Genomic DNA, 228,514 nt, shown 5'->3' with positions numbered 1-228,514 from the left:
GAGCCTGGCGAACGACCCGCGGCTGAGCAACGACACGAGCAACCGGCCGCCCGGGTACGCGCGCACCGGGCAGCCGGCGGAGGAGACCGGCCTGCCGCCCAGTTTCATCTTCACCGACCCGCCCGTGCACGACCGGCTGCGCGACACCATCAACCGGCCGTTCGGGCCCCCGCACAGCCCCAGGTTCCTCGACGACCTGCGCGGCGAGCTGGCCAAGGTGGTCAGCGGGCTGCTGGACGCCTTCGAGGGCAAGGACCAGGTCGACATCGTCGAGGACTTCTCCTACCCCCTGCCCGTCACCGCGATCTGCCGGGTGCTCGGCGTGCCGCGCGAGGACGAACCGCGCTTCCACGGATGGGCCGACGCCCTGGCGTCGTCACTCGATCCCGCCTCCGGCGGCGCCGGCCAGGAGGAGGCACAGCGGGCCCGCCAGGAGCTGGGCGCGTACCTGAACGGCCTGATCGAGACCAAGCGCCGCCACCCCGGCCCCGGGATACTCAGCGCGCTCGCCCACGACATGACACCGGCGGACCTGGAGGCCACCGCGGTGCTGCTCCTGGTCGCCGGCCACGAGACCACCGTCAACGCGATCACCAACACGACCCTCACCCTGCTGCGCCACCCCGATGTCCTCGAGCGGTTCCGGAAGGAGCCGGAGCTGGCCGTCCCGCTCATCGAGGAAGTGCTGCGCTACGAGCCCCCGGTCCAGTTCATACCGTTCACCACCGCCCTGGCCGACATCGACGTCGCGGGCACGACCATCCCCAAGGGCTCGCCGGTCTGGCTCATGCTGGCCGCGGCCAACCGCGACCCCGTGCGCTTCCACGACCCCGACCGGTTCGACCCCGACCGCAAGGACAACGAGCACCTGGGCTTCTACACCGGCATCCACTACTGCTTCGGCGCCCCGCTCGCCCGGATCGAACTCCACGCGGCCGTGCCCGAGCTGTTCAGACGGGTCAGGTTCACCGGGCTCCTCGAGGACCCGCCGCCGTACCGGGCCAACGCGGTGCTGCGCGGCCCCCGGCACCTTCCCGTGGCCATCGAGGGCCTCACCGCCTGAGGGTGGGCGCTCACGGCCACAGCAGGTGCTTGCGCCACCTGCCGTCCCCCGCCGGGACGTACCGGAGCCGGACGTGCCGGCGGTCCGGGTCGCCCTGGAAGAACTCCGCCTCCTGCGGGCGCAGACGGTAGAGGGTCCAGGTCGGGGAGGGGGCGTCCGGGTCGGCGCGGGCGCGTTCCCAGGCCGCCTCCGATTCCTCCCGCAGTTCCTCCAGCGAGGACAGGAGCCCGCTCTGGCGGCCGGTGAGTGCCGCCGCCAGGGCGCCCGTCGAGCGGGCGTGCAGGTCGGCCTGGCTCTCCTCCGAGGGAGCCGCGGTGACGGGGCCGCGGAGCCGGACCTGGCGGCCCAGCACCGGCCAGTAGAAGGCGAGGGCCGCGTACGGGCGGGCGCTCAGCTGGTGCCCCTTGCGGCTGGTCGCGTGCGACGCGAAGGACCAGCCGTCCGCGTCCGCGCCGTGCAGCATCACGATCCGGACGTCGGGCCGGCCCTCGTCGTCCGACGTCGCCAGCGACACGGTGTGCGGCTCCGGCTGTCCGGCCGCCACCGCCTCCGCGAACCAGGCGGTGAAGAGCGGAAGCGGGGCGTCGGGCGCCGACTCGGGGTCGAACGGCCGTAGCTCCGTGGTCTCGGGGGACCAGACGCGGAGCGACTTCAGGAGCGCGTGAAGATCCGTTGCTGCCATGTGCCGAGTATCACTCGGTACCTCCCGTACCCGCGTCATCAGCCACCTCGTGCGGCCTGTCCGGGGGCCTTGCGGCCAAACCCCGGGGCACAACCGGGCGAACCGCTGCGAACACCTGTGCCCCGGCCCCACACTGTCCGGCATGAGGGGACCGAAGACCGTGAACGTGGCCGTACGCCACGTAAGCGGTGATGCCGGGCGGCGCAGGACACGGGCCGTCAGCTGGGCCGCGCGTGAGTTCCGGCTGGTGCGGCCGGCCGAGGGCCGGGACCGGGTCGAGCTGGAGTGCCCCGTCTGTACGGCGGCCGTCCTCGCCGAGGTCGCCGACCACGCGCGGACCCGGCGGGTGCGGAACGGGTGGGCGGCGGTGTCGGTGCTGTCCCTCCTCGTGTCCGTCGCCGCGCTGGGCTACGCCGTCCACGAGGCGGGCCTCTTCTGGGCCGGCGTGTGCCTCGCGGTCGTCGGGCTCGTCATGGCGCCCACGGCGTGGGTGCGCAGCCGCCACCACATCGGCGTCGCGCTGCTCGACGGGCCCGCCCCGCGGCGCGGTCACCGGATCGTGCCGGTGCGGTAGCCGCTTCGCGGGCCGGGCCGGTCGCTCACCGCGGGCCGGCGGGGCTGGTCGCGCAGTTCCTCGCGCCCCTCGGGGCGCTGTCCGTCAGTGGCGGGAGAACTGCACCCCGGTCCGCTGCACCACGTCCGGGCGTACGGCCAGGGCCGGCACGGTGAGTTGTTCGCCGTAGATGTCGGTGAGGCGGATCTCGCCGCCGCAGCCGGCGCCCCGTTCGGAGAGGAAGTAGTTGTAATCGGTGCGGGTCAGCGCCAGCCAGCCGCCGCCGGTGCGGACCTCGAGGCGGGCCAGCGGGTTGCGGTGGCCGATCGCCTGGATGCCGCACCAGTACTGGCTGGAACCGGTCTTGTAGCGGATCGAGACGGTGTCGGAGACGGCCGGGCTCAGCAGGCTCCAGGTGATCGCGATCCGGCCCGCCGAGAGCGGTGCGAGCCTGGCGAACGCCTGGTGGCTGAGGTCGAGTTGGCCGGCCGCGCAGGGGGCCGGGCACTCGTTGGTGATCCGTACGGTGACGGACGTACCGCTCGCCGTGCGGACGGCGACGTACGCGCCGCAGGCCTTCGCCGTCTCGTAGTCCGCGGTGTTCATCGCGGCGGTCAGCACGTCGGAGGTCGGGCCGAAGGAGCAGGCGCCGTCGCCGTTGCCGGCGTCGTAGGAGGTGGCGACGCCCTGGTAGGCGGTGCCGGGGCGGATCCGGCCGGCCGCAGGGGCCGTGCTGGTACGGGTGGTGCCGTTCGCCGCCGTGTGGGAAGGGGTCCCGGACGCCGTCGCCGAGGGCTTCGGCGACGGCGTGGTCCGCCTGCTCGCGGTGGGGGCGGGTGACGCCGTGGACGGTTTCGGTGACGGTTCCTTCGGGGTCGCCGCCGCGCTCGTCACGGCTTCGGACGGGGGGCCGGACGCCGCCCGGTCCTGTCCGGTGGTACCGGCCGCGGCACCGGGCCGGAAGGCCACGACCAGGGTGACGACGAGGACGACGGCGGCCACGGCGGCGACCGCGAGCAACGGGCCGCGGACCGGGCGCCACTCGAAGTCCCGGTCCGGCTTCGGCTGCGTACGGCGGCGATGTGAGGAGGAGGCCACGGAGGGGATCCTTACGCGGTTCGGCGGTGCACGTCCTTCGAACGACTCGAAGCTTCCGGTACGGCAGTCGCCGCCGGAGCCGGAAAGGTTGCCGCCGCTCGTCGGGGAATCCGTCCGCCCGCTCACCCCCGCCCCAGCACCACCGTCCCCGAGGAGCAGAACCAGCCCCCCGTCCCCGACGCCACCCCCAGCTCCGGCAGCCCCCCGTCCGCTCGGCGCACCTGCCGCTGCCCGGCCTCGCCGCGCAGCTGCCGTACCGCCTCCACGAGGAGGAACAACCCCCGCATGCCCGGGTGCTGGGCCGACAGGCCGCCGCCGTCCGTGTTCACCGGAAGCTCTCCGCCCGCGACCCGCAGCCGCCCCTTCTCCACGAACGCGCCGCCCTCGCCCTTCGGGCAGAAGCCGAGGTCCTCCAGGGTGACGAGGGTCATGTAGGTGAACGCGTCGTAGATCTCGGCGAAGTCGATGTCGGAGGGCGTGACGTCGGCCCGGCGGAAGGCCAGTCGCCCGCTCACCGCCGCCGGGGAGACCGTGAAGTCCTCCCACTCCGACATGGTGGCGTGGGAGAGGCACTCGCCCGTGCCGAGGACCCACACCGGGGCGGTGCGGCAGTCCCGTGCGTACTCCTCGGCCGCCAGCAGGACCGCCGCGCCGCCGTCCGAGCGGATGCAGCAGTGCAGTTTGGTGAAGGGGTCGGCGATCATCGGTCCCGACAGGACCTCGTCGACGGTGATCGGGGTGCGGAACAGCGCGTCCGGGTTGAGTGCCGCGTTGGCCCGTGCCTGGACCGCGATCTCGGCCAACTGCTCGACCGTGGTGCCGTGTTCGATCATGTGGCGGCGGGCGGCCATCGCGTACTTGGCGATGAGGGTGTGACCGTAGGGGACCTCGAACTGCAGGGGGCCGCGGGCGCCGAAGGACAGGTTTCCGGTGCGCCGCCCCGCCCTGATGTCGGCGCGGGCCGTCGAGCCGTACACCAGCAGGACCGCGTTGGCGTGGCCCGCCGCGATCGCGTCGGCGGCGTGGGCCGCCATGACCTCCCAGGTCGAGCCGCCGACGGAGGTGGAGTCGGCCCAGGTGGGGCGCAGGCCCAGGTACTCGGCGACCTCCACGGGTGCCAGAGTCCCCAGCCCCGCCGACGCGAAGCCGTCCACCACCTCACGGCCGAGGCCGGCGTCGGCCAGCGCGCGGCGGGCCGCCTGGGCGTGCAGGGCGTAGGGGGTGGCCTCGTCCACCCGGCCGCAGTCGGACAGGGCCACTCCGACCACGGCGACCTTGCGGGGTCCAGTCATGGATCTGACGGTACATCAGATACACCGGACTCCGCCCCTGTGCATCTGCATCCATCGCCCCTAGCATGACGGACCGTCAGATCGTCAGGAGGTCCGGTCATGGACGCCCGCTTCACCGACGAGCAGGACGAGATCCGGCGCGCCCTGCGTGAACTGCTCCACAAGCGCTGCGGCCCGGAGGACGTGCGGGCCGCCGTCGACAGGCCCGAGGGATACGACCCCGGCCTGTGGACCGCCCTCGGCGAACAACTCGGCCTGCCCGGCCTCGCCCTCCCCGAGGCGTACGGCGGCACAGGTTGCACGAGCACCGAAGTTGTGCTCGCCGCAGAGGAGTTGGGGCGCGTCCTGGCCCCCACCCCGTTCCTCGCCACCGCCGTGCTCGCGGCCCCGCTGCTGCTCGCCCTCGGCACCGGGGCCCAGCGCGCCGAACTGCTCCCGAGGATCGCCGACGGCAGCCTCACCGCCGCCCTCGCCGTCCCCGGCACCCGGCTCGGCACCGCCCTCGCGCTCACGGGTCCCCCCGGCGGCGACTGGGCGGGCGGCGGGCGGGCCGGCGGCGTCCAGGCCCGGCACCGGGGGGACCGGTGGCGGCTCTACGGCGAGGCCGACCAGGTGCTGGACGGGCACAGCGCCGGGCTGCTGCTCGTCCCCGCGCACACCGGGGGGTACGCCCGCCCGCGGGTCCTGCTCTTCCTGGTGGCGGGGGACGCCGACGGGGTCGTACGGACCCGGCGGACCGCCCTCGACGCCACGCGCGGTCAGGCGTGTGTGCAATTGCGCGATGCACCGGCCGAGTTGGTCGGGGCGGACGAAGAGGCCGACATCCAGCCGGCCCTCGCCGCCCTCGGCGACACCGTGGCCGCCGTGCTCGCGGCCGAGGCGGTGGGAGCCGCCGACCGGGCGCTGGAGCGGACCGTGGAGTACGTGAAGCAGCGCGAGCAGTTCGGGCGGGCCATCGGGTCGTTCCAGGCGGTCAAGCACCGGCTGGCCGACGTGTACGTGGCGGTGCGGGCGGCCCGGTCGGCGGCCTACTACGCGGCCTGGGCGACGGCGCACGGGGAACCGGTCGGCGCGCTGGCGCTCGCGCAGGCGCTGGAGGCGCTGCGCACCGCCGCGGGGGAGGGCATCCAGCTGCACGGGGGGATCGGGTTCACCTGGGAGCACGAGGCGCACCTGTACTTCAAGCGGGGCGCCGGGGACGAGCTGCTGTTCGGGCCGGGGCACCGGCTGCGCGCGCACGCGGCCGAGGCGGCCGGGCTGTTCACGGGGCGGGAGGTGGCGGTGTGATCGGCGAACGGCTGGTGCAGAGGGTGTCCGCGACCCGGGGGTTCGCCCAGGTGGCCCCGCATGTGATCCCGGCCCTGGACCGGGCCGTGCACCGGCTCAGCGGCGGCCGGATGCTGCTCAGCGACCGGATGCTGCCCGGGGTGATCCTCACCTCCACGGGTGCGCGCAGCGGACAGCCGCGCCGTACGCCCCTGGCGTGCATGCCCTCGGGCGACGGCTGGTTCCTCGTCGGCTCCAACTTCGGCCGCGCCGGTCATCCCGCCTGGACCTACAACCTCCTCCACCGCCCCGACGCCGAGATCAGCTGGAAGGGCCGCGACATCCAGGTCACCGCCCGCTTGCTGGACGGGCCGGAACGGGAGGACGCCTGGCAGCAGCTCCTGGAGTTCTGGCCCCCGTACGCCGCCTACCAGAAGCGGGTGGACCGGCAGATCCGCATCTTTTCTTTGACCCGCCGGTAGAGCACCCCGCCGTCTGCCGACTGCCGTCTGCCGTCTGCGGCGCCGTCGTGGCTTGTCGCGCAGTTCCCCGCGCCCCTAAAAGAAGGGGCGCTGCCGTAGCGCCCCTTTAGGGGCGCGGGGAACTGCGCGATCAGCCCCCACGCACCTGCAGCCGAACTGCTGCCGGACCGCTGCCGTGGAGAGAAGGGGCGCGGGGAACTGCGCGACAAGCCGGCACCGGCCCGCGGTCGAAGGCGTACGGCCGTCGGGGTTCGTGTCGGGTGTTCCGCGGAGCGGCACACGCGGTGCCGGGGTGCGTAACCGGACGCTGGAATGGCGCGTTGAGCATTCCCGCCTCCGAAAGGCCGACGAATGACCACACGTGAACCGCTCTCGTCCCAGCGGCCCGCCCGCTCCTGCGCCCGCCGGCTGCGGCTCGCGGCCGGCCTCGTGAGCGCCGTGACGGTGACCGTGTCCGCGCTCGCCGTGCAGCCGGCCGGCGCCGAGAACGGCGGCCGGGCGTCCGGGCCCGCCTGCGCCGACCTCGCGCAGACGGTGCTCGCCCGCTCCCACGTCAAGAGCATCAGCTCCGAGGTCGTACCCGCCTCCGGCACGCTCCCGGCGTACTGCCAGGTCGACCTCGTGCCCACCCGGGCCGTCAACGTCCGCGTCACCCTCCCGCTCAGCACCGCCGACGCCGGCGCCGGCGGCAGCTACACGGGCGCCTGGAACGGCCGCGTCCTCAACATGGGCGGCGGCGGGTACGCCGGCAACCTCGGCGACCTCAGCGTGGCGGTCCAGCGCGGTGAGGTCGGCTCGGTCACCGACACCGGCCACAGCTCGGCCTGGTGCGACGCGACCGACCCGAGGACCGGCGAGGCCAACGCCCAGCCCGGCTGCGGCGAGGCCGGCGGCGGCTTCGTGCTGTCCCCCGCCGGCAAGCTGAACACCGGGCAGATCGACGACTTCATCGACCGCAGCCTGCACGAGCAGACGGTCTGGGCGCTCTCCCTCGCGAAGAGCTACTACGGCCGGGCCGCCCGGCGCAACTACTGGGTCGGCGGCTCCACCGGCGGCCGGCAGGGCTGGCAGATGGCCCAGAAGTACGGCGACGAGTACGACGGCTTCCTGATCGGCTACCCGGCGGTCAACTGGAACCGGTTCATCATCGGCGAGGCCTGGCCCGCGGTCGTCGTCAACGAACTCCTCGGCCCCGCCGGCCTGTCACCCGCCAAGAGCGACGCCGCGAACGCCGCCGCCGTCGCCGCCTGCGACCCCGAGGACGGCGTCACCGACGGGGTGGTCGCCGACCCCCGCCGCTGCACCTTCGACGCCCGCCAGGTCAAGGGCCTCACCCCCGCGGAGGCCGAGGCGATCGACCTCATCTGGGACGGCCCGCGCGACGCCGACGGCAACCGGCTGTGGGGCGGCGTCACCCGCGGCACCACCTTCTCGGTGCTGTTGCCCGGCGGGAACACCATGAGCCCGCTGATCGAGACCTACGTCCGCAACTGGCTGGAGCAGGACCCGGACTACGACTGGCGCAAGAACATGACCATGGAGAACTTCCCGCGGTTCTTCGAGGCGTCGTACCGCAAGTTCGAGAAGACCGCCGCCACCGACAGCACCGACCTGTCCAAGGTCCGGAAGAACAACGGCAAGATCCTCTACTACGCGGGGACCGGCGACCCCCTGATCCTGCCGTTCAACACTTACAACTACCAGCAGCGCCTGTTCGACCGTTACGGCGTCCCGGGCACCCGTTCCTTCGTCCGCACCTTCTACTTCCCCGGCGTCGGCCACACCGAGCCGGCCCTCGCCGGCAGCACCGACCCGCGGGCGCAGCTCCTGAACACCCTGGAGGCGTGGACCGAGCACGGCAGCGCCCCCGAGTCCTTCGACCAGAAGGGACCCGCCCCGGGCACCGAGCGCACGGTCTGCGCCTACCCGGACACCGCCGCCGCCCCCGGCGCGGACGCCTCCTGCGAGACCAGGACGAGCGTGCCGGCCGACCTGGCCGCCCAGTCGAGGACCGTCCTGGACCGGCGTTGAGAAGCCGGGGGAGCGGCTAGAACAGCCGCTCCCCCAGCAGCAGCGCCCCGATGCCCAGCATCGCCGCCCCCGAGGTGCGGGTCACCGCGCGGGCGGCCCGCGGGCGGGCGGCGAGCAGGGCGCGGGAGAGGGCACCGACGGCCAGGTAGACGGCGGCGCAGGCGGCCATGTGCAGGGCGCCGAGGACGGCGGTCTGGGCGGCCACGGGGAGGTGGGCGCCCGTCGTGACCAGGAACTGGGGGAGCACCGAGAGGTAGAGCAGCAGCGCCTTCGGGTTCAGGCCGCTGATCGCGGCGCCCCGCCAGAAGCCCTGTGCCCCGGCCCCCGCCTCCTCGGCCTCCCGCGGGACCGTCGGGCGGCGCAGCACCCCCCAGCCCAGCCACAGCAGGTATCCGGCGCCGGCCACGGTCAGGGCCGTGAGCAGCCGTGGCGACCGGGCGACCAGCACCGCGAGCCCCGCGACCGCCAGCGCGGTGTGCAGGGCGTACCCGGCGATCAGGCCCGCGACCGCCCGTGGCACCGAGCGGCCGCGCACCCCGGCGGCGATCACGTACGCCCAGTCGGCGCCCGGCACGCACACCAGCAGCAGGTCCACGGCGAGGAAGGAGAGCAGGAGTCCGGTGTCCATGGAAGGGACATTAGGCTCGATTGTCCCGAAAGTGTTCCCGAAATTTGCTCGGGAGTGCCGGTTCCGGGGGAGAATCTTGCTCATGGACGACGTGGACCGGAAAATCCTTGCCGAGCTTCAGCAGGACGGGCGGCTGACCGTGACCGAGCTGGCCGGGCGGGTGCGGCTGAGCGTCTCGCCGTGCCACCGGCGGCTGCGCGAGCTGGAGCGGGCGGGGGCGATCAGCGGGTACCGGGCGGTGGTGGACCCGGCCGCCGTGGGGCTGACCTTCGAGGCGCTGGTCTTCGTCTCCATGCGGCAGGAGGACCGGGACACGGTCGCCGACTTCGAGCGGGCGCTCGCGGAGATCCCCCATGTGCTGGACGCGCAGCGGCTGTTCGGCGAACCCGACTACCTGCTGCGGGTGGCCACCGCCGACCTCGCCGCCTTCCAGCGGCTCTACGACGAGCGGCTCGCGACCCTGCCGGGTGTGCAGCGCCTGACCTCGACCCTGGTGATGAAGCACGTGGTGCGGGACCGGCCGTTGCCGGCTTAGGGCGGCAGGCGGTGGTTCACCGCCGTACGGGAACCACCGCCCGCCAGACAGGACCCAGGGCGCGACTACTTCGTGGGCTTCTTCCCGGTCACGCCCAGATGCACCAACAGCGCGAGGTTCGGCTTGAGTTCGGCCTGCTTCACGCCCCAGGTCTGGAAACCCTTCTGGTGCGCGGCGACGGCCGCGAGCATGGCGACCAGCGAACCGGCCACCGCGGCCGGGTTGACGTCCTTGTCGACCCTGCCCTTGGACTGCAACTCCGCGATGGAGTCGGTCAGGGAGTTGTTCACCGAGTTCAGGATCTTCATCCGGATCTTGTAGAACCGTTTGTCCCCCTCGGCGGCCCCGAGATCGACCACGCGCAGGATCGCGTCGTTCTTGCGCCAGAACTCCAGGAAACCGTCCACGAGTTCCTGCGCGGTCGCCCAGCCGGCCTTGCCGACCCAGGAGCGTCCGGCCAGCAGCTCGGTCAACTGGCCGCCCTCGGTGGCCATTTGCTCGGCGATCTCCAGGACGGCGCCCTCGACGTCCGGGAAGTACTGGTAGAAGGTCGCGGGCGAAGTGCCCGCCTTCCGGGCGACATCGATGACCTTGACGTCCCGGTAAGGGGAGGAGCTGAGCATCTCGCTGAGGCAGTCGAGCAGCTTCTGCCGGGTCGCCTGCCCACGCCGGCCGGCCACGCGGCCGTCGACGGTACGCACTTGTCCTGTCATGCCGTCAGCTTACCGAGGGGTGATCGGAGCGCGATTCGGCCGACTGCAAATGGGGTGCGCGGGTGTATAGGGGCCGGTGCGGCTGGTCTGCGCGGTACGGGCCGGGCGGTTACTTTGACGACATGGCCGAAAACAGGGCATCCGGATACACGGCGGGATACGCGGAGGGCGTCCCCTGCTGGGTGGACGCGCAGCTCCCCGACGTGGAGGCGGGCAAGCGGTTCTACGGCGGGCTCTTCGGGTGGACCTTCGAGGACGCGGGACCGGAGGCCGTGTGGGCCCGCCTCGACGGCGCGGCCGTCGCCCGGCTGGCCCGGAAGCGGGACGGCCGGATGCCCACCGTCTGGACGGTGTACTTCGCGACCCCGGACGCCCGGGACCTCGCCCGCCGGATCGTCGCCATCGGCGGACAGATCGTCAACGACCCCGTGCCCGTCCGCGACCTCGGCACCGCCGCCCTGGCCGCCGACCCCACGGGCGCCGTCTTCGGGCTCTGGCAGGCCGCGGGCCACCCCGGCTTCGGCGTCCGGCACGCCCCCGGCACCTTCGCCTGGGCGCAGCTGTACACCAGCGACCCCGAAGCGGCCAACGCCTTCTACGGCCGGCTCTTCACCGCCGCCCTCTTCGGCGCCGGTGCCAGGCCGGACTTCGGCCGCGCCCCGGTGACCGAGGTGTTCGCGGCCGGGATGCCCTCCCAGTTCGTCGTCCACTTCCGCACCGGGGACGTGGCGGCCGCGGCCCTGGCCGTGCAGCAGCTGGGCGGCCGGGTCCAGACGCCGCCCTTCGAGACGTCGTACGGAAAAGTGGCCGTCGTGACCGACAATCAAGGGGCGTTCTTCGCGCTGCTGGAACGCTGAGGCCGGAAACGGGCGGCTCTCCGCGGATAAATGTCTCACTTTGTCATGTGACACCCCGATTCGTCGCCGGGTTCGCAACCTGTGCCCGGGCCAGGAAGAATCGGGGTGCGTGCCGCCATGGCGGTGCGGTGGTGAGACGCTGCACGGGGTCGCGTACATATGTGGGTGGACGGGGCCCGTACGGGGAGGTGGCAGGCAAGTGGTGGATCAGCTGACGCAGCACGATCCGCGGCGGATCGGGCCGTTCGAGGTGCTGGGACGGCTGGGGGCCGGCGGCATGGGGCTGGTCTATCTGGCGCGCTCGGCGTCCGGGCGGCGCGTGGCGATCAAGACGGTCCGGACCGAGCTCGCCGAGGACCAGCTGTTCCGGGTCCGCTTCACCCGCGAGGTGGAGGCGGCCCGCGCGGTCTCCGGCTTCTACACGGCCGCCGTCGTCGACGCCGACCCGCGCGCCGCGGTGCCGTGGCTCGCGACCGCCTACGTCCCCGCGCCCTCCCTCGAAGAGATAGTGAACGACTGCGGGCCGCTCCCGGCCCAGGCGGTCCGCTGGCTCGCCGCGGGCGTCGCCGAGGCGCTCCAGTCGATCCACGGCGCCGGCCTTGTCCACCGCGACCTCAAGCCGTCCAACGTGCTCGTCGTCGAGGACGGCCCCCGGGTGATCGACTTCGGCATCGCCTCCGGCGTCTCCAACACCCGGCTGACCATGACGAACGTCGCGGTCGGCACCCCCGCCTACATGTCCCCGGAGCAGGCCAAGGACTCCCGCAGCGTCACCGGCGCGAGCGACGTCTTCTCCCTCGGCTCCATGCTCGTCTTCGCCGCCACCGGCCACCCGCCCTTCCACGGCGCCAACCCGGTCGAGACCGTCTTCATGCTGCTCCGCGAGGGCCCGGACCTCGAAGGCCTCCCGGACGAGCTGCGCCCCCTCATCGAGTCCTGCATGCAGATGGAGGCCACCGCCCGCCCCAACCCGGCCGACCTCCAGGCCCAGCTGGCGCCCCACCTGTTCGGCTCCGGCTCCGACGACAGCGGTACGGCGTCCGCCTGGCTGCCCGAGAAGGCGGTCGGGCTGATCGAGTCCCGCCGCGGCGGCCGCCCCGCCGTCAAACCCTCCGCCAGCCCCTCCGGCGGGCGCAGCGCGGGCCGCCTCGCGGTCCCCCCGCCGCCCTCCTACGACCCCGTGGTCCCGGCCCCCGTCCCGGTGGGCGCCCCCGACACCGGTCCGGTCCGCCTGGCCGGCGCCCCGGTGCCGATCGGCCCGGGACCGCGCGTCGCCGACGCCCGCGCCGCCGCCGTGAAGGCACCTCCGCCCGAGGCCGGCCTGGTGGCCAGCTGGTCCCGCCCCCGCCCCGGTGTCAACGGCGCCGACCCCGTCGTACCGGCGGCCCCCGCCCTGCCCCCGGAGACGGCCTCCGGCTGGCGGCCCTGGCGGTTCCGGATGTCCAACGACGTCTGGGGCACCCCGGCCGTCGACGGCGACCTCGTCTACGTCACCTCCTTCGAGGTGCACGCCCTCGACGTGGCCACCGGCCGCCGCCGCTTCAAGACCCGCGACGTCGCCTGGTCCATGGCGGTCGCCGACGGCCGTGTCCACGCCTCCGACGGCCCCACCCTGTTCGCCCTGGAGGCCCGTGAGGGCGGCGACCTGTGGCGGCTGTCCACCGACGCCTGGGTGTACTCCCTCAAGGCCGACCGCGGCACCCTCGTCACCGGCACCCGGGGCGGCGGCGTCCAGGCCTGGGAGGCGTCCAACGGGCAGAAGCTCTGGGAGCTGTCCGGCGCCCAGACCGACTTCGAGGCCCCCGAGTCCGGGCCGTCCCTCCACGACGGCACGGTCTACGTCTGGCAGGACGCGCGGCTGCGGGCGCTGGACGCCCGTAGCGGCGACGAACGCTGGTCCTACCCCATCGGCGACGCGGCCTCATGCGGCGGCGTCCCGGTCCGCCTCACCCACGCCGACGACGGCTTCGTGTACGCCTCCGCGGGCACCCGCGTCATCGCCCTCGACACCACGAGCGGCCGCGTCCGCTGGCACTTCGAGGCGCCGGCCGTCTTCCTCTCCCCGCCCACGTATGTGCCGGGGCCCGCGGTCACGGGCGGCGGCATCTACCTGGCCGACTACCTCGGCACCGTCTACGCCCTCGACGCCACCGACGGCCGCGACCGCTGGCGCATCGCGACGGAAGCCCGCGCCTCGATCGAGCCGGTGCTCGTGGCCGCCGGCCACGTCCACGTCGGCAGCGGCAAGGGCCTGTACACGCTCGACGCGGTCACCGGCACCCCCAAGTGGCGCTTCCAGGCGGGCGGCGACGTGGTGGGCTCTCCGGTGGTGGCCGAGGGCCGCATCCACTTCGGATCCACGGACCACCTGTTGTACACGCTGAAGGCCGACGACGGCCGGCTGCGGTGGAAGCTGGCCACCGGCGGGGAGATCACCGGGTCGCCGGTGGTGCGGGACGGGGTGGTGTACGCGTGCAGCAAGGACCGGTGCGTGTACGCCCTGGACGCCGAGAAGGGCACCGGCACGGCCCGGACCGCCTGAGCGCCGCGGGGGTGCGGTTCGCAGGACCACTGCGACGCCGTGTGGGCTCGCCGCGCAGTTCCCCGCGCCCCTGAAAGACAGGGGAGCTGCACCAGCGCCCCTTCAGGGAGCGCCGTGGGCGTGCGGGTCGCGGGGCCCCTGCGGCGCCGTGGGGGCTTGTCGCGCAGTTCCCCGCGCCCCTGAAGGACGGGGGCGCGGGGAACTGCGCGATCGGCCACGACGCACCTGCAGTCGCCCGGCGGCAGCCGCTGGCAGCTTCTTGGGCGCTCGGCGGATCAGCGGGTGCGCGGTGTCGTGCGTGTGCGGTCGGCGAAGAGCTCCGCCTGCCGTTCGCCGGGCAGGTTGCCCAGCGTGATCAGGTGCGGCGCCTGGGCCCACCCCCGCTCCCGGTCCGCCCCCTTCGCCGCCCACAGCGCCCGCACGCTGCCCTGCACGCCCTCCGTCGGATACCCGGCGATGACGGTCGCGCACCGCACGGCCGCCGCCAACGCCTCCCCGGCGGGCGTCACTTCGGACACCAGCCCCACCTCGTACGCCCTGCGCGCCCCCACCCGCTCGGCGTTGCCCATCAGCACCATCCGGGCCACCTCCCCGTACGGCATCCGCTGCGCCATCAGCACCGACTCGTACGCGCTGACCATGCCGTAGGAGGTGTGCGGGTCGAAGAAGGCCGCGGTCTCGTCGGCGACGACGAAGTCGCACTCGCCCAGGAGGTAGAACGCGCCCCCGCAGGCCATCCCGGCCACCGCGGCGATCACCGGCTTCCACAGGTCGTTCGCCTTCGGCCCGACGGCGATCAGCGGGTCGTCCTGGCTGTAGGGCGAGGCCGGCTGCGGCACGACGGCGTCCCGGTCGAGCCCGGTGCTGAAGGCGCGCCCGCCGGCCCCGGTGAGCACGACGGCCCGTACCGCGTCGTCGAAGCGCAACGCCCGCCAGGCGGAGGCGAGTTCGTCGGCCGTCGCCAGGTCGACGGCGTTGAGGCGCTTGGGGCGGTCGATGGTGACGACGGCGACGCCGCTCTCCTCGTCCGTGTCCAGGCGCAGGCTCACGGCCGCTCCAGGACCCACTGCGGCAGACCGTCGGCGAAGACCGCCTGCACCCGGGCGCCGATCCGGATCCGGTCCGGGGGCAGGGAGCCGAGCGGCGCCCCGGCCTCCGTCACCACGTTGCCCACCAGCCGTATCCGGGGCGCGTCGTCGAGTTCCACGACGACCACGTTGTACGGCGCCTGCGCCGCGTACTCGGGCAGCAGCGGCGGGTGCGGGACGACGTACGACCAGATCCGGCCCCGCCCGCTCGTCGGCCGCCACTCGCTCGCGAAGGACTGGCAGCGCGGGCAGCAGGGGCGGGGCGGGAAGCGGGGTTCGCCGCAGTCGGCGCAGGCCTGGACGCGGAGTTCGCCGCGGGCCGCGTACTCCCAGAAGGGGGTGCCGTCGGTGTCGGTGACCGGTCGCAGCATGTCAGCTCCGGTTGGTGAGGAGGAGGGCGGAGGTCGGGACGCCCTCGCCGGCGGTGACCAGGCAGGTGGCGGCGCCCGGCACCTGGGCGGTGCTGGTGCCGCGCAACTGTTTGACGCCCTCGGTGATGAGGTTGAACCCGTGCACGTAGGCCTCGCTGAGGCCCCCGCCGCCGGTGTTGACCGGCAGCCGTCCGCCGATCTCCAGGGCACCCTGCTCGGTGAAGGCCCCGCCCTCCCCGCGGCCGCAGAAGCCGTACCCCTCCAGGGAGAGCGGGACGAGGGCGGTGAACGCGTCGTAGATCTGGGCCACGTCGACGTCCTCGGGGGTGAGGTCGGCGTGCTTCCACAGGTGGCGGGCGGCGGTCCAAGCGGGACCGGTCAGGGGGTCGTCGTTCCAGTAGTTGACCATGCCGTGGTGCTGGGCGGGGAGGCCCTGGGCGGCCGCGTGGACGTAGACGGGGGGCCGTCGGCAGTCCCGGGCCCGCTCCCTGCCGACCACCACACAGGCCAGCGCGCCGTCCGTCTCCAGGCAGTTGTCGAAGAGGCAGAGGGGCTCGCTGATCCACCGGGAGGTCATGTACATCTCGCGGGTGAGGGGGCGGTCGTACATGACGGCGGCCGGGTTCTGGTTGGCCCGGTTGCGGCAGGCGAGGGCGACGTTGAAGAGGTGGTCGCGGGTCGCGCCGTACTCGTGCATGTAGCGGCGGGTGAGCATGGCTATCTCGTCGGCGGGCCGGAGCAGGCCGAAGGGGCGGGTCCACTGGGCGGGGGTCGGGAGCTGGACGGTGGTGTTGGTCCAGGGGCGGGGGCCGGAGCCGCGCTTCCGCGACCGCCAGGCCACGCCCACGCTCGCCTGCCCACTGGCTATCGCGGCGGCGAGGTGCGCGACCGTGGCGCAGGAGCCGCCGCCCCCGTACCCCACCTTGCTGAAGAAGGTCAGGTCGCCGAGGCCGACCGCCTTGGCCAGCTCCACCTCGTCGGTCTCCTCCATGGTGAAGGAGGCGAGCGCGTCGACCTCGCCGGGCGCGATGCCGGCGTCGTCGAGGGCGGCGAGGACGGCCCGGCAGGCGAGGGTCCGCTCGTCCTCGTCGAGCCGTTTGGCAAAGCGGGTCTGCCCGATCCCGACGACGGCGGTGGCGTCCTTGACGCCTCTGAGACCGGCCATGTCCCCGCACCTCCACGGCTGTCACGGTTTGCTGACAGGTCGTCAGGCTACAGCTAATCTGACGGTCAGTCAGCTATGCGTCCGGGGAGGCCGGTTGTGCGCGGTGACATGGAGTGGGGGACCGTTCCGGGACTGGTGCGGTCGGCGGCGGAGCGGTACGCGGACGTCGAGGCGGTGGTGGACGGCCGTACCCGGATCACCTACGCCGAACTGGGCGCCCGGGTGGAACGGGCGGCGGCGGCCTGCATCGCCTCCGGCGTCCGGGCGGGCGACAGGGTGGGCATCTGGGCGCCGAACTCCCTGGACTGGATCGTCGCGGCCCTCGGCGCCGTGTCGGCGGGCGGGGTACTGGTTCCGTTGAACACCCGCTTCAAGGGGGCGGAGGCGGCGGATGTACTGCGCCGCAGCGGGGCCCGGCTGCTGTTCGTGACGGGGACGTTCCTGGGGACGTCGTACGTGGCGTCGCTGCGCAGGGCGGCGGGGGAGGGGCACGGCCCGGGACCCCTGCCGGGGCTGCCCGCCCTGCGGGACGTGGTGGTGCTGTCGGAGGACGCGCCGGCCGACTTCCGCACCTGGAAGGACTTCCTGGCGGGCGGCGAGGGGGTATCGGCTCGCGAAGTCGTGTCCCGCACGGCCGAGGTGGACGGCGACTCCCTCTCCGACATCATCTTCACCTCCGGCACGACGGGCCGCCCGAAGGGCGCGATGATCACCCATGCCCAGACCCTCCGGGCCTACGAGGTCTGGGCCGACCTGGCAGGCCTGCGCACGGACGACCGCTACCTCATCGTGAACCCCTTCTTCCACACGTTCGGCTACAAGGCCGGGGTGATCGCCTGCCTGATGCGGGGAGCGACGATGATCCCGCAGCCGGTGTTCGACGTGGCGACGGTGCTGGCGAACCTGGCGTCGGAACGGGTGTCGGTCCTCCCCGGCCCCCCGACCCTCCACCAGTCTCTCCTGGACCACCCGGCCCGCGACGCCCACGACCTCTCCGCCCTGCGCTTGGTGGTGACGGGCGCGGCGGTGGTCCCCCTGCTTCTCGTGGAACGCCTGCGCGGCGAACTCGGCGTCGAGACGGTCCTGACGGCGTACGGCCTCTCGGAGGCGAGCGGCATCGTGACGATGTGCCGCCGGGGCGACGACCCCACGGTGATCGCGTCGACGTCGGGCCGGGCGATCCCGGGGACGGAGGTGCGAGTGGACGAGGCGGGGGAGGTGCTGGTCCGGGGCTTCAACGTGATGCGCGGCTACTACGAGGACCCGGCGGCGACCGCCGAGACGCTCACACGGGACGGCTGGCTGCGCACGGGCGACGTGGGCGTCCTGGACCCGGCCGGGAACCTGCGCATCACCGACCGCCTGAAGGACATGTTCATCGTCGGCGGCTTCAACGCCTACCCGGCGGAGATAGAGCAACTGCTGGGCCTGCACCCGGATGTGGCGGACGTGGCGGTGATCGGCGTACCCGACGCCCGCCTGGGCGAGGTCGGCAAGGCATTCGTGATCCGCCGCCCGGACGCGGTCCTCACCGGGGACGACCTGATCGCCTGGGCCCGCCGCGAGATGGCGAACTACAAGGTCCCGCGGGTGGTGGAGTTCGTGGCGGAGCTGCCGCGGAACGCCGGCGGGAAGGTGGTGAAGGGGGAGCTGCGGGGGCGGGGCTAGTGTGAGGCCTGCCCCCTCAGCACGTCATCCGACCAGCCAGAGGCCGTTCCCCGCGCGCGATATCTCCGGTCCGAGGTCGAGGTCGGTCTCCTTGAACGAGAGCAGCCGGGATCCGCCGCGCCACACCTCGATCCCCTCTTGGCCGGTGACCACCAGCTCGGCCGGCCTGCGGCCGTCGGTGTCGAGCAGTTCGGCCGAGCCGCCGGGCACGGACCGCGCCCCCTCGGTGGTCAGCCCTCCGGCGCTCCCTCTCAGCAGGATGACCTCCTCCGGTCCCGTTCTGGGCCGGACCGAGAACGCCACATCGGCGTATCCGTCGCCGTCCAGGTCCCCGACCGCCGGCGCGCTGCCGAACGTGCAGGGTTGGAAGGGCCCCTTCACCGGCAGGCCCGCGGTGTCCTCGGTGAAGCGTGACGTCTTCAGCGTCCCGCCGTAGAGGACCATCAGCCGGCTGCCGCCCTCCGGGACCATCGTGTCGCCGAGCATCTCGCAGGGCAGCCCCGCCACGACGTCGGCGTAACCGTCGTGGTTCACATCCGCCGTTCTGAGCGTCGAACCGTAGAAGCCGGCCGCCAGCCGCGGGCCCTTGACCAGCTTCCCGTCGGCGGTACCCCGGTACACGACGGTGGCGCGGGCGACGGGCGCGTAGTCCGCCAGGATGGACCAGCTGACCAGGAGATCGTCCTTGCCGTCCCCCGTGACGTCCCCCAGGGCGGCGGGCACCCCGACGGCGTAGCGCGGGTCGCTGGGCGTCAGGTCGAGAGGGACGGTACGGCGCGGTGTGCCTTTGCGGCTGAAGGGGCCCAGCAGGACCCGTACGGCGTTGTCCTTGCCCATGCCGACGCCCATGCCGACCACGAGATCGGTGTGTCCGTCGCCGTCGACGTCGCCCGCGAGGGGCGCCGAGCCCGTCAGCCGGGCGGCCGCGGCACCGGTCAGCCCCTTGTCGCTCCCCCAGACGACGAAGATCGTGTTCCGGCCCGCCTGGGTGACGAAGTCGGCCCGCCCGTCACCGTCGAGGTCGGCAGTCACGCTCGTGGCCGGGCTGCCGAAGTAGCCTCCCTCGCCCGCCTTGCCCAATCCCAGATCGTTCTGGGTGACGACCTGCGGCTTCCCGGACCGCGGGCCCCGTGCGGACCCTCGCAGGACGGCCGCGAATCCGGCGGCGTACTTCCCGTTCACGGTCGCGGTCGTGTCACCGACCACGAGATCGCCGTACCCGTCCCCGTCGAAGTCGGACCGGACCCCCGGATGACGTGCCGGTCTCTCCTCCGACCCGCCCGACCCGCAGGCCGACAGCAGGAGAAGCAGGACGGCACCCGCGCCAAGAGCTCTCTTCATGCCCACTCGGACCGCTGGGAGCGGCCTTGGGTTGCACAAAGGCGTGAGGCACGCGGAACGCCTCGGTCAGCGCCTCGCGCCAGTCCCGGTCTCGCGTTCGTACACGGGCGAGTTGACCCGGACCTCTCCCCGAACACACCTCGGCCGCGACGGCTCCCCCTCCGCGCCGCCGCGGCCGTCCCCGTCCCGGTGTGGTTCTTGTCAGGCCTTCTCGTCCGTGGCGTGCGAGTTGTCCGGCGTGACGGTGGTGTCCTCGTCGTCCGCCTTCAGGATCGTGGCGCTGAGCGGCTCGCTGGTGGCGTGGCTGTTCAGCGTGGTGATCTCGGTGCCCTCGACGGCCGCCTCGGCCTCGGTCGTCTTCGTCTCGTCGCTCATGGTTCGCTCCCCTGGATGTCCTTGACGCTGTGGGCAGGAAGGCCCGCCCGGCGGCTCCCCCGTAGGGCCGCCGGGCGGACGCTTCCGGGCCGCTACACCTTAAGGCGCGGGCCCGAGCCGAACCGTCTGCCCCCCGACGCGGCGGATCGACAGGACGAGAGTGCCGTGCCGCGATAAACGAATGATGAACGCCTGCCGGGCGCCCCGCCTCAGGCGACGGCGCTCGGGCTGAGCAGGGCCTTCACCTCGTCGGCCTCGGTCGCCCCGAGCCCCTCGAAGATGGCGAGCGCCTCCCGCCAGCAGACCTGGGCCCGGCCCGGATGCCCGATCAGGGTCAGGGCCCGGCCGAGCACCGTGAGCACGTTCCCGCGCCGCCAGTCGCCGCCGATCCCGCGCAGCAGGGTGAGGGCCGACTCGGCGTTGGTCGCGGCCTGCGCGGGCCGCTCCGCCGCGAGGTCGAGTTCGGCGAGCCGGAACAGGGACATCCCCTCCCACAGCCGCATCCGGCTGTCCCGGAACACCTCCAGGGCCTCCTGGAGCCGCTCGGCGGCCTGGTCGTACTGGCCGCCCTGGGTGAGCGCGAGGCCCAGCGCGTACCGGCCGTTGGCACCCTTCAGGGCGTGCCCCATGGCGTCGTACATGCCGGTCCCCTGCTGTGCCAGGGAGACCGCGCTCGCGGTCCGGCCCATCGCCAGGTGGATCCGGGAGAGGTTGCACAGCGCGCTGGCCTCGCCGGGGCCGTCGCCGCAGGCGCGGAAGCTGTCGATCGCGCGGGTGAGGTGGGCCTCGCCGTCCTCCAGCCTGTTCTGGTACAGCGCGATGATGCCCAGCATGTTGGACGCCCAGCACCCCGGCAGCGGGTCGCCCGCGACGTCCGCGAGCCGGACCGCCTCGGTCGCCTGCTCGTTCGCCGGCCCGAAACGGCCGATCAGGTGGTAGGCGTTGGCCAGCACGACGTGTGCGCGGGCCTGCGCCCGCACGTCCGCCGAGGTGCGCACCGCGTCCCGCACGAAGACCGCCGTGGTCTCGTACTCCCTGGAGTTGGCCCCCGACTCCGCGAGGTCGACGGCCGCCCACAGCAGGTCCACGGCGCGCCCGAGCAGTCCGGGCGCCGTCGACTGCCGGACGCAGGCCAGCACGGGCATGGCCTCGGCGTAGAACCAGTCCTGCGCCTCGTGGCGGTCCCGGAACGCCAGCCCCGGGTACCCGGTGGCCTCGAGGTGGTCCACCAGCCGGTCCCCGGGCCGGTCGATCGCGTAGAACGCCGCCGCCGTGGCCAGATAGAAGTCCAGCAGCCGCGACATCGCCGCCTCCCGTTCGCCGGGCGGCTGCTCGTCGCGTTCCGCGCACGCACGCGCGTAGAGCCGTACGAGGTCGTGGAAGCGGTAGCGGCCCGGAGCCGCCGATTCCAGCAGCGAGGTGTCGACCAGGGCCTCCAGCAGGTCCTCGGTCGCCTCGGCCGGCAGACCGAGTACGGCCGCGGCCGCCGCCAGCGAGATGTCCGGGCCGTCCGCGAGGCCCAGGAGGCGGAACGCCCGCGCCTGGGCCGGCTCCAGCTGGCCGTAGCCGAGTTCGAAGGTCGCCTTGACCGCGAGATCGCCGGCCTGGAGTTCGTCCAGGCGGCGGCGTTCGTCGGCGAGCTTCGCCGCCAGGACGGAGACCGTCCAGGTGCGGCGGGCGGCCAGCCGGGACGCGGCGATGCGGATGGCGAGCGGGAGGAAGCCGCAGGCCGCCACCACGTCGAGGGCCGCCTCGCGCTCCGCGGCCACCCGCTCCGCGCCGACGATCTTCGTGAACAGCTGGAGCGCCTCGTCCGGGGACATCACGTCCAGGTCGACCAGGTGGGCCCCGGCCAGGTCGACCATCCGGACGCGGGAGGTGACCAGCGCCGCGCAGCCCTCGGTGCCCGGCAGCAGCGGACGTATCTGTGCCGCGTCCCTCGCGTTGTCCAGGAGGACCAGGACGCGGCGGCCGTCCAGGACCGAGCGGTACAGGGCGGCCCGGTCGTCCAGGGAGTCGGGGACCGACGAGTCCGGCGTGCCCAGGGCGCGGAGGAACGAGCCCAGGACCGTCTCCGGCTCCGCCGCCCGCGGGCCCGCCCCCTGCAGGTCCACGTACAACTGGCCGTCCGGGAAGCCGGACCGGGCCTGGTGGGCGACGTGTACGGCGAGGGTCGTCTTGCCGACGCCGCCGATGCCCGCCAGTGCCGAGACGGCCATCACCCGGCCCTCGGCCGACGCCAGCACCTCGCTCAGCTCCGTGACGAAGGCGGAGCGGCCGGTGAAGTCCGGGACCGTGGCCGGGAGCTGGGCGGGACGCACGGAGGCGGGCAGGGGGTCGGGCGCGGGCGAGGAGGGTTCGGCCAGGGCCGGGTCGGCCTGCAGGATCCGCTGCTGGAGGTCGCGCAGGCCGGAGCGCGGGTCCACGCCCAGCTCCTCCGCCAGCAGGCGGCGGGTGTCCGCGTACACCGCGAGGGCCTCCGCCTGCCGGCCGCTGCGGTACAGGGCGAGCATGAGGAGTTCACGGAGGCGTTCGCGGAGCGGGTGGGCCGCGGTGAGTGCCGTCAGCTCGGAGACGGCCTCCGCGTGGCAGCCCTGCTCCAGGTCCATGTCGAGGCGGGATTCGAGGAGTTGGAGGCGCCACTCCTCGAGCCGGGCCCGCTGGGCCTCGGCGTACGGCCCCGGCACTCCGGCCAGCGGCTCGCCGTCCCACTGGGCCAGCGCCCGGGCGAGCACCTGCCGGGCCTGGTGCAGGTCCCCGGCGCTCTTCGCCTTCTCCGCGTCCGCCGCCAGGTCCTGGGCGACCGCCAGGTCCAGGGCGCCCTCGCCGAGCCCGCGCACCGCGTACCCGCCGGACTCGCTGACCAGGACCCCGGGGTCCAGGATCTTGCGCAGGCGGGAGGCGTACGTGCGCACCGCAGCCAGCGCCTGCGACGGCGGCTCGGGGCCCCACAGGGCGTCGATCAGCTCGGCCGCGGTCGCCGTGCGGCCCTCACGCAGCAACAGGGCAGCGAGCAGGGCGCGTTGCTGCGGGGAGCCGGTGTTGAGCGGCTCCCCGGCACGCCAGGCGCGCACCGGACCGAGCACGGTGAAGCGCAACGCCGCCGCCTCCGTCGCGGAGGAGGCTCGCCGCTGCTCCGGCACCCGCGGTCCACCGTCCATGCCCGTCCCCCTAGACATCCCGCTTCACCCCGTCAGTCTGCCTTGTCCGGGCGGGTCGCGTCAGCCGGGGGAGACGCCGATCACAGGGCGACACGCGGTGGTCCACACGGTCTTCACACGGCGGCGTCCCGCCTCAGCAGGCCCGACTCCTGGCGTAACGATTCCGCGGGCAGGCCGGCGTCCTCCGCACCGGGCCGCGGAACGCGTCCGCGCCGTGCGCCGCCGACGCCTGACGAACCGTCATCCCACTAGCTGACGGTTCGTCAGATCGGCGCTACCGTGAGCGCCATGGACACCCAGGACGGCACTTTCCCGCTGATCATCTCCGTCGACGACCACACCGTGGAGCCGCCGGACGTCTGGCAGTCCCGCCTCCCGAAGAAGTACCTGGACACCGGGCCGCGCATCGTCCGGGCCCCGCTGAAGGACATGACCTTCCTCGGCGGCCGGTTCAAGCCGGTCATGGGCAGGCCCGGCGACGACGGTCCCGTCGGCGACTGGTGGATCTACGAGGACCTGCACCGCCCCCTCACCCGCCTGGACACCGCCGTCGGCTACTCCCGCGACGAGATCAAACTCGAAGTGATCACGTACGAGCAGATGCGGGCGGGGTCGTACGACGTGCCGCGGCGGCTCGCCGACATGGACGTCAACCACGTCCAGTCCGCGCTCTGCTTCCCGACCTTCCCCCGCTTCTGCGGGCAGACCTTCACCGAGGCCAAGGATCGCGAGCTGGCCCTGCTCTGCGTCCAGGCCTACAACGACTGGATGGTGGAGGAGTGGTGCGGCCCACTGGCGCAGGGCCGTCAGATACCCCTCGCCCTGATCCCCCTCTGGGACGCCGGGCTGGCCGCCGCCGAGGTCCGCCGCAACGCGGCCCGCGGGGTCCGCGCCGTCGCCTTCTCCGAGATACCCCCGCACCTCGGGCTGCCCTCCGTCCACACCGACGACTGGGACCCCTTCCTCGCCGCCTGCGACGAGACCGGCACGGTCGTCGCCATGCACATCGGCTCCAGCAGCCGGATGCCCTCCACCTCCGCCGACGCCCCGCCCGCCGTCGGCTCCACCATCACCTTCGCCAACTGCTGCTTCTCGATGGTGGACTGGCTGATGAGCGGCAAGTTCGAGCGCTTCCCGAACCTCAAGGTGATGTACGCGGAGGGCCAGATCGGCTGGATCCCCTACATCCTGGAGCGCGCCGACGTGGTGTGGGAGGAGAACCGGGGCTGGGGCGGGGTCGCCGACAAGGTGCACCGTCCGCCCTCCGAACTCTTCGCCGAGCACGTCTACGGCTGCTTCTTCGACGACGCCTTCGGCCTGAAGAACCTGGACGCGATCGGCCTCGGCAATGTGCTGTACGAGACCGACTACCCGCACTCCGACTCCACCTGGCCGAAGTCGCGGGAGGTCGGCGAGGCGCAGATGGGCCACCTGGCGCCGGATGTGGTGGAGCGGATCGTCCGCGGGAACGCGATCGAACTGCTGGGGCTGACGGCGGACGGGCTGTGGGGCGGTCCCCGGTGAGCCTCGACCACGGCATCCAGCTCCCGGTGCAGTCCCAGTCCACGATCTACGCCGAGGACTGGGAGGCCGGGGCGGGCGCCGCCGACCTGGTGGAGATCGCGCGGGCCGTCGAGCGGGCCGGCTTCGCCTACCTCGCCGTCTGCGACCACGTGGCGATCCCGCACCGGCTGGCCGGGGCGATGAGCACGGTCTGGTACGACCCGGTGGCCACCCTCGCCCACCTGGCCGCCGTGACCGAACGGGTACGGCTGCTCAGCCATGTCGCCGTCGTCGGGCTGCGGCACCCGCTCCTGTCCGCCAAGCAGTACGCGACCCTCGACCACCTCTCCGGCGGCCGTCTGATCCTCGGCGTCGGCGCCGGGCACGTGCGGGAGGAGTTCGAGGTACTGGGGGTGGACTTCGGGCAGCGCGGGGCGGTCCTTGACGAGGCGGTCGACGCGCTGCGTGCCGCGCTCGGGCCGGACGAGTTCCCCTCCCACCACGGCAAGTTCTACGACTTCGAGGGGCTCGGGCAGCGGCCCCGGCCCGCCCAGGAGCGGGTGCCGGTGTGGGTCGGCGGGTCGTCGCCCGCCGCGGTGCGGCGGGCCGCGCTCAAGGGCGACGGCTGGCTGCCGCAGGGCGACCCGCGGGACCGGCTCCCGGCGCAGATCGAGCGGTTGCGGCGGCTGCGCGAAGAGGCGGGCATCGAGGTGCCGGTCACCGTCGGCGCGATCACCGAACCGCTGTACGTCGGCACGCCCGACTGGGCGGTGGGCCGCCGCACGCTCAGCGGGACCCCCGAGGCCCTCGCCGAGTCGCTGCGGGCGTACGGCGCGATGGGCGTGCATCAGATCCAGGTGCGGTTCCGCAGCCGGAGCCGGGCCGAACTCATCGACCAGATCGAGGCGTTCGGGGCGGACGTCGCGCCCCTTCTGACCTGAGGGAGTGGCATGGGCAAGCTGGACGGGCGGGTCGTCATCGTCACCGGGGCGGCGCGCGGGCAGGGCGAGCAGGAGGCGCGGCTCTTCGTCGCGGAGGGTGCGAGCGTGGTCGTGGCGGATGTGCTGGACGACCTGGGCGAGGCCCTCGCCAAGGAGATCGGGGCGGCCTACGTCCACCTGGACGTGAGGGTGGAGGAGGAGTGGCAGGCCGCCGTCGCCGCCGCCAAGCGGACGCACGGCCGCCTCGACGGGCTGGTGAACAACGCCGGCATCCTGCGGTTCAACGCGCTCGTGGACACGCCCCTCGACGAGTTCATGCAGGTCGTGCAGGTCAACCAGGTCGGCTGCTTCCTGGGCATGAAGACGGTCGCGCCCGAACTGGACGACGGCGGGACCATCGTCAACACGGCCTCCTACACGGCGCTGACGGGGATGGCCGCGGTCGGCACCTACGCGGCCACCAAGCACGCCGTGCTCGGCCTCACCCGGGTCGCCGCGCTGGAACTCGCCGGCCGGCGCATCCGCGTCAACGCGATCTGCCCCGGCGCCATCGACACCGCGATGTCCAACCCGGCCCGGCTGGACCCGGCCGCCGACCCCGCCGAGATGAGCCGGGCGCTGGACGAGCTGTACCGCAAGCTCGTCCCGCTGGGCCGGATCGGGCGGGCGGAGGAGGTGGCCAGGCTGGCGCTCTTCCTGACCTCGGACGACTCGTCGTACATCACCGGCCAGCCGTTCGTGATCGACGGCGGATGGCTGGCGGGGGTCAGTGTCATCTGACGGATCGTCAGCTATTGACGATGGCGACGGCCGGTGCGACAGTCGGCCAACGAACGGTATCTGACAGAGCGTCAGAAAATATGGGACGGTGAACCGCCTTGGAATTCGGGCTCTTTGTACAGGGATACGTGGGCAAACGGGCCGAGACCGACCCGCTGGCCGAGCACAAGGCACTGATGGAGGAGACCGAGTACGTCATCCAGGCGGACCAGTCCGGCTTCAAGTACGCCTGGGCGTCCGAGCACCACTTCCTCGACGAGTACTCGCACCTCTCCGCGAACGACGTCTACCTGGGCTACCTCGCGCACGCGACCGAGCGGATCCACCTCGGCTCCGGGATCTTCAACCCCCTCGCCCAGGTCAACCACCCCGTGAAGGTCGCCGAGAAGGTCGCCATGCTCGACCATCTCACCAACAACCGTTTCGAGTTCGGCAGCGGACGCGGCGCCGGCTCCCACGAGATCCTCGGGTTCATCCCTGGTGTGACCGACATGAACTACACCAAGGAGATCTGGGAGGAGACCATCGCCGAGTTCCCCAAGATGTGGCTCCAGGACGAGTACGCCGGCTTCCAGGGCAAGCACTGGCAGCTGCCGCCGCGCAAGGTGCTGCCCAAGCCGTACGGCAAGTCGCACCCCGCGATGTGGTACGCCGCCGGGTCGCCGCCGTCGTACGCCATGGCGGCCAGGAAGGGGCTCGGGGTGCTCGGGTTCAGCATCCAGAAGGTCTCCGACATGGAGTGGGTCCTGGAGCAGTACAAGACGGCGATCGTGAACGCCGAGCCGGTCGGGGACTTCGTCAACGACAACGTGATGGTGACGACGACGGCGATCTGTGCGCCCACGCACGACGAGGCGATCCGCATCGCGGCGTCCGGCGGGCTGCACTACCTGCCCTCGCTGGTGTTCCGGTACCACGACACCTTCCCGCGGCCCGAGGGGTTCCCGGTGTGGCCGGAGACGCTGCCGGAGTACACGCCGGAGTTCGTGGAGCTGCTCGTCGAGGAGGAGCTGCTGATCTGCGGCGACCCCGACGAGGTGCTGCGGCAGTGCAAGCGGTGGGAGCAGGCCGGGGCGGATCAGTTGAGCTTCGGGCTGCCGGTGGGGGTGCCGAAGGAGGAGACGCTGCAGACGATCCGGTTGATCGGGGAGCACGTGATTCCGAAGATCGACACGGATCCCGTTCACCGGACGACCCGGTTCCGGGGTGCCGCGTAGTCGCCGTTGCGGGGTGCGGATGCGTTGTGGTCGGTCGCGCAGTTCCCCGCGCCCCTGAGTCTCTCCACCGAGCCGGAGTTCGAGGAGGCAGGGTTCATGCTCGATCACGTCATCAAAGGGGCGACGGTTGTCGACGGGACCGGAGCGCCCGCGTTCGTCGCCGACGTCGGCATCCGCGACGGCCGGATCGCCGTCGTCGGCACCGTCACCGAGGAGAGCCGCACCAGCGAGGACGCCGCCGGCCTCGTCCTCTCCCCCGGCTTCGTCGATCCGCACACCCACTACGACGCCCAGCTCTTCTGGGACCCGTACGCGACGCCCTCGCTGAACCACGGGGTGACCACGGTCACCGCCGGGAACTGCGGGTTCACGCTCGCCCCCCTCAACCCGGGACGCCCCGCCGACGCCGACTACACCCGCCGCATGATGTCCAAGGTCGAGGGCATGTCGCTGGTCGCGCTGGAGGAGGGGGCGCCCTGGAGCTGGAACTCCTTCGGGGAGTACCTGGACGCACTCGAAGGGCGGATCGCCGTCAACGCCGGCTTCATGGTGGGGCACTGCGCGCTGCGCCGGTACGTGATGGGGCCCGACGCGGTGGGCGGGCAGCCGAGTGAGGAGCAACTGGAGGAGATCGTAAGGCTGTTGCACGAGGCCATGGACGCGGGGGCGTGGGGGTTCTCCACCACGCAGTCCAGCACGCACTCCGACGGGGACGGGCAGCCGGTGGCCTCACGGCATGCGCTGCCCGCCGAGCTGCTGGCCCTGTCGAAGGCCGTCGGGGAGCACGAGGGGACGCAGATCGAGGCGATCGTCGCCGGCTGCCTCGACCAGTTCAGCGACGCCGAGATCGAGCTGTTCGCCGAGATGAGCGCGGTGGCCGGGCGGCCCCTGAACTGGAACGTGCTCACGGTCGACGCCGCCGTGCCCGAGCGGGTGCCCCGGCAGCTCCAGGCCAGTGAGCGGGCACGGAAGGCGGGCGGCAGGGTCGTGGCGCTGACGATGCCGATCCTCACGCCCATGAACATGTCGCTCGGCACCTTCTGCGCGCTGAACCTCATCCCCGGGTGGGGGCCGATCCTCGGGCTGCCGGTTCGGGAGCGGATCGAGAAGCTGCGCGATGCGGACGTACGGGCCCAGATGCTGGCGCGCGCGAACAGCAAGGAGGCCGGAGTCTTCCGGCGGCTGGCGAACTTCGGGCGGTACGTCATCGGGGACACGTACAGCGAGGCGAACGCCGGGCTGTCGGGGCGGGTGGTATGTGACATAGCACAGGAGCGCGGCCAGGACCCCTTCCACACCCTGGTCGAGATCTGCGCCGCCGACGACCTCCGTACCGTCCTGTGGCCCATGCCCACCGACAACGACCCGGCCTCCTGGGCGCTGCGCGCCGAGACCTGGCAGCACGAGGACGTCATGCTCGGCGGGTCGGACGCCGGGGCCCATCTGGACCGCATGTGCGGGGCCCCGTACACCACCCGCTTCATCGGCGACTGCCTGCGCGGCCGCAAGCTGCTCGGCCTGGAGCAGGCCGTGAAGATGCTGACCGACGATCCCGCCCGGCTCTTCGGGCTGCGGGAGCGCGGGCGGATCGCGGAGGGCTGGCATGCGGACCTCGTGCTCTTCGACCCGGAGCGGATCGCCGCCGGCCCGGCCACCCTGGTGCACGACCTGCCGGGAGACAGCCCGCGCCTGGACTCGAAGGCGATCGGGGTGCGGGCGGTCTGGGTCAACGGCGTCGAGGCCATCCGGGACGACGTGGTGAGCGGCACCGTACCGGGGAAGGTACTGCGCTCCGGGCGGGACACCAGGACGGTGAGCACCCGGTGAGCGAGGCGGGCGAGGCGGCGGACGGGCAGCGGCTGTTCGTCGGCGGCCGGTGGGTGGTGCCCGACGACGGGTACTACGACGTCGTCGACCCGGCGACCGAGGAGACCGTGGGCCGGGCCCCTGAGGCGTCCCGGGAGCAGGTGCTGGCGGCCTGTGCGGCCGCCAGGGAGGCCTTCGACGGCTGGTCGCGGACGCCCGCGGGGGAGCGGGCCGCGGTGCTGGGCCGGGCCGCCGACCTCATCCGCGGCCGGCTGGGCGCGTACGCGGACCTCGCCCGCGCCGAGACGGGCGCCACCACCGGCACCGCCCGTGCGATGCAGGTGGGGGTGGCGGTGGCCCGGTTCCGCCGGTACGCGACCGTCGAACCGGCCGAGTGGGCGATCCCGCCGCAGATCAACGAGGCCGGGCCGATGGGGAGGGCGGGCGTGATGGGCGCGCTCGCCGTGCGCCAGCCGGTCGGGGTGGTCAGCTGCATCACGTCGTACAACAACCCGTGGGCCAACCCCGCGGGCAAGATCGCCCCGGCGCTCGCGATGGGCAACACGGTCGTGGTGAAACCGGCCCCCCAGGACCCGCTCTCCGTCTACCGGATGGCGGAGGCGCTGGAGGCGGCGGGCGCCCCGCCGGGCGTGGTGAACGTCGTCTCCGGCCGGTCCGCCAATGTCGGCGAGGCCGCCGTGGCGTCCCCCGACGTCGACATGGTGAGTTTCACCGGCTCCACCGCCGTCGGACAGCGCATCGCCGAGGTGTGCGGGCGGGACATGAAACGCCAGTTGATGGAGCTGGGGGGCAAGGGCGCGGCGGTCGTCTTCGACGACGCGGACGTCGGCTCGGCGGTGGCCGGGATCGGCACCACCTTCTCCTTCTACAGCGGGCAGATCTGTACGGCGCCCACCCGGGTGCTGGTGCAGCGCGGCCTGTACGAGCGGCTCGTGGAGCAACTGGCGGCTTACGCCCGCCGGTTGAAGGTGGGTGATCCGGCCGCGCCGGACACGGTGGTCGGGCCGCTGATCACCGCCGAGCACCGGGCGCGCGTCGAGTCGTACGTCGAACTCGGCCGGAAGGAGGGCGCGGTGGTGGTGGCCGGCGGCGAACGCCCGCCGCTGGAGCGTGGGTTCTTCGTGGCGCCCACCCTCCTCGCCGACTGCACGAACGACATGCGGGTGGCCCGCGAGGAGATCTTCGGCCCGGTCGTCTCCGTCGTCCCCTTCGACGACGAGGAGGAGGGCATCGCCCTCGCCAACGACTCCGACTACGGCCTCGTCGACTACGTCTGGTCCGGGGACGTGGCCCGTGCCTTCCGGGTGGCGCGGCGGCTGCGGGCGGGCGGCGTCGGGATCAACACCGTGGGGCGGAACATGGAGGCGCCGTTCGGGGGGTTCAAGAAGAGCGGGGTGGGCCGGGACGTGGGCTCCTACGCCCTGCACGCCTACAGCGAGGTGCAGGCGGTCGTCTGGCCGGGGTGAGGCGTCAACTCGGGCTGTTCTCCTTGCCCTTTGGGGCGGCGAAACCTTACGGGGGGACAAAGAACGGGCAACCCGCTTCGCGGCGGGGCAGCGCGTCCGTAGCGTCCGGGGGACAAGGGGGACGGCCCGTTTCCGGTTCGACGCGGTCCGCCCCTTCCCTGAGCACGCACGGACCCCGTTCGGAGACCCCCCTCATGAAGCACGTCAAGAGAATCGCCCTGACCACCACGGCCGTCGCCGCCGCGTCCGCCGCGACCCTGCTGGGCACGACCGCCGTCCAGGCCTACTCCGCACGGCCCGCCCGCCTCCCGGCCGTGCACGCGCCCGCCGCGCTCGCCGTGCCCGACGGGAACAAGCTGACCGGCGTCTACTCCGCGCACGGCGTGCAGACCTACACCTGCACCGACGGCGCCTGGAAGCTCCTGGAGCCCGCCGCCACCCTCTCCGACAAGCGGGACCGCGCCCACCGCCCGGTCGCGCTGCACTCCCGTGGCCCGGTCTGGGTCTCCACGGTCGACGGCAGCGCCGTCAACGCCGCCGCGGTCGCCACCTCCGCGAAGGACGGCGCCGTTCCCGAGCTGCTCCTGAAGGCCACCGCCACCCGCGGCGCCGGGACGTTCGAGGGCGTCACCTACGTGCAGCGCCTGGACACCGAGGGTGGCGTGGCGCCGGCGGCTGCGTGCACCGGCACGGACCAGATCTCGGTGCCGTACTCGGCCACGTACGCGTTCTACAAGGCGAGCTGACCGCTCGGCGGAAATGCCGCGCCCCGTCGTCCGTCGACCGCGGCGCCGTCGTGGCCGGCCGCGCAGTTCCTCGCGCCCCTTCCGGGCGCTCAGTCGGTCAGGTCGACCCGGATCGTCAGGAGCTGTGTGCCCAGGACCTTCACGGCCATGCTGTTGCCCCTGGGCAGGGTGCGCAGGCGGGCGACCGGGTCGTCGTCGGGGAGCAGGTGGGCGGTGCCGGAGTGCCACCGCCCGCCGATCCGTACCCGGACCCGCGGGTCGGCCTGGATGTTCCGCACGTACTGGGACTTCGTCCCGAACTCCGACACCAGCCAGAAACTGTCCCCGACCCGACGCCCGCCCAGCGGCGTCCGCCGCGGCCGGCGGGAGACCCGGCCGGTGGTCTCCAGCAGGGTCTGGAAGGGCATCAGGCGGGTCAGCGGGTTGGCGACGTGCCGCTGGAACGCGGTGGTGGCACGGAATCTGCGGTCGGACATGATTCCTCGGCTCTCTCTTTCGCCGTCGTGCGGCGCCGGTGTCCTCTTCAATGTCCCTCACGCATACCCGACGAGAGACGGTGGGTCCCGTGCGGATCATGACCTGGAACCTGTGGTGGCGGTTCGGACCCTGGGCCGAGCGGCAGAAGGCGATCCTCGCCGTGCTGCGTGAGCTGCGGCCGGACGTGGTCGGCCTGCAGGAGGTGTGGGCGGCGGGCGGCGAGAACCTCGCCGGGTGGCTCGCCGGCGAACTCGGCATGCACTGGGCCTGGGCCGCCTCCCCGGCCTCCGAGCGCTGGCAGCGGCGGATCGGGGAGCCCGGCGTCGAGATCGGCAACGCGGTGCTGAGCCGGTGGCCGGTGCTGGAGAGCGAGGCCCTGCGCCTGCCGGCGCCACCGGATCTCGACGACGGACGCCTCGCGCTCTACACCCGTCTCGCCGCCCCCGCCCACCCCGTCCCCTTCTTCACCGTCCACCTCACCTCGCAGCTGCACCTGTCGGCCGTACGCGGCCGGCAGGTCACCGCGCTGGCCGAGTTCGTGGCCGCCCACCGCGCGGGCACCGACTTCCCGCCCGTCGTCACCGGGGACTTCAACGCCTGGCCGGACTCCGACGAGGTCCGCAGGTTCGGCGGGGTCCGCACCGCGCCGGTCGTACCCGGCCAGGTCTTCCTCGACGCCTGGGAGTACGCCGACCCGGCCGCCCCCTCCGCCACCTGGGACCACGCCAACCCGTACGTCCACCCGGGCCTCGGCCCCGGCGTCCGCGTCGACTACATCCACGTCGGCGCCCCGGCCGGCCCCGACGGCATCGGCACGGTACTGGCTGCCTGCCGGGCCGGGGACGGTCCGGTCGACGGGGTGTGGCCCTCGGACCACGCGGCGGTGGTGGCGGACCTGGCGGACGGCGGCCCGCCGGGATCACCGTCCGTCGGGTGACCTCACCAGACCGAGCAGAGCCCCGAAGGCCTCCACGCGACGGTGAGGACGGCCCGGGCGGGTCGTCGTCGGCTATGTGGACGACGGTGGGGGTGGGGGAAACATGGACGCACGCCTCGCCTTCTTGGCAGTACGACGACTTCCGCCAGCGGCGCGTGGACATACCGGGTCCTTCACAGGTTCTGGATGATGGCGTGGATCAGGTCCCGGGACTTCGCAGGGCTGAGGGCAATGCCTTCGACGACGTCCAGCAGCCGCCGGTACTTCTCCAAGTGGGCCTCGGCGTCGAGCAGTACGGTCGTGTACACGCACACTCCGGGCATGGGGGTGACCGTCGTGTACTACTTCCGTGATCCACACATCGTGGACTGAGCCGTTTCCACGGAGCCCCAGCGGTGCGATGATCGGCCGGTGCGCATAGCCATGAACGTAATGCTGTTCGCCACCGCCTTCTTCTGCATCGGCGCGGGCGTCGCGGCCGCCACGTCGTTCCGGGTGTTTCCCTGGCTGGCCGGCAAGGTGGTCAGGCCCCGGTTGTGGGGCGCCGGGTATGCCTTGTTCGGTGCGGTCGTGCTGTACCACGCGGTGGTCCAACTGGTGCGTGTCGAACCGTCGGTGGAGCTGGTGGCGACCGTCGTGACCACGGTGGTGGCCCTTGCCGGCCTCGGCATGATGGGGGTCGCTCAGCGGGTCGGCGGCGGGAGCCGGTCGCCCCGGACCGGGCCCGGCGCCACCGACTAGCGGGGCACGCCCTGCCCGTTGAGTACGGCCAGCTCTTCCTCCGTCAGGCGCAGGGCGCCCGCAGCGATGTTCTCCCTGAGGTGGGCCGGGTCGGCGGTGCCGGGGATGGCCAGGACATGTGGGCCTCGGTGGAGGGTCCAGGCGAGTCGTATCTGCGCCGGTGTGGCGTGGTGGGCGCGGGCGACGGCGTGGACGCGGGCGTCGCGCTCCTGGTCCGCGGCCGCCTCGCGGCGCAGGCCGGAGACGGCGAAGAACGGGACGAAGGCGATGCCGAGTTCCGCGCACAGGTCCACCAGCCCGCGCTCGTCGGCGCGGCGCCAGTCCAGGCCGTAGGCGTTCTGCACGCAGACCACGGGCGCGATCGTCCGGGCCTCGATCAGGTGCTCGGGCAGGACGCCCGAGAGTCCGAGGTGCCGGATCAGACCGGCCTCGCGCAGTTCGGCGAGGGCGCCGAAGTGCTCGGCGACCGAGGGTGTTCTCGGGCCGTTGACACGCAGGTTCACCACGTCCAGGTGGTCCCGGCCGAGCTGCCGCAGGTTCTCCTCGACCTGGCCGCGCAGCTGGTCGGGGCCGCCCCGGTAGAGCCACTCCCCGGAGGGGGCGCGTGCCGGGCCCACCTTGGTCACCACGACGACGTCGCCGCGCCAGGACGAGAGGGCGCGGTTGAGGAGCTCGTTGGCGGACCGCAGCGGCGAGAAGTAGAAGGCGGCCGTGTCGACGTGGTCGACCCCCTGCTCGAACGCGCTGTGCAGCAGGCGGACGGCGGCCTCGCGGTCGATCGGCGGGCCGTCGGAGTTCCCCATCATGCCGTTGCCGGTCAGCCGCATCGTGCCGTAGCCGATGCGGTTCACCTCCAGGTCTCCGAGCTTCCAGGTCCCTGCCGCGGCCGCCGCGCTCATCGTGCTCCTCCGCCTGTCGGTTCGTCCTGCCGGTTCGTCAGGTCCTGGAGTATGGGCCGGTCAGGGCCTGCGGCGACAGGGCGGGCGGTGGGGTGGAATGTCACACTTCCGGCGGGAACTATGCGCAGGCGTACGGCCGTTCACTACAAGGAACGATTCAGCAGGGCCCGGTGCCCGGAGACCCGTTGGTACGCCCGCTGCGCCTTCGCCACCACCCCGGCGTCACGGAGACGGATCACCGCGGGGTCTCCGGATCCGGCCGCCGCCTCGATGCCACGCCGGCACCGGCCCTGCCACCACAGGATCACGGAAACGAGCTCGCGCCAGTCCGTGAGCTCGTAGGTGTCGGCGATCAGGCGCAGCCGTCGCGCCGCCTCGGCGGGGTCCCCGACGCCCGGGCCGAGCCCGAGGTACCGCCAGCAGACGTGGTCGACGTCGTGGATGCGTGCGCCCGGCGCCGCCAGGTCCCAGTCGATGAAGGCCACCGGGCGCAGCACGCCGCCGGCCGGCCGGTAGACGGTGTTCCTGGGCGCGAGGTCGTTGTGGCAGACCACCTCGTGCGGACCCGCCAGTTCCGTGCCCGCCGTCAGGTCGTGGAACTCCCGCACCAGCCGGGCGACCCGCACCAGGCTCCCGTCGGAGTGCACCTCCGGCGGCTGCCGGGGTTCCCGGGCCACATGCCCGTCGAGGTAGGTGAGGACCTCGCGGCCCTTCTCGTCGAGGCCGCGGCGGCGCGGTGCGCCGGGCCGGTCGGCGGCCTCCGGCAACCTCAGCAACTCTCCGACGAACCGCGTACCGGCGGACGCGGGACGGCGCACGGTGGCGCCGACGCGCACCACGTGGTTGACGAAGCCGCCGGGCAGCGGTGATTCGCCGGTTCCCGGCGACGAGGGGCTCTGCAGGCTCCTCACTCCACACTGCTCCGCCACCCGCCGCGGGTCTGTCACGGCGTTTGGCGGGCTTCGGTGTCCCAGCGGTGGTTCGTCGACGAGCCCCGGTCGGGGCGGAGGTGAGGGGTCGTCACCCGGGGGAGGTGTAGCGGTGGTGGGAGCAGGTGCAGCGGGGTATCAGCAGGATCCCCAGGCTTTGCGGGAGAGGGATGTCCTGTTCGTCAGTCGAGCTGAAGGCGGTGCAAGGCCGGTGGCCGGGCAACGGTACCGGCCCTACGACTGGCCGACCATGGCGGCCGGTCGGACGATGCGGTCGAAGTCCTCGGCGCTGATGTAGCCGGAGGCCAGGGCCGCTGCGCGCAGGGTGGTGTCCTCGTCGTCGGCCTTGTGGGCGATCGCGGAGGCCTTGTCGTAGCCGATCACCGGCGAGAGGGCCGTGACCAGCATGAGGGACCGGTCGACGTAGCTGTCGATCTGGTCCCGGTTGAGCTGGGTGCCCTCGATGCAGTACTCGCGCAACTTGGTGCAGGCGTCGGCGAGGATGCCGGCCGCGTGCAGGAAGTTGTTGATGATGACCGGGCGCATGGCGTTGAGTTCGAAGTTTCCCTGGGTGCCGGCGAAGCCGATGGCCTGGTCTTCGGACAGCACCTGGATGCAGACCATGACCATGGCCTCGCACTGGGTCGGGTTGACCTTGCCCGGCATGATGGAGGAGCCGGGCTCGTTCGCGGGGAGCAGGAGTTCGTCGAGGCCGCAGCGGGGTCCGGAGGCCAGCCAGCGGATGTCGTTGGCGATCTTCATCAGTGGGACGGCCAGGTCTCTCAGCCCGGCGGAGGCGCCGACCATGGCGTCCAGGCCGCCCTGCGCGGCGAACTTGTTGCGCGCGGTGGTGAACGGGTAGCCGGTCGCATCGGCGATGTCGGCTGCGACCTGCTCGCCGAACCCGGGTGGGGCGTTGAGCCCCGTGCCCACCGCGGTACCCCCCATCGCCAGTTCGAGCAGCCCCTCGGCGGACCTGGTGCACCTCTCGATCGCTTGCTCCAACTGGTGGGCATAGCCGGACCATTCCTGCCCCACGGTGAGCGGAACGGCGTCCTCCAGATGGGTGCGGCCGATCTTCACCACGTCGTGCCACTGCTGTGCCTTGGTCTCGATGGCGTGCCGCAGCGACTGCACGCTGGGCAGCAGGTGCTCGTGGATCTCCTTGACCGCGGCGATGTGCATGGCGGTGGGGAAGGTGTCGTTGGAGGACTGCCCCATGTTGACGTGGTCGTTGGGGTGGATCGGGGACTTGCTGCCCAGCTCGCCGCCGACCAGCTGGATCGCTCGGTTGCTGATCACCTCGTTGGTGTTCATGTTGGACTGCGTGCCGGACCCTGTCTGCCACACGTACAGCGGGAAGTGATCGTCCAGTTCGCCCGCGATGACCTCGTCGGCCACTCGCCGGATCAGTTCGGACTTCCAGGAAGGGAGTCGGCCGGCCCGCCCGTTGACGGCGGCGGCGGCCCTCTTGACGTAGCCGTAGGCGTGGTAGACCGCCTTGGGCATCCGGTCGTCCCCGATCGAGAAGTGGATGAGGGAGCGTTGTGTCTGGGCGCCCCAGTAGCGGTCCGCGGGGACGTCGACGGCTCCCATGGAGTCGGTCTCCCGCCGGGTCCCCGTCGCGTGCAGGCCGACGGGGATGTCGAGGATCTTCGGGGCTGCGCCCTGACCGGCCGACCCGGTCCCGCCTGCGGCGGGGTGGGGGGTGTGGGTGTTCACGCTGCGGCTCCGTCCGTGTAGACCGGCTGCCACATGGCATCCCGGACGGCCTGTGCGGTGTCGACCGGCTTGGAGGTCGCCACGCCGTCTTCGAGGGCCGCCTTGACCACCGCGGTCGCGGTGATCGCGGACGACTCCCGCAGGTCGTCCACGGGCGGCAGCAGCGAGGCGCCCGGCCCCGACGGGTCGACCTGGTTCGCCACGGCCTGCGCGGCCGCCAGCAGCATGCCCGCGGTCACCTGGGAAGCGCCGGAGACGATCGTGCCCAGGCCCAGGCCCGGGTAGAGGAGCGCGTTGTTGGCCTGCCCGATCTGGTAGGTGACGCCGTCGTACTCCACGGGCGCGACGGGGATGCCCGTCGCGACGAGCGCCTTCCCCCTGGACCAGGCGATGACGTCTGCGGGCATGGCCTCGATCCGCGAGGTGGGATTGGAGATCGGGAGGATGATCGGCCGCTCGGCGCCCTCGGACATGGCCTCGACGATCTCGCGGGTGAACGCGCCGTGCGCGGTGGAAGTGCCCAGCAGGATCGTCGGCTTGACCCGGCGGACCGTCTCCAGCAGGGAGATCGCGCCGCCGTCCCTCGTCCAGCCCGCGACCTCGGCGGGATCGCGTGCGTAGGTCTGCTGGAAGTCGCGCAGGTCGGTCATGTCCCGGGTGAGCAGCCCCTGCTTGTCGACGAGCCACACCTGGGCGACGGCCTGCTGCGGATCCGCGCCGTCGCGGACCATCGCGTCGCGCAGCTGATCGGCGATGCCCACCCCGGCGGTCCCGGCGCCGAAGACCACGAGCTTCTGGTCACGCATCCGCACACCGGCGACCTTGACGGCGGACAGCGCGGCGGCCAGCGTGATGGCTCCGGTGCCCTGCATGTCGTCGTTGAAGATCCGGTAGCGGCCGCCGTACTGCTCCAGGATCCGCCGCGCGTTGCTGGGACCGAAGTCCTCGAAGTGCAGGAGAGCGTCGGGGAACGCGGACGACGCCGTCTCCAGGTACTTCTCGATGAAGGCGTCGTAGGCGGCGCCGCGGACGCGTGGATGCCGGTTGCCCAGGTACAGCGGGTCCTCCAGCAGCGCTGTGCGGTCCGTTCCCACGTCCAGCGAGACCGGCACGACCCGGCGCGGGTCGATGCCCGCGGCCGCCGTGTACACCGCGAGCTTGCCGACCGAGATCTGGATCCCTCCCACGCCCCAGTCGCCGATGCCCAGGATCTCCTCCGCGTCGGTGCACACGATCAGGTCGACGTCCTCGGGCCCGAGTTCAAGGGTGGCGAAGGCCTTCTCCATGTCGTCGGGCCGGTCGATGGACAGGAAGATGCCGCGCGGACGCCGGTATTCCAGGGAGTACTTCTCGATCGCCTCGCCCACGGTGGGGTCGTAGACGATCGGCAGCAACTCGGCGAGGTGGTCGGCGAGAACCCTGAAATACAGGGTTTCGTTGCGGTCGTGCAGCTGCTCCAGATACACGTTCTTGGCGAGGTCGCCGCTCTGGACCTGCATCTGCTGATAGGCCCGCTGGGCCTGCCGGTCGAGCGTGAGCACTCCCGAAGGCAGGCGTCCGGTGAGGCCGAGGGCCTCCCGTTCCTCAGGGGTGAAGGCCACGCCGCGATTGCGCAACGGGTCGACGAGAATGCTGGGAGTGGCCGGGGTCCGCGCATGATTCGCGGTCATGGGATTCTCCCTCTGTGCGAATGCCCAGTCGGCTCTGACCGGGGTGACTACGCGGACCATCGCGGCAGAGATCGCCGAGGGTGCGGCCTTGATCGGAACCTGCGAAGGCCGGAGCGGCCCCGGGTCGTCCGGCGGAATATGGAGGTTTGAGGACGACCGCCGGTGTGGGCGGTTCCTCGCCGGACACCGTCCGGCGGGCCCGCCTCGCACACCGCGGTGAGCGCCTCGTCGGTACCACGGTACGAATTCAGGCTAACCACCGGGCGATGGGCCGCGCGACCTCACTCGCCGGAGGCCCGGCCACGCCCAGGGGGCGCAGCGGCCTGCGAGGCCGCGCCGTGTCCCCCTCGTGGCCGGTCACGCCGACCCCCCCTTCCTGTCCCACTCTTCCTGTCCCACTTGCAAAGCGGAACTGGTTCCGCTTACTCTCGAACGCGAACCGGAACTGGTTCCGGATATGAGGGTACGACGACCCCTGCCCGTGCGCCACCGGCCTCTCCGCCGGCGCAGTCACCGGCCCGGACGTACCCCGATCCGAAGCAGCTCGATCTGAGCGACCCGAACCGAACCATCCTGATCTGGATCAAGGAGACAGTCATGTCCGCACGTCTGCAGAACACCGTTGCCCTCGTGACCGGCGCCAGCAGCGGCATCGGCGAGGCGACCGCCCTGAGCCTCGCCGCCGAGGGCGCCACCGTCGCAGTCGTCGCCCGGCGCCGCGACCGGCTCGAGGCGCTGGCCGGAAAGATCCTCGCCGAGGGCGGGGCGGCACTCGTGGTGGAGGCCGACATCACGGAGCAGGGACAGGCGACTGCCGTCATAGAGCGTGTGGTGGCCGAACTCGGCCGCTTGGACATTCTGGTCAACAACGCCGGTGTGGGAATGGCCGGACCGGTCCTCGACGCGCCTGCTCAGGAATGGGAGCGCATGCTGGCGGTGAACGTGCAGGGCCTCCTGTACGTCACCCGCGCGGCGCTGCCGCATCTGCTGCGCGCGGCGGAGGACTCGCCCCGCCGGGTGGCGGACCTGGTCAACATCAGCTCCACCGCCGGGCGGGTGGCCCGGCCGGGCACGGCGGTGTACAGCATGACGAAGTTCGGCGTGAACGCGTTCACCGAGGCCCTGCGTCAGGAGGTCATGCGGCAGCGACTGCGCGTGAGCGTGATCGAACCGGGGACGGTGGACACCGAGTTCGTGACACACTCGCGGGACGAGGTCAAGGCGTCGCTGGATCAGCAGCTGGCCGGGATGGAGATGCTGCGTCCCGAGGACATCGCGGATGCGGTCTCGTTCGTCGTCACTCGCGACCGGCGGGTCTCCGTCAACGAGATCCTCGTCCGCGCTTCCGAGCAGACCTGGTAGGTCCGCGGCGGTACGCCTCCTGGCGCCTCGGCTTCGGGCGCGGTCAGAACCCGTTGGCCGCTGTGACAGCCGCCGCGAAGCCCCTCGGGTCTTCCTGCGGAACGTTGTGACCCACGTCCAGGGTCCGGTGCTCGTACGTGCCTCCGAACTTGTCGCGATAAGCAGATCCGTTTCCCGGAGGCGTGAACGGATCATGCTTTCCGTCGATGGTGATCGTCGGTACCTTGATGACCGGTGCTGCGGCGAGGCGCTTTTCGAGATCGTCGTAGCGGCGCTCACCCTTGGCGAGACCAAGCCGCCAGCGGTAATTGTCGATCACGATACCGACGTAATCCACGTTGTCGAAAGCCGCTGCCGTGCGATCGAATGTCGCGTTGTCGAAACGCCAGGTCGGAGAGTTGAACTTCCAGACCAGTTCGGCCAGATCGCGACGGTACCTGTCGAGGCCGCGCACGCCCCTTTCGGTGGCGAAGTAGTACTGATACCACCATGCCCATTCACTCTTCGGAGGTGAAGGCATCTTGTTGGCCTCGACGTTCGCTATCAGATATCCGGTCACAGAGACCAGCGCTTTGCATCGTTCCGGCCAGAGCGCCGCAATGATGTCGCCCGTCCGCGACCCCCAGTCGTAGCCGGCGAGGACCGGTCTCTCTATCTTGAGGGCGTCCAGCAAGGCGATGATGTCGACGGCGAACGCCGACTGCTGTGCGTTCCTGGGTGTTCGATCCGAAAGGAATCGCGTTGTGCCATGGCCGCGCAGATAAGGGACGACCACCCTGTAGCCCTTCGCCGCGAGCAGCGGTGTGACCACTTCGTAGCTGTGTATGTCGTAGGGCCAGCCGTGCATGAGCACGACCGCCTGCCCGTTCGCAGGCCCGGCCTCGACGTACCCCACGTTCAGATCCCCGGCATTGATCTGCTTCACCGGACCGAAGGATGTCGGGGGTGTGGACTGTTGTCCCGACTCGGGCGGCACCCGGGTGCTACCGCTTATACCGAACCGGCCCGCCGCGGCGGCCGCGGCTGTGGCACCAAGGAATTGACGACGGCTGTGCATGGGTCCGTGCATGTCCATCGGTTGAATCTCCTTGTTCGAGGCGACACCGGCGGACCACGGATTGCGATACACAGATTCGGGGCGAGCGATAACCGCATGCGCCGGGTTCACGGCCGGGGACGCTCATGGGCGGCCCTCGCGCCGGGGCCTCTCCACTGCCATGCAACACCCGTCAGCGGAGCGCCGCAACGGTGGCCACCCAGCACCCCCATCAGGCCCGGTAGGCGATCCCGGCGCACGCAGGGAAGATCGGCGGAGACTCCCGTAGTCATACGGTCACGGTCTGCCCGAGGCGGCCCGCGTAGCCGCCTCAGTTCCCCAGAAAGATCGGGTTCGTCAGTGCCGCCAGGGCGCCGGGGACCGGGCCCGCCGCCGTCTCGTGGCGGATCTCCGCGCGGACGTACGCCGCGTACGACGGCGTCGTCCGCCACTCGACCACGCCCGAGCCGTTCACCGGGAGCGGGTCGCTGGTGAGGAGGACGCCCTCGTCGGTGATGAGGCGGACCGTGCAGCGGGGGACGCCGGAGGCCTCCAGCCGGACGGTCACCGGGGTGTCGGGGGCGACGGCGAGGCGTTCGCCGATGCCCGCCCGCTCACCGCGGCCGCCCGTCGCCGTGAAGCCGAGCGTCACGTTCTTCGACTCGGCGATGTAGGAGCGGCCCGCCCGCAGCCCCTCCTGGACGGCCTCGCGACTCAGGTCGTCGGCGAGGACGACGGTCTGGGGTGAGCCGACGGCGTCCGGGTCGCGGTGGGCGTCGCTGTTGCCCATCGCCGGGAGCCACTCCCGGTTGCTGCGGACCGAGGCGACCAGGGTGGCGTCCCAGGCGTTGAGGGCCACCTCGTCGTCGGGGGTGTAGGGGCCGTTCCACACCTCGACCGCGTCCGCGTCCCCGAAGCCGAACTTCCAGGCGCAGCCCACGCACGTGGCGTGCGGATGCGCGGGTACGACGAGACCGCCGGCCTTGTGGATCTGGTGGGCGAAGTGGCCGAACCGGTTGTCACGGGCCCGGTAGCGCCAGTCGACGAAGGTTCCGGGGTCGGTGCCGAGGGCGACGACGTGGCCGTTCCTCGTGGTGATCTCCTCGCCGAGCATGATCAGCAGATCGTCGCCTGCCTGGTCCGCCCAGTGCGGGTGCGAGGAGTGCGTGTTGTGGTCCGAGGAGTTGATGAAGTCGAGGCCGGCGGCGCGGGCGAGGGCCGCGATCTCGGCCGGGGTGCGGCGGCCGTCGGAGTACCAGGAGTGCAGGTGGCAGTCGCCGCGGTACCAGTCACGGCCGCGGCCCTTGGCCCGGGCGGGCGGGTAGACGGGGCGGACCGGGGTGCCGGGCTCGCCGTACGTCAGGGTGATGGTCAGCTCGTACGACAGGCCCTGCGGGGCCACCGTGTACGGGCCGAGGGCGATGTACCAGGTGCCCGCGTGGACCGGTCCCGGGATGTAGCCGGGGGTCGCGTCGTCGGCGCGGACGAAGAACTCCGTGCGGGCGCCGCCCGACCAGCCCCGGAAGCCCCTGCCGCCCAGCTCGGTGCCGTGCTGGTCGAAGAGGCCGATGTCGAGCGCGTTGCCGGTGGTGCCGGCCGGGACGCCCGGCCTGTCGTAGGTGTAGGAGACCTTGATCTCCCGTACGCCGGTGGGCACTTCGACCGGTACGTACACGAAGTCCGGGCAACCCGGCGGCAGGGTGCCGCTCACGGTCGCCGTCTTCTGGTTCCCCTGGTCCTGACCGTCCGCCGCCGCGAAGCTCACGCTTCCCAACGTAAGGGCTGTGGCCGCGCCCGTCACGATCAGCGCGCGTCTGCCGATGCCGTGCGTGTCCTCACACATGCCGCTCACTCTCCCCTGTGGACGTGAACTCCCTCGGAAGGAGAGGCAATCCACAGACGTCCGTCTGTCATGTGCATAGCCCTGTGAAAGGTGGGGCGTGTGATGCCGACCGGTCGGTATGGACATATCGAGCCACCCCCGGTACAGATGGGGCATGCGCATAGCCGTCACGGTCTTCCTCACCGACGAGACCATCGCCCCCGTCCGGCTCGCCCGTGAGCTGGAGGCACGCGGGTTCGCCGGGCTGTACCTGCCCGAGCACACGCACATCCCCGTCGAGCGGACCACCCCGTACCCGGCGGGCGGCGACCTGCCCCGCGAGTACGGCCGCACCCTCGACCCCTTCGTCGCCCTCGGCCAGGCCGCCGCCGTCACCGAGTGCCTCGGCCTAGGCACCGGCATCACCCTGGTCGCCCAGCACGACCCGATCGACCTCGCCAAGCAGATCGCCACCCTCGACCACCTGTCCGGCGGCCGCCTCACGCTCGGCGTCGGCTTCGGCTGGAACGTCGAGGAGGCCGCGGACCACGGGGTGCGCTGGCGGTCGAGGCGGGAGCTGACCCGGGACCGGATGGCCCTGATGCGGGCCCTGTGGGCGGACGAACCGACCGCCTACGCAGGGGAGTTCGGAAGCGTACGGGCGTCCTCCGCCTACCCCAAGCCCGTCCAGAAGCCGCGCGGGCCGGTGGCCGGGCCGCGCACGCTGGTCGGCGGGGCGGCGGGGCCGAAGCTGTTCGCGCACATCACCGAGTACGCGGACGGGTGGATGCCGATCGGGGGACGCGGTCTCACCGAGTCGCTGCCGGTCCTGCGGGGCGTGTGGGCCGACGCGGGGCGTGACCCGGCCGCGCTCCAGGTGGTGCCGTACGCCGTCTTCCCGAGCCCCGGGAAGCTCGCGCACTATGCCGAGCTGGGCATCGAGGAGGTCGTGGTGCAGTTGCCTCCGGCGGGGGAGGCCGAAGTGCTGGGGGTGCTGGACGCTTACGGGGAGTACTTGTGAGGGGGCTGCGGTTGTGCGGTCGGGTGCGGGTGCGTGGGGGTTGCTCGCGCAGTTCCCCGCGCCCCTGAGGGGGCGCACTGCGGCGCCCCCTTCTTTCAGGGGCGCGGGGAACTGCGCGGCCGGCCACAGCGCACCGGCACATGCCCACCCCCCCGGCCACCCCCACGGACCCCACCGAACCCGAACGTATGCTCAGGGAATGACGACTTCCGCGACCCCCGGAACCGGCCCCACCGAGAACTCCATGCGTCGCGCCCTCAAACGCGCCCGGGACGGCGTCGCCCTCGACGTCTCCGAGGCCGCCGTCCTGCTCCAGGCGCGCGGTGCGGCCCTGGACGACCTCGCCGCGTCCGCCGCCCGGGTCCGGGACGCCGGACTCGAGGAGGCCGGCCGGCCCGGTGTCATCACGTACTCGAAGAGCGTCTTCATCCCCCTCACCCGCCTGTGCCGCGACAAGTGCCACTACTGCACGTTCGTCACCGTCCCGGGCAAGCTCCGCCGGGCCGGGCACGGGATGTTCATGTCGCCGGACGAGGTCCTCGACGTCGCCCGCAAGGGCGCGGCCCTCGGCTGCAAGGAAGCCCTGATCACCCTCGGCGACAAGCCCGAGGACCGCTGGCCGGAGGCGCGCGAGTGGCTCGACGCGCACGGTTACGACGACACGATCGCCTACGTACGGGCCATCTCCATCCGCATCCTGGAGGAGACCGGCCTGCTGCCGCACCTCAACCCGGGCGTGATGTCCTGGACCGACTTCCAGCGGCTGAAGCCCGTCGCGCCCTCCATGGGCATGATGCTGGAGACGACCGCCACCCGGCTGTGGTCCGAGCCCGGCGGTCCGCACCACGGCTCCCCGGACAAGGAACCCGCCGTCCGGCTGCGGGTCCTGGAGGACGCGGGCCGCTCCTCCGTCCCCTTCACCTCCGGGATCCTGATCGGCATCGGCGAGACGTACGAGGAACGCGCCGAGTCCCTCTTCGCGCTCCGGCGGGTGGCCCGGTCGTACCACGGCGTGCAGGAACTGATCATCCAGAACTTCCGCGCCAAGCCGGACACGGCGATGCGCGGCATGCCGGACGCCGAGCTGGACGAGCTGGTGGCCGCGGTGGCGGTGGCGCGGCTGGTGATGGGGCCGGCCGGCAACATCCAGGCGCCGCCGAACCTCGTCGACAGAGAGTACGAACGGCTGATCGCGGCCGGTATCGACGACTGGGGCGGGGTGTCGCCGCTCACCATCGACCACGTCAACCCCGAGCGGCCCTGGCCGCAGATCGAGGAACTGGCCGAGAAGTCGGCCGCCGCCGGCTTCGAGCTGCGGGAACGGCTGTGCGTGTACCCGGAGTTCGTCCGCCGCGGCGAGCCCTGGCTGGACCCGCGGCTGCGCCCGCACGTGGCCGCGCTGGCCGACCCGGAGACGGGCCTCGCGGTGCCGGACGCCGCCGTCGTGGGGCACCCCTGGCAGGAGCCGGAGGAGGTCTTCGTCGCCTCCGGCCGTACCGATCTGCACACCGCCATCGACTCCGAGGGCCGTACGTCCGACCGGCGCGACGACTTCGACGAGGTGTATGGCGACTGGGGCGCGCTGCGGGAGGCGGCCGCCCCCGGGATGGCACCGGAGCGCATCGACACGGATGTCCGGGCGGCGCTCAGGACGGCGGCCGACGACCCCACCAGGCTCACCGACGCCGAGGCCCTCGCCCTGTTCCACGCGGACGGCCCGGCCCTCGACGCGCTGACGGGGATCGCCGACGACGTGCGGAAGGCGGCCGTCGGCGACGACGTCACCTACATCGTCACCCGCAACATCAACTTCACCAACGTCTGCTACACCGGCTGCCGTTTCTGCGCCTTCGCGCAGCGCCGCACCGACGCCGACGCCTACACCCTCTCCCTGGACCAGGTCGCCGACCGCGCCCAGCAGGCCTGGGACGTCGGCGCGGTCGAGGTCTGCATGCAGGGCGGCATCCACCCCGACCTGCCCGGCACCGCGTACTTCGACATCGCGAAGGCGGTCAAGGAACGCGTCCCCGGCATGCACGTGCACGCCTTCTCGCCGATGGAGGTCGTGAACGGCGCGACGCGCACCGGCATGTCGATCCGGGAGTGGCTGACCGCGGCGAAGGAGGCGGGCCTCGACACCGTCCCCGGGACGGCCGCCGAGATCCTGGACGACGAGGTGCGCTGGATCCTCACCAAGGGCAAACTCCCCGCCGCCACCTGGATCGAGGTGATCAGCACCGCCCACGAGCTGGGCATCCGGTCCTCCTCCACCATGATGTACGGCCACGTCGACCAGCCCCGCCACTGGCTGGGCCACCTGCGCACCCTGGCCGGCATCCAGCAGCGCACCGGCGGCTTCACGGAGTTCGTGACGCTGCCCTTCATCCACACCAACGCGCCCGTCTACCTGGCCGGCATCTCCCGGCCGGGCCCGACGATGCGCGACAACCGGGCGGTGACGGCGATGGCCCGGCTCCTCCTGCACCCCTACATCCCGAACATCCAGACAAGCTGGGTGAAACTGGGCACGGAGGGTGCGGCGGAGATGCTCCGCTCGGGAGCCAACGACCTCGGCGGCACGTTGATGGAGGAGACGATCTCGCGGATGGCGGGGTCGTCGTACGGCTCCTACAAGTCGGTCCGCGACCTGGTCGCCGTGGCCGAGGCCGCCGGGCGCCCGGCGAAGCCGCGTACCACGCTGTACGGGCCGGTCTCCGAGGAGCGGCAGCGGGCCGCCGAGGCCTCCGACGGGCACCTGCCGGAGCTGCTGCCGGTGCTGGACTGAGCCGTCGGGCGGTCGGGCAGCGCGCAGTACGATGATCCGACCCCTGTGCGAACAGGCAGGGGGCCTCATAGCTCCCACAGCGGAGGAGATGCGTACCCGTGGCTGCCCGACTGCTGCCCTCCTGGGTCTGGGTGTCCGGCCTGACGGCCGGGGCGACGGTCGCCGTCGTCGTCCTCGCCCTCCAGGCCGACAAGGGGCCGCACCCCACGGCCGCGGCGGTCCGCCCGTCGGCGAGCGCGTCGGCGGGCGCCCACCCCTCCGCGTCAAAGGCCCCGGCGAAGGCCCCCGCCGTACCGGCGGCCTCCGGCACCGGCCGCCGTATCGTCTACTCGCTCGGCGCCAAGCGGGTGTGGACGGTCGACGCCGGCGACAAGGCGACCCGCACGTTCACGGTGTGGCCGGGGACGGTGAGCCCCGACCCCGGCACCTACACGATCACCGGGACCCTGGCGGCCACGACCGGCTCGGACGGCGTCCAGATCGAGCACATCCTCTACTTCGCGTCCAAGTCGGGGCTGTCGGTCGCCTTCTCCAACGCGGTCGACGGCTCCTCGCCGCCGCCCGCCGCCGGCAAGCAGACCAGCGGCATCCGGATGCCCAAGGCGGACGGCGCGGCCCTGTGGACCTTCGGCACGGAACCCAACACCAAGGTGACGGTGGTCAAGTAGCCGTCATGCGGTTGGCCGCCCGGCCGTCGTGAGGCGGTCGTGTGGCCTCGTCCGGTCGTCGTCAGGCCGTCGTGAGGCGGTCGTGTGGCCTCGTCCGGTCGTCGTCAGGCCGTCGTGAGGCCTCGTCCGGCCGTCGTCAGGAGATGGCGCGGAGTTTCCGGTGCCCGCGGAGTCGCTCCACGGCCTCGGCCGTCTCCTCGTCGGCGGGCAGGAGCACGACCAGCTGCTGGGCGTCCTCGCTGATGTCGAGCGTCTGGCGGTGCAGCCGAAGCGCGGCCCCCGAAGGGTGCCGCAGCCGCAGGACCCCGCGGGCCGGTACCACGTGCCGGTTCACCCGGCGGGTGAAGTCGGCCCCGGCGACGGGCGCGAGCTCGGCCGTGAACCACTCGCTGTTCTCGACGGACGGACCGAGCCAGAGGTCGAAGGCCTGCTCGTCGGCGACGGCGTCCCAGTCGGCGAAGAGGTCCCGGGCACGGGGGTCGGTGAACACGTAGCGGGTGAGGTTGGGGATCTCGGCGTCCAGCAGTCCGGTCCCGCCCATCACCGCCTCGTACGCACCGGTGCGGGCGAGGATGTCGCCGAGGCGGTTGGTGACGAGGGCGAGGCCGGGTTCGAGGAGACCGAGGGTCTCCAGGACGGTGGGCCGCACCTGGCGCCGTGGCGGCGCCGGCTGCGGGTGCGCGACGCACTCACCGCCGGTGATCTTCGCGAGATAGCGGAGGTGGGCGCGCTCGGCGGGATCGAGGCTGAGGGCGTCCGCGAGGGCGTTGACCACGGCCACCGACGGATTGCGGTCCCGGCCCTGCTCGATGCGGGTCAGGTACTCGACGCTGATACCGGCCCGGTTGGCGAGGTCCAGCCGGCGCAGGCCCGGCGACCGGCGCCGCCCGCGCTCCGGCAGTCCCAGCGCTTCCGGCTGGACGCTGTCCCGCTTGGCCCTGACGAAGTCCCCCAGTGGTGTCCCCATGCCGTCGAGGATAGGCAGGGCCGACGGCGCTGAGCGTGGCCCCGCGGGGGCCAGCCTGAGCACGGTCTGGCTGTGCCGGCGACCCGGCCGCAGGCTGCTGCCATGGACAACGACACGCACAAGCTGGTGATCCTGGTGGGAAGCGTCCGGGAGGGCAGGTTCGGCCCGGTGGTGGCGCGGTGGATGGCCGAACAGGCGGGCGGGTACGGCGGCTTCGAGGTGGAGGTCGTGGATCTGGCGGCGTACGACATCCCGTTGGCGTTGCCGGCCGAGTCGCCGAAGCACGCGGGCGACGCCTATCCCCGCCCGTCCGGGATGAGCGGACTGACGGCGGCCCTGGCGGCGGCGGACGCGTTCGTCGTCGTCACCCCCGAGTACAACCACAGCTACCCGGCATCGCTGAAGGCGGCCATCGACTGGCACTTCACCCAGTGGGCGGCGAAGCCGGTGGCCTTCGTCAGCTACGGTGGCGCGGCCGGCGGCCGGCACGCGGTGCTCCATCTGGAGAACGTGTTCTCGGAGTTGCACGCGGTGACCCTGCGGGACGGCCTGGCCTTCCCGAACTACTTCACCGCGTGGCAGGACGGCCGCCCCCTGGACCCGCAGGCCGCCGGGTACGCCAAGGCCCTTCTCGACCAGCTGACTTGGTGGACGGCCGTCCTCCGCGCGGGCGGCGAGGCGGCTCCCTGTCCCTCCTGATCAGGCCTCCTGGTCCGAGGGGCTCAACTGGACGACGATCAGGGCGAGGCTGGTGAGGACCAGCACCCGGGTCGCCGCGTCCAGCCCGTTCCAGGTCTTGGACTGCCACATGGAGAACCACTCACCGCCGATCCCGATGAACCCGGCACCGAAGAGGAGGACGAGCATCAGCAGGCCGTAGGTGGAGACGCGCCGTGCGCGGACGTGGTCACGGCGGGCCCAGAGCCAGGTGCCGGCGATCAGCACGAGCGCGGCCAGCGTCTCCCACACGATGATGAGGACGTAGGCGGTGTTCTCGAGCCCCTTGTTCGTGATGGCCCGCCACATCAGGTCGTCGTCCTTGAACGTCGTGTCCATGGCCAGCACATGCTGGACGAAGGCCTGGTTGGTGCCGAAGTCGGTGATGTTCCCGAAAGCGACGAGGGCGATGTAGAGCGCGACCGTTCCGGTCAGAACGGCAGCGGCGAGCGAAAGCGCACGAGGCGCGTGGGAGGTGGACATGTCACCGTCCTTCCCCGGCGCCGTCCTTCCTCAACCCGGCCGCTCACACGCCCTGTTCGGAAGCGGCCGGGCGGCCTGACGTCGTGCCGCGGCGGCGAACGGCTCGCACGCGGATACCTTGGTCGAAGGTTCGTGCGAGGGGGGTTCACATGGCTACGGCTGACGTCACCGGACGCGGGCACGGCGGGAGCGCGGAAGCTCCCGACGGCTTCGCGGAGTTGCGGACGCGCGAGTTCGGCTACCTCGACGAGGGCGGACACACCTACCTCGACCACACCGGCGCCGGACTTCCCCCGCGCTCCCTCGTCATGGGCAGCGCCCGGCGGATCACCGGCGGGCTGTTCGGCAACCCGCACTCCGAGAGCCCGGCCTCCCGTGCCTCCGGGCTCCTGCTGGCCGAGGCCCGGCGGGCGGTGCTCCGCCACTTCAACGCCGATCCCGACGAATACGCCGCGATCTTCACCCCGAACGCGACCGGTGCCCTGCGCCTGGTCGGCGAGGCGTACCCCTTCACCCGCGACAGCAGGCTCGTCATGTCGCTCGACAACCACAACTCGGTCAACGGGCTCAGGGAGTACGCGCGGGCGCGGGGAGCCGCGACCGTGTACGTGCCGGGCCTGCACCTCGACGCGGGGCGGCTGCGCGCCGCCCTGTCCCCGCCGGGCCCGGGCCGGGGCGCCGGCGGCCTGCTCGCCTATCCCGCGCAGAGCAACTTCACCGGCGTGCAGCACTCGCTGGACTGGATCGCCGCCGCCCGGTCGCACGGCTACGACGTCCTGCTCGACGCGGCGGCCTTCGCCCCGACCAACGTCCTGGACCTGAGCCGCCACCACCCGGACTTCACCGCCGTCAGCTGGTACAAGGTCTTCGGCCACCCCACCGGCATCGGCAGTCTGATCGCCCGCCGCGAGGCCCTCGCCAAGCTGCGCCGTCCCTGGTTCTCGGGCGGCACCATCTATGCCGTCAGCGCCCAGGCGCAGTGGCACGTCCTCGCCGCCGACGAGGCCGCCTTCGAGGACGGCACGGTCAACTTCCTCTCCCTGCCCGACGTGACCGCCGGGCTGGCCTGGATCGACGGCATCGGCATGGACCGCATACACGCCCACGTCAGTGCCCTCACCCGTCAACTGCTCACCGGCCTGCGCGCGTTGAGGCACAGCGACGGCTCTCCGCTGGTCCGGGTGTACGGCACCGAGCGCGCCGACGCGGCCCGCGGCGGCACGGTCGCGCTGAACGTGCTCGGCGCGGACGGCCGGATCGTCGACGAACGCCTCGTCACCCGGGACAGCGCCGCCCACGGCATATCCCTGCGCACGGGCTGCTTCTGCAACCCGGGCGCCGGAGAGGAGGCGTTCGACCTGCCGCTGACCCGGCTGCTCTCGGCGGCCGACACCCAAGTCGCCTCGCTGGACGAGTACCTGGAGCTGCTGGGGCTGCCGTCGGCGGGCGCCGTCCGGGTCTCCCTGGGCGTCTCGTCCCAGCCCCGGGACATCGAGACGTTCCTGACCTTCGTGGCGGAGACCTACCGGGACCGGGTACCGACGGCGACCGGGCTGGCCGCACGCGAGAGCTGCTGAGGAGCCGGTGCCGCCGGGCCGCCCCGGGTCCGGGCCACCGCGCCGGGTCACCGCGCCGCCCGGCTCCGTGCGAGGGTCAGTGCCGCGCCCGGCTCCGCGCCGCCCCGTCCCGGCACTTGCGTACCAGGATCACCCACGTCCCGGCCAGGAACACCAGCGCGAAGCCCGCCAGGATCACCCACCCACGGCTCGCCGGATGCCCGAACGAGTCCCCGTACGACGCCAGCAGCGGCGGACCGAGCGGCGAGCGGCCCGCCCGCCACAGCGACTCCAGCCCCACCCCGCTGCCCAGCGCCTCGAACGCCCAGCGGTTGGTCATCGCCCAGCTGATCGCCTTCCCGGCCACCGTCATCCGGGGCACCGGCACGAAGGCGCCCGAGAACAGCACCTGGGGGAAGCAGAGCAGCGGCAGCATCAGCGTCGCCTGCCCCGGCTCCGACACCGCCGCCGACGCGAGCAGCCCGAGCGCGAGGGCGGCGGCCGAGGCCAGCACGCTCGACGCGAACAGCGAACCGTAGGTGTCCCAGCCCGCCGCGGGCAGCCGGTCAAGGGCGCGCAGCACCACCAACAACAGTCCGTCCGCGACCGCGAGCACCGGCAGCATGGTGGTCAGCTTCGAGGCGACGTACGGGCCGATCCGCAGCCCCGCGAGCCACTCCCGGCGCAGCACCGGCAGCTCGGTGCAGATCTGGAGCAGGCCGTACGTCAGCCCGAAGAAGAACGCGCCGAACGCGATCCAGAACATGATCATCGCCGAGGAGCCCGGATCCGGTGCCGCCGGATCGAACGCGCCCGCCCGGAACAGCACCGCGAACATCGCCACGATCATCACCGGCGAGCCCGCCAGCACGGCGACCGAGAGCCGGTTGTGCAGCATCAGCGCGGTACCGCGCCGGGTCAGCAGTGTCCACTGACGCAGGACGCCGACCCGCGGCGGCCGCACCGACGGTGACGTGGCGTCAGCAGCCAAGTCGTCCTCGGGTACGGCCCGTTCGACGCGCGCACCGCCCGCCACCGCCTCGTACACCTCCTCCACGGTGCCGACCCCGAACGCCTCGAACAGGGCGGTCGGTTCACCTGCGTACGCGACCTCGCCGCCGGCGGAGAGGAACACCACCTGGTCGGCGCGGAGCAGATCGGCGAGGACGTGCGTGGTCAGTACGACGGTGGTGCCGTCCTCGGCGAGCGTGCGCAGGGTGCGCAGCAGGGCCGCGGCGGTGACCGGGTCGAGGCCGGACGTCGGCTCGTCGAGGAAGAGCACCCGGGGACGGGTGAGCAACTCGACCGCGATACTGGCCCGTTTGCGTTCGCCGCCGCTCAGCGCGCGCACCGGGGTCTCCGCCCGCTCCGCCAGGCCGAGCGTCTCCAGCACCCGGTCGACGGTGTCGAGCACCGTCCCGGCGGCGGTCCCCGGAGCCATCCGCAGCCCCGCCGCGTACACCAGCGTGCGGCGCAGCGGCAGCTCGCGGTGGATGATGTCCTCCTGCGGGACGAACCCGAAGTCCGGCCCCGGCGGCCCGGGGCGCGCCCCGTCGTGCAGCACCTCGCCCTCGGTCGGCGCGCTCAGCCCCGCCAGCGTCTGCAACAGCACCGTCTTGCCCGCACCGCTGCTCCCGGCGATCACCGTGAGCTGCCCGGGAGCGACCTCGACGGATATGCCGTTCAGTATCCGCCCACCCCCACGGACCTCCCGGCTCACCCGACGCGCCCGCAGGCGCAGGCCGTTGACGGAGGGGGCGGGGGCCCCGACGGGCGGGTGCGGGTGCGGTGTCGACATGGGTGCAGCATGTCAGGCGGGCCCGCCGACGGGGCCCGACTCCGCCCTGTGAGGGAAGGGCGACGTCACGCGCGCCGGATGACCAGGACGGCCACGTCGTCGAGGTGGTCCACCGCGACCGCGGCGTCGAGGATGCGGTCGGCGGTCCCCTCGGCGTCCAGCCCGTCGTGGAGGGCCGCTCCGGCCAGGGTTCCGGCTCGCTCCAGCCCGGCATCCAGCGTGAGTCCCGGCCCCTCGACCACGCCGTCGGTGACCATGACCAGCGCACCGCCCTCGTCGAGGGTGAAGGTCTCCTCCTGGTAGTCGGTGTCGGGCACGACTCCCAGCACCGGCCCGCCCGGCAGCTCGCGCACGCTGTGGCTGCCGTCCCTGCGCGCGTGCAGCACCGGAACGTGGCCGGCGCTGGCGCCGGTGACCCGTCCGTCGCGCGGATCGAGACGCAGCATGGTGCAGCTGGCGAACCGTGCCGCGCCCATCGTGACGAGCAGTTCGTTGGTGGACGTCAGCACGGCTCCCGGACGCGCTTCGTGGGTGGCGATCCCGCGCATGAACGAGCGCACCTGTCCCATGAAGGCGGCGGCGTCCACGTCGTGCCCCTGGGCGTCGCCGATCTCGATGGTGACGGTGCCGTCGGGCATCACGAAGGCGTCGTACCAGTCTCCGCCGATGTCCAGCCCGTCGCGGCTCGGCCGGTAGCGGGAGGCGACCTCCAGGCCCGCGAGATGTTCGGGCAGCGTGGGCAGCATGGTCTGCTGCAGGGCCGTCGCCAGCTCGACCCGTGCCTGCTGCAGCCTGATGCGCCGCAGTGCCTGGCCCGCCAGGTCGGCCAGGGTCCCCATGAGGGTCTGCTCGTCCAGCGATGCCCGGTATTCGCGGTGGTAGAACGTCGTCCAGGCGCCGAGTGGCTGGTCGCCGGTCTCGCTGAGGGGGGTGATCGAGACGGCGTAGTCGGGGCCGAGCCGTTCGATCCGCGGATAGTCGACCGCTTCTGGCCAGTGCTGGATGTAGTCCTTCCGGCCGGGAACGAACTGCGACGTTCCGGTGCGGATCGCCTCGGGTACCGGGCCGGGAGCGCTCAGTGGCAGGCCCTGCAGCACCTCCACCTCCGACATGGCGATCCCGCCATCGGTGGAGACGCGCAGGCGGCCTTCGTCGACGAGTGCGAGCATGGCGCCGCCGGCACCGAAGGTCGCGGCGAGCCGGGTCAGGACGACCTGCTGCAGTTCCTGCTCCGTGGACGCGGTGATCAGGGCGGAGGAGAAGTCGGCGGTGTCCTTGGCACGCTGCCGCTCGGCGGCCAGCGCGGCCCGGGCCTTCTTCTTGCGCTTCTCCTGCTTGGTGTCGTCGCGGACCACCCCGAAGGTCCGTTCGGGGCCGCCGTAGCCCAACTGGATCCGGCAGGTCTGCACGGCCAGCCGGTGCAGACCGTCCTGCTCGGTGAGGTACCGCAGTTTGGTCCACGGGGTCTGGACGGAGGGCGAGCGGAGGAGTTGCCGCAGGGCTGGCCGGTCGTCGGGGTGGACCGCCGACATCACTGCGGGCAGGCAGGTGCTGGGCCCCGGAAAGGCCACGGTCAGCGCGGGTGCGCCACCGAGCCACTCCAGCTGGCGCCGCTGGGGTGCGTACATCCACAGGCCGAGGTCGGAGGCCGTGGTGACCAGGCGGAACGGGATGAGCAGGCTCGTCAGGTCGTTCTGCGAATCCAGTGCGTGCACCCAGACCAGCCGATCGTCACCGGAGGGATCCCTGATCGGCCGCGCCTCGATCAGGCAGGCGATGGGGGCTTCGCCCCGCCCGGGGAACTCCAGCACCCGCATCGCGACCGCCTTGGTCTTGGCGGCGTGGTCCAGGAGGCTCTCGACGGTGATCCGTTGGCCTGCGGGCCACAGATCACCGAAACGACGACCCAGGCACTGTGCCTCCGGCTTGCCCAGCATCGTGGCCATCGCAGCGTTGAGACCCTCGATGACACCGTCCGGCGTCAGCACGGCCGCCGGCTCGGCTCTTCGGAGGAGTTCGTCCCAGGCGTCCATCCACGACTCCCGCGCGTACGTCGAAACATCCTCTTCATGACATAGTCCCGCATTTTGTCGTGATGTATCGCTGGAGGGGGTGTCCGGCAGCCGTGCCGAGCGATGTCTCAGGCGCCGGGGTCGAGGTCCTGTTCGGCCCACACGGTCTTGCCGCCGTTCGTCAGACACCTCGCTCCGTGGCGCCGGCAGAGTTGGGCGACGATGTAGAGGCCGCGGCCCCCTTCGTCGCTGGGGCACGCGTGCCGCAGCCGGGGGAGGGTGTCGCTGGTGTCGGACACCTCGCAGGTCAGGACCTGGTGCCGGATCAGGCGCAGGCGGATCGGGCCGGCGGCGTGGCGGACGGCGTTGGTGACCAGTTCGCTGATGATCAGCTGGGTGGACGGGGCCAGGCGCTCCAGTCCCCACCGCACCAGTTGCCGGGTGACCTGGGTGCGGGCGCAGCGGACGACCGCCGGGTCGGCGGCCAGTTCCCAGCACGCGGTCCGGCTCGGGCTCAGGGCGTGGGTCCGTGCGACGAGCAGTGCCACGTCGTCGCCCGGAGGGTGGGTCGGCACCGCCTCGATCACCGAGGAACAGAGGCGTTCCAGGGACCGGCCGGGATGCGCCAGGGCGGCGCCGAGGCGCCGCATGCCCGCTTCGATGTCGTGTTCGCGGCTCTCGATCAGGCCGTCGGTGTACAGGGCGAGCCGGCTTCCCTCGGGCAGGTCCACCTCGACGGCCTCGAAAAGGACCCCCACCCCCACGCCGAGCGGCGTTCCGGTGGGCAGGTCGGGGAAGGTGACGTTGCCGTGGGGGTCGATGACCGCGGGCGGCGGGTGCCCGGCCCGTGCCATGGTGCACCTCTGGGTGACGGGGTCGTAGACGGCATACAGGCAGGTCGCGCCGGTGACGCGGGTCGGGTCCTGGGAGTCGGCGTCTTCCGCGGCCATCCGCCGGACCGTGTCGTCCAGGTGGGTCAGCAGTTCGTCGGGGGGCAGGTCGAGGTCCGCGAGCGTCTGTACGGCCGTGCGGAGCCGGCCCATGGTCGCCGCGGCGTTGATGCCGTGGCCCACCACATCGCCCACGACCAGTGCCGTCCGGGCGCCGGGCAGCGGGATGGCGTCGAACCAGTCGCCTCCCACACCGTTGTCCACGTCGGCCGGAAGATAGCGCGAGGCCGTCTCGATGGCCGTGCCCTGCACCAGGCGCTGCGGGAGCAGGCTGCGCTGGAGCGTCAGGGCCGCGCTGCGTTCCCGTGCGTACCGGCGGGCGTTGTCCAGCGAGAGCGCGGTCCGGCTGACGAGTCCCTCGGCCAGGAGCAGGTCGTCCTCCTGGAACGGCGCGGTTTCCTCGGTCCGGATGAACACGGCCGTCCCCAGGAAGGCTTGCCGGGCCCGGATGGGGACGACCATCAGGGAGTGCATGCCGCTCTCGCGCACGGTCCGTGCCCGGTCGGGGTCACGGTCGAACCAGGTTCCGGGAGAGGCGTCCAGGACCGGTTCCAGATGAGAGCGGCCGGAGGACAGGACCTTGCTGAAGGGCGAATCCCGCGGCACGGCGACCAGCTCGCCGCGCGCCCAGGGGGACTCCGGGACCCCGGGGCGGATCGAGGCCAGGCCCGCGCGCCGCAGGACGGGGCGGCGGTCGTCCAGCGGGCCGACGCGGGCGAAGGGAGCTTCGCCGAAATGGACCGACTCGGCCAGGTCGACGTTGACGTAGTCGGCCAGCAGGGGCACCGCGAGGTCGGCCAGCTCCTGGCCGATCCGCATCACGTCCAGGCTGTTGCCCATGCGGGTGCTGGCCTCGCTGAGGATGGCGAGGCGCTCCTGCGCCCGCCGGCCGAGGGTGACGTCCACGCTCGTGCAGCACACCCCCATGGCCCGGCCGTCGGCGTCCTGCAGGCAGAAGTACGAGGCCGCGATCGCGTGCTCATGACGCGGATCGGAGGGCGGCCACACGCGGTACTCGTGGACCGTGCTGACGCCGCTGTCCAGGACCCGTCGCATCACCTTGTCGAGCCTCTCGGCCTCGGTGCCGGGCAGCACGTCCGAGAGACGGTGCCCCAGCCGCTGACCGCGGGGAATGCCGTCCTGCCGCTCCATCGCGTCGTTGGTCCAGGCGCAGTGCAGGTCCTGGTCGTGGACGACGACGCCGATCGGGGTCCGGGTGAGGAGCGAGTCCCGTACCCATCCGGTGGTCGCCACCGGGGAGAGCGAGGCGATGTCGGTGCCGGAGATGAGCCAGTGGATCTCCCCGTGCCTCCCCCACAGCAGCGAGAACCGCAGGCTCGCCTTGAGGCTGTGGCCGTCGCGGTGGCGGACGGTCGCGGTGCCGGACCAGCCACCCCGGGCACGGCACTCCTCGGCCGACGCCCAGTCCAGCAGCGTTTCGCGGGTGAGGGGCAGGAGCGTGGAGACGGCCTGGCCGACAACTTCCGTGGCCGGGTAACCGACGAGCCGCTGCGCCGTGCTCGTCCATCCCACCACCGTCCCCTCGGCGTCGGTCATCGCGATGGCGGCGTCGGGTGTCTCCCGGGGGGCCAGTCGTTCACAGAGGCTGCCTTGAAGCATCTCGGTCACCGGATTTCTCCCCTCACGTGACGGACGGCAAGAACGACGGTAGGAGGGGGACACGGGACAGACGTCGGGCACGGCGCACCACCTTCGGACCGTGGTTTGTGACATGGAGACAATCCGCTCGCCGCTCGCCGCTCGCCGCTCGCCGCTCGCCGCTCGCCGCTCGCCGCTCGCCGCTCGCCGCTCGCCGCTCGGCGGTGCCGGGGCAGGGCGTAGCTTTTGGGGTATGGGCGTGGAGAGTCCGGAGCCCGCACGGGAACTTTCCGTGAGCGCGGAGAACGTGGAGTCGCACCTCGCCGAGGTCTGCCGCGACGTGTGGGAGTACCTGCTCGTCGAAATTCCGCAGATCAGCGGGGACGTCGTCGCCGAAAGGATCTTGCTGGCGAGCGTGCAGGAAAACGTCGCCACGTTGTTGCACATCTTTGAGAACGACATTTCCCTGAAGAATCTCGAAGGACCGGTCGCGGCCCATGAGTACGCCCGGAGGCTGGCTCAAAGGGATGTCCCTGTCACCGCGTTGATCCGGGCCTACCGGATCGGGCACTGGCGTCTCCTGCAATGGTGCCTGGACGAGCTTGCCCGCCGGGAAGCCGATGCCGCCGTCTCCGCCGCCGCCAACCGGCGCATGCTGAAAGCGAGCTTCGGTTACATCGACAGCGTCACCGAGCGTGTCATCGAGGTGTACCACCTGGAGCGGGAACGCTGGCTGCTCAGCCGGACCGCCACGCGTGCCGCGCGGGTGCGGGACATCCTCGCCGGGCAGGAGGTGGATCCCGACGCGGCGGAGGCCGCTCTCGGCTACCGGCTCCGGCAGAACCACCTCGGGCTGGTGGCCTGGCTGCCCGCGCTGACGCGTGGCGAAGCCGCACTGGCCCGTCTCGACCGGCTCATCCACAAGATCGCGAGAGAACTCGACTGCCCCGCCGGGCCGCTGTTCATACCGCGGGACGAAGGACTGGCCTGGGCCTGGCTGCCCTTCGCCTCGCATGGCGAGGTCTCCTGGGAGCGGCTGTCCAGGGTGGTGGAAGGCGGCGAACCCTCCGTGCAGGTGTGCGCCGGAGGCGTGCACCGCGGGATCGAGGGGTTCCGCAGCACGCACAGGGAGGCGCTGCGCGCACAGGAGCTTGCCGCGGCGGCGCGTCCCGGCCATCGGTTCACCGCGTACCCCCACGTCGCCCCGGTCGCGTTGATGTGCAGGAACCTCCCGGATCTACGCGACTGGGTGGGGAGCGTCCTCGGGCCGCTGGCCGCCGACGACGAGCAGTGCGCACAGGCGCGCGAGACCCTGCACGACTTCCTGGCGACCGGATGCAACTACACCGCTACGGCGAGCAATGAGATCGTGCACAAGAACACCGTGCACTACCGCATCCGCAAGGCGGAGAAGATCATGGGCCACTCGGTCCAGGAACGACGTACCGATCTTGAGGTCGCCCTGCTCGCCGTCCGGTACCTCGGCTCCACGGTCCTGCAGGCGTCCGGCCGGCACTGAGGCAGACCGGCGCGGGTGCGGGAGTCCGGGATCCGTGTCGGCCGACGAGTGCGGTGCCCGCCCGCTTCCGCTCCGATCGCGGCAGCACGCACCCAAGGCCGGCGGTGCTGGACGGTGACGGCCGGCCGGTCGCGTGCATCGCGCGAGCGGTGCCTTCTCGATCGGTTCATCGGACTGGTTCGGTCCGCATCGCCTGTGTGCCCACGACGGTCAGCAGCGCGAGCTTCTCGGCGGTGTCGGTCCCGGCACGCGGGGTGAACCAGAGCAACCGCTGGCGGTGGTCCTCGCTGAAGAGGCTGAGGCAGTTGAGGTCGAGCAGGCCGACGGTGGGGTGGACGATCCGCTTGCGCTCGTCTCTGCGGACCTCGACGTCCTGGTCGGCCCAGAGCGCCTGGAACTCCGGCGACCGCCGCAGCAGCTCGTCCACCAGTCTGGTCGCCTCGGCGTCGCCTGCGCTGCGTCGCCCGACCGCCGCGCGCAGGTCGGCGACGAACGAGCGTGACTGCGGGGCGAGGTCCTCCTGCGGGTAGATCTCCCGCGAGGCCGGGTCGGTGAACCATCGGTGGATGAAGCTCGCCGCGCGGCCCCGGTGCACGGACAGGTCGCCGAGCATCGCGATCGCGAGCGGGTTCTGGACCAGAACGGTGTGCAGGTCGGTGCTCACCATCGCCGGGGTCCCGTCGATGCGTCCCAGCAGGTCGAGCATCGCGGGGTGGACGTGTGAGGCCCTCCCGTCCTGGTGCGGGACCGGGCGGTTCGCCAAGCGGTACAGATGGTCGCGTTCGTCGCGGCCGAGGCGCAGGGCGCGGGCGAGCGCGGCGAGCATCTGGTCGGAGGGCTGCGAGCCGGCACCGCGCTCGAGCTCGGTGTAGTACTCCACCGAGGCGCCGGCCAGAACGGCGACCTCGTCGCGACGCAGACCGGGGACGCGGCGCCGCGGGCCGGGCGCGAGCCCGACCTCCTCGGGGCGGATCCGCTCGCGCCGCGAACGCAGGAAGCCACCGAGTTCGGAGTACCTCGTGTTCGGCATGGGCACAGCCTCCCCGGTCGGCGCCGTCGATGCCAGGGGATGCCGTCCCCACCTTCGGAAGCAACTGCCGCGGGCCCGCGCCGCCCCGCAGAGTCGAGGCCATGAACACCTCACTCACCGACACACTCACCGACTCCGGCTCTTCGCCGGCCGCCGGCAAGACGGTCCTGATCACCGGTGGCACGAGCGGGATCGGCGCCGCGACCGCCCGGCTCCTGCTCGGGCGTGGCCACCGGGTCGCCGTCACCGGGCGCGACCCCGGTCGGCTCAAGGCCTTCCTCGACGAGGTCGGCCACGCGGACCGCGTCCTGGGCCTGGTGGCAGATGCCTCCGACTGGGACGCCACGAACACGGCGGTCACCGGCACGGTGGAGCGCTTCGGGTCGCTCGACGCGGCCGTCGCGAACGCGGGCGGCGCGTCCGCGGATCACTTCGGGACGGGCGGTGCCGACGTCATGGACGGCGGCGGCGATCCCCAGCTGTGGGCACCGATGGTGCTCGCCAACGTGCTCGGCCCGGCTCTGCTGGCCAAGGCGACCCTGCCCCACCTCGAGCGGTCCCGCGGCCGGCTGGTGCTCGTCGGCAGCGTGGCCGGGACCAAGAACAGTCCGGGCAACCTCTACTCCGCCACGAAGTGGGCGGTGGTCGGCCTCGCCGAGAACCTCCGCCTGCACGCCACGGCCCGGGGCATCGGAGTCACGGTCGTGAACCCGGGCCTGATCGACACCGCGTTCTGGCACGGTCAGGTTCCCCCCATCGCGATGAGCCCGGATTCGGTGGCCGAGGCGATCGGCTTCGCGCTCGGCCAGCCGGCGGGCGTCGACCTCAACACGGTGACGATCCGGCCGGTCGGCCAGCCCGCCTGACCCCAGGTCCACGAGCACGGGCCCGGCAGGTCCCCGGCCGGTCTGCGCCGTCCGGAGCCCCAGGCGTCGATACGGCGGACCGGGCGTGCGGCCTACCGGGAGGGGCTCGGTGCGGAGCTGTTCACCGGCCGTTGCCGGATCCTGAGGAGCAGCGCCGGGCCGGCGCCGAGGGCGAGCAGTCCGGCAGCCAGCGGGAGCCACGGGTTCAGCAGGCCCTCGGTGCAACTGCTGCCGCCGGCCGAGGTGGTGCAGTAGGTGCCGGGGCCGTGCCGGTTGAGGTAGGCGAGCAGGAACAGCGGCAGGCTCGCCCCCGACAGCAGGCCGGGCAGGCCCAGGCGGGTGTCCCGGCGCGTGGCCAGCACGACGGTGCCGGCGACGGCGATCGGCAGGATGAAGATCCCGATCGACAGCACGGTGATGAGGGCGAGCAGGTAGCAGGCTCCCGTCAGAAGCCATCCGGTGAAGAGCAGCCAGGCGCGTCTGTTGCCGGTCATGCCTTCTTCTTTCGTTCGAAGATGTCCAGGAGGGAGGCGCTTTTCCCAGTGTTTGAGCGGTCGCTCAAAAAAATAGGAGTCACCACAGGCCCCGGGCAAGAGACCAAAACCGGCCAGTGATCGGCACCCGTCGAGCCGTCGATCCGGCGGCTCCGTCCGGGCGCAGGGGGGTCTCTGCCAGACTCGTCGTGGGCCGACTGCGGGGGAGGCGTGGATGGGGTCGACACGGCCGTCGATGCAGGAGCTGATCGGGCGGCGCCGGAGGGCCGGGTTCGTCGGGCGGGCCGAGGAGCGGGCCGCGTTCCGGCGCAACCTCTCGCTGCCGCCCGAGGACGAGCGGCACCGGTTCCTGTTCCATGTGCACGGTGACGCGGGCGTCGGGAAGACCCGGCTGGTACGGGAGTTGGAGCAGATCGCCCGGGAGGCCGGGGCGCTGACCGCGTACGTCGACGAGGGTGTGGCCGGCGTGGCCGAGGCGTTGGCGGTGATGGCCCGTCAGTTCGCGGCCCAGGGGCGGCGGTTCAAGGAGCTGGAGCGGCTGCTCGCCGCGCACCGGGAGCGCCGGCACGAGGCGGAGACCGCCCTGGCGACGGTCGGGCCGGAGGAGCGGGAGGGGCCCTCGGCGGGGAGCCTCGCGGTGGCCCGGGCGGCCCAGGTGGGACTGGGGATGGTGCCGGTGGCCGGTGCCTTCGCCGCCGCCCTGGACACGGACCGCCTGGCCCAGGGCGCCGACCGGCTCCGGGCCCGCTTCCGCAGCCAGGAGGACGCCCAGCTGGTGTTGTCCCCCGAGCGGGTCCTCACCCCCGTACTGCTCACGGAGCTGGCCGCCGCGGCCGACGGCGTGCCCTGGATCGTCCTGCTCCTCGACACCTATGAGCGCACCGGCCCGTTCCTCGACCCCTGGCTGCACGACGTGATGACCACCGACCGCCATGGCGCGCTGCCCGCCAACGTCGTCGTGGTCACCTCCGGCCAGCACCCGTTCGACACGGCCCGCTGGGGCAGCTTCGCGGACTTCAGGACGGACCTGCCGCTCGGGCCGTTCACGGAGGAGGAGGCCCGCGGGCTGCTCGCCGACAAGGGGGTGCGGGACGAACCGGTGGTCACCGAGGTGCTGCGGCTGACGGGCGGCCTTCCGGTGCTGGTCTCCACCCTGGCCGAGTCCGGGCCCGTCGGCGCCGGGGACGTCGGCGACCCGAGCGCCACGGCCGTCGACCGGTTTCTGAAGTGGGAGCGGGACCCGGTGCGCAGGGCGGCGGCGCTGGCGGGCGCGCTGCCCCGGCGGCTCGACGAGGACGTCTTCCGCTCCGCCGTGGACTGCCCGGAGGAGCAGGCGGACGCGCTCTTCGCCTGGCTGAGGGGCATGCCGTTCGTCAGCGAGCGCGGCGGCCTGCTGCAGTACCACGACGTCGTACGGGCGCCGATGCTCCGGCTCCAGCGACTGCGCTCGCCCCAGGGCTGGACCGAGCGGCACACCCGGCTCGCCGAGGCGTACGGCAGGCGGCGCGCCGAGGCCGGGACCGGCCTGCGGCCCGACGAACTGTGGGCGGACGCCGGGTGGCGGGACCTGCGGCTCGGCGAGTCGTACCACCTGCTGTGCGCGCGGCCCCGCGCCGCGCTCGCCGGGGCCCTGGCCGATGTGGTCACCGCCTGCGGCTACGGCGACGACGCCGTACGGCCCTGGGTGCGGCTGCTGGCCGAGGCGGGCGAGGACTCGGCCGCCGAGGCAGTACGGGCCTGGGGCGACGATCTCTCCGGGGCGCTCGCCGGTGGCGGGCTCGCCGGACTGCTCGGGCTGCTGCTCGGCCGTGCCCGGGGCGACGAGCCGTGGCGGGCCACGGCCTGGGCGCTGCGGGCCGACGCGCTCGCCCGCGACGGCGCGCCCGAGCGGGCCCTGGAGGAGTACGAGCACGCGCTCGCCCTGGACCCCGCCCTGGTCCGGGCCCACCGCGGCCGGGCCGTCACCCGGGGCGCGACCGGCGACTACGAGGGCGCGCTCGCCGACCTCGACCGGGTGCTCGAACTGGAGCCGGACAACCCGTGGAACGTCATTCTGCGCGGCGAGCACCACCGGCTGGCCCGCCACCACGACGAAGCGGTCGCCGACCTGACCGAGGGCATCCGGCGCGACCCCACCAGCGAGTTCGCCTGGGCCTCCCGCGGCGCCGCCCACGAACGCCACGGCGACCTCGACACGGCCCTCGCCGACTTCGAGCGCGCGCTGGGACTCAAGCCGGACTACGCCTGGGCCCTCGCCCGCCGCTCCCGCGTCTGGCGCGGCCTGGGCGACCCGGCCCGCCGCCTCGCCGACCTGGACCGCGCCCTCGCCCTGCAGCCCGACTGGGCCTGGGGCCGCTGCGAACGCGGCGACGCGCTGCGCGTCACCGGCCGCGACGAGGAGGCCCTGGCCGACTACGACCGCGCCCTCGAACTCGACCCCGGGTATGCGTACGCCTACGCCAGCCGTGGCGTCTCCCTGTCCAGCCTGGGCCGCCACGAAGAGGGCCTCGCCGACCTGGACCGGGCCCTCGCGCTGCAACCCGACTACCCCTGGGCCCTGGAACACCGGGCCGCGATCCGGCACCGCATCACCCAGTGAACGTGGGGAAGCGCGCCGCCGTCCCGGTCATCGGCCGATGCCGTGTGCGAGGAGACTCTCGGCGGTCTCGGCGATGGTGTCCTCGATCGGACGGGCCCGCCATCCCAGGAGTCGCTCGGCCTTGGCGCTCGTGGCGTCGAGATCGCGGCCGAGCTGGTGCCTGAGCAGTCGCAGTTCCGGGTTCACGACACCCAGCGCGCGGGTGAGCCGGACGGGCAGTTCGCGGGTCGGGGCCTTCGCCGCGCGCTCACCCAGGCGGTCACGCAGAATGCGGGCTATCTCGACGACGCGCAGGCTGTGCCCGGCGACGGCGAGGAAGCGCTCGCCGGCGGCCGCCGGATCGGTCATCGCGCGCACGTGCAGGTCGGCGACGTCGCGCACATCCACGTAGCCCATTCCGAAGGGCGGGCACGCCGGAACCCGTCCCTCGAGCATTCTGCGCACCAGGCGCAGGGAAGGCGGGTCGTCCGGGCCGAGCAGGGGGCCGAGGACGCCCACGGGATGCACCGCTGTCATCTCCAGACCATCGCCCTCCTCTTCGACGAACTGCCAGGCGGCGCGCTCGGCCAGCGTCTTGGAGCGCTGGTAGGGCGGGATGTCGCTGTCGAGGTCGGTCCAGTCCTCCTCGGTGAACGGGGTAGAGCGAGGAGGGTGCCCGATCCCGATGGCGCCGAAGGCGCTGGTGAGGACGACCCGGCGGACTTTGGCGTCGCGGGCGGCGCGCAGCACGCGTACGACGCCTTCCCGTGCCGGGACGACCAGGTCGTCGTCGTTCGCCGGGGTGTGACGCAGGGTCGGGGAGGCGACGTGCAGGACGTGGTCGCAGTCGGCGACGGCGGCGTCCCAGTCCTCGGGGTGTTCGAGGTCGGCGCGTACGACCGTGAGGCGGTCGTCGTCGAACGGGCCGGCCGCGTGGAGCCAGGAGCGCAGTGCCGGTTCACGCCGCAGGTCGCGGACCGTGGTGCGTACGGTGTGTCCGGCTTCGAGCAGGGTCAGGACGCACCAGCTGCCGATGAATCCTGTTCCTCCGGTGACCAGTACCTGTGACATCTGGGTCTCCTCAGCGCGCGACGTGCGCATCGAAAGGGGGCAGCGGGCGCGTCGCCTGACGACGCGGAGCGGAAGCGGCCAGGCCGCTTCCGAGGAGGGCTCCGGCGTGGGCGGCAGCGCCGGAGCGGACGATGGGCTCCATGGGCGCCACGGGCGCCACGGGCTTCATGACAGGGCCATTCCGGGGACGCGTCGGCGGATGGCCTCCATCTCGGCTTCGTCCGAGACACCCTGCCAGTCGTACCGCGGCGTGTACGGAGCCTCCAGGGCGCGTACCTCGTCGTCGGTGAGCCCGACGTCCAGGGAGGCCACCGCCTCGTCGATCTGCCGGATCGAGCCGGCGCCGACCAGCGGTGCGGTGACGACCGGCTGACGTCGCAGCCAGGCGAGTGCGACCTGCGCACGGGTGACGCCGCGCGCGTCCGCCACCTGCCCGACCGCGTCGGCGATCGCCTTGTTGGATGCCTCCTGCTCGGGCGAGTAGAGCAGGTCCGCGAACGCTCCGTCCGTCTCGGCGCGTGCCGTGGCACGGGCGTCGTCCCAGGCGCGGGCCAGGCGTCCGCGCGCCAGGGGCGACCAGACGACCGTGCCGACACCCTCGTCCAGGCACAGCGGGATCATTTCGCGCTCCTCCTCGCGGGCGAGGAGGTTGTAGTGGTTCTGCATCGACACGAAGCGCGCCCAGCCGTTCTGCTTCTGCAGGTGCAGGGCCTTCGCGAACTCCCATGCGTGCATGGACGAGGCGCCGAGGTAGCGGACCTTGCCGGCCTTCACGAGGTCGTTGAGCGCTTCGAGCGTCTCCTCCCAGGGGGTGGAGTGGTCGTTGCGGTGGATCTGGTAGAGGTCGATGTAGTCCGTTCCCAGGCGGCGCAGGGAGTGGTCGACCTCCGTCATGATCGCCTTGCGTGACAGTCCCCGTCCGTTCGGCCCGAGGCGCATCGGGTGGCGCAGCTTCGTGGCGATGACGACGGCGTCGCGGTCGGCGTAGTCCTTCAGCGCACGGCCGAGGATCTCCTCGCTGGAACCGTTGGAGTACATGTTCGCGGTGTCGAAGAAGTTGATCCCCGCCTCCACCGCGTGCCGGACGAGCGGCCGGGCCTCCTGCTCGCCCTTCGACCAGACGGGGTGCCCGCGGTCGGGCTCGCCGTAGGTCATCGCGCCGATCGCGATCGGTGACACGTCAAGGCCTGTGGTGCCGAGCTTGATGTAGTGCATGACGCCCCTCTAAAGTAAGTGGAGAGCTCTCCGAATAACGTAGTGGAGAGTTCTCCACTTAGCAAGGTGAGGTCCCGTGGTCCGTTCAGACGCTCGCGAGAACCGGGCACGCATCCTCGCGGCCGCCCGCGAGGCGTTCGGCGAGGACGGCAACGCCTCGATGAACCAGGTGGCCCAGCGCGCCGGAGTCGGGGCGGGCACGCTGTACCGCAACTTCCCCACCCGCGAGGCCCTGGTGCTGGCCGTCTACCAGGACGAGGTGGCACGCATCACCGGCACCGTGCCGGACCTGCTGGCCGAGCTGCCGCCCCTGGAGGCGCTGCGCCACTGGACGACCGACCTCGTCGAAGCCATGCGCAAGAAGCACGGCCTGGGGGACGCCCTCAGTGCCGGGGCGCACCAGGCGATCGCCGAGGAGAGCTACGGCCCCGTCATCGCGGCCCTCACCCAGCTCCTGGACGCCGGCAAGAAGGACGGCACCATCCGCCAGGACGCCGACCCCGCCGATTTCCTCCAGCTCACCGGAGCTCTCTGGCGCGCCGCGTCCACCCCTGAGGACCGCGCCCCCCGCATGCTCGGGCTCATCCTCGACGGCCTGAGCACGCACCGGTAGACACGTCGGCGCGCGGATGCGGCGCCGACAGGCCGCCGTTTTGCCGGACCGGCAACAGAAGTGGCGGACCGGGAACCGGCTGGGCGACGGTGGGCCCGTGGCCGACAACGACATCGCCGAAGAATCACCCGCGTCCGGCATCCCCGGGCCTGCCGACGGATACCTCGGGGACCCCGAGGTGCGGGCGGAATGGGACAACCGGTACTCGGAACGGCAGCAGTTGTGGAGCGGCCGCCCCAACGGTGCGCTCGTGACCGAGGTCGCCGGGCTCACCCCCGGCCGGGTCCTCGACGTGGGCTGCGGCGAGGGCGCGGACGCCATCTGGCTCGCGCGGCACGGCTGGGCCGTGACCGCGCTCGAGGTCTCCGGCGTGGCACTGGAGCGGGCGGCAGGCCACGCGTGGGACGCCGGCCTCACCATTGACTGGGTGCACGCCACGCTGACCGACGCGATGATCCCGCCGGCCTCCTTCGATCTGGTGTCGGCGCAGTACCCGGCCCTGCTGCGCACCCCCGACGCCGCGGCGGAGCGGGCGCTGCTCGCCGCCGTCGCGCCCGGCGGCATCCTGCTGGTCGTGCACCACGCGGGGATGGAGACCCGGCAGGCACACGACGGCGACTTCGACCCGGCTGACTACGTGTGGCCCTCGACGGTCGTCGACCTCCTCGACGACGACTGGGCGGCAGAGGTGCACGAACAGCGCCCCCGCACGGCACCCGACGGCGGCGCAGGCGCCCACCACACGGACGACCTGGTACTGCGCGTACGCCGACTGCGCTGAGGGACGCTCGGCTGTACCGGTAGGTGAACACCGCCTCCCCGGCGACCCCGCCCTTCCGTGGCAAGACCGGCCGCGACGGCTCAGGAGGCGGAGCCGATCTCCCCCGCGAAGACGATGACCTGGTCGATGAGGCTCCGCCGCAGGTGGACGACGTCCGTTCCGGCCAGGCGGGGGCCGCCGTCCGGCGTGGTGAAGACCCACTGGTACCGGGCCCACTCGTCGGGCATGTCCACCGCCGAGCAGCGCACCATCGTGCCGGTCCCGGCCGGGTGGCGCCGGATGTCCAGCACGAACCGCTCGACCGCCTCGATCCCCTCACTGCGGCCGAGCGGCCCCCAGAAGACCACGTCCGAGGTCAGGGCCTGGGAGAGCAGGGCGGTCACATAACTGTCGTCCGAGGCGTTGAAGGCGGAGATGAACGTGTCGATCGCGGATTGTGCGGTCTCTTCCTGCATGCACCAGTCATACCAGCCGCTCCGCGGACCGCGCTCAACGCCGGGCGAACGCCAGGAAGTCGGCCCACGAGGCGTCGCCGAAGGTGAGCCGCGCCCCGTCCTTGTCCTTGGAGTCGCGGACGTGGACGGTGGTGGCGGTTGCGGGGGATATGGCGACCTCGACGCAGTCGGGGCCCTCATTGCTGCTGTAGCTGCTCTTGAACCACTCCAGGGCGTTCATGTCTCTTCTTCCCCCAGCACTTTCTCGATGAAGGCGAGTGACTCCCGCGGCGGGAGAGCCTGGGACCGGATGATCCCATAGCGCATCTCAAGCGGCTGTACTTCCCTGGGATCACTGACCAGGCGGTTGTAGGACTGTCCTTCCTCATGGGCCATGGTCTTGCCGTCCCGTAGTTTCAGCAGGCGAATCGGGCCGCCCATGCCCGCGTGGTCCTCACGATCCGTGGGCATGACCTGGATCTCAACGTGCCGCAACGCGCCCATCTGCAGCAGGTGTTCAAGCTGCCTCCGCCTGACCAGTCTCCCGCCGATCGGCCGATGCAGTGTCACCTCTTCCAGGACAAACGTGAGGGCCACCAGGGGCACGCGTTCGAAGACGGCCTTCCGTGCCATGCGGGCCGCGACGTATTGATCGATCTCCTCCTCGGTGTACGAGGGGCGACGCATCACGTACAACGCTCTTGCGTAGTCCGGTGTTTGCAGCAGGCCATGGACGTAATGGCTGGCGTAAGCCCCCATCTCGACGGCCTCCTCCTCCAACTTCGCCAGATCCCGAACCTTCTTCGGATACCGAGCCCGCTCCACGTCCTCCTTCATGAACGCGAGCTTCCCGCCCGCCCCCAGCACCTCGTCGGCCTTCTCCAGGAAGTCCGGCTTGGGGATGCGCCGGCCCCGCTCCACCGCCGACACCATCTCCTCGCTGTAGCCGATGGCGGCGCCGAGTTCGCCCTGCCGGAGCCCGGCGGCCTCCCGCCACACCTTGATCTGCCGCCCGACCGCCCTGAGTACGGCCTCGGCCTCCTCGTCCTGCACACCCGCCCCTTCCGGCGTACGACCCGTACGGCCCCGGCCGGCACCCGTACAGTCACGCTCTGTGCCGGGGTCGTTGCTGTTCAGGGTAGGAACGGGCGACCACGCTGGGTGACATGAACCAGAAATCCCACCCGGAAGTCCTCGCCCCGACGCACCACTTCACGGTTCAGCTGTCCGCCACTCGAAGAGGTGCCCGACTGGCGCGGCTGCTCACCGAACGTCAACTCGACGACTGGGGGTCACCGTTCGCGGAGGCGGCGACGCAGGTCGTGGCCGAACTGGCGTCGAACGCGGTGCTGCACGGGCGCGTGGCGGGGCGGGACTTCCGGCTGGGGCTGCGGCTGTACGCCGACCGCACGCTCCGCATCGAGGTGACCGACGCCCGGGGCGACCGCGTCCCGCGCCTCCACGATCCGGTGTCCGGCGACGCGGAGTCGGGGCGGGGCCTGCTGATCGTGGCGGGGTGCGCCGACCGTTGGGGCGTGGACGAGGCGCCGGCCGGTTGCAAGGTGGTGTGGGCGGAGCTGGGGGCACCGGGTCGTGGCGGCCCGTGACCCGGGCGTTCCCGACGCCAAAGACCAAAGAACCGGGGAAAGAACCCAACCCTCCCCTGCCGTCCCCGGCGATCACTCGCCGGAGTGAATATGCCCAACTCAAGTGGCGTGGGCCGTCAGTTGTGGTGCAAGGTCAGCCGCAACGAGCCCAGAAATACTTCGGCCCTCGCCGGGACTGCCATCCCACTGCGAGGGCCTGATCATCAAGGAAGAAGAGACCTTCCCCATGACTGCCCAGCAGCCTAGCGCGCCCGTGGCCGCCAAGACCCGGCATTCCCACCCCGGTGTCACCCATGTGAAGGAACGCCTCGACGGCAACTTCACCGTGATCAGCAATGAGTTGCTCCAGCACCCGGAGCTGTCCGCCACCGCGAGGGGCATCGGGGGCTACATCCAGTCGCTGCCCGAGGGCGCTCCGGTCAGCATCAAGGCGCTCGCCGAGCAGTTGCCCGAGGGCGAGATCAGGATCGCCGCGGCGCTGCGCGAGCTGGAGAAGTACGGGTTCCATCTACGCACCAAGGAACGGCTCCCGTCGGGGCAGGTCGTGACCCGGACGGTCGCGTACAACAGGCCGCGGCACACGGTGGTCGAGGCGGCGCGGGCCCCGGAGCCCGTTGCCGCCCGGCCGAGGACTCCCGTCCCGACGCGGGTGCAGGGAGCCCCGCGCAAGGTCCCTGACCTGCTTGCCGGGCTCCGCACGTACGACTCCCGCCTGCTCCTCAGCGAGCGGGACGTACACCGGCTGGCACCGGCCGTCTCCGTGTGGCTGGAGCGGGGCGTGCCGCCCACCGCGGTCGTACGCGCACTCACGGCCGACCTGCCCGAGGATCCGATCAAGCACCCGGCGGCCTTCCTGGCGCACCGCCTCGCCAGTCGGATGCCGCCGTCCCTGCCGGCTCCGACCCCGAGAGACGCGGGTGCGCCGTCCCGACCGGATCCCCTCCAGACCTGCGACGGCTGCGAGCGCGCGTTCCGCGCTCCGGAGCCGGGGCCGTGCCGCGACTGCCGCGCGGTCGGCGCGGTCGCCTAGAAAGGGCGAGGCGCCCAGACCGACGGCCCGATCGAACCGCTGATCCCCATGCCCGAACTCACCCCGGACGCTCTGCGGGCCGCCGTCGCGCGGATCGCCCCGAGCCGGATCCCGGCCCTCACCCAGCACCTCTTCGAGGCCACGACGAACGCGCAGCAGACCCAGAGCCTTGCGCCGCTGCGAGCGTTCGTCCACTCGGGGGCGGTGTTCGTGGCCGTCCAACGCCATCCGGAACGTGCCGCCCGCCTGCGTGAGCTGGAGCGGATCGTGGACGCGGGCGAGCAGGACCCGGCGGCCGCCAACACGGAGATCCAGGCCATCCGGGAGACGGCTGAGGCGGAGGCCGGGCTGTGACGGACTGGGCCTGGGACTACAACCCGAGTGCCGAGTACGTCACGGAGGCCTGCCACCCGGAGTGCTGGCCGAGGTGGAGCGCCTTGCAGCCGAGCCGGCGCTGGGACAGGACTCCGTGAAGGTCGGCAGGTCTCTCGACCGAGAGGGGGCAACGTCAGCTGGTACGGCTCCCTCCCCGTCCGACCTGGCCGAAAGTCGACCACTCGGGACCACACGACCCACACTTCGCATACCTAACTGCCCCCTGAACGGACCGTTCCCGGTCGATTACAGTGCTGAGCGCTCGTATGTACGGACGGTGCCCGTGAGGAGGTCCTGGTGGTGAGTGCGACGTCGGGTGCCGTCTGGGGGCGTGCTGAGCAGCAGGACTTCCGGAGCCGGGTGCGGGGGACGCTGCTCGGCTCCGCCGTGGGGGACGCGCTCGGCGGGCCGGTGGACGGGCTGACGCTGGAGGAGATCCGGGCGGCCCACGGTCCCGAGGGGCTGGTCGATCTCGGGTACGGGTACGGGCGGCGCGGGGCCGTGACCCATCACACGCAGCTCACCCTCTTCACCGTGGACGGATTGATAAGAGCCCAGGTGCGGAGGGACACCGGGGCCTGGCATCCGCCCACCGACCTGCACCGGGCCTACCTGCGGTGGGCGGCCACCCAGCGGGACTGGGGGCCGGACGAGCGGCGGAAGGAGGACGGGTGGCTCGCGAGGGAAGAGTGGCTGTACGCGCGCAGGGAGCCGACCCGGTCCCTGCTGCTCGGGCTCGGCGACGAGCGGATGGGGACGCTGGAGTCGCCGAAGAACCCCGATGACATGGGGCCGGAGGCGGTCGCGCGGTCGGCGCCGTTCGGGTTGCTGGTCGGCTGGGAGCCGCAGCTCGTCGTACAGCTGGCCGTGGAGTGCTCGGCGCAGACGCACGGGCATCCGACCGCCTGTCTGTCGGCCGGCGCGTACGCGGTGATCGTGCACGGACTGGCGCGCGGCCAGTCCCTAGACGGGTCGGTCCAGCAGGCCCTCGCCCTGCTCGCCGCCCGGCCGGGGCACCAGCCCGTCTCGGACGCGTTGCAGCACGCGCTCGGTGCCGTACGGCAGGGGATGCCCTCCCCGGGCCGGGTCGAGGAGCTGACCGGGGACGGGGCGGCGGACGGGATGCTCGCCGCGGCCGTGTACTGCGCGCTCGTGGGGGAGGACGTACGGCACGGGCTGAGCCTCGCCGTCAACCAGGCCGGGCCCTCCGCCGTCGCCGGCGCCCTCACCGGCGGCCTGCTCGGCGCCCTGCACGGCGAGACGGCCCTCCCGCCGGCCTGGGTGGCCGAGCTGGAGGGCCGCCAGACCATCCTCGAACTCGCCGACGACTTCGCGATGGAGATGACCCAGGGCCCGGCGCTGCACAGCCCGGTGGGCGCGTCGCCAGGGTGGCTCGCGCGCTATCCGCGCTAGGCGGGACCGGCTCCTCGGGTACCGGAGTCACCGGCCCGCACCAAGCCGGTCTCGTAGGCGACCACCACGGCCTGGGCGCGGTCCCGGAGCCCCAGCTTGGCGAAGATCCGGGCCACGTGGGACTTCACCGTGGCCTCGCTCAGGGTGAGTTCGGCGGCCAGGTCCGTGTTGGACAGGCCACGGCCCAGCAGGGTCAGGACCTCCAGCTCGCGGGGGGTCAGCGCGGTCAGGTCGGCGTGCACGGCGGGGGCACGGCCGGGCTCGGCGGCGAAGCGCTCCACCAGGCGCCTGGTGATCGACGGGGCGAGCAGGGCGTCGCCCGTGCCGACGAGCCGTACGGCCGCCGCCAGGTGTTCCGGTGTGACGTCCTTGAGGAGGAAGCCGCTCGCCCCGGACGCGAGGGCCGTGTACACGTAGCGGTCCAGGTCGAACGTGGTCAGGATCAGAACCCGGCACCGCGGGAGCTGGTCCAGGACGAGGCGGGTGGCCTCCAGGCCGTCCAGGTTCGGCATCCGGATGTCCATGAGGACGACGTCCGGCCTGAGCCTGCGGGCCGCCGCCACCGCCTCCGCGCCGTCCGCCGCCTCTCCCACGACCTCGATGCCGCGGGCGGTGAGGATCAGCCGGAAACCGGTGCGGATCAGGGTCTGGTCGTCGGCGATGAGGACCCGGGGGGACGGCCCGGAGCCGTCGGCCGCCGTCACGGGCGGTCCAGGGGGATGCGGGCCCGGACCCGGTAGCCGCCGCCGAGGCGCCGCCTGGCGTCCAGGTCCCCGCCGTACACCGCCACCCGCTCCCGCAGGCCGAGCAGTCCGCGGCCGGTGCCGGTACCGCGCCGCGGCACGGCCCGCGCCGGGCCCGCCGGACCCGCGCCGGTCAGCACGCTCGGGCCGGTGTTCAGGACCTCCACGCGCAGCGCGTGGTCCGCGTAGCGCACGGTCACCTGGGCCGTGCCGCCGTCCTCGCCGTGCCGGAGCGCGTTGGTCAGCGCCTCCTGGACGATGCGGTACGCGGTCACGTCGATGCCCTGGGGCAGCGGGCGCGGCTCGCCGGAGATCCGCACCTCCACGGGCAGCCCGGCGAACGAGATCCGGTCCACCAGCGGTCCGAGCCGGTCGAGGCCGGGCTGCGGTGCCGGTCCGGTCGGTCCGGCGACGGCTCCTTCGCCGCCGGTGTCGCCGCCGCTTCCCGCGAGTCCGACCAGGCTGTCGTAGTCCGGGTCGGTGCCGTGCTGGGACGGCGCCAGCAGCCCCAGCAGGTGCCGTAGGTCGGTCATCGCCCCGCGTCCCGCGTCCTCCACGGCCCGCAGGGCCGCCGCGGCCTCGTCCGGCATCGTGCCGAGCACCTCCCGGGCGGCGCCCGCCTGGACCACCATGAGGCTCACGTTGTGGCTGACGATGTCGTGCAACTCTCGTGCTATGCGGTCGCGTTCGGCAACCACGGCGGCGTCCGCGGCGCTCTTGCGCTCCCGTTCCAGCAGCCAGCCGCGCTCTCCCACGACGGCCTGCCACCGGCGCCGGGCGCGCACCAGGGCCACGGTCAGCCGGCCGGCGGCCGCGACCGCCACCGCCAGCGCCGCCACCAGCGCGTAAGTCCCCTGCTCCGACACGGGGTTCACTCTCGCAGACCGCCGCCGCGGCCGCATCGGCCGGTGGGACGGGGGCCCTGCATCTCCAGGATGAGAGGGCGGCCAGGTGCAACCCGGGGGCGGATGACCGCGCCTGCCCCTGCGGCCTAGCGTCCGGTGCATGGTCACTGATGACAGCGGGGACGAGGCCGTCGTACGACTCGACGGCGTGCGCAAGGAGTACGGCGGGACGACGGCCCTGGACGGGGTGTCGCTGCGGATCAGGGCGGGCGAGGCGGTCGCCGTGATGGGACCCTCGGGGTGCGGCAAGTCCACGCTGCTCAACATGGTTTCCGGTCTCGACCGGCCGACGGACGGCACGGTCGTCGTGTACGGTGAGGACGTGGGGAGGCTCAGCGAGAAGGGCCTCGCGCTGTACCGGCGGCGGCGCATCGGCATGATCTTCCAGTTCTTCAATCTGGTCGACGACCTGACCGCCCTGGACAACGTGGCGCTGGCCGCGCAGCTGACCGGGTCCCCGGCCCGGCAGGCCCGCCGCCGCGCACTCGAACTCTTCGAGGAACTGGGCATCGCCGACCGCCGCAACGCCTACCCCGCCGTGCTCAGCGGTGGGGAGCGGCAACGCGTCGCCGTGGCACGCGCGTTGATGAACCGCCCCGCCCTGCTGCTGGCCGACGAGCCGACCGGCGCCCTGGACAGCCGGGCCGGCGAGCAGGTGATGGACCTGCTGCTCGACCTCAACCAGATCGGCCAGACCCTGATCCTGGTGACCCACGACGAGCACCTCGCGCGGCGCTGCGCGAGCCGGCTGGTCCTGCTCGCCGACGGCAGGGTGGCCGGCGAGCACACCCTGGAGCCGTCCGCATGAGGGCGGTGTGGGCGGCCGCCCGCGCGGCCGTACGCCGGCGCCGGCTGCAGACCCTCGTCATCTGGCTGGTGACGCTGACCTCGACCGGGGCGATCGTGGTCGCGCTGGGGCTGGTCGACTCGGCCTCCGCGCCGTTCGACCGGGCCTTCGCCAAGGAGCACGGCCCGCACGTCGTCGCCGCGTTCGACCCGGCGAAGGTGTCGGACGCGCAGGTGCGGCAGGCCGCCCGCGGGTCCGGGGTCGAGGCCGCCGCCGGGCCGTTCGCCCAGGCCTCCGTGGACCTGCCGGAGGAGGCCGACCGGGAACTCACGGGCGCGGTCACCGTCGTGGGCCGGTCAGGCCCCGGGGGGCCGGTGGACCGGGTGGACCTGTGGGCGGGCCGGTGGGCCGCGCGGCCGGGTGAGGTGGTCCTGAACCGGCAGCCGGACTGGCGGACCGCGCTCGGCCAGCGGATCCGGCTGCCCTCGGGCACGGTCCTCACCGTCGTCGGCTACGGCTACGAGATGAGCCGGACCGCGGACGCCTGGGTCGCCCCGGCCCAGATGCCGGCGCTGCGGCCGACGGCCACCCAGATGCTGTTCCGCTTCACGGACGCGTCCTCGCAGGACCGGCTCCGCGCCGCGCTGTCGAAGGTCACCTCGGCACTGCCCAGGGACGCGCTCACCGCCTCCCAGACGTACCTCACCCTCAAACAGCAGGTCGGCGCCACGGCCCGGGCCTACGCCCAGTACCTGATGGCCTTCGGCGTCCTCGGCGTCGTCGTGGCCGTGCTCATCGTGGCCAACGTGGTGAGCGGCGCGGTGATCTCCGGCTTCCGGCACATCGGGATCCTCAAGGCCCTGGGGTTCACCCCCGGCCAGGTGGTCGCCGTCTACCTCACCATGGTCTCCGTGCCCGCGGTCGTGGGCTGTGCCCTCGGCACCCTGGCCGGGAACGTCCTCGCGCGGCCCTTCCTCCGGTTCGTGTTCACGGGACCCGACGCCGGGATGCTCCACCGCAGCGCCGGCATCGCGCCCTGGGTGAACGCGGTCGCCCTGCTCGGGATGCCGGCCCTCTGCGTGGCCGCCGCGCTCGTCCCCGCGGCGCGCGCCCACCGGCTGTCCGCGGCGCGGGCGATCAGCGCGGGCACCGCCCCGCGCGCCGGGCGGGCGCTGCGCCTCCAGCGCGCGCTGGCCGGCACCAGGCTGCCCCGGTCGGTGAGCCTCGGGACGGGCCTGCCGTTCGCCCGGCCGGGGCGCAGCGGTCTGACCCTGGCCGCCGTGGTCCTGGGGGTGGCCACCGTGACCTTCGCGACCGGCCTGGCCACGACGATGACCAGGTTCGGGGAGAGCGGCCGCGACTACGACGTGACGGTGTACGCGAGCCGGGTCAGTCACGGCAGGATCGTGGCGGCCGAGCACGGGGACCGCCGGCTCGACGCGATGCTGCGCGCGTTGCCGGGCGCGGGTCAGGTCACCGCGCGGGGGGACGCCGAGGCGCACGTCGCCGGATCCGTGCAGCCGGTGATGGTCGAGGGCCGTCGCGGCGACCGGCCACGGCTCGGCGACGTGCTCACCGCGGGGCGGTGGAACCACGGCCGTGGCGAGGTGGTGGCCTCCTCGGCGTTCCTGCGCCGGCACGGCCTGCGCGTCGGCGACCGGCTCGTGGTGGTGAAGGGGGAGCGCCGGGAACGGGTGACCGTCGTCGGCGAGACCATGGAGACCGACGGCAGGTTGCTCGTCGGCGACTGGTCCACGTTCACGGCGCTCGCCGCGGGGGAGAAGCCCATCGCCTACCACGTGAAGCTCCGCGACGGCGCCGACCCGGCCGCCTACGCACGGGCGGCCCGCGCCCTGGACCCCGGCCTCGATCCGGAGGTGAGCGGCTCCAACAGCAGCGCCGAGACCATCGTCGGCTCCGCGACGCTCCTCACCGCCATGCTCGCCGTGGTCGCCGCGCTGGGCGTGTTCAACACGGTCGTCCTCGACACCCGGGACCGCCGCCGCGTCCTGGGCATGCTCAAGTCCATCGGCATGACGCCACGCCAGGTCACGGTGATGACGGTGACCTCGATGGGGATCCTGGGGGTGATCGGCTCCCTGGCCGGGGTCCCGCTGGGCATCGCGGGCTACGACCTGGTGGTGCCGCGCATGGCGAACGCCGTGGACATCGTCCTGCCTCCCTCCATGACGGACGTCTGGCGGGCCGGCGTCCTGGCCCTGCCGGCCCTGTCCGGCCTCGCGATCGCGGTGCTGGGGGCGTACCTCCCGGCGAGGGGCGCGGCACGGATGACGGTGGCGGAGGCGCTGCACAACGAGTGAGGCGGCCGGGGGAGCAGGGCCGCACACATGGCTGACTCGGCCCGCCACGGGGGGCGGGCCGAGTCACGTGCTCGACGTGCCGGTGGCCGTCGGTCAGTCCGTGACCGGCGACTCCAGGGTGTCGCCGCCGCCGGCCGGGGCCTGGGCCGGGACCGGGACCGCCGCGGCCGTGCTGTCGCCGTCCGTGTTCACGCTCTCGATGATCGCGAGGCGTTCCGGGGTGTCCTCCGGCTTCAGGTAGCCGATGAGGACGTAGAGGACCAGGGAGACGGCCAGCGGCACCGAGACCTGGTACTGGAGCGGGACGCCGCCGTCGACGTTCCAGTTGATCGGGTAGTTGACCAGCCAGAAGGCGAACAGGCCCGCCGCCCAGCTGGTGAGCGCGGCCGTCGGGCCGGAGCGGCGGAAGGGGCGGAGCAGGCCCAGCATCATCGGGATCGCGATCGGGCCCATCAGACCGGCCACCCACTTGATGACCACGGTGATGATGTCCTTGAAGGTGGGGGAGTTGATCTGGGTGGCCACCGTCATGGACAGGCCGAGGAAGACGACCGTGGTGACGCGGGCCGCGATCAGGCCCGAGCGTTCGTTCCACGCCCGCGCCCGCTGCGAGACGACCGGGGCCACGTCACGGGTGAAGACGGCCGCGATCGCGTTGGCGTCGGAGGAGCACATCGCCATCGTGTGGGAGAAGAAGCCGACGATCACCAGGCCCAGCAGGCCGTGCGGGAGGAGCTGCTCGGTCATCAGGCCGTAGGAGTCGGAACCGTCCGGCTTCTGGGCGTGCACCAGGAGCGGCGACATCCACATCGGGAAGAACAGGACGACCGGCCAGACCAGCCAGAGGGCGGCGGACAGGCGGGCGCCGCGCTCGGCCTCCCTCGGGCCGGCCGTCGCCATGTAGCGCTGGGCCTGGTTGAGCATGCCGCCGTTGTACTCGAAGAGCTTGATGAAGAGGAAGGCGAGCAGGAAGACCGTGCCGTAGGGGCCGACCAGCGGCTTGCCGTGGCCGTGCAGGGCCGGCTGGTTCCAGGCGTCGAAGAAGCCGATGCCCTTGTCGTTCAGCTTCAGGACGACGGCGACGAACATCGAGACGCCGGCCAGGAGCTGGATGACGAACTGGCCGAGTTCGGTGAGCGCGTCCGCCCACAAACCGCCGATCGTGCAGTAGACGGCGGTGATCGCGCCGGTGATCAGGATGCCCTGGTTCAGGGTCACCCCGGTGAACACGGACAGCAGGGTGGCGATCGCCGCCCACTTCGCCGCCACGTCCACGATCTTCAGCAGCATGCCGGACCAGGCCAGCGCCTGCTGGGTGGAGAGGTTGTACCGGTTCTTCAGGTACTCCAGCGGGGACGCCACGTGCAGGCGGGAGCGGAGGCGGTTGACGCGCGGGGCGAAGAGTTTCGAGCCGATCGCGATGCCGAGCGCGATCGGGAAGGACCAGGTGACGAAGGACGTCACGCCGTAGGTGTAGGCGATGCCCGCGTAGCCGGTGAACATCACCGCGCTGTAGCCCGACATGTGGTGCGAGATGCCGGACAGCCACCAGGGCATCTTGCCGCCCGCGGTGAAGAAGTCGCTGACGTTGTCCACGCGTTTGTGCGACCAGACGCCGATCGCGACCATCACACCGAAGTAGCCGATGAGCACGGCCCAGTCGAGCCCGTTCATGCGCCCCCCTTCCAGGGTCCGCCTACTGAACTCCGCTCAGCTGGCTGGCACTTCGCATAAGCGGAGTGGGGACGGGGCAGGCCGCGAAGTGCCCGCTCATCGTGGGTTCCGTTGCGCGGACACGACAAGCGGGCGTAAGGTCAAGGGGTAGTAAAATCGTTCGCCTTCCTGACCTTGATTCATGAATATGAACAGGTCGATGACCCGTGAACCACCCCTCAGTGCATCAGCTCCCCCGCGTTGACCAGCAGTGACTGGCCCGTGATGGCCCGCGCCCGGTCCGACGCCAGGAACACCGCCGCGTCCGCCACGTCCCCGTCCGTCGCCAGCTCCGGCAGCGCCATCCGCCCGGTCAGCCGGCCCAGCACCTCGTCCTCCGGCACCCCTTCCGTGTGCGCGGTGAACTGGACGTACGCCTGCACCGGCGGCCCCCACATCCAGCCCGGCAGCACGGTGTTGACCCGGATCCGGTGCGGCCCCAGCTCCCGGGCCAGCGAGTACATCGCGCTGGTCAGGGCGCCCTTGGAGGCGGCGTACGCGGCCTGCCTCACCTGCGAGGGCGCGGCGACGGCGGACTGGGTGCCGATGAAGACGACCGAGCCGCCCCCCGCGGCCTTCAGCGCCGGCAGGCACGCCCGGGTCATCCGCAGCGTCCCCAGCAGGTTCACGTCGATCACCGAGGCCCAGGTCGCGAAGTCGGCGTCCTCGACCCCGCCGAAGTAGGAGTCCCAGGCGGCGACATGGACCACCGCGTCGATCCCGCCGAACCGCTCCCGGGCCAGCGCGGCCAGCGCCTCGCACCGGCCCTCGTCGGTGATGTCGGTGGGCAGGTACGCGGTCCTGGTGCCCTCCGGATCGATCCCGGCCGCGCTCTTCGCGAGGTTCGCCTCGGTCCGCGCGCCCAGCACCGCGTTCCCGCCGTCCCGTACGACGGCCGCGGCGATCTGGTGCCCGAGCCCGGCGCCGACTCCCGAGACGACGACGGTCTTGCCCGTGAGCAGCGACATCGATGACCTCCGTTCACTGACCTGTGTCTGACGGATCGTCAGAGTAGGACCGGGTGCGGGAGGGTGGAAGAGGGCCGGGGCGGCGGGGCCGTAACGGGCGACGGCTCCGCCCTGGGGGGCGGAGCCGTCGGATGTTCAGGTGGCCTTGGAAGAGGGTCAGGACTTGCGGGTCCGGCGGGTGGCGAAGAGCGTGCCGGCGCCGAGCGCGATCACCAGGGCGGCGCCGCCGGCGATCAGGGGCGTCGAGGAACTGGCGCCGGTCTCGGCCAGCGGCGGGGTGCTGGTGCTGGGGGAGGGCGCCGGGGTGGTGGGCGGCGGCGTCTTCATCGGGGGGACGTGGGACGTGGTGGGCGGGGTGGAGGAGGAGGCCGGCGGGGTGGAGGACGCGGGAGTGGAGGGCGTCGGGGTGGCCGGTGCGGAGCTCTCCGGGGCGGGCGGCTGGCCGGCCGGTGTCGACGCGGAGGGCGTGGGGGAATCCGGCTGGTCGGGGGTGCACGGCTTGTCGCCGCCGTTCCAGGCGGCTATGAGGTGGTACGGGGTGACGACGTTGCCGGGCTCGTAGGGTGCGGGGCCGTGCCCGTCCCCCGACTTGCCGTCGTAGACGACGTCGTCGCCGTACAGGTCGATCTGCCCGTAGCAGTCGGGGCTCTTCACGGCCAGCTTCTGCCAGGTCCGCTTGGCGTCGTCGCTGCCCGCGACGTCGTCGGCGGTGAGGTACACCGTGGCATGGTCGACGAGCGTCTGGTGCCCGGAGGTGTACCAGTTGGAGCCCTCGGTGGTGTACTCGGCCAGCGACACCGGGTACGTGCAGCCGGCGCCGACGTTCTGCCCGGGGGCGAGACGCACCTCGACCGTGCCGGGGGCGGAGTCCCACTGGTGGAAGCCGCCCTGGGAGGTCCAGTCGGCGCCGACCGGGTTTCCGTCGGCGTCGACGATGCGGTACTGCACGGTGGCCGTCTGGCAGTCACTCGCGGTGGTGGCGCTCGCGGTCGTGGCCCCGGCGAGGGGCGCGGCGGCGAGGAAGGCCGTCGCGGCGAGGGTGGCCGACGTTCTGGAGCGTGAGAAGCGCGTCACGGTGTGCCCTTGCGGAAACTAGGTGTGGGAGGTGGTCGTACGTGAGGGGTGTGCGCAGGCCAACGGAAGACGGCGTGGCTCGACCCCGCGTCACTGCACTCGCTCTGGTCACAGCGAGGCGATCCGCATTCTCGCCAGCGCCGACAACGCGCGTCAATTTCTTGCCAGTTAAACAATCTCTTCACGACGTCGACCGGCCCGGCCCCCGAGAGGTCATCGCAACTCGTCCACGTAGCGGTCCGTCCCGGGCACCGTGGGGACGAACGGTGCGACGAACTGCACTTCGCCCAGCCCCGACGCCGTCACCGCCGTGTCCAGGTGCGCGAAGTGCTCGCGCCAGCCGTCTCGGGGGTCGTGGTCGAGGAACCACAGCAGGGTCAGCCGGGTTCCGACGCCCTCGACCTGCTTGACGTAGGTCATGCGGTCCAGGGGCAGGGGCGTCGGCGTGAAGAGGGTCACCATGGCCGCCGGGGAGCCCGCCAGCCGTTTCGGGAGGTGGTCGTCGCGCAGCCAGGCGAGCAGTGCCGCGCGCCTGTCGGGGGAGCCGGTGTCGATGACCTGGACGACGAGACCGGCGTAGGGGTGGTCGAGGGCGTGGATGTCGCGCGGGCCCCGGTCGCCGTCGCGGTAGACCGTCGCCGCGTGGTCCTGGAAGGCCGTGAAGACATGCGTACGGTCCTGGAAGACGCGGTGGTCGCGGTTGAGGCGTTTGTTGATGCCGACGGTCCATCGCATGTGGTCGGCGTAGCGACCGGCGGTCATCCAGTACACGGATATGTAGCAGCCGGCCGTCACCGGCTGTGCCACGGCGGACTTCTCGGGGTAGCGCAGCAGTTGCAGGTCCCGGGTGGCGACCCAGCGGCGCCCCGCGTACATCCACGGCATGGCCATCGCGCCGGCGATGAAGTGGTCGTCCTCGTACCAGCGGTTGTACGCGCGCTCCCGGCCGGGGTGCGGCTCGACCATGGTGATGAGCGCGTGCCCGAGGTCGGCTCCGTAGGGGCCGACGGCGGCCAGTTCGGCGTACAGGTCGCTGCGGGTCCCGTCTGCTTGCGTCGTGTCGTCTGCCATGGGTCCGGTTTAGCTGACGATGTGTCAGGTACGGAAGAGGAGGGACGCGAACCGGCCGCCTCGCCGGCCGGTTCGGGCCGCCGGGGTTGTAACAACCGAGGGTGGATCGACTCCGATAGTCGATCCACCCCCGGTCATCTGTCATCCGCCGCTGATCACTTCAGCTCGTCGGGGCAGGGCGTGCCCCGTGGCAGCTGGTACGGCGACGCCAGCCGGTACGTCCCGGCCCGCGGGGCCAGCAGCATCGTCCACTTGTCCCCCTTGGCGTCCTCGGGCGTCTCCCTCAGGCAGCCGTTGACGTTGGTGTACGTCTTCGGCTCGCCGTCGGCCCGGTGCTTGGAGGCCTCGGTCTCCTGCGGTGCCTTCAGGCTCTTGCCGTCCGCGTCGACGATGCTCAGCCACGGCGAGTACGGGATCCGGATCAGGATCCGCCCGGCCTTGCGCACCTCGATGGTCAGTTCGCCCTGCTCCGCGCTGTCCACCGACGCGTTCGGCTCGGCGAGCGGCACCGGGTCGGTCACCCGGAACAGCTGCCAGTTGGCGTCGCCCCAGATCTGCTTCAGGTACGGCATCCCGCGCCGCACCAGCGCCCGCTCCCGTTCGCCGCCCTCGCCGTCCGGCTCGTCCTTCGGCACCACGACGAAGTGCACGGCCCAGCGCTGCAGCCACTCGTGGTAGTTCGCGGAGTTGAGGGTGTCGTCGTAGAAGAGCGGGTTGCGCTCCATGTCGGCCTGGCGGTTCCAGCCGCGGGCCAGGTTGACGTACGGCGCGAGCGCGGACGCCTCGCGGTGCGAGCGGGCCGGGATCACCTCGACGCGGCCCTTCTCGGCGCCGACCTGCTGGAGCTCGTGGACGAGCGGGGCGAGCTCACGGGCCCAGGACGCGGCCGGGGTGGTGTGCAGGATGTCGTCGACCGACTTGAACCCGATCCAGCCGCAGAAGCCGAGGAAGGCGAGGACGACCGCGTAGTACTTGCGCGAGCGCGGGACCGTGTACGGCAGGGCCGCGATCAGCGTCGCGCCCGCGAACAGCATCGGCAGCCGCGAGATGTTGGAGCCGATCTGCGAGCTGACCAGCCACACCAGCACCACGCTGACGCTGTACACGGCCGCCGTCAGCCGGACCGTCCTCCACTCCTTCGGCACCAGGAAGAAGCAGAGCAGGCCGTACGCCAGCGGCATGATCACCGAGCCGAAGCCCATCGGCTGGGTGCCGGAGAACGGGAACAGCCACGCGGAGACCGCCACCACGGCCGCGGGCGCCAGGCCCAGCGCCCACGCGCCCGGCCGCCGCTTCTGCAGGAACAGCGCGACCGCGACCAGACCGACGAAGAGCCCGGCCACGGGCGAGGCCATGGTGGCGAGCGCGGCGAGCGGCGCGGCGACGAGCGCCTTCGCCCACCGTTTGTACCGCCAGCGGTACGGCCAGCAGAACACCGCGCCGACCGAGGCCAGCGCGAACATCGTGCCGAGCCCGAAGGTGACCCGCCCGGAGAGCGCGTTGCAGATCAGCGCGAACAACCCGGCGAGCGCCGCCCACAAGGGGTTCTTCACCGCGCGGCTGCGGATGAGCAGCAGGGTCAGCAGCCCGGCCGAGACCGTGCCGGCGAGCATCATCGTCGTACGGACGCCGATCAGCGACATCAGGTACGGCGAGACCACGCTGTACGACACCGGGTGCATGCCGCCGTACCAGGCGAGGTTGTACGCCGAGTCGGGGTGGCGGCCGACGAACTCGGCCCAGGCGTCCTGGGCCGCGAGGTCCCCGCCGCTGTTCGCGAACGTGAAGAGCCAGATGACGTGCAGGATGCCGGCGAGGGCGGTGACCGACAGCACCGGGTGGCTGAGCAGCCGTCTGCGCAGCGGCTCGGCGGCCCGCAGCAGCCGGCCGACGGGCTTACGCTCCGTGTCGTCCGCCGCTGCCGGCGGCACGGCTATTCGCGGGCCGGCTACCGGGCCCGGATCGGCGTCGTCGGCACGTGTCGGCTCCACTGTGGCCACCTGAAGGCACTCCCCGTGTCCCGTCTTCTGTTCTCGGCCGTGTTCCACGGTGTTGGCGGCCGCTTTCCGTCCAGTTCGCGGCCGTGTCCCGGTGACCGGCGACCTGCCCCGATTCGTGACGCTAGCACGCACCCCGCCGCGGGGCCCTGGGGTGGGCCGCCATCAGCGGGGTGCGGTGACGGAATGCCGGTCATGGGTCAGCCGAGGTGGGTCAGCCTGCTCGTGAACCCGGGCTCGGCCAGGTCCTTCGCCAGGGCGACCGGCACCTGGACGGCCGAACCGGAGCCGTCACCCACGGTGAGGGTGCCGACCTTGGTGCCGGCCTTCGCGGTGTGCGGCACGGCGTCGGCGGCGAACGACAGCTTCACCTTCAGCCCCGACCAGCCGACGGCGGTGACGTCCTCCGTCGCCACGACCGGGGTACGGCCGCCGAGGCCGTCGTCCACGTAGCCGACGACGTCGCCCTTCTTGTAGATCGTCGCCGACTTCAGCGCGCCCTGGGCCGCCCGGATCAGCTTGTCGCCGGCGTTGAGGGCGGCGGTCAGGATGCTCTTGTCCGGGGCCGCGCTGGCCGGCTGCCGGATGACCGCGCCGATGATGGTGCGGGTCTCGCCGTTCACGTCCTTCTTCGCCGCGAAGACCAGGTTGCCGAGGGCGGAGGTGGTGGTGCCGGTCTTGATGCCGACGACGTTGTTCCGGCCGACCAGCTGGTTCCAGTTGCCGTGGTTGACGCCCTTGTAGTCGTCGTACGACATCATCGCGGCGACCTCGCGGAAGGACGGCTCGCTCGCCATCGCGGCCTTCGCCAGCTTCACCTGGTCCACGGCCGTGGACACCGTGGAGTTCGTGAGCCCCGACGGGTCCGTGTACGTCGTGTTGGTCATGCCGAGCTGCTTCGCGGTGGCGTTCATCTTCGCCACGAACGACTTCTCGGAGCCGGCGTCCCAACGGGCCAGCAGGCGGGCCACGTTGTTGGCCGAGGCGATCAGGATGGACTCCAGGGCCTCGCGCTGGGTGATCGAGTCGCCGGCCGTCACGTCGACGGTCGACTCCTGGCCGGCGTTCGCCTGGTCCTGGGCCGCCTGGTCGATCTTTATCTTGGGGCCGGCGGCACCGCTCTTGAGGGGGTGGTCGCGCAGCACGATGTACGCCGTCATCACCTTGGCGACGCTCGCGATCGGCACCGGCTTCTGGTCCCCGGAGGAGCCGAACGTGCCGATGCCCTGGACGTCGAGGGCGGCCTGGCCGTCGGCCGGCCAGGGCATGTCGGTCCTGCTGCCGTCGAAGGTGTACGTGTCCTTCGCGGTGAGGTCGAGGGTGGGCTGCGGGAGCGGACGCAGAGTCTGTACGACCGCAAAGACGATCAGCAGGACGATGACGAGCGGCGTCCAGATCTTGACCCGGCGGAAGAGCGTGCGGACCGGGGTCTCCGGCGGCGGCGGGGTGTTGGTCAGCTCGGCGAGCAGGTCCAGCGGGGGCTTCGGGGGAAGCGGCTGCTGGGTGGTGCGCTCGGGGCCGACCTGGGGGAGGACGGTGGTGCGGGTGGTGGAGGCGGGCTCGGGCTTGGCGTCGGGCTTGGCGTCCGGCTCGGCCGCCGGCTTCGGGCCCTGCTTTATGTCCGACTTGAGGGCGACGAACTTGCTGGTGCGCTCGGCTTCGGTCGGGCCGCCGCCCAGCTTGAGGGTGGTGGTGGGCTGGTCGACCTGCGGGGGGCGGGGGGCCTTGAGCATGGTGGTGGGCTGGTCGACGGCGGGCTCGGCTTCGCCTTCGCCGCCGCCGGTCTTCCCACCCGCACCACCCGTGCGGCCATCGTCGCCGGGTGCGGGTGGCCCCTGCGGTCCGTCCTCGCCGTCGGCGTCCGCGGGTTCGCCACCCGCCCCGGTCCGCTCGGCGGGCACAGCGTCCTCAGGCTCGGCGTCCCCCTCCGACTCCCCGGCGGGCGCGCCGTCCTCGGGCTCTTCCGCCGCCTCCGGCTTGTCTTCGGGGGTGGCGTCTTCGGGGGCGGTGTCCTCGGGGTCCGCGGTGGTCGCCGGCTTGTCCTGGGGCTTGGCGTCCTCGGGTTCGGCGGTCGCCTTGGGCTTGTCCTCGGGGGCGGTGTCCTCGGGGTCCGCGGTGGTCGCCGACTTGCCCTTGGGCTTGTCCTCCGGTGCGGGGTCCGCGGTGGTCGCCGGCTTGTCCTGGGGCTTGGCGTCCTCGGGTTCGGCGGTCGCCTTGGGCTTGTCCTCGGGGGCGGTGTCCTCGGGGTCCGCGGTGGTCGCCGACTTGCCCTTGGGCTTGTCCTCCGGTGCGGGGGCCGCGGTGGTCGCCGACTTGCCCTGGGGCTTGGCGGCTTGGGGGTCCTCGGGGGGCGCCGGGTCGTCCTGGGGGGCGGCGTCCTCGGGCTCGGTGGCCGGCGCCGACTTGTCGGCGGGCTTGGCCTCCGGGGCCTCGGCCGTTGCCGGCTTGTCCTCGGGCGCCGTAGCGGCCCTGTCGGCGCTCTCCGGGGGCTCCTGCGCCCTCTGCGCCCGTCCGGTGCCCGCGGGGGCCTCAGGGCCGTCCCCGGCCTCCGTGGCCGCCTCAGGGGCCGTCGCGTCCTCCGTGTCCTCCGCCGGCTCGCCCGTGCGGACCCATGCCGCCACCGCGTCGCGGAGCTTCGCGTCGTCCTTGCCGGTCTCGCCCGGTTCGTCGGTCTCGTCGGTCTCGCCGGTCTTCTCGGCCGTCTTCAGGTCCCGCACCGAGAAGATCCGGGTGGCGGTGTCCACGCCGCCGGCGGTCTCCTTCCCGGCGGCCACCGCCAGTCGTGGGTCGCGTGCTTCGGGAACCGACTCCCCGCTCCCCGGCGTCGGTTCCGCCGACGACTCGCGCTGCTTCGACCTGTCGGGGGACTCGCCCGCCACCGATGCCTCCTCCACGCTCCGCACGTCGCCGTGCGCTGTCCGAACCATGTACCAGTGTCCTGTGTGCGGGCTTAGCCCCTGCGGTAGACGAGAACGACATACCTGCCGGTTCCCTTACGAACCGGTCACGCACCCTCGACAGACCAATGTGAGAGGGGTCACCCTGTCATTCATCCACGCGGGGAGGCATGGATGGGCAGGAGCCGCAGAACACTTCCGGAGGAGCTTCTGCTGCTGGCACTGGACCCGGCCACGGGTACCACTGCACAGCCGCAGTCGCTCGACCTCGGTCTGGCCGGAGCACAGCTAGTAGAGCTGGCGCTGGCCGGACGGATAGCCCCAGACGGGGATCGTATCGCCGTGGTGCAGCCACGGCCGACTGGAGATCCGACTTTGGACTGTGCGTTGGAGTTGCTGCGAAGGCGCGGCGCTCCCGTACGGGCTGTTCACTGGATCGGCGGGCCACGTCTCGGCCTTCGCCAGGTCTATCTCGCGCATCTGGAACGGTGCGGCATGGTCGCCGCCGTGGCGGGTCAGATGTGCGGGGTGCTGCCGACCACTCGCTACCAGGCGACGGACAACGCCGTCACCCGGGAGATCCGTGGCCGGCTGGATTCGGCGATCCGCACCGGCGTACCGCCGGACCCGCGGACCGCCGCGCTCGCCGCCCTGGCCCACGCGGTCGGTCTCGGCAAGCACCTGTATCCGGGCAACGAGGGACGGTCCTCTCGTTCCAGGCTGCGGGACTTGATCCGGCACGACCCGATGGGCGGGCTCGTGGCCCACGCCGTCATGGACGTGCAGAACGGTGCGGCCGCCCAGCCGCGCCGCGCCCCGGCCCAGGCCGGACCGGGCGTCAGGCCCGCCGCACCGGAACCCGCACGCGGTGTTCCGATGCAACCGCGCCGAGGTGCGGGCGCGATGGCGCGCGCCGTGGTGCACTGAGCCGCAGTTCCACGGCAGCAACAGCCGGCGACACAGCACCCCTGAGACCCGGTTCGGGAGCCGCTGGTCCGAGCGGGGCGGTGGAGGCGTACGCAGTACGCGCCTCCGCCGCCCCGCTCGGCATTTACGTCCGGAGGTCCGGAGAATCCGGAACGTGCCCGAACTGACGCGTACGCGCCGCATATCCGCCGTTTCCCAGCGGTAGGAAGCACCTTGGTGGCAGTCTGCTCAACAGCAGATACGCAAAGTGGTAGTTACAGGCAGGCAGCCGGAGGTGCACGTCCCGTGGCGTCCAATGTCAATCCCACCGTCAGGCGACGCCGGCTGGGCCAGGAGCTGCGCAGGCTCCGCGAGCTCAAGGGCATGACGGCGGAGGAAGTTGCGGAGCGGTTGCTCGTTTCGCAGTCGAAGATCAGCCGCCTGGAGAACGGGCGCCGGAGCATCAGCCAGCGCGACGTCCGAGACCTGTGCGGGGTGTACGAGGTCGAGGACCAGCGGGTCGTCGAGTCCCTGATGGAGATGGCCAGGGATTCGCGGCAGCAAGGCTGGTGGCACGCGTTCGGAGACATCCCGTACAGCGTCTACATCGGTCTGGAGACCGACGCCGAGTCGCTGCGCGTGTACGAACCCCAGCTGGTCACCGGGCTGTTGCAGACCCGGGCGTACGCCGAAGCCCTGGTGCAGGGCGCGCTGCCGGAGACCTCCGCCGCCGACATCGAGAAGCGGGTCCAGGTCCGGATGCGGCGACAGGAACGTATCACCGCCGAGCACAACCCGCTGCGCCTGTGGGTGGTGCTCGACGAGGCCGCGCTGCGTCGGCTCGTCGGCAGCAGGCTGGTGATGCGCGAGCAGTTGGAGTACCTGCTCGAGATGTCCCAGCAGCCGCACATCACCGTCCAGGTGCTGCCCTTCGAGTGCGGCGCCCACCCCGGCCTCAACGGCCAGTACGCGATCCTGGAGTTCGCCGACGCGGCCGACTCCAGCGTCGTCTACCTGGAGGGCGTGACCAGCGACCTGTACCTGGAGAAGGCCCACGACGTGCAGAAGTACGCCGTGATGTACGAGCACCTGCGCGCCCAGTCGCTGAACGTCGAGCACTCCCGGCAGTTCATCGCCGACGCGGCCAAGGAGTACGCCCGCTGAGGCAGTGGCGGACTGTACACCGGCGCCACGGTCCAGCGGAAGTCTCCAACGGAATATGCCACCCGGTCGAGTGAACGGGTACTCCAGGCGAGGAAGTTGGCTAGTAGCGTCGATCACGCCAACCGGTCAGAAGGTTGGCGTGAATCGCACTACAGCAAGCACCACAGCAACTCGCAACAGGAGTGGACATGGCACTGCTTCAGGGCGCCACGGAGACGTGGACGAAGTCCTCCTATTCCGCAGGGAACGGGGCGTGCGTCGAGGTCAAGTCGCCGACGACCGCGGGACTCGCCGTACGCGACTCCAAGGTCGAGGAGGGCCCGGTCCTCGCATTCCCGGCCGGCGCGTGGAACGCCTTCGTGACCTCGGTCAAGGCGTAGGGGGCATTCGCTGACCCAGCGCTTCACGTTCCCGACAAACACAACTGCTCGGCCACAACAGCACAAGCGTCACCGGAGCCCTCTCGACCAGCCCGCCGTCCTTGCCGAGGGGGCTCGGCTTGTGCCCGCCCCCGCCGCCGGCTCTCACCGCACGGGGAACGCGACGTCACACACCGGGTCCTGCGGTCCGGCCGCGTCCCAGTCCGCGAAGTAGACCTCCCGGCACGGGCCGTCGTACGCCAAACCCTCCCGCCCGGTGATCCACCGCTCCACCGCCTCGAAGGCCGCCAGGATCTGCGGATGCGCCACCTGCGCCTTGCTGATCCGCGTGTACGCCAGCGTGCGCGCCGGCTCGACCCGCACGGCCGTCTCCCAGGGCCGCCCCTGCCGCTCGGCCCAGGCCCGGGCCGCCGCCTCGTCCGCCACCGGGACACAGGCCTCGGCGGGCCCGTCGCTCTCCATGGACACCTCGGCGTGGTACACGACGAACGGTGCCCCGGTCACACCCCCGCACTCCCGGGCCGCCGCCTCCAGCCGGCCCAGCGAGGCGCCGATCCAGGCGGGCAGCTCGTCCGCCAGCGTGTGCCGCGTCTCGGTGATCACCACCTGGGCCGGCACCTCGACCGTCTCCACCGTGAACGTCCCGTACATCTCCGTACTCCCTCCGGACAGCCGTCCACGGAGGTATGCGGCGAGCGTCCGCTGCCCGGCGACCCGCGCCTCGACGTCCGCCCAGTAGCCGGTCAGCAGCCCGGCGGCCGTGTCACCGTCCGCCGCCTCCGCGGCCTCGACCACGTCGGCGATCCGCGCCAGCGGCATGTCCAGCTGGCGCAGCAGCGCCACCAGCCGGGCGCGCTCCACCTGGCCGGCGCGGTAGTACCGGTAGCCGGTCGCCTCGTCGACGTGTGCCGGGGCCAGCAGCCCGAGCCGGTCGTAGAGCCGCAGGGCCTTCGCCGAGAGCCGGGAGCGCGCGGCGAACGCGCCGATCGTGAGCAGCTCCTCGTCCACGACGTCCACCCTGTCCTCCACGGCCGCATCCTCCGTCACCGGGCGGAACGGTTCCGCCCGGCGATCAGGAGGCTCGTCCCTGCCCCAGGGGCAAGGTCAAGCCGCGGCCGGACCCGCGGTCAGGCGAGGGCGGCCTCCACCGCCGCCACGACCTCCGCCGACTCCGGCTCGGTCTGCGGCGCGAACCGGGCGACGACCTGCCCGTCCCGGCCGACCAGGAACTTCTCGAAGTTCCAGCGGATGTCCCCGGTGTGCCCCTCGCCGTCCGCGAACCCGACCAGACGCTCGTAGAGCGGGTGCCGGCCCGCGCCGTTCACCTCGACCTTCTCGGTCATCGGGAAGGTCACGCCGTACGTCGCCGAGCAGAACTCGGCGATCTCCTCGGCGCTGCCGGGCTCCTGGCCCATGAACTGGTTGCAGGGCACCCCGAGCACGGTGAAGCCCTGCGCGGCGTACCGCTCCTGGAGCTTCTCCAGGCCGTTGTACTGCGGGGTCAGGCCGCACTTGGAGGCCACGTTGACAATGAGCACGGCCTTGCCGCCGTAGCCCGGCAGACCGGCCGAGCCGCCCTGCAGCGCACCGATCTCCACGTCGAGCACGGACCCGTTGTTCTCAGAAGTCGTCATACGCGGATGCTAACTCCGCCGGACGGCCGTCCGGGTTCCGGCCTCCACCAGCACGTCCCCGGCCGCCGTCCGCCCGTACAGCACCGACCGCCCCGCCCGCCGCCGCTCCACCAGCCCCGCGTCGAGCAGCACCCGCAGATGCCGCCCGACGGAACCGAGGCCCTGACCGGTCACGGCCGTCGGGTGGGTGGTGCTCAGCGGGGCGTCCAGCAGCACCAGCACCCCGGCCCGCGCGGCCCCCAGCAGCGCGCCGAGCGCGGCCGGAACCGCCCGTTCGGCGGGGTCGGCGAGCGCGCCCGCACACGGGTAGACCAGGGCGTAGCGGTCCGGCTTCTCCCAGGAGACCCAGCCGCTCTTCGGCGTGACCGGGACGAGGAGGAGGTCGGCCCCGGCGATCTCGCGGGGCGGGTACTCGTCCAGGGTGACCTGGAGCCGGTTGTCCCCGAGCCCAGCCCCTGGTGCTCGCCGCCGGCTGCGCCACCGTGGCCTCCGTCGGCTTCGGTGCGAGCCTGGTCCAGCAGGAGCGGCTGATGAAGCTGACCTCGGACGAGCTCAGCGGCCACGCCCTCGGGCTGCACTCGGCCGGCATGCTGACCCTCCAGGGGCTGAGCGCCACGCTGGCGGGCTCGGTCGCCCAACTCACCTCGCCCGCCACCGCGATGACGCTCATGGCGCTCGCGTCACTGACCGTGACGCTGTCGTTGGCTACTGCCGCTCGGCGGGAGCGGACGGCTCCGCTGCCGGTTCCCTCGGCGCCGTGAGCTCGCCGGCCGGCCCGAACCTGTCGGCGACGGACGCGATCTGCTCGATCCCGGCCTTGAGCGCGGCCGACCCGTCCGGTCCGTCCAGTTCGCGCTCGTTCTTCTCGACCTCCTGGTCGAGCCGCTTGGTCGCCCGCTCGAAGTAGCGCAGCAGCTCGACCGGGAAGGGCATCACGAGCGTGGAGTTCTTCTCGGCGGCGACCTCGACGACGGTCTGCAGGAGGCGCAGCTGCATCGCCTCCGGGGTCTCCGACATGATCCGGGAGGCGTTGGCGAGCTGCTGCGCGGCCTGGAACTCGCCGTCGGCCGTGATGACCCGGGCCCGCCGCTCCCGCTCCGCCTCGGCCTGCCGGGACATGGACCGCTTCAGCGACTCGGGGAGCTGTACGTCCTTGATCTCGACGCGGTCGATGTGGATGCCCCACTCGGCGGCCGGGCTGTCGATCATCAGGGCGAGCCCCTCGTGCAGCCGCTCCCGGTCGGTCAGCAGGTCGTCCAGGTCGCTCTTGCCGATGATGGAACGGAGCGAGGACTGGGCGACCTGGCCGACGGCGAACACGTAGTCCTGCACCTCGATGGCCGCGCGGACCGGGTCGGTGACCCGGAAGTAGACGACGGCGTCGACCTTCACCGAGACGTTGTCCTTGGTGATGCCCTCCTGCGTGGGCACCGGCATGGTGACCACCTGCACGTTCACCTTGCGCATCCGGTCGACGAAGGGGACGAGGAAGGTGATCCCGGGGCGGCGGAATTCCGGCTGCGCCTTGCCCAGGCGGAACACGACCCCACGTTCGACCTGGTTGACCACCCGCATCCCGCTGCGCAGCACGAGCAGGGCCGCCACGACCACCAGTACGACCCCTACAACGGCGCCGTCCATGGGCACACACTCCATTCTCGACGTGATCCGGACAGGAATCCGGACAAGGAAGAGGACACGTCCGGGCCCTGCCGGGATGCGGGTGCCGGCGTCAGGAGTGCGTAAAGAAAACCGGTCCGCCGAGGGGGCCGGGAACGCACGGCCGCCCGGACCGTGCCACCGGCTCCACCGCCGCCGCACGTGCCGCCCGTGGCCCGCGGCCCGAACCCGGCACGACCCTCCCCAGCCGGCTCGTGCCGGAGGCCGCAGACCGCCGCCGAGCAGGTCCAGGAGCCCGAGCGGCTGCTGGTCGAGGTCACCGCCGCCGACCATGAACCCGAGTCCGCCTCCGCGTTCTTCAGGGCGGCGGTCGCGGTCTGCTGGCGGACCGTCACCGCCGCCCGGCCCGCGGCCGGCCCGGACGGGCAGCCGGGCACCCGCCGCGCCTACCACCCGGACCGCTTCGGCGCCCGTCCTCACCCGCATGGGCTATGATCAATCCAGAGCTGGTCGGCCCCTTACGGTCCGTCCGGTACTGCGTTGGTGGTCCAAGGAAAGACGCCCCGCTTCCTGCGGGGAAATGCAGGTGCAAGGCCTGCCCGGCGCTCCATCCCGAGGCCCGTCCACACCGGACGGGCCTCGTGCGTTGCCCGGGACCGTCACGTCTCCGGCCCCCACCACTCCGGGCCGCCGCCCCGCCAGTCGATCCACGGCGCCCGCGCCACGTCCGCAGGGTCCACCTCCAGCCCGGCCCGGCGGAGGAACTCGGCGACGTCGGTCAGGTTGTGCGCCAGCCCGAGGATCTCGCCGTCCACCCGCACACGCCGGCCACCCGTCGGCGACGGCGGATGCACGATCACTCGTATCGGTCCGGACATGCCTTCAGGATCATCCGGGACGTACGGTCCCGCACTCCAGCCCGCCATCCGGCCCCCTCAGCTCCCCAGGTCCCGCAACTCCCGCCACGCGGCGGGGCTCGGCCGCCGCTGCCGCCAGTAGGGATGGAAGTACACCTCCGCCGACAGCCGGTACAGCCGCCGCCGCAACTCGGTACGCCCGGGCCGCGCGGCGAGCCGCCGGTAGGTGGCGCTCCATTCCTGCTGCGCCCGGGCCAGGTCCACGGGAAACGATCGCATGACCGAATTCAAGCACGTGTTCGATTTTGGCGTCCATCGAGCCCGCCGGAGGTGCGAGTGGGCCGGCTCCCTGTCGGTGGGCTGCCGGCAGGCCGGCGGTGCTGTCGGTGATCCGTAGGCGATCTGTCGGGGGCCGCTGGAACCGTGGGTGCCGAGCCGCCCGGCCGGGCGGCCGCAGCCGCCTGCGACAGCAAGGGAGCCCCGCCGCCATGTCGTCCACGTTCTCCACCCCGCCCTGGGACGTCCGACGGCTCCCGCGTGCCGACGGCAGCGTCTTCCTGGTCACCGGCGGCAACGCCGGCATCGGGTACTTCGTCGCGGAGCAGCTGTCCACGACCGGGGCCACCGTCGTCCTGGGCAGCCGGAACCCCGCGAAGGCCGAAGCCGCCACCGCCTCGATCCGCTCCCGGGTCCGCGGCGCGCGGGTACGGGCGGTACCGCTGGACCTCGCCGACCTCCCGTCGCTCGGCACGGTCGCGGAAGCACTGGAGGTGGGACACCTCGACGCGGTGGTCCACAACGCCGGCGTCGCGCTCGACGACCCGCCGCGACGGGAGACCGGGGACGGTCACGAGCTCATGTTCGGCACGAACCACCTCGGCCACTTCGCGCTGACCCACTGGCTGATGCCGCTGCTGTCGGCCGCGCCGGCGGCCCGCGTGGTGACCGTGGGCAGCTTCGCCGCCAGGTCCGAGCGGCTCGACCTCGCCGACCTGCAGTCCCGCAAGGACTACCGGCCCAAGCGCACCTACGGACGTTCCAAGCTGGCGCAGATGTACTTCGGCCTCGAACTCGACCGGCGCCTGCGCGCGGCCGGCAGCCCGGTGGCCGGCGTGGTGGTCCATCCCGGGGGTGCGCTGGACTCCCTGACCCCGGCACGACCGCCGGTCCAGGTGCGCACCGCCGCCGCGCGCCTGCGCGGTGCACCGGCCGCCCTCCTCGTCCATGGCAAGCACGCCGGCGCCTGGCCCGCGGTCCGGGCCGTGCTCGACCCCGCCGTGCGCGGCGGGCAGTTGTGGGGACCCCGTGTCCTCGGCCTGCGGGGCCGCCCACGGAACGAACGGGTGTGGCCCCACCTCACCGACGCCTCCGTCGCAGCACGGCTGTGGGACACCAGCCGCGACCTGACGGGCGTCGATCCCGCCCCCAGCAGTGCCCCATGAGGGGCGGGGAACCGCGCGACCAGCCACCACGGCGCCGCGGCCGGGCCGGCGGCCTGCCACGGCGCCTCCAGCGGAGCGGTCAGTCGACGTCCACCGGACCGTCGTCCGACTTCCGCCCCTTCCCGGTGGGCAGCTGCAGCAGGCTGCTGCCGCCTCCGTCCTCCCCGGAGCGGGCGCCCTCGGCGCGCTGTCCGTCGGGGCGCCGGCCGTCGGAGTCCTGGCCGCCCAGGTTCTGCCGGACCGAGTCGAGGATGGTCAGGCCCTGGGACACCAGCCCGGCCGCGATCTCGCCGAGGCCGTCCGCGCCGTTGAGGACGTTGACGTTGGCACCGGCGAGGCCGCCCGCGGCCTCCTTGACGATCTGCGGGAGCTGGTCGATCAGCATCCGGTCCAGGGCCACCCGGTCGTACGACGCGGCCGCCTCCGCCTGGATCCTCATCCGCTGCGCCTCGGCGGCCGCCAGGATCCTGACCCGCTCCGCCTCCGCCTCGGCGGGCCTGACGACCTCGGCCACCAGCTGCTCCTGCCGCAGCTTGGCCTGGCGCTGGGCCAGCTCCGTCTGGGCGGCCAGCACCTCCTGCTGGGCGTGCGCCTGCGCCAGCGGCCCGGCCTGGCCGGCCTGTGCCTGGGCGCGGTCCACCTCGGCCGAGTACTCGGCCTTGACGATGGCGGTCTGCCGGGCGTACTCGGCCTGCTTGCGGGCCGCCGCCTGCTCCGCCTCGACGGCGGCCTGGGTGGCCTGTGCCTGCGCGATCTGAGCCTGCCGCTGGATGGCGGCCTTGTGCGGCGCGGACATCGCGTCGATGTACCCGGTGTCGCCGTCGTCGATGGACTGGATCTGCAGCGAGTCGACGATCAGGCCGATCTTCGCCATCTCCGTCTTCGAGGTGTCCAGCACCTCCGCGGCGAGCTTCTGCCGCTCGGTGACGATCTCCTCGACCGTCATCGAGCCGATGATGGCCCGCAGGTGACCGGCGAAGATCCGGCCGGTCAGCACCGACATCTGCTCCTGGTCGGAGAGGAACCGCTGGCCCGCGTTGATGATGCTCTCGTGGTCGTTGCCGACCTTGAAGGCGATGACCGCGCGGACATGCAGCGAGATGCCCTGCCGGGTCACACAGGTCTCGGTGACCTCGGACTCACACATGGACAGGGTGAGGAAACGGACCTTCCGTACGACCGGCAGCACGAACTTGCCGTGCCCCGTGACCACTCGGAACGGCGCGCCCCCCAGTCCCCGCCTGCCCCCCGAGATCAACATCGCCTCGTCGGGAGCGGGTACGCGGTATCCGAACATTCCTGTCTCTCCTCAGCCGGCCTCGGCGCTGTCGCCGAGCGCGTCCAATGGATCCACCCACTCGATGACGCACACTTCGCGGCATCCCCGTGATTCGATCACGAGCACCGTCGCGCCCACCGGCAGGGGATCCTCCGACCAGGCGAGAAAGGTCTCCGTGCCGCCCCTGACCTGTACCAGGACCTCGCCGGGCCCGGTGGCGCCGCGGGTTCCGATGAGCACCTTCCCCGTGCAGCCGATCACGGCCTCGTCCTGCGGCATCACCGGCCGTCCTCCTCCTCCTGGCCCCATGATTCCGACGATAGACCCGATCGGTGCGGGACCCAACGGTCGGAAGGGACCGTCCTGCTCGGAACCGGATCGGAAGCGGTTGGAGGGTGCCGGCGGAAGCGGCCGGGGTGGTGTCGTGGACGGCGGTGAGGCCGGGCGCACCGGTGCGAGGCGCGGACGGCGGACGATGCCGCGAAGGGGGAACGGACAGATGCGGAGCAGCCCGCCGGCCCGGGGGACACGTCCGGGCCGGCGCCCGGTCTCACCTTCGGCGTCAGTCGGCCGCGCGCAGGCCGAGCACCAGGTCCTCGAAGCGCCGCTCCACCGGGGCCAGATCGGTGCGGGCCAGCTCCTGGGGCAGGATGACGATCCGGAGTTCGGGGGTGAGGGCCGGGTAGCGGCGGCAGGCCTCGATGAACGAGTCCACGATCAGCGCGGCAAGCTGGCCCCGGTCCAGGTCGGTGACCCGGGCCAGGCCGGAGCCGATCAGCGGGACGGCGACCGGTTTGAACAGGCCGTTGACCGCGACCGAGGCCCACAGGTTCTCCAGACTCAGCCGCAGGTCGGCGTGGTTGGACCTGGCCACCAGGTCGTTGCCGAGCCGCGAGTAGGCCGTGGCGAACACCCGGCGGCCCTCGACCGGCACCACCACGGTCGTGCCCACCGGGTAACGGACCCTGCGGCCCAGCGGCTTGGCCCGTACGGTCTCGGTGCCCACCGACTTCACCGAGCGCAGCCCCGCCCGCAGCCGGTCGTCCAGCAGGCGCCGCTTCCCGGCGAACAGCCGGTCGACGAGCTGGCTCTGCAGGCTCTCCCGGCTGATCACGAGGTCCTCGGCGGTCTCCGTGTCGAAGGTGTCGGAGAACCCGATCACCAGGTTGCAGTCCGTCTGCTCGAACAGGTCGCCGCGCACCAGCACCACGTCGGCGCGCTGGCCCTCCAACGGAACCCGGTGCCGCAGCAGTTCGGCCCCGTGCCGGGCGCGCAGCTCCGCGCGCAGGGCGTCCAGGGTGCGCGCGGCCTCGACGTCGTCGGGATGCTCGTGGGTGATCAGTTCGGCCACCGGCAGCGCGAGTTCGGGCCGCCCCAGGTCGGTCTGTACGCGGACCAGCTCCCGGCGGGCCGCGTCCTGAAGGGCGGTCAGGCGGCGGACGAAGGGCACCGCGAACCCCTCGCCGTTCACCTCGGCCAGCGGCCGGCCGCGCACCAGGGACAGCGCCTCGGACAGCCGGTGCGCGGCGGTGGCCGGGGGCGCGAGCAGGGCGTCGTTCACGATCGCGGTGAACCGCGCGCTGTCGAGTTCCTCGGGCCGCAGCACCAGGCGGTAGGCGGTCTCCGGGCCCTGCACGGTGACCTGCTGCTCGGTGCGCAGGACCGCCGTGCCCGCGCTGTCCTGGCCCAGGGCGCCGGGGGCCAGCGCCCGCCGCAGCTCCAGCACCCTTTTCTGCACCTCGTTGCGGTTGCGCTGGTCCAGGTGGCGCGGCTCGTCCGCGAGTCCCCACACGTCGCGCCGCAGTTGCCGTACCGGCACCGCCTCGCCGCCGGCCGCCACCAGGCGGACCAGCAGCCGTACGGTCAGCGGTGTCAGCCGGACCGGAACCCCGTCGACCTCAAGCTGGACCGGGCCCAGTACCTTCACCCGGATATGTGCTCGCGCACCGGCCATCCGCGTCGCCCCCCGGCGGTTCAGCGTCACTCTGCGTCAGCCTTAGTGACTGAAAGATTATCATGATGCCTTGGGGAATCCATGAGTTCGGGTGATTCGGCCGGACTGGCCCCGATGGACCCGATACGGCCCCGGAACCCCTTCCGGCGTGGTACAAGGCGCGCCCGGCAGGTCTTCCTGCGCGACACGATGGTGGCGTTCGGCGGGCTGTCCGCCGTGTCCCAGGTCGTCGGCCCGTTCGTGCCGCACGGCGCGCCCGGCGCGGTCGTCGGGCTGTCGGTGGGGGCCTGCCTGGGCTGGGGGCTGCTGCGGTCCCGCCCGGCGGCCCGGGTGCGGCAGGTGTTCCGGCGGCCCGACATGACGGTGGTCGTCGAGACGGGCGACCTGTTCGACCAGCCGGCCCACCTGGTCGTCGGCTTCTGCGACACCTTCGACACCCTGTCGGCCGGCGGCCGGCTCATCAACGGCGACAGCGTGCAGGCGCAGTTGCTGGACCGCCGCTACGGCGGCGACGTGGACCGCCTGGACGCGGAGCTGGACGCGGCGCTCGCCGCGGCCGGGCCGGTCGCGCGGGAGGAGCGGGCGGACAAGCCGCTCGGCAAGCTCGACCGGTACCCGGTCGGCACGGTGGCGGTGCTGGGCACCCGGCCGCGGCTGGTGTTCGGCGTGGCCTACAGCAGGATCGGCAACGACTACGTGGCCGCCTCCGGCGTCGAGGACCTGTGGCGGGGCCTGGCCGGGCTGTGGGACGCACTGCGCGCGCACGCCCAACTGGAGCGGGTGGCCATGCCGTTGACCGGGTCCGGGCTGGCCCGCCTCGGCCACCTCGACCGGGACAGCCTGCTCCGGCTGATCCTGATGTCCTTCGTGGCCCGCTCCCGGGAGGCCCCGATCTGCCGCGAACTGCGCGTCGTCGTACGCCCCGGGGAGCTGGAGGGCATCGACATGCGGGAGCTGGCCGCGTTCCTGGCCGCCCTGGCGGCCGGCCCGGAGCGGTAGCACGCGGCGAAGGGGGCGGGGGCCCGTGGCCCCCGCCCCCTCGTCCGGCCGGTCAGGCCAGCCGGCGATAGGCCGCCAGGTTCTCGAAGTACGAGGTGTCACGCCAGTCCGGCCGGGTGTCGTCGAGGTCGCACTCGGCGCCCTTGAGCCGTTCGACGATCTTCGAGACGGCGGTCTCGGAGCCGTCGAAGCGGATCACGTTGCGGCCCCCGAGATCCGCGGCGGGCCGCACCTGGCCGACCTCCACGATGATCGTCCGCTCCGGGTAGGCCATCAGCGCCATGCCGAGCTCGATCAGCACGTTCTGACGGGGCTGGCCGGTCAACTGGGTCTCGTACGACGGCTCGTTGTCGCCCAGCAGGTGCGGGTGGAGCTTGGCGACGTCGTCCGGGGTGAGCAGCACCAGCGCTGCCTGCGCCTGGGACAGCGCCTTCTCGATGACCTCGCCGAGGAACGGCGCGGTGCCGCCGGTGCTCCGCACCAGCCGCTCCCACTCCAGCGGGCGCAGGTCGAGCCGGCGCAGCAGCCCGAACATGGCCGTACGCACCTCCTCGTCGCGGCCGTGCACGACGAAGACGCTGCGGCTGCGGCCGTGGTCCGCGCGGGCCTGGGCCGCGCGCGCCGCCTCCTGCTCGGCGGACGCCCGGTCCTCCTGCGGCGTGTTGTACACGTTGTACCCGAAGCCGCTCTGCCGGCCGCCGAAGAAGTTCTGGCTGTTGTCGCCGCCGGTGTGTCCCTGGCTCATGGTCACGCCCCTGCTTTCCCTGACGAACCGCCGCTAGACGGCTGGTAGTTGTACCCGAAGTTGTCCTGCCGGCCGCCGAAGAAGTTCTGGCTGTTGTCGCCCAGCAGGATGTTGGTCTGCGCCCGGTCGTGCTCGACGAGGTCCACGTCGTGCTCGTCGAGGAAGGCGCGGATGTTCTCCAGCAGCCGGCGCTCGACGATCTGCATGTACTTCACCGCGTCGGACTGCTGGAAGAAGTGGTGGTACCAGTCGCTGGTGGCCAGCTCCCGGACGCTCGCCAGGGCACCGCAGTTGAGCCAGCGGTTGACGTACCGGCCCAGCCGGAACTCGCTGCTGTCCTCCACCCGGTCCGACAGCAGCAGCGCGGCCGTGGCCCGCCTGGCCCTCCTGACCCGCCAGGGCCGGGTCCAGTGGGCCAGCCACGCCGGCAGGAACCGCTCCGGGACCAGCAGCAGCGGCCACATCCACAGCGTCACCCACCAGCGCACCAGGGCCGTGAACATGTCCCACGCGACCCGCACCGCAAGCCGCCCGTCGACGGCGGCGGGCAGCTGGTCCACCAGGTGGTAGTCCTCCACGAGCGGCCCGAGGACGTAGGTGTAGAACTCGGTGTGCAGCGTGTTGCCCTTGAGGTCGAACCCGACGAAGACCGAGGTCACCAGTTCCTCGTTCCAGGACCCGACGCGCACGCACAGGTACTCGCGGGCCGCGTCGTAGTCCTCCCGCCAGTGGATGTCGGGCAGGTCCTCCACCCCGCTGGGCAGCTTGGACCAGCCGGCGCCCTTGGAGCGGTCGTTGGTGCGGATCGCGGTGGTGAAGCGGCGCTGCTCGACGGTCAGCCCGTCGATCCGCTCCTCGGGGCGGGTCTCGTCGCGCAGGTCGGCGGCGAGCCGGGCGGCGACCTGGCTGGTGATCTCGTGCACGTCGAACGGCACGACCTGCCTGCGCTCGATGGTGTCGAGGTCGGGCGGTGCACCGTCCGCGGTCTTGCGCGCCATGATCCGGGTCTTCGGCGCGCCGAGCAGCAACTGCGCGTTGGACCAGTCGCGCAGCGGCAGGCCCGCGCCGACGAAGGGCCGGTAGCCGCCGTAGAAGACCAGTCCGCTGCGGCCGGCCTGCTCGTGGTCGATCTTGCGGGCGAGGGCGTCGGTCAGCCTGGCGTGCGTCGGGCAGGCGCCGTCGAAGCCGCCGTCCGGGCCGTTCTCCCGCACCCGGGTCATCAGGACCTGCAGGGTGACGATCCGGCGCAGATAGGCCGCCGCCCACGGCACCCAGCACAGCAGGACCACGCCGAGGAAGGGGTTGAGCACCCCGTTGGTGAGCAGCAGGAACACCGCGAAGTCCACGCCTGCCGCGACCGCCCACTGGATGCGGCGCAGCCGGCGCGCGGCCAGGGCGTGGGCGAGGACCGAGACGGCGTCGTAGCCGTAGGAGGGTGCGACGACCCGGAAGCGTCTGTGGAGCAGTTCCCGGATGACGGCGCGCCGGTAGCCGGGATCGAGGTAGGTGCCCGCGGACAGCAGCCGGGTGGCCCTGGTGCGCGCGTAGGCGCGGTGCTGCGGCGGCTCCTGTGGTGCCGGGCCGGGCGGTCGGGGGTCGAGTGTCTGTGTGGCCATGGTGGTTCAGCGCTCCGCTCGTGCGGGCGCACCGCTGCGGGCACGCCCCGGTGGGTGTCAGCCGGTCTGGGTGGCCGTGCCGCTGGTGATCACGCCGTCCTGGACGGTGTAGGTGGCGTCGTACGACTTCGTCGTGCCGTCCGTCTGCAGCGCATCGAGGGTGACCTGCACCTGGTCGCCCGTCACGGACTCGACGGTGACGGTGTCCTGCTCGGTGGTGGCGTAGCCCGAGACGAAGCTGTCGTAGCTCGAGTCGAGGTTCTTGCCGCCGAGGGCCCAGGCGGTTTCGTAGTCGTGGGAGCTGATCGCCGCGAAGTAGGCGGTGACGACGTCGCCGGGCGCGGTCGGGCTCGCGCTCGGGGCGGTGGCGGTGTCCGTCGGGTCACCGTAGTAGCCGTCGGTCGTGTTCGCCCCGGGGGTGGCGGTGTCGCCGTACGGCCATGCGGACGCCGTCGTCGGGTCGGTGTAGGCCGGCTGGTCGTCCGTCCCCGCCGTACCGCCGCCGTCCGAGCCCGAGGTGCCCGAGCCTGAGGTGTCCGAGCCCGAGGTGCCCGAGCCGAACAGGCCGGAGTCGTAGCCGGCGCCGGACGCTCCGGACGAGGACCCGGACGACCCCCCGGCCAGGCCGCCGATCAGGGTGAGGAGCACGGCCAGCAGCAGGGGCGTGGCGATGACCACGAGCCCCCAGGTGCGGGCGGGGCCGCCCGGCGGTATAAGCCCCGGGGCCTGGTAGGAGGGCGGCGCGCGATGGGCGGACAGCGGGTCGGGACGCCCGGCGGGCGGCGTCGGCTCAGCTTGGGTCATGGGGTTCTCCAGCGGTGACGGCAGTGCACCGCGCCCCGCCCCGGACGCCCCCCTGAGCGGGCGGTGAACAGCGGGGCGTGACAAGGCGGTTGACGCCTACGAGGTGACCAGCGCCGCCGCTTCCGTGGCCAGAACCGAGCTGCTTCCGATCCGCTTCCGGCCCGCTCCCGAGCCCTTCGGGCCATCACCGCCGTCCCGGTGACACTCCCGTTCCCCGCCCGCCGCGCGGCAGGCGCGGGATCCGGCCACCGGCTCCCGTGCGGTGTCGCACGGTGATGCGGCAGAGCCGGGCGCCGCGGGTGCCGTACCCGTGCCGCCCGGCTCTGCCGGGGAGGTTCCGCCGGGGTGTCAGCCCAGCGGTCCGGACTGCCGGGTGCCCCCCTGACCGGTCTCCTCGTGGGCGAGGTAGAGGTCGAAGCCGTCCTGCCCGGTGCCGTTCAGCCGGACCGGGGCGGCCACCGGCGGGTAGCCGGAGGCGACCAGCGTGTACTCGGTGCCGGGCAGGTCCGCGAACGCGTACTCGCCGTCCTCGCCGGTGGTGCGGGAGGCGACCACGTTGCCGGCGGAGTCCAGCAGGGCGACCCGGGCGTCGGTCAGGGGCGAGCCGTTCCTGCCCCGGACGGTGCCGCGGACCGCGGCGGCCGGAGCGAGGAGGATGTCCTGGGCGGCCCCGGCGTCCCCGACGGTCACCGCGACGGCGGTGGGCCGGTGACCCTCGGCGCTCACGGTCAGGACGTACTCCCCGGCGACCAGTTCGCCGAGCCGGTAGCCGCCGTCGGCGCCGGTGACCGTGGAGTCCGCCACCTCGCCGAACAGGTCGGTCGCGACCACCAGGGCTCCGCTCACCGGAAGGCCGTCCGAGCGGACGTTGCCGGTCAGACCGGTGGTGCCGGTCAGCACCAGGTTGTACTCGACCGGGGAGCCGCCCACCGTGAGGGTGGCCACCTGCGGCTGGCGCCCGGCGGCCGAGCCGACCAGGACGTAGGAGCCCGCGGCCGGGACGGCGACCGCGTAGCGGCCCGCGGGGTCGGCGACGGCGTGGCCGAGCTGACGCCCCGTCGGGTCGATCAGCGTGACCACGGCGCCCGGTGCCGGCACACCGTCGCCGGCCGCCAGGACCCGGCCGCTCACCGTCAGGCCGGCCGGATCCGGCAGCACCACGGTGGTCTCGGTCCGGGGCTGGACCAGGGGCACGGCCTCGGCCGGGCCGGTCTCCTCGAAGGCGGCGCGGGGGGCGGTGTCCACGGCCTGGGCCTGGGCCGTCGGGCTGCCCTTGCGGTAGAGCACGGCCGCGAGGACGGCCGCCACGACGAAGAAGCCGGCCGCCCACCAGTAGGCGGTGGCATAGCTGTGCAGCGCGGCGTTGGCCTTCACCAGCGGGGTCACCGGGTGGTGGTCCTTGACGTAGTCGGTGGCCGAGGTCGCCGCCAGGGTGGAGAACAGCGCGGTGCCGATGGAGCCGCCGACCTGCTGCATGGTGTTGGTGGTCGCCGAAGCGACGCCCTGGTCCTGCGGCGCGACGCCGAGGGTGGCCAGGCTCATCGCGGGCGGCATCACCATGCCGATACCGGCGCCCATGATCAGCAGCGGTACCAGCACGTCCGAGGTGTAGGCCGAGTGCAGGTCGAGCCTGGTGAGCCAGACCATGCCGGCGGCCGCGAGCAGCGCGCCGACCGGGACGATCGGCTTGGCGCCCACCCGGGGCACCACGACGATGGTGGCCAGCTGCGCGAACACCATCAGTGCCCCGATCATCGGGAGGAAGGCCAGACCGGTCTTGACCGGCGAGTAGTGCAGCGTCTCCTGCAGGTAGTAGGTCAGGAACAGGAAGATCCCGAACATGCCCGCGCCGGTGACGAACACCGAGAGGTAGGCGGCCGCGCGGTTGCGGTCGGCCAGCACCCGCAGCGGGAGCAGCGGATGGCTGGTCCGGGTCTCCCAGAAGGTGAAGAGGGCCAGCAGTACGCCACCGGCGGCCAGGAAGGCCCAGACCATCCAGTTGGCCCACGGGTGGGTCTCGGCGTTGGCGAAGCCGTACACCAGCGAGAACATGCCGCCCGCGGCGAGGATCGTGCCCAGCGTGTCCAGCCGGGGACGCGCGGCCTTGGCGGGCCGGCGGACGAACACCACGGTGCCGATCACCGCGACGACCGCGATCGGCAGGTTGACGTAGAGGGTGTACCGCCAGTTCAGGTGCTCGGTCAGCAGGCCGCCCAGCAGCAGGCCGATGGCACCGCCGCTGCCGGCGATCGCACCGTAGACGCCGAACGCCTTGGCGCGTTCCTTGGCGTCGGTGAAGGTCGTGGTCAGCAGGGACAGCGCGGCGGGCGCGAGCAGCGCGCCGAACACGCCCTGGACCGCCCGGCCGACGATCAGCATCGTCAGGTTCTGCGAGGCGCCGGCCATCGCGGAGGCACCGGCGAACCCGATCAGGCCGATCAGCAGGGTGGTCTTGCGGCCGAAGAAGTCCGCGAGCCGGCCGCCGAGCAGCAGCAGCGAACCGAACGCCAGCGAGTAGGCGGTGACCACCCACTGCCGGCCGTCGTTGGAGAAGCCCAGGTCGCGCTGGGCGGACGGCAGGGCGATGTTCACGATCGTCGAGTCGAGCACCACCATCAGCTGGGCGAGGCCGATCACGGCCAGCACCATCCACCGGTGCGGTGCCTGGTGTCTGGCGCCGCGGGCCGACGAGGACTGGGCCGGTGCGACGCCGGCGTGCGCGTCGACGGAGTCGACAGAAGTGGATGACATGAGGTGGCTCTCCGGAAGCGAGTGGATCAGGTACTGGTGAGCACCGGAAGGATCACGGTGTCCAGGAAGTGCGTGAGGTAGTCGGCGTCGGCCTCGCACCGTTCCACGAGGGGCCGGGCGAGGGCCGCGCCGATCAGCAGGTGCGGGAGGCGGGCGGCGGTGGGGGAGTCCGGTGGGATCTCGCCGCGGGCCACGGCCCGCTCGACGATCTTCCGCAGCGTTCTCAGCTCCGGTTCGACGACGGCCTCGTGCATCGCCTCGGCGAGGTCGGGGTTCCTGTGCAGCGCGGGGGAGATGATCCGGGCGAGCTCGACGTCCCTGCGTGCCCCGGTGAAGCGCCGGGCCGGCTCGTGGAGGTCGCCCGTCAGCGAACCGGTGTCCGGTCCGCCGGGGTCGAAGGGCCGGCAGTGCCGGAGGGCCGCGGCGACCAGTCGCGGCTTGCCCTGCCACTGCCGGTAGAGCGTCGCCTTGCTGCAGTGCGAGCGGGCGGCGACGTCGTTCATGGTCAGGGCGTCGTAGCCGGACGCGCGCAGCCCGTCGAGGACGGCGTCGTAGAGCTCGTTCTCGCGTTCGGGAGTGAGCCTGCGCCGGCGGGGCGTCGCCCCGGTTTCCGCGACTGCCTGTGGAGCCCCCATCCGACGACACCTCGTTCCTGGGACTGGGGGCCGTCGGCCCACTAACTGATCGAAACCGTTTCGTACACTTTGAGGCTAGGCATTCCGCGAGCGAAATGCAAAGCATTTGGCCGACGTCACATTCGAGGCTGATCAGCGCGGTGGTGCACCGGCTCGACACTTTGCTATGGCTTTGCTCTCCCCTTGCCGCTCGGGGAGGAAGAGGCTGCGGCGCCGTCGTCCAACTGGTCCGCCGGACAGGCGAGGCGGAGGGCCGTGGTGGTCCGGTGGGCGCGCGGCGCCCCGGCGGCCCTGACGAGGTTGAACCCGCTCTCGCACCCGGCGGTGATCGTGTCGCGGAGCGCCGCGCCGGCCGGTCCGGCCGGGCACGCGGGTCCACGGTGGTGCGGTCCACCAGCGGCGACGAGCGCGGCGGAGACCGGTTGCGGACGGACGGGCCCATCGCGGTCAGCCCCGGTGGACCCGTCCAGGTCGTACCCCTCGCCGAACTGCACGCCTGCCCTGACGCCCGCGGCGTCTTCGGCGACCTCGGCGTGGGCCGCGTCGAGGTCGGCCTCCTCGGTCAGGACGGCGGCTCGAGGACCGCGTCGACGACGTAGATGGTGGCGTTCGCCGCCTTGATGTTGCCGCAGACGATGTTCGCCTCGCCGTTGACCTTGAAGTCGGTGCCCGAGCCGGACGTGGTCAGCTTGCTGCCCTCCACCGTCCTGAAGGAGCCGTGCGAGAGTTCGTCCGGGGTGATCTGCCGGTCCACGACGTGGTACGTCAGCAGCTTCTTCAACTGTCCCTGGTCGGCCAGGATCGAGGCGAACTGCGCCACGGTCGCCGCCTCGAAGGCCTGGTCGTTCGGTGCGAAGACGGTGATGCCGGGCTTCTCGTCGAGGGCGCCGTTCAGATGCGCCCTGACCGCGGCGGAGACCAGATGGCTGAGTTGCGGATACGCGGCCGCGGCCTCCACGACCTTGTCCTTGGCCGTGCCGACCTTCTGCGCGAGCCCCGCGCAGCCCGAACCGAACGTGCCCGACGGGCTGGGGGTGGGGGACGCGTCCTGCGCGTGACCCTGTGGCGCCGTACCTGCCAGTGCCAGCGGGACGGCCATCACGACTGCCGCCGTGGCGTTTGCCGTGCGCATGCGCATGCGAGTGAACCTCATCGCAACCTTCCTCCCGTGGAGGCGTGAACACTGCAGAGGTCTGGACTGCGGAATTCGTCGGTTCCGGGGCGGGACGGAGCGGCTGCCACGCCATGGCCTCGGGGCATCGTCACCCGGCCACTCAGCGAGCGTATCCAGCAGCGGCCGACGGCCGCATCTCGAGAGCCCGGACGCGGCGAACTCCCTGGTGCCGGGCGGTGACCGGAGCCGCCGCATGCTGCTCTCGATACCGTCCTCCCTGGTCGGCGCGGCACGGCTGGATGACCGGATCCCCTCGCCGCGACGATGCCGACGTGCGCCTCGCGCCCCTGCCGTGCGCCCCGTTGCCCGGCTCGCACAGCGCACCGCGCGCAGTTCGTCTTTCCCCGAAGCCCCCGAAACCCACCGTGAAAATGTAGCGATCATGACAAATGCGGGTAGGCATGCCGACATGCCTTCACGCCGATTGCGCCGATTACGTCGATCACGTTCGGGAACTCGTCGATCACGTTCGGGAACTGAGCACCTCGCCGCACTCGTCGCCGCCGCGGCGCTGATTCTGGTGGGCTGCGACACCGGCGGTACACCGCACTCGGCCGACGGCCGGCAGCAGCTGACCGTGGCGGCACTGCCGCTCACCGACTCCGCCGCCCTCTATCTGGCCCGGGACCGCGGGCTGTTCGCCAAGGAGGGCCTGGACGTGCGCATCCAGACCGTCCAGCAGAGCATCCAGGCGCTGCCCGCCCTGCTCAAGGGCCAGGTGGACGTCATCGCCAGCGCCAACTACGTCACCTACCTCCAGGCGTACGAGAAGGGCACCCTGGACCTGCGCATCCTCGCCGAGGGCGTGCGGATCGCCCCGCACATGATGGATGTGCTCGTGCCCGGGGACTCCGCCCTGAAGTCGCCCGCGGACCTCGCCGGCAAGAAGGTCGCCGTCGCCGTCCTGAACAACATCCAGTCCCTGACCCTCAACGCGATCCTCGACGCCCGGCACGCCGGGCGGCCCGTCTACCGGCAGATCCTGTTCCCGCAGATGGGACCCGCCCTGCAGCGGAGCCAGGTGGACGCCGTGCACGCGGTCGAACCCTTCGACACCGCCATCCAGGGCGAACTGGGCGCGAGGGTGCTGCTCGACGCCGGTTCCGGGCCGGCGAAGGGACTGCCCGCCAGCGGATACGTCACCACGGCTGCCTTCGTGAAGAAGAACCCGAAGGCGGCCGCGGGCTTCCGGCGTGCCGTCGAGGCGGCGTCCAGGCTGGCGGCCGGGGACCCGGCGGCCGTACGCACCGAACTGCCCGCGTACGCCAAGGTCACCGCGGACCAGGCCAAGTCGATCCACCTGCCGGCCTACCCGACGACCGCCGACCCGGCCGCCCTGCGCCGGCTGGTCCGGCTCATGCGCGCCCAGGGACTGCTGACCAAGGACATCGACCCGGCACCCCTGCTGGTGAAATGACCCGGCGTCAGGAGCTGCTGCTCGGCCTGCTCGGTGCGGCGGCGGCCTTCGGGCTCTGTGAGGCGGTGGCCCGGGCCGGGATCGTCCGGCGCAGCTACCTGCCGCCCGCGTCCGAAGTCCTCGCCCGCGCCGTGCGGTTGGCGGGTGACCCGGCCTTTCTCGACGGGATCGGGGTGACCCTGCGGGCGTGGGCGCTCGGCCTCGGGCTCGCCTGCGCGCTCGCCGTGCCGCTGGGACTGCTGCTGGGCACGGTGCCGGTGGCGGAGGCCGCCGCCCGCGCCGTGATCGAGTTCCTGCGGCCCCTGCCGTCCGTCGCGCTGATCCCGCTGGTCTCCCTGCTGCTCGGGTCCGGCACGCAGACGGAGGTGACGCTGATCGCGTACGCCGCGCTGTGGCCGGTGCTGTTCAACACCGTCTACGGCCTCGGCGAGACCGACCCGCTGGCCAGGGACACCCTGCGCGCCTTCGGGTTCGGCCGGCTCGCGGTGCTGCTGCGGGTGGACCTCCCGGCCACCGCCCCGTTCATCGCGGCCGGCGTCCGGATCTCGGCCGCGGTCGCCCTGATCCTCGCCGTCGCCACGGAGATCCTCTCCGGCTTCGGCCAGGGCCTCGGCATCTTCATCGCCCAGGCCCAGACCGGGACCGACGGCACGCGGGACGTGCTGGCCGGGGTGGTGTGGGCGGGCGGCATCGGCCTGGTGATCAACGGCGTACTGGTCGGTGCGGAACGGCGGTTGTTCGGCTGGGCCCAGGAACCCCGGCCGGAGGCGGCGAAGCCGGAGCGGGGCCGCCGCCCATGACGCAGCCGCAGCCGCAGCCGCAGCCGCAGCCGCAGACACAGAGGGAGCGCAGCGCACGCCCCGCACCCGCCCCCACCGTGCCCTTCCTCCTGCGCTGGGCGGTGTTCCTCGGCGCCGTCCTCTGCTGGGAGTCGGCCGCCCGTGCGCAGCACAGCGTGTACTTCCCGCCGCCGTTGCGGATCGCCCGGCACGCCCGCGACCTGTGGTTCTCGGGCCCGGCCGGCCATCTGTTCCTCACCGCGGACGCCGTCGGCACCATCCTGCCGAGCCTGGGCCGGATGGCGGCCGGGTTCACGCTCGCCGCCGTCGCCGGGATCGCCCTGGGGATCGCGGTGGGCCGCTCCCGCCGGGCGTACGCGCTGTGCAACCCGGTGCTCCAGTTCGCGCGGGCCGTGCCACCGCCCGCGCTGGTGCCGGTGTTCGTCGTCGTCTTCGACGTCGGTACGCCCATGCAGGTCGCGTCGATCGTGTTCGGCGCCGTGTGGCCGGTGCTGGTCAACTCGGCGGAGGGCGCCCGCGCCACCGATCCGCTGCGGCTCCAGGTGGCGGCCGTGCTGCGGCTGACGGCACCCGAGCGGCTGTGGTTCCTGATCCTGCCCTCGGCGCTGCCCCGGATCTTCGCCGGGCTGCGGCTCAGCCTGTCGCTGTGCCTGATCCTCATGGTGTTCTCGGAACTGCTGCCGGGCAGCGCCGACGGCATCGGCTTCACGCTCACCGACGCCCAGACGCGCTCCGACCTGCTCACGGTGTGGTCGGCACTGCTGCTGCTCGGCGCACTCGGGTATCTCCTCAACACCGGCCTGCTGGCTCTCGAGAAGCGGCTCGTGGGCCCGGTGTCGTCCCCAGGACCGTCCGCAGGGAGGACAGCATGACCACGGCCACGACGGCCAATACGGTGCGCGAAGCGGTCGTACGATTCCTGCGCGACACCGGCATGACCACGGTCTTCGGCAATCCGGGCTCCACGGAGCTGCGGATGTTCCGCGACTGGCCGGACGACTTCACCTATGTGCTGGGTCTGCAGGAGTCCGTCGCCGTCGGCATGGCGGCCGGGTACGCGCTCGGCACCCGGCGGGCCGCGTTCGTCAGCCTGCACTCGGCCGGCGGGGTGGGGCACGCGCTCGGCGCGGTCTTCAACGCCTTCCGCGACCGGGTGCCGCTGGTGATCATGGCGGGTCAGCAGGCGCGCTCGCTGCTCCAGTTGCGGCCGTTCCTCGGCGCCGACGAACCGGCCCTGTTCCCACGCCCGTACGTGAAGTCCGCGCGCCAGCCGGACCGGGCCGAGGACGTACCGGCAGCGCTCGCCGAGGCCTACCGGCTCGCGATGGCGCCACCCCGCGGCCCCACGTTCCTGTCCGTGCCCGAGGACGACTGGGACCGCCCCGCCGCGCCCGTCCGGCCCCGCACGGTGCACGCGGAGTTCACGGCCGACCCGGACGCGCTGGCCGCGCTCGCCGACCGGCTGCGGACCTGCGCGCGCCCGGCACTCGTGGTCGGCCCGGGCGTCGCCGACGAGGACGCACTGGAGGCGGTCCGTGCGCTGGCCGAACGGACCCGGGCCGCGGTGTGGACCAGCCCCCTCTCCGGCCGCTCCGGTTTCCCCGAGTCGCACCCCCTCTTCCAGGGCTTCCTGCCGCCGGTCGCCCGCCAACTGTCCGCGCGGCTAGCGCCGTTCGACGTGGTGGTCGCCCTCGGAGCACCGCTGTTCACGTACCACGTGGCGGACGGCGGCCCGCTGCTCGCGCCCGGCACGGAGCTGTTCCACCTGGACTGCGACCCCGTCCAGGCCGCCTGGCTGCCCACCGGCACCAGCTTCGTCACCACCCTGCGGCCCGCGCTGGCGCACCTCACCGGACTGCTCCCGGACCCCGACCGCGCCCCGCCACCGCCCCGGCCGGCACCGCCCCCGGCCCGCGCCGGGGGACGCATCACCCCGGACCTGCTCTTCGACCTCCTGCACACCCGGCTGCCGCGCGACCGCGTCCTCGTCGAGGAGGCGCCGAGCCACCGGGACACGCTGCACGCGCGCGTGCCCATCGCGTCGAGCGGCGGCTTCCTCACCACGGGCAGCGGGGCGCTCGGCTGGGGCCTGCCCCTCGCGGTGGGCCGGGCGCTCGCCGACCGGCGCCGGGTGGTGTGCGTGGTCGGGGACGGCTCGGCGATGTACTCGGTGCAGGCCCTGTGGACCGCGGCCCGCCACGCGGCACCGGTCACCTACGTCCTGCTGGACAACGGCGGTTACGCGGCCGTGCGCGCGCTGGGCCGCCGCATCGGCATCGCACCCGTCCCCGGCACGGACATCGCGGGCATCGACTTCCCGGCCCTCGCCGAATCCCTCGGCTGCCCCGCGGCCCGTGCCGAGCACCCCGGGGAACTGCCGGCCGCACTGGACCACGCCCTGGACCGGGGCGCCGACGCCGGCCCCTTCCTCCTGCACGTCACGGTCACCGACGGCACGGACACCCTCTACGACCCCGGGACCGGGTGAGGAGATGCTGCGCCTCGACTCCGTCAGCCGGCACTTCGGCGACCAGCACGTCCTGGACGGCATCACCCTGACCGTGCCCGACGGCCAGCTCCTCAGCGTGGTCGGCCCCTCCGGCTGCGGCAAGTCCACGCTGCTGCGCACCATCGCCGGACTGCTGCCCGCCCAGCAGGGCACCGTCACGATCGACGGCACACCGGTCACCGGCGTACCGGAACACCTCGCGGTCGTCTTCCAGGAGTACGGCCGCTCGCTCCTGCCCTGGCTCACCGTCCGCGACAACGTGGCCCTCCCGCTGCGCCGCCGGGGCCTCGCCCGCTCCGCCCGCCGCGCCGAGGCCGACACGATCCTCGAACGCGTCGGGCTGCACGGCGCCGCCCGCCGCCACCCCCGGGAACTCTCCGGCGGCATGCAGCAACGCGTGGCCATCGCCCGTGCCCTCGTCAGCCGGCCCTCCCTGCTCCTCATGGACGAGCCGTTCGGCTCCCTGGACGCGGGCACCCGCGAGGACCTGGAGGACCTCCTCCGCCACGTCCACCGCACCGACGACACGACCATCGTCTTCGTCACCCACGACATCGACGAGAGCGTGTACGTGGGCGACCGCGTCGCCGTCCTCTCCCCGGGCCCCGGCTCCCACATCATCGGCGACCTCCCGGTCGCCCTGCCGCCCGACCGGGACCAGATCAGCACGCGCAGCTCTCCCGATTTCGTGGCACTGCGCACGGAGGTGGGCCGGGCGGTACGAGGCGCTCCACGGGGCGGCCCGAAATGAGCAGCCCCCGGGCTCTGCCGTCCGACTGGCACGACCACCGCCGACGGCGACGGCGGACCGGCGTCATAGGTCGACATCCCCCCGACCCGAACCCCGTGACCGTACGGAGCGGCTGCAACTACACCGGGGTCGTGTTCTGCCCGAACGACGGCCTCTGCTCCGCAGGCTGAGTCGTCCGGCAACTCGCAGGGGTCGTCCGGCAGGTGGGGCCTGCGGAGGTCCTGGAGCAGGCCGCGAGCGGCCTGGAGAACGGCGTGGGCAGCGATGTTCCTGCGGCTCGGTGCCGTAGACCCTCGTGGTCAGGCGGCAACGCCATGGGGCCTGAGCCCGGGAAGCCCGGATGATCCAGAGCCCGGAACTTGCCATCGCATGGTGCCGGGGGCACTGTGGATACTGCCTGCGACGAGAGATCAGAGACCACCATGCACACCTGGGGCAGGCGCGGTACTCGCCGATTCACCGGTGCTCGCTCGGACGCGTCCGCCGCGGTGGGCGTGCTGGACCGGGACGGCCGCGTCACCCACTGGAGCAGTGGTGCGCAGGAACTGCTCGGATACGCGCCCGCCGACATCGTCGGCAAGCCGGTGGAGGACCTGCTGACGGCCGAGGGAACGCCGCGGCACCGCGACGGCCTCCCCCTGCACGCGCGGCTGCACCTGTGTCCGCTGCAGGACACCGATCGGGACTGCGGCTACCTGCTGCTGTTGACGGCCGTGCCCGAGGCCGCGGCGGGCACACCCCGGGATGCGCTGCTCCCGCAGTGGACGTTCGAGCAGCAGCCGCTCGCCATGGCGATCTGCGACCTCGACGCGTGCCTGCTCCGCGGGAACCGGCCGATGCTGGGCGTGGGGGGCTTCTCCGAGGAGGAGGCCCGCGGCCGGCGCCTGACCGAGATCCTCCAGGGCAACGCGATCGAGGAGGTGGAGCGGCGGGTCCTCCGCGTGGCCCGGACCGGCAGAGCGGAAGCGGCGGAGCCCATCGTCAGGCTCCCCGGGGAGGCCAAGGCGCACGCCTGGGCCATGGACGTCTTCCCGCTCAAGGACGCGGACGGCTCGGTGCGCGCGGTGGGCGTCGCGGCGTCCGACTACTCCCAGCAGTACGACTCCAGGGAGCGCATCGCCCTGATCAGCGAGGCCAGGACCCGCGTGGGTACGAGCCTGGACATCGTGGGTACGGCACGGGAATTCGCGGAACTCGCTGTCCCCCGCTTCGCCGACTTCGTCAGCGTGGACCTTCTGGAGCCCGTCTTCCAGGGCGAGCTGCCCGCGCCCCTCCTGTCCCGGGGCGCCACCGTCCTGCGCAGGGCGGCCTGCCGGTGGGCCCCCGGGCACGGACCCGACGCGGCGACCAGCGCCGCGGAAGTGCACACCCACCCGCGATCGTCGCCGGTCGCGCGGTGTCTGGCCGAGGGCCGGGCCGTTCGCCGGAGCACCGGCGATGCCGAGCTCAGCGGCCGGCCGGCCGAGGATCCCGTCCAGGCGCCGCTCGCGGAGACGTACGGCCCCCACTCGCTCATCGCCGTGCCGATCCGTGCTCAGGGCGTCCCCCTCGGGGCCGTCCTGTTCGTCAGATACGCGGCCTCGCACGAGGAAGCCTTCGGGCCGGACTGTACGGCGATCAGCGAGGACCTCGTCGACCGGCTCGCGATCTGTCTGGACAACGCTCGCCGGTTCACGCGGGAGCGCGGCATCGCGCTCGCACTGCAGCGCGCCCTGCTTCCCCGGGAGTCGGCCGTGCACCCCGGGGTGGAGACGGCCGCCCGCTACCTGCCCGCGGGTGGCGGCGCCCAGGTGGGCGGTGACTGGTTCGACGTGGTTCCGCTGCCCGGGGCACGAGTCGGCCTGGTGGTCGGCGACGTCGTCGGCCACGGCATCAACGCCTCGGCGACCATGGGCCGCCTGCGGACCGCTGTGCGCACCCTCGCCGACCTCGACCTGCCGCCCGAGGAACTCCTCACCCACCTCGACGACATCATCACCCACACCGCGGGTGAGCAGGGTGGTGAGCCCACCGACGATATCCCCGGCGACATCGGCGCCACCTGTCTGTACGCCGTCTACGACCCGGTCTCCGGCACCTGCTCCCTGGCCCGCGCCGGCCACCCGGCCCCCGTGCTGATCCACCCGGACGGCACCAGCAGTGTCGTCGACATGCCCTGTGGCCCTCCGCTGGGGCTCGGCAGTCTGCCGTTCGAGGCGGCGGACGTCATCGTGCCCGCAGGGAGCCTGCTGGCACTGTTCACCGACGGTCTCCTCACCACCCGGAACCGCGACCTCGACGAAGGGCTCGCCGACCTGTGCGGCGCCCTCGCCGTCCCGGCCACCACGCTGGACGCTCTGTGCGACACCGTGCTGGACACCCTGTGCTGCGCACCGCAGGCCGACGACGTCACCCTGCTCCTGGCCCGCCCCCGCGTGTTCGACGAGGACCGCCTCGCCAGCTGGGACCTGCCCGGCAATCCCGCGGTCGTCGCGGACGCCCGTCGCCTCGTGGCGGAGCAGCTCGCCCTGTGGGGAATGGCGGAGGCCGCGTTCGTCACGCAGCTGGTGGTGAGCGAGCTGGTCACCAACGCGATGCGGCACGCGGGAGGGCCGATCCGGCTGCGGCTCATCAAGGGCGAGACGCTGATCTGCGAGGTCAGCGACGGAAGCAGTGTCAGTCCTCATCTGCGCCGGGCCCGGGTCTTCGACGAAGGCGGCCGCGGCCTGTTCATGGTCGCCCAGTTCACGCAGCGCTGGGGCACCCGCTACACCCGCACCGGCAAGACCATCTGGGGCGAGCAGGCGGTGCCCATGCCGTAGGCGCGTACGGCAATCCGGCAGGGAGGGCGTTTCACGAGCCACTACCGCTGCGGACGGCTGCGCCGCTGCTCACCGAGCGATGAGTTCCGGGACGATGAGAGGTCATCTCGGGCGGACGTGCTCGTGAGGCGCCGGCACAGGCGCCTGCCGACCGGTGAGGAGGATCCAGGGTGAGCGACATGGTGGTCCAGAAGATCGTCCGGCCCGAGCGCGCGGTATCGGGCCCGTGGCTGGAGGTGATCGCCTCGAATCTCGACTACCACCGAGCGACCTTCCTGTGGAAGTGCGAGGGCCTCTCGGACGAACAACTGCGGCTACGTCCTGTCCGGTCGTCGGCGTTGACCCTCCTGGGGCTCATGCGCCATCTGCAGGGGGTCGAGCGCGCCTGGTTCCAGCGGACGCTGGCCGGCACGACGCCTCGCTTCTTCCCCTACCGGACCTACGTCACCGCTGACGGTGGCGAGTGGTACGACGAGTCGGACGCCACGTCGGCCAGGGACGTCTACGACGACTACCTCAAGGCGTGCGAGGAGTCACGGCAGGTGTTCGCGGAGGTGACCGCCGACCTCGCGCGCATCGTGCCGAACCCGGAATTCGGGGACACCGATGTGCGGTTCGTCCTCGAGCACGTGATCGAGGAGTACGCCCGCCACGTCGGCCACGCGGATCTCCTCCGCGAGGCAATCGACGGTGCCACCGGCGAATAGCCGCCCGCTGCACCCCTCGAAGCACGCCTCGGCCCTGCCCGCGACGCATCGCTACCGTGCGGGCCGCGACCGCCCTGACCGCCGGCCCCCTCGCACCGGTCCCCGTCCGGCTACGGAGTCAGCCCTGCCTTCGCGCAAGCGGCCCGCAGCCGCGGTGTGCAGATCTGGGCGACGGTGTACACACCGTCCTCGACGAGGGTCTGCTTGATGTTGGCGGTCGTCACGGCCACCGGGGAGAGCAGCACGGACGGGATGCGGCGGGTGGTGGGGCTGTCGGTCGTCGTCGTGGCGATGGTGTTCAGCCTCTCCCCGCGGCCCAGGGCGAGGGCCATGGCGACGGCTGCTTCGGCCTCCGCGCGGAAGGACTTGTACACCGTCATGGACTGCTCGCCGTTGACGATGCGCCGCACCGCTTCGAGGTCGGCGTCCTGGCCGGTGACCGGTGGGAGGCTCCTGACATGGGCGGTCTTGAGTGCGGAGATGACGCCTGCGGCTATGGCGTCGTTGGCGGCCAGGACGCCGTCGATCCGCCCCGGGCCCAGGGCCGAGACGGCGGCGGACATGTTGGCGTTCGCGTTGTCCGTGCTCCAGCCCGGGGTGTCGTAGGAACGGCCGATCCGCACCTTGCCCCGCAGGACGGACAGCGCACCCCTCTTGTACAACGCGGCGTTGGAGCTGGTCGGGTCGCCGTTCATCATGACGATGGTGGTCCCGTCCTCGGCCGGGGCGTGCATGGCCTCGAGGAGAGCCCGGCCCTGCAGCGTGCCGACCTTCACGCCGTCGAAGCTGACGTAGCCCGAGACCGGGCCGTCGGCGAGCCTGTCGTAGGCGACGACGGGGACGCCCGCGTTGTGCGCCTCCTGGACGGTGGAGCGCAGCGCCCGGTTGTCGGTGGCGCCGAGGATGAGGACCCTGACACCCTTGGTGATCATGGCGATCGTCTGCTGCCGCTGGGCCGTCGGGTCGTCGTCGGCGTTGGCGTAGGTGACGGTGCAGTGCGGGCACAGCTGTTTCACCCGTTGCTCGATCAGCGGCTTGTCGGCGTTCTCCCAGCGCGGCACCACCCGGCTCGGCAGCAGCAGGCCGACGGTGAAGCTGTCCGTGGTGGTCGTTCCCTCTCCTGTGCAGGCGAACGAGGACATGGCCAGCAGGCCCGCGACGAGCGCGCCCACGACATACCGCGTACGAGACGTCGCGCACGGCCTACGGCACGTCATGACCGGTCACCGCCCTCGGCGCCCGGTCCTGCGCCCACAGAAGCCGGTTCACCATCCGGTACCGCTATCTCGCTGCACACCTGCTTGCCGCCGGCCACCGGCACCGTGCCGAAGGACTCCGACACCGCCTCGACCAGGAGCAGCCCCCGGCCGCCGGTCGACTCCCAGTCCACGATCACGGGCTTGGCGGGCGCCCGCGGAGAGGAGTCGCTCACGCACACACGCACACGGTCCCCGCGCAGCACCAGTTCGAGCCGGACCGGGCCCTGGGTGTGCACCAGCGCGTTGGTGACGAGTTCGGACACCACCAGCAGCACCGGATCGGTGGCTTCTTCGACCTTCCAGCGGCGCAGCGTGCGTGCGGTGAAGCGGCGGGCGTGCATGACGGCGTCGGGCAGCCGCCACACCGCCCAGCCCGACCGGACCGGCCGGGTCTTCATGCCGTCGTAGCGCAGCAGCAACAGCGCCACGTCGTCCTCGCGACGGCCGTGGTCGCCCAGCAGGTCGTCGGCCACCCGCCCGGGATCCGCCGGGTCGGCCGTGGCGAGAATGGCGCGTGCGCGGCGCATGCCCTCGTCCAGGGACAGATCGGCGGCCTCGACCAGCCCGTCGGTGACCAGGGCGAGCATCATTCCGGGCGCCAGTGCCACCGCGGTCATCGGGAAGTCCGCGTCCATGGAGATGCCCAGCGGAAGCCCGCCCTCGGCCTGGACCTCCTCGGCGCTGCCGTCAGGATGGCGCAGCAGCGGCGCGACGTGCCCGGCCCGGACGAACAGGACGTCGCCCTCGTCCATGTCCAGTTCGGCGTAGCAGCAGGTGGCGAACAGATCCGTCTCCATGCCGACGAGGAGGCGGTTGGCGTGCGAGACGACCACGTCGGGGGGATGGCCCTCCACCGCGTACGCCCTGACCGCGGTACGCATCTGTCCCATGATCGTCGCGGCCGCGGCGCTGTGGCCCTGCACGTCGCCGATGACCAGCGCCACCCGGTCCTCGGAGAGGGCGATCACGTCGTACCAGTCGCCGCCCACCTGCAGTCCTCGCCGGGCGGGCAGGTAGCGGGCGACGACGGTCCCGCCGGGAAGCTCGGGCAGGCGTCGCGGCAGCAGGCTGCGCTGCAGCATCGTCGCGAGTTCCTGTTCGGCGTCATGGGCGTGGGCGCGGGTGAGCGCCTGACCGGCCAGTGAGGCGGTGGCGGTCAGCAGCGAACGTTCCCTGGGGGCGAACTCGTGGGGCCGGTCCCAGCCGATCAGGCATACACCGGAGACACCGCCCTTGGCGGGCAGCGGCAGGACGGCAAGGCCTCCGGGGCCGATGCCGTCGAGCCCCGGTTCGAAGGCGGTGCCGGCCGGCCACAGGCCCGTACGGCCGTCTCGCAGAGCCCTCCGCAGGGTGGGCAGGGCGGTGAGGGGTGCGTCGGGCCACTCCGAACGCCACTGGGGACGCCATGCCCGCGGCCAGGCAGCGCGCTGCGGCGGGTCGAGCAGGGTGACCTGGAGCCGTTCGTGCTGCAGCTCCGCGACCGCCACCCGGTCGGCCCCCAGGCATTCGTGCAGGGCGGTGACCATCACCTGGCTGACGTCGCGCACGGTGGTGGCCTCGTCGAGCATCGCGGTCAGCCACTGGATCCGGCAGACGTCGTCGTCGCCCCGGTGCAGGGCCGTCGTCGTCACCACGCCCAGCACCTGCTCCGGCCGGTCGCCGGCACCCGCTGCCACGCGGCAGCTCAGGCTCAGCCAGCGCATCTCACCGGTGGGGCATCGGACGCGGAAGTCCAGTCCCCGTCGGCCGGACGCGCCGGTGGACGGCTCCAGCACCGACATCAGCGCGGGCAGGTCCTCCGGCAGTGCGCGCGCGAGCACGGAGTCCACCGTGCCGTCGAAGTCGTCCGGCTCGATGCCGACCAGTTCGCGCAGTGTCCCGTCCGCGTCGAGCGCGCCGGTCTCCGGCACCAGGACGAAGGAGCCGACGCGCATGCGGCGCAGCGCGGCACTCAGGTGGGCCGGCCGTGGCCCTCCGCCGGCTCCGGCCTCGCCCGCCAGCACGTCGGCGACCGTGTCCGCATAGCGCTCCAGGAAGCGCCGCTGCTCGGCTTCGAAGCCGTTCTCGCCGGCGCCCACGACGAGGCAGCCGAGCCGTCTGCCCTCGGCGCCCAGGGGCAACGCACCGAGCGAGGTCCGGGCTCGCGGCGGCGCCGGGGATCCCTCGGGGCAGGAGCCGAGTGCCGCGGGGGTCAGCCACAGCGGGCGGCTGGCGCGGAAGGCGCGGGCCGCGGGCGAGGGGCCGGACAGGGCCACGCGCTCCAGCAGCCCGTACTCGGCGGGAGCGCATCCGGCCGTGTCCACCGACCGGAGGTCGTCAGAACCCGCGTCGGGCACGTAGAGCACTGCCGACGCCGCTCCGGCGAACGTCAGGGCGCGGACACTCACGGGGGTCTCCGGCCCCGGTGGTGCGCCGGGGTCCGAGACGCCGGCCCCGGCCGCCTCCGGCTGCGGGAGTCCGGCCCCGGCACTGCCGTCGTGAGGCATGTCCGCATCTACCTCCCGTCCGTGCCGGGGTGCCGACACGGCTACCGCTGGTGACTCCCCTTACCAGAGTCGCATAGCGGGATGAACCGGACAGGCTGACGTCTTGTCGGCCACGCGGCACCGGGTTCGCGGGTCACCATGGCCGGTGCCACACTGGCGAGGTGGTCGTTGTGCGGCTTTCGCCTGCTCCGGGCGTGTGCCGGCCGGAATCCCGCCCCGCACCGGCCGGCCGCGCCGCTGGGCCGCGGTTACGGCCGCGACGTTCCAGGGAGGAGGGAGGTCTCGCGCATGAAAGCCTGCGTTCGGGACACCGCCCTTGCCTTGGCGGCGGTCTCGACGGCCGTGTCCCTCATCGCCTGCGGACCGGGCTCCGGGAGCACCTCCGGCGCAGGGGGCGCACGCAAGATCAGCGTGCTGCTGCCGGACTCCACCACAGCCCGCTGGGAGACGCAGGACAAGCCCCTGCTGGAGCAGAGGATCCGGCAGCTGTGCGGCGCCTGCTCGACCGAGCACGCCAACGCCAAAGGTGACGTGGCCATCCAGCAGGAACAGATGGACTCGTCGATCGCCGACGGGGTCGATGCCATCGTGCTGACGGCCGTCGACGCCAGAGCCATGGGCCCCTCGGTCGGAAAAGCGGCTGCCGCGCACATCCCGGTCATCGCCTACGACCGCCTCGTCGAGGGCCCGATCTCGGCCTACGTCTCCTTCGACGGCCAGGAGATCGGCAGGCTCCAGGGCAGGGCGCTGCTGACGGCCATGGGTGCCAAGGCGCACGGCGGCCGGATCGTGATGATGAACGGCGACCCCGGCGACCCCAACGCGCTGTCGTTCAAGCAGGGCGCACTGTCCGAACTCCGGGGGAGGGTGGCGATCGCCAAGGAGTACGACACACCCCAGTGGGCCACGGAGGCGGCGAACCGGAACATGTCCGGAGCCCTCTCCGCCCTGGGCGCCGACAGCATCGACGGCGTCTACGCCGCCAACGACGGCCTCGCCGCCGGCAGCATCGCCGCCCTCAAGGCCGACAAGGTCACCCCGCTGCCCCCTGTCACCGGGCAGGACGCCGAGCTCGCGGCCGTGCGGCGCATCGTCAGCGGCGATCAGTACATGACCGTCTACAAGCCGTTCGGACCCGAGGCTGCCGCCGGCGGCGCCATGGCCGTGGCCGCCGCCCGAGGCCAGCGCCTCGACGGGGTGGCCACCAGGCGGGTGAAAACCCGCAGCGGCGCGGAGGTTCCGGCCGTGCTGCTCACTCCGGTGTCCGTGATCCTTGCCACCATCGAGAGCACCTTGGTGAGGGACGGCGTGTACACGCTCGAACAAATCTGCCCCCCGTCACTCGCGGGCGACTGCCGCAAGGCCGGCCTCACCTGACAGGCGGGAGCGGCCGGCCCCGGGCCCCGGGAAGGAGGTGATTCTCTTGCCGCCCCCCTTGCTCGCCCTGCGCGGCGTGTGCAAGCGCTTCGGCGTCGTCGAGGTCCTCCGGGACATCGAGCTGGAGCTCTACGCCGGCGAGGTCCTTGCCCTGCTCGGCGACAACGGAGCCGGCAAGTCCACCCTGGTCAAGGTGATCTCCGGGGTCGCTCCCGCGGACCAGGGGAGCATCGAGTGGGAGGGCCGGCCCGTGCACATCCGGCGACCCCAGGAAGCCCGGGACCTCGGCATCGCCACCGTCTACCAGGACCTGGCGCTGTGCGGAAACCTCGACGTCGTCGCCAACCTCTTCCTCGGGCGGGAGATCCGCAGGTTCGGCTTCCTCGACGAGGTGGAGATGGAGCTCCGCACCACGCAGCTGCTGGAGCGCCTGACCCGGAGCGTCCCCGATCTGCGCGGTCCCCTGGTGTCGCTGTCCAGCGGCCAGCGGCAGACCGTCGCCATCGCCCGCTCGCTTCTCGGCGATCCGCGCGTCCTTCTTCTGGACGAACCGACCGCGGCGCTGGGGTTCGAACAGACCACCGAGGTCCTCGACCTCGTCGACCGTCTCCGCGACCACGGCCTGGGGATCCTGCTCATCAGCCACAACATGGGCGACGTGAAGGCCCTCGCCGACCGGGCCGCCGTGCTGCGGCTGGGCTGCAACAACGGCTTCTTCGACGTCAGCACCTCCTCCCAGGAGCAGATCGTCTCCTCCATCACGGGCGCCACCGAGAACGTGCCCCGCCGGCCTGCCCACCACGAGGCCGAGAGCGAGGAAAGGAATGCGTGACATGCCGGACGAGACACGGACCGATCCCGCGGCAGCCACCGCGAAAGCCCGTCAGGGCCGTGCCGGGCGTGCCGGCACCCGTGCCGTGGCGGGCTGGATCGCTCTCCGGCGGCGCGGCCTGCGCGCCGGTGAACTCGGCTACCTTCCCGTCACGCTCGTCCTCGCCGCGGTCTGGATCATCTTCCAGTGCCTGAACTCCGCCTTCCTCTCGCCCCGTAACCTGTCCAACCTCGGCGTGGACATCGTGGGCACGGGCCTCATCGCGGTCGGCATCGTCTTCGTGCTGCTGCTCGGTGAACTCGACCTGTCGGTCGGCTCGATCAGCGGGCTCGCCGCCGCGGTCTTCGCGGTGCTCAACGTCAACAACGGCGTGCCGGAATGGCTCGCCCTGATCGCCGCCGTACTGACGGGCACCGTCGCGGGAACCGTCCAGGGGTACTCCGTCGCCAGGACCCGGGTGCCGGCCTTCGTGGTCACCCTCGCCGGACTGCTGACGTGGAACGGACTCATGCTCGCCATCCTCGGCACCAGCGGCACCGTCAACCTCGACGAGAACGGGCTCATCGCCCACCTCACCAGCTACTACTTCACCAACGCCGGCGTCGCCTATGCGGTGGCGGCGCTCGCCACGGCTCTGGTCTTCCTCACCTCCTACCTGAACAGGCGCCGCCGCAGGGCCGTCGGCATGCCGCACCGCCCGCTGCACACCATCGGGGTGCGCACGGGAGCGGTGGCGGTGATCGCGTTCGGCTCCGCCTATCTGCTGAACCAGTTCCAGGGCCTGCCGCTGGCTCTGCTGATCTTCCTCGCCACGGTGGCGGGCCTGGACGTCGTGCTCCGGCGCACGTCCTACGGACGGCAGGTCTACGCGCTGGGGAGCAGCGTCGAGGCGGCCCGTCGCGCCAGCCTCAGCGTGACCGGCGTACAGACGGCCGTGCTCGCGGTCTCCGGCACCCTGGCGGCGGCCGGCGGCCTGTTCCTGGCCTCGCGCATCACGTCGGTGAGCCAGAACTCGGGCTCCGGCGTCCTGCTGCTCAACGCCGTCGCCGCCGCCGTCATCGGCGGCACCAGCCTGTTCGGCGGACGCGGTACGACCTGGTGCGCAGTGCTCGGCATACTGGTCATCCAGTCGATCGCCTCGGGCATGGCCCTCACCGACACGCCCACCGCCGCCCAGCTGGTGATCACGGGCGGGGTGCTCTTCGCCGCGGTGGTCATCGACTCACTGTCCCGGCACACACAGCAGGCGCACGGGCGCGCCTGACGCCGCGACGGGGGTGCGGGGCGCTGGGCCCGGGCCGGACGGACAGCGAATCATGCCCGGTATATTGGCCAATGAGACAGTTTGGTGTCGGCCGGGTGGCAGCTCTCTGTCGGTCGGGTGAGCCCGGGGGAGACGGCAGGCGCCTCGGGACCCACCGCGAGGAAGTACCGATGAGGCCCAGACCCGTCCTCTTCTCAGCTGCTTCCGCCGTCTTCGCCCTCGTGCTGCTCGGCGCCTGCGGCGGCGGCTCCGGCAGCCCGGGCACGCCGAGCGGCGGCAAGCCGCTGGTCGGCGTCGACTACCCGCGCTCCGACACCGACTTCTGGACCGCCTACATCAGGTACACGCCCGAATACGCCGAGCAACTCGGCCTCTCGCTCAGGACCACCAACTCGCAGAACGACGTCGCGAGGCTCGCCGCCAACGTGCAGACGCTCATCCTCCGGGGTGCCGAGGCCATCGCGATGGCGCCGCAGAGCACATTCGCCATCACGCCGATCCTGGCGCAGTTGCAGGTCGCGAAGATCCCGGTCGTCACCATCGACACCCGCCCCGACGCCGGCAAGGTGTACATGGTGGTCCGCGCCGACAACCGCGCCTACGGCGAGAAGGCGTGCAAGTACCTGGGCACCAAGCTGGGCGGCAAGGGCAAGGTCGTGATGCTCCAGGGCGACCTCTCGTCGATCAACAGCCGCGATCGCACCGAGGGGTTCGACGCGTGCATGAAGGCGAACTACCCGGCCGTCAAGGTGTTCGCGGAGACCACCAACTGGGACGAGGACGTCGCCGCGCAGAAGCTCCAGACCGACCTGACCGCCCACCCGGACATCAAGGGCATCTACATGCAGGCCAGCTTCGCCCTGTCCAGCACGCTCCACGTGCTCAGGGAGCAGGGACTGCTGGTCGGCCCGAGGAACCCGAAGCACGTGTTCGTGGTCTCCAACGACGGCATCCCCAGGGAGCTCGAGGACATCTCCGACGGCACCATCGACGCCACCGTGTCCCAGCCGGTCGACCTCTACGCCAAGTACGCCCTGGGCTACCTGAAGGCCGCGATCCACGGGAAGACGTTCAAGCCCGGCAGGACCGACCACGAGAGCACCATCGTGCGGCTCCGCGACGGACTTCTGGAGGACCAGCTCTCCGCCCCGCTCGTCACCGCCGACGGCGGCACGTACGGCGGCGTCCCCAGCCTCAGGAGCACCGACACGTCGCTGTGGGGCAACAGCCTCGGCTGACAGTGAGGCGGCCTCCCGGCCGACGTGGGCGGCGACGAGTCCGCACGTCCGGCCGGAGCCGATCCATGCGGGGTACGGCGGCGGCGTCCGGTGCCGACCTGGCCACCGCCCGCGCGATCGCCCGGTGGGAACGGAGCGTGCGCACCGAGGCGGCGGTGCTCTCCCTGGGCGGACGGCCGACTGCTGTGAATCTCGCCGGCACCTTTCGGCCGCTCCGCCTGGAGGCAATCCAAAAGGACGTTTCAGGCGTACTGGAGGTAGGCCGCATTCCGGGAGTGCGCACCTGATCGGTCGGCCCAGTACAGCGGGACCTCGGATGCGGGACGTGCTCCGCGGCCGCGGCCATCCATCTCGTGCCACCGAGAGTCGCGCGAGACGTCGGAAGGAAGGGCGTATCCATCATGCGAGCACAACGCGCGAGGCGTCTCGGCGCGACGTTCGCTGCCGGCATTCTGATGGCCGGCGGCGCTGCGCTCAGCGCAGCCGGCACGGCCGCAGCGGCCCCTGCCGTGCACACCCAGGCGCCCGCCAATTGGTGCTACGGCAACTACGACTGGCGCTGCTCCGACCACGGCGGGTTCCGCTACAACTACCCGGGGTTCTGCTTCAGTCACCCGGGGTTCTGCTACGACAACCGCTTCGACAACCGCTTCGACAACCGCTTCGATCACCGCTACGACAACCGCTTCGATCACCGATTCGCCGACGGAAGCGCCGTGATCATCGTGGTTCGGTAGTGCCCGCCGCAGTCACCCGAGGGCGCGCCCGTCTTGGACGTGCCCCCGGCCCCTTCCGCACTGGTGCCCCCCGGCAGGAACAATCCACACGGGCGGATCGAGGGGCAGTCATCCGTCGTCATCGGCTACTGCCGTTACCCGTGGTTCCCCGCCGGCTCCGGCACGCATGAGCCGTGGGGCACAGCGGTCGGCCGTGCCGTGATGATGGCCGAATGAAAGAAGAGTCGCCCGTACCGTCGCCGGTCGTCCTCGGCATAGACGATCTCCGGCCACTGCCTTGGACCACGCGGATCGCGCGCAGCAGCGCCGAAGGTGTCAGGCTCCTGCACGAGCACCGCGACAGCTTCATCGATGAACTCTGGCTCGACCACGACCTCGGCGGCGACGACAGCATCTTGCCCGTGGTCACCCTCCTGGAAGAAGCAGCTTTCAACGGGCGGCCTTTCCGCATCGGCACGGTCTTCGTGCACGGTGCCAACCCCATTGGCGCCGAGACCGTCGTCCGGTCGCTCACACGCTGGAACTACCAGGTCCGGCGGGCGACGGTCTAGGAATCCGCAGCCGCCGCGCGCAGCCTTAGCAAGCGCGGCCGTTCTCTCGGTCCTGCCGGGGACCGCCTCCATTACGTTCGGCGTCTCCTGCGACAATGCGCGACGGTGACGCTGGTCATGAGGCGGGGGAGGAACGGCGTGCTGCTCTGGGGGGTGCTCGCACTGATCGCGGGCGGCGCTTTCATCGTGGTGTCCTGTGGCTACCGCGGCGTGGACGTCTGGGTGTGGGACTGGGCAGACGTGACCTTTTCGCCGCGTTACAGGACACGATGGGGGACGCCTTGGAAGAGCCTTGCCCGCATGAGACTGCAGTTCGGATTCATGGGAGTCGGGTTGGTGATCCTCGGACTGGTGGCCATGACGCGCTGACAGCGCAGTAACGGGCGATCCTCTGCGTCCGTCCGCGTATCAGGTTTACCGCCGCGAGGCGTTCTGAGCGTGGCCGCTCTCTACGGTGATCGACTCATGACCCGGCATTGGCCATGCGGGCGCGCGTCGGCGCAGCGCGCGCAGAGCGGTCCGAAGGCAGGAGCGCAGCCGCCTTGAGAGGTAGAGAACCTGTAACTGGGCCTACAGCCGTTGCGCCTGCCGGTCGCTACTCAAGATCATAGTCGGCAGCGAGTTATCGGTCGGGCCCCATGAAGTCGGGCGAAAACTCAGCGACTTGGCCGTACTGGTCCCGATAGGTCAGAATTCGAACCTGCGACACCCGCTCTAGGAGTTCGATCGAGCACCTCTCATACGGCCCCTGCGCGCCCACCGCTATGGCGCGCATGATCGCTCAACGCCGGATACGCAGGATCCGCCGGCACTGTTCCGCCGTATACGCCTGGCGGACCGCACGGCGCCCGGCAGCGCTCCGTCACCGGGTGCCGCGCGGGCGAGGGGCCTACCGTGGGAGATGGTCCAGGCGTCGGCCCAGCCGACCGGCCGGTCGTTCACGCCGGGGGCGGAAGGAGGCACGAGATGTCCGATGCCATACGGGACACCACGGCCCGGCGCGTACGACATTTCGTCGACGCCGGATATCTCGACGCCGGGCCCGTCGAGGCGGCGGTGGAGGGAGCCGTCTACCGACTCGGGGACGGGACGGTGGCCAAGGTGTGGGAGCACCGACGGGGATCCGAACTGCGGAGGATGCAGGGTTTCTACGCCGATGCCGCGGCGCACCTGCCGTTCGGCGCCCCGGAGATCCTCGCCGTCGAGGACTTCGACGGTGTCCCGATGACCGTGGAGCGGGAGCTGACCGGCGAGCCCTTGGCGGGCAGGATCCGCACCGACGACCCGGACGAGGTGCTGCCCGAAGCGGTCGACTGCCTGGTCGGCGTGTTGCGCGCCCTCGCGGACGCCCATGACGTCGACGAGGTCAAGCACCTCCCTGTGCTGGACGAGGAACGCCCGCTGTGGGAAGGCCACACCACTTTCGGATCCGCCCTGGCGGACCTGGTGGACCGGCGGGTCAGCCGGTGCGCGGACCGGCTCTCCACGCATGTCCGCGACTTCGACGACACGCGCGCCCGGCTGCTTCGGAAGCTGCGCTCGCTGCCCCGTACCGACGAGGCGGTCGTCCACGGTGACGTTTTCCCGGAGACCGTGCTGGTGGACGACGACCTGCGGCCGCTCGCCCTCGTGGACTACGGCTTCCTGTCCACGGCCGGGGACCCCCGCTTCGACGCCGCCGTGGCCGCGGCCATCTTCCCGGCGGGCACCGAGCACGCCCCGGAGATCACCCGGCAGCTCACCACGCGGTTCGCCGACGAGTTCGGCTACGCGGTCGACGACCTCCTGCTGTACCGGGCCGCCTATGCGATGGCCACGAGCGACGCCTTCGCGCCGGGCGGCGGTGACGACCACTTCGCCTGGTGCGTCACCGTGCTCGAGGACCCGGCCGTCGCCGAGTCCCTGCACCGCTGACGCACCGCGGGCAGCCGGGCAGCCGGGAAGTTCCGCATGATGCGGACATGGTGCTGGACGACCCGCACTGGGGGAGTGGAGAGACCCGCCCGCTCACCAGTGGGACGCGGCCTGAGCGTCCTGTGCGAGGCGTGGAGGGCTCAGGTGCCGAGGACGCACAGAGCTGCCGGAGCTCCGTGCGTCTGTGGGGGCCGCCCGAGCCGTACGTTTGGCCCGCATCTGGCCCGCACGTTGCGGGTGCTGCGGCGCGGTGAGGGTGACTCGACCTGCCAGCGCCCGAGCCGTACGTTTGGCCCGCATCTGGCCCGCACGTTGCGGGTGCTGCGGCGCGGTGAGGGTGACTCGACCTGCCAGCGGGAGACAAATGTACGCAAAGGCATAGTGATACGTCCATAATCGGCCCGTTCTGTGCCAACCGGTCACGGCAGTGCCCGGGCGCTCACGGGCGGCCGAGCACCGAAAGGAGTCCCCTCATGGCAGACGTCAAGGTCGGGCTGTACGTATACGTCGAGGCCAAGCCCGGCAAGGAGGAAGAGGTCGCCGACTTTCTCCGCAAGGGCCTTGACCTCGTGCAGGAGGAGCCCGAAACCGTCGCCTGGTTCGCCGTGCGCCTGAGCGCGACCGCCTTCGCGATCTTCGACGCCTTCCCCACCGACTCCGCACGTCAGACCCACCTCAACGGCCGGCTCGGCAAGGCCCTGATGGAACGAGCCGGCGAGCTGTTCGCCCAGCCGCCTTCCATCGAGCGACTCGACGTTCTCGCCCACAAACTTCCCTGAGGACCGGACGCGGCTGGGCGCCCCGGCGTGGCCGCTTCCACCCCCGATGCTCGCACTCTCCGACCCCTCTCAGCACCTGCCGCGAGACGTTGACGGGCAGGGTGAATCCGGTGCTTCGCACGGGCGGGTCCTCCACCCACGTCGTGTACGTCCACGAGCGGTGCGGTCCCCCCGAAGTCGTGTGTGCGGGGCACGACTTCGCCGCGGCCGCGCCCGTCCGTCGGTTGTCGCTGAGCAGCCCCGCGCGGCCCGCAGCCTCCCCGAACGGGGACTGCGGGCCGGGGAGGGCCGCCCTCAGGCAGGAATGAGACCGTGGGGGTTGATGATGAACTTCTCGGGCACTCCGGTGTCGAAGGTCGCGTAGGCTTCGGGGGCCTCGTCGAGGCTGATCACCTTCGTGTTGAGCATGGAGCTCAAGTAGGGCATGCGGTCCCACAGGATCGCCATCATCAGCTCGCGGTTGTAGTGCATGATCGGTGCCTGCCCGGCGGAGATCCGCGGCGACTTGATCCACGCCTTGCCGAAGTCGATCGGGTACGTCCCCTCTTGCTCGGCCTTCGACTTCGCGAGCGGGTCGGGGCCGTAGACGCCGATGACTCCGGTGGCTCCGCCCGCCCGGGTGGCGTCGACCACCTGGTTGATGGCGTAGGCCGGGTCCATGTCGTCGCCCTCGCGGCCGATGCCGTGTGCCTCGGTGCCGACGTAGTCGACTGCGCAGTCGACCCTGGGCTCGCCCAGGATGGCCTCGATCTGGTCGGTGAGTGCTGCGTCCTGCCTCAGGTCGATCGTCTCGCAGCCGTTCTTCTTCACCAGCTCCAGACGGTCCGTGCTGTAGTCGCCGACGATGATGCAGGACGCCCCGAGGAGGCGCGCCGCGGCGGCGCCGCCGCGGCCGACCGGGCCGGCGCCGGCGATGTACACGGTCGAGCCCGGCTTGGCACCGGCCTCCATGAGACCGTGGAACGCGGTGGGCAGGATGTCCGAGAGCAGCGCCAGGTCACGGATCTTCGCCATGGCCTGGTCCCTGTCCGGGAAGCGCAGGAGCTGGAAGTCGGCGTACGGGACGAACAGGTACTCGGCCTGGCCGCCGGTCCAGTCGCCCAGGTTGAAGCCGTACGCTCCGCAGGACACCTTGGGGTTCGTGGTCTCGCAGACGTCGGTCCGGCGCGCCCTGCAGTTGCGGCATCGGCCGCAGGCGACGTTGAACGGGACGGAGACGAGGTCGCCCTCACTGAGGAACTCGACGTCGGGGCCGACCTCGATGACCTCCCCGGTCATCTCGTGCCCCATCACCATGCCCTGGGGCACCGGGAAGGACCCGCGGTAGATGTGCAGGTCGCTACCGCAGATGTTGGTGGCGACGATTCGGAGGAGGGTGCCATGCGGGGCGCTTTTCCCGTTCGGCATCTGAAGCTTCGGGAAGTCGAGAGACTCGACGCGCATGTCTTTCGGGTTATGGAAGACGACGGCGCGGTTGCTGCTTGCCATGACGATCTCCTCTACTGATCCAGGGCGACTCGGCCGTGGAAGTGCCGGCGATCATTTCGGTGGCTGTGCGACCTTCCCAACGTAGGGCTGTCACCCAATGTCCGCACGGCGAGATCGGACCCCCTCTGCCCGCGTGCCATCGCACCAACGCTGCGTGCGACGCTCCCGGCCGAGCACGTCATCTCCATCCGGGCAGCGCCCGTGCGGCCGGTAACCCGCGTCGCTGAGTACGCCGGCCTCCGCGTCATCCGCCTGCATGACGCCCGCCAGGGCACCGCCACGCTCCTCACGGCGGCCGGAGCCGCACCCCGCGTCGTGATGGCGATCCTCGGTCACTCCCAGATCAGCACCACCATGGACGTCTACACCCATGTCATCCAGGACACCCAGCGCGAGGCCATGAGCCACATGGACCGGCTGCTCAGGAAGCGTCCCAGTCGCCGGTGACCACCGGCGCAAGCCGTATCCAGAGCCCCGGACCGTGATCGGTACGGGGCCCTTGCGCTGGCCTCACGCACAGTAGCCTCAGGCCATGTCCGAGACCTAGGTGGCACATTTCTATGACGACCTGGCCGACGACTACCACCTGATCCATACAGATGGGGACGCAGCCATTCGCCGGCAGGCGCCCTGGACGGCCTGACAGGCCAGGACAACACGTCAGTGCTCGACTGCTCCTGTGGCATCGGCACGCGGGCCATCGGTCTCGCGCTGCGCGGACACCGCGTAACGGGCACGGACCTCAGCGTCCGTGCCGCCGCCACCTCCACCTGCCGGGCCCACCGAACCACCTCCACCTGCAGGGCCCACCGAGCCCCTGACCCTGCCGGTCACTGCTGCCGAGCCCCGGCGACCGGAAGCCTGTCGGACCGCGTCCGCGAACAGCACGCGGCCGTCCACGCCCTGATCCGCGAGGGCGTCAGCCTGCGCGCCATCGGCCGGCGACTGGGCCTGGCCCGCGGCACCATCCGCCGCCTGGCCCACGCCGCGGACCCCGACGAACCGCTGGTCGGCCGCTGGACCGGACTGACCGCCTGATCCACGACCTTCACTTCAGGAGACCCTGACCACTCAGGCCCGACGCCAACGTCGAAAGGGAAGTTCGCCTGAGGCGGCCAGATTTTTGCCTCAGCGGGTGGGACGTAACTCTGTGGCCACAGCGTCTTCAGAGTGTGGACGATGAACAGGATCTCGGATGAAGCGCCGGTACGAAGAGGAATTCATGGCGTTCGCCGCTGCGCGATCCGCACCTCTGTTCCGCTCTGCGTGCGTGCTCACCAGCGGTGATGTGCACCTCGCGGAGGACCTGGTACAGGACACGCTGGGCCGGATGTATGCCAACTGGCGCAAGATCGCGCAGGTGGACGACCCAGCGGCCTACACCCACACCGTCCTCGTACGGGCCTACCTGTCCTATCGCCGCCGGCGCAGCAGCTCCGAGCAGCCCACCGGCAGTGGCAGGCACCGAGCCAGAACGCCCCCTCGACCCGTACCACGCCGATCCTGACACCGGCCCAACTGCGAGCCATCGCAACCAGCTCGCAGTGGCAGTAACGCCCGCCGCGGCCGTGCGGCGGGCCGGCACGATCACGGCGGACAGATCACCTCGGCGTTCGGCGACTGTCTGGCCGCGCCCGCGCCGACAGTACTGATCTGCCTACAGGCGCGGAACGACATCGTACGGGCGGCGCGGAGTCAGGCGTCCATCAAACGAGCCGCACACAACCCAACTTGCCGTCCGCGAGTCCCACTTACGGATAGTTCTGTCAGCCGTCGCCCCCTGAAGGTACGAGGAAGTCGTCATGACGCAGTCCCCCAGATCGCGGCGGCATGCCACCGGCCGGATCACGGCCGAGAAGGCGGATCCGCCGGAGCTGGCCGGCGGTGGCAGGGCTGCCATGCGCAGAGCCGGCAAGAAGCCCGAGAGAAGGCGCGCGCTTAAGATCGTCGGGCTGTTGCTGGGGTTCGTGTTGGTGCTCGGCGTCGGCGGTGCCTCGTACGCCTACTGGAAGCTGAACGGCAACATCAGGTCCGACGATCTGTCCGCCAACGGCAAGGACGGCGCCGGGCACGAGAAGGTCGACGCGTTCGGACGCAGCCCGATCAACATCCTGGTCATCGGATCCGACGCCCGCAGCAGCGCGGCGGACTGCAAGCTGGGCGGCGCTTGCGGAACGGCCGGCGGCGCCCGAGCCGACGTGGAGATGATCGTGCACATATCCGCCGACCGGTCCAACGCCACGGTGATGAGCATCCCCCGCGACCTGCGGACCGACTGGAGCGGCTGCCACGACCCGGGCCACCCGAGCATGTCGGCGCAGATCAACGCGGCGATCAACTCGGCTTTGAACGGCGGCCCCGGCTGCAGCGTCGTCGCGGTGCACCAGCTCACCGGGATACCCATCGACCACTTCATGATGATCGACTTCGCCGGCGTGGTGGCGATGTCCAACGCGGTCGGCGGGACGCCTGTCTGCGTCAGCAAGAACGTCTACGACCCCTACAGCCACCTGAAGCTGAAGCAGGGTCCGCACATTCTGAAGGGTGACGCCGCGCTGGAGTTCGTGCGGACCCGGCACGGCTTCGGTGACGCCAGTGACAGCCGCGGCCGTACCGACGCCCAGCACATCTTCCTCAACGCACTCCTCAACCAGATGAAGAGCAAGGGCACGCTGAGCAGCCCGGAGAAGATGTGGGGCATAGCCAACGCCGCGACCAAGGCGCTGACCGTCGACAACAGCTTGGACTCCCCCAATAAGCTCATCGACCTGGCCCTCGACCTCAACAAGGTGCCCGCCGGTCGGATCACCTGGGCCACCATGCAGACCCAGGACGTCGACGTGCCGGGCGGCGGATCCAAGACGGTGATCGCCCCGGGCGCCAAGGAGTTGTTCAAGATCATCGCGGACGACCAGTCGCTCACCGCGTCCACCGGGAAGAAGGGCTCCCCCTCGGCGACCGCCAGCCCGGTCTCCGCCGCCTCGGTCTCCGTCCATGTCGAGAACGGCACCGGGGTGTACCACCGGGGGGCGGCGATTGCCCAGGTGCTGATCGGCCAGGGCTTCAGCAACGAGACCGACTCGGGGAACGGGACTCCCTCCACCGCCACCTCGCTGACCTACCCGGCCGGGCAGGAGGCGCAGGCCCAGGCGGTCGCCAAGGCGCTCGGCCTGCCGTCCAAGGCGGTCGAGCAGGGCACCGATCCCCAGATCGTGCTGCTCATCGGCACCGACTGGACGACCGGTGACACCTACCCCGGCGGCAAGCCGGCCCCGGCGCACGTCGACACCCAGGTGGCTCTGAAGGGTTCCAACCAGCGGACCGGCAACAGCAAGGAGTGCGCGCAGGTCAGCACCTACGGCGACGTCATTGGGCTGGACGCCGCCGGCATGCCCACCAGTTCGGATCACGCGCACTCCAGCACCTCCCCGACCGAGGCGTACGCCCTTGCCAAGAACGTGAAGGACTCGGCGCCGTAAGCCTCTGGGCCCCGGCACGGTCGGTGCTGTCGTGCTCTTTACCGCGACCGCTTCCTGCACCGTCGCGCTTCCGCTGCTGCTGTACACGCTCCGCGGAGAGCGCATAGTCGCCCCGCTGCGGCTAGGTGACCGCATAGACACCTCACGACGCCAACTCGTCAAGCCGCAGCGGCCGAGGCAGTCGGCTGACCTGGCCGGAGAGGGAATCGGGGAGAACTGATGCCTATAGGCACGAAGATCGGGCCGATCGGCGTGGGCGTGCGGGTGGGTGGTCGCGGTAGACGCGGGGGTCCAGGCCCAGGGCCGATCGGCGTCGTGCTGTTCCTGGAGTTCTTGTGGCTCGTGGGCACGGTGCTGAACCGCATCTGACGCTGGACCTACGCCTGACGATGCGGTTCGTTGGCTTTGACCTGCGCGTTTCCGATGTCCGAGAAGCCTGTTCTCACTACGCGTGTTGCCCCAAACCCACGGTTCGAGCGTGGCACTTGACCGGACGTGACCCCTGTCGCCGTCGGGTCTGGCGGTGAACAGTACTGCTGACGCGGAAGGTCGCCAGGGTCGGGCTCGGGCTTTCAGCTTGGGAAGCTGCGATCTTTCGTTGCCGGTTCGGGCGCTGACCTGGTTGAACGACTGAGACCAAGATCGGGTAAAGGACGCTCGTGCAACTGTTCGCCTTTCCGAAGCTGATCTAGCCTCGGTTCAGCTCCAGCGGACAGCTGACTGGATGTGACAGGCCGTGCGCGACGGCGATCCTGCGCCCTCACCGGCCAGGGGGAGGAGCGCACCGGATGCGCCGCGGACGACCACTCGTGACACCCGCCGTTCTGGCGGTCCTGCTCAGCGGCCTCGGCGCCGGCACTGCTCACGCGGATACCGGTACCGCGCTGTACGTCGACAACCTCGCCGCCAACTGCAGCGACACCGGCCCCGGCTCACAGGCGGAGCCCTTCTGCCAGATCCAGCCGGCCGCGCAGGCCGCGACCGCGGGCGACATCGTTCGCATCGTCGGCAACAACACCGCCTACGCCCCGGTGACCATATCGAGCAAGGGCACGGCAGACGCGCCCGTCAGATTCTTCGCCGCAGCCGGCACCGGAACAGAGGTCAAGGTGACGGGCGGGCAGACGACGGGGATCACCTTCTCGGGCGCCCAGTACGTCGACATGGCCGGTATCCACGTCTCGGCCGGCGCAACCACCGCCCTGGCCTTCGCGGACTCACAGCACATCACCTACCGCCTCGCCACCGTCGGAACCGGCCTCCACACGGTGGCGACCATCCCGGCGATCACGGTCGACGGTGCCTCCTCCGGTATCGCGCTCACCCGGGACCTGGTCACCCTGTCGGGCGGGCCGGTCTTCGCCAGCGCGGCCGGAGCACAGGACGTCACGCTCTCCGACGACCGCTTCGCCGGGACCGTGCGTGGCGGCGTCACGGCCGTGGGCACCACCGGCATCCACCTCGCCGGCGACACCATCTCGACGGTGTGCGGGAACGCGATCAGCCTGACCGGCGGCACCTCCGGGTCGGTCGAGAACACCGTCGTGATGCCCGGCACGACCACCACCTGCTCCGACACCGGCACACCGGCCGAGATCACGGTGGACGCCACCTCCGCCGCACAGGTCACCGAGGACTACAACGCGGTCAACCCGCTGTCGACCGGCACCGACTACGACTGGGCCGGCACCGCCTACGCCACCAGCCAGGCCCTTCGGAACGGCACCGGGCAGGGCGCCCACGACCTGGACCAGACGGACCTGACCATCCCCGTGACGGAGTGGCTGACGGAGCACTCCCCGCTCATCGACTCGGGCGACGCCAACGCCCTCGGAGCGACCTCCACGGACTACTACGGCAATCCCCGGGTCAACGACCCCCTGGTCGCCGACACCGGCACGGGTGACAGCTCGTACGACCGGGGTGCCATGGAGTTCCAGGACCCGTTCACGGTGAGCGGGATCGCCATGTCGCCGCGCTCCGCCTACGTCGGAGTGGTCACCACCTTCACCGCCAAGGTGAACAACCCCTGGTCGGACGCGCTGGACGGCGCGAGTTACGCGTTCGACTTCGGCGACGGCACCACGACCACATCGTCCACCGGCTCCGCGACACACACGTACACGCAGGACTCCGGGACCGGCTACGTCCAGGCCGCGGTGACGGTGGACAGAACCGACGGCACCCGGCTGGGCACGAGCGGGTTCATCACGTTCGGGGTCACCCAGCCCCCTGGGCCCACCGCGGGCCTCTCCTGCGGGCAGGACCCGTCCGAACCCCGCACCGCGAGCTGCGCGTTCACAGCCACCGGCTACTACCAGATGACCAGCGACCGGATCACTTTCGGCGACGGCTCGGCGGCTGTCACAGTCATCGGCTCGAGCGGCTACACCGCTCACACCTACGCCACCGCCGGTACGTACACCGTCACCCAGCACATCACCGACTCCGACGGGCGCACCGCCACGACGACCACCAAGGCGACGGTCGGCCCCTCCTACGTGGTCACGAGCCCGAAGCGCATCCTGGACACCCGCAACGGCACCGGCGCCGCCAAGCGGAAGGTGGGTCCCGGGGGCGTGGTCCGCCTCAAGGTCCTCGGCGTGGGCGGCGTCCCGGCCTCCGGGGTGACCGCGGTGACCATGAACGTCACCGACGCCGACGCCACCACGAGCAGCTACGTCACGGTGTACCCGGACGGCACCAGTCGCCCGACCGCCTCCAATCTCAACTTCACCGCCGGGCGGGTCAACCCGAACCTGGTCACGGTCCGGGTCGGCAGCCACGGCTATGTCGACCTCTACAACGCCCACGGCGACGTCGACCTCATCGCCGACGTGCAGGGCTACTTCACCAATGTGCCCAGGACCGGCGCGCACCTGAGCGGTCTGTACCCCCTCACCACACCCGTGCGGGACCTGGACACCCGCAACGGCACCGGTGTCCCCAAGGGCAAGGTCGCACCAGGCAGCACCACGACCGTCACCCTGCGACCCGGGGTTTCTTCCGCGACGGCCGCCGTCCTCGACATCACCGCGACGGCAGGCACCACTGGCGGCGTGGTCACCGTCTACTGCGGAAGCCGCCCGAGTACATCGAACCTGAACTACCGCGCCGGGCAGACCGTCTCCAACCTGGTGGTCACGCCCGTCTGCAGCGGCAAGATCAAGATCTACAACAGTGGCGGTCACGTCAACCTGATCGTGGACCTCCAGGGCCTCTACACCACGGGCGCAGGCCCGTTCGTACCGACCAGTCCCACCCGCTTCCTCGACACCCGCAACGGCACGGGCGCCCCTGCCGGGCCGCTGGGCGCGGACGGCACCCTCACGGTGAAGGTCGCCGATGTCGACGGCGTCCCGGCCGACGCCCGCGCGGTACTGGTCAACCTCACGGGTGCCGCCCCGACCACCGCCACGCACCTGAGGGCCTACGGCGACGGCAGCCTGCCGAACGTCTACAACGACAGCCTTGCTGCCGGAGAGACCCGCCCTGTCCTGGCCGTGCTTCCGGTCGGCGCAGACGGCTGCATCCGCATCAACAACGCTCAGGGAGCCGTCAACGTCATCGCCGACCTGGAGGGATACTCCGGCTGACCGGCTCCGGTCCCGCGAGCCGGCCACCAGCACGCTATCCCGGACAGGGGTGCACGCTTTCCAGCTTTTCGCGCGGCCGTATGGGGGCGTTGGCAGGGGTTCGCTGGGCAGGTCAGAGGCAGTGCGCGTACGGCGGTGAACGGTGGCGGCCGTGGGCGCGCAGTCACTCTTGGTACAAGGCAGCTCGCAGGTAGGCGATCAGATCACCGGTCGGCACCTCGACCCATTTCGCCCCGGGCACCCCGGGGCGAAATGGGGCAAATGACCTCATAACGCTCTTCGTGCGGCTCGTACACCAGGACCTGACGCTTCGTTCCGTCCAGCAACGGAAACGGATCCACACACAGGCGGACGGCACCGTGCGTGATCGATGGGAACATATTCCTCAGTACCTCGTCCGCACGGAGGCGACGCAGAAGGTTCCACTGTCTCCGGTGGAATTCGGACAACAGGAGGCCGGACCACTGCAAAGAGGTAGGCTCTTCGCTTTCGAGGGATCTGGCGAATTCATCGAGCTCCAGGAAATCGAATCTCGCCTTCAACTCATCGACCGGTGCGCCTTCCCGCCATGCAGTGACCGCCTCCACGAGCAATCCGAGGTCGTCCGTCGAGCCGATCTCCCAGGCGAACCCGGGAACCCCTTCGGTAAACCCGATAATGTCGACACGTACCCGGAACAGACGCTCCTCGGTCGCGGTATGGACCGACAGGAAGCCCCTTGCCGTCTCGATACTGATGAAGTCGGATTCCCCAGGCGGTGGCCCGATGTCGCATCCGCGCCGCTTGGCGGCCTTTTTTATGCCGTGTATGCCGTTCCCGGGCTGCTGCAGACGGAGGAATCGGGCGCGAGGACCACGCCGCGCTTGGCGGCCCCTTCACATTGATCGACACCGACAAGGGGCACCGCACGCGTACGCGGAGGTGCAGGACGACAGTCGTCTCCTCCGATCACAGGCGCTGACCCCGAGCGAGTCGTCGGCGCTCGTCGAGCAACTGATGGGAGAGGCGTGAACGTGCAGCGCAGCAGGGCGGCTGTGCCGGAAGCCGCCTGGTTCGAGAGCAGTTACAGCACGGGCAACGGCGGCGAATGCATCGAGGTCGCCGAAGCTCCCGGGGCCGTACACATCCGGGACTCGAAGGCCCGATCCGGACCGGTTCTGACGGTCACCCCCCAGACGTGGGCCGAGTTCGTCGGGCTGGCGGCCGACCGGACCGTCTGAGCCGTACATGCGCAACTCCCGTGGGCCCCAGCCACACAGGCGGCTGGGGCCCACGTCCGGTGTCCTGCTCCACGGACACGTCACTCGGACACCGCCCGCCTCGCCACGTCCTCGGCGGTGCGCGACTCGTCCGTGGCGGACCGGAATGCGGGGCCGTCCTTGCCGCGCCTCCCGCCCGGCCACCAAGGGAGTGGGAGCGTGCCTGCGCCTACATGGGCAGTGCGGGGAACACGACCACCGAGCCGTCCTTGTCGCGGGCGATCTCGATCGCCACGTCCGCCGTGCGGCTGTTGACCGTGACGCCGTCGCCCAGCGTGCGAATCCGGTGTGCCGCGCGCATCAGACGATCGACTTCATCGGTCGTGAAGACGGGCCGCCAACCTTGCGGGCCCGCCAGCTCCAGCGCCGAAAGGTGCACCAGGACACCGGCGATGCCTGACTCCAGTTCGTCGAGGCGCTGCTGGTCGCGCTTGAGCTCGCGGGAGAAGTTCTCGAACACGTTGTCAGGGTTGTCCTGGGCATGCTCGACCGCCTGCAGAACGACGACCCGTCGCTTCAGCGCAACGGCCAAGGCGGCGAGTTCGAGGTGGGCGCGGAAGGTGCCGCCTTGATTGTCGACACCGGGGAACGACTTGGTCAGCTTGCCGACCTCGACGGGCTTGCCGTCGGGCAGCTTGTCGAGTGCGCTCTGCCACTGGGCAAGGCGGCGGTCGGCGCGGCCCAGGGCAGTGTTGATGGCGTGCACTGCCGAGTCCAGTCCCAGCGAGACACCGAGCTTGCCCTGGTCGAGCAGAATGGCTGTGGCCTTGTCGATGGCATCCCGGCAGCCGTCGAGTTCGCTGTGCTCGTCTTCGAGCTTCTGTTCGTGCAGTTTCTCCAGCAGTTCCGTGATGTGTTCGATGGCCTGCTGGCGCTTGCGGTCGGCATGCGCGCTCACCCCCACCGCCACGGCCATGAGCACGAGCGGCGCGGCCACGGTGAGCGCCGCACTGCCGGCGGCCGCGACGCCGGCTGTCGCACCGGCTCCGCCGACCGCGCCTGCTGCGGCCACTTTGCCGACCGGCACGAACGTCGCCTGGGCGGCGATGCCCGTCGAGTTCATGAGCGCGCTGTGGATGCCACCGGCCGCCGCATTCGATGCCATCGGACGAACCACGCCCTGACCGAGCTGCGCGGCGACCTTCGCCGGAACCACCATGCGGTACAGGTTTTCGCCGGTGGCCGTCGCCCTGGCCGCCGTAAGGGAACTCCGCGTCGATTGCGTGATGAACTGCGACAGGTGCTGCGCCAGGGGACTCGCGGCATCGAGCGGGATGCCTCGGCTGCGGTCGAGCTTGTCGGGCAGCGGATGCACCTCCAGCGTGGCGATCGGCGCGTCGGCCAGGGCAGCCAGCACACCACGCAGTTCAGCCAGGCGCTCAGCCGTCATCGACCCGTCTCCGGCCAATGCGGGCACCCGGACGTCACCGGTCGCCAGCGTCCACACCGGAACGAGTGCCTTGCGGGTTTCAGCCATCGTCTCCCCCTTTTTTCCAAAGTACGGCTTCCTCGCGCAGATCTTCCCCTACCGGGACGCCGAACTGGAGCGGCCCTGACGTAGCCGTTGAGGTCGGCGCGGAAGCCCTCGGCCGTCTCCTGGTCGTCCTCGTCGTCGCGGACAACTTCGGCCTCGTCTTCGACAACGTCTTCGCGGACAAGGAGGACGTTGCAAAGGACGACCGCGGGGTCCTAGTCGGGCTCGAGGGCGCCGATATGGACGGGGGTGTTCCAGCCGCGGCCGTGCGCGAGGAGGTTCCGAAATCAGGGGGTTTGCCCAGGGTCCCCACACAGGAATCTGACTGACGGCGCGTTCCCATTCGTTCCCACGCAAGGCCAAAAGGCCCCCCGGAGATCACTTCCGAGGGGCCTTTTTGGTGCATCGTGCCTGGTCAGGCCTGGTGCCCCCGGCAGGATTCGAACCTGCGACACCCGCTTTAGGAGAGCGGTGCTCTATCCCCTGAGCTACGAAGGCGGGGTGTGGCCGCCGTCGAGGGCGGTCTCTGACAGCGTAGCGGATCAGTGAACGGGGGTGGGCCGAGGCGGGGTGTTCGGGTCAGGTGGGCAGGCGGGATGAGGTGTTCGCTGTTGCTGTGTTCTGTGCGGTGTCTGGGGCGTGGAAAGTGACCGATGTGCCCGAGAAGTAGGCGGACAGGCCGGTCTCCGTGGTGGTGATCGAGCGCAGGTGCAGGCCGTCGGGGATGTTCTGGAGTCGGAGGGGTTGGTCGAAGGCCTTGTCGAGGACGGCATCCGCCGGGCCGGACAGCGGGCCGGCCGTGACCTCGAAGTCCTTGAAGGCGATGCGGTTGCCGGCGGCCGCCGAGACGGTGGTCGTCGCGGTGACGCTGTTGCCGAGAGGGAGGGCGACGGTCGCCTTGAGCCGGCCGGGGCCGCTGCCCCGGAAGACCGCTACCCCGAGGGCGTCGGAGATGTCCGTGTAGGTGAGGCGGGCGGTCGCCCGGGCCGAGCGGGCCCTGGCCTGCCGGTCGTCGTCGGACTTCGTCAATCCCGCCAGGTGCAGGGAGAGTTCGCTGACCGGCAGGGCGCTGGTCGTGTCGTCGGCGGGGATGTCGTGGGCGGTGACGTCCACGTCCCGCAGGCTGCCGGCGGCGACCTGGGCCAGGACCGGGAAGCCGTGCACGTGGACCTCGGGCGGCAGTGGGGTGTGCATGCCCTGCTGGAACGCCTTCGCCGCCCGTGACTCCACCTGTACGGCCAGGAAGCGGTCGACGGCGACGGGGATCAGGACGAGGAGGAGCAGGAGGGCGACGGCGGCGACGGCCGGGCGCCGGGTCCTGCGGGGTGCGGCGGGCGGCTCGTACGCCGGCTGGGCGTCGTACGGCTCGTAGGGGTCGTACGGCTCGTAGGGCTGCTGGTTGGGCTCGTGCTGGTGGGGCTGGGGCATCGGGGTTCCTTCAGTGGGCGGTGCGCAGGCGGCGGACCGTGGCGGTGGCCAGCTCGGTGTCGACGCCGGCGGCGATCAGGGCGGTGGTGGCGGCGGTGGGGCCGTCGTCGGTCCAGGCGTGCGCGTCGGCGGTCTCCAGGAGGGACAGCAGGTACGCCTCCAGAGCCCGGCTGAGCGGGCCGGGCGGGACGGTGGTGTGGAAGGCGCCCTGCCGCTGGCCCCGGGCGAGGATGCCGGCGACCGCGGTGCGGGCCGGTGCCAGTACCTCGTCGACGCGGCGGGCGCCCAGGTCCTGGCGCGCGAGGTGGACGAGCACGCGGTAACGGTCGGCCGCCGGCCACAGCGTGAGGACGAAGCGGGCCAGGGCGGTCGCCGCGTCGGGGGACGGGGCGCGGGTCGCCTCGCTCGCGAGCCGGACCGCCTCGGCGGCGTCCGCGGCGAGCCCTTCGACGAGCGCGGCCCGGCCGGTGAAGTGGACGTAGACCGTCCGGCGGGCCACCCCGGCGGCCTCGGCGATGTCGGCGAGGGTGCAGTCGGGATCGCGGCCGAGTTCGCGCCGGGCCGCTTCCAGGATGCGGGCGCGGGTGCGGCTGCGGGTGGCGGATCCGGTGGGGGATGAGGTGGGGGGTGCGGTGGGGGATCCGGTGGTGGGTCTGGTGGGGGTTAGGGGGTGCGTGCGGGGGGTCACGTCGGTACCTCGGAGCCGGCGGGGTGGGGTCCTCGATAGTTGCACACGGGCGGGTAATAAACTAGCGTGCACATCGATGGGCAATTAAGTGAGCCCCTCGTACCCCCACGTCCCCTGGGAGACTCCCGTGCCGTTTCTTGCCAACACCCCTGTCGAGAAGATGAGCGAGCCGTATCCACGGCGCTGGTGGGCCCTGATCGTGCTGTGCCTGAGCCTGCTGATCGTCGTGATGGCGAACACGTCGCTGATCGTGGCCGCGCCGGACATGACGGCGGACCTGGGGCTGAGCAGCAGCGACCTGCAGTGGGTCATCGACGGGTACACCGTCCCCTACGCCGCGCTGATGCTCGTGCTCGGCTCGATCGGGGACAAGTACAGCCGCCGGGGCGCCCTGATCCTGGGCCTGCTGGTCTTCGCCGGCGGGGCGGTCATGGGCAGTCAGGTCCACCACACCGACCTGGTCGTCACCGCCCGGGCGATCATGGGCGTCGGGGCCGCCGTCGTCATGCCGGCCACGCTGTCGCTGCTCGTGGCGATCTTCCCGCGGCGTGAGCGGGCCAGGGCCATCACCGCGTGGACCGCGACATCGGGGCTGGCCATCGCGGTCGGGCCGCTGGTCGCCGGGTGGCTGCTGCAGGACCACGCCTGGGGGTCGACGTTCCTGATCAACGTCCCGATCGCCGTCGTCGCCGTCTTCGGTGCCCTCGCGCTCGTGCCGCCGTCCAAGGCGCAGGAGCCGGGCCGGATCGACTACGTCGGCGGGCTGCTGTCGATCGTGTCGGTGGGCAGTCTGGTCTACGCGACCATCGAGGGACCGCACTTCGGCTGGGGCAAGGGCCCGGTCACCGCGGCCGTCGTCGCGGGCGTGGGCCTGCTGGCCTTCGTCGCCTGGGAGCTGCGGCACCCGCAGCCGATGCTGAACGTCCGCAAGTTCAGCCACCGCCCGTTCTCCGGGTCGATGCTCGCGGTGCTGTTCTTCTTCTTCGGCACCTTCGGCGCGATCTACTACGCCACCCAGTTCCTGCAGTTCGTCCTCGGCTACACCGCGCTGGAGACCGGCGTACGGCTGCTGCCGCTGGCCGGGGCCGTCTTCGCCGGCGCCGCGATCACCGGGCGGCTCACCCCGAAGCTGGGCATGAAGCCGATGGTGGCGGCCGGCATGGCGATCGGCACCGTGGCCGTCTTCCTGCTCACGCGGATCGACAAGGGCTCCGTCTACACCGACTTCCTGCCGACGATGATGATGCTCGGCTTCGCTATCGGCCTCAGCGTCTCCCCGGCGACCGACACCATCATGGGGTCCTTCCCCGAGTCGGAGCTGGGGGTGGGCGGCGGCGCCAACGACACCGCCCTCGAACTCGGCGGCTCGCTCGGCATCGCGATCCTCGGTTCGCTGCTCGGCACCGCCTATCGCGACAGGCTGACCGGCCTGGTCGGCGGCCGGCTCCCGGCGGCCGCGCTGGACACCGCCAAGGACTCGGTCGGCGGCGGGATCGCGGTGGCCGAGCAGGTCGCGAAGAACCCGGCCGCCGGCGGACCGCAGCAGGCCCAGGCGCTGCTCGACGCCGTCCACGAGGCCTTCGCCCACGGCGTCGTCCAGACCAGCCTGATCGGCGGGATCATCATGGCCGCCGGGACGATGATCGTCCTCGCCGTACTCCCCGGACGGCGGGGCGGGACCGAGCCCGAGCAGAGCGCCGGACAGCCGGAGAAGGAGCGGGCGGGCGCCGTCTGAGCCGCACCCATCCCCCAGTCGGACCGTGCCTGAGCGGCGCACGGTCCCGGACGGTGCCGGGAGGGACGCCCGGGTCAGGCCCCCCGGTCAGACCCCCGCGTCAGGACAGCGGGACGTGCGTGAACCGGGATGCGATGCGGAGGTCGTCCTGGATGCGGGCCGCCGTGGCGTGCAGGGCGGGCAGCACCTCGCTCACGCATTCCGCCAGGGTGCGGCGGGCCGCGTGGGTGGCGACGTTCACGGCGGCGACCGGGCGGCCCGCCCGGTCCCGTACCGGCACCGCGATCGACCGCAGGCCCGACTCCAGCTCCTCGTCCGCCAGGGCGTACCCGCCCGGCCCGGCGAGGCCCAGCAGGGCCCGGCCGAGCGCCGTACGGCTCGCCGGCAGGCGGGTGCCCACGGTGATGTCCACCGTCAGGACCCGGCTCGCGGCCGCCACCGCCACGTACTGGATCTCGGCCGGCTCGGCGCCCGGGACGCCCGGGACCGGAACCGCCAGCGCCGTCGGCTCGTCGAGCCGGTCCGCGAGGACACGCAGCCAGGGGGCCGCGAGGCGGGAGAGGGTGGTGCGGGACAGCGGGGGGTAGCCCAGGGACAGCACCCGGGGGGTGAGGGTGAACTCGCGGCCGTCCGCGGACACCAGGCCCAGGTGCTCGAACGTGATCAGGGCGCGCCGGGCCGTCGCCCGGGCCAGGCCCGTCGCCTTCGCCACGTCGGTCAGGGTCGGCGCCGAGCGGCCCTCGCCGAACGCGGTGAGGACCGTCAGGCCCCGGGCCAGTGACTCCACGAAGTCCCGGCCGAGTTCGTGCTTCGAGGCGGTGGTCCAGACGGCGAGGCCGGCGGGCGGCGGCCCCGGCTCCGCGGGCCGGGCCCCGGCCGCGCGCAGCTCCGCCTCCATCGCCGTCACCGCCGTACGCAGCCGGGGGAGCAGGGTCTCGCGCAGGTCCGCCGCCGTGTGGCGGCTGGTGTGGCTGACCACGCTCGCCACGCACGCGACCCGTCCGGTGCCCGGATCGCGCACCGGGACGGACACCGCGACCAGGCCCGGCTCGACCAGCTGGTCGTCCAGGGCCCAGCCGCTGTGCCGGGCCTCCTCGGTCCGCGCCTCGAAGTCGTCGGCGGCGGCCGGGTTCCGCGGCGGTACGGCGGGGAAGCCCGCGTCCGCCGGGTCCGCGGCGCGCCTCGCCCGCCAGGCCGCCCACTCCCGCTCCGTCCATTCGGCCGCGAACAGCGGGCCGGGGGCGGTGCGTTCGGCCGGCAGCAGGTCGCCGATGCGGAAGCTGACGGACATCGCGCGGCGCCGGGTCGCCTGGTGGATGAACCGGATGCCGTCCCGGTCGGCTACCGCGAGGGACACCGACTCGTCCAGCTCGTCGGCGACCGCGTCGGCGTGTCCGTCCAGCAGCGCGGGCAGCCGCAGGGCGGCCAGGTAGGCGTTGCCCAGTTCCATCACGCGGGGGGTGAGCACCGCGTCCCGGCCGTCCTGGCGGACGTATCCCATGCGGGCGAGGGTCGCGGTGATGCGGTCCACCGTGGAGCGGGCGAGGCCGGTACGCCGTTCCAGCGCGCTCGCGCTCAGCGTCCCGCCGGCCTCGGTCAGCGCCGCCAGCACCGCCACGCCCCGGATCAACGGCGCCACCGCCTCGGCAGGCGGCTCGTGCGCCACGGGGACGGAGGGCAAGGGGACGGTCATCTACTCTCCGGCTGCGGTACGACTGGTTCGCGCGATCTCGGCTCTTCGCACGGCGATCGGCTCCCTTCGCGCGGCGATCGGCGCCCTTCGCGCGGCGATCAGCGCACGCCTACCGTAAACCGTGGCCCACCCGGCCGGCGCCGGGTCCGGCGACGCGCCCCGGGCGGGCTATCCCCGCTCCACCCGCACCTGGTAGTTCCCCTCCCCGTCCATCCCCGTCACCTGCACCTCGATTTTGTGCGCCGGGTCCTTGAAGCTCTCGCCCGGCCCGAACGGGGCGTCGGAGAGTTCCGCCTGGACGTTGGGGCTGCGGGTGCAGCCGCCGGTGTCGCGGTGGGCGTCGTACACCTTGATCGGTCCGCGGCCCGTGTCGACGTTCGCGTCGACCTTGTAGATGAGGACGCCGGGGCGGCAGACCTCGTCGTCGTTGCCGCCCTTGGTGCGCACCTCCAGGGCGTAGCCGGTGCGGGCGTCGACGGGGACGAAGACCAGTTTCCGGCCGCCGGGGCGGGAGAGGGGGGCCAGGGTGTACTCGGTGCCGCCGTGGGCCGCCGCGCAGCTGACCTGGTCGGGGTCGAGCCAGCCCAGCTTCCACTTGTGCCAGGCGAGGAGGTCGTTGTCGGAGCCCCAGTCCTCGCTCATGATGTCCCAGTGCCCGACCGCGCCCCCGCCCTCCTGGGTGTAGAGGTCGGGCAGGCCGAAGACGTGGCCGTTCTCGTGGGGGAGGACCCGGTAGCCGGTGCGGGCGTAGGAGCCGGAGCCGTCGTCCTGGCGGGAGTAGACGAAGGAGGCGTTGGCGACCGGCGTGCCGTCGGCGACCGGGGCGTCGCCGTTCCCGGCGAACGTCACGGACAGCACGGTGTCCAGGGCTGACGGGCCGGCGTTCGGGGTGACCAGGACGTTCAGGAGGTCGTACGACCGGAAGTCCACGTCCGGGTCGGCGGCGGCCACGATGTCCTGGACCAGCTGCCGGTAGCCGGGGTCGAAGGGCGCGCCGCGCTCTATCCCGTAGTCGCTGAAAGCCTTCGGCATCCGCAGCCAGTGGTCGATCGGGGCGGCGGGCTGGTAGTCGAGCTTGCCGTAGGAGGCGGTGCGGAACCACTCCTGGGTCTGCGGGAAGAACTCGTGGTAGCGGTCGAGCGCGCTGCCCTGGCCGGGTGCGTCGGGGAAGTCGACCATCAGGGTGAGGGCGTGCACGGTGCCGGTGGAGCGGGAGTAGCCGGCGGGGGTGGGGACGCCCTCGGTCATCTGGATCTCGTGGCCGCCGCTGATCATGCAGGGGCCGTAGACGGAGTTGCGGGCCAGCGCGATCGGGCCGGGGCCGGCCGGGGCGGGGGCCGCCGTGAGGTGCCCGGTGCCCGCCGAGGTGCCGACCGCGAGGATCAGCGCGGCCACGGCGGCGAGGCAGAGTGCACGGCGGGGGCGTATGCGGCGGCCCGGTGGTGTCCCGCGGCCACGGGCCGGGGCCGAGCGACGGGACGACGGCCCACGCCGGCGCGGCGAGGTACGGCGGTGCATCAGGTCCGTGAGGCTCACGAGGCCCGCGAGGGCCACGGGTATCCGGCGGCGGGCGGGTATACGGCGGCTGGGCTGCGGCTGCATGCACGGACCTTTCGCGCCACGGCAGCCGCCGGTCTCCGGCTGCACCCTCGGGATCACCCTGTGTCGGCCCGGCGGCGGGCGCGCGCTGGAGGGGCCGATCGTGGGATCCGGCCGGAGCGGGAGGGTGTGACGCAGGTCACTTGAAATGAGGGGGAGCGGGGAAATAACCGGGGACCGTTTCCCCGTTTGGAAGTGTGTCCGCGCGAAACGGGGAGCGCCTCCCCGGATCGCGGAAGTCATCAGACCAGGAGTACGCCGTGCAGACCGCGACCGCCCACCCCGCCGTGCGCAAGGCACCCCGGCCCCGCGCCGACGCCCTGCGCAACCGGGAGCGGATCGTCACCGCCGCCCGCGAGATGTTCACCGAGTACGGCCCCGACGTGCCGCTCGACGACATCGCCCGCCGGGCCGGCGTCGGCAACGCCACGGTGTACCGCAACTTCCCCGACCGCGACGCGCTCGTCCGTGAGGTCGTCTGCTCCGTGATGGACCGGACGTCGGAGGCGGCCGAGCTGGCGCTCGCGGAGACCGGGGACGCCTTCGGGGCGCTGGAGCGCTTCGTGCACATCTCCGCCGACGAGCGGGTCAGCGCGCTGTGCCCGATGGTCTCCAGCACCTTCGACCAGAACCACCCCGACCTGGAAGCGGCGCGTCGGCGGTGCGAGCAGCTCATCGGGCAGCTCATGGACCGCGCCAAGGCGGCCGGACAGCTCCGTCCGGACGTGGGGGTCGGCGATGTGATGATCGCCGTGGCCCAGCTCAGCCGGCCCCCGTTCGGCACCGACTGCCTGGTCGGCGACCGCTTCGTCCACCGTCATCTGCAGCTGTTCCTGGACGGGTTGCGGGCACCGGCCCGCTCCGCCCTGCCGGGCACGGCCGTGACCATGGAGGACCTGCGCCAGGCCTGAACGACCGAGAGCGACAGCACAGTCCCACGGGGACCGATCAGTTACGGACCGGACAGCGGTCTCACCTCATGCGGTCCCTGCTCCGCACCGACCAACACACCGTCTGCGCTTCACCGATCCCTTTTTCCATCGACACTCCGTCGGCCTTCCGCCGGTTTTCCGTCGGCTTTCCGTCGGCCTTCCATCGACTTTCCGTCACGAAGTAATGAAGTCACGAAGTGGGTACCCCCATGTCTGAAACAGCCGCAAAGGCTCCTGGCGCACCGGCACCGGCCGGTGACGCCAACCGCTGGAAAGCGCTCGTCTTCATCGCGCTCGCCCAGCTGATGGTCGTCCTCGACGCCACCATCGTGAACATCGCGCTGCCCTCCGCCCAGGCCGACCTGGGCATCTCCGACGGCAACCGGCAGTGGGTCGTCACGGCCTACGCCCTCGCCTTCGGTGGTCTCCTCCTCTTCGGCGGCCGGATCGCCGACCTGTGGGGCCGCAAGCGGGCCTTCGTCATAGGCCTGACCGGCTTCGCGGCCGCCTCCGCGCTCGGCGGCGCCGCCACCAGCGGCGCGATGATGTTCGGCGCCCGTGCCCTGCAGGGCGTCTTCGGCGCCATGCTCGCCCCGGCCGCGCTCTCCCTGCTCGCCGTGATGTTCACGGACGCCAAGGAGCGCGCCAAGGCCTTCGGCATCTACGGTGCGATCGCCGGTGGCGGCGGCGCCGTCGGCTTCATCCTCGGCGGTGTGCTCACCGAGTACCTGGACTGGCGCTGGACGTTCTTCGTCAACATCCCGTTCGCCGTGGTCGCCGCGCTCGGCGCGTACTTCGTCATCCGTGAGCCGGAGGGCGGCCGCAACCGCAACCCGCTCGACATCCCCGGCGTGCTCCTGTCCACCCTGGGCCTGGTCTCGCTGGTGTACGGCTTCACCCGCGCCGAGTCCGACGGCTGGGGCGACGCCACCACCGTGGGCCTGTTCGTCGCCTCCGCGGTGCTGCTGATCGCGTTCGTCGTCACCGAGATGCGGGTCAAGGCCCCGCTGCTGCCGCTGCGCGTGGTCCTCGACCGCAACCGTGGCGGTATCTACCTCTCCCTTGGTGTCGCGATCATCGCGATGTTCGGCACGTTCCTCTTCCTGACCTACTACCTCCAGGTCATCAAGGGCTTCTCGCCGATCAAGACCGGCTTCGCCTTCCTGCCGATGATCGCGGGCATGATGGTCGGCTCCACCCAGATCGGCACCCGCCTGATGACCCGGGTCCCGGCCCGGGCGCTGATGGGGCCCGGCTTCCTGGTGGCCGCGGCCGGCATGCTGGTCATGACCCAGATCGAGATCGGCTCGTCGTACGCCTCGACGATCCTGCCCGCGATGGTGCTGCTCGGTCTCGGCATGGGTACGGCGTTCATGCCGGCCATGTCCCTGGCCACGCTCGGCGTCGAGCCCCGGGACGCCGGTGTCGCCTCCGCGATGGTCAACACCTCGCAGCAGGTCGGCGGTGCCATCGGCACGGCCCTGCTGAACACGATCGCCGCGTCCGCGACGACGTCGTACATCAAGGACCACATCGCGACCGCCACCTCCAAGTCCCAGCAGCAGCTGGTCCAGATGGAGGGCGCGGTGCACGGCTACGCCAACGCGATCTGGGTCGCCGTCGGCATGCTGGTGCTGGCCTCGGTGATCGTGGTCGGCCTCGTCAACGCCGGCAAGCCGGAAACCACGCCGGTGGTCTCCGGGGACGGCGCGGAGGACGAGGTGGCGGTCCCGGTGATCGCCCACTGAGCCGCTGAGGCGACCCACCGACGGACCGTAGGGGTACCCGCATGCGGGCCTGTCCCTGAGCTCCTCAGCGGAGCCAGGGCAGGTCCGCGCCCGCTTCGTCGGGCTGCAGGCCCTCGGCGACGATCTCCATGATCTCGCCGAGGGCCTGCTGCTGTTCCGGCGTCAGCCGCTCGAACAGCGCCTGCCGTACGGCGGCCACGTGGCCCGGGGCGGTGCGCCGCAGCACCTCGGTGCCCTCGTCGGTCAGGACGGCGAACTGGCCCCGTTTGTCGGAGGGGCAGTCCTCCCGCCGTACCCAGCCGTTCTTCTCCAGGCGGGCGATGGCGTGCGAGAGCCGGGACCGGGTGATCTTGGCGTTCATCGCCAGCTCGGTCATCCGCAGCCGCCGTCCGGGTGCCTCGGCGAGGCCGACGAGCAGGCCGTAGTAGATGTGCGGCATCCCCGCGTCACGCTGGAGCTGACGGTCCAGATGGTCCTCCAGCAGGGTCGTGGCGTGCAGGTACGAGCGCCAGACGCGCTGTTCGTGGTCGGTGAGCCAGCGGCTCTGCGTGGTGGCGGATCCGGATGCCGTAGTCATGCGTCCCACTGTACGAGCCCTATCCTTGAAACTTAAACAAGTGGGGCGTAGGCTGAGCGACAGAAAGCTTGAGATTTAAAACAGTCGTAGCGTGAAGAGTCGAAGGATGGGGGCCGGGAAGGCAGCCCGGCGCCCGGAGGGAGCCGCCGCCATGTCCGCCGCCGCACCGGAGCGCATGCCCGCCCTCTATCTGAGCCACGGCGCGCCGCCACTCGCCGACGACCCCGTCTGGCCCGGCGAACTCGCCGCCTGGAGCGCCGGCCTCCCCCGCCCCAAGGCGATCCTCATGGTCTCCGCCCACTGGGAGGAGGCCCCCCTCGCCCTCGGCGCCGTGCGGACCGTCCCGCTCGTCTACGACTTCTGGGGCTTCCCGGAGCACTACTACCAGGTGCGGTACGCGGCCCCGGGCGCGCCCGAACTGGCCGAGTCCGTGCGCAAGCTGCTGCGCGCCCCCGGCACCCCCGTCCAGGACATCCCGGACCGCGGTCTCGACCACGGCGCCTACGTGCCCCTGGTGGAGATGTTCCCGGCCGCGGACATCCCGGTCCTGCAGATCTCCATGCCCACCCTCGACCCGGTCCGCCTGATGGAGATCGGCCGCCGGCTCGCCCCGCTGCGCGACGAGGGGGTGCTGATCGTCGGCTCCGGCTTCTTCACCCACAACCTGGCCGCGCTGCGCCACCTCGGCAGCGGCGTGCCGACCTGGTCCTCCGAGTTCGACGACTGGGGGCACCGGGCCCTGGAGAACCGCGACTGGGACGCCCTGCTCGACTTCCTCGACAAGGCCCCGGCCGGCCGCTACGCCCACCCGCGCACCGAGCACTTCGCCCCGCTCTTCGTCACCATGGGTGCGGCGGAGGCGGGCGGCGAGCTGGACGCGCAGAAGTCGGTGATCGACGGGTTCTGGATGGGAATGGCGAAGCGGTCCGTGCAGTTCGGGTGAGGGGAAGGGGCCCGCGGGGCCGGCCGGACGGCTACAGCGGGCGCTCGTGCCAGGCCACGTCCCAGTAGCGGCCGAACTTGCGGCCCACCTCGCGGTACGTGCCGACGTACCGGAAGCCGAAGCGCTCGTGCAGCCGGGTGGACGCCTCGTTCGGCTGCGCGATGCCCGCGTAGGCGCGGTGCACGTCCTCGCCCGCGAGGACCTCGAAGAGGGCCGTGTAGAGGAGCGTGCCGATACCACGCCGGCCGGCGTCCGGGGCGACGTACACCGTGGTCTCCACGGACGTCGCGTAGGCCGGTTTCGCTCGGTAGGGGCTCGATGTGGCGTACCCGAGAATCTCCTGTGAGTCCGCCGACGTGGCAACCATCAGGCGGTACGGGCCGTCTTCCGGGTGGGAGAGCAGCCACGGACGACGCTCTTCCGGTGTGAAGGCCACCGTGTCGAATGTGATGGACGTCTCACGAACGTAGTGATTGTAGATCTCTGTGAGGGCTACGAGGTCTCCCTCGGCTCCCGGTCTGACCTGCACCTCTGTACGTTCCGACGGCACCGCGCCTCCTCACGTGGTCGCACAGGGTACTGCATGATCAGAAAATTCGGGGGGCAGCATGGGAATTCTGTCCGGATTCCAGTCGTTGTTTCCATCAGATGCCGGGCACTCGACGACAGTCCGAGGAGTTCCAGTAGTGGAGTTCCGGAGCGCTGCAGTCCGAGCGCCCAGCATTCGCTGAAGGACCGAGAAGAACCGACAGGACCACCCCGCCCGCCCACCATCGCAAGGGAGCACGCATGGCAACCCGTGCCGTCGCCCGTCGTCAGTCCGCCACCGGCGAGACGGCCGACTCGGCAAGCAGTGTTCGCGCCCATGGCGTTCGCGGCCATGGCGGCGAGATCGCCGACCGCGATCTGGTCGGCATGTACCTCGACGAGATCGCGCGCACACCGCTCCTCGACGCCGCCAAGGAAGTCGAGCTGTCCCAGACCATAGAGGCGGGTGTGTTCGCGCGGCAGGTCCTCGACGGCGAGGAGGAGTCCGCGTCCGACGCCACCCGCGAGGAACTGGAGGCGCTCGTCGCCGCCGGCGAGCGGGCGAAGGACGTCTTCATCCGCTCCAACCTCCGCCTGGTCGTGGCCGTCGCCCGGCGCTACCCGCGCAGCGGTCTGCCCCTGCTCGACCTGATCCAGGAGGGCAACGCGGGCCTGGTGCGCGCCGTCGAGAAGTTCGACTACCGCAAGGGCTTCAAGTTCTCGACGTACGCCACCTGGTGGATCCGCCAGGCGATCACCCGCTCCATCGCCGACCAGTCCCGGACCATCCGGCTCCCCGTCCACCTGGTGGAGGAGCTCGGCCGGATCCGCCGCGTCCAGCGCGAGTTCAACCGGGAGAACGGCCGCGACCCGGAGCCCGCCGAGATCGCCACCGAGCTCGGCTCCACGCCGGAGCGCGTCGTCGACGTCCTCGACTGGGCCCGTGACCCGGTGTCGCTGAACATGTCGGTGGACGACGAGGGCGAGACCCAGTTCGGCGACCTCCTGGAGGACACGTCGGCGGTCAGCCCCGAGCAGTCCGTCCTGACCCTCCTGCGCAGCGAGGAACTGGACGACCTGATCGGTCGCCTGGACCAGCGCACGGCCTCGATCATCAAGATGCGCTACGGCATCGAGGACGGCCGCGAGCGCACGCTGACCGAGGTCGGCAAGGAGCACGGCCTGACGCGTGAGCGCATCCGCCAGATCGAGAAGCACGCGCTGCTCGAGCTGAAGAAGCTGGCCCGCTCCACCGGGTTCGAGCCGGCGGCGTAAAGGGGCTGTGCGGGGACGGCGGTTCACCACGAGCGGGGCTCGCGTGACCGGTGCGCGCGAGATCCCGCTCCCGCCGGGGCGCGTGCGCCGGGTGGCGAAAGACGGCGCAAACATGGCGCGGTACCGCCGCTTCACGGCTCCGCGTGTAGGGAACAACCATCCAGGGCCGGGGAGTCGGGGTCCAGGGCGCGCCACTCCCCGCGGGGCCGACGGCTCCTGACGGCGCGACAGCCGCCGACGGGGCCACGACACCCTGACGCCGCCCTGCCCCACAAGCCACGTCCCGACGCACCATCCCCCCGGCGCCGGGACTCTCCCAGAGCCGGGCTCCGGCGCCCATCCCCCCCGGGTGCCGGAGCCCGGCTCCACCTCTGCTCATCGCCTCTGCACGGTGCGGGCGGCGGGCCGCGTTTGCCGGGGCCCGGCGCCGCCGGGCATGCTGAAACGGTGGTTCACCCCGTACCTGAACCACGGGGTGAACCACCGGATGGCAGATTCTGCCACAGAGGCATAGCCTGCCGAGGTGAGCACCCCCAGCACCACCGGCAACACCCCCATGCAGGACCCCGCCCACCTCTCCCTCACGGAACGGCGCAAGGCGGAGACCCGCATGGAGATCGCCCGGGCGGCCGCGGGCCTCTTCGTACGGCGGGGCCTGCGGGCCACGCGCGCCGAGGACATCGCACAGGCCGCCGGCATCGCGCCCCGCACGTTCTACCGCTACTTCGCGACGAAGGAGGAGGCGGTCGCCCCGCTCTACGCGGCGGGCGCCCGCCGCTGGGCGGAGGCGGTACGGTCGGCCCCCGCCTCCCTCTCCGTCCCCGAGGCCCTCGAACACGCCGTCCGGCACACCCTGACCCCCGGCGACGGGGTCTCCGCGGCCTCCTGGGAATGGGTCCGCACCCTGATCCACCTGGCCGACGCGAGCCCGGCCCTGCGCAAGGTGTGGGCGGAGGTGTGCCAGTCCTCGGACCAGCTCCTGACGTCGATCCTGGCGGAGCGCACGGGCGCCTCCGGCGAGGCCGCCGCCGCCCCGCCGGCCCGCCTGCGCTTCGCCGCGGCGGTGGCCGGTGCGGCGGTCAGGGTGGCCGTCGAATCCTGGGCCTCGGGCACGGCCGCCCCCACGGGGCCGGAGGGCCCGGCAGCCCTGGCCCTGCAGAACCTGGCGGCGCTGCGGGAGTTCGCGTGGGAGGGGCCAGGCGCGTAGCGGTTGTGATTCGGCCGCAGCCGAGTGGGGGCTGGTCGCGCAGTTCCTCCCCCAGCCTTCGGCCGGGGGTACCCCCAGCGCCCCTTACGGGGCGCTGCCCACCCGCGCCCCCTCACGAACCCCCGGCCGCCCTGCTCATCCGGCCCCCCAACTCCCGGACGCACGCCACCAGTTCCGCAGGCTCCCGGACCACGAACTCGCACCCCACCATCGCCAGCCGCACCGCCAGCCACTCCACCGGATCCCCGGTGTCCCCCCGCACCACACACCAGCCCGCGCCCCCTTCCTCCTCCACCGGCGTCCCCAGCCACGTCGGCAGCCGCGCCCCCACCTCCGCCACCGACCCGGCGAACGCGACGGCGAACCCGTACGTCTCCTGCCGCCGCTGGATGGACCGCCGCAGGAATTCCGCCGCACTCCCCGTCGGCATCTCCCGCGGAGCGAACCGCGCGCCGGTGGCGAACGGCTCGCTCACCCGGTCGACCCGGAACGTCCGCCAGTCGTCGCGGTCGAGGTCGTACGCCACGAGGTACCAGCGCCGCCCCGTCGACACCAGCCGGTACGGCTCCGCCTGGCGCCGCGTCCCGCTCCCGTCCGCCGCCCGGTAGGCGAACCGCAACCGCTCCCGCCCCGCGACCGCCGACGCCATCACGGTCAGCGTCTCGGGTGCGATGCTCGCCCCGTCCCCGCTGGTCAGCGGTGTGGTCGCGGCCTGGAGCGTGGTCACCCGGTGCCGCAGCCGGGCCGGCAGCACCTGCTCCAGCTTCGCCAGCGCCCGCACCGACGCCTCGTCCACCCCCGCCACGGCATGCCCCGCCCCGGCCCGCAGTCCGACCGCGATGGCGACGGTCTCCTCGTCGTCGAGCAGCAGCGGCGGCATCGCCTTCCCCGCGACCAGCCGGTACCCGCCGTCGGCCCCCTTGCTGGCCTCCACGGGATACCCCAGCTCCCGCAGCCGGTCGATGTCGCGCCGCACGGTACGCCGCGACACCCCGAGCCGGTCGGCGAGCTCGCCGCCGGGCCATTCGCGGGGCGTCTGGAGAAGAGACAGGAGCTGCAGCAGCCGAGCCGGAGTGTCTGTCGTCATACGGACGAGGATGCCGCATCACTAGGACAGGATCTGGCCTAATGCGTTCCTACGGTACGCACATGACTTCCACGGCCACAGGCGCCCTGCAGGGGCGCGGGACTGTATCGATCAGCGGCTCCGCCGCGGTGCACGACCAGCCACAACGAACCGGCACGGACACCACCGCACCCACCCCGACGGCACCCGACACGTCGTCCTTCCCCGGTGCACCGCACCGCTGGCCGGCCCTGGCCATCGTCATGACCGCCGCCTTCATGGACCTCGTCGACGTCACCATCGTCAACATCGCCATCCCCTCCATCCAGCGGGACGCCGGTGCCTCGTTCGGCCAGATCCAGTGGATAACGGCCGGTTACGCTCTCGCCTTCGCCGCCGGCCTGATCACGGGCGGCCGTCTCGGTGACATCCACGGCCGCAAACGGCTGTTCCTGCTCGGCGTCGCGGGATTCACCCTCGCCTCGGCCCTCTGCGGCTTCGCCGCGAACCCGGAGATGCTGGTCGCCTCCCGCATCCTGCAGGGCGGCATGGCCGCGATGATGGTCCCGCAGGTCCTGTCGATCGTCCACGCCACCTTCCCGGCGCACGAACGCGGCAAGGTCTTCGGCCTGTTCGGCGCGATCGTCGGACTCGGTGCGGTCTCCGGCCCGCTGCTCGGCGCGCTCCTCACCGAGTGGAACCTCCTCGGCCTCGCATGGCGCCCGATCTTCCTCATCAACCTCCCGGTCGGCATCGCCGCCCTTCTCCTCGGCCGCCGTTACATCGGCGAATCAAGGGCTTCGCACGCCCTCAGGCTCGACCTCGTCGGCGTCGCCCTGGTCACCCTCGGCCTGCTGATGCTGCTCTACCCGCTGACCCGCGGCCGCGAGCTGGGCTGGCCGCTGTGGGGATACGCGTCGATGGCCGGCGCGCTCGCCGTCTTCGGCGTACTGGTCGTCTACGAACGCCGCAAGGCGGCCCGCGACGGTTCTCCGCTCATCGAGCCCTCCCTCTTCGCGGTCAAGAGCTTCGCCGCCGGTATCGCCGTGCAGACCGTCTTCGGCGTGGCGCTCGGCATCTTCTTCCTGGTCTGGACGCTGTACATGCAGGTCGGCCTCGGCTGGAGCCCGCTGCACGCCGGTCTGACCGGGGTGCCGTTCTCGATCTCCGTCTCGGTCGCGGCCGGCCTGTCCGTGCAGAAACTGGTCCCGCGCTTCGGCCGCAAGGTGCTGCAGGCCGGTGCCCTGCTGATGGGCGTCGGCGTCCTGCTCTACGTCTGGGAGTCGCACCGCTACGGCCTCGCCATCGCCTCCTGGCAGATGGCCCTGCCGCTGGTCGTGATGGGCGCGGGCATGGGTCTGATCGTCGCCCCGCTGACGGACGCCGTGCTCTCGGAGGTGCCGCGCGAGCACGCCGGTTCCGCCTCCGGCCTGATCAACACCGTGCAGCAGATGGGCAACGCGCTCGGCCTCGGCCTGGTCTCGGTGGTCTTCTACGGCGTCATCGGCGACCGTCTGACCCCGGCCGGGGTCGGCCCTGCCTTCGTGAACGCCTTCCAGCACGCCCTGCTCTGGGTGGCCGCGGTCATGGCCGCGATCCTCCTCCTGATGTCCGCCCTGCCCAAGCGCCCGGCGCAGCAGGCCGAACCGGTCCACTGACCACCACCCGCACGGAAGGGCCCGGCACCGGAAGGCGCCGGGCCCTTCCGTGCGGGTGCACGGCCGCGGGTGCCCGGGTCCATGGGCGCCTCCTGGTCGCCCTGAACAGGCCGAAAGCCCGATCATGTCCGTTTGTGGCCCGAACCTGTTTACTTTCCGGAAATCGCGGCGTAGCCTCCTCGCGAAACCACAAGTTCGGGCATGAGTCGGACGCGGTCGGGCATGACCGGACGTATGTTTGAGTGGAGGCGCAGGGCATGTACGCACCGGAGCGGCAGCAGGAGATCCTCCGGCTCGCCCGTGACGGCGGCCGGGTGGACGTCGTGTCGCTCGCCGAGGAGTTCCAGGTCACGCAGGAGACGATCCGCCGCGACCTGAAGGCCCTCGACCGCGCCGGCCTCGTCCGCCGGGTGCACGGCGGTGCCATCCCGGCCGGGCGGCTCGACTTCGAGCCGGACCTCGCCGAACGCGAGTCCACCTCGGCCGACGAGAAGGACCGCATCGCCAAGGCCGCCGTCCCGGAACTGCCGGCCGAGGGCACCCTGATCCTCGACGCCGGTTCCACGGTCGCCCGGCTGGCCGCGGCCATCCCGCTGGAGGCGACCCTGACGGTCGTCACGCACAGCCTCCCGATCGCGGCCCGCCTCGCCGACCACCCGGGCATCCAGCTCCACCTCGTCGGCGGGCGCGTACGGCACCGTACCCGCGCCGCCGTGGACGCCTGGGCGCTGCGCGCGTACGGGGAGATCCGGGCGGACGTCCTCTTCGTCGCCGCCAACGGCTTCTCCGCCGACCAGGGCCTGACCACCCCCGACCTCGCCGAGGCCGCGGTCAAGCGGGCGGCCGTCGCCGCGGCCCGCCGGGTGGTCCTGCTCGCCGACTCCGCCAAGCACGGCCAGGAGCACTTCGCCCGCTTCGGCGACATGGGCGACGTGGACCTGCTGATCACCGACAGCGGACTCAGCCCCGAGGACGCCGCCGCCATCGAGCGCGGCGGCACGGAAGTAGTACGAGTATGAGCACCACGAGCACCACGATCGGTACCGGCATGATCCTCACCGTCACCCCCAACCCCTCCCTCGACCGGACCTACGAGGTCCCCGCCCTGGAGCGCGGCGAGGTCATCCGCGCCTCCGGCGAGCGCATGGACCCCGGCGGCAAGGGCGTCAACGTCTCCCGCGCGGTCGCCGCCGCCGGCCGCCGCACGGTCGCCGTCCTGCCGCTCGGCGGAGCGCCGGGCGCGCTCGTCGCCGACCTGCTCGACGCCCAGGGCATCGAGGTCGCGCCGGTCCCGGTCGCCGGGGCCACCCGCTCCAACATCGCCCTCGCGGAGTCCGACGGGGTGCTCACCAAGATCAACGCGCCGGGCCCGGAACTCTCGGCCCAGGAGCAGGAACTGCTCCTGGAGACCGTGCGTGAGCAGTCCCGCGACGCCGACTGGATCGCCTGCTGCGGCAGCCTGCCGCGCGGCCTCGCGCCCTCCTGGTACGCCGACGTCGTCACCCGGGCACACGCCGGGGGCGCGCGCATCGCACTGGACACCTCGGGGCGCGCGCTGCTCGAAGCGCTGCGCGCGCGGCCCGACGTGGTGAAGCCGAACGCCGAGGAGCTCGCGGAGGCCGTCGGGCGCCCCCTGGCGACGGTGGGCGACGCGCTGAAGGCGGCCGAGGAACTGCGCGGCATGGGTGCCCGCGCCGTCCTCGCCAGCCTGGGCGCCGACGGCCAGTTGCTGGTGGAGGACGAGGGCGCCTGGTTCGCGAGCGCCCGCGTGGACACCGTCCGCAGCAACGTCGGCGCCGGCGACTCCTCCCTCGCCGGTTTCCTCATCGCCGGCGGCAGCGGCCCCAAGGCCCTCGCCTCCGCCGTCGCACACGGCGCCGCCGCCGTCCAGCTGCCCGGCAGCGTGATGCCCACCCCGGCCGACCTGGATCCCACGGCGGTGACCGTCACCGACCGCGTCCCCGTCGACCGCGAACTGACGGAGCCGGTGTCATGACCACTCGCACGACCACTCGTACGACCGCTCGCACGACCACTCGTACGACCGCTCACCCGGCCGTGCTCCGCCCCGGCACTGCCGGCCGACCACCGGCCCAGGAGCGGCGAGGCGTCTCGTTACTCGCCGCACCGACGGGCCGTCGGGGCACCCTGAGCCGCCCCGCCGTGCCCGGGAGGCGGGGCTTCCCCGGCCCCGCCTCCCACCTCGCCCCCCACGGCACCCCCGTCCCCATCCCCGCCCACCCCACACTCCGGGCGATACGCGTGCATAGGAGCCCGCGATGAGCTACATGATCACCGCGGACCTGGTCGATCTCGACCTGTCCGCCGATACGAAGGAAGCGGCGGCGCGCGCCCTCGCCGAGCGCATGGTGGCCCTGGGCCGGGTGACCGACCTGGAGGGCTTCCTCGCCGACGTGGCGGCCCGCGAGGCCCAGATGCCGACCGGTCTCGACGGCGGCATCGGCATCCCGCACTGCCGCAGCGCCCACGTCACCGAGCCGACGCTCGCCTTCGGGCGCAGCGCCGCAGGCATCGACTTCGGCGCCCCCGACGGCCCGGCCGACCTGATCTTCCTGATCGCGGCCCCCGCCGGTGCCGACGACGCCCACCTCACGATCCTCTCCTCGCTGGCCCGCCAGCTGATGAACAGCGAGTTCACGGACGCGCTGCGGTCGGCGGCCGACGCCGGGACGGCGGCGGCGCTGATCCGCGGCGACGAGACGCCCGCGCCCACCGAGGGCGCGGCGGCGGCCGCGAGCGCCTCCCAGAACACCGCTGCGGCGCCGGTGGCGGCCTCCGCCGGCACCGCAGCGGCCACCCGGGACGCGGGCCCGGAGGCCGGCGAGCGCCCGTTCCGCATCGTCGCGGTCACCTCCTGCCCGACCGGCATCGCCCACACCTACATGGCGGCCGAGTCCCTGGAGAACGCGGGCCGCGAGGCGGGCGTCGAACTCGTCGTCGAGACGCAGGGCTCGGCCGGCTTCACCCGGCTCGACCCCGAGGTCATCGCGGCGGCGGACGGCGTGATCTTCGCCCACGACGTGCCGGTCCGCGACAAGGACCGCTTCGCCGGCAAGCCCACCGTCGACGTCGGCGTGAAGGCGGGCATCAACCGCCCCGCCGAGCTGATCGGCGAGGTCCGCGCCAAGGCGGCCCGCGGCGAGGCGACGTCCGGCTCCGCACCGGCCACCCCGGTGGAGCGCGCGGGCGAGGCCGGCGAGGGCTACGGCACCAAGCTGCGCAAGTGGCTGATGTCCGGCGTGAGCTACATGGTGCCGTTCGTCGCGGCCGGCGGTCTGCTGATCGCCCTCGGCTTCGCGATCGGCGGCTACGAGATCAAGTCCGCGCCGTCGGTGCTGAACCACTTCGTGTGGACGCAGTCCGACAGCTGGGCCGCCCTGATGTTCCAGATCGGCGCCGTCGCCTTCGGCTTCCTGGTGCCGGTCCTGGCCGGCTACATCGCCTACGGCATGGCGGACCGGCCCGGCCTGGTCCCCGGCTTCGTGGGCGGCATGATCGCCTCCACGATCAACGCCGGCTTCCTCGGCGGCCTGGTCGCCGGTCTGCTGGCAGGCGGCGTGGTGATGGCGATCCAGAAGATCGACATCCCCAAGGTGCTGCGCGGCATCATGCCGGTGGTGGTGATCCCGCTGATCTCCACGGCGATCGTCGGGTTCCTGATGTTCGTGGTGGTCGGCAAGCCCATCGCCTCCGCCCAGAAGGGCATGACCGACTGGCTGAACGGCCTCTCCGGCTCCAACGCCGTCCTGCTCGGCGCCCTGCTCGGCCTGATGATGTGCTTCGACCTCGGCGGCCCCGTCAACAAGGTCGCGTACACCTTCGCCACTGCCGGTATCGCGGTGTCCAACCCCAGTGACTCCGCGATGAAGATCATGGCCGCGGTCATGGCGGCCGGCATGGTCCCGCCGCTGGCGATGGCCCTGGCCACGACCGTGCGCGGCAAGCTCTTCACCGAGACCGAGCGCGAGAACGGCAAGGCCGCCTGGGTGCTGGGCGCCTCCTTCATCTCCGAGGGCGCGATCCCGTTCGCGGCCGCCGACCCGCTGCGCGTCATCCCGTCCTCGATGGTGGGCGGCGCCGTCACCGGTGCCCTGTCGATGGTCTTCGGCGCCACCCTGCGCGCCCCGCACGGCGGCATCTTCGTGGTCCCGCTGATCGGCAACCCGTTCCTCTACCTGGTCGCCATCGCCGCCGGTGTCTGCATCACCACGGCCCTGGTCGTCCTCCTGAAGGGCCTGCGCAAGCCGGCCCAGCAGGCCGCGGCGGGCGGTTCCGCCGGGACGGCCGCCGCCGCGAAGGAGGACCGGCAGCCGGTCGCGGCCTGATCCCCGCACCGCCCGGCCGCCGCCTTGTCCCTTTGATTCGCTGTGAGTTGTTCACGGCACCTGCGAGATACGTCACGGTCCGGGACCAAAGTCCCGGACCGTGGTGTGTACTGGGGCGTATGCCCGCGCACGTATCGTCCCTCCAGCTGATCGGCATGGCCGCGCTCACCCTGGCTACCGTCGCCTGGGCGGCCGTCGTGACGCGCCTGCTGCGCCGCAACCGCCGCGAAGCCCTCGCCTGGCATGCAGCACACGCCCTGCCCGCCTTCCCGCACCAGCACGAGCCCGCTCCGCCCCGCGAAGCCGTCGAACTGACCCCCGCGGAGCAGGACGCCTTCGCGGGCCTGGTGCGACGCCTGAGCGGCCGCTGAGCCTCCCGGCACGGGAGAGCGGGCTACCTCTGCCGCGCCGCCCGCCGCTCCATCGCGTCCCTGGCCGCCTTCTCCGACGGGTACACCTCGCACATGTGCCGGCCGTCCGGCGTCGCCGTGTGCTCGACCTCCCACAGCGCCAGCTCCCGGCCGTCCCGCAGCAGGAACGCGTGCTCGTAGAGCGAGAAGACCAGGCCCGGCCGGCCCGCCCGCCCCGGCCGTCCGAACGCCTGGGTGATCTGGTGCGCGAACGCCGTCGACAACGCCTCCGCCGTCTCCCCGTCGGGCTTGTCGGGGTTCTCCGCGCGGCGCAGCAGCCGGCGCGCGTGGTCCGCCGAGTCGTCCGGCACGTACACGTGCCTGGACTCCGGGACCGGCGCCAGCGTCACCAGCACCGGCAGCTCGAAGTCCGGGGCGTCCGGCGGCAGCGGCAGCCGCGCGGTCGCGGCCCGCAGTTCCTCCTCGTCGACGTACACCTCGTGCTGCGGGTCACTGCCCGGCACCGTGTTGTGCACCAGCTCCCACAGCGTGACCGCGGAGCCGTCGGCCAGCAGCCAGGTGTGCCGGTACGTCTCCCGGTGCAGCCCCGCGCTGTGGTGCGCGGAGTGCAGCGAACTGTCGTGCGCGAGCGCGCAGTCCAGCTGCCTTATGGCCTCGTCCGGCAGTTCGAAGGAGTTCAGGGCACGGCCGAGGAGCCGCGCGAGGTGCTCCTCCGGAGACTCGGGCGACTCGGCTGGTTCGTACGCTGCCGTCTCGTACGGAACGCTCAAGGTTTCTCCCGGCGTTGCTGCATGTCACCTTGTGGGTGCATACCGTAGCCCCTCGATCGGACATCATGTCCGGGAACCGAGAAAACGTACGCCGGGAAAACGCGCGGGCCGCGCGAAAAGTTCCCGCGCGGCCCGACGATCAGTCAAAAGGTGCCGGTCAGACGGCACTTCCGGCGGTCCACTCGCTCCACGACAGGTTCCACCCGTTGAGCCCGTTGTCCGGCTGCACGGTCTTGTCGGGGGAGTTCTTCACGATCACGACGTCCCCGATCAGCGAGTTGTCGTAGAACCACTTGGCCGTCGTGTCGCCCTGTGCGCCCTGGACGTCCGCCATGCCCACGCAGCCGTGGCTGGTGCCCTCGTGCCCGAACGGCGGGTTGCCCTTGCTGTACCAGTAGTTGCCGTGGATGAACGTCCCCGACGTCGTCAGCCGCATCGCGTGCGGCACGTCCGGGATGTCGTACTCCCCGCCCAGGCCGACCGTCTGGCTGTTCATCCGGGTCTGGGTGAACTTCTCGGAGATCACCATCTGCCCGTTGTACGTCGTGTGCTCGGGGCTGCCCGTGGACACCGGCACCGACTTGAGGAGCTTGCCGTCCCGCATCACGGTCATGGTCTGCGTGTTCGCGTCCACCGTGGAGACCTGCGAACGGCCGACGGTGAAGGTCACCGTCTTCTTCTGCACCCCGTAGACGCCGTTCGCGCCCTCGACGCCGTCCAGGTCGATCTTCATCGTGACCTTGGAACCGGCCTTCCAGTAGTCCTGCGGCCGGAAGTCCAGGCGCTGCGCACCGAACCAGTGCCCCACCACCTGCTGGCCGCTGCTGGAGCTCACCGTGATGTGCGACTGCACGGCCTTCTTGTCGGTGATGACCTTGTCGAAGTTGAACGACACCGGCATCCCCACGCCGACCGTCGTCCCGTTGTCCGGCGTGTACGTGCCGATGTAGCTGTTCGCCGAGTCGACGGTGGTGAAGATGGAGTTGGCCGCCGCCGTGAGCCCCCTGGAGTCCTTGGCGGTCGCCGATATCTCGTACTTCGTGCCGCGCTCCAGCTGCTCCTTCGGCTTCCAGCTGCCGCCGTCCGCCGAGAGGTTGCCGTCCACGGCCTGCCCCGATCCCGCCACGGTCATCTTGACGTCGGTCAGCCTTCCGTCGCTGACCTGCACGCCGGTCGTGTTGATGGACGCGCCGGTCGAACCGTCCTTCGCCGAGATCACGATCTTCGCGGTCGACGTCTTCGCGGCGCTGTCCTGCCCGCCCTTGGCGCCGTCGCTCTTGGCGTCGGCGCTGGCGTTGCCGCCGCAGGCGGTGAGGGTGAGGGCGCCGACCAACAGGGCGGCACAGGCCCCCAGTGCGCGCCGCGCTGCGATGTCCGGCGTTGTCACGGGCTGCTCCAGGTTCGTGTGAGTTCTTGTGATGTGCGTGATCCGCTCCAGTGCGTGGAGAAAGAGGCCGAAGGCCCCCCTCGGGGTTCCCTCCGGCGCCCGCGAACGCCATCACGTGACAGAACCAGGACAATCGACAGCTACGCGCAAGGTTCCGGGCGCGCCCCGGCCGTGGCCGTGGTCAGCGCGCCCCGTACAACTCCCCGTACGACGGCCACACCCCGCCCGGCCCGTCCACCGACTCGGCGGCCTTTACCGCCCGAACGATCGCGCGGGTCACCAGGTCCGCGCCGGCCGCGAGGATCTCGTTGAGCGCGAGCGGGTGCTCGTCCAGCGGCCGCACCCCGGTCGCCAGCGCGAACACCGTGTCCCCGTCATTGAGCAGGTGCACCGGCCGGACGGCGCGCGCGATCCCGTCGTGCGCCGTCCCGGCCAGCTTCTGCGCCTGCGCCTTGGAGAGTCCGGCATCGGTCGCGACCACCGCGAGCGTGGTGTTGAGCAGCGGGGGCGCGTTCTTGACGGCGGCCTCCGCGAGCCGGCTGCGCGCGGCCTCGTGCACACCGGCCTCGGGATACTCCACCCGCCCCTGGAACAACTCCCCGTACAACGCACCCGTCTCCGGCTGCACCACCGCTCCGGCCGGGTTGGCGACCACCAGCGCGCCCACCGTGATTCCGGAGTCCAGCACGACGCTCGCGCTGCCGATCCCGCCCTTCAGCCCCCCGGCCACGGCGCCCGCACCGGCTCCCACACACCCCTCCCGCACCGGGGCCCCCGGCAGGCTCGCCCCGGCCGCCTCCGCCGCCGCACGCCCCAGCGCCGCGTCCGGCCGCGCCCCGAAGCTCCCGCCGCGCCCCAGATCGAAGACGCAGGCGGCGGGCACCACCGGCACGACGTGCGCCGGATCCGGCCCCACCCGCACCCCGCGCCCCCGCTCCTCCAGCCAGGCCATCACCCCGGACGCCGCGTCGAGCCCGTACGCGCTGCCGCCCGTGAGCACGATCGCCTCTGCGCGCTGCACCACGTTGCGCGGATCGAGCGCGTCCGTCTCCTTGGTGCCCGGACCGCCGCCGCGTACGTCGACGGCGGCGACCGCGCCGCCCTCGGGAGCGAGGACCACCGTGGTGCCGGTGAGCCAGCCGTCGCCGGCGCGGGTCGCATGTCCCACCCGCAGTCCGGCCACGTCCGTCAATGCGTCAACTGTCATGACGGCAAGTCTGGCCCAGCTCCACGCCCTTCCGGGCCGGTCAGGAGGCGTCCGCGGTGGCGTTCACCGGGCGCTCGGCGGCCGCGCGCGCCGTCAGCGCCGTCCCGGTCGCCACCGCCAGCGCCGACACGAAGCCCGCCGCCGGTACCGCCCAGTCGCCCAGGAACGTGCAGCACACCACCAGCAGCGCCGTCACCGGCAGCATCAGCTGCTGGGCGAGCCCCACCTTGAAGTGCCGCGAGTGCAGCGCCCACACGGTCAGCAGGTACAGCGCCGTCGGCACGGTCACCGCCGCCGACGCGGCCGTCGTCGAGATGTGCGCCTTGCCGACCGCCTCCTCGACGGTCACCTCGATGCCCGCGCCGATCGAGGCCGCCGACGCGAAGATCAGGTAGTGGCCGTAACCCCACAGGAAGGACTCGCGGTTGGACCGCAGGTGGCCGTGGATGGGAACCACGAAATAGATCCACCACGCCGAGAAGACGATCAGCAGACCGCCCGCCGCGATCGGCAGCAGCTCGCTCAACGCGTCGTGCTCGCCCACGGCCGACTTCACGGCGACCGTCGCCGCCGCGATCGTCTCGCCGAGCACGATGATCGTGAACAGCCCGAACCGCTCGGCGATGTGGTGCGGGTGCCAGGAGGTGCTGTGGTCCTTCTCGGCGTACACGGGCACGCACAGCTCGGCGATCCCCATCACCAGGAACACCCAGGGGCGCGCGTGCGCCGGCAGCACCACGAGAGCGACCCAGCCGACCTGGCACAACAGCACCCCGCCCGCGTACCGGAGCGCCATGGCCCGCTCCGCCCCCCGGGCCTCCCGCGCGGCTCGCAGCCACTGCGAGGCCAGCGCCAGCCGCATGATCACGTAACCGATCAGGACCAGTGCGAAGTCGTGTTCCGCGAAGGCCCGCGAGACACCGGCCGCCAGCACCAGCACACCCGCGATCTGGACCAGGGTGACGACCCGGTAGAGGGCGTCGTCGTTGTCGTAGGCCGAAGCGAACCAGGTGAAGTTCATCCAGGCCCACCAGATGGCGAAGAACACCATCGCGTAGTTCAGGACGCCCTCGCCCGCGTGCCCCGTGGCGACCGCGTGCACCAGTCCCGCGCCCGCCTGCGCGATGGCCACCACGAAGCACAGGTCGAAGAAGAGCTCGAGTGGCGAGGAGACCCGGTGGGACTCCTCGCGCCCGCGCGCGGTCAGCCTGCGCAGTGGCCGCAGGGGCTGGGGGACGTGCTGGGGTACGTGCTGTGGGGCGGGAGCCGGAGGGGAACTCGACGTCATGCGTCCAGCACAGCAGAAAGGGGCACCCGCTCGCGAACGGAGCCGCAGGCGGGCAGGCGGCCCGGCGGACGGCGGGACCACGGGCGGGGCCGCCGGGCGGCCCGGGCGGGCCCGAGCCGCCCGGGCCGTAGTCTTGAGACATGACCACCGCCCCCGAGCCCGCGCCGCGCGACCCGAAGCCCGCGCTGATCTTCGACGACCCGCTCGACCGGCAGTCCTCGGACGACACCGACCGCGGCTGGGGCGACCGCCCGGAGGGCGACTCCGCGGCCGACCTCAAGCGGTTCCTCGACGAGAAGCCGCCCCACCACCTCTGAGCCGCCCGCGCGACCGCCCGCAGCGTCCGCGACGGCGCCGCTAACGCTGGTTGTGACCGCTTCCGCGCTGCGCGACCAGGGCGTCGCGGATCTCCTTCAGCACCTCCAGCTCGGTCACCTCGACCACCTCGTGCGTACCCTCGCGCGCCCTGCGGCGGGCCTCCATCCGGGACAGGTACTTCGCCATCGGCAGGACCATCAGGAAGTACACGACCGCCGCGGTGATCACGAAGGAGAGAGTGGCGCCCAGGACCTCGCCCCACATGATCGGAATGCCGCTCTTCACCGTGCCGTCCGCGTTCAGCTTGCACGGGTCCTTCAGACACGAGCTGTAGCTGTCGAGGTTCTTCGTGCCGATCGCGCCGACCAGCGGGTTGATGATCCCCTTCACCACCGAGTTGACGATGTTCGTGAAGGCGGCGCCGATGACCACCGCTACTGCCAGATCGACGACGTTCCCGCGCATCAGGAAGGCCTTGAAGCCCTGCCAGACACTCGGTTCCTTCTTCGTGCTCACTTCGGGGACTCTCCTCACATGCACAGGCTGTGGAACAAAGCGCTCCGCAACCTACGGCACCGTGCGGCCATCGGGCCCAATCCCGCAGCTCGATCGGGCGACTTGGCACAGAGTGTCCTGGAAATCGCCCCAGGCTGTTCAACACAGGGTCACCGCCAGCCGGGCCGTGGCGCTCGCGCCGACCAGTTGGGCCGCGGCGGCCCGCGGGACCGACAGCACGACCAGTGCCCCGCTCTCCGCGGCCGCGTCGACCGGTTCCGGCAGCCTTGTCACGCGCACCCCGCGCGCGATCACCCGGGCCTGCCCGCCCGCCGCGGGATCCCCGGCGGCGATGACGTCCACCCGGTCGCCGGGGTGCAGCAGCCGGACGGTGGCCGCGTCGGCGATCCGCACCGGTGCCGTCACCATGTCCACGGGCGCGGCGTGCCGTCGTACCGGCTGGGTGGGAGAGGTCACGGCCGGGTGGCCCCGGGGCGGCGCGGTCCGCAGGGGGTCGAGGGCGGTGCGCGGGCCGGCCGCGACGAGGGCTGCCGCCGTGACCGCGAGACCGGCCGCGAGAGCCCGCGCGCGGTGACGCAGCAGCCGGTCCAGCAGGTACCGCCCGCCGCGCACCCGCACCGGTTCGAAGTGCGGGACCTCGCAGGTGGCGGGGGCGTCCGTGCCCAGCGGGCGCGGGACGCGGAGGGGAGGGGGGAAGGCGGGGGACAGGGACGGGGGAACGGACACGGGGATCACCACCTGCGACGAGGAACCGGCTTGCGGGACCACGATGAGGTCTCGCGCCGAAACCCGCCGGAGCCGGTGGACCACCGGCCGGTTGTGGACAACCCGGCCACCCGAACGAGGAGTTCCGCCCGTATCCGCCCTGTGCAGAGCCCCCGCGTCGGGGCACGCCCTACGGCAGCTCGAACCCCGGGTCCATGCCGCCGAGCGCGTTCGTGCACAGGCAGTCCCGTGCCGTGTTCTCCGGCAGGGCCGCCACCGCGTCGAACAGCACGCCCCGCAGCCGGTCCACGTTGGCGGCGAACACCTGCAGCACCTCGTCGTGCGAGACGCCCTCACCGGTCTCGGCGCCCGCGTCCAGGTCGGTGACCAGCGTCAACGACGCGTAGCAGAGCTCCAGTTCACGGGCGAGCGCCGCCTCGGGATGGCCGGTCATGCCCACCACGGACCAGCCCTGCGCCTGGTGCCAGAGCGATTCGGCGCGGGTCGAGAAGCGCGGCCCCTCGACCACGACCAGCGTGCCTCCGTCCACCGGCTCCCAGTCCCGGCCGCGCGCCGCCTTCAGGGCCGCCGCCCGGCCGGTGGGGCAGTAGGGGTCGGCGAGCGAGACGTGCACCACGTTCGGCACGGCGCCGTCGGGCAGCGGCAGCCCGTCGAAGTACGACTGGGCCCGGGACTTCGTGCGGTCCACCAGCTGGTCGGGCACGAGCAGCGTGCCCGGGCCGTACTCGGGGCGCAGACCGCCCACCGCGCACGGGCCGAGCACCTGGCGCACGCCGACGGAGCGCAGTGCCCAGAGGTTGGCCCGGTAGTTGATGCGGTGCGGCGGCAGATGGTGGCCGCGTCCGTGGCGGGGCAGGAAGGCGACCCGGCGGCCGGCGATCTCGCCGAGGAAGAGGGAGTCGCTGGGCGGCCCGTAGGGCGTGTCGACCTGGATCTCGGTCACGTCGTCGAGGAACGAGTAGAAGCCCGAACCGCCGATTACACCGATCTCTGCGTTCACCATGCGCAGCACACTAGCCGCCCGCCCGGACCGGCCGCCCCGGCGGGCGGGCGCCGGGGTAGGGGAACGCCCCGGACCCCGCTGTCGCTCGACGGCGGGGTCCGAGGGGGTGAGGTCTCAGGCGGCGGAGCTGCTGGCCGAGCCGGACGAGGACGTCGAGGACTTCGAGTCGGAAGCCTTCGAGTCGGACGACTTCGACTCGGACGAGGTGCCCGAGGACGTGGAGCCGGACGACTTCGACGCAGGGCTGCTGCTCGACGAGGAGCCGCGGCTGTCGTTGCGGTAGAAGCCCGAGCCCTTGAAGACAATGCCGACCGCGGAGAACACCTTCTTCAGGCGGCCACCGCAGTTGGGGCACTCGGTCAGGGCGTCGTCAGTGAACTTCTGCACCGCCTCGAGGCCCTCGCCGCACTCGGTGCACTGGTACTGGTAGGTCGGCACTGTCTTCCTCCTGGCACTCTCACTCAGTGAGTGCTAACGACGGTCCATACTGACGTATTCCTGAGGATCAGTCCACCGTCAGCGGTACGCGGTGACCGACGCCACGTGCGACGGTACGGTTCCGGGGCCGGGTGACGAGCCGCGAACGCAGCGCCAGGAGTGTCGCCAGGGCGAGCACGGTGCCCGCCATCGGCACCAGGAACCCGGCGCCGCCCCACAGCCGGTCCTCCAGCTGTCCCGCGACCGTGACCGCGGCCGCCTGGCCGAGCGCCACCGCGCCGGTCAGCCAGGTGAACGCCTCCGTGCGGGCGCCGGCCGGGACCAGGCCCTCGACCAGCGTGTAGCCGGTGATCAGGGCGGGCGCGATGCACATGCCGACGAGCAGGCCGAGACCGGCCAGGACGAGCACCGAGTGGGACGTCCACAGCGCCGACGCGGTCAGCGCGAGCGCCGTGTAGCCGACGACCAGGCGCCGGTGCGGGGCGGCCTTCCAGGCGAGGGCGCCGCAGACGATGCCGGAGAGCATGTTCCCCGCGGCGAAGGTGCCGTACAGGACGCCGTTCAGGCCCGGCTCGCCGATCGACTCGGTGAACGCGGCGAGGGAGACCTGCATGCCGCCGAAGACGGAGCCGATACCCAGGAAGGCGACGACCAGCACGCGCACGCCCGGGACGCGCAGCGCCGAGGCGTGCCGCACGCGCGCGTGGCCGGCGCCGGTCACCTGGGGCTGGGTGCTCTTGCGGGCGGCGAACAGCAGACCGCCGGCGAGGGTGAGCGCGGCCTCCGTGACCAGGCCGGCGGCCGGGGCCACGGTGGTGCACAGGGCGGTGGCGAGCAGCGGGCCGAAGACGAAGGTGAGCTCGTCGGTGACGGACTCGAAGGCGGCGGCGGTGGACATCAGAGGGGAGTCCTGGAGCTTGACGCCCCAGCGGGCGCGCACCATGGGGCCGATCTGCGGCACCGAGGCGCCGGTCGGCACGGCCGCCGCGAACAGGGCCCACAGGGGCGCGTGCGCCAGCGCGAGCGCCGTCAGGGCGAGGCCCGACAGTGTGTGCACGAGGACACCGGGGACCAGTACCGCGCGCTGCCCGTAGCGGTCGGCCAGCCGGCCGCTGTAGGGCGCGAACAGTGCCATGGAGACGCCGGTGACGGCCGCGGCGGCGCCCGCCGCGCCGTACGAGCCGGTGGTGTGCTGCACGAGCAGCACGATGGAGATGGTGAGCATCGCGAACGGCTGGCGTGCCGCGAAACCGGGGAGCAGGAACGTCCAGGCGCCGCGGGTGCGCAGCAGCTGTCCGTATCCCGGGCGGGACGGCGCCGCCGGGTTCTCCGACGGCTCGGTGGTGACCGTGGATGCCACGGCCCGTGCCTTTCTGCCACCTGGTAGCGCGGCCCCTCCGGACAAGGGGGCCGGCGCCGAGAGCTGTCCTCTTGCGCGGAACTGCGGTAGATACCGGCATCCACTGCGAAGAGCGTTCCGGCCGCCATACGGTCGCGCCAGCTCTGCGTCAGGCAGAGTTGGTTCGATCAGGTGCTTTCATCGTACAGGGGGGAGGGCACGGTACACCTGTGAAAACGAGCACCGTGACCCCCGTTCACCTGGGATTGCCCGAGGTGTGAAGTACCCGAAACGTGCCCTTAACGCACGCCCGCCGTCCCGTTCGTGCCCAGCCAGCCCGCCAGCTTGCCCCCGTGGCCGACCGCGCGCAGCCGCCGTTCCGCGGCGTCCCGCACCGGGTCGGTGGCGACCACGAGGAGTTCGTCCCCGCGCCGCAGCACCGTCGCGGGCAGCGGAACAAACGATTTTCCTTCGCGGACGACCAGGGTGACGGCGGCTCCGGCGGGCAGCCGCAGCTCGTTGATCTCCACGCCGTGCATCCGGGAGCCCTCCGGGATCGACACGGACAGCAGGTGCCCGCGCAGCCGCTCCAGGGGCGCGGACTCGATGCCGAGGTCGGCCGCCTCGGGGCCCTCGCCGAGCCGCAGCCTGCGGGCCAGCCAGGGCAGGGTCGGCCCCTGGACGAGGGTGTAGACGACGACCAGCACGAAGACGATGTTGAAGATCCGGTGGCTGGTGTCGACGCCGTTCACCATGGGGATCGTCGCCAGGATGATGGGCACGGCGCCGCGCAGCCCGGCCCAGGACATCAGGGTCTGCTCCCCCCAGGGCACCCGGAAGGGCGCGAGACTGACGACCACGCTCAGCGGCCGCGCCACCATGGTGAGCACCAGCCCGATGATCAGCGCGGGCAGGAAGTCGTCGCCGAGCTCGTGTGGGGTGACCAGCAGGCCGAGCAGCACGAACATGCCGATCTGGGCGATCCAGCCGAGTCCCTCGGCGAAACCGCGGGTGGCCGGCCAGTGCGGCAGCTTGGCGTTGCCGAGCACCATGGAGGCCAGATAGACCGCGAGGAAGCCGCTGCCGTGCGCCAGCGCGCCGGCGGCGTAGGCCGTGACCGCGATGGCCATCACGGCGATCGGGTAGAGCCCGGAGGCGGGCAGCGCGACGTGTCTCAGCCCCCAGGCGCCGAGCCAGCCGGCCGCGAGGCCCACAGCCGCGCCGATGGCCAGCTCCATGGCTATCTCGCCCAGCAGCACGTACCAGTGCTCGACCGGGCGCGCGCTGGAGAAGGCGACGACCAGGATGACCACCGGGGCGTCGTTGAAGCCGGACTCCGCCTCCAGCGTGCCCGTCACGCGCGCGGGCAGCGGAATGCGCCGCAGCACCGAGAACACCGCCGCCGCGTCCGTCGAGGACACCACCGCCCCGATGATGAGCGCCTGCCGCCATTCCAGCCCGACGAGGTAGTGCGCGCCCGCCGCGGTGACGCCGACGCTCACCCCGACCCCGACCAGGGCCAGCACGGAGGCCGATGCCAGGACGGGTTCGACCTCCTTCCACTTCGTGCCGAGACCGCCCTCGGCCAGGATCACGACCAGGGCCGCGTACCCGATGACCTGGGTCAGCTCGGCATTGCTGAAGTGGATGTTCCCGATGCCGTCCTGGCCCATGAGGACGCCGATCCCCAGGTACACGAGCAGGCTGGGGAGCCCGCTGCGCGAGGAGATCCGGACGGCCGCGACGGCGACGAGCAGGACCAGGGAGCAGACGAGCAGAAGCTGGTTGAGGTGGTGGACAGTCAGCGGCGGTTCCCTTCCTTGGCTCACACGCGGGCGACGCGGAAGCGCACGTACACAGGACCGAGAGTGCGGCACCCCGCACCCAAGTACTTCGTTACCTTACCTAACTCTTGACGCTTTCTTGACGCTTGCCGAGGCAAGATCGAACGCCCGTGCCCGCCGGTTCCCTACTCCGGGTCAAGTGGCGTAGGGCCCTGCGCCTATGGTTGCTCCAGCACTCCAGGACCGCCTGCCGCTCGCGTTAGGACAGCAAGGACAGCGATGCCCCCCAACACCACCGCCACAACGGGTGACATGCCTGGCAAGTCCGGCAGGAAGAAGGGGCGCAGAGCCCGACTGATCGTGCTGGTCCTCGTCCTCGCCGTCGTCGGTGGCGTCTTCTACGGGGCGTACTGGTCGGTCAGCACGGTCCGCGCGTCCTTCCCGCAGACCAAGGGTTCGATCACGCTGGACGGCCTCTCCGGGCCCGTGACCGTGAAGCGGGACGGCTACGGCATCCCGCAGATCTACGCCTCCACCGACGAGGACCTGTTCATGGCACAGGGCTACGTCCAGGCGCAGGACAGGTTCTACGAGATGGACGTGCGCCGCCACATGACCTCCGGGCGCCTGTCGGAGATGTTCGGCAAGAGCCAGGTGAAGAACGACGAGTTCCTGCGCACCATGGGCTGGGACCGGGTCGCGAAGGAGGAGTACGACACCAAGCTGTCGGCCTCCACGAAGAAGTACCTCCAGGCCTACTCCAAGGGGGTCAACGCCTACCTCCAGGGCAAGGACGGCAAGGACATCTCCCTGGAGTACGCGGCCCTCGGTTTCGTCAACGACTACAAGCCCGAGCAGTGGACCCCCGTCGACTCGGTCTCCTGGCTGAAGGCGATGGCCTGGGACCTGCGCGGCAACATGGACGACGAGATCGACCGCGCGCTGATGACCAGCCGGCTCGGCCCGCAGCAGATCAAGGACCTCTACCCGGACTACCCGTACAGCCGCAACCAGCCGATCGTCCAGGAGGGCCAGTACGACAAGCTCACCAAGACGTTCGAGCAGAGCGGCTCCACGAGCGGCTCCGGGACCTCGACGGGCACCAGCGGCACCTCGACCTCCTCGTCCACCGGTTCGGCCCTCACGAGCCAGCTGGAGAGCCTCTACAACGTCCTGGACGACGTCCCCACCGCCGTCGGTGTGAACGGCCAGGGCATCGGCTCCAACTCCTGGGTCGTCCGGGGCCAGTACACCATCACCGGCAAGCCGCTGCTCGCCAACGACCCGCACCTTTCGGCGTCACTTCCGTCCGTCTGGTACCAGATGGGCCTGCACTGCACCACGATCTCCAGCAAGTGCCAGTACGACGTCACCGGCTACACCTTCGCGGGCATGCCCGGCGTGATCATCGGCCACAACGCCGACATCGCCTGGGGCATGACCAACTCCGGGGTCGACGTCACCGACCTCTACCTGGAGAAGCTGTCCGGCGACGGCTACCTGTACGACGACAAGACCAAGCCCTTCACGACCCGCACGGAGACCATCAAGGTCGCCGGTGGCGAGCCCAAGAAGATCGTCGTGCGCCAGACCGCGGACGGCATGCCGCTGCTGTCCGACCGCGACGACGAACTCGTCGAGGTCGGCAAGAAGGCCACCGTCGACGCCGCCGCACCCGACCGCGGCGACGGCTACGGCATCGCCCTGCGCTGGACGGCCCTCGACCCGGGCACCACCATGGACGCCGTCTTCGCCATCGACAAGGCGTCCGACTGGGACTCCTTCCGGAACGCGGCCGCCCAGTTCGACGTGCCCTCGCAGAACCTGGTCTACGCCGACACCAAGAACAACATCGGCTACACCCTGCCGGGCAGGATCCCCACGCGCTCGTCGGCGGACGACGGGTCCATCCCGGCGCCGGGCTGGGACTCCAAGTACAAGTGGACCGGCTTCATCAAGCAGGACGAGCTGCCCTACGAGTACAACCCGAAGCGTGGCTACATCGTCACCGCCAACCAGGCCGTGATCGACAAGGACAAGTACCCCTACACGCTCACCACGGACTGGGGTTACGGCACCCGCAGCCAGCGCATCACCGACCTGATCGAGTCGAAGATCAAGGACGGCGGCAAGATCTCCACCGACGACATGCGCCAGATGCAGACGGACAACAGCAGCGAGATCGCCAAGCTGCTGGTGCCCAAGCTGCTGAAGATCAACCTCGACGACAAGGACGTCCGGGAGGCGCAGAAGCTCCTGGAGGGCTGGGACTACACCCAGGACGCCGACTCGGCGGCCGCGGCCTACTTCAACTCGGTCTGGCGCAACATCCTCAAGCTCGCCTTCGGCAACAAGCTGCCCAAGGAGCTGCGGGTCAAGGGCCAGTGCCTGTGGGTCGACAAGATCGACAGCACCGGTCCGGTGGACGACGACGCCAAGGTGCGCGAGTGCGGCGAGCGCGACGCCGACCAGGCCCAGCCGGACGGCGGCGACCGGTGGTTCGAGGTGGTCCGCAACCTCATGAACAAGCCGGACAGCGACTGGTGGAAGACGCCGGCCGGCGCGGGTGACCGCCCCAAGGCCGACAACATGGACCAGCTCTTCAGGCGCGCCATGATCGACGCCCGCTGGGAGCTGACCGCCAAGCTCGGCAAGGACATCGACACCTGGAGCTGGGGCCGGCTGCACCGCCTGTTCCTGAAGAACCAGACCCTGGGCACCGACGGCCCGGCCGTCGTCCAGTACATCCTCAACCGCGGCCCCTGGAAGCTCAGCGGCGGCGAGGCCACGGTCGACGCGACCGGCTGGAACGCCGCCGGCGGCTACGGCGTCGTGTGGGTCCCCTCCATGCGGATGGTCGTCAACCTCGACGACTTCGACAAATCCAAGTGGATCAACCTCACCGGAGCCTCGGGGCACGCCTTCAGCGCCCACTACACCGACCAGACCGGCAAATGGGCCGACGGCGAACTGCTCTCCTGGTCGTTCTCGGACCAGGCGGTCGACAAGAGCACCAGCGACACCCTCGTCCTCAAGCCCTGAGCCCGACGATCACCGCCGCGACGGCCCGCCACGCACGCGTGGCGGGCCGTCGCGCATGGGAGCGGCTCGCGCGAGAGCGGCTTCGCGTGCGAGGCGGGCGAGCGGCTCAGGGGCTCGCGAACCGGCGCACCCCCGACGGCGTCACCACCGCCTGCACCGGCAGGTCGTGCGCCTCGGCGGGCACCCGCCCGACGACCTCCGTGTCGTACAGCAGCACCACAAGCGCCGGGCGCGCGCCCGCGCGCTCCAGACGCGCCAGCACCCGGTCGTACGACCCCCCACCGCGCCCGAGCCGCATCCCGCGCGCGTCCACCGCGAGCCCCGGCAGCAGCACGGCGTCCGCACCGAGCACGGCGTCCGGCCCGAGTCGTTCACCGATGGGCTCGAACAGCGCCATCTTCCCGCCGTGTTGGACGCGGGCGAGGGAGCCCTCCCCGGCGTACGCGCCCCAGTCCAGGTCGTGGTCCGGCAGCAGCGCGGGGAGCAGCACGCGCACCCCCCGCGTGACCAGCGCGTCCAGCAGCGCGAGCGTGCCGGGCTCGTTCCCGACCGAGACGTACGCCGCCACCGTGCGCGCACGCGCCAACTCGGGCAGTTCCAGCGCGTGCCCGGCCAGCGCGTCGGCCGCCTCCCTGACGACATCCGCCGTCAACCTGTTCCTCACTCCGAGGAATTCCCGGCGCAACATTCGCTTGTCACTCTCGGCCTCAGGTCCACCGTGCTCCACAGGTCGGTCCCGCATCCTTCTCCAGTCCGCTCATATGAGTACCAAATGCCCGGAGCCTCAGATTCTCCATAAAGGCACCGGATAAGGTTGCGGACATGACTCAGTCGCACCCCAGGATCAGCAAGGCTGTCATTCCCGCAGCAGGCCTCGGCACCCGGTTCCTGCCGGCCACCAAGGCCACTCCCAAGGAGATGCTGCCGGTCGTCGACAAGCCGGCGATCCAGTACGTGGTCGAGGAGGCCGTGTCGGCGGGGCTCGACGACGTCCTCATGATCACCGGACGCAACAAGCGTCCCCTCGAAGACCACTTCGACCGCAACTACGAGCTGGAATCGGCGCTCCAGAAGAAGGGCGACGCCGGCCGGCTCGCCAAGGTGCAGGAGTCCAGCGACCTGGCCACCATGCACTACGTCCGCCAGGGCGACCCCAGGGGCCTCGGCCACGCCGTGCTCTGCGCCGCCCCGCACGTGGGCCACGAGCCCTTCGCCGTCCTGCTCGGCGACGACCTGATCGACCCGCGCGACCCCCTGCTCCAGCGCATGATCGAGATCCAGGAGCAGCACGGCGGCAGCGTGATCGCGCTCATGGAGGTCGACCCGGAGCAGATCCACCTCTACGGCTCCGCGGCCGTCGAAGCCACCGCCGACAGCGACGTCGTGAAGGTGACAGGACTGGTCGAGAAGCCGGACGCGGCGGACGCCCCGTCCAGCTACGCGGTGATCGGCCGCTACGTCCTCGACCCGCACGTCTTCGACATACTGCGGCGCACCGAGCCGGGCCGCGGCGGCGAGATCCAGCTCACCGACGCCCTCCAGCAGCTCGCCCAGGACGAAAAGGCCGGCGGCCCCGTGCACGGCGTCGTCTTCAAGGGCCGCCGGTATGACACCGGCGACCGCGGCGACTATCTGCGTGCCATTGTCCGGCTCGCGTGCGAACGTGAAGACCTGGGCCCGGACTTCCGGACCTGGCTTCGCAGTTACGTAGCCGAGGAGATGCAGCAGAGTTGAGCAGCACCGCGACCCGCCCCGCCGGCCCGGACCACCTGTGGTCGGTGGACGAGCACCTGGAGGACATCCTCACCGCCGTCCGCCCCCTGGAACCCATCGAGCTGCAACTCCTCGACGCCCAGGGCTGCGTCCTGGTCGACGACGTCACGGTGCCGCTCTCGCTGCCGCCGTTCGACAACAGCTCCATGGACGGGTACGCGGTGCGGGTCGCGGACGTGGCGGGCGCGAGCGAGGAGTTCCCGGCCGTCCTGGAGGTCGTCGGGGACGTCGCGGCGGGCGCGGTCGAGCTGACCCCGGTGGGCCCCGGCCAGGCGGTCCGCATCATGACCGGCGCCCCGCTGCCGCCCGGCGCCGAGGCCGTCGTCCCCGTCGAGTGGACCGACGGAGGACTCGGCGAGGGGCCGGTCGCCGGGATGCGGGCGCGCAGCCTCGCGCCCGAGGGCGCCGAGGGGCACGTGCGCGTGCACCGGCCGGCCGAGGCACGCGCGCACGTACGCGCGCGCGGCAGCGACGTGAAGGCCGGCGACCTCGCCCTGGCGGCCGGCACCGTCCTCGGTCCGCCGCAGATCGCGCTGCTCGCCGCGATCGGCCGCGGCACGGCACGCGTGCGCCCGCGCCCGCGCGTGGTCGTCGTGTCCACCGGCAGCGAACTCGTCCAGCCCGACGAGGCGCTCGGCAGCGGCCAGATCTACGACTCCAACAGCTTCGCCCTCACCGCCGCCGCCCGGGACGCGGGAGCCATCGCCTACCGGGTGGGCGCCGTCGTCGACGACGCCGAGACCCTGCGCGCCACCATCGAGGACCAGCTCGTCCGCGCCGACCTGCTGGTCACCACCGGCGGGGTCAGCGTGGGCGCGTACGACGTCGTCAAGGAGGCCCTGGCGCACGTCGGTGACGAGGACGAGCCGGGCAGCGGCATCGACTTCCGCAAGCTCGCCATGCAGCCCGGCAAGCCCCAGGGCTTCGGCACCATCGGCCCCGACCACACACCCCTGCTGGCGCTGCCGGGCAACCCCGTGTCGTCGTACGTCTCCTTCGAGCTGTTCGTGCGCCCCGCCATCCGCACCCTGATGGGCCTCGACGACGTCCACCGGCCGCGCACCACGGCCACCCTCAGGGCGGGCAAGGCGCTGAGCTCGCCCAAGGGGCGCAGGCAGTTCCTGCGCGGGGCGTACGCCGACGGCGAGGTGACCGCCGTGGGCGGCGCCGGTTCGCACCTGATCGCGGCACTGGCGCACGCCGACGCGCTGATCGTCGTACCCGAGGGCGTGGAGTCGGTCGAGCCCGGCACCGACGTCGAGGTCGTCCTGCTCGGCTGACGGGCGTCTTGATCGGCTGACGGTCGTCCTGCTCGGTCGGCGGGCGTCCGCCGTTCGTCCCGCCAAGCACGTGTACCCGTCCGCCGGGCGGTCCTGCCCGCTGGTGCGCGCCGACTTGGCGGTACCGTGTCGCGCACAGCAGGCCCGAGCGCCGCACCGCGACGGGCCAGGACCGGGAGCGCCACACAGCATGACTGAGCCCTTCCGGGGGGACACCCCCGGACCCTCCGCGCCAGACCGACTGACGCACCTCGACGACGCCGGCGCCGCCCGCATGGTCGACGTGTCCGGCAAGGACGTGACCGCACGCACCGCCCGCGCCAGCGGGCGGGTCCTCGTCTCGCCCCGCGTGGTCGCGTTGCTGCGCGGTGAGGGCGTTCCGAAGGGTGACGCCCTCGCCACCGCGCGCATCGCCGGGATCATGGGGGCCAAGCGCACCCCGGACCTGATCCCGCTGTGTCACCCTTTGGCCCTCTCCGGTGTGAAACTGGATCTGGCGGTCGCGGACGACGCGGTGGAGATCCTGGCCACGGTGCGGACGACGGACCGCACGGGTGTCGAGATGGAGGCGCTCACGGCGGTCTCCGTCGCGGCGCTCACGGTGATCGACATGGTCAAGGCGGTCGACAAGGGAGCGGTCATCACGGACGTACGCGTGGAGGAGAAGACGGGCGGGAAGTCGGGCGACTGGAGCCGGGCGTGAACGCCGGGCCCTCCGCCGGTGGCGTGCCGCGCGCGCCGTATCGCGCGCTGGTCGTGACCGCCTCCAACCGGGCCGCCGCCGGTGTCTACGAGGACAGGGGCGGACCGCTGGTCGCGGCGGGCCTGGCGGGCCTCGGGTTCAGCGTGGACGGGCCGCGGGTCGTGCCCGACGGGGAACCGGTGGCGGCGGCGCTGCGCGCGGGGGTCGAGGCGGGGTACGACGTCGTCGTCACCACCGGCGGCACCGGGATCTCGCCCACCGACCGCACGCCGGAGGCGACCCGCGCGGTGCTCGACTACGAGGTGCCGGGCATCGCCGAGGCCGTCCGGGCGTTCGGACGGGAGAAGGTGCCCACCGCCGCGCTCTCCCGGGGCCTGGCCGGGGTGGCGGGCCGGACACTGATCGTCAACCTTCCGGGGTCCACCGGCGGGGTGCGGGACGGGCTCGCCGTCCTGGAACCGCTGCTGGCGCACGCCGTCGACCAGATCCGCGGCGGCGACCACCCCGGGCCGAGCAGTGGGGGTGCGAGCTGAACAGCCTGTCCTGGCCCGTCGTGCTGGCGGACGGCGACGTCGTCCTCCGGCCCATAAGGGTGCGTGACCAGCGGGCCTGGCGCGAGGTCAACCGGCGCAACCGGGACTGGCTGCGCCCCTGGGAGGCCACCATCCCGCCGCCCACGCCCAGCGGGCCGATCGCGCACCGGCCGACCTACCGGCAGATGGTCCGGCACCTGCGGTCCGAGGCGAACGCCGGCCGCATGCTGCCGTTCGTCATCGAGTACCAGGGGCGCCTGGTCGGGCAGTTGACGGTCGCCGGGATCACCTGGGGGTCGATGTGCTCGGGACATGTCGGCTACTGGGTGGACCAGTCGGTGGCCGGCCGCGGGGTGATGCCGACGGCCGTCGCGCTCGCCGTGGACCACTGTTTCCGCTCCGTCGGTCTGCACCGCATCGAGGTCTGCATTCGCCCCGAGAACCGGCCCAGCCGCCGGGTCGTGGAGAAACTCGGATTCCGTGAGGAGGGGCTGCGGCCGCGTTATCTCCACATCGACGGCGCCTGGCGCGACCACCTCGTCTTCGCCCTCACCGCGGAAGAGGTGCCCGAGGGGTTGCTCGGCCGCTGGCGGCGGGCACGCTCCCAGAGCGCGTCCGCAAAGGCGCCGGGCCCGACGGGCCCCGGCACTTCTCCGCAGGTGCCCCGCAATCCGCAGAACACTCCAGGGAATCCCGGCTAGCCGAACAAATTGAATGAGTGTTCGAAATTGATCGGTTCTTGACCATCTCGGGGCGTTGAATTCGCGGCTCCGGCGGCCTACTGATCGCATCGGTCACAAAAAAAGCTCGAAATATCAGCCAGATCGTGCGACACACCGGCGCAATTGGCAGATGGCCCCATGCAAACCCCTCTACCGTGTGAGGCGTGAGCAGCAGCGGCCTCATCTACGCAGTCATTGTCGGGGCCTGGGCCGCCTACTTGGTGCCGATGTGGCTCCGTAGGCAGGACGAGCTGAACGAGGCCCGTCCGACGGAACGCTTCAGCACCGCCATCCGGCTGCTGTCCGGACGGGCGGGGATGGAGCGTCGGTACGCCAGGGACCTGCGGGCGCGCTCCGCCTCGGAGGGGGAGCAGGACGCCGGTGAACCGGACGCCGCCACCGACTCGGTGGACGTCCGGGCCTTCGCCATGCCTCCGACCCGCCGTCAGGTCCGGGCGGACGTCCAGCCGGAGAGGGGGACGGAGGCGCCCGGACGCCAGGAACCGGCGCGCGACCGGACGGTCACGCCGACGGCCACGTCCGCGCCGCCCCGGCAGGCGGGCGCACCATCCGTACCGGCCCCGGCATCCGCCCCCACGCCTGCGCCCAAGTCGGGCTCCGTGCCCGCCCGTAAACAGATCCCGACCCCTCGGCGCGCGCCCTCCGCACAGGCGGCCGCGGAACGCGCCCGGCGCTCGAAGGCGCTCGCCCGCCGCCGGCGCACCACCGTCATGCTCTTCGTCGCCTTCACGCTGGGCGCGATCGTCGCCGCGGTCGGCGGACTGGCGTTCCTGTGGGCACCGGGCGTGCCCGCCGTCATGCTCAGCGCCTACATCGCCTACCTGCGGGCACAGGAGCGCCGGCGCTTCGCCTACCAGATGGACCGGCGTCAGGCCGAGGCCGCCGCGCAGCGGTTGCGGGAGCGCCAGCCGCGCCGGCGCGCGCCCCTCGACCCGGCGGGCGTCGGCGCGGACGAACCGGAGGAGGGACCAGCGACCGGGACCGACCCCGGCCTGTCCGCGCTCGCCGCCGACCGGCGCGCCCTCGTCGAGCAGACCGACCACGCCGAGTGGGTCGACCAGCAGCGCGAGCGGCAGCGGCGTCCCGGGCACGGGGACAGCTGGGACCCGGTGCCGGTGCCCCTGCCGACCTACGTGACCGCACCGGTCGCACCGCGCGCCACCTCCGACGTGGACCTGGGGGCGCCGGACGCGTGGAGCTCGGCGCGCTCCAGCACCGTCGCGCCGGAGCAGGAGACCAGGCCGGCGGCGCCCGAGGCCGAGGCGGAGGAGGCGGAGTCCGCCGACGGCAGCACGGCACCGGCCGACGGCCGGACCGACGCCCGCCGTGCGGCTTCCGCCCGCCGGGCACGCGAACGCGGACGCACGCCCCTCTTCGACCAGTACGAGGACGGCGACCGCCCCCGCGCGGCCAACGAATGACGTGACGGCGAGGGCGCGGGGCGCCTCGGCACCCCGCGCCTGACCAGTCAGGGAACGGATTTCCAAGCACCCCGACGGGGATGCTAGAGTTTCACTCGTTGCAAGGGCCTGTGGCGCAGTCCGGTAGCGCACCTCGTTCGCATCGAGGGGGCCAGGGGTTCAAATCCCCTCAGGTCCACGCAGCTCAAAGCCCCGGTAGGGATATCCCGACCGGGGCTTTGACGTGTCGTACGGCAGCCGGCAGATCGCGCGCCGAGGACCAGGATCAGTACGTACGCCGTGCACAGCGGATCATGTGATGCAGGCGGATCGCAGTAGGGAGGCGATCGCCGAGCAGGCGATCAGGATGATCCGCTCGGGATCGTCCGGCCGGTAGAGAAGCTCTGCTCTGTCGCCTTCCGACAGTGGGGTGCGTACCGAGCGTGCTCCGCCCTCACCCGTGACCTCTCGGCCGTCCGGGAGCGTGTACCGGACCCGAGGGTGCAGCTGTGCGTACCCGCCACCGTCCGTCGTTTGCCGGATGCCGACGACAATGCCGGTCGTCCGGATCCCACGCCGACGAACTCCATGAACTCGCCGAGCATCGCGCCCCATTGCAACGGCGGCGCCGGTGAATACCGCGCTGATCAGCGCCGCCACCATGAACTCCCCCATGCGAGAACCCGGATTTCCGGGTCGCGTGCCGCTTGGCGCGCTCGGCCCGCACCGTCTCTCAGAGATCGGCGGCGGCCACGTGCCCTTCGCGAACCCGCCGGAGTGAGAAGCCGGGAGAGGCTCGGCGAACCACAGCCCGCGCCGCACTCCATGCCGGGTCGGCAGGTTGGCTGTTCAGCCCTGGGCCGCCTGGCCCCGGGTGCCCCGTCGGCTTCCCTGCCGAGCGCGAGCTGCTGACCCCCCGTCCGCCACCGGCGGGCCCGACCCGACGGCCGGCACCGCGGTGACGACGGCTGGCGCATCGCCAACAAGGTGTATCACCGGCGCTCTTGAGCCCTGGGAGCTACAGGCCGGCCGGCGGATCCGCCCGCAGGGCCTTCGCGAAGCAGCGGCTCGACTCGTGGTGGCGGTAGTAGCCGAACTTGACGCACGGTTCGTAGCCGCTGGAGGTGTAGAGGGCGATGGCCTCCGGCTGCTTGGTGCCGGTCTCCAGGACCATGCGGAGGCGGCCGGCCGCGCGGGCGTCGGCCTCCAGGGCCGTGAGCATGCGGCGGGCGAGGCCGCGGCCGCGCATCGCCTCGATGACGAACATGCGCTTGAGCTCGGCGTCGCCGTCCTCGTTGCCCTCGCCGTTCGCGTCCTGGCTGCGCCAGCCGCCGGTGGCCACCGGGCGGTCGGACTCGTCGTACGCGATCAGGTAGATGCCGTTCGGCGGTGCGAAGTCGGCCGTGTCGAGGACGGTGGCGTCGCCGCCGTCGCCGTAGCGCAGCTGGTACTCGGCCTGGACCTCGTCGTTCAGCTTGACGGCGTCGGGGTGGTCGAAGGCGACCGGACGTATATTCATGTGAGGCATCGTATATTCGTGCGGGCGGTGAACGCGGTGGACAGCGGACTCCGTCCAGTGTGCCGGTATCGTGCCCTGGTGCTGACTGTGACCTCGGTGAATGTGAACGGGCTGCGGGCCGCCGCGAAGAAGGGCTTCGTGGAGTGGCTCGCGGAGACCTCCGCGGACGTGCTCTGCCTCCAGGAGGTGCGTGCCGAGCCGCAGCAGCTCCCCGAGGAGGTGCGCGCGCCCGGCGGGTGGCACGTGCTGCACGCCCCCGCGGCCGCCAAGGGGCGCGCGGGTGTCTCCCTCTACACACGGCGTGAGCCGGACCGGGTGCGCGTCGGCTTCGGCTCGGACGAGTTCGACGCGAGCGGGCGCTACGTCGAGGCCGACCTGCCCGGCGTCACCGTCGCCTCCCTCTACCTCCCCTCCGGCGAGGTCGGCACCGAGCGGCAGGACGAGAAGTACCGGTTCATGGGCGAGTTCCTGGCCCATCTGAAGGACCTGCGCGAACGGGCCGCCGCCGACGGCCGCGAGGTCGTCGTCTGCGGCGACTGGAACATCGCCCACCAGCGGGCCGACCTGAAGAACTGGCGAGGCAACACCAAGAACTCCGGCTTCCTCCCGGAGGAACGGGACTGGCTCGGCAAGGTCCTCGCCCCGGCCGACGGCGGATACGTCGACGTCGTACGCGCCCTCCATCCGGACGTCGAGGGGCCGTACACGTGGTGGTCGTACCGGGGGCGGGCGTTCGAGAACGATTCGGGATGGCGCATCGATCTCGCCGTGGCGACCCCGGGGCTGGCGGCCCGCGCCGTGAAGGCGGTCGTGGAGCGGGCGGCCAGCCATGGGGAGCGGTGGTCGGATCACGCTCCGGTCACGGTGACCTTCGAGATGTGACGCGGACCGGCTGCGGCTCCGCCCGGGCGCGGCAGGCCGTGTTGTCAGTGCCGCGCTCTACGGTGCGGCCATGACATTCGCGCTGCCCGACGGTCTGCCTCCTGGCCGGTTCGTGCCCCTCGGTCCCACGTCGGTGTGGGTCTCCGACGGCTTCCCGGACGACGTCCGACGGCTGTGGCCCCGCCTGCTGGAGGGGCGGCGGGAACACGGCCTGCTTCCCCTCCTGTGCTGGCTCGACGAGATGGGGAAGCCGCTCGGCCCGGAAGAGGTCGACGCCGTCCGTCTCGAGGAGGTGCTGGCCGCGGACTTCGCCGAGTACCGCCGCAAGAGGCTCCCGTTCTGGACGAACCCCACGCCGGCCCTGGCACCGGAGGAGGAAGAGGAAGGGGTCGAGCCGTGGCCGCACGACCCAGGACCGCCCTTCACGCACTGGCCGGGCCTGGCGCCGCACATGCCGGTCACGGCCGCCTGCCCGACCCCGGAGGAGGCCGCGTCGGGCCTGGTGTCCGGGCTCGTGGAGACCGCCCCCTACGGGCTGTACGACTGCCGCCTCGTGCTCGTTCCCGCCCGCCGCGGCAGCGACGCCCTGGCGGTGACCGGCTGGTCCGCGGAGGCACCGCTGCCCCTGCTCTGCGCACTCCTGCGCAGCTGGGAGGACCGCTTCGGTGCCGAGGCCGTGGCGGTGTTCGGCAGCGAGCTGTACGTCTCGGTCGCGCGACCTCCCGTCGAGGCGGAGCACGCGGACCTGCTCGCCCTGGAGCACGTGCTGTCGACCGCGGACAACATCGTCGACGACCCGCCCACGCCGTTCCCCGAGTACGCGGCGGACCTCGTGGGACGGGCTTCCTGGTCGTTCTGGTGGGACTAGGGGCGACGGCATGCAGCCCCTGGGCGTCCCTAGGCCCGCTTGCGCAGCCGCCGGTCCAGTGCCAGTGACACCTCCGCCTCCACCACGCTGCGGGCCAGGGGGCGCAGGCGTTCCATGTCTTCCTCGGGGCCGTGCCGCAGGACGAGGTCGGCGAAGAGTTCGGCGAGGGCGTCGGCGTGCCGGCGGACGCTGCGGCCGGCGGCCAGGACCTCGGCGAGCGGGAAGCCCTCGCGGACCAGGGCCTCGGAGGCGTCCAGCAGGCGGCGGCTGATGTGGACGATGTCGTCGCCGTCGGTGCCGAGGTAGCCGAGGTCCATGGCGGCGGCGAGGTTCTCCGGGGTGACCTCGCCCTCGAAGCGGGCGGCGAGCTCCTCGGGGGTGAGGCGGACCGGCTCCTCCTCGGTGGGGGTGTCGACGCCGATCAGGTCGGCGACGTTGCGGCCCTGGTCGAGGGCTTCGGCGAGCTCCGCGATGCCGTTCAGGGTGTGACCGCGTTCCAGCAGCGCCGAGATCGTGCGCAGCCGGGCCAGGTGGTGGTCGTCGTACCAGGCGATGCGGCCCTCGCGGCGGGGTGGCCGGATCAGCTTGCGCTCGCGGTAGAAGCGCAGGGTGCGCACGGTGATGCCGGCCCGTGCGGCCAGTTCCTCCATGCGGTACTCGCGGCCGCCGCCCTGGGCGGAGGCCGTGGAGGTCGTTCGTCCGCCGTCGTCCGTCACGTGCGCAGCCTATGTTGTACCGCCGGTAACTTTCCTCCGTCCGGGGCCTACCCATCGGTACGGAGCTGCTCTACAGTCCAACCGTGCCAGTGTTCACTGGCGTAATCACGGGCGAGGTGTGGAGGCTCCGGGATGGCCCAGCACGAGCATGTACGGGTGGCGGTGATCGGGTCCGGGTTCGGCGGGCTGGGCGCGGCCGTGCGGTTGCGCAGGGAGGGGATCACCGACTTCGTCGTCCTGGAACGGGCCGGCAGCGTCGGCGGTACCTGGCGGGACAACAGCTATCCGGGGTGCGCCTGCGACGTGCCCTCCCACCTGTACTCCTTCTCCTTCGCACCCAACCCCGACTGGCCGCGCACCTTCTCCGGGCAGGAGCACATCCGCGCCTACCTGGAGCACGTCACCGACCTGTTCGGGCTCCGGCCCCACCTCCGCTTCGACGCCGAGGTCAAGCGGATGGCCTGGGACGCGGAGGCGCTGCGCTGGGAGATCGAGACCGCCGCCGGCGCCTTCTCCGCCGACGTCGTCGTCTCCGCCACCGGTCCGCTGTCCGACCCGAAGATCCCCGGGATCCCGGGCCTGGACTCCTTCCCCGGCAAGGTCTTCCACTCGGCCCGCTGGGACCACGACTACGACCTGCGCGGCAAGCGCGTCGCCATGGTCGGCACCGGCGCCTCCGCGATCCAGATCGTGCCCGCCGTCCAGCCCGAGGTCGACCGCCTCACCCTCTTCCAGCGCACCCCGCCGTGGGTGATGCCCCGCGCCGACCGTGCCATCAGCGCCGCCGAGCGCCGGCTGCACCGCGCGCTGCCCTTCACCACCCAGGCCCGGCGCGGCCTGCTGTGGGGCATCAGGGAGCTCCAGGTCCAGGCGTTCACCAAGCGGCCCGACGAACTCGGCCTGGTGGAGAGCCTCGCCAAGCGCAACATGGCCCGCGCGATCAAGGACCCCGCGCTGCGCGCCAAGCTCACCCCCGACTACCGCATCGGCTGCAAGCGGATCCTGCTCTCCAGCACCTACTATCCGGCGCTGGCCCAGCCGAACGTGGACCTGGTGGCGAGCGGGCTCAGCGAGGTGCGTGGGTCGACGGTCGTCGCCGCCGACGGCACCTCCGCCGAGGTCGACGCGATCATCTTCGGCACCGGCTTCCACGTCACCGACATGCCCATCGCCGAGCGGGTCGTCGGTGCCGACGGGCGGACCCTCGCGGAGACCTGGAAGGGCGGCATGGAGGCGCTCCGCGGTGCCACGGCCGCCGGGTTCCCCAACTGGATGACGATCATCGGGCCCAACACCGGCCTCGGGAACTCCTCCATGATCCTCATGATCGAGTCCCAGCTGAACTACCTGGCCGACTACCTGCGCCAGCTCCGCGTCCTCGGCGGCCGGGCGGCCCTGGACGCCCGCCCCGGTGCCGTGGCCGCCTGGAACCACAAGGTCCAGGAGCGCATGAAGCGCACCGTCTGGAACACCGGCGGCTGCACCAGCTGGTACCTCGACGCGAGCGGCCGCAACACCACCATCTGGCCCGGTACGACCACCGAGTTCCGGCGGGCGACCCAGCGGGTGGACCTCGCGGAGTACGACGTGATCCGCCCGTCCCTGCCGGGCGGCGGCGCCGGCGACAGTGACATGGCCGGTGCGGAGGTGGGGGCATGAGCCGCCTCACCCACGTGACCTCCGGGCCGTACGCGCCCCCCGCCCCCGCCCGCGAACTCACCGTCGTCTCCGCCGACGGCGCCCGCCTGCACGTCGAGGTGCACGGCCCCGAGGACGCGCCCCCCGTCGTCCTCGCCCACGGCTGGACCTGCTCGACCGCCTTCTGGGCGGCACAGACGCGCGAACTGGCCGTCGACCACCGGGTGATCGCGTACGACCAGCGGGGACACGGGCGCAGTCCCGCGAGCCCTGCGTGCACCACCCAGGCGCTGGCGGACGACCTCGAAGCGGTGCTCGCGCACACCCTCGCCCGCGGGGAACGTGCCGTGATCGTCGGCCACTCCATGGGCGGCATGACCGTCATGGCGGCCGCCGCACGCCCCCGCTTCCGCGCGCACGCCGCCGCCGTCCTGCTGTGCAGCACCGGCAGTTCGCGGCTGGTCGCGGAGGCGCTCGTCCTGCCGTTGCGGGCCGGCGGCCTGCGCACCTGGCTGACGGCGCGGGTCCTGGCCTCGCGCGCCCCGCTCGGTCCTGTCACGCCCCTGGCGCTGCGCATCCTCAAGTACGCGACCATGGGCCCGGCTTCCGCCCCGCACATGGTCGAGGCGTGCGCGCGGATCGTGCACGCCTGCCCGAGCGCCGTGCGCCATACCTGGGCGCGCGTCCTCGCGCAGCTCGACCTCGATCACGGCGTACGGGAGTTGAGCGCGCCCACGGCGGTCGTCACCGGCACGGCCGACCGGCTCACGCCCCCGGTGCACGCCCGCGCGCTGATCGCCGCGCTGCCGCACCCCCTCGGCCTCACCGAGCTGCCGGGGACGGGCCACATGACTCCGGTCGAGGCACCGGAAGTGGTCAACGCAAAGATCCGGGAACTGGTCACCGCGTACGTGACCGGCGCCCGTGAGGAAGCCGGCGCCGACGGGCCCGCGCGGATCAAGGAGGGCTCATGAGCAGGGTCGGTCTCGAAGGACAGGTCGCCGTCGTCACCGGAGCGGCGCGCGGTGTCGGCGAGTTGCTCGCCCGCAAGCTCTCCGCGCGCGGGGCGACGGTCGCATTGGTCGGGCTGGAGGAGGAGGCGCTCAAGGAGGTCTCCGGCAGGCTGCACGGCGACAGCGCCTACTGGTACGCCGACGTCACCGACCACGAGGCGATGAGCCGGGTCGCGCGGGAGGTCAAGGAGCGGTTCGGGAAGACCGACATCGTGGTGGCCAACGCCGGGGTGGCGAACGGCGGTCCGTTCGCCGAGTCGGACCCCGAGGCCTGGCGGCGGGTGATCGAGGTCAACCTGATCGGCTCGGCGGTGACGGCGCGCGCGTTCCTGCCGGTGCTCACCGAGAGCCGCGGCTATCTGCTGCAGATCGCGTCGCTGGCCGCGATCACGCCGGCGCCGATGATGACGGCGTACTGCGCGTCCAAGGCGGGCGTGGAGGCGTACGCGCACAGCCTGCGCGCCGAGGTCGGCCACCAGGGCGTGCGGGTCGGGGTCGGGTACCTGTCCTGGACGGACACCGACATGGTGCGCGGCGCCGACCAGGACGAGGTGATGCGGGAGTTGCGGCAGCGGCTGCCCTGGCCGGCGAACAAGACGTACCCGCTGGGTCCGGCCGTGGACCGGATCGTGGCCGGCATCGAGCGGCGCTCGGCGCACGTGTACGGGCAGTGGTGGCTGCGCGGGATGCAGGGCGTGCGCGGGTATCTGCCGGCGCTGATCGGCACGGTCGGGCAGCGGGAGATGAAGCGGTTCGCGCCCCGGCTGCAGGGCATGCGTACGGGGCTCGTCGGTGCAGGTGGGGCGGCCGACGAGGAGGCGCGCGCTACGCACCGTCATTGATCGAAATGCGCGCGTAGTCGCCCCGTGTGAGTCTGGTCGAGGCCCCAATCGACACCGACTGAGGGCCGATCCCCTCACCCTCCACGGGAGTGAACCCACATGGGTATGAAGGACAAGGCCGGCAAGATGCAGGGACAGACCAAGCAGAAGACGCCGGAAGGCCGGCAGCAGGCCCCGCAGCGTGGCCAGCAGGCCCCGCAGCCCGGCCAGCAGACGCAGCAGCGCGGCCAGCAGGCCGCCCAGCACACTCAGCAGCGCGGCCAGCAGGCGCAGGAGCGCGGCCGGCAGATGACTGAGCGCGGTCGTCAGAACATGGACGACGCCGAGCTGGAGATGCAGGACCGGTTCGACCAGGACTACGACGCCTAGTCGTTGCACTTGGCTTGGCCGACAGGCGTGGGGCGCCCTTCTTCATGGAGGGTGCCCTGCGTTTTGTGCGCCCATGGGGGGAGTGGGTCGCGGTGGGGTGGTGGGTGCGGGTGCGGGTGCGGGTGCGTGGGGGTTGATCGCGCAGTTCCCCGCGCCCCTGACGGGGCGCTCAGGCTGACGGGGTGTTCAAGCTGACGGGGTCGTCGGCCTCGGGGGAAGCTTGGGGCGGGAGCGGTTGGGGACTTCGCTGTAGTCGGGTGGGACCGCTGCCGGGTGGTCGGTGAGGAGGTCCAGGGCCAGTTGGATCGCGTGGTCCATCTCGACGTGGCGGCCCTCCGCCCAGTCCATCGGGGTGCGCAGGACCTCCAGGTCGGGGGCGACGCCGTGGTTCTCGACGGACCAGCCGTAGTCCTCGAACCAGGCCGCGTTCATCGGCACCGTGATCACCGTGCCGTCGCCCAGGCGGTGGCGGCCGGTCATGCCGACCACTCCGCCCCAGGTGCGCTGGCCGACGACCGGGCCGAGCTTCAGCAGCTTGATCGCGGCCGTGATCATGTCGCCGTCGGAGGAGGTGGCCTCGTCGGCGAGTGCGACGATCGGGCCGCGCGGGGCGTTGGAGGCGTACGACACCGGCTGGGCGTTCCTCGTCAGGTCCCAGCCGAGGATGGTCCGGCTGAGTTGCTCCACGACGAGTTCGCTGATGTGGCCACCCGCGTTGCCGCGCACGTCGACGATGAGCGCGGGCCGGGAGACCTCCATCCGCAGATCGCGGTTGAACTGGGCCCAGCCCGAGCCGCCCATGTCCGGGATGTGCAGGTAGCCGCACTTGCCACCGCTCATCTCCCGTACCACCTCGCGGCGTTTGGCCACCCAGTCCTGGTAGCGCAGCGGCCGTTCGTCGATCAGCGGGAGGACGGCGACCCGGCGCGGCGGCCCCGACTCGCCCTCGCCCGGGGCGAAGGTCAGCTCCACCGTCGTGGCCCCCGCCCCCGCGAGCAGCGGGAACGGTCCGGTCACCGGGTCCACCGGTCTGCCGTCGATGTGGGTGAGGACCGCGCCCTCCCGGATGCCGGTGCCCGCGAGCGGGGAACGCGCCTTGGAGTCGGAGGAGTCGCCGGGCAGGATCCGCTTGACCGTCCAGCCGCCGTCCCGGCGTACGAGGTTGGCGCCGAGCAGGCCCTGGAAGCGCTGGTAGTGCGGCGGGCCCTCGTTGCGGCGGGCCGGGGTGACGTAGGCGTGCGAGGTGCCCAGCTCGCCGAGGACCTCACGGAGGAGGTCGGCGAAGTCGTCGGGGGACGCGACCCGTTCGACCAGGGGCCGGTACTGGTCGAGCACGCCGTCCCAGTCGATGCCGCACATCCCGGGGTCCCAGAAGTAGTCCCGGATGAGGCGGCCTGCCTCGGCGTACGACTGGCGCCACTCGGCGGGCGGGTCGACCTCGTGCAGGATGCGGCGCAGGTCGATCCAGACGGTCGTGTCGCCGTCGCCGGACTCGGTCGACGGCACGGCCCGCAGCTCGCCCTCGTCGACCACGACCAGCCGGCTGCCGTCGCCGCTGACCGTGAACCAGTCCAGGTGGTCCACGAGTTCGGACTTTTTCGCCTTGGTGATGTTGAAGTACTCCAGGGTCGGCCGCCCGCTGGTGTCGGCCGGGTTGACGAAGGTCTCGCCCAGCGCGCCCGAGATCGGCCAGCGCAGCCAGACCAGGCCGCCGCCCGCGACCGGGTACAGCGCCGAGTACTTGGAGGCGGTGACCGGGAACGGGGTCACCCGGCTCGCCAGCCCCTCCACCTCGACCGTCACCGCGCCGCCCTCGCCGGGTTCCTCGTCCTCGACGGGGTCCAGGCCGCCGGCCGCCGGCCGCCCGTCCGGGTTGAGCGCGAACGGGGAGGGGGTCGCCGAGGAGAGCGGGACCAGGTAGGGGCGGCAGCCGAGCGGGAACGACAGATCGCCGGTGTGCACGTCGTACACCGGGTCGAAGCCGCGCCAGGACAGGAACGCGAGGTAGCGGCCGTCGCGGGTGAAGACCGGGTTCTCGTCCTCGAAGCGGCCGTTGGTGACGTCGATGACGAGCCGGTCGCTGATGCGGGCCATCTTGATCTGCCGCAGCGAACGGCCGATGCCCGGATGCGACCAGGTCAGCCATGACCCGTCCGGTGAGAAGGCCAGATCACGGACCGGTCCGTTGATCGACTGGATCAGTTCGGTGACCACGTCGTCGGAGTCCGCCCCGTCAACAGGGTCAATGTTGACGGGATTAGAGGCGTCAACGCCGTCAACGCCGTCAACGCCGTCAACTTTGTCAACGCCGTCAACGGCGTCGGCTCCGGCGAGGTCGCCCACCTCCTCGGTCACGTCGATGAGCAGCAGCCTGCCGTCGTGTGCCGCCACCGCCAGCCGTTCGCCGAGGGGGTCCGAGACCAGTTCGAGCACCCGGCCCAGCTTCCCGCAGGCAAGGCGGCGCGGTGGGCGGTCGCCGGTCGCCCGGGGCAGGTGGGCGATCTCGACGGCGTCCTCGCCGCCGGCGTCGGTGACGTAGGCGATCTGCCCGGTCGAGCCGAGCATCTCCGGGAGCCGTACCCGTACGCCCGGGGTGTCGGCGATGGTGCGGGCCGGTCCGTCGCGGTGGGTGAGCCAGTACAGGCTGCCGCGCACGACGACGGCGCTGGCCCGTCCGGTCTCGTCGACGGAGACGCCGTCGACGTGCTGGGCGGCCGGCACCTGGTAGGGACGGCGCCCGGCCCGGGGCCCGGAGAGGCGTACGTCGAGGCGGCGCGGTGCGGCGTCCGGGCCGAGATCGTCGACGAGCCAGAGGTCGCCCGCGCACTGGTACACGACCCTGGTGCCGTCGCTGGCGGCGTGCCGGGCGTAGAAGGCGTCGTGGTCGGTGTGCCGGCGCAGGTCGGAGCCGTCGTAGGCGCAGGAGTAGAGGTTGCCGACGCCTTCGTGGTCGGAGAGGAAGGCGATCCGGCCGCCGACGAACATCGGGGAGTCGAGGTGGCCGCCGATACCCTCCAGCAGCCGCTGCCCGTGCAGCCACAGCCGGCCCATGGCGCCGCCCCGGTAGCGCTTCCAGCCGGCCGGCTCGTGCGGCGGGGTGCCGGTGAGCAGAAGGGTCCTGCGTTCGTCGGCGATGTCGGTGACCTGGATGTCGGCGACCGGCCCCCACGGCAGTTTGCGGCCCGGGTCGCCGTCGGGGGAGACCTTGTAGGCCCAGGTGAAGTAGGAGAAGGGCTGGCTGTGCGAGGCGACCGCCAGGATGTCCCCCTCCGGCGTCCAGCCGGACACCCGGGTGTCGGCGCTGCCCCAGTACGTCAGCTGCCGGCCGGGTCCGCCGCCGACGTCGACCAGGTGGATCTCGGGCACCAGGCTCCGCCAGCTCGTGTACGCGATCCGGCGGCCGTCGGGGGAGAAGCGCGGATGGCCGGTCTTGGTGCGGTCGACGGTGAGCCGCCAGGCGCGGCCCGGGGTGTCGATCGAGGTCAGCCAGAGGTCGTCCTCGGCCACGAAGCACAACAGGTCGCCGCTGAGGTGCGGCAGGCGCAGATAGCTCACCTCCCCATGCTTTGCCGGGGGCGGAGGGCCAGCAACTCGTGGCAGCTCACGGATTTTCCGTCCGCGTGAGACAGCACACGTACGAAACGGTTTCGTTTCTGTAGATCGCAGGGTATGTTCGGGGTGTAAGCACGAAGGCGATGGTGGAGCAATGAAGGGTGAGTGGCATGACTGAGGTCGCAACGGCGCGTCGCAGTCGCATCACGCCCGAGCGTGAGGCCGAGCTGTACGAGGCCGTGCTCGACCTGCTCCGCGAGGTCGGCTACGACGCCCTCACCATGGACGCCGTCGCCGCCCGCACCAAGTCCAGCAAGGCCACCCTCTACCGCCAGTGGGGCGGGAAGGCCGAGCTGGTGGCCAAGGCGGTCCGGTACCAGAAGCCGGGGGCCGCGCTCGACGAGATCGACACCGGCTCGCTCCGCGGCGACCTGCACGCCATGACGCTCCGCTCCGACGACTGCGAGATGGAGCAGAACTCCGCGCTGATGCGGGGCCTCGCCATGGCGATCCACGGCAACCCGGATCTTCTGCAGGCGTTCAAGGAGCACCTGATCGAGCCCGAGATGGCCGGTTTCCGGACCGTGCTGCAGCGGGCGATCGACCGGGGCGAGATCCGTGCGGACAACCCGGCCATCGACTTCGTGATGCACATGATGATCGGTGGATTCGCCGCCCGTTCGCTGATCGACGAGCAGCCGCCCACCCAGACCTTCCTGCTGTCGTACATCGACGCCGTGGTGCTGCCCGCCCTCGGCGCACCCACCTGCTGACCCATCCCCGCGGCCAGCCCACCTGACGTCTCCGCTCACGTCGTCGGGCCGATCACCCCTGCCACCCACCGGGTTGATCACCCCTGCCCTGAAAACCCCACGACCTGACCGGGAGTACGCCCCCGTGGCCACGTTCCTCTACAAACTCGGCCGGTTCGCCTTTCGGCGACGGCACTACGTCGCCCTCATATGGGTGGCGCTGCTGACCCTCGCCGGCGTCGCCGCCGCCTCCGCCCCCGCGGCCGGCTCCAGCTCCTTCTCGATCCCCGGCACCGAGGCCCAGAAGGCCTTCGACCTGCTGGACCAGCGCTTCCCCGGCGCCAGCTCCGACGGCGCCACCGCGCGAGTCGTCTTCAAGGCACCGGCCGGCGAGAAGATGACGGACAAGCTCAACAAGGCGACCGTCAAGAAGACCGTGAAGGAACTGGCCGCCGGCTCCGAGGTCACCTCCGTCACCGACCCGTTCAAGCAGCACGCCGTCAGCAAGGACGGCACGGTCGCCTACGCCTCGGTGCGCTACGACGTCTCCGGCACGGAGCTCAAGGACTCCTCCCGCAACGCGCTGGAGGCGGCCGGCCACCACGCCGAGAAAGCCGGGCTGACCGTCGAGGTCGGCGGTGACGCGCTCCAGTCCGGGGCCGACGCGGGCGGCGCCGGTGAGGCCATCGGTCTCGCCATCGCCGCCGTCGTCCTCGTCATCACCCTGGGCTCGCTGGTCGCGGCCGGACTGCCGCTGCTGACGGCGATCATCGGCGTGGGCATCGGCGTCTCCACCATCACCGCCCTCGCCAAGGCGCTCGACCTCGGCGACACCACGTCCACCCTGGCGATGATGATCGGTCTCGCCGTCGGCATCGACTACGCGCTGTTCATCGTCTCCCGCTACCGCGGCGAGCTGGCCGAGGGCCGCGACCGCGAGGAGGCGGTCGGCCGCGCCGCCGGCACGGCGGGCTCGGCGGTGGTCTTCGCCGGCCTCACGGTCGTGATCGCGCTCGCGGGTCTCTCGGTCGTCGGCGTGCCGATGCTGACGAAGATGGGCCTCGCTGCGGCGGGCACGGTCGTGGTCGCCGTCCTCATCGCGCTGACCATGATCCCGGCGATGCTCGGCTACGCGGGCCGCAAGGTCAGGGCCGCGGGCGAGAAGCGCCGGACGCACTCCCATGCCACCCCGAAGGACAAGCCCGGCCTGGGCGCCCGCTGGGCGAGCTTCGTGGTCCGCCGCCCGGCGGCCGTGCTGCTCCTCGGCGTGGCCGGCCTCGGCGCGATCGCCCTCCCGGCCACCCAGCTCGAACTGGGCCTGCCCGACGACGGCTCGCAGCCCACGTCCACGACCCAGCGCCGGGCCTACGACCTGCTGTCGGAGGGCTTCGGCCCCGGCTTCAACGGGCCGCTGATGATCGTGGTCGACGCCAAGGGCAGCGACGCCCCCAAGAAGGCGGCCACCAAGGTGGCCGACGACATCAAGGGCCTCAAGGACGTCGTGACGGTGACCCCGGCGGCGTTCAACAAGGCCGGCGACACCGCGACGATCACGGTGATCCCGGACTCCAAGCCGTCCTCGATGCAGACCGAGGACCTGGTGCACGCCATCCGCGACCAGGGCGCCGACGTCAAGGCCGACACCGGCGCACGGGTCCTGGTCACCGGCACCACCGCGATGAACATCGACTTCTCGCAGAAGCTCAACGACGCGCTGGTCCCCTACCTGGCGCTGGTGGTCGGCCTCGCCTTCCTCCTCCTGATCGCGGTCTTCCGCTCCATCCTGGTCCCGCTGAAGGCGGCCCTCGGCTTCCTGCTCAGCGTGCTCGCCGCGCTCGGCGCCGTCGTCGCGGTCTTCCAGTGGGGCTGGCTCGGCGGCCTGCTCGGCGTCGAGCAGACCGGCCCGATCATGTCGATGATGCCGATCTTCATGGTGGGCGTGGTCTTCGGCCTCGCCATGGACTACGAGGTGTTCCTCGTGACCCGGATGCGGGAGGCGTACGTCCACGGGGAGACGCCCGGCCAGGCCGTGGTGACCGGCTTCCGGCACAGCGCGCGGGTCGTGGCCGCCGCGGCGGTCATCATGATCTCCGTCTTCAGCGGCTTCATCACCTCCAGCGAATCCATGATCAAGATGATCGGCTTCGGCCTCGCCGTCGCGGTCTTCTTCGACGCGTTCGTCGTCCGCATGGCGATCGTCCCGGCGGTGCTCGCGCTGCTCGGCAAGCGCGCCTGGTGGCTGCCGAAGTGGCTGGACCGCGCGCTGCCCAACGTCGACGTCGAGGGCGAGGGCCTGCGCGCCCTGTCCGACGAGGCCGCCGGGGCCGGCAAGGACGACGAGGACCGGGAGCTCGTACGCGTCTGACGTACGGCTCGTGACAGACCGCCGGTGAGGGTCCGTGGGGACGGGGCGCCCTCACCGGCTTCGTCGTGTACCCCGCGCCAAACCACTCGCCGCACCTGCCACGCCCCGTTAGCGTGCCCCCATGACGACGAAAGCCGCCACTGACGCCGGCACCGGGGACTCCGGCGCCCATCCCCGTTTCGCCGCCGCCCTGGCCGAGCTGGGCCTCGGGGAACTGACCTCGCGGGTCCGGCGGTTCCCGGACGCGACCCGTACCGCGGCCGAGGCCGCCGCCGCGGTCGGCTGCGAGCTGAGCGAGATCTGCAAGTCGCTGATCTTCGCGGCCGACGGGGTGCCGGTGCTGGTGCTGATGGACGGCGCCTCCCGGGTCGACGTGGAACTGGTCCGCAAGGAACTCGGCGCCGCGAAGGTGACCCGGGCCAAGGCGGACGCCGTACGCGAGACGACCGGCTACGCCATCGGCGGCGTGCCGCCCTTCGGCCACCGGACCCGCACGCGCGTGCTCGCCGACCGGGCGCTGCTGCACCACGACGTGGTGTGGGCCGCCGCCGGCAACCCCCACGCCGTCTTCCCCATCGCCCCCGCCGCCCTGGTGAAGCACGCCGGCGCCACCGTCGTGGACGTACGCGAGCCCACCGCGTGACCCCGGCGGTCACCGCGGCCTGATCAGTCCCGCCGGACGGACAGCAGGCGCGTCGCCACGGCCAGCACCAGCCCGGCGGCGATGAGGTACCAACCGAGGCGTTCCTGGGGCATCGCCGGTGACCACACCCGCCAGACCGACGGGGTGTAGGACTCGGCCTCCAGGTAGTCCGCGTACCTCATGGGCGGCGGGTCGGTCCGGCCGCGCACCCAGAGCAGGACGCCTATGGCGGCACACGTCGCGGATATCGCGTACAGGACCGGGGCGCGGTTCGAGGCGGGTCTCTTCACGGGTTCTTCCTCGGCGTCGGCGTGGCTGTGTGCGGCCGTTGCGGGCTTGTCCGCAGGTTAGGCCACGCTCGACGGTGCCCGGTCACATCATCCCTGTGGCGCAGGGGCGTTGTGGGGCCGGGCCCGGGCGGCCGGTTCCGCTCCCCGGACTTGCCGTTGCCTTGACGAACCGTTCCTCGAACGTTCAGCCGACCGCCTGTGCCCGGGTTGTGTGTTCTCCATAAAGTCCCTGCGGATCGCGGAAGAAGGGACGCACGGGACTCATGGACATACGGCACGCAGTCCGGGCCCGCGGGATCACCAAGTGCTTCGGTGACGTCGTCGCGCTGGACGCCGTGGACCTCGACGTGACGCAAGGTCAGATCCACGGCCTGGTCGGGCCGAACGGCGCCGGCAAGACGACGCTGCTCGGCCTGCTGCTGGGGCTGGCCGTCGCCGACGGCGGCCGGCTGGAGATCCTGGGCACGCCGGTCGAGCGGGCGCTCGCCGCCCCCGACGGCGTCGCCGGCTTCGTGGACGCGCCCGGTCTCTACCCCTCGCTCACCGCCCGGCAGAACCTCGCCGCGCTGGCCACGCTGCGCGGTCTGGACACCGGGACGGCAGGGACCGCGGGTATCGACGACGTGCTCGCCGAGGTCGGTCTCACCGACGTCGCCGAGGACAGGACCCGCGGCTTCTCCCTCGGCATGCGGCAGCGGCTCGGACTCGCCGCCGCCCTGCTCGTCCGGCCCCGGCTGCTCGTGCTCGACGAGCCCTCCAACGGCCTCGACCCGGCCGGCAAGAGGCACGTGCACGGCGTCCTCACCCGGCTCGCCGCCGACGGCACCGCCGTGGTGCTCTCCAGCCACCGGATGGACGACCTGGAGGCGCTGTGCTCCGAGGTCACCATCCTCGCCACCGGCCGGGTCGTCTTCTCCGGCCCGCTGACCAAGCTCGCCGCCGAGAACCGCGAACTCGACTACCGGCTGCGCACCTCCGACGCCGGGACCGCGCGCCGGCTCGCCGCGGACGCGCCCGGCATCCGGATCGTCGACGACCCCGGCCTCGGCCTGCGCAGCGACCCCGACGTGCTCGTCGTACGCGCCCTGGTGCCCGCCCTCGACGAACTCGTCACGGAGGTCGTGCGGTCGGGTGTCGCGGTGCGCGAACTCGCCCCCGTCGTCTCCCCCCTGGAAGCCGCGTTCCTCGCCCTCACCGAACACCAGGAGACCGGCCGATGACCGTCACGGAGAACGCTCCCGTCACCGGACCCGCCCCGGTCACCCGTCGCGTCCCGGTCTCGCGCGGCTACCGCTTCGAACTGGTGAAGCTGGTCTCGCAGTGGCGGATCCGGCTGCTGGTGCTCGCCTGCTGGATCGCGCCGGGGCTCTTCGTCGCCGGGGTCAGCCGGCAGAGCACGCTGCCCGCCGACACGCTCTTCGGCCGCTGGATGCACGCCACCGGGTGGGCCGGGCCGCTGGTGATGCTCGGTTTCGCGGGCACCTGGGCGCTCCCGCTGCTGACGTCGGTGGTCGCCGGTGACGTGTTCGCCGCCGAGGACCGGCTCGGCACCTGGCGCCACCTGCTGGTGGCGGTCCGCTCGCCCGCGCGGATCTTCGTGGCGAAGTCGCTGGCCAGCCTCACCGTCATCCTGCTGCTGGTGGCCGGACTGGCCGTCTCCAGCACGCTCGGCGGGCTGGCGTCGGTCGGCGACCAGCCGCTGGTCGGCCTCGACGGCCACCTGCTGTCGCCCGGCGACGCGGCAGGACGGGTCCTGCTCGCCTGGCTCGCGGCCCTCGCCCCCACCCTCTCCCTCGCCGCGATCGGACTGCTCGGCTCGGTCGCCCTCGGCCGTTCCCCGATGGGCCTGCTGCTGCCCCCGATCGTCGCGCTCGCGATGTCGGTCGCCCAGATGCTGCCGCTGCCCGTCGCGGTGCGCCTCGCCCTGCCCGGCTACGCCTTCATCTCCTGGAACGGCCTGTTCACCAGCCCCGGGCAGCTCGCCCCGCTCCTCATCGCCGTCGCGGTGAGCCTGGCGTGGGCGGTGCTCGCGACGGTGCTCGCGTATGTGCTGTTCGTACGGCGGGACTTCACCAACCCGGCCTACGACGGCTCCGGGCGCCGCGCGCTCACCCTCGGCGTGCTGCCGCTGGCCGCGCTGACCGCCGTCGCCGTCGGCGCGCTCGCCCTGGCTACCCCGTCGACGGGTTCCGGGATCCGGCAGGACAAGGTGCAGAAGTCCCTCGCCACGGTCTTCGGTCACCTCTACCGGCTGCAGACGGAGCAACTGCACCGGCCCGCCGTCACCGAGGCCCAGCTGAAGGCCACGGCCGCATGCACCAAGAGCGACGGCCAGTCCGCCCAGGAGGGCGCGGGCAACGACTGGCGTTGCGTCGTCAGCTGGCACCTCCCCGGCGTCACGGCGGTCACGGGGACGGCGGTCTACCAGCTCGACATCACCTCGGACGGGCGGCTCGTGGCCGACGGCGACGGTCCCAAGGAAGTCAACGGCTACTTCCTGGTACGGACCTCGACCGGCGACGCCCCGAATCCGCTGTGGCAGTTCGACGGCAACGTCGACCTGCTCGACACCCACTGAAGGGAAACAGTTCCGTGCAGGTAACCCGCCAGCGCCGGATCAACGAGAAGAAGCAGATCCACCTCTTCGGCAGACACGTCGGCCGCCACACCCTGCTGGTGACGGCGGGAATCGCCGTCGCCCTCGGCGTCACGGGCACCGCGGTCGCCTCGACGTACCAGTTCGGCACCCAGCAGGTCGGCCAGACCACCGCCAACGGCCAGGTCGTCTCCGCCGACCAGTACATCAACCCCTATGGCACGCGTAGTGTCATCAACGACGGCAAGATCATGTCGTCGGTCGTCAGCCCGGACGGCACCCACCTCGCCGCCTCGATCGCCGACGGCGACGCGTCGCTCGTCATCGTGGACCTGGCGACCGGTCAGGTCACGCAGAAGATCGGCACCAACGCGGCCGACAACCTGCGCATCAGCAGCGGCGCGGTCGGCCAGGAGGGTCCCACCTACTCGCCCGACGGCAAGCAGCTGTGGCTGGGCCAGGCCAACGGCTACACCAAGTTCACCGTCAACGCCGACGGCACCCTCGCGAGCCCCACGGCCGTGCCGATAGCGGCCGACGGCACCAAGCAGGCACTGGTGGGCGCGGCGGTGTTCTCGGCCGACGGCGCCACCGTGTACTCCGCGGTCAACGGCCAGAACAAGGTGGTCGCCATCGACGCGGCGACCGGCACGATCAAGCAGACCTGGGCGGTCGGCAACGCCCCGCGCGGTCTCGCGCTGGTCGGCGGCAAGCTCTACGTCAGCAACGAGGGCGGGCGCCCGGCCAAGGCCGGCGACACCACGATCAACTCCTACGGCACCAATGTCGTGGCCAACCCGAAGACCGGCGCCAGCACCACCGGCACGGTCAGCGTCATCGACACCGCGGACCCGTCCGCCGCCGTCGGCACCGTCGACGTCGGCCTGCACCCGACCGCCGTGTACGCGACCAAGGGCGCGGTGTTCGTCACCAACACCGCCGACAACACCGTGTCGGTCATCGACAGCCGCAAGGACAAGGTCGTCCAGACGATCTCCACCCAGCCGTGGCCCGAGGCGTCCGTGGGCTACGAGCCGAACGCGGTCACCCTCACCGACGACGGCCGCCTCCTGGTGACCCTCGGCCGCGCCAACGCCGTCGCCGTCTACCGCTACACCTCCGCGCAGCAGCCGGCCCGCTACGTCGGCCTGCTCCCCACCGACTACTTCCCGTCGGGCGTCACCGCCCTCGGCAAGAAGATCGTGGTCGCCAACACCCGCGGCGTCGACGCGCGCCGTCCCGACGCCGCCGGGCACAACACGCACGACACCACGTCGAGCCTCACCCAGTTCACGATGCCGAGCGACCAGGTCGTCAGGGCCGAGACGAACAAGGTGTTCAAGCAGAACGGCTGGACGTCCAACTCGGTCAAGACCGCCAAGGCCGACAGCCACAAGAAGGCCGTCCCGGTCCCGAAGCGGATCGGCGACCCGTCGACGATCAAGCACGTCTTCCTGCTCGTCAAGGAGAACCGCACCTACGACCAGGTCTTCGGCGACCTGCCGCAGGGCAACGGGAACTCCGCGCTCACCCAGTTCGGCGAGAACGTCACGCCGAACCAGCACGCCCTGGCCCAGCAGTTCGGCCTGTACGACAACTTCTACGACATCGGCACCAACTCCGCCGAGGGCCACAACTGGCTGATGCAGTCGGACAACCCGGAGTACACCGAGTCGTCGGCCGGCGAGTACACCCGCAGCTACGACACCGAGGACGACGTCCTCGGCCACCAGAAGACCGGGTTCATCTGGACCGGAGCGCAGGCGGCCGGCAAGTCCGTGAAGGACTTCGGCGAGTTCCAGTCGTACGAGAGCAAGCCCGCTGGTGCGACCTGGCAGAACCTGTACTGCGACAGCAAGAACATGGCCGCGACCGGGGCCCAGACCGCCTACCCGATCAAGACGGGCTCGGCGATCCCCTCGCTCAACGACGTCTCCGTGCAGGGCTTCCCGCTGTTCGACCTCAACGTCCCGGACATCTACAAAGAGCAGATCTGGAAGCAGGACTTCGAGAAGAACGGCCCGGCGAACCTGAACATGTTCTGGTTCTCCAACGACCACACCGGCGGTCCCGCCAACGCCGCCGCCGAGGTCGCCGACAACGACCTCGCGGTCGGCCGGATGGTCGACGAGATCACCCACAGCAAGTACTGGAAGGACTCGGCGATCTTCGTCGTCGAGGACGACTCCCAGGCCGGCCTCGACCACGTCGACGGCCACCGCGCCCCGGTCCAGGTCATCAGCCCGTACGCCCAGCACGGCACGGTCGACGACCACTACTACTCGCAGATCACCATGGTCCGCACCATCGAGCAGATCCTCGGGGTGCACCCGATGAACCAGCTCGACAGCGCGGCCACCCCGATGTACGGGGCGTTCACGGGCAAGGCGGACGACACGCCGTTCACGGCGGTCCCGAACCGGACCTCGCTGACCCTCGGCGTGAACCCGCAGCCGGCCTGCGGCTCGGACACCCCGGCGGCCCAGGACGCCCATGCGGCGCCCGCGCCGACGTCGGCTGCCGTCCCGGCGGCCGAGGCCAAGGTCGCGGCGCAGTGGCGGACGTGGGCCTCGCACCAGCGGCTGACCGGCAAGAACGCGGTGCCGGACTACGCCAACCCCACCCAGATGAACCGTTACACCTGGTACCAGACCCACAACTGGACCAAGCCCTACCCCGGCGACAAGAAGATCTACTCGCCGAACGACGTGCCCGGCGCCTACCTCCCGTCCGCGGAGAACGACGGCTGAGCCAGAACCGCTCACGCACCGGGACCCCGGCCCTCGCGGCCGGGGTCCCCGTGCGTTCCGCGGCGCGCCGCCGGGACACCCGGACGCCGCGCGCCGGGCGGCCTGCGGTGCGTCAAGCTGGCTGCGGAACGTACGAGGACAGGGAGACGTCATGACCGACAAGCTGACCGTGGGCGTGCTGGGCACCGGCATCATGGGCGCCGCGATGGCCCGCAACCTCCTGAAGGCCCGGCACACCGTCCGCGCGTGGAACCGCACCCGCGCCAAGGCCGAACCGCTCGCCGCGGACGGCGCCCAGGTCGCGGACACACCGGCCGAGGCCGTCGAGGGCGCCGACGTCGTCCTGACCATGCTGTACGACGGCGCGACCGCCCTGGAGACCCTGCGTGAGGCCGCCGGGTCGCTGCGCCCCGGGGCCGTCTGGGTGCAGTCGACCACCGCCGGCCTCGACCAGGTTCCCGTCCTGGCCGCGTTCGCCGCCGAGCACGGCCTGGTCTTCTACGACGCCCCGGTCCTCGGCACCCGCCAGCCCGCCGAGGCCGGACAGCTCACCGTCCTGGCCGCCGGGCCGCAGCAGGGCCGGGAGACGGTGACGCCCGTCTTCGACGCGGTCGGCGTGCGCACGGTGTGGACCGGCGACGACGGGTCCACGGCCGCCGCGACCCGGCTCAAGCTGGTCGCCAACAGCTGGGTCCTCGCGGCCACCGTGGCGACCGGCGAGGTGGTCGCGCTGGCCCAGGCGCTCGGTGTGGACCCGCAGAGCTTCTTCGGCCTGATCGCGGGCGGCCCCCTCGACATGGGCTACCTGCGGGCCAAGGCCGCGCTGATCCTCGACGGCGAGCTGACGCCGCCGTCGTTCGCGGTGGACACCGCCGGGAAGGACGCCCGGCTGATCGTCGCCGCCGGTGCGAGCCACGGCGTGCGCCTGGACGTCGCCCAGGCGGCCGCCGAACGCTTCGCCCGCGCCGCCGCCCAGGGGCACGCCGACGAGGACATGGCGGCCGCGTACTTCGCCAGCTTCGAGGACAAGTAGCGGGGCGAGGGGCCAGGGGCGAGAGCGGGGGCCGGGCCGACGTGACGGGCCCGGCCCCGGAGGAGCACCCTGGAAGCAGCGATTCCGGAGGTGGTCCCGTGATGAACATGATGAAAACCGCTGTGGGATGGCATGTCGAGATGGAGTTCCTGGAGGACGACACGCACACGCGCGCGGTGGCCCTGGTACGCCTGCCCGACGGCACCGAGGTACGGGCGCACGGTCACGCGAGCCGGCACGAGTCCGACAGCAACCAGCCCAGAGTCGGCGAGGAGATCGCCGGCGCCCGCGCCCTGAACGAACTGGCCATGCAGCTGCTGTCCAAGGCGCACGGCGAGATCGACGCGCTGTCGGGGCGGCATTCGCACCCGATCAACGTGTGAGCGGTGCGCGCGGGCGCGCAGGTGCGCGCGGTGGTTACGACAGCGCCGTGCGCACCGCGCGTACCAGCGCCTGCGCCCGCGGGTCCGCCGTCACGCTCTTGCGGAAGCCGTTGGTGACGTAGCCGAAGGCGATGCCCGACTCGGGGTCCGCGAAGGCGAGCGCGCCGCCGCGGCCGGGGTGGCCGAAGGAGCCGGGGGTGAGCAGCGGGGACGCGCTGCCGTGCAGCATGTAGCCGAGCCCGAAGCGGGTGGCGACGACCAGCACCCGGTCGGGGCCGGCTGACTGCTCGCCGCGGGCCAGCTCCACGGTCTCCGGCGTGAACAGCCGCCGGCCGCCGTCGACGTCGCCGATCAGGGCGGCGTAGAAGCGGGCCAGGCCGTCGGCGGTGGCGATGCCGTTGGAGGCGGGCAGGGCGGCCGCGCGGTAGGCGGGGTCGTTCTCGTCCGGGAGCGGGTCGATCGCGCCGAACGCCCGGCGGGTGAGCGAGCCGGGGTCGGCGTACGCCTCGGAGACGGCCCGCTTGGGCCTGGTCCGCAGTGCGCCCGCGCTCTCGGGTGCCGGCACCGGCCCGACGCGCCCCACGCGCGCCTGCTCGGCCTCCGGCAGCCCGAGCCACAGCCCGGCGCCGAGCGGCCCGGCGATCTCGTCCGCGATCCACTCGCCGACGGTCCGCCCGGTCACCCGCCGCACCAGTTCGCCGGTCAGCCAGCTGTACGTCTGCGCGTGGTAGCCGTGGTCGGTGCCCGGCTCCCACACCGGCGCCTGCGCCGCCACGGCGGCCGCGCCGAGGTCGGGGTCGGCGGCCTCCGCGGGCGTGAGCGGCCGGTCCAGCACCGGTACGCCCGCGGAGTGCGCGAGCAGCTGCCGCACCAGCGTCCGCTCCTTGCCTGCCGCCTTGTACTCCGGCCAGTGGTCGCCCACCGGCGCGTCCAGGTCCAGTTCGCCGCGCTGGTGCAGGAGCAGCAGGACGGCGGCGGCGACGCCCTTGGTCGCCGAGCGCACGATCTGGGCGGTGCCGTGCTCCCACGGGGTGTCACCGTCGACGTCCCTGCTGCCGCCCCACAGGTCGACGACCCGGTGCCCGTCCCGGTACACGGCGACCGCCGCGCCCCGGTCCCCGAGCAGCTCGAAGTTGCCGGCGAACGCGTCCCTGACCGGCTCGAAGCCCTCCGCCACAGTGCCGTGCACGTCCACGTCCGGATCCCTCCGCCTGCCCACTTGCCGGTGACAGTCAGGGGAACATGGCCGTGCGGTCGCGGATTCCTCGGTACGACGTGGTCTGCGGCACGTGCCGGGGTCAGCCGAGCACGATGGTCACCTCGATGTTCCCGCGCGTGGCGTTCGAGTACGGGCACACCTCGTGGGCGGCGTCCACCAGCTTCGCCGCGATGTCCGCGTCCAGCACCGGGAGCGAGACGCTGAGGGCGACGGCGAGACCGTAGCCGCGCTGCTTGTTGGGGCCGATGCCGACCTTCGCGGCGACCGTGGAGCCGGTCAGGTCGTAGCCCGCGCGGTTGCCGACGAGGATCAGCGCGTTGTGGAAGCAGGCGCTGTAGCCCGCCGCGAACAGCTGCTCCGGGTTGGTGCCGTTGCCGTCCCCGCCCAGCTCCGGCGGCATCGCGACCTTGAGGTCGATCTGGCCGTCCTGGCTGCTGACATACCCGTCCCGGCCGCCGTGCGCGGTCGCCTCGGCGACATACATGATCTTCGTCGGACGAGAGTCGACGGTGGCGCCTTCGATCACGGCGGGACCTCCCCCAGGGCGGAAACGGTGGTGGGCAACACAGAAGTGTGCAAGCACATCGTGCACAAGGTACCGACCGGTAGGAAGCCCTGCGGCTACCAGGGGGTGGAAACCGTGGGTAACAGCTGTCGCTGTCACGGCCGCAGGACCATCGGGCCACGACGGCCGAAAGGGCGCCCGGCTACGACGGCCGCGAGGCCGCCCGGCCCGCCCGTTCCGCCAGGTCCCGCAGCTCCCCGCGCAGCCGGGCCACGTCGGCCCCGTCGAGCCCGGTCGTCGTGAGCAGGGCGCCGGGGATGCGCGCCGCGCGCTCCCGCAGTTCCTCCGCGCGCCCGGTGCATCCGACGAGCACCGAGCGCTCGTCCTGCTCCGAGCGCTCCCTGCGTACCAGCCCCGCCCCCTCCAGCCGCTTCAGCAGTGGTGACACCGTGCCGTAGTCGAGCCGGAGCGCCTCCGCCAGTTCCTTCACCGTGGTCTCACCCCGCTCCCACAGGACGAGCAGTACGAGGTACTGCGGGTAGGTGAGCCCGAGTTCGTCGAGGAGCGGCCGGTAGGCGGCGGTCACGGCGCGCTGTGCCGCGTACAGCGCGAAGCACAGCTGGTCGTCCAGCCGCGGCGGCCCCGCAGGGGTCCCGGCGTCCTCTTGATGCGTCACGAGCCCATTGTCACGGACGCGGGACGAACCCGAAGGGCAGTTCGAGGCGGTGGGCGCGCATCAGGGCGTCGTCGGCGAGGAGGTCGGCGGTGGGCCCGTCGGCGGCGATCGTGCCGTCGCTCAGCACCAGGGAGCGCGGGCACAGCTCCAGGGCGTAGGGCAGGTCGTGGGTGACCATCAGGACCGTCACGTCCAGGGCGCGCAGGATGTCGGCGAGTTCGCGCCGGGAGGCCGGGTCGAGGTTGGAGGAGGGCTCGTCAAGGACGAGGATCTCCGGCTCCATGGCGAGGACGGTCGCCACCGCCACCCGGCGGCGCTGCCCGAAGGACAGGTGGTGCGGCGGGCGTTCGGCGAAGCCGGCCATGCCGACCTGCTCCAGGGCGGCACGCACGCGTGCCTCCAGTTCAGGACCCTTCAGCCCGGCCGCCGCCGGCCCGAACGCCACGTCCTCACGGACCGTCGGCATGAACAGCTGGTCGTCCGGGTCCTGGAAGACGATGCCGACCCGGCGCCTGATCTCCGCCATGTGCCGCTTTCCGACGGGCAGTCCGGCCACCGTCACGGTGCCCGCGCCGCCGCCCAGGATGCCGTTGAGGTGCAGCACCAGGGTGGTCTTCCCGGCGCCGTTCGGCCCGAGCAGCGCGACCCGTTCGCCGCGCGCGACGCGGAAGTCCACGCCGAACAGGGCCTGGTGCCCGTCGGGGTAGGCGTAGGCGAGGCCGGAGACCTCCAGGGAAGCCGGAGCAGGGGTCACAGGGCCCATCCCAACAGGCAGACGACGAGAGCGGACAGCGGCAGCGTGAGGGCGTACGACCACTCGGCCCGCGAGGCGGTCACCTCGTCGATGACCGGCATCGCACCGGTGTACCCCCGGCTCACCATGGCGAGGTGGACGCGCTCCCCGCGTTCGTAGGAGCGGATGAACAGCGCGCCCGCGGACTTCGCGAGCACGCCCCAGTGGCGCACGCCCCGCGCCTCGAAGCCGCGCGACCGGCGGGCGATCCGCATCCGGCGCATCTCGTCGGTGACGACGTCGCCGTAGCGGATCATGAAGGAGGCGATCTGGACGAGCAGGGGCGGCAGCTTCAGCCGCTCCAGGCCGAGGAGCAGCTCGCGCAGCTCGGTGGTGGCCGCGAGGAGGACGGAGGCCGCGACCCCCAGCGTGCCTTTGACCAGAACGTTCCAGGCGCCCCAGAGGCCGTTCACGCTGAGCGAGAGGCCCAGCACGTCGGTCCGCCCGCCCTCCGCGACGAACGGCATCAGCACCGCGAAGGCGACGAACGGCACCTCGATCAGCAGCCGTCCCAGCAGGAAGCCGGCGGGCACGCGCGCGTGCCGCGCGACGACCGCGAGCAGCACGGCGTACAGCGCGAAAGCCCACATCGCCGTGCGCGGGGTCGAGACCACGACGACCACGAAGGCGAAGACGGCGGCGAGCTTGGTGTGCGGCGGGAGCACGTGCACGCGTGAGGGTGCGTGCCGGTAGAGCCGGTGCGCGTGCCCGGCACCCACGTCAGCGCACCCCGGAAGGGGTGCCGGTACGGCGCCTGCGCACCGCCCAGAACACCGCGCTGCCCGCGACCACGGTCGTACCGACCCCGATCACGCCCGCGAGGCCGCCGGAGAGCCGGGCGTCGGAGACGTCCTCGACGCCGTAGTCGGCGAGCGGGGAGCCGGCCGAGGCGTGCTCCCTGGTCTGCGCGTCGATGCCGTGGTCGTGGGCGACCCTCTCCAGGCCGTCGGGGCTGGCGGAGGCGTAGTGGCTGACGAACCCGGCGAGCACCAGGGAGGTCGCCAGGCCGCTGATCCACAGCGCGCGGCGGGAAGTGCGCGCCGCCACGGGCGCGGTCGGCTCCGGCGCGTCCACCAGTTCGCCGTTCACGCGCAGCCTCAGCCCCTGCCGCAGGCCGCGCGCCCCGTACACCAGGTCGGGGCGTACGGCGATCACCGCGCCCACCGTGAGCGCGGTGATCGCGGCCTCGCCGACGCCGATGAGGACGTGCACGCCGATCATCGCGCCGGCCACCTTGCCGATGGCGACGTCGGTGGTGCCGCCGACCGCGTAGAGCAGGGTGAAGGCGACCGCGGCGGCGGGCACGGACAGCAGGGCCGCGACGAAGGCGGCGCCGGTCACCGAGCGCCGGCCGCGGGGGAGGACCTTCACCAGGCCGCGGAAGACGGCGTAGGCGACCAGGGTGGTCACGATCGCCATGTCGGTGATGTTGACGCCGAGCGCGGTCAGCCCGCCGTCCGCGAACAGGATGCCCTGCATCAGGAGGACCACGGACACGCACAGGACGCCCGTACAGGGGCCGACGAGTATCGCGGCGAGCGCCCCGCCCAGCAGGTGTCCGCTTGTTCCGGCCGCGACGGGGAAGTTGAGCATCTGTACGGCGAAGATGAACGCCGCCACCAGGCCGGCCAGCGGCGCGGTGCGCTCGTCGAGCTCGCGGCGGGCGCCGCGCAGGCTGACCGCGAGGGCGCCGGCCGCGGCCACGGCGGTGACCGCGGAGGTCGGGGCGTCGATGAATCCGTCAGGTACATGCACGGACCGATTTTAGGGTCCTATTGCGAAGCTTTTGCAAGAGAGAGAAGGTCGTCACATGCGGAACCGCTCGGGAAGGATGGCGGTCTCCGCAAGCGCATTACGGAAAATGTGGCACATTGGATAGGAAAGCGGATGCACAGCTTTCGCACAGATCACGGAGCGCAAAGGGCAGTCCGATGTCTGTAGTCGAGCAGTACGCGCGAGCCCACATCGTCACGGACGAGGACGCGCGAGACGATCCGGGCGCGGTGCCCGTCGTCCTGCGCTACGACCCTGACGCCGATCCGAGGACGGTACACATCGGTCTGCCCGGTACGGACGAGTGGACGTTCTCGCGCTCGCTGCTGGAACAAGGCCTCAGGGCACCCGCGGAGAGCGGCGACGTACGGGTCTGGCCGCTGGGGCGGGTCCAGGCCGTGGTGGAGTTCCACTCCGACCACGGCACGTCGGTGGTGCAGTTCGAGTCGAAGGCGCTGCTGCGCTTCCTCAGGCGCACCTACATGGCGACCCCGGTGGCCGGCTGAGCCGCGCCTTCGGGGGACTCAGAGGGACGCGCCCAGCTTCAGCAGTGCCGCCACGATCGGTCCTGCCGTGTCGCCTCCGTGACCACCTGCCTGGACCACGCCCGCGGCGGCGAAGTCGCCGCAGTAGGCGGTGAACCAGCCGTTCGGCTTCTTCTGGCCGTCGACCTCCGCCGAGCCCGTCTTGGCGCCGCAGCTCGAACTCAGGCCCGACATCGCCTTGGCCGCCGTACCGTAGCCCGCCGTGTACTGCATGACCTCCTTCAGCTGCGCCTGCGTCTTCGAGGACATGGTGCGCGAGGCCTTCGCGATCGTCCGGTTGTCGACGCTCGGGTCGACCAGGTACGGCTGGTGGAAGGAGCCGGTGTCCACCGTGGCCGACACCGACGCCATGTTCAGCGGGTTCATGCGCACCCCGCCCTGCCCGATCAGCGAGGCGCCCATCTGCGCGCCGCTCTGCACCGGCACGGAGCCGTCGAAGGTCGGGACGCCGATCGCCCAGTTGTTCATGCCGAGGCCGTAGACCTGCTGGGCCTCGGTGGTCAGGTCGCTGTTGGAGAGCTTGGGCGCGAAGTTGATGAAGGCGTTGTTGCAGGAGGCGCCGAAGCTCACCTTGAACGTGCCCTGCTTGATCTCCGAGTCGTCGTCGTTGTGGAACGTCCACCCGGCGAGCTTGTACGTCTTCGGGCACGGGTGCGACGCGTCCGGGGTGATCAGCCCCTTCTCGAACAGCATGGTCGACGTGACGATCTTCATCGTGGAGCCGGGCGCCAGGGACCCCTGGAAGGCCACGTTGAAGCCGTGGCTGGAGTTGGCGACGGCCAGGACCTCGCCGGTCGACGGGCGCATCATCACGACCGAGGCGTTCTTCTGCGTGGTGACCTGCTTCTCGGCGGCCGCCTGCAGGGTCGGGCTCAGCGTGGTCTTCACGGTGCCCGGCGTGCCCTTGCTGAGCTCCAGGAGCGTCTTGTCGGACAGCTTCGCCTTCTCGGACGCCGTGCCGCGCACCACGCGAAGTTCGACGCCCGCCTTGCCACCGGCCTTCTTGCCGAACTTCTCCCGCAGCCCGTCGAGCACCGAGCCCAGCGACGGGTACTTGGCGGTGGTGATCTCCCCGCCGTCCCGGTCCAGCGCCTTGATCGGCGGGGTGCCGGACTCGCCGGTGACCAGGGTGTCGCCGTCCGCGAGGTCCGGGTGGACGACCGCGGCGTGCCAGTTCACCACCGGCTTGCCGTCACTGGTCCGCCGGATCACGGTGAACGCGGAGTCGTACGACAGCGGCTTGCTGATGCCCTTGTACGACACGGTCGCCTTGACGGAGAACGGGACCTTGCCGCCGGTGCGGGTGCCCTCGGTGAGGGTGACGCCCGTGACATGGGCGTCCTTGGCGTAGCCGGTGAGGAGCTTGATGCAGGCCTTGCTGTCGTCGGTGACGGCGGCGGCCTGCGTGACCTTGCCCTGCTGCCAGGACGACAGGAAGGTGCGCGCGGTCGTCTGCACCTCGGTGGCGGACAGCGGGCCGGTCTTGACGGCCTTGTGGTCGGCCGTCCTCGCCGTCGACGCGTCCGCGGACCCGCCGTCGTAGAGCGCGTAGAGGCCGAAGCCCACGCCGCCGACGACGACGGCGATCACCCCGCCGATGACGGCGGGTCTGTGATTCCGTCGCTCGGCGACGCGCCTTCTCTTGCCCACTGGTCAGTTCCTCCGCACATTCCCCAGGGTCCCCGGCGCCCCGTAGCCCTCACGCTCCCCAACGACGGCACCAGCCTAGAGTCCCGGCCTGTGAGGGTGACGTCACCCACCGATCCGTAGCACGCTTGCGACAATCGGACCGGCCGCGTCGATGCCGTGGCCGCCGTCCTGGGTCATGGCCGCGGCCGCGACGTCGTTGCGGTAGCCGGCGAACCAGCTGTTCGACTTGGACTGGCCGTCGACCTCCGCCGACCCCGTCTTGGCGCCGATGCTGCCGCTCAGCCCGCGCATCACACCGGCCGCGGTGCCGCTGGTCGCGGTGCGGTTCATCATGGCGCGCAGCTGGCCGGTGGTGGCGGGCGACAGCCCCTTCGCGGTGGCCAGTGCACGGCCGTCCAGCTTCGGCGAGACGAGCACCGGCTGCCGGAAGGTTCCCGTCATCGCGGTCGCCGCGACCGACGCCATGTTCAGCGGGGACATCTGCACCTGGCCCTGGCCGATCAGGTTGGCCGCGGTGTCCGGGCCACCGGAGGCGGGGACCCGGCCGTCGAAACTCGGGATGCCCACCTTCCAGTTGTTCTTCCCGAGCCCGAACCGGTCCTCGGCCTCCTTGGTGAGCGAATCGACCTGGACCGAGTCCGCGTACTTCACGAACGCCGTGTTGCAGGAGCGCGCGAAGCTGTCCGAGAGGGTTGCCTTCTCGTCCGGCTGTAGTCCCTTGAGGTTGCTGAAGGTCTGGCTCTGCCAGGTCGCGGTCGGCGGGCAGGGCGCCGGGCCGCTCGCCGTCGTCAGCCCTGTGTCGATGAGGGTGGCCGCGCTGATGATCTTCATGGTGGAGCCGGGCGCCAGCTCGCCGAGGAAGGCCGCGTTGAAGCCGTCCTCGCGGTGGTTGGCGACCGCCAGCACCTCGCCGGTGCTGGGCTTGACGGCCACCACCGACGACTCGGCGTACTTCGTCACCGCGGTCTCGGCGGCGGCCTGCACGCGCGCGTCGAGCGTCGTGCGCAGCCTGCCCGCCTTCCCCTCCGCGAGGGTCAGCAGCGTGGTGTCGGCGGCCTCCGCGGACGCGTGCTGGATGACCAGCTCCACACCGGGGGTGCCGCCCGCCTTGTCGCCGTACCGGCTGCGCAGCTCGTCCAGGATCGGGCCGAGCGACGGGTACCTGTCCTTCGTGAGGACCACGCCGTCGCGGTCCACGGCCTCGATGGGCGGGCTGGCCGCCTCGCCGGTGGACAGGGTGTCGCCGCGCTTCAGCTCCGGGTGGACCACCGACGGGTCCCAGTCGACCAGCGCGCGGTGCGTGGTCTCGCCGCGCACGATCGTCAGCCGGCTCTTGTAGGCGAGCGGCTTCGACTTCCCGCCGTAGGACACGGTCGCCCGCACGCTGTACGGCACGGTGGCGCCGGTCGCCTTGCCGGGCGTGATGTGCACGTCCTTGATGTGCGCCACGTCGCTGAAGGAGGTGAGCACGGGTTCGGCGTCGGCGGAGTCGTTCGTGAGCGACGCCGCGGTCGCCGGCCGGCCCTTCTCCCAGGCCGCGAAGAACTTCTGCGTGGCGTCCTTGATCTCGTCCTTGGTCGGCGGCCCCGTCCGCACGGTCGGCGTGCTGTCACCGTGCAACGCCGACAGAACGTTGTAGGCGCCGTACCCGCCCCCGCCCAGCACGGCTGCGCAGACGCCGCCGATCAGGGCGCCCTTGACCCCCTTGCGCATGATGCGAAAGTCCCTCCCCGTGAGCTTTTGCGCGTTTTGTGAACGCGTTCAAAAGCTGGTTGTGACGCGCACTCTAGGTCGTTGTGGGGCTCCTGTGACAGGCGTTGACCGATTGTTGGCCGAACTGTTGGCCGAACGGAGATCAGGGATGTGGCTCACACCCAGGTGTCGAGCCACATACGTGAACGCCAGGAGTCGATCGGGATCGCCGTGCCCGTGTACAGCGGCCAGAAGTAGATGAAGTTCCACACGATCAGCAGCACCAGGACGCCCGCACTCGACGCGCCGACCAGCCGGCGGGTGTCACTGGAGCCCGGTGGGCCGATGACCGCGCCGATCATCATCGCCACCGCGAGACACAGGAACGGCACGAAGACGACGGCGTAGAACAGGAAGATCGTGCGCTCCTGGTACATGAACCAGGGCAGGTAACCGGCCGCGATGCCGCACGCGACGGCTCCGGCCCGCCAGTCGCGGCGGAACGCCCACCGCCACAGGACGTAGGCGATCGCGAAGCAGGCCGCCCACCACAGCAGCGGGGTGCCGATCGCGAGCACCTCACGGGCGCACTTCTGGCCGGCGTCCGCCGGGCAGCCGTCCACACCCGGGGACGGCGACTCGTAGTAGTACGACACCGGGCGGCCCAGCACCAGCCAGGACCACGGGTTCGACATGTACGTGTGCGGCGAGGACAGGCCGATGTGGAAGAGGTAGACCTCGTGCTCGTAGTGCCACAGACTGCGCGCCCAGTCCGGCAGGAACGTCCAGTTCCCGCCCTTGCCGGCGGTGGCCGCCCAGTTGCGGAAGTAGCCGCCGCTGCCGTCGGTGGGGGAGAGGATCCAGCCGATCCAGGAGGCCAGGTAGACGGCCCCGGCGACCGTGACCATCAGCGCCCAGGAGGCGACCGACTCGACCACGAAGGGCAGGGAGAGCCGGCGTTCGGCGCCCGCCACCTTGCGGGCGCCCATGTCCCACAGGATGGTCATCGCGATGAACGCCACCAGGAAGTACAGCCCGTTCCACTTCGTGCCGATGGCCAGCCCCATCAGCAGGGCCGCCGCCCAGCGCCACGGACGCCAGCCCAGCCAGGTGGTCTTCGCGACGTACGCGTGCGGCCGGACCCGCCCGTCCGCGTCCACCGGCAGCGCGGCCGCGAGCTTCTCCCGCGCCTTGTCCCGGTCGATGACCAGGCAGCCGAACGCGGCCAGCACGAAGAACATCAGCACCCCGTCGAGCAGCGAGGTGCGGCTCATCACGAAGTGCAGACCGTCCACCGCCATCAGCGCGCCCGCCAGGCAGCCCAGGAAGGTGGACCGGAACATCCGCCGCCCGATCCGGCACAGCAGCAGCACGCTCAGCGTGCCGAGCAGCGCCGTCATGAACCGCCAGCCGAACGGGTTGAAGCCGAAGATCAGCTCCCCGAGCCCGATGACGTACTTGCCGACCGGCGGGTGCACGACGTACGCGGCGTCCACCGGGATCCCGACGTGACCGGCCTTCTGCAGGATCAGGTCGTTGGCGTTCTTGTCCCAGTTGACCTCGAAACCGCGGTGGACGAGCGCCCACGCGTCCTTCGCGTAGTACGTCTCGTCGAATATCACCGCCTTGGGGCTGCCCAGGTTCCAGAACCGCAGCAGGCCCGCCACCAGCGTCACCAGCAGCGGGCCGACCCAGCCCGACCAGCGCGTGATCCGCTCGGCGAGCACCGGGGGCACCCCGAGGGCGACCCACAGCCGGGGGTTGGGCTCCGCGTACGGCGGTACCAAGCGGTCGACGACACCGGCGTGCGCGCCGGAGCCGACGGCGCCTCTGTCACCGGAGGCGTGCGCCGTGTGCGCCGGGTAGCCGAACCGGTGCAGCCGCTGCTGCCACGTCGGCCGCTCGTCGAGCACTGCCTGGCCCTGCCGGGTGTCCGAGGAGGACGCGGTACTGGTCACCGCGCCATCGTAGGGAACCGTTCTGTGTGAGTCCCGTGCAATGGGGCTTCGCGGTGGGTTCCTTTGCGTTCACCGCCCCCGGGGCCTGGCAGGGACGGCGCTGTCGGTGGCGGCTGCGAGGATGGGGGTGTGACTGGAACCCTTGTCCTCGCAGGCACCCCCATCGGCGACGTCGCGGACGCGCCGCCCCGGCTCGCCGCGGAGCTGACCGGCGCCGACGTGATCGCGGCCGAGGACACGCGGCGGCTGCGGTGGCTCACCCAGGCGCTGGGGGTGACGCCCAAGGGGCGCGTGGTGTCGTACTTCGAGGGCAACGAGGCCGCCCGCACACCGGAGCTGGTCGAGGAGCTCGTCGGCGGCGCGCGCGTGCTGCTCGTGACCGACGCCGGGATGCCCTCCGTCTCCGACCCCGGCTACCGGCTGGTCGCGGCCGCCGTGGAGCAGGAGATCCGGGTCACGGCCGTACCGGGGCCCTCCGCCGTGCTCACCGCGCTCGCGCTGTCCGGGCTGCCCGTCGACCGGTTCTGCTTCGAGGGGTTCCTGCCGCGCAAGGCGGGCGAGCGCCGCTCGCGGCTCCAGGAGGTCGCCGGGGAGCGCCGCACCCTCGTCTACTTCGAGGCCCCGCACCGCCTCGACGACACCCTCGCCGCCATGGCCGAGGTCTTCGGCGCCGAGCGGCGGGCCGCCGTCTGCCGCGAGCTGACCAAGACGTACGAGGAGGTGCGGCGCGGGCCGCTGGCCGAGCTGGCGGTGTGGGCCGCCGAGGGGGTGCGCGGCGAGATCACCGTCGTCGTCGAGGGCGCGCCCGAGCGGGGGCCCGAGGAACTCGACGCGGAGGAGCTGGTGCGGCGGGTGCGGGTGCGGGAGGAGGCCGGGGAGCGCCGCAAGGAGGCGATCGCGGCGGTGGCGGTGGCGGCGGGGATTCCCAAGCGGGTGGTGTTCGACGCCGTGGTCGCGGCGAAGCGCTCCGCCGAGTGAGAGCCGGGGGTTTTCCCGGAGCGCCGTGGTGGTTGCTGCTGCGCAGCGGTCCGCGGGCCGTGGAGGGCTGGTCGCGCAGTTCCCCGCGCCCCTGAAAGGGGCGTTCGGGTCCCGGCGTTCCAAGGGGGCGCTCCTTGATCTCTGAGCGGGTCGCACATCCGCTGAGCGCGCGCCCCTGACCTGCGGTGATGTGTCCTCTGAGCGGGGTGCTTCTCCTCTGAGCGCGCGCCCCACGGGACGGTAAAGCAAGGGCGGGAAACGCAAAGCCCAGCCCTGCGCGGTGAGGCCCGTTTGGCAAGCCGGCGCCAAATCGCCTCCAACACTCGGCAGGCCGGTCGCATTCGCGTGGGCGAAGGCGTCCACTGGTCGTGAGGGACGCACCCGTCCCTCACCCCCATGGGATTCCGGGGGGAATCCCGTGCCCGGGGGTGCGTGCTTGTCCAAGCGGACAAGAGGAGCTGGCATGAGTGAGATCGCAGGGCAGACCGGCCTCCGCGGTGCGGCCACAGCCGTCGTCCACGAGTCGTATTCCTTCGCCTGCATGCGATGCGGGCACGGCTGGGAGCAGTCGTACGAGATACAGCACCACACCGACGCCGACAACCACGAGTTCGTCAGGTACGTGGCCGACGGCCGGGTCGTCCCGTCACCGCTGAGCAGGCCCTCGTGCCAGAACTGCGACGGCCAGGTCCTGCGGATCATGCGCGCGGGGCAGGTCTCGTCGGTGCGCAACGCCGCGCAGCGCTCGCACCAGCCGGCGGCGCAGGTCCGTCCTGCGGGGCAGACCGGTGCGGAGGACGGACCGGCCGAGGCGGCGGAGACCTCCGCGGAGGCCGCGCAGCCGCACCACTGGCACCTGTCGGATCTCCTGCATCCCTTCCAGCGCAAGGCGAGCTGACCCGGGCGCGGGACCGGCGGGCATGCCCCTTTCGTAGGATCGGGGCATGCCTTCGAACGTCTCCGGTACGGCCTCCCGTACGACCGACAAGAACGCGGCGCCGCCGCTCCCGGAACCCCTCCGGGTGCCCGTCGCCGACTCCCACACGCACCTCGACATGCAGTCCGGCACGGTCGAGGAGGGCCTCGCGAAGGCCGCGTCGGTGGGCGTCGCGACCGTCGTCCAGGTCGGCTGCGACATCAAGGGCTCGCGGTGGGCGGCCGACACCGCCGCCGCGCACGCGAACGTCCATGCGACCGTCGCCCTGCATCCCAACGAGGCCCCGCGCATCGTGCACGGGGATCCCGACGGCTGGTCCCGGCAGGGGGCGCGCGCCGGGGGCGGGGACGCGGCGCTGGACGAGGCGCTCGCCGAGATCGAACGGCTGGCCGGGCTGCCCCAGGTGAAGGGCGTCGGCGAGACCGGCCTCGACTACTTCCGGACCGGGCCCGAGGGCAAGGCCGCCCAGGAGCGCTCCTTCCGCGCCCACATCGAGATCGCCAAGCGGCACGGCAAGACCCTCGTCATCCACGACCGCGACGCCCACGCCGACGTCCTGCGCGTCCTCAAGGAGGAGGGCGCCCCCGAGCGGACCGTGTTCCACTGCTACTCCGGGGACGCCGTGATGGCCGAGGAGTGCGCCCGCGAGGGCTACTTCATGTCCTTCGCCGGCAACGTCACCTTCAAGAACGCCCAGAACCTGCGGGACGCGGTGGCGGTGGCCCCGCTGGAACTGCTCCTGGTGGAGACCGACGCGCCCTTCCTGACCCCCGCGCCGTACCGCGGACGGCCCAACGCCCCGTATCTCATTCCGGTCACGGTGCGCGCGATGGCCGCCGTGCGCGGCATCGACGAGGACGCGCTGGCGACGGCCCTGGGCGCGAACACGGCCCGCGCTTTCGACTACTGAGCGTATATCGATCGTAACTGCCGGATAACGTTCGACGGGGCGCGCCTGTGGTCCGCACGCGACCGTGGGTAGTCGTGCCGCTTTGGAGAGTGACGGACGCTCCGCTAGGTTCTGGGGGCCCGATCCGGACCCCTCTGGCCCTCTGGAGCGTGTCGGCGTGAGCACATCGCAGTACGAGACGTCGGGGACGTACGACCCCTACGGCGCGCCCGGAGTGCACGGCGCGCAGGAGATGCACGAGACGCACGGCGTGCACGACGCCGGGGTGCCGGCGTACCCCACGGCGTACGGGGAGGACACGTACCAGCCGGCGTACGAGGCCGCAGCACAGGCCGCGCAGGCCGCGCAGGCGTACGCCGGAGAGCAGGTGCTGCCACGGCAGGACGACCGCGCGGCGGCGGGGGAGACGCGAGAGGCGGGTGAGCGCCCCGGCGCGGGGCGACGCGCCGCGCGCCGGCGCAAGGCGCGGTACTCCAGGCGCCCCGAGTCCGCCGTCCGCCGGCTGCTGCCGCAGGCGCTCGTCGTCGCGTTCCTCGCGGGCGGCACCACCGCGTTCCTCGCCAAGGACAAGGCGATCGAGCTGACCGTGGACGGGAAGCCGCGCACCCTGCACACGTTCGCCGACGACGTGACGGGACTGCTGGCCGAGGAGGGCGTACCGGTCGGCGCGCACGACGTGGTCGCCCCCGCCCCCGGTACCGCCCTGGCCAGCGGTGACGAGGTCGCGGTGCGCTACGGCCGCCCCGTACGGCTCACGCTGGACGGCGAGCGGCGCGAGGTGTGGACGACGGCGCGCACGGTGGACGGGGCGCTCAGGCAGCTCGGGGTGCGGGCCGAGGGCGCGTACCTGTCCGCCTCGCGCTCCCAGAACATCGGACGCGCCGGGCTAGCGCTCGACGTGCGCACCGAGCGCACGGTCACGATCCTGGCGGACGGCCGGACCCGGACCATCCGCACCAACGCCGCGACCGTCGGCGAGGCCGTCGAGGAGGCCGGGATCACCCTGCACGGCCAGGACACCACCTCCGTGTCCCAGGCCGGCTTCCCGCGCGACGGGCAGACGGTGACCGTACTGCGCGTCACCGGCAGCAAGGAGGTCCGCGAGGAGACCATCCCGTTCCAGGTGCGGCGGACGGCGGACCCGACGCTGTTCAAGGGCACCGAGGTGGTGGAGCGGGCCGGGCGGCCGGGGCTGCGCCGTGTGACATATTACTTGCGCTCCGTCAACGGAGTCCGGCAGAAGCCGCGCCGCGAGACGGCCGAGGTGATCCGGGAGGCGCGTACCCAGCTGGTCAAGGTGGGGATCAAGCCGCACCCCGACTCGGTGGCCGGCGCCGACGGCCTGAACTGGCACGGTCTCGCCGCCTGTGAGTCCGGCGGCCGCCCGCACGCGGTGGACCCCTCCGGGACGTACGGCGGGCTGTACCAGTTCGACACCCACACCTGGCACAGCCTCGGCGGCAGCGGGCGCCCGCAGGACGCCTCGGCCGAGGAGCAGACGTTCCGCGCGAAGAAGCTCTACGTGAGCCGCGGCTCCACGCCCTGGCCGCACTGCGGGGTGCGGCTGCACAAGTGACCGCCGCAAGCCGCCGCACGGGCGGCCGGCCGGAGGCGATCGCGGCGGCCCGTACCCTTGTCCCGTGAGCAGCCCCACCCCCGACGCCCTCCTCGGCCCCGCCGACATCCGTGAGCTGGCGGCAGCGCTCGGTGTCCGCCCCACCAAGCAGCGCGGCCAGAACTTCGTGATCGACGCCAACACGGTCCGCCGGATCGTCCGCACCGCCGAGGTCGGCCCGGACGACGTCGTCGTGGAGGTCGGCCCGGGGCTCGGGTCCCTCACGCTCGCGCTCCTGGAGGTCGCCGACCGGGTCACCGCCGTCGAGATCGACGACGTGCTGGCCGGCGCCCTGCCCGCGACGATCGCGGCGCGCATGCCGGCGCGCGCGGACCGGTTCGCGCTGGTCCACTCCGACGCGATGCACGTCACCGAGCTGCCGGGACCGCCGCCGACCGCCCTCGTCGCGAACCTCCCCTACAACGTCGCCGTCCCCGTCCTCCTCCACATGCTCGACACCTTCCCGAGCATCGAGCGGACGCTGGTGATGGTGCAGTCCGAGGTCGCCGACCGGCTCGCCGCCGGACCCGGCAACAAGGTGTACGGCGTGCCGTCCGTCAAGGCCAACTGGTACGCCGAGGTCAAGCGCGCCGGCGCCATCGGGCGCAACGTCTTCTGGCCCGCGCCCAACGTCGACAGCGGGCTCGTCTCCCTCGTCCGGCGCGCGGAACCGCTGAAGACGACCGCCTCGAGGCGGGAGGTCTTCGCGGTCGTCGACGCGGCGTTCGCGCAGCGCCGCAAGACCCTGCGGGCGGCGCTCGCCGGCTGGGCCGGGTCCGCGGCGGCCGCCGAGGCGGCACTGGTCGCGGCCGGGGTCTCGCCGCAGGCCCGCGGCGAGGCGCTGACGGTCGAGGAGTTCGCGCGGATCGCAGAGCACAAGGAGCCCAGCCAGTGAGCGTCACGGTACGCGTCCCCGCCAAGGTCAACGTCCAGCTCGCGGTGGGCGCCGCGCGCCCCGACGGCTTCCACGACCTGGCCAACGTCTTCCTCGCCGTCGGCCTCTACGACGAGGTCACGGTCACGCCCGCCGACGAGCTGACCGTCACCTGCGAGGGCCCGGACGCCGCCGAGGTCCCCCTCGACCGCACCAACCTCGCGGCGCGCGCCGCGCTCGCGCTCGCCGCGCGCCGGGGCATCGAACCGGCCGTGCACATCCACATCGCCAAGGACATCCCGGTCGCCGGCGGCATGGCCGGGGGGAGCGCGGACGGCGCGGGCGCGCTCCTCGCCTGCAACGAGCTCTGGCGGGCGGGTGCCTCCCGCGCCGAACTCCTCGCCATCTGCGCCGACCTGGGCAGCGACGTGCCGTTCAGCCTGGTCGGCGGGGCGGCCCTCGGTATCGGGCGGGGCGAGCAGCTGACCGTACTGGAGACCGGCGGCACCTTCCACTGGGTCTTCGCGATGGCCGGGCGAGGTCTGTCGACTCCGGCGGTCTTCCGCGAGTTCGACCGGCTCGCACAGGGGCGGGACATCCCGGAGCCGGTGGCCTCGGCGGAACTGCTGCGGGCGCTGGCCAAGGGGGACGCGGACGCGCTGGCCGCCGCCGTCTCCAACGACCTCCAGCCCGCGGCCCTGTCCCTCTTCCCGGAACTCGGTGACACCCTGGACGCGGGGCGCGGAGCCGGAGCGCTCGCCGCCCTCGTCTCGGGTTCGGGGCCCACGACGGCCTTCCTCGCGCGCGACCCGGAGACGGCCACCAAGATCGCCGACGCCCTGCGCACCTCCGGCACCTGCCGCACGGTACGCACGGCGACCTCCCCCGCCCCGGGCGCCACGGTGACCCGTCACACCGCCGCGCCGTAGCGCCCCGAGGGGGCCGAGCGGGAGCCGGACACCAACGTGCTCTCCGTCCTGCTCAACGGGCTGACGTGGACGAGCGGCCCGGAGACCGAAGCCATCGGCCTGGCGTACCTCACGCACCCCGACCCCCTGATCCGCTGGGTGCCCGAACTGCTGGACCGCGAAGAGGGCGTGCTGCGCCCGGGCGGCCTGGCCGCCGTTCTCGCCCTGGCCCGCGACCCGGACCCCGGGGTACGCGAGCGGACCTGCTCCTGGCTGTGGCACTACAAGGGTTGCGAGCCGGAGATCGGGGACCTACTGGTGGAACTCACGCACGACGAGCGGCAGCCCACGCGCGCGTACGCGGTCGCGGCGCTCGCCCTCCGCGACCGACCCGCGCTGCGTGGCGGCCGAGCACCGCATCGGCCCCCTGCAGCCCGGCACGGACGCCGACGCGTTGCCGCTGACCGCGGTCTGGTGGTATCAGCGGCGTCACCAGGAGCAGAAGGAGCACGGCTGACCTCCGACTACCCTGGATGGGCGATCCATCCCCCGTGCGCAGGAGTGAAATGGCCGTCAACCTGGTCAATGTCGAGAACGTCAGCAAGGTCTACGGCACCCGTGCCCTGCTGGACGGCGTCTCGCTCGGCGTGTCGGAGGGGGACCGCATCGGCGTGGTGGGCCGCAACGGCGACGGCAAGACCACCCTGATCCGGATGCTCGCCAAGCTGGAGGAGGCCGACACCGGCCGGGTCACCCACTCCGGCGGCCTGCGGCTCGGCGTCCTCACCCAGCACGACTCCCTGGACCCGGCCGCGACCGTCCGGCACGAGGTCATCGGCGACATGGCCGACCACGAGTGGGCCGGCAACGCCAAGGTCAGGGACGTCCTGACCGGTCTCTTCGGCGGGCTGGACCTGCCCGGTTTCCCCAAGGGCCTGGACACCGTCATCGGGCCCCTCTCCGGCGGTGAGCGGCGGCGTATCGCGCTCGCCAAGCTGCTCATCGAGGAGCAGGACCTGCTCGTGCTCGACGAGCCGACCAACCACCTCGACGTCGAGGGCATCGCCTGGCTCGCCCGGCACCTGAGCACGCGCCGCTCGGCGCTGGTCTGCGTCACCCACGACCGGTGGTTCCTCGACCAGGTCTGCACCCGCATGTGGGACGTGCAGCGCGGCGCCGTCTACGAGTACGAGGGCGGCTACTCGGACTACGTCTTCGCCCGTGCGGAGCGCGAGCGGATCGCGGCCACCGAGGAGACCAAGCGGCAGAACCTGGTCCGCAAGGAGCTCGCCTGGCTGCGCCGGGGCGCCCCGGCCCGTACCTCCAAGCCGCGCTTCCGGGTCGAGGCCGCCAACGAGCTGATCGCCGACGTGCCGCCGCCGCGCGACTCCAGCGAGCTGATGAAGTTCGCCTCCTCCCGGCTCGGCAAGACCGTGTTCGACCTGGAGGACGTGACCGTCCAGGCCGGGCCCAAGGTGCTGCTCAAGCACGTCACGTGGCAGCTCGGCCCCGGCGACCGCATCGGCCTGGTCGGCGTCAACGGCGCCGGCAAGACCTCGCTGCTGCGCGCCATGGCCGAGGCCGCCCGGACGGAGGGCGAGACGCAGCCGGTGGGCGGCCGGATCGCGGTCGGCAAGACCGTGAAGCTGGCCTACCTCTCCCAGGAGGTCGCCGAACTGAACCCGAACACGCGGGTCCTGGAGGCGGTCCAGCAGGTGCGCGAGCGCGTCGATCTCGGCAAGGGGCGCGAGATGACCGCCGGGCAGCTGTGCGAGACCTTCGGCTTCAGCAAGGAGAAGCAGTGGACGCCGGTCGGCGACCTGTCCGGCGGTGAGCGCCGCCGCCTCCAGCTGTTGCGTCTGCTGATGGACGAGCCGAACGTCCTCTTCCTCGACGAGCCCACCAACGACCTCGACATCGAGACCCTCACCCAGCTGGAGGACGTCCTCGACGGCTGGCCCGGCTCGATGATCGTGATCTCCCACGACCGGTTCTTCGTCGAGCGGACCACCGACCGCGTCTTCGCCCTCCTCGGCGACGCCACGCTGCGGATGCTGCCGCGGGGCATCGACGAGTACCTGGAGCGCAGGCAGCGCATGGAGGAGGCGGTCGCCGCCACCGCCGGTGCCGCGGCCGCGGCCGCCAAGCCCGCCACGACCGAGCGGAGCGCCGCCGACCAGCGGGCGGCCAAGAAGGAACTCCAGAAGATCGAGCGGCAGTTGGACCGGGTCTCCGAGAAGGAGAGCAAGCTGCACGACCAGATCGCCGCGAACGCCACGGACTTCGCGAAGGTCGCCGAACTCGACGCCCAGTTGCGCGATCTGGCCGCAGAGCGCGAGGAACTGGAGATGCGCTGGCTGGAGTTGGCGGAGGACGCGTAACGGGCGTACCCACCGGCGTGAATCAGCCTTCTGCGCGCCCCCGCGCAACCCCCTTGCGCGGGGGCGGTGATGGGGGCGTGAAGGCGCGTAACGGCGCCATCACGGGCCGGTTCTCCCTTGGGAACAGCGGTAGATGCGGGCCCGTGGGCTGTCGGTGCCGGGTGGTACAAAGGTCAGTCTGAGAACTGCCTGAGTGCGACCGCGGGTCCGTCACCGGCCTCGGGCAGTGGCTCGAAATCAGTGAACGAGGGGGAAGAACGCTGATGTCACAGCCGCCCGGCCAGCCGCCGCAGGGCGCTTTCGGAGCGCCACAGGACCCGCCGCCACCGGGCGGCGGCTTCGGTCCTCCGCAACAGCCGCCCGCGCAGGGCGGTTTCGGCGCGCCTCAGGGCATGCCCCCGCTCCCTCCCCAGCCGCCCCACCAGCCCCAGCCGGGGTACGGCTACCCGCAGCAGCCCGCCCCCGGCCCCTACGGCACACCGGGCCCGTACGGGCCGCAGCCCGGGTACGGCTACCCCCAGCAGCAGCCGCAGTACCCCGGAGGACCGGGGATGCCCCCGCCTCCCGGCGGAGGCGGCCGCGGGCCGTTCAAGGGGAAGCCCGCGCTGGTCGTCGCGGCGGCGGTGGCCGGACTGCTGGTCGTCGGCGGCACGGTGTACGCCGTGACCAGCGGCGGGGACGGCGGCGGGAAGCCGGTCGCCCGGCAGTCCGACGACCCCAGGGCCTCCGGCACCCCGGTCGACCCCGGTGACGGCAGCGGCGACGGCGGCGCGGACCCGGAGAACCTCAACGCGGGCCGCAGGTCCGGCGAGGCCAAGGTGCTCTGGTACAAGTCGGCACCCGACGCGCCCGCCTCCGGCGCCGACGCACCCGGCATGTGGATCACCGCGAAGACGGCGGTGAAGGCGGCGTACAAGCAGGTCTTCGCCTACCAGGTGGGCAACGGCGACCCGGCCTGGGCCCCGATCACGTTCCCGCAGAAGATCTGCGCGGTCACCTCGCAGAAGTCCGCGGACGACAAGGTCGTCGTGGCCTACATGAACGGCACCAGCGACCGCGCCAAGTGCAACCAGCTGCAGGAGATCGACCTCGACACGGGCCGGAGGGGCTGGACCGCGACCGTCGCCGACGGCGGGCTGTTCGACAGCGCGCTCAGCATCGAGCTGACGATCAGCGGAAAGACGCTGATGGTGGGCCGTTCCCAGTCCGGCACGGCGTACGACCTCGGCAGCGGCCACAAGCTGTACGACAAGAAGGAGTACGGCGCGTCCTGCTTCCCGACGGCGTTCGCGGGCGGCACGGACCGGCTGGTCCAGGTGGCGTCCTGCGCCGCCGGCGCCGCCGCCGAGCACGACGAGATCTCGCAGCTCGACCCGGCCACCGGCAGGGTCGCGTGGACCCGGCCGGTCAAGAAGGGCTGGCAGGTCGAGCGCACCTACTCCGTCGACCCGCTCGTGGTCTACATGACCAACGAGGAGAAGAAGGCCTGGAACATCTCGGTCCTGGACGGCAAGGGTGCGTTCCGCTCCGAGGTGAAGGTGAACGAGAAGTTCGCGCCCGAGTGCGGCTGGGCGCTCCTCGCCCGCGACCTGCAGGGCTGCCAGGGCGTGGCCGTCGACGCGAACACCCTCTACCTGCCGACGGACGTGAGCGGCGGCGCCAACGAGATCGTCGCGATCAGCCTCACCGACGGCACCGCGAAGTGGCGGGTGAAGTCCCCGACGGACGAGTCGATGTACCCGGTCGAGGTCGAGGGCGGCAGACTCGTCGCCTACGTACGGCCGTCGTACGACGCGGGCGGCCAGGTCGTGTCGGTCCCGACCACCGGCGCGAGCCACCGGACCACCCGGCTGCTGCAGAACCCGCGGCACACCGCCGGCATCGAGGGCGGCTTCTACGACGGCGCGGTCGACTGGGCCGACGGTCGCTTCTACCTCTCCTCCACACGGCTGACCGGCAGCGACGACGCGAAGGAGAAGCTGATGATGGCCTTCGGCAACTGAGCGGAGCCCGTCCCGAGCCGTCCCGCAGCCCACGCCGTCCCCAGCCGTCCCCCGAGGTACTCCCGCCATGACCCAGCCGCCGCCGCACACGCCCGACCAGCCCCCGAACCCGTACGCCCAACAGCCCGGTCACGGCTACCCGAACCAGCCGCCCCCGCAGCCCGGCCACGGCTACCCGCAGCAGCCCCCGGCCCCGAACCCGTACGCCCAGCAGCCCGGTTACGGCTATCCGCAGCAGCTCCCGGCTCCGAACCCGTACGCCCAGCAGCCCGGTTACGGCTATCCGGGTGGCCAACCAGGCCAACCGGGCGGCCCCCGCCGCAACAACGCCGCGCTGTTCATCGTGGTCGCCGCGGTGGTCGCCATCGCGCTGATCGTCGGCGGCGGCATCTGGTACGCCAAGTCCTCCGGCGGCGACGGCAGGAAGAACGACACGGCGAACTCCACCGGCGGCACCGGCGGCCAGGGCGCGGACGGCGGCGAGAACGGCAAGGGGACCGAGAAGGTGCCCGCGGACACCACCTCCAAGGTCCTCTTCCAGGTCCCGCTGCCCACGGCGCAGGACACCACCGTCACGGCCGGTTCCTGGCTCACCGGCAAGGTGTACGCGAAGACCGGCATCGCCCGGATCACCGGCTACGACCCCGATACGGGCGCCAAGCTGTGGACGATCCCGCTGTCCGGCCCGGTCTGCCGCGCCACCGGGCACGTCAGCGCCGACGGCCGGACCGCGGTCGTCTTCCAGCCGAGGATGCCCGCGAAGGGATCCACGGCCGGCTGCACCCAGGTTGCCGCGATCGACCTGACCACCGGCAAGAAGCTCTGGACCCGGACGGTCAAGTCCGGTGACGTGCCGGTCGACTTCGACAACGTGACGGTCGCTCAGCAGACGGTCGCGGTCGGCGGCTCCAGCGGCGGCGCCGCCTTCGACCTCGCCTCCGGCAAGGTCCGCTGGCAGCCGAAGGCGGCCGACAGCTGCGACGACGCCGGCTACGGCGGCGGTGCCAAGCTGGTCGCGGTCCGCAGGTGCGGCAGCGGCGACACCGGCCAGCTGCGCATCCAGACCCTCGACCCGGTCTCCGGCAAGGTGCTCTCCGAGTACCGGATGGCCTCGGGCATCGACTACGCCAGTGTCGTGTCGACCGACCCGCTGGTGGTGGCCGCCGACGTCAACAACAGCGCCGGCGACGGCAGCGGCTTCTCGGACGTCTTCTCCATCGACAACAGGACCGGCGCCCTGCGCACCCGCATCTCCACGCCGGGCAGCTCCTACGCGGCCCGCTGCGACGGAATCTACGAACTGGAGAAGTGCACGGGCGTGGTGGTCGGCAACGACCGGCTCTACCTGGCGACCGAGCGGCACGACGGCGACGGGGACTACACGAAGACCGACGAGATCGTCGCCTTCGACCTCGGCACCGGCAAGCAGACCGGCCAGCGCGCCGACGCCGGGGACAACTACACGATCACGCCCCTGCGCATGGACGGCCCCGATGTGATCGCCTACAAGAACGCCCCGTACGACAAGGGCGCTCAGGTCGTCAGCATCGACGGCGGCTCGTTCAAGGAGACCAAGCTGCTGGAGAACCCGGCGACCACGGCGGTCAAGGCCGTGGAGACCACCATGTCGCCCGACTACGCCGAGGTCCGGTACTCCGAGGGACACCTCTACCTGTCCGCCGCGTACGCCCACGCCCCGACGTCCTCGTCGTCGGCCAAGGAGTACCTGGTCACCGCCTTCGGCGCGGGTGGCTGATACGCGCTCTTCACCCTCGAATACGAGAAAACCCAGAGATTCCTCCGATCCGGGGCAGTTCTCATCAGTAGGGGCAGCGCAACGTCGAACAAGCGTGTAGCTTCCGGGGGCATGAAGGACGGGGTGCCGGGGGGCCCTCTGTCCATGCGGACCAGTGGGCATCCATAGTGGGGCATCCATTGGGGGGACTGGGGGGTTGCTCTATGGGAGTGCGGCTCATGGTGGTCGACGACCACCGGTTGCTCGCGGAGGCGCTGGCCTCGGCGCTGAAACTGCGCGGCCACCGGGTGCTCGCGGCGGCGGCACCGGCGGCGGGCGCGGCCGAGCTGGTGATCACACGGGCGCCCGAGGTGTGCCTGCTGGGGACGGCGACACCGGCCGAGCCGGGGATCTTCGACCCGGTGGTGAGGATCAAGCGGGAGCGGCCGCAGGTCGCCGTCCTGGTCCTCGGCCCGGTGCCGTCCCCGCGGGGCATCGCGGCGGCCTTCGCCGCGGGCGCCTCCGGGTACGTACGGCACGACGAGCGGATAGAGGGCGTCGAGCGGGCCATCATGAAGGCGCGGGCCGGGGAGGCCGCCGTGGCCCCCGCCCTGCTCCAGGGTGCCTTCGGCGAACTCCTCAACCCGGCCGCCCAGCCCGACGACGAGGGCCAGCGCCTCCTGCAGATGCTCACCCCGAGGGAGGTGGAGGTCCTGGTCCGCGTCGCCGACGGCGAGGACACCCGCCTCATCGCCGCAGGCATGGGCATCGCCCCGAGCACGGCCCGCACCCATGTCCAGCGGGTCCTGATGAAGCTGGGGGTGGGGTCAAGGCTGGAAGCGGCGGCATTGGCGGCACGTACAGGCCTACTGGACAGGGCGGGCCCACTCAACAATTCAACAGGGCTGGACCTTTAGCCGACGGCAGGACCGCCTACCCAGGGGCGCTGGGGGTACCCCCGGCCGAAGGCTGGGGGAGGAACTGCGCGACCAGCCCCCACGCACCCGCAGACAACCGACCGCTTACTCCGCCTCCTTCTCTCCTTCCACCGAAGGAACCGGCGGCGGGGTGGGCCGAAGCCATAGCCACACCAAAAAGAACACCCCCAGCAGCAGCATCCCGATCCCGGTCCACAGGTTGATGTTGATCCCCTGTGCCTTGTCGATCTCGGCCTGCGAGTCCGTGATGCCGGTGATCGTGACGATGATCCCGTACAGCACGAACAGCCCGCCGATGATCCGCCGCAGATCGAAGATCCGCGCGGCGGTCGCGGACCGGCCCTGCAGCTCGGTGACCTCGCGCTGGACGTCCTGCTCGGAGTAGTGGAACCCGGAGTGCCCGGAGTCGTCGGTCATGGTCTCTCCATCCTCCCGCGACCGGGACTA

198 protein-coding genes, 2 tRNA genes and 3 pseudogenes (2 of these 203 running past the window's edge) are annotated in these 228,514 nt (G+C 71.9%); 110 read left to right on the top strand and 93 right to left on the bottom strand.

The window, feature by feature from the left end; translation table 11 throughout:
- Window positions 1-1,063 carry the 3' portion of a cytochrome P450 gene (locus ACFY0K_RS15590; protein ID WP_390640278.1) on the top strand. Its footprint begins 143 nt before the window's first position, so only the last 1,063 of its 1,206 coding nucleotides appear in the window; the start codon falls outside the window, past its left edge; the stop codon is at window positions 1,061-1,063.
- A 10-nt stretch (window positions 1,064-1,073) separates the two neighbouring features.
- Here ACFY0K_RS15590 and ACFY0K_RS15585 read toward each other — a convergent pair whose 3' ends face one another.
- Window positions 1,074-1,745, bottom strand: coding sequence for a pyridoxal 5'-phosphate synthase (locus ACFY0K_RS15585; RefSeq protein ID WP_390640277.1), 672 nt, complete (start codon window positions 1,743-1,745; stop codon window positions 1,074-1,076).
- Window positions 1,746-1,887: 142 nt separating this feature from the next.
- On the opposite strand from ACFY0K_RS15585, the gene ACFY0K_RS15580 reads away from it, so the two are divergent.
- Window positions 1,888-2,319 carry a hypothetical protein gene (locus ACFY0K_RS15580; RefSeq protein ID WP_390640276.1) on the top strand — a complete coding sequence of 144 codons (432 nt, stop codon included), beginning with the start codon at window positions 1,888-1,890 and terminating at the stop codon, window positions 2,317-2,319.
- An 84-nt stretch (window positions 2,320-2,403) separates the two neighbouring features.
- On the opposite strand, the gene ACFY0K_RS15575 is transcribed toward ACFY0K_RS15580, so the two are convergent.
- Both ACFY0K_RS15575 and ACFY0K_RS15570 read right to left on the bottom strand, forming a co-directional pair.
- Window positions 2,404-3,396, bottom strand: a complete 993-nt coding sequence (locus tag ACFY0K_RS15575) for an expansin EXLX1 family cellulose-binding protein (RefSeq protein ID WP_390640275.1) — start codon at window positions 3,394-3,396, stop codon at window positions 2,404-2,406.
- A 122-nt stretch (window positions 3,397-3,518) separates the two neighbouring features.
- A complete protein-coding gene (locus ACFY0K_RS15570) occupies window positions 3,519-4,688 on the bottom strand; it encodes an acetyl-CoA acetyltransferase (RefSeq protein ID WP_390640274.1) in 1,170 nt (389 codons plus the stop codon).
- A gap of 99 nt (window positions 4,689-4,787) precedes the next feature.
- Here ACFY0K_RS15570 and ACFY0K_RS15565 point away from each other — a divergent pair, with 99 nt between their 5' ends.
- The 3 genes from ACFY0K_RS15565 to ACFY0K_RS15555 all read left to right on the top strand — a co-directional run bounded on the left by ACFY0K_RS15565 (window position 4,788) and on the right by ACFY0K_RS15555 (window position 8,467).
- The gene (locus tag ACFY0K_RS15565; protein ID WP_390640273.1) at window positions 4,788-5,975 is read left to right on the top strand and encodes an acyl-CoA dehydrogenase family protein; all 1,188 of its coding nucleotides are present in this window, start codon (window positions 4,788-4,790) and stop codon (window positions 5,973-5,975) included.
- Window positions 5,972-6,436, top strand: a complete 465-nt coding sequence (locus ACFY0K_RS15560) for a nitroreductase family deazaflavin-dependent oxidoreductase (RefSeq protein WP_390640272.1) — start codon at window positions 5,972-5,974, stop codon at window positions 6,434-6,436. The genes ACFY0K_RS15565 and ACFY0K_RS15560 overlap by 4 nt, the downstream gene beginning before the upstream one ends.
- Before the next feature lie 351 nt (window positions 6,437-6,787).
- Window positions 6,788-8,467 (top strand): tannase/feruloyl esterase family alpha/beta hydrolase, encoded by a 1,680-nt coding sequence (locus ACFY0K_RS15555; protein ID WP_390640271.1) that lies wholly within the window; start codon window positions 6,788-6,790, stop codon window positions 8,465-8,467.
- Window positions 8,468-8,483: 16 nt separating this feature from the next.
- Here the strand turns inward: ACFY0K_RS15555 and ACFY0K_RS15550 are convergent, their stop codons facing one another.
- A complete protein-coding gene (locus tag ACFY0K_RS15550; RefSeq protein WP_390640270.1) occupies window positions 8,484-9,095 on the bottom strand; it encodes a LysE family translocator in 612 nt (203 codons plus the stop codon).
- An 82-nt stretch (window positions 9,096-9,177) separates the two neighbouring features.
- Here ACFY0K_RS15550 and ACFY0K_RS15545 point away from each other — a divergent pair, with 82 nt between their 5' ends.
- Complete coding sequence (locus tag ACFY0K_RS15545; protein WP_351957098.1) at window positions 9,178-9,630, top strand: Lrp/AsnC family transcriptional regulator; 453 nt, start codon at window positions 9,178-9,180, stop codon at window positions 9,628-9,630.
- 65 nt (window positions 9,631-9,695) lie between these two features.
- Here the strand turns inward: ACFY0K_RS15545 and ACFY0K_RS15540 are convergent, their stop codons facing one another.
- Window positions 9,696-10,343: a TetR family transcriptional regulator gene (locus tag ACFY0K_RS15540; protein WP_351484136.1), complete on the bottom strand. Its 648-nt coding sequence runs from the start codon at window positions 10,341-10,343 to the stop codon at window positions 9,696-9,698.
- 122 nt (window positions 10,344-10,465) lie between these two features.
- Between ACFY0K_RS15540 and ACFY0K_RS15535 the strand changes: the two genes are divergently transcribed.
- Together ACFY0K_RS15535 and ACFY0K_RS15530 are read left to right on the top strand one after the other, a co-directional pair.
- Window positions 10,466-11,200: a VOC family protein gene (locus tag ACFY0K_RS15535; RefSeq protein ID WP_390640269.1), complete on the top strand. Its 735-nt coding sequence runs from the start codon at window positions 10,466-10,468 to the stop codon at window positions 11,198-11,200.
- Between the two features lie 199 nt (window positions 11,201-11,399).
- Window positions 11,400-13,742, top strand: coding sequence for a PQQ-binding-like beta-propeller repeat protein (locus tag ACFY0K_RS15530; protein WP_390640268.1), 2,343 nt, complete (start codon window positions 11,400-11,402; stop codon window positions 13,740-13,742).
- Window positions 13,743-14,017: 275 nt separating this feature from the next.
- Here ACFY0K_RS15530 and ACFY0K_RS15525 read toward each other — a convergent pair whose 3' ends face one another.
- From ACFY0K_RS15525 to ACFY0K_RS15515, 3 genes are read right to left on the bottom strand one after another with little or no spacing between them, the layout of a single operon-like run.
- Window positions 14,018-14,791, bottom strand: a complete 774-nt coding sequence (locus tag ACFY0K_RS15525) for an enoyl-CoA hydratase/isomerase family protein (RefSeq protein WP_390640267.1) — start codon at window positions 14,789-14,791, stop codon at window positions 14,018-14,020.
- Entirely contained in the window at window positions 14,788-15,201 is a 414-nt protein-coding gene (locus tag ACFY0K_RS15520; RefSeq protein ID WP_382725644.1) for a Zn-ribbon domain-containing OB-fold protein, read from the bottom strand. The genes ACFY0K_RS15525 and ACFY0K_RS15520 overlap by 4 nt, the downstream gene beginning before the upstream one ends.
- A gap of 1 nt (window position 15,202) precedes the next feature.
- Window positions 15,203-16,366 carry a lipid-transfer protein gene (locus tag ACFY0K_RS15515; protein WP_390640266.1) on the bottom strand — a complete coding sequence of 388 codons (1,164 nt, stop codon included), beginning with the start codon at window positions 16,364-16,366 and terminating at the stop codon, window positions 15,203-15,205.
- 96 nt (window positions 16,367-16,462) lie between these two features.
- On the opposite strand from ACFY0K_RS15515, the gene ACFY0K_RS15510 reads away from it, so the two are divergent.
- Window positions 16,463-18,034, top strand: coding sequence for a FadD3 family acyl-CoA ligase (locus ACFY0K_RS15510; protein WP_390640265.1), 1,572 nt, complete (start codon window positions 16,463-16,465; stop codon window positions 18,032-18,034).
- A gap of 24 nt (window positions 18,035-18,058) precedes the next feature.
- Here ACFY0K_RS15510 and ACFY0K_RS15505 read toward each other — a convergent pair whose 3' ends face one another.
- The 3 genes from ACFY0K_RS15505 to ACFY0K_RS15495 all read right to left on the bottom strand — a co-directional run bounded on the left by ACFY0K_RS15505 (window position 18,059) and on the right by ACFY0K_RS15495 (window position 22,911).
- Complete coding sequence (locus ACFY0K_RS15505; RefSeq protein WP_390640264.1) at window positions 18,059-19,375, bottom strand: FG-GAP and VCBS repeat-containing protein; 1,317 nt, start codon at window positions 19,373-19,375, stop codon at window positions 18,059-18,061.
- A 201-nt stretch (window positions 19,376-19,576) separates the two neighbouring features.
- Complete coding sequence (locus tag ACFY0K_RS15500; RefSeq protein WP_388600499.1) at window positions 19,577-19,750, bottom strand: hypothetical protein; 174 nt, start codon at window positions 19,748-19,750, stop codon at window positions 19,577-19,579.
- 209 nt (window positions 19,751-19,959) lie between these two features.
- Window positions 19,960-22,911, bottom strand: coding sequence for a BTAD domain-containing putative transcriptional regulator (locus tag ACFY0K_RS15495; RefSeq protein WP_390640263.1), 2,952 nt, complete (start codon window positions 22,909-22,911; stop codon window positions 19,960-19,962).
- A 288-nt stretch (window positions 22,912-23,199) separates the two neighbouring features.
- Here ACFY0K_RS15495 and ACFY0K_RS15490 point away from each other — a divergent pair, with 288 nt between their 5' ends.
- The 7 genes from ACFY0K_RS15490 to ACFY0K_RS15460 all read left to right on the top strand — a co-directional run bounded on the left by ACFY0K_RS15490 (window position 23,200) and on the right by ACFY0K_RS15460 (window position 31,391).
- A complete protein-coding gene (locus tag ACFY0K_RS15490) occupies window positions 23,200-24,435 on the top strand; it encodes an amidohydrolase family protein (protein WP_390640262.1) in 1,236 nt (411 codons plus the stop codon).
- On the top strand, window positions 24,432-25,355 hold the full coding sequence (locus tag ACFY0K_RS15485) for an LLM class F420-dependent oxidoreductase (protein ID WP_390640261.1): 924 nt from the start codon (window positions 24,432-24,434) through the stop codon (window positions 25,353-25,355). The genes ACFY0K_RS15490 and ACFY0K_RS15485 overlap by 4 nt, the downstream gene beginning before the upstream one ends.
- Window positions 25,356-25,364: 9 nt before the next feature.
- Window positions 25,365-26,135, top strand: coding sequence for an SDR family NAD(P)-dependent oxidoreductase (locus tag ACFY0K_RS15480; RefSeq protein WP_390640260.1), 771 nt, complete (start codon window positions 25,365-25,367; stop codon window positions 26,133-26,135).
- 98 nt (window positions 26,136-26,233) lie between these two features.
- Window positions 26,234-27,352 carry an LLM class flavin-dependent oxidoreductase gene (locus tag ACFY0K_RS15475; RefSeq protein ID WP_390640259.1) on the top strand — a complete coding sequence of 373 codons (1,119 nt, stop codon included), beginning with the start codon at window positions 26,234-26,236 and terminating at the stop codon, window positions 27,350-27,352.
- Window positions 27,353-27,448: 96 nt separating this feature from the next.
- Window positions 27,449-29,179, top strand: a complete 1,731-nt coding sequence (locus ACFY0K_RS15470) for an amidohydrolase family protein (protein WP_390640258.1) — start codon at window positions 27,449-27,451, stop codon at window positions 29,177-29,179.
- On the top strand, window positions 29,176-30,645 hold the full coding sequence (locus ACFY0K_RS15465) for an aldehyde dehydrogenase family protein (protein WP_390640257.1): 1,470 nt from the start codon (window positions 29,176-29,178) through the stop codon (window positions 30,643-30,645). Before ACFY0K_RS15470 ends, ACFY0K_RS15465 begins: the two co-directional genes overlap by 4 nt.
- Before the next feature lie 194 nt (window positions 30,646-30,839).
- Complete coding sequence (locus ACFY0K_RS15460) at window positions 30,840-31,391, top strand: DUF3455 domain-containing protein (protein WP_390640256.1); 552 nt, start codon at window positions 30,840-30,842, stop codon at window positions 31,389-31,391.
- 89 nt (window positions 31,392-31,480) lie between these two features.
- Here the strand turns inward: ACFY0K_RS15460 and ACFY0K_RS15455 are convergent, their stop codons facing one another.
- Window positions 31,481-31,867 carry a nitroreductase/quinone reductase family protein gene (locus ACFY0K_RS15455; RefSeq protein ID WP_390640255.1) on the bottom strand — a complete coding sequence of 129 codons (387 nt, stop codon included), beginning with the start codon at window positions 31,865-31,867 and terminating at the stop codon, window positions 31,481-31,483.
- A gap of 89 nt (window positions 31,868-31,956) precedes the next feature.
- Between ACFY0K_RS15455 and ACFY0K_RS15450 the strand changes: the two genes are divergently transcribed.
- Window positions 31,957-32,805, top strand: a complete 849-nt coding sequence (locus tag ACFY0K_RS15450; protein ID WP_390640254.1) for an endonuclease/exonuclease/phosphatase family protein — start codon at window positions 31,957-31,959, stop codon at window positions 32,803-32,805.
- 173 nt (window positions 32,806-32,978) lie between these two features.
- Here ACFY0K_RS15450 and ACFY0K_RS15445 read toward each other — a convergent pair whose 3' ends face one another.
- On the bottom strand, window positions 32,979-33,113 hold the full coding sequence (locus ACFY0K_RS15445) for a Scr1 family TA system antitoxin-like transcriptional regulator (RefSeq protein ID WP_390640537.1): 135 nt from the start codon (window positions 33,111-33,113) through the stop codon (window positions 32,979-32,981).
- A 115-nt stretch (window positions 33,114-33,228) separates the two neighbouring features.
- Here ACFY0K_RS15445 and ACFY0K_RS15440 point away from each other — a divergent pair, with 115 nt between their 5' ends.
- Window positions 33,229-33,546, top strand: coding sequence for a hypothetical protein (locus ACFY0K_RS15440; protein WP_390640253.1), 318 nt, complete (start codon window positions 33,229-33,231; stop codon window positions 33,544-33,546).
- Here ACFY0K_RS15440 and ACFY0K_RS15435 read toward each other — a convergent pair.
- The 4 genes from ACFY0K_RS15435 to ACFY0K_RS15420 form a co-directional block, all read right to left on the bottom strand.
- Window positions 33,543-34,445, bottom strand: a complete 903-nt coding sequence (locus tag ACFY0K_RS15435) for an aldo/keto reductase (RefSeq protein ID WP_390640252.1) — start codon at window positions 34,443-34,445, stop codon at window positions 33,543-33,545. The genes ACFY0K_RS15440 and ACFY0K_RS15435 overlap by 4 nt on opposite strands.
- Window positions 34,446-34,588: 143 nt before the next feature.
- Window positions 34,589-35,356, bottom strand: coding sequence for a phosphotransferase (locus ACFY0K_RS15430; protein WP_390640251.1), 768 nt, complete (start codon window positions 35,354-35,356; stop codon window positions 34,589-34,591).
- A 252-nt stretch (window positions 35,357-35,608) separates the two neighbouring features.
- Window positions 35,609-37,096 (bottom strand): class II fumarate hydratase, encoded by a 1,488-nt coding sequence (gene fumC, locus ACFY0K_RS15425; RefSeq protein ID WP_390640250.1) that lies wholly within the window; start codon window positions 37,094-37,096, stop codon window positions 35,609-35,611.
- Window positions 37,093-38,766 carry an NAD-dependent malic enzyme gene (locus ACFY0K_RS15420; RefSeq protein WP_390640249.1) on the bottom strand — a complete coding sequence of 558 codons (1,674 nt, stop codon included), beginning with the start codon at window positions 38,764-38,766 and terminating at the stop codon, window positions 37,093-37,095. Before ACFY0K_RS15420 ends, fumC begins: the two co-directional genes overlap by 4 nt.
- A gap of 597 nt (window positions 38,767-39,363) precedes the next feature.
- On the opposite strand from ACFY0K_RS15420, the gene ACFY0K_RS15415 reads away from it, so the two are divergent.
- On the top strand, window positions 39,364-40,128 hold the full coding sequence (locus tag ACFY0K_RS15415; RefSeq protein WP_351957129.1) for an SDR family NAD(P)-dependent oxidoreductase: 765 nt from the start codon (window positions 39,364-39,366) through the stop codon (window positions 40,126-40,128).
- A 43-nt stretch (window positions 40,129-40,171) separates the two neighbouring features.
- Here ACFY0K_RS15415 and ACFY0K_RS15410 read toward each other — a convergent pair whose 3' ends face one another.
- Complete coding sequence (locus ACFY0K_RS15410) at window positions 40,172-41,185, bottom strand: alpha/beta fold hydrolase (RefSeq protein ID WP_390640526.1); 1,014 nt, start codon at window positions 41,183-41,185, stop codon at window positions 40,172-40,174.
- Window positions 41,186-41,495: 310 nt separating this feature from the next.
- Window positions 41,496-43,007 carry a CehA/McbA family metallohydrolase gene (locus ACFY0K_RS15405; protein WP_390640248.1) on the bottom strand — a complete coding sequence of 504 codons (1,512 nt, stop codon included), beginning with the start codon at window positions 43,005-43,007 and terminating at the stop codon, window positions 41,496-41,498.
- A gap of 154 nt (window positions 43,008-43,161) precedes the next feature.
- Between ACFY0K_RS15405 and ACFY0K_RS15400 the strand changes: the two genes are divergently transcribed.
- The 3 genes from ACFY0K_RS15400 to ACFY0K_RS15390 all read left to right on the top strand — a co-directional run bounded on the left by ACFY0K_RS15400 (window position 43,162) and on the right by ACFY0K_RS15390 (window position 47,460).
- Window positions 43,162-44,007 (top strand): LLM class F420-dependent oxidoreductase, encoded by an 846-nt coding sequence (locus ACFY0K_RS15400; RefSeq protein WP_390640247.1) that lies wholly within the window; start codon window positions 43,162-43,164, stop codon window positions 44,005-44,007.
- A 199-nt stretch (window positions 44,008-44,206) separates the two neighbouring features.
- Window positions 44,207-46,792 carry a bifunctional FO biosynthesis protein CofGH gene (locus ACFY0K_RS15395; RefSeq protein ID WP_390640246.1) on the top strand — a complete coding sequence of 862 codons (2,586 nt, stop codon included), beginning with the start codon at window positions 44,207-44,209 and terminating at the stop codon, window positions 46,790-46,792.
- A gap of 98 nt (window positions 46,793-46,890) precedes the next feature.
- Window positions 46,891-47,460 carry a hypothetical protein gene (locus tag ACFY0K_RS15390; RefSeq protein ID WP_390640245.1) on the top strand — a complete coding sequence of 190 codons (570 nt, stop codon included), beginning with the start codon at window positions 46,891-46,893 and terminating at the stop codon, window positions 47,458-47,460.
- Between the two features lie 136 nt (window positions 47,461-47,596).
- Here the strand turns inward: ACFY0K_RS15390 and ACFY0K_RS15385 are convergent, their stop codons facing one another.
- Window positions 47,597-48,427, bottom strand: a complete 831-nt coding sequence (locus ACFY0K_RS15385; RefSeq protein ID WP_390640244.1) for a helix-turn-helix domain-containing protein — start codon at window positions 48,425-48,427, stop codon at window positions 47,597-47,599.
- A 102-nt stretch (window positions 48,428-48,529) separates the two neighbouring features.
- Between ACFY0K_RS15385 and ACFY0K_RS15380 the strand changes: the two genes are divergently transcribed.
- Window positions 48,530-49,126: an NADPH-dependent FMN reductase gene (locus ACFY0K_RS15380; protein ID WP_390640243.1), complete on the top strand. Its 597-nt coding sequence runs from the start codon at window positions 48,530-48,532 to the stop codon at window positions 49,124-49,126.
- Here ACFY0K_RS15380 and ACFY0K_RS15375 read toward each other — a convergent pair whose 3' ends face one another.
- The gene (locus ACFY0K_RS15375) at window positions 49,127-49,627 is read right to left on the bottom strand and encodes a DUF2165 domain-containing protein (protein ID WP_390640242.1); all 501 of its coding nucleotides are present in this window, start codon (window positions 49,625-49,627) and stop codon (window positions 49,127-49,129) included.
- A gap of 149 nt (window positions 49,628-49,776) precedes the next feature.
- Between ACFY0K_RS15375 and ACFY0K_RS15370 the strand changes: the two genes are divergently transcribed.
- Window positions 49,777-51,204, top strand: a complete 1,428-nt coding sequence (locus tag ACFY0K_RS15370) for an aminotransferase class V-fold PLP-dependent enzyme (protein ID WP_390640241.1) — start codon at window positions 49,777-49,779, stop codon at window positions 51,202-51,204.
- Window positions 51,205-51,280: 76 nt separating this feature from the next.
- On the opposite strand, the gene ACFY0K_RS15365 is transcribed toward ACFY0K_RS15370, so the two are convergent.
- From ACFY0K_RS15365 to ACFY0K_RS15355, 3 genes are all read right to left on the bottom strand, one after another.
- A complete protein-coding gene (locus tag ACFY0K_RS15365; protein ID WP_390640240.1) occupies window positions 51,281-52,981 on the bottom strand; it encodes an ATP-binding cassette domain-containing protein in 1,701 nt (566 codons plus the stop codon).
- Between the two features lie 65 nt (window positions 52,982-53,046).
- The gene (locus ACFY0K_RS15360) at window positions 53,047-55,014 is read right to left on the bottom strand and encodes a SpoIIE family protein phosphatase (protein WP_390640239.1); all 1,968 of its coding nucleotides are present in this window, start codon (window positions 55,012-55,014) and stop codon (window positions 53,047-53,049) included.
- A 107-nt stretch (window positions 55,015-55,121) separates the two neighbouring features.
- Entirely contained in the window at window positions 55,122-57,563 is a 2,442-nt protein-coding gene (locus tag ACFY0K_RS15355; protein ID WP_390640525.1) for a SpoIIE family protein phosphatase, read from the bottom strand.
- 271 nt (window positions 57,564-57,834) lie between these two features.
- On the opposite strand from ACFY0K_RS15355, the gene ACFY0K_RS15350 reads away from it, so the two are divergent.
- Window positions 57,835-59,061 (top strand): PucR family transcriptional regulator, encoded by a 1,227-nt coding sequence (locus tag ACFY0K_RS15350; RefSeq protein WP_390640238.1) that lies wholly within the window; start codon window positions 57,835-57,837, stop codon window positions 59,059-59,061.
- Window positions 59,062-59,227: 166 nt separating this feature from the next.
- Here the strand turns inward: ACFY0K_RS15350 and ACFY0K_RS15345 are convergent, their stop codons facing one another.
- Window positions 59,228-60,091 (bottom strand): helix-turn-helix domain-containing protein, encoded by an 864-nt coding sequence (locus tag ACFY0K_RS15345; RefSeq protein ID WP_390640237.1) that lies wholly within the window; start codon window positions 60,089-60,091, stop codon window positions 59,228-59,230.
- A 101-nt stretch (window positions 60,092-60,192) separates the two neighbouring features.
- Here ACFY0K_RS15345 and ACFY0K_RS15340 point away from each other — a divergent pair, with 101 nt between their 5' ends.
- On the top strand, window positions 60,193-60,957 hold the full coding sequence (locus tag ACFY0K_RS15340; RefSeq protein ID WP_390640236.1) for an SDR family oxidoreductase: 765 nt from the start codon (window positions 60,193-60,195) through the stop codon (window positions 60,955-60,957).
- A gap of 92 nt (window positions 60,958-61,049) precedes the next feature.
- On the opposite strand, the gene ACFY0K_RS15335 is transcribed toward ACFY0K_RS15340, so the two are convergent.
- Window positions 61,050-61,451, bottom strand: coding sequence for a hypothetical protein (locus ACFY0K_RS15335; RefSeq protein ID WP_390640235.1), 402 nt, complete (start codon window positions 61,449-61,451; stop codon window positions 61,050-61,052).
- A 214-nt stretch (window positions 61,452-61,665) separates the two neighbouring features.
- Here ACFY0K_RS15335 and ACFY0K_RS15330 point away from each other — a divergent pair, with 214 nt between their 5' ends.
- Complete coding sequence (locus tag ACFY0K_RS15330; protein ID WP_390640234.1) at window positions 61,666-64,050, top strand: tetratricopeptide repeat protein; 2,385 nt, start codon at window positions 61,666-61,668, stop codon at window positions 64,048-64,050.
- A gap of 27 nt (window positions 64,051-64,077) precedes the next feature.
- On the opposite strand, the gene ACFY0K_RS15325 is transcribed toward ACFY0K_RS15330, so the two are convergent.
- Together ACFY0K_RS15325 and ACFY0K_RS15320 are read right to left on the bottom strand one after the other, a co-directional pair.
- On the bottom strand, window positions 64,078-65,100 hold the full coding sequence (locus tag ACFY0K_RS15325) for an SDR family oxidoreductase (RefSeq protein WP_390640233.1): 1,023 nt from the start codon (window positions 65,098-65,100) through the stop codon (window positions 64,078-64,080).
- Between the two features lie 165 nt (window positions 65,101-65,265).
- Window positions 65,266-66,315, bottom strand: a complete 1,050-nt coding sequence (locus ACFY0K_RS15320) for an aldo/keto reductase (RefSeq protein ID WP_390640232.1) — start codon at window positions 66,313-66,315, stop codon at window positions 65,266-65,268.
- 76 nt (window positions 66,316-66,391) lie between these two features.
- On the opposite strand from ACFY0K_RS15320, the gene ACFY0K_RS15315 reads away from it, so the two are divergent.
- Together ACFY0K_RS15315 and ACFY0K_RS15310 are read left to right on the top strand one after the other, a co-directional pair.
- A complete protein-coding gene (locus ACFY0K_RS15315; protein ID WP_390640231.1) occupies window positions 66,392-66,928 on the top strand; it encodes a TetR/AcrR family transcriptional regulator in 537 nt (178 codons plus the stop codon).
- Window positions 66,929-67,025: 97 nt separating this feature from the next.
- Complete coding sequence (locus ACFY0K_RS15310) at window positions 67,026-67,709, top strand: class I SAM-dependent methyltransferase (RefSeq protein ID WP_390640230.1); 684 nt, start codon at window positions 67,026-67,028, stop codon at window positions 67,707-67,709.
- Window positions 67,710-67,789: 80 nt separating this feature from the next.
- On the opposite strand, the gene ACFY0K_RS15305 is transcribed toward ACFY0K_RS15310, so the two are convergent.
- From ACFY0K_RS15305 to ACFY0K_RS15295, 3 genes are read right to left on the bottom strand one after another with little or no spacing between them, the layout of a single operon-like run.
- Entirely contained in the window at window positions 67,790-68,164 is a 375-nt protein-coding gene (locus tag ACFY0K_RS15305; RefSeq protein WP_351484064.1) for a nuclear transport factor 2 family protein, read from the bottom strand.
- Window positions 68,165-68,198: 34 nt separating this feature from the next.
- The gene (locus ACFY0K_RS15300; RefSeq protein WP_390640229.1) at window positions 68,199-68,384 is read right to left on the bottom strand and encodes a DUF397 domain-containing protein; all 186 of its coding nucleotides are present in this window, start codon (window positions 68,382-68,384) and stop codon (window positions 68,199-68,201) included.
- A complete protein-coding gene (locus ACFY0K_RS15295; RefSeq protein ID WP_352356947.1) occupies window positions 68,381-69,196 on the bottom strand; it encodes a helix-turn-helix transcriptional regulator in 816 nt (271 codons plus the stop codon). Before ACFY0K_RS15295 ends, ACFY0K_RS15300 begins: the two co-directional genes overlap by 4 nt.
- 113 nt (window positions 69,197-69,309) lie before the next feature.
- On the opposite strand from ACFY0K_RS15295, the gene ACFY0K_RS15290 reads away from it, so the two are divergent.
- The 4 genes from ACFY0K_RS15290 (at window position 69,310) to ACFY0K_RS15275 (ending at window position 72,568) form a co-directional block, all read left to right on the top strand.
- Window positions 69,310-69,750 carry an ATP-binding protein gene (locus ACFY0K_RS15290; protein ID WP_390640228.1) on the top strand — a complete coding sequence of 147 codons (441 nt, stop codon included), beginning with the start codon at window positions 69,310-69,312 and terminating at the stop codon, window positions 69,748-69,750.
- A gap of 226 nt (window positions 69,751-69,976) precedes the next feature.
- Window positions 69,977-70,780, top strand: coding sequence for a helix-turn-helix domain-containing protein (locus ACFY0K_RS15285; protein WP_390640227.1), 804 nt, complete (start codon window positions 69,977-69,979; stop codon window positions 70,778-70,780).
- Window positions 70,781-70,828: 48 nt separating this feature from the next.
- Window positions 70,829-71,134, top strand: a complete 306-nt coding sequence (locus ACFY0K_RS15280) for a hypothetical protein (RefSeq protein ID WP_390640226.1) — start codon at window positions 70,829-70,831, stop codon at window positions 71,132-71,134.
- Between the two features lie 321 nt (window positions 71,135-71,455).
- Window positions 71,456-72,568, top strand: coding sequence for an ADP-ribosylglycohydrolase family protein (locus tag ACFY0K_RS15275; protein ID WP_390640225.1), 1,113 nt, complete (start codon window positions 71,456-71,458; stop codon window positions 72,566-72,568).
- Here ACFY0K_RS15275 and ACFY0K_RS15270 read toward each other — a convergent pair.
- A complete protein-coding gene (locus ACFY0K_RS15270) occupies window positions 72,565-73,272 on the bottom strand; it encodes a response regulator (protein ID WP_390640224.1) in 708 nt (235 codons plus the stop codon). The genes ACFY0K_RS15275 and ACFY0K_RS15270 overlap by 4 nt on opposite strands.
- On the bottom strand, window positions 73,269-74,177 hold the full coding sequence (locus ACFY0K_RS15265) for a sensor histidine kinase (protein ID WP_390640223.1): 909 nt from the start codon (window positions 74,175-74,177) through the stop codon (window positions 73,269-73,271). Before ACFY0K_RS15265 ends, ACFY0K_RS15270 begins: the two co-directional genes overlap by 4 nt.
- Before the next feature lie 139 nt (window positions 74,178-74,316).
- Here ACFY0K_RS15265 and ACFY0K_RS15260 point away from each other — a divergent pair, with 139 nt between their 5' ends.
- Both ACFY0K_RS15260 and ACFY0K_RS15255 read left to right on the top strand, forming a co-directional pair.
- Window positions 74,317-75,024 carry an ABC transporter ATP-binding protein gene (locus ACFY0K_RS15260; RefSeq protein WP_390640222.1) on the top strand — a complete coding sequence of 236 codons (708 nt, stop codon included), beginning with the start codon at window positions 74,317-74,319 and terminating at the stop codon, window positions 75,022-75,024.
- Complete coding sequence (locus ACFY0K_RS15255; RefSeq protein WP_390640221.1) at window positions 75,021-77,324, top strand: FtsX-like permease family protein; 2,304 nt, start codon at window positions 75,021-75,023, stop codon at window positions 77,322-77,324. The genes ACFY0K_RS15260 and ACFY0K_RS15255 overlap by 4 nt, the downstream gene beginning before the upstream one ends.
- Window positions 77,325-77,417: 93 nt before the next feature.
- On the opposite strand, the gene ACFY0K_RS15250 is transcribed toward ACFY0K_RS15255, so the two are convergent.
- The 6 genes from ACFY0K_RS15250 to ACFY0K_RS15225 all read right to left on the bottom strand — a co-directional run bounded on the left by ACFY0K_RS15250 (window position 77,418) and on the right by ACFY0K_RS15225 (window position 87,074).
- Window positions 77,418-78,998, bottom strand: coding sequence for a sodium:solute symporter family protein (locus ACFY0K_RS15250; protein ID WP_390640220.1), 1,581 nt, complete (start codon window positions 78,996-78,998; stop codon window positions 77,418-77,420).
- Between the two features lie 218 nt (window positions 78,999-79,216).
- The gene (locus ACFY0K_RS15245; protein WP_390640219.1) at window positions 79,217-80,005 is read right to left on the bottom strand and encodes an SDR family oxidoreductase; all 789 of its coding nucleotides are present in this window, start codon (window positions 80,003-80,005) and stop codon (window positions 79,217-79,219) included.
- 156 nt (window positions 80,006-80,161) lie between these two features.
- Window positions 80,162-81,079 carry an LAETG motif-containing sortase-dependent surface protein gene (locus ACFY0K_RS15240; protein ID WP_390640218.1) on the bottom strand — a complete coding sequence of 306 codons (918 nt, stop codon included), beginning with the start codon at window positions 81,077-81,079 and terminating at the stop codon, window positions 80,162-80,164.
- Window positions 81,080-81,292: 213 nt separating this feature from the next.
- Entirely contained in the window at window positions 81,293-82,150 is an 858-nt protein-coding gene (locus tag ACFY0K_RS15235; RefSeq protein WP_390640217.1) for a hypothetical protein, read from the bottom strand.
- A 155-nt stretch (window positions 82,151-82,305) separates the two neighbouring features.
- Window positions 82,306-84,150 carry an MFS transporter gene (locus tag ACFY0K_RS15230; protein WP_390640216.1) on the bottom strand — a complete coding sequence of 615 codons (1,845 nt, stop codon included), beginning with the start codon at window positions 84,148-84,150 and terminating at the stop codon, window positions 82,306-82,308.
- 197 nt (window positions 84,151-84,347) lie between these two features.
- The gene (locus ACFY0K_RS15225; protein ID WP_390640215.1) at window positions 84,348-87,074 is read right to left on the bottom strand and encodes a serine hydrolase; all 2,727 of its coding nucleotides are present in this window, start codon (window positions 87,072-87,074) and stop codon (window positions 84,348-84,350) included.
- 144 nt (window positions 87,075-87,218) lie between these two features.
- Between ACFY0K_RS15225 and ACFY0K_RS15220 the strand changes: the two genes are divergently transcribed.
- The 3 genes from ACFY0K_RS15220 (at window position 87,219) to ACFY0K_RS15210 (ending at window position 89,494) form a co-directional block, all read left to right on the top strand.
- Complete coding sequence (locus ACFY0K_RS15220; RefSeq protein ID WP_351957165.1) at window positions 87,219-87,971, top strand: GPP34 family phosphoprotein; 753 nt, start codon at window positions 87,219-87,221, stop codon at window positions 87,969-87,971.
- A 285-nt stretch (window positions 87,972-88,256) separates the two neighbouring features.
- Complete coding sequence (locus ACFY0K_RS15215; RefSeq protein WP_390640214.1) at window positions 88,257-89,114, top strand: helix-turn-helix domain-containing protein; 858 nt, start codon at window positions 88,257-88,259, stop codon at window positions 89,112-89,114.
- Window positions 89,115-89,302: 188 nt separating this feature from the next.
- Window positions 89,303-89,494 (top strand): DUF397 domain-containing protein, encoded by a 192-nt coding sequence (locus tag ACFY0K_RS15210; RefSeq protein WP_089102095.1) that lies wholly within the window; start codon window positions 89,303-89,305, stop codon window positions 89,492-89,494.
- A gap of 144 nt (window positions 89,495-89,638) precedes the next feature.
- On the opposite strand, the gene ACFY0K_RS15205 is transcribed toward ACFY0K_RS15210, so the two are convergent.
- The 3 genes and pseudogenes from ACFY0K_RS15205 to ACFY0K_RS15195 form a co-directional block, all read right to left on the bottom strand.
- On the bottom strand, window positions 89,639-90,541 hold the full coding sequence (locus ACFY0K_RS15205; RefSeq protein ID WP_390640213.1) for a MerR family transcriptional regulator: 903 nt from the start codon (window positions 90,539-90,541) through the stop codon (window positions 89,639-89,641).
- A gap of 80 nt (window positions 90,542-90,621) precedes the next feature.
- Window positions 90,622-91,128, bottom strand: a complete 507-nt coding sequence (locus tag ACFY0K_RS15200) for a glutathione peroxidase (protein WP_351957167.1) — start codon at window positions 91,126-91,128, stop codon at window positions 90,622-90,624.
- Window positions 91,129-91,137: 9 nt separating this feature from the next.
- Window positions 91,138-91,575, bottom strand: a pseudogene (locus tag ACFY0K_RS15195) (ArsR/SmtB family transcription factor); the annotation flags it as partial.
- A gap of 5 nt (window positions 91,576-91,580) precedes the next feature.
- On the opposite strand from ACFY0K_RS15195, the pseudogene ACFY0K_RS15190 reads away from it, so the two are divergent.
- A pseudogene (locus tag ACFY0K_RS15190) lies at window positions 91,581-91,889 on the top strand (MFS transporter); the annotation flags it as partial.
- On the opposite strand, the gene ACFY0K_RS15185 reads toward ACFY0K_RS15190, so the two are convergent.
- Window positions 91,834-92,769 (bottom strand): slipin family protein, encoded by a 936-nt coding sequence (locus tag ACFY0K_RS15185; RefSeq protein WP_390640212.1) that lies wholly within the window; start codon window positions 92,767-92,769, stop codon window positions 91,834-91,836. The pseudogene ACFY0K_RS15190 and the gene ACFY0K_RS15185 sit on opposite strands and share 56 nt — an antisense overlap.
- Window positions 92,770-92,958: 189 nt before the next feature.
- Here ACFY0K_RS15185 and ACFY0K_RS15180 point away from each other — a divergent pair, with 189 nt between their 5' ends.
- Window positions 92,959-93,243, top strand: a complete 285-nt coding sequence (locus tag ACFY0K_RS15180; RefSeq protein WP_390640211.1) for a hypothetical protein — start codon at window positions 92,959-92,961, stop codon at window positions 93,241-93,243.
- Window positions 93,244-93,407: 164 nt separating this feature from the next.
- On the opposite strand, the gene ACFY0K_RS15175 is transcribed toward ACFY0K_RS15180, so the two are convergent.
- Both ACFY0K_RS15175 and ACFY0K_RS15170 read right to left on the bottom strand, forming a co-directional pair.
- On the bottom strand, window positions 93,408-93,626 hold the full coding sequence (locus tag ACFY0K_RS15175) for a hypothetical protein (RefSeq protein WP_351957174.1): 219 nt from the start codon (window positions 93,624-93,626) through the stop codon (window positions 93,408-93,410).
- 57 nt (window positions 93,627-93,683) lie between these two features.
- Window positions 93,684-93,884: a hypothetical protein gene (locus ACFY0K_RS15170; RefSeq protein WP_390640210.1), complete on the bottom strand. Its 201-nt coding sequence runs from the start codon at window positions 93,882-93,884 to the stop codon at window positions 93,684-93,686.
- Between the two features lie 209 nt (window positions 93,885-94,093).
- Between ACFY0K_RS15170 and ACFY0K_RS15165 the strand changes: the two genes are divergently transcribed.
- A complete protein-coding gene (locus ACFY0K_RS15165; RefSeq protein ID WP_390640209.1) occupies window positions 94,094-95,047 on the top strand; it encodes an SDR family NAD(P)-dependent oxidoreductase in 954 nt (317 codons plus the stop codon).
- Between the two features lie 79 nt (window positions 95,048-95,126).
- On the opposite strand, the gene ACFY0K_RS15160 is transcribed toward ACFY0K_RS15165, so the two are convergent.
- The 3 genes from ACFY0K_RS15160 to ACFY0K_RS15150 all read right to left on the bottom strand — a co-directional run bounded on the left by ACFY0K_RS15160 (window position 95,127) and on the right by ACFY0K_RS15150 (window position 98,253).
- Window positions 95,127-96,344, bottom strand: coding sequence for a flotillin family protein (locus tag ACFY0K_RS15160; RefSeq protein ID WP_390640208.1), 1,218 nt, complete (start codon window positions 96,342-96,344; stop codon window positions 95,127-95,129).
- A gap of 12 nt (window positions 96,345-96,356) precedes the next feature.
- On the bottom strand, window positions 96,357-96,605 hold the full coding sequence (locus ACFY0K_RS15155; RefSeq protein ID WP_351957179.1) for a hypothetical protein: 249 nt from the start codon (window positions 96,603-96,605) through the stop codon (window positions 96,357-96,359).
- A gap of 283 nt (window positions 96,606-96,888) precedes the next feature.
- Window positions 96,889-98,253, bottom strand: a complete 1,365-nt coding sequence (locus ACFY0K_RS15150; RefSeq protein WP_351957180.1) for a macro domain-containing protein — start codon at window positions 98,251-98,253, stop codon at window positions 96,889-96,891.
- A gap of 108 nt (window positions 98,254-98,361) precedes the next feature.
- Here ACFY0K_RS15150 and ACFY0K_RS15145 point away from each other — a divergent pair, with 108 nt between their 5' ends.
- Entirely contained in the window at window positions 98,362-99,279 is a 918-nt protein-coding gene (locus ACFY0K_RS15145) for a macro domain-containing protein (RefSeq protein WP_390640207.1), read from the top strand.
- A 52-nt stretch (window positions 99,280-99,331) separates the two neighbouring features.
- On the opposite strand, the gene ACFY0K_RS15140 is transcribed toward ACFY0K_RS15145, so the two are convergent.
- The 5 genes from ACFY0K_RS15140 to ACFY0K_RS15120 form a co-directional block, all read right to left on the bottom strand.
- Complete coding sequence (locus tag ACFY0K_RS15140; protein WP_382725894.1) at window positions 99,332-100,024, bottom strand: TIR domain-containing protein; 693 nt, start codon at window positions 100,022-100,024, stop codon at window positions 99,332-99,334.
- Between the two features lie 2 nt (window positions 100,025-100,026).
- Window positions 100,027-101,640 carry a hypothetical protein gene (locus ACFY0K_RS15135; protein WP_390640206.1) on the bottom strand — a complete coding sequence of 538 codons (1,614 nt, stop codon included), beginning with the start codon at window positions 101,638-101,640 and terminating at the stop codon, window positions 100,027-100,029.
- Window positions 101,641-101,697: 57 nt separating this feature from the next.
- Window positions 101,698-102,444 (bottom strand): hypothetical protein, encoded by a 747-nt coding sequence (locus ACFY0K_RS15130; RefSeq protein ID WP_390640205.1) that lies wholly within the window; start codon window positions 102,442-102,444, stop codon window positions 101,698-101,700.
- Window positions 102,445-102,792: 348 nt separating this feature from the next.
- Window positions 102,793-105,195, bottom strand: a complete 2,403-nt coding sequence (locus tag ACFY0K_RS15125; RefSeq protein ID WP_390640204.1) for a DHA2 family efflux MFS transporter permease subunit — start codon at window positions 105,193-105,195, stop codon at window positions 102,793-102,795.
- Window positions 105,196-105,221: 26 nt separating this feature from the next.
- On the bottom strand, window positions 105,222-105,830 hold the full coding sequence (locus tag ACFY0K_RS15120; RefSeq protein ID WP_390640203.1) for a TetR/AcrR family transcriptional regulator: 609 nt from the start codon (window positions 105,828-105,830) through the stop codon (window positions 105,222-105,224).
- Window positions 105,831-106,213: 383 nt separating this feature from the next.
- On the opposite strand from ACFY0K_RS15120, the gene ACFY0K_RS15115 reads away from it, so the two are divergent.
- A complete protein-coding gene (locus ACFY0K_RS15115; RefSeq protein WP_390640202.1) occupies window positions 106,214-106,429 on the top strand; it encodes a hypothetical protein in 216 nt (71 codons plus the stop codon).
- Here ACFY0K_RS15115 and ACFY0K_RS15110 read toward each other — a convergent pair.
- Window positions 106,393-106,983, bottom strand: coding sequence for a fasciclin domain-containing protein (locus tag ACFY0K_RS15110; RefSeq protein ID WP_390640201.1), 591 nt, complete (start codon window positions 106,981-106,983; stop codon window positions 106,393-106,395). The genes ACFY0K_RS15115 and ACFY0K_RS15110 overlap by 37 nt on opposite strands.
- Window positions 106,984-107,524: 541 nt before the next feature.
- Between ACFY0K_RS15110 and ACFY0K_RS15105 the strand changes: the two genes are divergently transcribed.
- The 7 genes from ACFY0K_RS15105 to ACFY0K_RS15075 all read left to right on the top strand — a co-directional run bounded on the left by ACFY0K_RS15105 (window position 107,525) and on the right by ACFY0K_RS15075 (window position 115,989).
- Window positions 107,525-108,421 carry an ABC transporter substrate-binding protein gene (locus tag ACFY0K_RS15105; RefSeq protein WP_390640200.1) on the top strand — a complete coding sequence of 299 codons (897 nt, stop codon included), beginning with the start codon at window positions 107,525-107,527 and terminating at the stop codon, window positions 108,419-108,421.
- Entirely contained in the window at window positions 108,418-109,221 is an 804-nt protein-coding gene (locus tag ACFY0K_RS15100) for an ABC transporter permease (protein ID WP_390640199.1), read from the top strand. The genes ACFY0K_RS15105 and ACFY0K_RS15100 overlap by 4 nt, the downstream gene beginning before the upstream one ends.
- Window positions 109,218-110,093, top strand: coding sequence for an ABC transporter permease (locus tag ACFY0K_RS15095; RefSeq protein ID WP_390640198.1), 876 nt, complete (start codon window positions 109,218-109,220; stop codon window positions 110,091-110,093). The genes ACFY0K_RS15100 and ACFY0K_RS15095 overlap by 4 nt, the downstream gene beginning before the upstream one ends.
- The gene (gene mdlC, locus ACFY0K_RS15090) at window positions 110,090-111,709 is read left to right on the top strand and encodes a benzoylformate decarboxylase (protein ID WP_390640197.1); all 1,620 of its coding nucleotides are present in this window, start codon (window positions 110,090-110,092) and stop codon (window positions 111,707-111,709) included. The genes ACFY0K_RS15095 and mdlC overlap by 4 nt, the downstream gene beginning before the upstream one ends.
- A 4-nt stretch (window positions 111,710-111,713) precedes the next feature.
- The gene (locus ACFY0K_RS15085; RefSeq protein WP_390640196.1) at window positions 111,714-112,481 is read left to right on the top strand and encodes an ABC transporter ATP-binding protein; all 768 of its coding nucleotides are present in this window, start codon (window positions 111,714-111,716) and stop codon (window positions 112,479-112,481) included.
- 422 nt (window positions 112,482-112,903) lie between these two features.
- The gene (locus ACFY0K_RS15080; protein WP_390640195.1) at window positions 112,904-115,282 is read left to right on the top strand and encodes a SpoIIE family protein phosphatase; all 2,379 of its coding nucleotides are present in this window, start codon (window positions 112,904-112,906) and stop codon (window positions 115,280-115,282) included.
- A gap of 170 nt (window positions 115,283-115,452) precedes the next feature.
- A complete protein-coding gene (locus ACFY0K_RS15075) occupies window positions 115,453-115,989 on the top strand; it encodes a DinB family protein (protein ID WP_390640194.1) in 537 nt (178 codons plus the stop codon).
- Between the two features lie 110 nt (window positions 115,990-116,099).
- On the opposite strand, the gene ACFY0K_RS15070 is transcribed toward ACFY0K_RS15075, so the two are convergent.
- Together ACFY0K_RS15070 and ACFY0K_RS15065 are read right to left on the bottom strand one after the other, a co-directional pair.
- Window positions 116,100-117,206 carry a sugar ABC transporter substrate-binding protein gene (locus ACFY0K_RS15070; protein ID WP_390640193.1) on the bottom strand — a complete coding sequence of 369 codons (1,107 nt, stop codon included), beginning with the start codon at window positions 117,204-117,206 and terminating at the stop codon, window positions 116,100-116,102.
- Complete coding sequence (locus tag ACFY0K_RS15065) at window positions 117,203-119,734, bottom strand: SpoIIE family protein phosphatase (protein WP_390640192.1); 2,532 nt, start codon at window positions 119,732-119,734, stop codon at window positions 117,203-117,205. The genes ACFY0K_RS15070 and ACFY0K_RS15065 overlap by 4 nt, the downstream gene beginning before the upstream one ends.
- Window positions 119,735-120,022: 288 nt before the next feature.
- Here ACFY0K_RS15065 and ACFY0K_RS15060 point away from each other — a divergent pair, with 288 nt between their 5' ends.
- The 9 genes from ACFY0K_RS15060 (at window position 120,023) to ACFY0K_RS15020 (ending at window position 128,426) form a co-directional block, all read left to right on the top strand.
- On the top strand, window positions 120,023-121,111 hold the full coding sequence (locus tag ACFY0K_RS15060; protein WP_390640191.1) for a substrate-binding domain-containing protein: 1,089 nt from the start codon (window positions 120,023-120,025) through the stop codon (window positions 121,109-121,111).
- 37 nt (window positions 121,112-121,148) lie between these two features.
- Window positions 121,149-121,943: an ATP-binding cassette domain-containing protein gene (locus ACFY0K_RS15055; protein ID WP_390640190.1), complete on the top strand. Its 795-nt coding sequence runs from the start codon at window positions 121,149-121,151 to the stop codon at window positions 121,941-121,943.
- Window positions 121,936-123,207 carry a sugar ABC transporter permease gene (locus tag ACFY0K_RS15050; protein ID WP_390640189.1) on the top strand — a complete coding sequence of 424 codons (1,272 nt, stop codon included), beginning with the start codon at window positions 121,936-121,938 and terminating at the stop codon, window positions 123,205-123,207. Before ACFY0K_RS15055 ends, ACFY0K_RS15050 begins: the two co-directional genes overlap by 8 nt.
- A gap of 170 nt (window positions 123,208-123,377) precedes the next feature.
- Window positions 123,378-124,445 (top strand): sugar ABC transporter substrate-binding protein, encoded by a 1,068-nt coding sequence (locus tag ACFY0K_RS15045; protein WP_390640188.1) that lies wholly within the window; start codon window positions 123,378-123,380, stop codon window positions 124,443-124,445.
- A 401-nt stretch (window positions 124,446-124,846) separates the two neighbouring features.
- Complete coding sequence (locus ACFY0K_RS15040; RefSeq protein ID WP_390640187.1) at window positions 124,847-125,182, top strand: hypothetical protein; 336 nt, start codon at window positions 124,847-124,849, stop codon at window positions 125,180-125,182.
- Between the two features lie 212 nt (window positions 125,183-125,394).
- Complete coding sequence (locus ACFY0K_RS15035; protein ID WP_390640186.1) at window positions 125,395-125,733, top strand: cyclic-phosphate processing receiver domain-containing protein; 339 nt, start codon at window positions 125,395-125,397, stop codon at window positions 125,731-125,733.
- 105 nt (window positions 125,734-125,838) lie between these two features.
- Window positions 125,839-126,102 carry a hypothetical protein gene (locus ACFY0K_RS15030; protein WP_390640185.1) on the top strand — a complete coding sequence of 88 codons (264 nt, stop codon included), beginning with the start codon at window positions 125,839-125,841 and terminating at the stop codon, window positions 126,100-126,102.
- Between the two features lie 597 nt (window positions 126,103-126,699).
- Window positions 126,700-127,647 carry a phosphotransferase family protein gene (locus ACFY0K_RS15025; protein ID WP_390640184.1) on the top strand — a complete coding sequence of 316 codons (948 nt, stop codon included), beginning with the start codon at window positions 126,700-126,702 and terminating at the stop codon, window positions 127,645-127,647.
- A 473-nt stretch (window positions 127,648-128,120) separates the two neighbouring features.
- On the top strand, window positions 128,121-128,426 hold the full coding sequence (locus tag ACFY0K_RS15020) for a putative quinol monooxygenase (protein WP_390640183.1): 306 nt from the start codon (window positions 128,121-128,123) through the stop codon (window positions 128,424-128,426).
- Window positions 128,427-128,720: 294 nt separating this feature from the next.
- Here the strand turns inward: ACFY0K_RS15020 and ACFY0K_RS15015 are convergent, their stop codons facing one another.
- Window positions 128,721-129,914 (bottom strand): alcohol dehydrogenase catalytic domain-containing protein, encoded by a 1,194-nt coding sequence (locus ACFY0K_RS15015; protein ID WP_390640182.1) that lies wholly within the window; start codon window positions 129,912-129,914, stop codon window positions 128,721-128,723.
- Window positions 129,915-130,118: 204 nt separating this feature from the next.
- On the opposite strand from ACFY0K_RS15015, the pseudogene ACFY0K_RS15010 reads away from it, so the two are divergent.
- The 6 genes and pseudogenes from ACFY0K_RS15010 to ACFY0K_RS14985 form a co-directional block, all read left to right on the top strand.
- A pseudogene (locus ACFY0K_RS15010) lies at window positions 130,119-130,361 on the top strand (tyrosine-type recombinase/integrase); the annotation flags it as partial.
- Window positions 130,362-130,577: 216 nt separating this feature from the next.
- Window positions 130,578-130,952, top strand: a complete 375-nt coding sequence (locus ACFY0K_RS15005) for a hypothetical protein (RefSeq protein ID WP_390640181.1) — start codon at window positions 130,578-130,580, stop codon at window positions 130,950-130,952.
- Window positions 130,953-131,109: 157 nt separating this feature from the next.
- Window positions 131,110-131,421 (top strand): sigma factor, encoded by a 312-nt coding sequence (locus tag ACFY0K_RS15000; RefSeq protein WP_390640180.1) that lies wholly within the window; start codon window positions 131,110-131,112, stop codon window positions 131,419-131,421.
- A gap of 295 nt (window positions 131,422-131,716) precedes the next feature.
- Window positions 131,717-133,393, top strand: coding sequence for an LCP family protein (locus ACFY0K_RS14995; protein WP_390640179.1), 1,677 nt, complete (start codon window positions 131,717-131,719; stop codon window positions 133,391-133,393).
- Window positions 133,394-134,202: 809 nt separating this feature from the next.
- Window positions 134,203-136,989 (top strand): PKD domain-containing protein, encoded by a 2,787-nt coding sequence (locus ACFY0K_RS14990; RefSeq protein WP_390640178.1) that lies wholly within the window; start codon window positions 134,203-134,205, stop codon window positions 136,987-136,989.
- A gap of 1,007 nt (window positions 136,990-137,996) precedes the next feature.
- Window positions 137,997-138,209: a DUF397 domain-containing protein gene (locus tag ACFY0K_RS14985; RefSeq protein WP_390640177.1), complete on the top strand. Its 213-nt coding sequence runs from the start codon at window positions 137,997-137,999 to the stop codon at window positions 138,207-138,209.
- 208 nt (window positions 138,210-138,417) lie between these two features.
- Here the strand turns inward: ACFY0K_RS14985 and ACFY0K_RS14980 are convergent, their stop codons facing one another.
- The 4 genes from ACFY0K_RS14980 to ACFY0K_RS14965 all read right to left on the bottom strand — a co-directional run bounded on the left by ACFY0K_RS14980 (window position 138,418) and on the right by ACFY0K_RS14965 (window position 141,838).
- Window positions 138,418-139,725, bottom strand: coding sequence for a hypothetical protein (locus ACFY0K_RS14980; RefSeq protein ID WP_390640176.1), 1,308 nt, complete (start codon window positions 139,723-139,725; stop codon window positions 138,418-138,420).
- Between the two features lie 419 nt (window positions 139,726-140,144).
- Window positions 140,145-140,220, bottom strand: a tRNA-Arg gene (locus tag ACFY0K_RS14975).
- Between the two features lie 81 nt (window positions 140,221-140,301).
- Window positions 140,302-141,150 carry a DUF2993 domain-containing protein gene (locus ACFY0K_RS14970; protein WP_390640175.1) on the bottom strand — a complete coding sequence of 283 codons (849 nt, stop codon included), beginning with the start codon at window positions 141,148-141,150 and terminating at the stop codon, window positions 140,302-140,304.
- A 10-nt stretch (window positions 141,151-141,160) separates the two neighbouring features.
- On the bottom strand, window positions 141,161-141,838 hold the full coding sequence (locus ACFY0K_RS14965; protein ID WP_390640174.1) for a TetR/AcrR family transcriptional regulator: 678 nt from the start codon (window positions 141,836-141,838) through the stop codon (window positions 141,161-141,163).
- A gap of 127 nt (window positions 141,839-141,965) precedes the next feature.
- On the opposite strand from ACFY0K_RS14965, the gene ACFY0K_RS14960 reads away from it, so the two are divergent.
- Entirely contained in the window at window positions 141,966-143,573 is a 1,608-nt protein-coding gene (locus ACFY0K_RS14960; RefSeq protein ID WP_390640173.1) for an MFS transporter, read from the top strand.
- Between the two features lie 100 nt (window positions 143,574-143,673).
- Here ACFY0K_RS14960 and ACFY0K_RS14955 read toward each other — a convergent pair whose 3' ends face one another.
- Together ACFY0K_RS14955 and ACFY0K_RS14950 are read right to left on the bottom strand one after the other, a co-directional pair.
- Window positions 143,674-145,266, bottom strand: coding sequence for a helix-turn-helix domain-containing protein (locus ACFY0K_RS14955; RefSeq protein ID WP_390640172.1), 1,593 nt, complete (start codon window positions 145,264-145,266; stop codon window positions 143,674-143,676).
- A 168-nt stretch (window positions 145,267-145,434) separates the two neighbouring features.
- Window positions 145,435-146,868, bottom strand: a complete 1,434-nt coding sequence (locus tag ACFY0K_RS14950; protein WP_390640171.1) for a M6 family metalloprotease domain-containing protein — start codon at window positions 146,866-146,868, stop codon at window positions 145,435-145,437.
- 257 nt (window positions 146,869-147,125) lie between these two features.
- Here ACFY0K_RS14950 and ACFY0K_RS14945 point away from each other — a divergent pair, with 257 nt between their 5' ends.
- Both ACFY0K_RS14945 and ACFY0K_RS14940 read left to right on the top strand, forming a co-directional pair.
- Window positions 147,126-147,776 carry a TetR/AcrR family transcriptional regulator gene (locus tag ACFY0K_RS14945; protein WP_390640170.1) on the top strand — a complete coding sequence of 217 codons (651 nt, stop codon included), beginning with the start codon at window positions 147,126-147,128 and terminating at the stop codon, window positions 147,774-147,776.
- Window positions 147,777-148,006: 230 nt separating this feature from the next.
- A complete protein-coding gene (locus tag ACFY0K_RS14940) occupies window positions 148,007-149,545 on the top strand; it encodes an MFS transporter (RefSeq protein WP_390640169.1) in 1,539 nt (512 codons plus the stop codon).
- Window positions 149,546-149,609: 64 nt separating this feature from the next.
- On the opposite strand, the gene ACFY0K_RS14935 is transcribed toward ACFY0K_RS14940, so the two are convergent.
- On the bottom strand, window positions 149,610-150,122 hold the full coding sequence (locus ACFY0K_RS14935; protein WP_351957224.1) for a MarR family transcriptional regulator: 513 nt from the start codon (window positions 150,120-150,122) through the stop codon (window positions 149,610-149,612).
- A gap of 151 nt (window positions 150,123-150,273) precedes the next feature.
- Between ACFY0K_RS14935 and ACFY0K_RS14930 the strand changes: the two genes are divergently transcribed.
- Window positions 150,274-151,065, top strand: a complete 792-nt coding sequence (locus ACFY0K_RS14930; protein WP_351957225.1) for a class III extradiol ring-cleavage dioxygenase — start codon at window positions 150,274-150,276, stop codon at window positions 151,063-151,065.
- Between the two features lie 31 nt (window positions 151,066-151,096).
- Here the strand turns inward: ACFY0K_RS14930 and ACFY0K_RS14925 are convergent, their stop codons facing one another.
- Window positions 151,097-151,615: a GNAT family N-acetyltransferase gene (locus ACFY0K_RS14925; protein WP_390640168.1), complete on the bottom strand. Its 519-nt coding sequence runs from the start codon at window positions 151,613-151,615 to the stop codon at window positions 151,097-151,099.
- 239 nt (window positions 151,616-151,854) lie between these two features.
- On the opposite strand from ACFY0K_RS14925, the gene ACFY0K_RS14920 reads away from it, so the two are divergent.
- Both ACFY0K_RS14920 and ACFY0K_RS14915 read left to right on the top strand, forming a co-directional pair.
- Window positions 151,855-152,868, top strand: coding sequence for an RNA polymerase sigma factor RpoD/SigA (locus tag ACFY0K_RS14920; RefSeq protein ID WP_390640167.1), 1,014 nt, complete (start codon window positions 151,855-151,857; stop codon window positions 152,866-152,868).
- 556 nt (window positions 152,869-153,424) lie between these two features.
- Window positions 153,425-154,075, top strand: a complete 651-nt coding sequence (locus ACFY0K_RS14915; RefSeq protein ID WP_390640524.1) for a TetR/AcrR family transcriptional regulator — start codon at window positions 153,425-153,427, stop codon at window positions 154,073-154,075.
- A 112-nt stretch (window positions 154,076-154,187) separates the two neighbouring features.
- On the opposite strand, the gene ACFY0K_RS14910 is transcribed toward ACFY0K_RS14915, so the two are convergent.
- On the bottom strand, window positions 154,188-155,162 hold the full coding sequence (locus tag ACFY0K_RS14910) for a helix-turn-helix transcriptional regulator (protein WP_390640166.1): 975 nt from the start codon (window positions 155,160-155,162) through the stop codon (window positions 154,188-154,190).
- 62 nt (window positions 155,163-155,224) lie between these two features.
- On the opposite strand from ACFY0K_RS14910, the gene ACFY0K_RS14905 reads away from it, so the two are divergent.
- From ACFY0K_RS14905 to ACFY0K_RS14885, 5 genes are all read left to right on the top strand, one after another.
- A complete protein-coding gene (locus tag ACFY0K_RS14905; protein WP_390640165.1) occupies window positions 155,225-156,799 on the top strand; it encodes an MFS transporter in 1,575 nt (524 codons plus the stop codon).
- A gap of 257 nt (window positions 156,800-157,056) precedes the next feature.
- Window positions 157,057-157,818, top strand: coding sequence for a DeoR/GlpR family DNA-binding transcription regulator (locus tag ACFY0K_RS14900; protein ID WP_390640164.1), 762 nt, complete (start codon window positions 157,057-157,059; stop codon window positions 157,816-157,818).
- Between the two features lie 29 nt (window positions 157,819-157,847).
- Window positions 157,848-158,795, top strand: coding sequence for a 1-phosphofructokinase (pfkB, locus tag ACFY0K_RS14895; protein ID WP_390640523.1), 948 nt, complete (start codon window positions 157,848-157,850; stop codon window positions 158,793-158,795).
- Between the two features lie 283 nt (window positions 158,796-159,078).
- Window positions 159,079-161,145, top strand: a complete 2,067-nt coding sequence (locus ACFY0K_RS14890; RefSeq protein ID WP_390640163.1) for a fructose-specific PTS transporter subunit EIIC — start codon at window positions 159,079-159,081, stop codon at window positions 161,143-161,145.
- Window positions 161,146-161,264: 119 nt separating this feature from the next.
- Window positions 161,265-161,516, top strand: a complete 252-nt coding sequence (locus ACFY0K_RS14885; protein ID WP_390640162.1) for a hypothetical protein — start codon at window positions 161,265-161,267, stop codon at window positions 161,514-161,516.
- Window positions 161,517-161,539: 23 nt separating this feature from the next.
- Here the strand turns inward: ACFY0K_RS14885 and ACFY0K_RS14880 are convergent, their stop codons facing one another.
- The 4 genes from ACFY0K_RS14880 to ACFY0K_RS14865 form a co-directional block, all read right to left on the bottom strand.
- Window positions 161,540-162,286: a DUF6227 family protein gene (locus tag ACFY0K_RS14880; protein WP_390640161.1), complete on the bottom strand. Its 747-nt coding sequence runs from the start codon at window positions 162,284-162,286 to the stop codon at window positions 161,540-161,542.
- Window positions 162,287-162,443: 157 nt separating this feature from the next.
- Window positions 162,444-163,673, bottom strand: a complete 1,230-nt coding sequence (locus ACFY0K_RS14875) for an Ig-like domain-containing protein (protein WP_390640160.1) — start codon at window positions 163,671-163,673, stop codon at window positions 162,444-162,446.
- Window positions 163,674-163,854: 181 nt separating this feature from the next.
- Complete coding sequence (locus ACFY0K_RS14870; protein WP_390640159.1) at window positions 163,855-164,880, bottom strand: P1 family peptidase; 1,026 nt, start codon at window positions 164,878-164,880, stop codon at window positions 163,855-163,857.
- A gap of 40 nt (window positions 164,881-164,920) precedes the next feature.
- Window positions 164,921-166,168, bottom strand: coding sequence for a low temperature requirement protein A (locus ACFY0K_RS14865; protein WP_390640158.1), 1,248 nt, complete (start codon window positions 166,166-166,168; stop codon window positions 164,921-164,923).
- Between the two features lie 140 nt (window positions 166,169-166,308).
- Here ACFY0K_RS14865 and ACFY0K_RS14860 point away from each other — a divergent pair, with 140 nt between their 5' ends.
- Window positions 166,309-166,485, top strand: a complete 177-nt coding sequence (locus ACFY0K_RS14860) for a hypothetical protein (RefSeq protein WP_351957236.1) — start codon at window positions 166,309-166,311, stop codon at window positions 166,483-166,485.
- A 40-nt stretch (window positions 166,486-166,525) separates the two neighbouring features.
- Here ACFY0K_RS14860 and mscL read toward each other — a convergent pair whose 3' ends face one another.
- The 6 genes from mscL to ACFY0K_RS14830 all read right to left on the bottom strand — a co-directional run bounded on the left by mscL (window position 166,526) and on the right by ACFY0K_RS14830 (window position 172,337).
- Complete coding sequence (mscL, locus tag ACFY0K_RS14855; protein WP_390640157.1) at window positions 166,526-167,002, bottom strand: large conductance mechanosensitive channel protein MscL; 477 nt, start codon at window positions 167,000-167,002, stop codon at window positions 166,526-166,528.
- Window positions 167,003-167,140: 138 nt separating this feature from the next.
- The gene (locus ACFY0K_RS14850; RefSeq protein WP_390640156.1) at window positions 167,141-167,728 is read right to left on the bottom strand and encodes a hypothetical protein; all 588 of its coding nucleotides are present in this window, start codon (window positions 167,726-167,728) and stop codon (window positions 167,141-167,143) included.
- 169 nt (window positions 167,729-167,897) lie between these two features.
- A complete protein-coding gene (locus tag ACFY0K_RS14845) occupies window positions 167,898-168,731 on the bottom strand; it encodes an S-methyl-5'-thioadenosine phosphorylase (protein ID WP_351957238.1) in 834 nt (277 codons plus the stop codon).
- A gap of 114 nt (window positions 168,732-168,845) precedes the next feature.
- Window positions 168,846-169,169, bottom strand: coding sequence for an FmdB family zinc ribbon protein (locus ACFY0K_RS14840; RefSeq protein WP_390640155.1), 324 nt, complete (start codon window positions 169,167-169,169; stop codon window positions 168,846-168,848).
- A 67-nt stretch (window positions 169,170-169,236) separates the two neighbouring features.
- Window positions 169,237-170,529, bottom strand: coding sequence for an MFS transporter (locus tag ACFY0K_RS14835; RefSeq protein WP_390640154.1), 1,293 nt, complete (start codon window positions 170,527-170,529; stop codon window positions 169,237-169,239).
- 278 nt (window positions 170,530-170,807) lie between these two features.
- Window positions 170,808-172,337 carry a potassium/proton antiporter gene (locus tag ACFY0K_RS14830; protein WP_388603404.1) on the bottom strand — a complete coding sequence of 510 codons (1,530 nt, stop codon included), beginning with the start codon at window positions 172,335-172,337 and terminating at the stop codon, window positions 170,808-170,810.
- A 234-nt stretch (window positions 172,338-172,571) separates the two neighbouring features.
- Here ACFY0K_RS14830 and ACFY0K_RS14825 point away from each other — a divergent pair, with 234 nt between their 5' ends.
- Window positions 172,572-175,334, top strand: a complete 2,763-nt coding sequence (locus ACFY0K_RS14825) for a penicillin acylase family protein (RefSeq protein WP_390640153.1) — start codon at window positions 172,572-172,574, stop codon at window positions 175,332-175,334.
- A 106-nt stretch (window positions 175,335-175,440) separates the two neighbouring features.
- Here ACFY0K_RS14825 and ACFY0K_RS14820 read toward each other — a convergent pair whose 3' ends face one another.
- Entirely contained in the window at window positions 175,441-176,022 is a 582-nt protein-coding gene (locus tag ACFY0K_RS14820) for a 5-formyltetrahydrofolate cyclo-ligase (RefSeq protein WP_390640152.1), read from the bottom strand.
- A gap of 134 nt (window positions 176,023-176,156) precedes the next feature.
- On the opposite strand from ACFY0K_RS14820, the gene galU reads away from it, so the two are divergent.
- The 7 genes from galU (at window position 176,157) to ACFY0K_RS14785 (ending at window position 181,965) form a co-directional block, all read left to right on the top strand.
- On the top strand, window positions 176,157-177,068 hold the full coding sequence (gene galU / locus ACFY0K_RS14815; RefSeq protein WP_390640151.1) for a UTP--glucose-1-phosphate uridylyltransferase GalU: 912 nt from the start codon (window positions 176,157-176,159) through the stop codon (window positions 177,066-177,068).
- Window positions 177,065-178,387 (top strand): gephyrin-like molybdotransferase Glp, encoded by a 1,323-nt coding sequence (gene glp / locus ACFY0K_RS14810; protein ID WP_390640150.1) that lies wholly within the window; start codon window positions 177,065-177,067, stop codon window positions 178,385-178,387. The genes galU and glp overlap by 4 nt, the downstream gene beginning before the upstream one ends.
- A 190-nt stretch (window positions 178,388-178,577) precedes the next feature.
- Window positions 178,578-179,090, top strand: coding sequence for a cyclic pyranopterin monophosphate synthase MoaC (moaC, locus tag ACFY0K_RS14805; RefSeq protein ID WP_351957246.1), 513 nt, complete (start codon window positions 178,578-178,580; stop codon window positions 179,088-179,090).
- Window positions 179,087-179,623 (top strand): MogA/MoaB family molybdenum cofactor biosynthesis protein, encoded by a 537-nt coding sequence (locus ACFY0K_RS14800; RefSeq protein ID WP_352365827.1) that lies wholly within the window; start codon window positions 179,087-179,089, stop codon window positions 179,621-179,623. The genes moaC and ACFY0K_RS14800 overlap by 4 nt, the downstream gene beginning before the upstream one ends.
- A gap of 20 nt (window positions 179,624-179,643) precedes the next feature.
- Complete coding sequence (locus tag ACFY0K_RS14795) at window positions 179,644-180,324, top strand: GNAT family N-acetyltransferase (protein WP_390640149.1); 681 nt, start codon at window positions 179,644-179,646, stop codon at window positions 180,322-180,324.
- Window positions 180,325-180,509: 185 nt separating this feature from the next.
- Entirely contained in the window at window positions 180,510-181,787 is a 1,278-nt protein-coding gene (glpR, locus tag ACFY0K_RS14790) for a gephyrin-like molybdotransferase receptor GlpR (RefSeq protein WP_390640148.1), read from the top strand.
- A gap of 104 nt (window positions 181,788-181,891) precedes the next feature.
- Window positions 181,892-181,965: transfer RNA gene (locus ACFY0K_RS14785), tRNA-Ala, on the top strand.
- 113 nt (window positions 181,966-182,078) lie between these two features.
- Here the strand turns inward: ACFY0K_RS14785 and ACFY0K_RS14780 are convergent.
- Window positions 182,079-182,429, bottom strand: a complete 351-nt coding sequence (locus ACFY0K_RS14780; RefSeq protein WP_390640522.1) for a DUF3592 domain-containing protein — start codon at window positions 182,427-182,429, stop codon at window positions 182,079-182,081.
- A gap of 355 nt (window positions 182,430-182,784) precedes the next feature.
- Entirely contained in the window at window positions 182,785-183,285 is a 501-nt protein-coding gene (locus ACFY0K_RS14775) for a GNAT family N-acetyltransferase (RefSeq protein ID WP_390640147.1), read from the bottom strand.
- A 57-nt stretch (window positions 183,286-183,342) separates the two neighbouring features.
- Between ACFY0K_RS14775 and ACFY0K_RS14770 the strand changes: the two genes are divergently transcribed.
- Both ACFY0K_RS14770 and ACFY0K_RS14765 read left to right on the top strand, forming a co-directional pair.
- Window positions 183,343-184,167, top strand: a complete 825-nt coding sequence (locus ACFY0K_RS14770) for an exodeoxyribonuclease III (RefSeq protein ID WP_390640146.1) — start codon at window positions 183,343-183,345, stop codon at window positions 184,165-184,167.
- A 70-nt stretch (window positions 184,168-184,237) separates the two neighbouring features.
- Window positions 184,238-185,035 carry a DUF4253 domain-containing protein gene (locus ACFY0K_RS14765; RefSeq protein WP_390640145.1) on the top strand — a complete coding sequence of 266 codons (798 nt, stop codon included), beginning with the start codon at window positions 184,238-184,240 and terminating at the stop codon, window positions 185,033-185,035.
- Between the two features lie 29 nt (window positions 185,036-185,064).
- On the opposite strand, the gene ACFY0K_RS14760 is transcribed toward ACFY0K_RS14765, so the two are convergent.
- Window positions 185,065-185,685, bottom strand: a complete 621-nt coding sequence (locus ACFY0K_RS14760; protein WP_351957364.1) for a MerR family transcriptional regulator — start codon at window positions 185,683-185,685, stop codon at window positions 185,065-185,067.
- A 198-nt stretch (window positions 185,686-185,883) separates the two neighbouring features.
- Here ACFY0K_RS14760 and ACFY0K_RS14755 point away from each other — a divergent pair, with 198 nt between their 5' ends.
- The 4 genes from ACFY0K_RS14755 to ACFY0K_RS14740 all read left to right on the top strand — a co-directional run bounded on the left by ACFY0K_RS14755 (window position 185,884) and on the right by ACFY0K_RS14740 (window position 189,613).
- On the top strand, window positions 185,884-187,410 hold the full coding sequence (locus ACFY0K_RS14755; protein WP_390640144.1) for a flavin-containing monooxygenase: 1,527 nt from the start codon (window positions 185,884-185,886) through the stop codon (window positions 187,408-187,410).
- On the top strand, window positions 187,407-188,363 hold the full coding sequence (locus tag ACFY0K_RS14750; protein WP_390640143.1) for an alpha/beta fold hydrolase: 957 nt from the start codon (window positions 187,407-187,409) through the stop codon (window positions 188,361-188,363). Before ACFY0K_RS14755 ends, ACFY0K_RS14750 begins: the two co-directional genes overlap by 4 nt.
- Window positions 188,360-189,244: an SDR family oxidoreductase gene (locus tag ACFY0K_RS14745; RefSeq protein WP_390640142.1), complete on the top strand. Its 885-nt coding sequence runs from the start codon at window positions 188,360-188,362 to the stop codon at window positions 189,242-189,244. The genes ACFY0K_RS14750 and ACFY0K_RS14745 overlap by 4 nt, the downstream gene beginning before the upstream one ends.
- Window positions 189,245-189,343: 99 nt before the next feature.
- Entirely contained in the window at window positions 189,344-189,613 is a 270-nt protein-coding gene (locus tag ACFY0K_RS14740) for a hypothetical protein (protein WP_390640141.1), read from the top strand.
- Between the two features lie 186 nt (window positions 189,614-189,799).
- Here the strand turns inward: ACFY0K_RS14740 and ACFY0K_RS14735 are convergent, their stop codons facing one another.
- Window positions 189,800-193,168, bottom strand: a complete 3,369-nt coding sequence (locus tag ACFY0K_RS14735) for a S41 family peptidase (RefSeq protein ID WP_390640140.1) — start codon at window positions 193,166-193,168, stop codon at window positions 189,800-189,802.
- Window positions 193,169-193,335: 167 nt separating this feature from the next.
- On the opposite strand from ACFY0K_RS14735, the gene ACFY0K_RS14730 reads away from it, so the two are divergent.
- From ACFY0K_RS14730 to ACFY0K_RS14720, 3 genes are all read left to right on the top strand, one after another.
- Complete coding sequence (locus ACFY0K_RS14730) at window positions 193,336-193,938, top strand: TetR/AcrR family transcriptional regulator (RefSeq protein WP_390640139.1); 603 nt, start codon at window positions 193,336-193,338, stop codon at window positions 193,936-193,938.
- 124 nt (window positions 193,939-194,062) lie between these two features.
- Entirely contained in the window at window positions 194,063-196,282 is a 2,220-nt protein-coding gene (locus ACFY0K_RS14725; RefSeq protein ID WP_390640138.1) for an MMPL family transporter, read from the top strand.
- A 121-nt stretch (window positions 196,283-196,403) separates the two neighbouring features.
- On the top strand, window positions 196,404-196,925 hold the full coding sequence (locus ACFY0K_RS14720; RefSeq protein WP_390640137.1) for a YbaK/EbsC family protein: 522 nt from the start codon (window positions 196,404-196,406) through the stop codon (window positions 196,923-196,925).
- A 23-nt stretch (window positions 196,926-196,948) separates the two neighbouring features.
- Here ACFY0K_RS14720 and ACFY0K_RS14715 read toward each other — a convergent pair whose 3' ends face one another.
- Window positions 196,949-197,215: a hypothetical protein gene (locus ACFY0K_RS14715; RefSeq protein ID WP_388603382.1), complete on the bottom strand. Its 267-nt coding sequence runs from the start codon at window positions 197,213-197,215 to the stop codon at window positions 196,949-196,951.
- Between the two features lie 263 nt (window positions 197,216-197,478).
- Here ACFY0K_RS14715 and ACFY0K_RS14710 point away from each other — a divergent pair, with 263 nt between their 5' ends.
- From ACFY0K_RS14710 to ACFY0K_RS14690, 5 genes are all read left to right on the top strand, one after another.
- Window positions 197,479-198,435, top strand: a complete 957-nt coding sequence (locus ACFY0K_RS14710) for an ABC transporter ATP-binding protein (RefSeq protein ID WP_390640136.1) — start codon at window positions 197,479-197,481, stop codon at window positions 198,433-198,435.
- On the top strand, window positions 198,432-199,793 hold the full coding sequence (locus ACFY0K_RS14705; protein ID WP_390640135.1) for an ABC transporter permease: 1,362 nt from the start codon (window positions 198,432-198,434) through the stop codon (window positions 199,791-199,793). The genes ACFY0K_RS14710 and ACFY0K_RS14705 overlap by 4 nt, the downstream gene beginning before the upstream one ends.
- Before the next feature lie 14 nt (window positions 199,794-199,807).
- Entirely contained in the window at window positions 199,808-202,561 is a 2,754-nt protein-coding gene (locus tag ACFY0K_RS14700; RefSeq protein ID WP_390640134.1) for an alkaline phosphatase family protein, read from the top strand.
- A gap of 151 nt (window positions 202,562-202,712) precedes the next feature.
- Window positions 202,713-203,594: an NAD(P)-dependent oxidoreductase gene (locus ACFY0K_RS14695; protein ID WP_390640133.1), complete on the top strand. Its 882-nt coding sequence runs from the start codon at window positions 202,713-202,715 to the stop codon at window positions 203,592-203,594.
- A 107-nt stretch (window positions 203,595-203,701) separates the two neighbouring features.
- A complete protein-coding gene (locus ACFY0K_RS14690) occupies window positions 203,702-203,977 on the top strand; it encodes a DUF1876 domain-containing protein (protein WP_089102439.1) in 276 nt (91 codons plus the stop codon).
- Between the two features lie 34 nt (window positions 203,978-204,011).
- Here the strand turns inward: ACFY0K_RS14690 and ACFY0K_RS14685 are convergent, their stop codons facing one another.
- The 6 genes from ACFY0K_RS14685 to ACFY0K_RS14660 all read right to left on the bottom strand — a co-directional run bounded on the left by ACFY0K_RS14685 (window position 204,012) and on the right by ACFY0K_RS14660 (window position 208,925).
- Window positions 204,012-205,172, bottom strand: a complete 1,161-nt coding sequence (locus tag ACFY0K_RS14685) for a serine hydrolase domain-containing protein (RefSeq protein WP_390640132.1) — start codon at window positions 205,170-205,172, stop codon at window positions 204,012-204,014.
- Between the two features lie 103 nt (window positions 205,173-205,275).
- Window positions 205,276-205,680, bottom strand: a complete 405-nt coding sequence (locus ACFY0K_RS14680; protein ID WP_352365832.1) for an organic hydroperoxide resistance protein — start codon at window positions 205,678-205,680, stop codon at window positions 205,276-205,278.
- Between the two features lie 223 nt (window positions 205,681-205,903).
- Window positions 205,904-206,377 carry a MarR family winged helix-turn-helix transcriptional regulator gene (locus ACFY0K_RS14675; protein ID WP_390640131.1) on the bottom strand — a complete coding sequence of 158 codons (474 nt, stop codon included), beginning with the start codon at window positions 206,375-206,377 and terminating at the stop codon, window positions 205,904-205,906.
- 10 nt (window positions 206,378-206,387) lie between these two features.
- On the bottom strand, window positions 206,388-207,140 hold the full coding sequence (locus ACFY0K_RS14670) for an energy-coupling factor ABC transporter ATP-binding protein (RefSeq protein WP_390640130.1): 753 nt from the start codon (window positions 207,138-207,140) through the stop codon (window positions 206,388-206,390).
- On the bottom strand, window positions 207,128-207,889 hold the full coding sequence (gene cbiQ / locus ACFY0K_RS14665) for a cobalt ECF transporter T component CbiQ (protein ID WP_390640129.1): 762 nt from the start codon (window positions 207,887-207,889) through the stop codon (window positions 207,128-207,130). The genes ACFY0K_RS14670 and cbiQ overlap by 13 nt, the downstream gene beginning before the upstream one ends.
- Window position 207,890: 1 nt before the next feature.
- Complete coding sequence (locus tag ACFY0K_RS14660; protein ID WP_390640128.1) at window positions 207,891-208,925, bottom strand: energy-coupling factor ABC transporter permease; 1,035 nt, start codon at window positions 208,923-208,925, stop codon at window positions 207,891-207,893.
- A 176-nt stretch (window positions 208,926-209,101) separates the two neighbouring features.
- Here ACFY0K_RS14660 and ACFY0K_RS14655 point away from each other — a divergent pair, with 176 nt between their 5' ends.
- Window positions 209,102-209,449 (top strand): SsgA family sporulation/cell division regulator, encoded by a 348-nt coding sequence (locus ACFY0K_RS14655; protein WP_093501907.1) that lies wholly within the window; start codon window positions 209,102-209,104, stop codon window positions 209,447-209,449.
- A gap of 18 nt (window positions 209,450-209,467) precedes the next feature.
- On the opposite strand, the gene ACFY0K_RS14650 is transcribed toward ACFY0K_RS14655, so the two are convergent.
- From ACFY0K_RS14650 to ACFY0K_RS14640, 3 genes are all read right to left on the bottom strand, one after another.
- Window positions 209,468-211,138 carry a penicillin-binding transpeptidase domain-containing protein gene (locus ACFY0K_RS14650; RefSeq protein WP_390640127.1) on the bottom strand — a complete coding sequence of 557 codons (1,671 nt, stop codon included), beginning with the start codon at window positions 211,136-211,138 and terminating at the stop codon, window positions 209,468-209,470.
- A gap of 102 nt (window positions 211,139-211,240) precedes the next feature.
- Window positions 211,241-212,851 (bottom strand): penicillin-binding transpeptidase domain-containing protein, encoded by a 1,611-nt coding sequence (locus ACFY0K_RS14645; RefSeq protein WP_390640126.1) that lies wholly within the window; start codon window positions 212,849-212,851, stop codon window positions 211,241-211,243.
- 155 nt (window positions 212,852-213,006) lie between these two features.
- Window positions 213,007-214,788, bottom strand: a complete 1,782-nt coding sequence (locus tag ACFY0K_RS14640) for a dolichyl-phosphate-mannose--protein mannosyltransferase (RefSeq protein WP_390640125.1) — start codon at window positions 214,786-214,788, stop codon at window positions 213,007-213,009.
- Between the two features lie 129 nt (window positions 214,789-214,917).
- On the opposite strand from ACFY0K_RS14640, the gene rsmI reads away from it, so the two are divergent.
- From rsmI to ACFY0K_RS14590, 10 genes are all read left to right on the top strand, one after another.
- Complete coding sequence (gene rsmI / locus ACFY0K_RS14635; RefSeq protein ID WP_390640124.1) at window positions 214,918-215,766, top strand: 16S rRNA (cytidine(1402)-2'-O)-methyltransferase; 849 nt, start codon at window positions 214,918-214,920, stop codon at window positions 215,764-215,766.
- 463 nt (window positions 215,767-216,229) lie between these two features.
- Complete coding sequence (locus tag ACFY0K_RS14630) at window positions 216,230-216,664, top strand: hypothetical protein (protein ID WP_390640123.1); 435 nt, start codon at window positions 216,230-216,232, stop codon at window positions 216,662-216,664.
- Window positions 216,665-216,710: 46 nt separating this feature from the next.
- Complete coding sequence (locus tag ACFY0K_RS14625; RefSeq protein ID WP_390640122.1) at window positions 216,711-217,613, top strand: TatD family hydrolase; 903 nt, start codon at window positions 216,711-216,713, stop codon at window positions 217,611-217,613.
- A gap of 157 nt (window positions 217,614-217,770) precedes the next feature.
- Window positions 217,771-219,189: a ubiquitin-like domain-containing protein gene (locus ACFY0K_RS14620; RefSeq protein WP_390640121.1), complete on the top strand. Its 1,419-nt coding sequence runs from the start codon at window positions 217,771-217,773 to the stop codon at window positions 219,187-219,189.
- 64 nt (window positions 219,190-219,253) lie between these two features.
- Window positions 219,254-220,123 (top strand): 16S rRNA (adenine(1518)-N(6)/adenine(1519)-N(6))-dimethyltransferase RsmA, encoded by an 870-nt coding sequence (gene rsmA, locus ACFY0K_RS14615; protein WP_390640120.1) that lies wholly within the window; start codon window positions 219,254-219,256, stop codon window positions 220,121-220,123.
- Window positions 220,120-221,031, top strand: a complete 912-nt coding sequence (locus ACFY0K_RS14610) for a 4-(cytidine 5'-diphospho)-2-C-methyl-D-erythritol kinase (protein WP_390640119.1) — start codon at window positions 220,120-220,122, stop codon at window positions 221,029-221,031. The genes rsmA and ACFY0K_RS14610 overlap by 4 nt, the downstream gene beginning before the upstream one ends.
- Before the next feature lie 545 nt (window positions 221,032-221,576).
- The gene (locus tag ACFY0K_RS14605; RefSeq protein WP_390640118.1) at window positions 221,577-223,391 is read left to right on the top strand and encodes an ABC-F family ATP-binding cassette domain-containing protein; all 1,815 of its coding nucleotides are present in this window, start codon (window positions 221,577-221,579) and stop codon (window positions 223,389-223,391) included.
- A 263-nt stretch (window positions 223,392-223,654) separates the two neighbouring features.
- Entirely contained in the window at window positions 223,655-225,394 is a 1,740-nt protein-coding gene (locus ACFY0K_RS14600) for a PQQ-binding-like beta-propeller repeat protein (protein ID WP_390640117.1), read from the top strand.
- Window positions 225,395-225,461: 67 nt separating this feature from the next.
- A complete protein-coding gene (locus tag ACFY0K_RS14595) occupies window positions 225,462-227,150 on the top strand; it encodes a PQQ-binding-like beta-propeller repeat protein (RefSeq protein ID WP_390640116.1) in 1,689 nt (562 codons plus the stop codon).
- A gap of 203 nt (window positions 227,151-227,353) precedes the next feature.
- Window positions 227,354-228,046, top strand: coding sequence for a LuxR C-terminal-related transcriptional regulator (locus ACFY0K_RS14590; protein ID WP_390640115.1), 693 nt, complete (start codon window positions 227,354-227,356; stop codon window positions 228,044-228,046).
- A gap of 105 nt (window positions 228,047-228,151) precedes the next feature.
- On the opposite strand, the gene ACFY0K_RS14585 is transcribed toward ACFY0K_RS14590, so the two are convergent.
- Both ACFY0K_RS14585 and ACFY0K_RS14580 read right to left on the bottom strand, forming a co-directional pair.
- The gene (locus ACFY0K_RS14585; RefSeq protein ID WP_351957286.1) at window positions 228,152-228,484 is read right to left on the bottom strand and encodes a hypothetical protein; all 333 of its coding nucleotides are present in this window, start codon (window positions 228,482-228,484) and stop codon (window positions 228,152-228,154) included.
- Window positions 228,485-228,511: 27 nt separating this feature from the next.
- On the bottom strand, window positions 228,512-228,514 hold the 3' portion of the coding sequence (locus tag ACFY0K_RS14580) for a sodium:solute symporter family protein (protein WP_390640114.1). 1,698 nt of this gene lie beyond the right edge of the window; 3 of the gene's 1,701 nt are visible here — the last part of the coding sequence; the start codon falls outside the window, past its right edge; its stop codon occupies window positions 228,512-228,514.

Source organism: Streptomyces sp. NPDC001507, assembly GCF_042894765.1.
In the GTDB taxonomy this organism is placed as follows: Bacteria; Actinomycetota; Actinomycetes; order Streptomycetales; family Streptomycetaceae; genus Streptomyces.
Note: the sequence above shows the minus strand (reverse complement) of the source record. Positions and strands in the feature narration are given on the sequence as shown.

Coding starts and splice junctions, on each gene's coding strand:
- ACFY0K_RS15585 (WP_390640277.1), bottom strand. CDS start 1,745: ATGGCAGCAACGGATCTTCACGCGCTCCTGAAGTCGCTCCGCGTCTGG.
- ACFY0K_RS15580 (WP_390640276.1), top strand. CDS start 1,888: ATGAGGGGACCGAAGACCGTGAACGTGGCCGTACGCCACGTAAGCGGT.
- ACFY0K_RS15570 (WP_390640274.1), bottom strand. CDS start 4,688: ATGACTGGACCCCGCAAGGTCGCCGTGGTCGGAGTGGCCCTGTCCGAC.
- ACFY0K_RS15565 (WP_390640273.1), top strand. CDS start 4,788: ATGGACGCCCGCTTCACCGACGAGCAGGACGAGATCCGGCGCGCCCTG.
- ACFY0K_RS15555 (WP_390640271.1), top strand. CDS start 6,788: ATGACCACACGTGAACCGCTCTCGTCCCAGCGGCCCGCCCGCTCCTGC.
- ACFY0K_RS15550 (WP_390640270.1), bottom strand. CDS start 9,095: ATGGACACCGGACTCCTGCTCTCCTTCCTCGCCGTGGACCTGCTGCTG.
- ACFY0K_RS15545 (WP_351957098.1), top strand. CDS start 9,178: ATGGACGACGTGGACCGGAAAATCCTTGCCGAGCTTCAGCAGGACGGG.
- ACFY0K_RS15540 (WP_351484136.1), bottom strand. CDS start 10,343: ATGACAGGACAAGTGCGTACCGTCGACGGCCGCGTGGCCGGCCGGCGT.
- ACFY0K_RS15535 (WP_390640269.1), top strand. CDS start 10,466: ATGGCCGAAAACAGGGCATCCGGATACACGGCGGGATACGCGGAGGGC.
- ACFY0K_RS15520 (WP_382725644.1), bottom strand. CDS start 15,201: ATGCTGCGACCGGTCACCGACACCGACGGCACCCCCTTCTGGGAGTAC.
- ACFY0K_RS15515 (WP_390640266.1), bottom strand. CDS start 16,366: ATGGCCGGTCTCAGAGGCGTCAAGGACGCCACCGCCGTCGTCGGGATC.
- ACFY0K_RS15505 (WP_390640264.1), bottom strand. CDS start 19,375: ATGAAGAGAGCTCTTGGCGCGGGTGCCGTCCTGCTTCTCCTGCTGTCG.
- ACFY0K_RS15500 (WP_388600499.1), bottom strand. CDS start 19,750: ATGAGCGACGAGACGAAGACGACCGAGGCCGAGGCGGCCGTCGAGGGC.
- ACFY0K_RS15495 (WP_390640263.1), bottom strand. CDS start 22,911: ATGGACGGTGGACCGCGGGTGCCGGAGCAGCGGCGAGCCTCCTCCGCG.
- ACFY0K_RS15490 (WP_390640262.1), top strand. CDS start 23,200: ATGGACACCCAGGACGGCACTTTCCCGCTGATCATCTCCGTCGACGAC.
- ACFY0K_RS15480 (WP_390640260.1), top strand. CDS start 25,365: ATGGGCAAGCTGGACGGGCGGGTCGTCATCGTCACCGGGGCGGCGCGC.
- ACFY0K_RS15470 (WP_390640258.1), top strand. CDS start 27,449: ATGCTCGATCACGTCATCAAAGGGGCGACGGTTGTCGACGGGACCGGA.
- ACFY0K_RS15460 (WP_390640256.1), top strand. CDS start 30,840: ATGAAGCACGTCAAGAGAATCGCCCTGACCACCACGGCCGTCGCCGCC.
- ACFY0K_RS15455 (WP_390640255.1), bottom strand. CDS start 31,867: ATGTCCGACCGCAGATTCCGTGCCACCACCGCGTTCCAGCGGCACGTC.
- ACFY0K_RS15440 (WP_390640253.1), top strand. CDS start 33,229: ATGAACGTAATGCTGTTCGCCACCGCCTTCTTCTGCATCGGCGCGGGC.
- ACFY0K_RS15435 (WP_390640252.1), bottom strand. CDS start 34,445: ATGAGCGCGGCGGCCGCGGCAGGGACCTGGAAGCTCGGAGACCTGGAG.
- ACFY0K_RS15420 (WP_390640249.1), bottom strand. CDS start 38,766: ATGACCGCGAATCATGCGCGGACCCCGGCCACTCCCAGCATTCTCGTC.
- ACFY0K_RS15415 (WP_351957129.1), top strand. CDS start 39,364: ATGTCCGCACGTCTGCAGAACACCGTTGCCCTCGTGACCGGCGCCAGC.
- ACFY0K_RS15410 (WP_390640526.1), bottom strand. CDS start 41,185: ATGCACAGCCGTCGTCAATTCCTTGGTGCCACAGCCGCGGCCGCCGCG.
- ACFY0K_RS15405 (WP_390640248.1), bottom strand. CDS start 43,007: ATGTGTGAGGACACGCACGGCATCGGCAGACGCGCGCTGATCGTGACG.
- ACFY0K_RS15400 (WP_390640247.1), top strand. CDS start 43,162: ATGCGCATAGCCGTCACGGTCTTCCTCACCGACGAGACCATCGCCCCC.
- ACFY0K_RS15395 (WP_390640246.1), top strand. CDS start 44,207: ATGACGACTTCCGCGACCCCCGGAACCGGCCCCACCGAGAACTCCATG.
- ACFY0K_RS15385 (WP_390640244.1), bottom strand. CDS start 48,427: ATGGGGACACCACTGGGGGACTTCGTCAGGGCCAAGCGGGACAGCGTC.
- ACFY0K_RS15380 (WP_390640243.1), top strand. CDS start 48,530: ATGGACAACGACACGCACAAGCTGGTGATCCTGGTGGGAAGCGTCCGG.
- ACFY0K_RS15375 (WP_390640242.1), bottom strand. CDS start 49,627: ATGTCCACCTCCCACGCGCCTCGTGCGCTTTCGCTCGCCGCTGCCGTT.
- ACFY0K_RS15370 (WP_390640241.1), top strand. CDS start 49,777: ATGGCTACGGCTGACGTCACCGGACGCGGGCACGGCGGGAGCGCGGAA.
- ACFY0K_RS15365 (WP_390640240.1), bottom strand. CDS start 52,981: ATGTCGACACCGCACCCGCACCCGCCCGTCGGGGCCCCCGCCCCCTCC.
- ACFY0K_RS15360 (WP_390640239.1), bottom strand. CDS start 55,014: ATGGACGCCTGGGACGAACTCCTCCGAAGAGCCGAGCCGGCGGCCGTG.
- ACFY0K_RS15355 (WP_390640525.1), bottom strand. CDS start 57,563: ATGCTTCAAGGCAGCCTCTGTGAACGACTGGCCCCCCGGGAGACACCC.
- ACFY0K_RS15345 (WP_390640237.1), bottom strand. CDS start 60,091: ATGCCGAACACGAGGTACTCCGAACTCGGTGGCTTCCTGCGTTCGCGG.
- ACFY0K_RS15340 (WP_390640236.1), top strand. CDS start 60,193: ATGAACACCTCACTCACCGACACACTCACCGACTCCGGCTCTTCGCCG.
- ACFY0K_RS15335 (WP_390640235.1), bottom strand. CDS start 61,451: ATGACCGGCAACAGACGCGCCTGGCTGCTCTTCACCGGATGGCTTCTG.
- ACFY0K_RS15330 (WP_390640234.1), top strand. CDS start 61,666: ATGGGGTCGACACGGCCGTCGATGCAGGAGCTGATCGGGCGGCGCCGG.
- ACFY0K_RS15325 (WP_390640233.1), bottom strand. CDS start 65,100: ATGTCACAGGTACTGGTCACCGGAGGAACAGGATTCATCGGCAGCTGG.
- ACFY0K_RS15320 (WP_390640232.1), bottom strand. CDS start 66,315: ATGCACTACATCAAGCTCGGCACCACAGGCCTTGACGTGTCACCGATC.
- ACFY0K_RS15305 (WP_351484064.1), bottom strand. CDS start 68,164: ATGCAGGAAGAGACCGCACAATCCGCGATCGACACGTTCATCTCCGCC.
- ACFY0K_RS15300 (WP_390640229.1), bottom strand. CDS start 68,384: ATGAACGCCCTGGAGTGGTTCAAGAGCAGCTACAGCAGCAATGAGGGC.
- ACFY0K_RS15290 (WP_390640228.1), top strand. CDS start 69,310: ATGAACCAGAAATCCCACCCGGAAGTCCTCGCCCCGACGCACCACTTC.
- ACFY0K_RS15285 (WP_390640227.1), top strand. CDS start 69,977: ATGACTGCCCAGCAGCCTAGCGCGCCCGTGGCCGCCAAGACCCGGCAT.
- ACFY0K_RS15280 (WP_390640226.1), top strand. CDS start 70,829: ATGCCCGAACTCACCCCGGACGCTCTGCGGGCCGCCGTCGCGCGGATC.
- ACFY0K_RS15260 (WP_390640222.1), top strand. CDS start 74,317: ATGGTCACTGATGACAGCGGGGACGAGGCCGTCGTACGACTCGACGGC.
- ACFY0K_RS15255 (WP_390640221.1), top strand. CDS start 75,021: ATGAGGGCGGTGTGGGCGGCCGCCCGCGCGGCCGTACGCCGGCGCCGG.
- ACFY0K_RS15250 (WP_390640220.1), bottom strand. CDS start 78,998: ATGAACGGGCTCGACTGGGCCGTGCTCATCGGCTACTTCGGTGTGATG.
- ACFY0K_RS15245 (WP_390640219.1), bottom strand. CDS start 80,005: ATGTCGCTGCTCACGGGCAAGACCGTCGTCGTCTCGGGAGTCGGCGCC.
- ACFY0K_RS15235 (WP_390640217.1), bottom strand. CDS start 82,150: ATGGCAGACGACACGACGCAAGCAGACGGGACCCGCAGCGACCTGTAC.
- ACFY0K_RS15225 (WP_390640215.1), bottom strand. CDS start 87,074: ATGGTTCGGACAGCGCACGGCGACGTGCGGAGCGTGGAGGAGGCATCG.
- ACFY0K_RS15220 (WP_351957165.1), top strand. CDS start 87,219: ATGGGCAGGAGCCGCAGAACACTTCCGGAGGAGCTTCTGCTGCTGGCA.
- ACFY0K_RS15210 (WP_089102095.1), top strand. CDS start 89,303: ATGGCACTGCTTCAGGGCGCCACGGAGACGTGGACGAAGTCCTCCTAT.
- ACFY0K_RS15200 (WP_351957167.1), bottom strand. CDS start 91,128: ATGACGACTTCTGAGAACAACGGGTCCGTGCTCGACGTGGAGATCGGT.
- ACFY0K_RS15185 (WP_390640212.1), bottom strand. CDS start 92,769: ATGGACGGCGCCGTTGTAGGGGTCGTACTGGTGGTCGTGGCGGCCCTG.
- ACFY0K_RS15175 (WP_351957174.1), bottom strand. CDS start 93,626: ATGTCCGGACCGATACGAGTGATCGTGCATCCGCCGTCGCCGACGGGT.
- ACFY0K_RS15170 (WP_390640210.1), bottom strand. CDS start 93,884: ATGCGATCGTTTCCCGTGGACCTGGCCCGGGCGCAGCAGGAATGGAGC.
- ACFY0K_RS15165 (WP_390640209.1), top strand. CDS start 94,094: ATGTCGTCCACGTTCTCCACCCCGCCCTGGGACGTCCGACGGCTCCCG.
- ACFY0K_RS15160 (WP_390640208.1), bottom strand. CDS start 96,344: ATGTTCGGATACCGCGTACCCGCTCCCGACGAGGCGATGTTGATCTCG.
- ACFY0K_RS15155 (WP_351957179.1), bottom strand. CDS start 96,605: ATGCCGCAGGACGAGGCCGTGATCGGCTGCACGGGGAAGGTGCTCATC.
- ACFY0K_RS15145 (WP_390640207.1), top strand. CDS start 98,362: ATGAGTTCGGGTGATTCGGCCGGACTGGCCCCGATGGACCCGATACGG.
- ACFY0K_RS15140 (WP_382725894.1), bottom strand. CDS start 100,024: ATGAGCCAGGGACACACCGGCGGCGACAACAGCCAGAACTTCTTCGGC.
- ACFY0K_RS15135 (WP_390640206.1), bottom strand. CDS start 101,640: ATGGCCACACAGACACTCGACCCCCGACCGCCCGGCCCGGCACCACAG.
- ACFY0K_RS15130 (WP_390640205.1), bottom strand. CDS start 102,444: ATGACCCAAGCTGAGCCGACGCCGCCCGCCGGGCGTCCCGACCCGCTG.
- ACFY0K_RS15125 (WP_390640204.1), bottom strand. CDS start 105,195: ATGTCATCCACTTCTGTCGACTCCGTCGACGCGCACGCCGGCGTCGCA.
- ACFY0K_RS15120 (WP_390640203.1), bottom strand. CDS start 105,830: ATGGGGGCTCCACAGGCAGTCGCGGAAACCGGGGCGACGCCCCGCCGG.
- ACFY0K_RS15110 (WP_390640201.1), bottom strand. CDS start 106,983: ATGAGGTTCACTCGCATGCGCATGCGCACGGCAAACGCCACGGCGGCA.
- ACFY0K_RS15100 (WP_390640199.1), top strand. CDS start 108,418: ATGACCCGGCGTCAGGAGCTGCTGCTCGGCCTGCTCGGTGCGGCGGCG.
- ACFY0K_RS15095 (WP_390640198.1), top strand. CDS start 109,218: ATGACGCAGCCGCAGCCGCAGCCGCAGCCGCAGCCGCAGACACAGAGG.
- mdlC (WP_390640197.1), top strand. CDS start 110,090: ATGACCACGGCCACGACGGCCAATACGGTGCGCGAAGCGGTCGTACGA.
- ACFY0K_RS15085 (WP_390640196.1), top strand. CDS start 111,714: ATGCTGCGCCTCGACTCCGTCAGCCGGCACTTCGGCGACCAGCACGTC.
- ACFY0K_RS15080 (WP_390640195.1), top strand. CDS start 112,904: ATGCACACCTGGGGCAGGCGCGGTACTCGCCGATTCACCGGTGCTCGC.
- ACFY0K_RS15070 (WP_390640193.1), bottom strand. CDS start 117,206: ATGACGTGCCGTAGGCCGTGCGCGACGTCTCGTACGCGGTATGTCGTG.
- ACFY0K_RS15065 (WP_390640192.1), bottom strand. CDS start 119,734: ATGCCTCACGACGGCAGTGCCGGGGCCGGACTCCCGCAGCCGGAGGCG.
- ACFY0K_RS15060 (WP_390640191.1), top strand. CDS start 120,023: ATGAAAGCCTGCGTTCGGGACACCGCCCTTGCCTTGGCGGCGGTCTCG.
- ACFY0K_RS15050 (WP_390640189.1), top strand. CDS start 121,936: ATGCGTGACATGCCGGACGAGACACGGACCGATCCCGCGGCAGCCACC.
- ACFY0K_RS15045 (WP_390640188.1), top strand. CDS start 123,378: ATGAGGCCCAGACCCGTCCTCTTCTCAGCTGCTTCCGCCGTCTTCGCC.
- ACFY0K_RS15040 (WP_390640187.1), top strand. CDS start 124,847: ATGCGAGCACAACGCGCGAGGCGTCTCGGCGCGACGTTCGCTGCCGGC.
- ACFY0K_RS15035 (WP_390640186.1), top strand. CDS start 125,395: ATGAAAGAAGAGTCGCCCGTACCGTCGCCGGTCGTCCTCGGCATAGAC.
- ACFY0K_RS15025 (WP_390640184.1), top strand. CDS start 126,700: ATGTCCGATGCCATACGGGACACCACGGCCCGGCGCGTACGACATTTC.
- ACFY0K_RS15020 (WP_390640183.1), top strand. CDS start 128,121: ATGGCAGACGTCAAGGTCGGGCTGTACGTATACGTCGAGGCCAAGCCC.
- ACFY0K_RS15015 (WP_390640182.1), bottom strand. CDS start 129,914: ATGGCAAGCAGCAACCGCGCCGTCGTCTTCCATAACCCGAAAGACATG.
- ACFY0K_RS15000 (WP_390640180.1), top strand. CDS start 131,110: ATGAAGCGCCGGTACGAAGAGGAATTCATGGCGTTCGCCGCTGCGCGA.
- ACFY0K_RS14995 (WP_390640179.1), top strand. CDS start 131,717: ATGACGCAGTCCCCCAGATCGCGGCGGCATGCCACCGGCCGGATCACG.
- ACFY0K_RS14980 (WP_390640176.1), bottom strand. CDS start 139,725: ATGGCTGAAACCCGCAAGGCACTCGTTCCGGTGTGGACGCTGGCGACC.
- ACFY0K_RS14970 (WP_390640175.1), bottom strand. CDS start 141,150: ATGCCCCAGCCCCACCAGCACGAGCCCAACCAGCAGCCCTACGAGCCG.
- ACFY0K_RS14955 (WP_390640172.1), bottom strand. CDS start 145,266: ATGACCGTCCCCTTGCCCTCCGTCCCCGTGGCGCACGAGCCGCCTGCC.
- ACFY0K_RS14950 (WP_390640171.1), bottom strand. CDS start 146,868: ATGCAGCCGCAGCCCAGCCGCCGTATACCCGCCCGCCGCCGGATACCC.
- ACFY0K_RS14940 (WP_390640169.1), top strand. CDS start 148,007: ATGTCTGAAACAGCCGCAAAGGCTCCTGGCGCACCGGCACCGGCCGGT.
- ACFY0K_RS14935 (WP_351957224.1), bottom strand. CDS start 150,122: ATGACTACGGCATCCGGATCCGCCACCACGCAGAGCCGCTGGCTCACC.
- ACFY0K_RS14930 (WP_351957225.1), top strand. CDS start 150,274: ATGTCCGCCGCCGCACCGGAGCGCATGCCCGCCCTCTATCTGAGCCAC.
- ACFY0K_RS14920 (WP_390640167.1), top strand. CDS start 151,855: ATGGCAACCCGTGCCGTCGCCCGTCGTCAGTCCGCCACCGGCGAGACG.
- ACFY0K_RS14915 (WP_390640524.1), top strand. CDS start 153,425: ATGCAGGACCCCGCCCACCTCTCCCTCACGGAACGGCGCAAGGCGGAG.
- ACFY0K_RS14910 (WP_390640166.1), bottom strand. CDS start 155,162: ATGACGACAGACACTCCGGCTCGGCTGCTGCAGCTCCTGTCTCTTCTC.
- ACFY0K_RS14905 (WP_390640165.1), top strand. CDS start 155,225: ATGACTTCCACGGCCACAGGCGCCCTGCAGGGGCGCGGGACTGTATCG.
- ACFY0K_RS14900 (WP_390640164.1), top strand. CDS start 157,057: ATGTACGCACCGGAGCGGCAGCAGGAGATCCTCCGGCTCGCCCGTGAC.
- pfkB (WP_390640523.1), top strand. CDS start 157,848: ATGATCCTCACCGTCACCCCCAACCCCTCCCTCGACCGGACCTACGAG.
- ACFY0K_RS14890 (WP_390640163.1), top strand. CDS start 159,079: ATGAGCTACATGATCACCGCGGACCTGGTCGATCTCGACCTGTCCGCC.
- ACFY0K_RS14885 (WP_390640162.1), top strand. CDS start 161,265: ATGCCCGCGCACGTATCGTCCCTCCAGCTGATCGGCATGGCCGCGCTC.
- ACFY0K_RS14870 (WP_390640159.1), bottom strand. CDS start 164,880: ATGACAGTTGACGCATTGACGGACGTGGCCGGACTGCGGGTGGGACAT.
- ACFY0K_RS14865 (WP_390640158.1), bottom strand. CDS start 166,168: ATGACGTCGAGTTCCCCTCCGGCTCCCGCCCCACAGCACGTACCCCAG.
- ACFY0K_RS14860 (WP_351957236.1), top strand. CDS start 166,309: ATGACCACCGCCCCCGAGCCCGCGCCGCGCGACCCGAAGCCCGCGCTG.
- ACFY0K_RS14845 (WP_351957238.1), bottom strand. CDS start 168,731: ATGGTGAACGCAGAGATCGGTGTAATCGGCGGTTCGGGCTTCTACTCG.
- ACFY0K_RS14825 (WP_390640153.1), top strand. CDS start 172,572: ATGCCCCCCAACACCACCGCCACAACGGGTGACATGCCTGGCAAGTCC.
- ACFY0K_RS14820 (WP_390640152.1), bottom strand. CDS start 176,022: ATGTTGCGCCGGGAATTCCTCGGAGTGAGGAACAGGTTGACGGCGGAT.
- galU (WP_390640151.1), top strand. CDS start 176,157: ATGACTCAGTCGCACCCCAGGATCAGCAAGGCTGTCATTCCCGCAGCA.
- moaC (WP_351957246.1), top strand. CDS start 178,578: ATGACTGAGCCCTTCCGGGGGGACACCCCCGGACCCTCCGCGCCAGAC.
- ACFY0K_RS14780 (WP_390640522.1), bottom strand. CDS start 182,429: ATGGTGGCGGCGCTGATCAGCGCGGTATTCACCGGCGCCGCCGTTGCA.
- ACFY0K_RS14775 (WP_390640147.1), bottom strand. CDS start 183,285: ATGAATATACGTCCGGTCGCCTTCGACCACCCCGACGCCGTCAAGCTG.
- ACFY0K_RS14765 (WP_390640145.1), top strand. CDS start 184,238: ATGACATTCGCGCTGCCCGACGGTCTGCCTCCTGGCCGGTTCGTGCCC.
- ACFY0K_RS14760 (WP_351957364.1), bottom strand. CDS start 185,685: ATGGAGGAACTGGCCGCACGGGCCGGCATCACCGTGCGCACCCTGCGC.
- ACFY0K_RS14755 (WP_390640144.1), top strand. CDS start 185,884: ATGGCCCAGCACGAGCATGTACGGGTGGCGGTGATCGGGTCCGGGTTC.
- ACFY0K_RS14750 (WP_390640143.1), top strand. CDS start 187,407: ATGAGCCGCCTCACCCACGTGACCTCCGGGCCGTACGCGCCCCCCGCC.
- ACFY0K_RS14745 (WP_390640142.1), top strand. CDS start 188,360: ATGAGCAGGGTCGGTCTCGAAGGACAGGTCGCCGTCGTCACCGGAGCG.
- ACFY0K_RS14740 (WP_390640141.1), top strand. CDS start 189,344: ATGGGTATGAAGGACAAGGCCGGCAAGATGCAGGGACAGACCAAGCAG.
- ACFY0K_RS14730 (WP_390640139.1), top strand. CDS start 193,336: ATGACTGAGGTCGCAACGGCGCGTCGCAGTCGCATCACGCCCGAGCGT.
- ACFY0K_RS14720 (WP_390640137.1), top strand. CDS start 196,404: ATGACGACGAAAGCCGCCACTGACGCCGGCACCGGGGACTCCGGCGCC.
- ACFY0K_RS14710 (WP_390640136.1), top strand. CDS start 197,479: ATGGACATACGGCACGCAGTCCGGGCCCGCGGGATCACCAAGTGCTTC.
- ACFY0K_RS14705 (WP_390640135.1), top strand. CDS start 198,432: ATGACCGTCACGGAGAACGCTCCCGTCACCGGACCCGCCCCGGTCACC.
- ACFY0K_RS14695 (WP_390640133.1), top strand. CDS start 202,713: ATGACCGACAAGCTGACCGTGGGCGTGCTGGGCACCGGCATCATGGGC.
- ACFY0K_RS14690 (WP_089102439.1), top strand. CDS start 203,702: ATGATGAAAACCGCTGTGGGATGGCATGTCGAGATGGAGTTCCTGGAG.
- ACFY0K_RS14680 (WP_352365832.1), bottom strand. CDS start 205,680: ATGTATGTCGCCGAGGCGACCGCGCACGGCGGCCGGGACGGGTATGTC.
- ACFY0K_RS14670 (WP_390640130.1), bottom strand. CDS start 207,140: ATGGGCCCTGTGACCCCTGCTCCGGCTTCCCTGGAGGTCTCCGGCCTC.
- ACFY0K_RS14655 (WP_093501907.1), top strand. CDS start 209,102: ATGTCTGTAGTCGAGCAGTACGCGCGAGCCCACATCGTCACGGACGAG.
- ACFY0K_RS14645 (WP_390640126.1), bottom strand. CDS start 212,851: ATGCGCAAGGGGGTCAAGGGCGCCCTGATCGGCGGCGTCTGCGCAGCC.
- ACFY0K_RS14630 (WP_390640123.1), top strand. CDS start 216,230: ATGAGTGAGATCGCAGGGCAGACCGGCCTCCGCGGTGCGGCCACAGCC.
- ACFY0K_RS14625 (WP_390640122.1), top strand. CDS start 216,711: ATGCCTTCGAACGTCTCCGGTACGGCCTCCCGTACGACCGACAAGAAC.
- ACFY0K_RS14605 (WP_390640118.1), top strand. CDS start 221,577: ATGGCCGTCAACCTGGTCAATGTCGAGAACGTCAGCAAGGTCTACGGC.
- ACFY0K_RS14600 (WP_390640117.1), top strand. CDS start 223,655: ATGTCACAGCCGCCCGGCCAGCCGCCGCAGGGCGCTTTCGGAGCGCCA.
- ACFY0K_RS14595 (WP_390640116.1), top strand. CDS start 225,462: ATGACCCAGCCGCCGCCGCACACGCCCGACCAGCCCCCGAACCCGTAC.
- ACFY0K_RS14590 (WP_390640115.1), top strand. CDS start 227,354: ATGGGAGTGCGGCTCATGGTGGTCGACGACCACCGGTTGCTCGCGGAG.
- ACFY0K_RS14585 (WP_351957286.1), bottom strand. CDS start 228,484: ATGACCGACGACTCCGGGCACTCCGGGTTCCACTACTCCGAGCAGGAC.